Raw genomic sequence first — 192719 nt, forward strand, 5'->3', positions numbered from 1 at the left:
TGTCGGTTTCAACGAAGCGCGCGGCGATCAGATCACCATCAAGTCGCTGGAGTTTGAACCCGCCCTGCCGGTAGGCAGTGCGCCGTCGGGCGGGTTTTTGTCCGGCTTGGCCGTCGATGTGATGTCGCTGGTGAAGATCGCGGTGCTTGCGGTCGTGACACTGGTGCTCGGGCTGTTTGTGCTGCGCCCGATCCTGGCGACCCGCGGCGATGATTCTGCGGCAGAGGCGAGCGAAACATCGGGTGCCACCGCCCTTGTGCCGCCGCAGGCCTCGACACAGGTGGCCGCTGATACGCCCGCCCTGCCTGCGGTGGTCGACACCCCCGCAACGGGCGAGATCATGTTGTCGGACACGCCGGATGGGACAGAGCCTGACCCGGTCCAACGGCTTCGCAATCTGATTGCAGAGCGGCAGTCTGACACTGTCGAAATCCTGCGCGGATGGATGGAAGACGATGAAGAGGTGGTGCGATGAACAAGCCACTTGCCCTTGAGGATTTCACGCAATCCGCCAAGTCCGCCAACCACGCGGGTCCACGCCCCGTTGCCGATGAAGAGTTGGAGCGGATCCGTCTGACCGCCTATGAGGCCGGGTACAGTGCAGGGTGGGACGATGCCGTCAAGGAAGCCGATGGCGACAAGGATCGCATCGAAGCAGAGTTTGCGCGCAATCTGGAAGATCTTGGTTTCACGTTTCACGAGGCGCGCAGCCATGTTCTGGGGTCGCTTGAGCCGCTGCTGCACGCCATGGTCGACACCTTGTTGCCCGAAGTGATGCGGGATGCGTTGGGGCAGGTGATCAACGATGAAATCATGCCGCTGGCCGCGCAGGCCGCGGACACCCCGATCGAACTGCGCGTTTCTTCAGGCAGCCGCAAGGTGCTGAATCAACTGATGGACCGCGTAAACACGACCCCGTTGCAGGTGTTTGAAGACGACACTCTGCCCGAAGGTCAGGTGTTCCTGCGGTCGTCTTCCTCCGAGCGGTGCATTGATCTGACCTCGGCACTGGCACGGATCAAAAATGCGGTGACTGCGCTGTATGACATCAACGAGAAGGCATTTGAACATGGCTGACGCTCCGACCCCGACCGACACTGGCGCCCCTGCCAACCCGTTCGTGCAGGTTCCGATCGAGATCACGATCTCGGTCGGACGCGCACGTCCCACCGTGAAAGAGCTTTTACAACTGACGCAGGACACCGTCTTGCCGCTGGACAAGCGCATCGAGGACCCGGTCGAGCTGTATGTCGGCGACAAGCTGATCGCGCGCGGTGAGCTGGAAGAGATGGAAGGCGACCCGCAAGGGCGTCTGGCCGTCCGCCTGACCGAAGTCGCCGATCTGAAATCCGGCCTGTGACCCCGGAAATGTCACGATCCGGTGTCAACATCCTCAGAGGAGGCCTCGCCATCCTTGTAACGGTCGCGATCTTGTGGATCGGCACGACCGGTGCGGCCATGGCGCAGGACATCACCCTGTCGCTTGGCGAAGACGGCTCGCTGGCGACCCGCACCATTCAGGTGTTCGTGCTTGTCACATTGTTGAGCCTGGTGCCGGGGCTTGCCATCATGGTGACCTGCTTTCCGTTCATCGTGACGGTGCTGTCCATTTTGCGTCAGGCAATCGGCTTGCAGCAATCGCCCCCGAACATGCTGATCGTCAGCCTTGCGCTGTTTCTGACCTATTTCATCATGGAGCCGGTTTTCGTCGAGGCCTGGGCGCAAGGAGGCAAGCCGTTTTCGGACGGCGCGCTGGAGCTTGAGCCGGCCTTTCTGGCCGCGATTGATCCGTTTCGCGTGTTCATGGCGGCCCGGATCGACCCGGAAACCTTCGCGAATCTGGCCGATCTGCGTGCGCAAACGGCGGAGATTGCCATCGGCGGGGATGCCCCGCTGTCCCTTCTGGTGCCGTCATTCCTGCTGTCCGAGATCGAGCGGGCGTTCCAGATCGGGTTCCTTGTGTTTTTGCCGTTTCTGGTGATCGATCTGGTGGTCGCCGCCATCCTGATGTCGATGGGCATGATGATGGTGCCGCCCGCGATCGTATCCCTGCCGTTCAAGCTGGCGTTCTTCGTGGTCGCGGATGGCTGGACACTGGTTTCCGGGGCGTTGGTGCGCAGCTATTTCTGACGCCGACCCTGTCGGTTCAGGTTTCCCAGTCGCCGGAAAACCCTTTCGGGATATGCAAAATCGACCGGTCGACCGTGTTGATATCGGTATGCCCGCAGAACGCCATCGAGATGTCCATTTCCTTGTGGATCACTTCAAGCGCCTTGGTTACGCCCTGTTCGCCCATCGCGCCCAAACCATAGGTGAACGCCCTGCCGATATAGGTGCCTTTCGCCCCCATCGCGATGGCCTTGAGCGCGTCCTGGCCCGAGCGGATGCCGCTGTCCATGTGCACCTCGATCTTGTCCCCAACGGCGTCCAGCACCGCAGGCAGCGCGCGGATCGAGCTCAGGGCCCCATCCAATTGCCGCCCGCCGTGGTTGGACACGATGATCGCATCGGCACCGACATTAAGAGCCTGCAGCGCGTCTTCAGGTTCGATGATGCCCTTGATGATCATTGGGCCGCCCCACATCTTCTTGAACTGTCGGATACGGTCCCAATTCAGCGACGGGTCGAAGGCTTCGGCAGTCCATGTGCTGAGCGAGGACGGATCCGTGACACCCTTGGCATGTCCCACGATGTTGCCGAAGAACCGCCGCTTGGTGCCCAGCATACCCAGCCCCCACTGCACTTTGGTCATCATGTTGGCGATGGATGCGGCGGTCAGTTTGGGCGGGGCCGACAAGCCGTTTTTCAGATCCTTGTGGCGCTGCCCCAGAACCTGCAAATCCACCGTGATGACGATGGCCGGGCAGTTGGCTGCGCGGGCGCGGTCGAACAGGCGCTGCATGTAATCATCATCCTTCAAGGTATAGACCTGAAACCAGAAGGGCGCGCTGGTGTGTTCCGCCACATCCTCGATCGAGCAGATGGACATGGTCGACAGAGTAAACGGCACGCCGAATGCCTCGGCGGCGCGGGCCGCCTTGATTTCGCCGTCGGCACATTGCATCCCGGTCAGCCCGACCGGCGCCAGTGCCACCGGCATCGCCACGTCCTGGCCAATCATCTTGGTGCGGGTGGAGCGGTTGTCCATGTCCACCGCCACACGTTGGCGGAAATAGAGCTTGTCGAAATCCGAGCTGTTTTCGCGAAAGGTCTGTTCTGACCAGCTGCCGCTTTCGGCATAGTCATAGAACATCTTCGGCACCCTTCTGGCATAGATACGGCGAAGGTCTTCGATCTCGGTGATGACTGGCATGGCGCGCTCCGGTAAAATTGGTAAGATTTTATTACCAGTTGTCGTGGATCATTGCAATCGTCCGATTCGGGCGTCATGCACGGCACCGCCCGGCCAGTCCCCAACTGTTGCGATTTCACCGCGCCCCGGACCGTCGCAGAAATGCATGGACAAACTTCTTAACAAAGCGAATCACCCATGCTAGCCTGACGACAATAAAAAATAAGAATGGCAGGTTATCGGGCATGAAAACGGGCTTTAATGGCACGTTTGTCATCTCATGGTCGCAGACGGAAGTGGACGGAATGCCGGGGGCACCGGTGACGTCGCTTGGCGTTGGGTCGAATTGGCGCTGGACGGGAAGCCCGTTGCGCGTCGACGGGCCGCGTGAACTTCGCGATCTTGAGAGCGCAAGCGGAGAGCAGGACCAGCGCCGGCGTGCGGCGCACGGAGTGTACAAACTGGTCGGGGCAGCGATCGACCCTTCACGACCCCTTGGGTCACATTCGGTCGACAGTCATCATCTGAATATGGGTTTCGAGGTCACGGACGGGCATGCCAGCTATGTCGCGACCTTGATCAACGGTGCCGACGACCAGGTGTTGTTGATGTTTGTTGGCGAAACGCCCCCGGCAAACACGGATTTCTGGGTGGTGCGGGCCAGCATGACGCCGACGCGGCAGAACCAGTTGACCCAACAGCCGGCAGGGGTGATCTGTTTCGCCCCCAGCACAAGGCTGCGCACCCATGACGGCGAGATCTGTGTCGAGGATCTGCGCGAGGGCGACGAGCTTCAAACCCGCGACAACGGCACCCAGAAGGTGCTGTGGATCGGCACAAAACGCATCACCGGGGCGCGCATGTTCGCGATGCCTGAACTGCGGCCAATCCGGCTCAGGGCCGGGGCCATCCGGTCGGGACAGCCAGATGCGGACCTGATTGTTTCAGGGCAGCATCAAATCCTGCTGAACGGTAAACGGGCGCAAGAGTTGTTCAACGAAGACGAGGTTCTGATCTCGGCGCGGGATCTGGTGGATGAACGGCGCGTGGTCGTGGATTACACCATTCGCGATATCACCTATTATCACGTGCTTTTGGAACATCACGAGGTCGTCTGGGCCAACGGTGTTCCGGCAGAAAGCTTCCATCCCGCGAATGCCGATCTGGACACGCTGGATTCGATGCAGCGCCGCCGCCTGTTCGATATGTACCCGCAACTGAACTTCGACCCCATGGCCTATGGCGGATTTGCCCGTCGCAGCCTGAACCGGGGTGAGGCGGCGATAATGCGCGGAGAAATCGCCTGACACGGCGTTCGGGGCGTTGACACCACCACTCACGGCGCTATAAGCCCCAAATCCGGTCCCGCAAGGGGCCGGTTTTCATTGGTGTTGGTGGCCCCCGCAAGGGGATGCCTGTCGGGCTTCGGCCAAAGGACAACGCCCTTCGATAGTTTTATGAAGGAGATCAGCCGTGACCAAACGCACCGCTGCCAAGTACAAAATTGATCGCCGCATGGGCGAAAACATCTGGGGTCGCCCGAAATCGCCGGTGAACCGCCGTGAATACGGCCCCGGCCAGCACGGCCAGCGCCGCAAGGGCAAGCTGTCGGATTTCGGTCTGCAACTGCGCGCCAAGCAGAAGCTGAAAGGCTACTATGGCGACCTGACCGAGAAACAATTCCGCCGCATCTATGGTGAAGCCGAGCGTGTCAAAGGCGACACCGGTGAAAACCTGATCGGTCTGCTGGAGCGTCGCCTGGACGCCGTTGTTTACCGCGCCAAGTTCGTGCCCACCGTGTTCGCTGCACGTCAGTTCGTGAACCACGGCCACGTGCGCGTGAACGGCAAGAAAGTGAACATTCCGTCCTATCGCGTGCAAGAAGGCGACGTGATCGAAGTGCGTGACCGTTCGAAGCAAATGGCAGCCGTTCTGGAAGCCATCCAACTGCCCGAGCGTGATGTGCCGGATTACCTGGACGTTGACCATTCTAAACTGACCGCCACCTTCACCCGGACACCCGGCCTGTCGGACGTGCCGTATCCGGTTGTAATGGAACCGAACCTGGTCGTCGAATTCTACGCGAAGAACTAAGCACCGCTTGCAGTCTCGCCAAGTTTTGGAACCCGCCCAGGTCTTTGGGCGGGTTTTGTCGTCTGTGCTGCAGATGCAGCGAAGCCGCAGCCCGCGGCACATTTCCAAACCCGGCGCTTTCGCTCTTTCGTGGATGCGCCGACCCCTGTAAATCACCTCGTAAGGGGGGCGACCATGACCAAGATCGAACCGCAACCGGGGATCATGCAGATCAAGCCCTATGTGGGTGGCGCGTCCAGCGTCGATGGCGTGGCCAATGTGATCAAGCTCAGCTCGAACGAAAACCCGTTCGGCCCAAGCCCGCTTGCCATCGAGGCGTTCCAGAGGGCCGGGCGCGAGCTGCACCGCTATCCCAACACCGATCATGCGTCGCTGCGGGCGGCGATCGGGTCGCTGCACAAACTTGACCCGGACCGGATCATCTGCGGTGTCGGTTCGGACGAGGTGATAACCTTTCTGTGCCAGTGTTACTCTGGACCCGGTACGGAAGTGATTTACACCGAACACGGGTTCTCGATGTACAAGATTTCGGCGCTTGCCGCGGGCGCCGACCCGGTGATGGTGCCCGAACGTGAACGGATGGTCGATGTCGACGAGATTCTGAAGGCGGTCACAGAGCGCACCAGCCTTGTTTTCGTCACCAATCCCGGCAATCCGACGGGCACCATGGTCAGCCAGGCCGAACTGGCGCGGCTGGCACGTGAGTTGCCCGACACGGTCCTGTTGGTACTGGACGGAGCCTATGCCGAATATGTCGACGGGTTCGATGGCGGGGCACGGCTGGTCGACAAGCATGACAATGTCTTCATGACCCGAACGTTTTCGAAGATGTACGGGCTGGGTGGGTTGCGGATCGGCTGGGGTTATGGCGCGGCCGAAGTGATCGACGTCTTGAACCGTGTGCGCGGCCCGTTCAACCTGTCCATGGCGCAGCAAGCCGCCGCCGAGGCCGCCCTTGCGGATCGTGAGCACGTGGCGCGCTGTCTTGCGGAAAACACCCGCCTGCGCGCCTGGCTTGCCGAAGCCCTAGCCGAACTCGGGGTGCCGTCGGATACCTCTTGCACCAATTTCATCCTTGCCCGGCTTGCCAGCGCGGACGAGGCCGCCGACTGCTACGCGTTCCTGCAGGACCAGGGGATCATCGTGCGTATGGTTGCGGGCTATGGGCTGCCGCATTGTCTGCGCATCACCATTGGCGACGAAGCATCCTGCCGCCGGGTGGCGCATATGATCGGGCGGTTCAAAGGTGGCGCGCCGGGATCCAAGCTGATGCTGCTGGACGAGGATCGTTTTGACGGCGGAGGTGCCGCATGACCGTGCTTTACAACCGCGTGGCCCTGATCGGGCTTGGGCTGATCGCATCGTCCATGGCGCATGCGATGCGACGGGCCGGACTGGCAGGCGAAATCGTCGGCACCGCCAGATCCGCCGAGACACGCGAGATTGCCCGCGACCTGGGGTTCTGTGACCGGATCGTCGACACCGCCAGCGAAGCGATCGACGGTGCGGATCTGGTCGTTCTGGCCGTGCCCGTAGGCGCCATGGGCGCGGTCGCGGCCGAGATTGGAGCGCATTTGCAACCCGGCGCGACGGTGACGGATGTGGGGTCAGTGAAGCGCGCGGTGATCGAGGCGGTGGCTCCGCATCTGCCGGACCATGTGCATTTCATTCCGGGCCATCCCTTGGCCGGGACCGAACACAGTGGTCCGCGGTCCGGTTTTGCCGAGCTGTTTGACAACCGGTGGTGCATTCTTGTCCCGAACGGTACCGACACGCCTGCAACCGAACGGCTGATCGCGCTTTGGAAGGGAATGGGATCAAATGTCGAAGTGATGGACGCGGATCACCACGACCTTGTGCTGTCCGTCACCAGCCACACGCCGCACCTGATCGCCTATACGATGGTAGGGGTGGCCGACGATCTGTCCCGCGTCACGGACAGCGAAGTCATCAAGTATTCGGCGGCGGGTTTTCGCGACTTTACGCGGATTGCGGCGTCGGACCCGACGATGTGGCGCGACGTGTTTTTGGCCAATAAAGACGCGACCTTGGAGATCCTTGGCCGGTTCACGGAAGAGCTGTTTGCCTTGCAGCGCGCCATCCGGACCGGGGACGGAGAGGTCTTGTTCGACTATTTCACTCGAACCCGGGCGATCCGTCGTGGTATTATCGAAGCCGGGCAGGACACGGATGCGCCCGATTTCGGCCGGACAGGCAAGCACGATTGAACCCGCGAGCCGTGTGGCGCGGGGCGGGGGAAGGAGCGGGAATGACCAAAGGATGGCCGGGGCAGGGACTGTGGCGCGGATGGCTGATGGGGATGTTGCTGGGATGCAGCTTCGGATTGCCCGCCATCGCGGCTGCGCCAGAGACATCTCAACGACCCGAGCCGCGTCCGGATACCGTGACCGTGGCGATGATCCGCTCCTCGGGTAGCGCAGCGTCAGACAAGATTGAGCGACCACAGGTTCGCCCCCAGGCCCAGACACACGCGTCGGCCACGCGAGCGGCGGTCGCGCCAACCGCTTTCGCCGTGCGTCGCTCGTTGCGCCCCAACCTGCGACCCAAGGGTTTTGCCCGTAAAATCGCGGCCTCGACCCCCAAGCCTGTCAATTCAGGGCGACGCGGGCGGATATGCGGTGTGAACGAGATCAAGGGGCAGGCCATTTCAGCGATCCCCGGCAGGATTCGCGGCTGTGGCGTGTCAGACCCCGTGCGCGTGACCGAGGTGTCGGGCGTGAAGCTGAGCCAGCCGGCGGTGATGGACTGCACCACGGCGAAAGCCCTGAACAAATGGGTGCGGGACGGGGTGTTTCCGTCAGTGGGGCGGCTGGGCGGCGGGCCAGCCACTTTGCGGGTCGCGGCCCATTACGCCTGTCGGACGCGCAACAACCAACCGGGCGCAAAGGTCAGCGAACATGGGCGCGGGCGGGCCATCGACATATCGGGCATCACGCTGAAGAACGGGGCGACGATTACGGTCCTGAAAGGCTGGCGCGATCCGGTGAAAGGCAAGGTGTTGAAGCGCATGCACAAGGCGGCTTGCGGCCCGTTCGGCACAGTGCTTGGCCCCAATTCGGACCGGTTCCACAAGGACCATTTGCATCTGGATACGGCGCGCTATCGCAGCGGGTCATATTGCCGGTGACGGCGGCCTGATCAGGGCGCTCCCGCCTTTGATTTCAGGGGGCGTTGCCCCCCTGCGCAGTCGCGCATTCACCCCAGGATATTTCTTGCCAGAAGAAGCGTGGGGAAGCGACATATGCTCAACGGATGCGGATCACTGGCGTGGTGCCGATCGGGATCGGGCCCAGGAACATCCGTCCATCAGAGAGGCGCAGGGGCACGTCCAGTGTGGTGTCGTCGCCCGACAATCCCGCCACGAATTGCAAGGCGCCGGTCACCGTCGAGGCGAGTTCGGGTGTCAACGCGCCGGAGGTTTGGGCAATCGCGATCATCTGACGCCAGTTGCGCGCCTTGACGGTCACGGTGCCAGTCGGGGTGCCTTCGGTGTCCACCTCGACCTCGCCCGCCAGCCAAAGCTCCAACTCGCCCCATTTCGCTTTCAGCTCGCTCAGGTTGATATGGGTGATTTGCGGACGTTCCTTTTCAATCGCGGTGCGGTCCCACGGGGCAGAGAAATCCAGATTGGCTTTCAGGGTGACGCCCTCAAAGACGGGGGGCAGAAGGTCATCGGCATCCAGCGATTGCACAAAGGACGAGGCCGGGATCAGGTTGACCGCTTCGAAGTGAATTTCGTGCCGATGCGTGCCGCTGTCCAACTGCCGTGTCGCCAGTTGCCCCCGTTCAAGCGCCGAAGTCCAGCCAGCGGTCGAGTTCATCGTGACGTCTGCCAATACGATGGAACTGCGCTCCAGCGTCAGGTCGGGTGTCGGGGCCACCATGATCGACCCTTTCAGATCGCTGCCCGATATTTCGATCCGTTGCTCGGGGGTGGCGATTGTCTGGATGCCGGGCCAGACGGCGATCACGTGATGGGGTTTGTAAGACAGGGCGAGGATCTGAAACTCCGGTGCGACCCAGGACAGGCCCGTATTGGGGTCGGACAGTTCCAGATCCGTGAAGATCGTATCGAACCGGTTGGGAAATCCACGGGTCGAGATGTCGCCTGCCTCGGCGACCCATCCGTCGGTCTGCCGGTCGGCCACCCATGTCGAAAAGGCACGTTCCGTGGCGCGGGCGCCAATATACCAGTATCCCGCCCACAGCCCTGCCAACACCAGGGCAATCACGATCAATTTCCGCATCACTCTTTCCTCTTGCCGCTCTGCGTGCATATTGGCGTATGTAAAGCCATAGGTGGTAAAGAGCGAGTGAAATGAGCACACAGGATCTTTGGGTTTTTGGATATGGCTCGTTGATGTGGAACCCCGGTTTCGACCATACCGAGGCTGTCGTCGCCACGCTTTCGGGATATCACCGCAGTTTTTGCATGCGGTCGATCCATCATCGTGGCACCGAGGAAGCACCGGGGCTTGTTCTGGCTCTGGACGAGATGGACGGGTCGCATTGTCAGGGTTTGGCGTTCCGGGCCTGTCCCAAAAGCCATGACAAAACACTGGCGGAACTGCGCGCGCGCGAGCTTGTCTCGTCCGCTTATCTGGAAAAACGACTAAGGATCCATCTGCAAGACGGGCGTGAGGTCGACGCCGTCACCTATGTGATCGACCCCGACCATGTGCAGTACTGCCAGATCGCGCTTGACGAACAGGCGCAGATCATTGCGCGGGCCGTCGGGGGGCGGGGTCCGAACACGGAATACCTTTATAACACGGCGGCGCATTTGGCCGATCTGGGCATCGAGGATCATGACCTGAGTTGGCTGTCGCGAACCGTGCGCACCCTTGCGGACCCCTAGCGCACAGACAAGGCTTGGCACCTGCAACCGTTGCGCCTATCCTGAGCGCAACAACAATGGCGACAAGGAATATCCCGCATGGATCAGCTGGATCGCGGGACGCTGACTGCGCCCAAAAAACGAGGGGCCGAGCCGTCTTTCACCCAACCAATCCGCCAAATTCTTGTGATGCTGGTGGTGCTTGGGCTGGTTGGATTTGGCGTGTTCATCGCGCTGCCGCGCGTGCTGCCCGTGTTTCAGGCAAACCTGTATCTGAACGGCTTTATCCTGTTCGTGTTCATCATCGGGTTGCTGGCCTGTTTCTGGCAGGTCTGGCAGGTGTTTTCATCGGTCGGGTGGATCGAAAGTTATGTGCGGGAACGTGATGGGCATGACCCGGACCGTGCGCCGCGCCTGTTGGCCTCGCTGGCCGCCCTTTTGCGATCGAACCGCGGATCGCAGTTGCAGATCGGCGCCTCGTCGGCCCGGTCGATCCTTGACAGTATCGCAACGCGGATTGACGAGGCGCGCGATATCACGCGCTATATCGTCAACCTTCTGATTTTCCTTGGCCTTCTGGGCACGTTCTATGGGCTGGCGACGACGGTGCCCGCTGTTGTCGAAACCATCCGTTCGCTCGCGCCCGGTGAAGGGGAAGGTGGGGTCGAGGTGTTCAACCGCCTGATGACCGGGCTGGAAGAGCAGTTGGGCGGGATGGGTACGGCGTTCTCGTCCTCGCTTCTGGGGCTGGCCGGGTCTTTGGTGGTAGGGCTTTTGGAACTGTTTGCAGGTCACGGTCAGAACCGCTTTTACCGTGAGCTTGAGGAATGGCTGTCCACCATCACAAGGATCAGTTTTGCCCCCGGTGAAGGTGAAGCAGGCGACACGGATGCAGGCGCCTATCTGGGTGTTCTGGCCGAACAGATCGAGGCAATGCAATCCCTGTTTACCCATAGCGATGTGCAGCGCACCCTGTTGGACGAGCGGTTGGGACAATTGGCCGAGAAACTGGAGGGCTTGTCGACGCATCTGGGGCAGGACAATGGTCAGGCCGAGGCTCTGACCCGGTTGGCCGAGGGGCAGGAACGGCTGATCGTCACCTTGCAGGCCCAGCACGAGGAAGCCGACGCACGGACAGACGCCGAAAGCCGGATGCGGCTTCGGTCGATCGACGTGCAATTGCTGCGCATTCTGGAAGAAATGCAGGCAGGGCGGCAAGAAAGCCTGTCTGATCTACGCAGTGACATGGCAACGCTGATCCATGCCATCCGCGTCGCTTCGGGCCAGGACGAGGTCTAGCACATGGCTCTGACGCGTCGATCTGTGCAACGGATGAGCGGCTCGATCTGGCCGGGTTTCGTTGACGCGATGACGGCGCTTTTGCTGGTGCTGATGTTTGTTCTGACGATCTTCATGATCGTACAGTTTATTCTTCGTGAAACCATCTCCGGACAGGCGGATGAGCTGGATGAACTGTCCAGTCAGGTGGCCGGGCTGGCAGATGCACTGGGTTTGGAACGGGCACGCACCGCAGAACTGGAAGGCGAACTGGGCAGTCTGAATGCCACCCTGGCCGAAGCCCGGTCTGAATCCGAGGCGCAGGCAGCCCTGATTGCGCGATTGACAGCACAGACCGAGGCGCAGGCTGGTGAGTTGGCAGCACAGGCCGCCAGGATCACCAGTTTTGAAGCCCAGGTCGCGACCTTGCTGGCCGAGCGGGATCAGGCACTGTCCGAAGGCGCGGCGTTGAGCGCGACGGTGGAAGAGCTGGAAGCCGCACAGGCTCGCATCTTGTCCGAGCAGGAGGCGTTGACGCTGGCCTTGGCCAAGGCGCGGGGCGAAGTCGACGCGAGCGCGGAAGCTGCCCGCCTTGCTGCGGCAAAGCGCGAGGCGCTGGAGGCTTTGGTTGCGGATCTGGAAGCCAAAGCTGATGAACAGGCTGCCGCATTGAACGAAGAAGAAGCCAGTCGACTGGCCGAAGCGGCGGCTGCGGCGGCCTTGCGCGAACGGTTGAAAACGGCGGATGAGGAGCTTACCGCCATGACGCTGGCGCTTGAGGCCGAGCGCAAAAGGGCGGAAGAAAGTCTGACCCTTCTGGCGGCGGCCAGGGCGGCGGGCGTTGATCTGGAAACGCGTCTGGCGACGGCTCTGACCGAACTGGACGCGCAAAGCGAGGATCTGGCAGAGCTGCCGGAGCTGCGCGCGCAGTTGCAGGCGGCGTTGGCTGCGCGTCTGGCGGCTGAAAGCCAAGTTGACGAAACTCTGAGTGCCGCCGAAGAACGCGCGCGGCTGCTGGCGGCCGCAAATCTCGAACTGGCAGAAAAAGAGGCTGAAAGCGCCGAGAGCCAACGCAAAATTGCGCTGTTGAACGAACAGGTCGCCGCCCTGCGCACGCAACTGGGCAGCCTTCAGGCCATTCTTGACGAAGGCAACGCGCGGGATGCCGAGGCGCAGGTGCAGATCCAGAAGCTGGGCTCCGAATTGAACGCGGCGCTGGCGCGGGTGGCTGCGGAAGAACGCAAGCGGGCGGCGCTTGAGGAAGCCGAACGTAAGCGGCTGGAAGAAGAAGCCAAGGAGCTTGCCGCCTATCGGTCGGAGTTCTTTGGCAAGTTGAAACAGGTTCTGGCCGATCGTGAAGGGGTTCAGATCGTCGGCGACCGGTTCGTGTTTTCATCCGAAGTGTTGTTCACCAGCGCCGAGGCCACCTTGCAGCCCCAAGGCAAGGCGCAGGTGGCCAATGTGGCCGCGCTTCTGTCCGAAGTCGCGGGCGAGATCCCGGACGAGGTCGACTGGATCATCCGGGTCGACGGCCATACCGACAATGTACCCCTGTCCGGCACCGGGCGTTACCGCAACAACTGGGAACTAAGTCAGGCGCGTGCCTTGTCAGTGGTGGAATACATGATCAACGATCTGGGCTTTCCACCGAACCGGCTGGCCGCCACGGGTTTTGGCGAATATCGCCCCGTGAACACGGCCAACACGCCAGAGGCACGGGCACAAAACCGGCGGATCGAATTGAAACTGACCGAGCGGTAAGCAGGTTTCATACATCCAGAAACGAACAAAGGCCGCAACGATCTGCGGCCTTTGTCAATTTCCCGTGGGTGTGGATCAGTCCGCGGTCAGAAGCGGCGGACGCTTGCGTGACCCAAGCTGCCGGTTCTTCGGCTTCTCGTATCGCAGTTCCAACGCGCCGTTCTTGACGCCGACCTGAACCAGTCCGCCTTTGGCCAGTTTGCCAAACAGAAGCTCTTCGGCCAGGGGTTTCTTGATGTGCTCCTGAATGACACGGCCCAGCGGGCGCGCGCCCATACGGTCGTCATACCCCTTGTCGGCGATCCATTCGGCAGCGGCGCGGGTCAGTTCGATGCTGACACCCCGGTCCAGAAGCTGCGCCTCCAGTTGCAGCACGAATTTCTCGACCACCTGCAGGATGACTTCTTTGCCCAACGGCGCGAAGCTGATCACCGCGTCCAGACGGTTGCGGAACTCCGGCGTAAAGGTGCGTTCAATGGCGGCGGTGTCTTCGCCCTCGCGGCGATCACGCCCGAAGCCAATAGCGGATTTGGCCAGTTCGGCCGCACCCGCGTTCGAGGTCATGATCAAGACCACGTTGCGGAAGCTGACGGTGCGCCCGTTATGGTCGGTCAACTCGCCATTATCCATCACCTGCAGCAGGATGTTATAGACATCCGGGTGCGCCTTCTCGATCTCGTCCAGCAGCAGCACGCAATGCGGGTGCTGATCGACGCCATCGGTCAGCAAACCACCCTGATCGAACCCGACATAGCCCGGCGGCGCGCCGATCAGGCGGCTGACGGCGTGTTTTTCCATGTACTCGGACATGTCAAAGCGCAGAAGCTCGACCCCCAGATTGTCGGCCAGTTGCTTGGCAACTTCGGTCTTGCCGACGCCGGTTGGCCCTGCGAACAGATAGTTGCCGATGGGCTTTTCGGGCTCGCGCAGACCCGCACGCGCCAACTTGATGGCGGAGGCCAGAGATTCGATGGCCTGATCCTGCCCGAACACAACCCGTTTCAAAGCCTTCTCAAGGTCGCGCAGCGTTTCTGCGTCGTCCTTCGAGACACTTTTCGGCGGAATGCGGGCGATCTTGGCCACGACGGCTTCGATTTCCTTCACGCCAATGGTCTTTTTGCGCTTGCTTTGCACCAACAGGTGCTGGGCGGCGCCGGCCTCGTCGATCACGTCGATCGCCTTGTCCGGCAGTTTGCGGTCGTTGACATACCGATCCGACAGCTCGACCGCGGATTTGATGGCATCGGCGGTGTATTTAACGCCGTGATGTTCCTCGAAATAGGGTTTCAGGCCTTTCAGGATCTTCACCGCATCTTCGACAGTCGGTTCGTTCACGTCGATTTTCTGGAACCGGCGTGACAGGGCGCGGTCTTTTTCGAAATGCTGGCGGAACTCTTTATATGTGGTCGAGCCCATGCAGCGCAGCTTGCCACCCTGAAGCGCGGGCTTCAGCAGGTTCGAGGCATCCATCGCCCCGCCAGACGTGGCACCGGCGCCGATCACCGTGTGGATCTCGTCGATGAACAGGACGGCATCCGGGTGATCCTCAAGCTCTTTCATCACCGCTTTCAACCGTTCCTCGAAATCACCGCGATAGCGGGTGCCCGCCAGAAGCGCGCCCATGTCGAGCGAATAGATCGTGGTTTCAGACAGAATCTCGGGCGTGTCGCCGCCGACGATCTTTGCGGCCAGCCCTTCGGCGATGGCCGTCTTGCCCACGCCGGGATCACCGACCAGAAGCGGGTTGTTCTTGCGGCGGCGGCAGAGGACCTGGATGCAGCGTTCAACCTCGTGTTCGCGCCCGATCAGCGGGTCGATGTCACCCTCACGGGCCTTGGCGTTCAGATCGACGCAATACTTGGCCAGCGCGCTGTCGCTTTCTTCGGCAGGTTGGGCGTCTTGCACGTCTTCTTCGAAGTCGGGCGTGCCGGACACGGGCCGCGCTTCACCGAAACTGGCATCCTTAGCCACCCCATGCGCGATATAGTTCACCGCGTCATAGCGGGTCATGTCCTGTTCCTGCAGAAAGAATGCGGCATTCGATTCGCGTTCGGCAAAAATGGCCACCAGCACATTGGCGCCGGTTACTTCGGTGCGGCCCGAACTTTGCACATGGATCGCGGCACGCTGGATCACCCGCTGGAAAGCGGCGGTCGGCACCGCTTCGCTGCCTTCGACATCAGTGATCAGCGTCGTCAGCTCTTCGTCAACAAATTCGATCAGAACCTTGCGCAGAACGTCCAGATCGACCGAACAGGCCTGCATCACGCGGGCGGCATCGGGTTCGTCCAGCAGCGCAAGAAGCAAGTGTTCCAGCGTCGCCAGCTCATGCTTTCGCTCATTCGCCAGCGCCAGCGCGTGGTGAATGGCTTCTTCGAGCGGTTTTGAAAAGGATGGCACGTTGAACACTCCTCGTATCTGGTGCGGCTTCTGCCGCGCGGCGGTTCGTCCGCCTTGACTGTCGCCTCATATGTTTAAGGTTCGGTTTTCCGACCGCCTCTTCAAGCCTTTTCTTGTCAATTTTCGCTCTCGCAGGCGTGATTGGCTGTTTTTTGGGGGTCAGAAACTGTCTTTGCGGCGCCGAATTTCGGCGAAGACCTCGGCGTTGGGGGCGGCATCCATATGTAGGGCGGCTTTGACCTCTGACAAGTGGGCCCGCAAAAACGGGTTGGTTTCCAACTCGTCCGACAGGCGTGAGGGCACTGTGGGCTGGTTCTTCTTTCGCAAGGCGGCGATGGCCTCGGTTCGCTGTTTCAGCGCCTCGTTTTCGGGTTCGATCGTGGCTGCGAATGCGGCATTCGCGGCGGTGTATTCATGACCGGAACATACCAGCGTGTCGGGCGGCAGCGCCGCAAGGCGCGACAGGCTGTCCCACATCTGTTCAGGACTGCCTTCGAAAAGGCGTCCGCATCCAAGGGCCATCAGGCTGTCGCCGGTGAACACGCATCCCGCGTCTGGGACGTAAAAGGCGATGTGCCCCACCGTATGGCCCGAGACATCCATCACATGCACGTCGTGCCCGGCGAACTGAAACTGATCGCCGTCGCCATAACTGCGATCCAGATCTGGCAGGCGGTGCGCGTCGGCCCTGGCCCCGAGCACCTTGGCGCCCGTGGCCTCTACCAATGCGCCGACCCCCTCCACATGGTCCCAGTGGTGGTGGGTCAACCAAATCTCGGACAAGCCCCACCCTCGTGCTGAAAGCTCGGTGCTGACCGGGGCTTCTTCGGGTGCGTCGATCAGCGCTGTCGCCCCGGTTGCGTCGTCATGAAGCAAAAAGGCGTAGTTGTCGGACAGGCAAGGGATCGTGACCAGCGTAAGCATGTGTTTCTCCTGTATGTATCTCTGGACTTGCCGAAAGGCCGGTATGGTTCAATACTACCTCTATACTGGGGGCTGAAATGGCTGGTGAAAAGCCGAATTACATCGCGGATGTGCGCAAGGACGGACGGTTGTCCGCGCCATCTGCCGCGCGCAACATGGACCCGATCCTGTCGGCCATCGCACCATATGTGCCCACCGGCGGCGTGGCGTTAGAGATCGCGTCCGGCACGGGCGAACATGCCGTCGCGTTTGCCGGGGCGTTTCCCGACACGGTTTGGCAACCCACCGACATAGATGCCGCCCGCCTGATCAGCATTGATGCCTGGCGCGCCCGGAAGGGCATGATGAACATGCGGGTGGCGCAGCGCCTGGATGCGACCGCCCCCAGCTGGCGCACCGGCCCGTTCGACCTGGCGGTTACCGTCAACCTGATGCATCTGATTGATCAGACGGCGGCGCAAGCGGTGGTCAAGGGTGTCGCGCGCAACCTTCTGCCCGGAGGTCATTGGTTTCTGTACGGCCCCTTCCGCAGTCAGGGTCTGTTTCGCTCTGACAGCGACCTGTCCTTTCATACCGCCCTGACCGAAGATGACCCGGCCATCGGCTACAAGGATATCGAAGCGGTCGAGGCCTGGGCGCAGGATGCCGGCCTGACCCGCGCGGCGTTGATCGAGATGCCGGCGAACAACTTGGTGCTGGTGATGCGCCAATCGGACCGATAGCCAATCTTTTTCGCGCGCCGAGCCGGTGGTGCATTTCAATTTGTCCATGATCCGTTAATCTTGGCATCGCAGGAACGGGCAGGTGTGAAACAGCGTCATGCATCTTGATGTGCAGGATCTTCGCAATTTCTATTACCGCAGCATGTTGGGGCGCGCGGCGCAGAAGGCCATTCGTGATAAGGTGACCACGATGTGGCCCGCTGCGAAGGCCAAGGGGCAGACCGTGGCCGGATTCGGCTTCGCGGTGCCCTTGATGCGCCCCTATCTGTCCACGGCACGTCGGGTCATGGGGTTGATGCCCGCGCCGCAGGGGGTGATGCCGTGGCCTGCGGGCATGCAGAATGTCTCGGTCCTCGTCGAAGACACGATGTGGCCACTGGACACCGGCGTGGTCGACAGGCTGGTGGTGATGCACGGTCTGGAAACCACGGAAACCCCCAGCAACCTGCTGGACGAAGCCTATCGCGTTCTTGGCCCGGGGGGGCGGGCCTTGTTCATCGCGCCGAACCGCGCGGGGCTTTGGGCAAGATCGGATGCCACGCCGTTCGGCTTTGGCCGCCCCTATTCGCTGAGCCAGCTCGAAGCACAGTTGGAAGAGCACGGGTTTCGCGTCGAACGCCATCTGTCGGCGCTGTATCAGCCGCCGTCATCGAAACGGTTCTGGCTGAAGACCGGAAACTTCTGGGAACGGGCCGGGCTTCAATTGCCACTGGTTGTGGCGGGTGGCGTCCTGATGGTCGAGGTGTCCAAGCAGATACCCGCCCCAAAGCGTCCGGGGCTGGCGCAGGCGGTCAAGCGGCCGTTGAAGGTGCTGGAAGGGTTGGGCGTGCCGGAACCCAGCGCTTCAAGAGCGGCGGGGGGCGATACGCGCTAAACCGTTTCGCACCGGCAGAATCAACTGCCTCAAGGCCTTGAGATAGAGGGCAGGCAGCCCTTTTTCGGTGTCCTGGCACCGGAATCGACTGTTGCGGTATACAAATGTATCCAGAAAATGATCCGCCACGAATGGGGCGGTCATCGCCTTTTTTCCCTTAGGGGAAAGGGTCTGGCCGCAAAACCTCTGCCGGATCGGGCAAAGGGGGCAAATATGTTGGCGATAAACCCCTGCAAGCCTGTTGCGAGGTGCGCATATCCCTGCTACACGCTTCGACGATTTAGATGACACGCTTGAACATGCGGCATCTGTAGGCCGCCCCGATTTGCTGACCGGCAGATCACAATGGGGCTAAAGACATCGGAAGGGTGGACGTGTCCGAACCAGTCGCGATCTCAACCGGCATTGCCCAGCGTTATGCCACTGCCGTCTTTGACCTGGCCAAGGAAGGCAAGAACCTGAAAGCAGTCGAGGCGGATGTTGCCGCCCTTGAAGCTGCTCTCGCCGATAGCGAAGATCTTCGCAACCTGATCAGTTCCCCGATCTACAGCCGGGACGAACAGGGTGCCTCGATCACCGCCATCGCCAAGAAAATGAAACTTTCGTCGACGGTCGCGAACACGCTGGGGCTGATGGCCCAGAAACGGCGCCTGTTCGTGTTGCCTCAGTTTGTTGCCGCCCTGCGCGCGTTGATTGCTGACGACAAGGGCGAAGTGACCGCTCAGGTGACGGCTGCCAAGGCCATGACGAAGGCACAACAAGACAAACTTGCCAAGGCACTGAAAGCCTCTGTCGGCAAGGATGTGAACATCAACCTGGCCGTCGATGAATCCCTCATCGGTGGCCTTGTCGTCCAAGTGGGCTCGCGCATGATCGACACCTCGATCCGTGCGAAGCTCAACGCACTTCAGAATTCCATGAAAGAGGTCGGATAATGGGTATCCAAGCAGCAGAGATTTCTGCGATCCTGAAGGACCAGATCAAGAACTTTGGCCAGGACGCCGAAGTGGCCGAAGTTGGCCGCGTGTTGTCAGTGGGTGATGGTATCGCCCGCGTCTACGGTCTTGATAAAGTCCAGGCTGGTGAAATGGTCGAATTCCCCGGTGGTATCCGAGGGATGGCCCTGAACCTTGAAGCCGACAACGTGGGTGTTGTTATCTTCGGGTCGGACCGCGACATTAAAGAAGGCGATACCGTCAAGCGCACGAACTCGATCGTGGACGTGCCAATCGGTGACGAGCTTCTGGGTCGTGTTGTCGATGGTCTGGGCAACCCGATCGACGGCAAAGGTCCGATCAACGCCAAGAAGCGGGGCGTGGCCGATGTGAAGGCGCCGGGCATCATCCCGCGTAAATCGGTGCACGAACCGATGGCAACCGGCCTGAAGTCGGTTGACGCGATGATCCCGATTGGCCGTGGTCAGCGCGAATTGATCATTGGTGACCGCCAAACCGGTAAAACCGCCGTGGCCCTGGACGCCATGCTGAACCAGAAGTCGTACAACGACGCTGCCGGCGACGACGAAAGCAAGAAGCTCTATTGCGTTTACGTGGCTGTTGGGCAGAAACGGTCCACCGTTGCCCAGCTGGTGAAGAAACTGGAAGAAAGCGGCGCGATCGAGTATTCGATCGTCGTGGCCGCCACCGCATCCGACCCGGCCCCCATGCAGTTCCTGGCCCCCTATGCCGCGACCGCCATGGCCGAGCATTTCCGCGACAATGGCCGCCACGCGCTGATCATTTATGATGATCTGTCGAAACAAGCTGTGTCCTATCGTCAGATGTCGCTGCTGCTGCGTCGTCCGCCGGGCCGCGAAGCCTATCCGGGTGACGTTTTCTATCTTCACTCGCGCCTGCTGGAGCGTTCGGCCAAGCTGAACGAAGACTACGGCGCAGGTTCGCTGACGGCTCTGCCGGTCATCGAAACCCAGGGTGGCGACGTGTCGGCCTTTATTCCGACCAACGTGATCTCGATCACCGACGGTCAGATCTTCCTGGAAACCGAACTGTTCTATCAGGGTATCCGCCCGGCAGTGAACACCGGTCTGTCGGTGTCGCGTGTTGGCTCGTCGGCCCAGACCAAGGCGATGTCCTCGGTCGCCGGTCCGGTGAAACTGTCGCTGGCTCAGTACCGCGAGATGGCCGCGTTCGCGCAGTTCGGGTCCGACCTTGATGCCGCAACCCAGCAGCTTCTGAACCGTGGTGCACGTCTGACCGAGCTGATGAAACAGCCGCAGTATTCGCCGCTGACCAACGCTGAAATCGTGTGCGTGATCTATGCAGGCACCAACGGCTATCTGGACAAGATCGCCGTCAGCGAAGTGGGTCGCTTCGAGGCCGGCCTGCTGAATCACCTGCGTCAGAACCACGCGGACCTTCTGGCTGACATCACCAACAACGACCGCAAGGTCAAAGGTGAGCTTGAGGACAAAGTCAAAGCTGCGCTGGACGCCTTCGCCGCTGACTTCGCTTGAGGGGGGCATTGAACGATGGCCAACCTTAAGGATCTCAGAAACCGGATCGCGAATGTCAAAAACACTCGCAAGATCACGAAGGCCATGCAGATGGTGGCCGCCGCGAAACTGCGGCGGGCACAGGAAGCTGCCGAGGCCGGGCGGCCCTATGCAGAGCGGTTCAATGCCGTTCTGGGTGGGTTGGCTGCTGCGTCGACCGGTGGGGACAGCGCGCCCAAGCTGCTGGCGGGTTCGGGCTCCGATCAGGTCCACCTGCTGGTGGTCATGACCGCGGAACGCGGGCTGTGCGGTGGCTTCAACTCGTCAATCGTGAAACTGGCGCGGGCCAAGGCAGAGGATCTGCTGGCATCCGGCAAGACGGTGAAAATCCTGACTGTCGGCAAGAAGGGCCGTGAACAGTTGAAACGTGAATATGCCGATCACATGATCGGCCACGTCGATCTGTCGGGCGTGCGCAATGTCGCATATGACAACGCGCAGGACATTGCCCACGACCTGATTCACCGCTTCAACGAAGGTGAATATGATGTCGCGACGATCTTCTACAACACGTTCGAAAGCGTGATCACGCAGGTTCCGACCGCGAAACAGGTCATCCCGGCCAGTTTCGACGCGCCGGAAGAGGGGGCGACGACCTCGACGGTTTACGACTATGAGCCGTCGGAAGAAGGCATCCTGAAAACGCTGCTGCCGTCAGGTGTGGCCACTCAGGTCTTCTCGGCCCTTCTGGAAAATGCCGCGTCCGAGCAAGGCGCGCGTATGGCGGCCATGGACAACGCAACCCGCAACGCTGGCGAGATGATCGAGAAACTGACCATTCAGTACAACCGCTCGCGTCAGGCTGTGATCACCAACGAGCTTATCGAAATTATTTCGGGCGCCGAGGCGCTCTAAGAAACCGGAGAAACAACAATGGCTAACGCTAAAGGTAAGATCACGCAGGTGATTGGCGCCGTTGTGGACGTTCAGTTCGAGGATGACCTGCCGGCCATTCTGAACGCCCTGACCACGGACAACAACGGCAACAATCTGGTTCTGGAAGTCGCGCAGCACCTGGGTGAAAACACCGTGCGCTGTATCGCTATGGACGCCACCGAAGGTCTGGTGCGTGGACAGGACGTGACCGATACCGGCGCGCCGATCTCGGTGCCGGTCGGCAACGCGACCCTGGGCCGTATCCTGAACGTCATCGGCGAACCGGTTGACGAAAAAGGCCCCGTAAAGTCGAAAGAAACCCGTGCCATCCACGGTGACGCGCCCGAGTTTGACGAACAGTCGACCGAGACCGAAATCCTGACCACCGGCATCAAGGTTATCGACCTGCTGGCCCCCTATACCAAGGGTGGTAAGATTGGTCTGTTCGGCGGTGCCGGTGTGGGCAAAACCGTTCTGATCATGGAACTGATCAACAACATCGCAAAGGTGCACTCGGGTGTGTCGGTGTTCGCGGGTGTTGGTGAACGGACCCGTGAAGGCAACGACCTGTATCACGAAATGATTGAATCGGGCGTTATCGTTCCCGACGATCTGGAGAAGTCCAAGATTGCACTGGTGTATGGCCAGATGAACGAACCTCCCGGTGCGCGTATGCGTGTGGCCCTGTCGGGTCTGACACTGGCGGAACAGTTCCGCGATGATACCGGTTCGGACGTGCTGTTCTTCGTGGACAACATCTTCCGCTTTACCCAAGCCGGTTCCGAGGTGTCCGCACTTCTGGGTCGTATCCCCTCTGCAGTGGGTTACCAGCCGACGCTGGCCACCGACATGGGTGCCATGCAGGAACGGATTTCGTCGACCAAATCGGGGTCCATTACCTCCGTGCAGGCCGTGTATGTGCCCGCGGATGACTTGACCGACCCTGCACCAGCAACCTCGTTTGCTCACCTTGACGCGACGACCGTTCTGGACCGTGCGATCTCGGAAAAGGGTATCTACCCGGCTGTGGACCCGCTGGGTTCGACCTCGCGCCTGCTTGACCCGCTGATCATCGGGGAAGAGCACTACAAGGTTGCGACCGACGTGCAGCAGGTGCTTCAGCGCTACAAGTCGCTGCAGGACATCATCGCCATTCTGGGCATGGACGAACTGTCGGAAGAAGACAAACTGACCGTTGCCCGTGCGCGTAAGATCGAGCGCTTCCTGTCGCAACCCTTCGACGTGGCAAAAGTGTTCACCGGCTCGGACGGTGTGCAGGTGCCGCTGGAGGAAACGATCGCATCGTTCAAGGCCGTTGTGGCTGGTGAGTACGATCACCTGCCGGAAGGTGCCTTCTATATGGTGGGTGGCATCGACGAAGTGATCGCCAAAGCCGAAAAAATGGCAGCAGACGCTGCCTGATTGGGAACGTGAAGGGGCAGGGCGACCTGCCCCATCTTCCCGAAAGGAGATCCTGAATGGCTGATACGATGCAATTTGACCTGGTGTCGCCCGAGCGCAGCCTGGCCTCGCTTCAGGCAACGGCGGTTCAACTGCCGGGGACGGATGGCGATATGACGGCCATGGCGAACCACGCGCCGACCATCACGACGCTGCGCCCCGGTATCGTTCGCGTCGAAGCGCCGGAAGGTAACGCCGAATTCGCCGTGACCGGGGGCTTTGCAGAAGTGACCGCCACGGGCACGTCGGTTCTGGCTGAACGCGCCGTGCCGGTGTCGGAAATGACGCAAGAGATCCTGGATGCCTTCGTCTCGGACGCCGCTGCAGCGTCAGAAAACGCAACGGCTGAAAACCTGGACGAGTTGGCCAAGCGTACGGTGGATATCGCCGCAATGGCTGATGCATTGGGGCTGACCGTCAAGGCCTGATCGCCCGACCAACCCGTTTCTTGAAAGCCCCGCCTGGACCGGCGGGGCTTTTTGCATTTGCGCCCGACGCAGGAAGTCGTCAGAGATACGCGCATGACCGAAGCCCGCCCGACACCCAACCGCACCGCCATCTGGTTCATCCTGGCGACGATCCTGCTGGACGCTGTGGGGATCGGCATCGTGTTCCCGATCATGCCGGACCTGATGCTGCGGGTTGGCGCCGACAGCACCGCTGACGGTGCGTTCTGGGGCGGGATTCTGATGGCGTCCTACGCGGCGATGCAGTTTCTGTTCGCGCCGATCATCGGCGGCATTTCCGACAGCCTGGGGCGCCGGCCCGTGCTCTTGCTGGCGCTTGTTGCGTTGACGGTCGACTATGTGGTCATGGCGCTGGTGACGACCTTCTGGTGGCTGCTGGCCGGGCGCATTCTGGCGGGGATCGCCGGGGCGACCTATATCACTGCGACAGCCTATCTGGCCGACATCTCGCGGCCAGAGGACCGGGCTGCCAATTTCGGCCTGATCGGGGCGACCTTCGGGATCGGCTTCGTGATGGGACCGGCCATCGGCGGTTTTGTCGCCAGTTTCCACCTTTCGGCCCCGTTCTGGCTGGCGGCGGTGTTTGCCGGGCTGAACGTGGCACTGGGCCTGTTCGTCCTGCCCGAAAGCCTGCCCCCCGAGAAACGGCGCGCGTTTCGGCGGCGCGACCTGAACCCGTTCGGCTCGATCCTAGATGCGTTCAAACTGCCGGGGCTGGGCCTGCCCCTGGCGCTGATCTTCCTGTTCGAGTTTGCCAATTTGGTCTATCCGACGCTTTGGGCTTTCTGGACACGCGAGATGTTCGGATGGAGCACCGCGCTGATCGGCCTGACGCTGGCCGCTTATGGCATCGCGGTGGCGTTTACCCAGGGCGTTGTCATGCGCCTGATCATCCCGCGTTTGGGCGAGTTTCGGACGCTGATCTTCGCCATCATCTGCGCCATCCTTGCCTTCGCAATTTTTGGCATCACGGGCAGCGCCTATGTCATGTTCGCCGCCATCCTGATTGCCGCACTGGCCGATATGGCGCCGCCCACCATGACCGCGATGATGGCCAACATGGTCGATGAGGACCGTCAGGGGCTGCTGCAAGGCGTGATTGCCAGCCTGGGTTCAATCGCGGCTGTGATCGGGCCGATGCTGGTCACATGGATCTTTCAGGTTTTCGCGGCTGCAGAGGGGGCGATCTATCTGCCCGGCGCGCCATTTCTGTTTTCCGGCGCGCTGGTGGTTGTGCTGTTTCCCTTTTTCCTGCGTCTTGGCCGGTAGCCAACGCTTGTCACCCGGCCACGTTTGGGGTCTGCTGTCGAGACGAAGATATGCACGAGGCCGGCAAACATGCGCAGGATCCGAACTCACAAGGTCGGGGTGGACCAAGGCAGCACGATCTTGTTCTCGGATTTTGAACATGATGGGGTCATGTGGACGGGCAGCGGCCCGCGAAAACTGACAACCCGCATCGAGTTTTCAGAAAGCTACCTGACCCCGCCTTCGGTGCATGTCAGCGTGTCGATGTGGGATTTGGACAATCGCACCAATGCGCGGGCCGACATATCGGCCGAGAACGTGACAGAGGACGGGTTTCAAATCGTATTCCGCACCTGGGGCGATACACGCGTCGCACGGCTGCGCGTGGACTGGACGGCGATCGGTGAAGTCAGCAGCGAAGAGGATTGGGACGTCTGACCGACCCTTCGGCCATCAAAAAAAGGCCCCGAAGGGCCTTTGATGTCGTTGAGTGTCGAAGGGGATCAGGAATACATCCCTTCATACAGCGGCTCCAGCGTGTCGTGATCGAACAGCGATGACACCGAGGTGCCGCCCCAGATGTTCAGGATCGCCTGTGCAAACATCGGCGCGGTGGGGACAATGCGGATATTGGGGGCGTTCTTCACGGGATCGGTCGGTTGGATCGAATCCGTGATGACAAGCGATTTCATGACGGATTTTGACACCCGCTCGACCGCCGGGCCGGACATCACGCCGTGGGTGATATAGGAATGCACCTCTTGCGCGCCGTTTTCCATCAGAACCTCTGCGGCCTTGCACAATGTGCCGGCGGTGTCGCAGATGTCGTCGATGATGATGCAGCGTTTGCCCTCGACATTGCCGATCACGGTCATCTCGGCCACTTCGCCTGCTTTCTCGCGGCGCTTGTCGACGATGGCCAGCGGGGCGTTGATGCGTTTGGCCAGTTCGCGCGCGCGGGCCACACCGCCCACGTCAGGCGAAATCACCATCACCTCGTCCAGGCAATCCTTGAAATGATGTTTGACGTCCAGCGCAAAAATCGGGCTGGCATAGAGGTTGTCCACCGGAATGTCGAAAAAGCCCTGAATCTGGGCCGCGTGCAGGTCCATGGTCAGGACCCGTTCAATCCCCGACTGGGCGATCAGGTTGGCCACCAGCTTGGCCGAAATCGGCGTGCGGGCCTTTGTGCGGCGATCCTGCCGTGCGTAACCGAAATAGGGGATCACGGCGGTGACGCGTGACGCAGACGACCGGCGCAGCGTGTCCGAGATGATCAGAAGCTCCATCAGGTTGTCGTTGGCCGGGTTCGAGGTGGGCTGGATGATGAACATATCCTCGCCGCGCACATTCTCGTAAATCTCGACAAAGACTTCCTGATCGTTGAAGCGTTCGACCCGCGCATCGACCAGCCCGACCGAGGATCCGCGGTGCATCGACATGCGCTTGGCAACGGCCTGGGCAAGCGGGCGATTGGCATTGCCCGAGATAAGTTTCGGTTCGGTGGTGGATGGCATGGCAGCAGTTCCCGGCGTGGTCTGTGTGACAGAATCGTGACGTTGACACCCCTTAGCATCGGGATAGATTCCTTGGAACAGCAATGGGGCAACAGGGGCCGGAAAAATGACGCAGATCGACTATTATTTCACGGTATTGTCGCCCTGGGCCTATCTGGCCGGATCGCGGCTTGAGGACATGGCCGCGCGGCATGGCGCAGGAGTCACCTACAAACCGTTGGATATCGGGCAGCTTTTCATGCGCACGGGCGGGACGCTTCCCAAGGACCGTCACCCGTCGCGGATGGACTATCGAATGCAGGAGTTGAAACGGTGGTCCAAGGCGCTGGACTTGCCGATGAACCACACACCCGCCCACTGGCCCACCAACGGTGCCCCCGCGTCCTATGCGATCATCGCGGCGCAGTCTGCGGGCGGCGGGGATCTTGGTGCGCTGGTGCACGGCATCATGCGCGCCTGCTGGGTCGACGAAAAGGACATAGCGCAGGACGAGGTGATCAAGGCCTGCCTGTCGGATGCGGGCTATGATCCCGGCCTTGCCGATCGCGGTCTTCTGGCCGGGGCCGAGGCCTATGGCCGCAATCTGGAAGACGCGGTCAGCGCGGGGGTATTCGGCTCACCCTTTTACGTTTGCGATGATGGCGAGAAGTTCTGGGGACAGGATCGTCTTGATGCATTGGACAGGCATCTGGGTGATAAAAACGGATGACCCTTCAGACGCTTGCCGGGCACCAGACCTATTGGCATCGGTCAGGAAATGGGTCGCGTTCTGCGCTGATGATCCATTGCTCGCTGGCGCATTCCGGCGCCTGGCGGGGTGTTGAACGACAGCTTGCCGATCTGCTGACCATGGTGGCGCTTGATCTGCCCGGCCATGGCCGCAGCGCGGATTGGGACGGTGTCGGGGATTTTCAGGACACGGCAGTAATAATCACCGAAGCCCTGTGGGATCAGGAATGTCCCGGCCCGATTGACCTGATCGGGCACAGTTTCGGGGGCACCATTGCCCTGCGGCTGGCGCAGCGCCGCCCGGATCTGGTGCGCAGTCTGACCTTGTTTGAACCTGTCGTGTTTGCGGCTGCGCGCGGCAGCAAAGCCTTTGCCGACAATCTGGACGTGATGAATGGCCCCTTTGCTGCGGCTCTGGACGCGGGCGACCGGATGAAGGCCGCGCATATTTTCAACACCATGTGGGGGCGTGATTCGGCATGGCAGGCGTTGCCCATTTCTCAGCGCGAGGATATGGCAAAACGCATACATCTGATCCCGGCAGCAAACGCGGTTATTTATGCTGATGTTCATGGCCAAGTCGCGCCGGGCGCGTTGGAGCGGGTGAACATGCCGGTTCTGTTGATGGAGGGCACGCGGTCTCCCGCGTTGGTCGGCGCGGTGCATGATGTGCTGGAGGCCCGTCTGCCGGATGTTCAGCGTCACGTGATTGACGGGGCAGGGCACATGGCCCCGATCACCCATGCGGGCGAAGTTGCGGGCTTGATGTCAGCCTTCTTGCGCGAAACCGAAAGTCTGGTGGGTTAACCCCGGACCAGATCGACAAACCTGTCGATATTCTCTTCGCTCATCGACCAATCCGCCACCATACGTGCGGTCAGCAGCTCGTCCGGATCTGCACCGTCCAGCGTACCCTCCCAGATGTAATAGGCCGCCCCGGCATCATGCAGACGCTGATGTCCCGCACGGGTCCATCCGGCAAAGCTCATGTTGGCCTCCGGCTCATGCAGGAAGGTCACGCCCTCGATCTGTTTCAACCCACGCACCAACCGCGCGTTGGCCGCGTTGGCCCGGCGGGCAAGGTCGAGCCAAAGGTCATCCGTCAGATAGGCCAGCATTTGCGCGGACAGGAAACGATGCTTGGAAAACAGATGCGCCCCGCGTTTGCGCCGAAGCTCGAACTCCCACGCGTGTTTCGGGTCAAAAAAGATTACCGCTTCAACCCCCATGCAACCATTCTTGGTGCCACCGAAACTGACCGCGTCGATCCCGGCTTTCCATGTCATCTCGGCCGGGGAGCAGCCAAGGGCCACCAGCGCATTCGCGAAACGCGCTCCGTCCAGATGGGTGGGCAGGTTGAAAGACTTGGCCAGGTCGCACAGGGCGGTCAGTTCGGCAACGGAATAGACCGTGCCGCGTTCAGTCACATTGGTAATCGACACCGGGCCACGTTGCGGGCCGTGTACCCCCCGGCTTTCCTCGGCCTCGATGGCACGGCGCAGGGCTGCCGGGGTTATCTTGGCGTGATCCGACGGGACAAGCGTCAGCTTGGCGCCGCCTGTATAGAATTCCGGCGCGTTGCACTCATCTTCCTGGATATGCGCCTGAGTCGCGCAAAAAATGGTGTCCCACGGTTGCGACAGGGTGGCCAAGCTGATCGAGTTTGCTGCCGTGCCAGTCGCCACCAGATAAACCGCGGCGTCGGGCGCTTCGAAAGTATCGCGGATGCGGGCGCGAACCTCGTCCATTATGGCGTCGGCCCCATAGGGCATCGCATAGCCGTCATTGGCGCGGGTCAACGCCTCCATCACCTTGGGATGGGCGGGGCCGGTGTTGTCAGAGGCAAAAAACATCAATGCGGCTCCTCGATCAGGTGATCTTCCCATTCCTCTTCGGGCACTTCAAATTCCGGCACCGTCCAGCCCTGCACGCTGCGCCCGGCGGTGTGCACGCTGTCGGGATCACCTGAAATCAGCGGATGCCAGTCATAAAGCGGCTTACCTTCGTGGCGCAATCGATAGGCGCAGGAGGCGGGCATGAAATACGCCGTTTCGGCAATGTTTTCAGGCGTCAGAACGATGCATTCCGGTACGAATTGCAGTCGGATGTCATATTGTGAACAGCGGCAGGTCTCACCGTCCAACAGGCGACAGGCCACGCGGGTGAACACGATCTCGCCCGTATCAGCATCTTCCAGCTTGTTCAGACAGCACTTGCCGCAACCATCGCACAGGGCCTCCCATTCAGAGGGGGTCAGGCGATCAAGCGGCAGTTCCCAAAAGGTCTTGCGCAGGCTCTGGGTCATCCGTCCGCCATGAAATCTGCAGCCACTCGCAACTCGCGCAGGGGGCGCACCCGCGCGATGGATTGCTGATAGAGCGGATGCGCCTTGTAGGCGGCGAGCTGGGCTTCGTCCTTGAATTCTCCGTACACGACCACATCGGGCGAAGGGCCGGGAATAGGGTCGGTCGCGAAGTTCTCGGCCACTTCCAGGCGCAAGCAATGCGGAATGTCCTTCAGCAGCTCAAGCCCTGCGCGAATTGTGTCGCGATCCTCGGCTCGTTTGGCGGTGAAGAATACGATATGGCGGATCATCCTGCGGCCTCCAACCTCGCCAGAATTTCGCGCGCGCGGGTGCAGTCGTCATCCATCTGTGCGATCAGGGCATCAACCCCGTCAAACACTTGTTCCGGTCGCAGATATTCGATCAACGCGACCGAGATCTGCTCGCCATAAATGTCGCCCTTGAAATCGAAGATGAAGCTCTCAAGGTTCGGGCGGTTCTCGCCGAACATGGGTCGCGTGCCCATGGATGCAGCGCCACCGTAGCTGCCCTTGTGCGGCCCGGTCAAAATGTCGACCTCGACGACATAAACGCCGAATTTGGGGGGATGCAGCCCTTCGATGGACATGTTCGCGGTGGGGTAACCCAGATCACGCCCGCGCTGGTCGCCGCGAATAACCTCGCCTTCGATGCGGTGCCAATGGCCCAACATGCGGGCTGCATCACGCGGGCGGCCTTCGCTCAGCGCGTCGCGGATGGCGGTCGAACTCACCTCGCCCACTTCGTCGGACATCAGCGGGGCGATGGTCACGCCGAAACCCATCTGCCGACCCAGTGCGGCCATGTCATCGGCCTTGCCCGCGCGGCCCTTGCCGAAATGGAAATCCGCACCGATGACCACGTGGTTCAGGCCCAAACCGTCGACAATCACGCGCCGGGCGAACGCCTCGGGGGGCAGGGCGGACAGGGTGTCGTTGAAGCTCAGTTCATACAGTCGCTCGACGCCCAGCTTTTCCAGCCTGTGTGCGCGGGCGTCCGCACTCATCAATCGAAAGGGGGGGCTTTTCGGGGCAAAGTACTGGCGGGGATGCGGCTCGAAGGTCATCACGCCCAGCGGGGTCTGGCTGGCCTTGGCCTGCGCACGCGCGATGTCGATCACGTATTGATGGCCAAGGTGGACGCCGTCGAAATTTCCAATCGCGGCCGAGGCGCCGCGATCTGCTTTGTCGACAAACTGATAGTCCCGCACGATCCGCATGTGCTGGCATTATCGCCCCAAGCGATGGGGTGCAAGTCCAGCGGTGCAGGGCCGTGAGATTTTGTGTTCTGGTCGGATCAGTCGAACTTGGCCGACGGGGCCAGAACCTTCGCTTCACCCTTCAAAACCGGCTTTCCATCGACCAGACATTCCGTTTTCAGCGTGACGCGCCGCTTGGCGTGGTCGATGTCCAGAACGGTGACTTCGGCCCGTACGGTATCGCCGGGGCGAACGGGGGCCAGGAAGGTCAGGCTTTGCCCCATATAGATGGTGCCATGGCCCGGAAGCTGCTCGCCAATCACGGCCGAGATCAGACCCGCCGTCAGCATCCCGTGGGCAATCCGTCCTTCGAAGATCGTGTCATTGGCATATTCATCGTCCAGATGCACCGGGTTCCGATCGGTCGAGATTTCGGCGAACATCTCGATATCCCGGTCCGTCACTTCCTTGGTGACATGCCGCGACATGCCGATTTCCAGCTCTTCAATGCAGATCGTGCCGCGCGGGAAATTGTCCAACATCTGGATCCTCCGGTTACAAAAAGACCAATAGCCTTCTGAATTGGCAATAATATTACTTTGCAACTGCAGAAAAGCAAGGGAAAACATCGGTTGGATGGATCAAAGAGCGATGGCTGGACGTATGACGCGCGGCCATCGCGGGGTGGCGACGTCCCCCTGACCTGCCTGTTTTTCAAGGCTGAACGGCTGTGAAGCCTAGCGCAGATAGCCGATCGCGTATGTGGGTGTGATCATCTCGGCCGCGACAAACCGTTCCAACGCTTCTGCATCCGGCTGTTTGCCGGTGCGGGTTTCTTCCCGCGCCAAACCGCCTGTGATGAACAGAGAATCAATATCTTCACCCTGCGCGCCCTTGATGTCGGTGCGGATCCCATCGCCAATCGCCAGGATACGGGCGTTGTCCACCGACCGCCCTTCCGCGATCATGCGACGCCGCGCAAGGTCATAGATCGGGGGGTGGGGCTTGCCGAAATACAGGCTTTCGCCGCCCATTTCGGTGTAGAGCTGGGCCACGGCGCCCGCGCACCATTCCCGCTGTTCGCCGCGATCCACCACAATATCGGGGTTCGCACAAAGCAGTTTCAACCCGTACTGCTTGGCCAGCAGCAACTGGGGGCGCAGCGTGTCGGGGTGAGCGTGCGGGTCGAACGGGCCGCAGCAGACGATGCCCTCGGCATGTTCCAACGCGACTTCTTCGATCTCGACCGGATCATCAATGATCGCCATCGGGTCGAAGAAGGACCGATCATGCGCCTCGCCCATGAACCAGACCTTGTTGCCTACAGCGCCGGTAAACATCGCCGCCCGCGCGCTGTCGCCCGAGGTTGCAATGGTGTCCCAGCAATCGCGCGGCACGCCGATCTGGTCCAACTGGCCTTCGACCGAGGTGCGGTGACGCGGGGCGTTGGTTACAAGGACGACAAATCCACCGTTTGCGCGAACCTTGCGCAATGCCTCGACCGCCTCCGGGTAAGGATGCACCCCGTCATGCACGCAGCCCCAGAGGTCGACGAAATAGGCGTCGTAGGTGCTGGAAATTTCGCTGAGGCTTTCGATGATGCGGGTCATGGCGCGGCTCCTTGGGTCTCAAGGAAGGTATGGCAGAGGGGGACGGAGGTGGCTAGGGGGATATGCCGGGTATGGTCTGCTTCGCGGGACGAACCTGCCATTCAATCCAGATGGATCAATGACTGCTTTGAACCGGTTTGCATGACGGTAGGTCGTGCGAGCCACCGCCAACTTCTTAAACAGCCGATCCCTTGTTTAAGCCCAAGCAAGTTCAATCACCCGCATCTGTCGGAGTGTTCACGCGTCTCTGATGGCAGTCAGAATCATCAACTTGGCCGATGACAGCTTGTAGCAAGTTTCGAAGTCTGGACAGCTTAGGCAATCCTCCCACTCTTAGTCCGATACTTCCACATTCCGCTCTCCGCGCGCCCACCCGATATTACTGATCTCAAACGAGAACACTTTCCCAGAATGAATGCCTGTATCAATCGGTGCGATAACGTTTGGGAACATTGTCCCGTAACATGGTCTGCGTGTTGGCATTTGCTTCGCTCCATCTTTTTCGTCAAAGACTTGACCTACGATAGCAGACTTGCGATCGGCTGATGTTTCTCAAGCGAACTTGGCGCGCGTTCGGTTGGCGAATGCCACAAGGGACAGCATGACCGGCACTTCGACCAGAACGCCAACCACCGTTGCCAAAGCCGCGCCGGAATTCAGCCCGAAGAGACTGATGGCGACGGCCACAGCAAGTTCGAAGAAATTCGATGTTCCGATCAAGGCGCAGGGTGCCGCGATCCGATGCGGAACCCGTAAGGCGTAGGCGGCTGCATATGCCACCGCAAAGATGCCGTAGGATTGGATTAGGATGGGCACGGCAATCAGGGCGATGACCTGTGGGCGATCCAGGATCACCTGGCCCTGAAGACCAAAGAGGATCACTACGGTCGCGATCAAGCCGATCACGGACCAGGGTTTGACTCGGCCTTGGAATGTCTCAATACGATCTGCGCTGCCGAGTTGCCGACGGGTCAGGAAGCCTGCCACAAACGGCAACAGGACAAAGAGCACGACTGAGAGCACCAAGGTCTCCCAAGGGACCGTGATTTCCGTTACGCCCAAAAGGAAAGCGACAATCGGGGCAAAGGCAAACACCATCACCACGTCGTTCACCGAAACCTGCAAAAGCGTGTAGCTTTCGTCGCCGCGTGTGAGCTGAGACCAGACGAAAACCATCGCGGTACATGGCGCGGCCCCGAGCAGTATGAGACCGGCGATGTATTGCTGCGCATCTTCCGGTGCGATCAGATCGGCAAAAACTACCTCAAAGAACAGAACCCCGAGCGCGGCCATGGTGAATGGCTTGATAAGCCAGTTCACGATGAGCGTGATAGCAAGGCCTTTCGGTTGTTTGACGACATCGCGCAGGCTTCCGAGATCAACGCCCACCATCATCGGGTAGACCATTGCCCAGATCAGAACAGCGACGACGAGGTTGACGCTCGCAACTTCAGCGGCAGCGATGGCGTTCACCAATCCCGGCGCGGCGCTTCCGATTGCAATGCCTGCGATGATCGCCAAAGCAATCCAAACGGACAGATATCGTTCAAACAAACTCATACTTTGATCTCTTCAGAAATTTCGGGATTGAGGCGTGCAGCGGCCAATCCGGCAAGCGCGACCATGAGCGTTGCGGTCCCCAGCATCATCGGCAGGCCTCCAAGCTGATAGGTTACCCCAGACAGCACCGTACCTAGGAGCCGCCCCCCCGCGTTCGCCATGTAATAGAACCCGACATCCATGGTGACCCGCTCCGCCTTCGTGAAGGCAAGGATCAGGTAGGAATGGAGGGCAGAGTTAATCGCAAAGATCGCGCCAAAGAGCAGCAGGCCCGCAATCAGTGTGATGGTCAGCCAGGTCTGAGGACCATCAGAGGCCAGGGCCGCAACTGTCAGAGCGGCAGGGATCGCTGTAAGGGTCCATGCCCAACCCTTTGCGGCATACACCAAATCGCTTTCTGACCGTGATGACGCACGCAGAATTCGTGGGGCCGACGCTTGTATGAAGCCGTAGAGGATCACCCAAACCGCCATGAACGTCCCGATCATGAAGAAGGCAGTTCGGTTTCCAGCCACGGTCCCGTCAGACAGCACCGCATAGAAGTAGATGGGGATGCCGACCACGAACCAGACGTCGCGCGCCCCGAACAGAAACACACGAGCCGCCGAGAGCCAGTTCACGTTCGATGACCTGGAAAAGACCTCGGAGAACTTTGCACCTTTCCGACCCTTCGGCAGACCTGGTGGCATCGCGATCAACACGGCGATCAAAATGACAGCGAGGATTGCTGCCATCCCCAGGACAGCCCAGACAAAACCGAGCGTCGCCAGCAGTGCGGCCCCCAACAAGAAGCCAAGGCCCTTCACGGCATTCTTGGAACCCGTCAGCAGCGCCACCCACCGGAACAGCCCGCCATCCTCGGACGGAGCCAAGACCTTCACGGCAGATTTGGACGACATCTTCGCAAGGTCTTTGGCCACCCCGCTCGCGCCCTGGACGACCATCACATAGGCGACTGAGGCGCCAATAGCCCAGGTCGGGTCGAGCTGCGCCAAAGCCAACAAGCCCAAGACCTGAATGCCGAGGCCGGCATAGAGCGTGGAGGTCAACCCGAAGCGGGCCGCGATCCAACCGGCACAGAGATTGGTCACCATACCCGCAATCTCATAGAGCACGAATAGGTAGGCGAGCTGAACGGGGCTGAAACCCAACGTATGGAAGTGCAGTAGCACCAGCATTCTGAGCGCGCCATCGGTGAGCATGAAGGCCCAATAGGCAGCCGTCACGGCGATATAGGCTGACAGCCCCTCTGGCCGCGCGGATGTGTCGGTCACACTGACGCTCCAACCATCAGTGCAACATCGACAAGACGATGAGCATAGCCCATCTCGTTGTCATACCAGGCAAAGACCTTCAGTTGCGTCCCGTTGATGACCATTGTCGACGGCGCATCCACGATGCTGGAGCGTGCGTCATTGGTATAATCGGTTGAGACAAGGGGTCTTTCCTCGTAGCCCAGAATACCTTTCAGCTCATCGTCCGCTGCGGCCTTGAAAAGAGCATTGACCTCTTCAGCCGTGGTTTCACGCTCCACCTCGAACACACAATCGGTCAGTGACGCGTTCAGGAGCGGAACCCTCACTGCGTGCCCGTTCAGACGCCCTGTCAGCTCCGGATAGATGAGCGTGATCGCGGTCGCGCTGCCTGTCGTCGTTGGGATCAGAGAATTCAGCGCCGAGCGCGCGCGACGCAAGTCCTTTGCGGGCCGGTCCACGATGGTTTGGGTGTTCGTCACATCGTGGATCGTGGTGATGGAGCCGTGCTTGATGCCGAGGTTTTCGTGAATGACCTTCACGACCGGCGCGAGGCAGTTTGTCGTGCAGCTCGCCGCCGTGACAATCCGGTGTTTGCCCGCATCATAGATGTCATGGTTCACGCCGTAGACGATATTGGCTGCATCGCCATCCTTCACAGGTGCAGAGACGACAACTTTTTTAAAACCCGCTTCGAAGTAAGGGGCGAGCTTCGCCTCGGACTTGAAGACCCCGGTGCAGTCGATCACAACATCCACGCCTTCCGATGGAAGGTCGTTGATATTTTTGGTTCCAATGAACGGAAGCCGCGTGCCATTGATCGTCACGCTATCCGCATCATGAGAGAAATCGGCTTCCCACCGACCATGCACGGTATCGAACTCCAGAAGATGGGCATGCATCTCAGGATCACCCAAGGCGTCGTTGATCCAGGCAATCTTGGCTCCGCGGTCCAGCAATGGCTTCAGGGCGAGTTTTCCGATCCGGCCAAGGCCGTTGAGGGCGTAGGTAGTCAAGCAGAGGCTCCTTCATTTGTTTGTGCGATGTCGTCCACGGCCTTCTGCAACGCGATCCGGTCAAGAGACGCGATTGGCAAAGCCGTGAAGGCTTTGATCCGGTTCAGCAGCGCAGCATACGACTGATGAAAGGCCAGGCTCTTTTCAGCGTTCGAGCCTTCGACCTTCACCGGGTCCGGCATACCCCAATGGGCGCTCACCGGCTGGCCTGTCCAAGCCGGGCATTCCTCATTGGCCGCCTGATTGCAAACTGTGAAAACAAAATCAAAGTGTGGGGCATCGTTGCCTTGGAAGACCGACACGTTCTTCGACTCCAGGACAGAGATATCATGCCCCTTTTGTTCAAGAACTTCGAGCGCGAACGGGTTCAGCTCTGAGCGTGGCTTTGTCCCCGCCGAGTAAGCAACAAATCTGTCACCCGCCTCCTTGCGTAGTATCGACTCTGCAAAGATCGAGCGTGCGGAATTGCCGGTGCAGATGAAAAGGACTTTGTACTTGCGATCAGTCATGGGACTGTCTCCGTCGAAGCCAACAGACGTAAGGGGTGAACAGATCTCCGGGCGACCGCGGCAGCAGTCGCGCAGCAGATAAACGAACGTCTCGCGAGCCGCATCCATGTCGATCGCGTAGCGCAGGGAGGTTCCAACACGCTCTTGTGTGACCAGCCCCGCCTGCATCAGCGCGTTCACATAGGTCGAGAGTGTATTTGGCTTAAGGTCGAGTGCTTGCGCCAACTCGGTCGCAGGCACGCGGTCCGGATAGCGACGCATGAGTAGCCGAAACACGGCCAGCCGCTGCGGGTGACCAAGCGTCGTGAGGCGATTGGGAATCAATATTTCCATATTCCATGAATTATGGAATTACTTGCGTTTGCGCAATACTTCTTTAGATCGATTAGCGGACATTCGTCGGGCCGCAGGAATCTGGTAGGTATGGGCTCATTCCGGTCGTTAGCTGCATCTTGTGCCAACGGCTGCGTCGCGGGACATTGCGAGCTTTCGCTGCAACTGCGCCAATGACAGCTTTCAGAAGCGAAAATTATTTGTTGATGTAATGCGCGCCGCTTTTCGACACAGCACTAGCGCGTAGCCGCTCCTAGCAGGGCAGGTTTGGAAACGCTCCATACAGCGTCATCGGTCGCCCGTCGCTGCTGTTGAGTTCGTATATATATGTCACCGCGTTTTCCTGAAACGCGAGCAACGCGGCACGCTCATCAGACCCGCACACCAGTCGGCGGATGTGCTGGTAGAGATGACGATCCGCTCCATCGTTCGACCCATCCCGGATGCGGAACATCTCGGCGGTGTCCTTTGCCCTGAAGGTGAAAATAATGACACCGTTCTTCCGCTCAACGCCGTCAAACTGTGACGCGCGCGCCGGGACAACCTGATCGAGATTTGCAGCAACATGTGCATAGGCCCGCTCTACGGCGGCATCATGGATCTGCAGGTCGGCGAGCCATTCTTGCATCAAGCGATACTGCACCAAGCGCGTGGCGGCGCGCGTTTCAACAGCCGCCCGTGACCAGCTTTCGCTTGCGCCACCCACTTCGACAATACTGTCTTCGTTCAGCTCGAAAGCGTAAGTCTCGACCTGGTGTGGCTCTTCGCTGACGACAAAGACGCAGGCCATGAAACGATCACCCGGCTTGGCGATCTCTGTCGACCAAATGCGCACCTCAGCGACACAACGCTCGCGCGGGTAGTCCATCGGTTGATGGTTCCGGTTGGCCCAGATCAAGCCGATGACCGCAGGCTTGGCCTGTGTGATGTCATAAGACCGCGGCGCATCTGGACCTTCCTCGTCCAGCACCCGGCAGACGATGTATTCCTTGTATCCCGTCCGATATCGGAGGCTCGGCGCGAGGTTTTCGCCGTTGATCGTTTGCAGGCAGCTATTGCCGAGGACGGGCGTCACTTGTGGGTTATTCGCGATATCGGGGCGCAAGTTGGCCAGCCAAAGGGGGCCAAATCCGTCGTGGAATAGGTTGTAATCCGTCGGATAATGAAGGTCGAAGACTGTCTCAGTACCACCTGCATCGGTGAAGGTGATCGTCGCATCAAGCTGCCCGGCATAGCTGGACCTATCGAGCGCAGCGATGCTTGCCGTCGCCGTCACGTTGTGGCTGGCCTCAGCCGACCACCCCACGACACCAGACGAAAACCGCTGATAGGCGTCATAAAGACTGTTGGTCGACAGCCCCCCGGTTATCAAAAGGTATCCGACTGCCAGAAGTGCGAACGAGAAAAGGAACTGGAATACGGTCGAAATGCGCATGGAGCCCGCTCTAACTAAATGCATTTTACCCAAGAGACAGTGCAAGCTAGCCAGAATCAAGGCGCATTTCATCGCCATACCCGCTCAGACGCATAGAGCAGACATTCGTGCCCCTTGCAGCATTCGGCAATTTGGGCTCAAAGCAGACCTAACGCCAAAGAAAAGCCCGCGCGATTGCGCGGGCCTTCCCGTTCACAACTTGTATCAGCCTACACAGCCAAATTCGGAATAATCTGCTTCTTCCGGCTCATCACACCTGGCAGGACAACCACGTCACCATCCACCTTCGCGCCGAAGCTCTTTTCGGCCACGGTTTTGACCAGATCATTGGGGACCAGCAGGGTGGCTTCTTCCTTCAGGATGTCCACGACGAACAGCAAAACCTGATCGACGCCGTCCTCGGCCTCGACGGTTTTGAAGGTCTCCATCAGGCTGTCCTTGCGGCCCAGCGGGATCTCGGGCGCGGTGGTTTCCAGGACACTGACGCGGAATTTCTTACCAGCGACTTCGTATTCCTTTGAATCCATGCGGATCAATTCCGCGTCCGAGAAGGCGGATACATCCGACTTGGCAGCGAACATTTCGGCGGCATAGTCGGACACGTTCACGCCCAGATCAGCGGCCAGCGCGGCCACGACGTCGCGGTCGCGATCGGTGGTGGTGGGCGAGCGGAATTCCAGCGTGTCTGACAGGATGCAGGTCAGCGCGGCACCTTTGATGTTCTCGGGCATCTTGGCAGCGTCGTCGCCCATCAGATCGTACATGATGGTCGCGGTGCAGGCCAGCGGACGGATGGTGATGTCGATCGGGCCTTTGGTTTCCAGACCGCCGACCAGCTTGTGGTGGTCGATGATCGCCTGCACGTCTGCGCCGTTGATGTTGGCGGGCAGCTCGGCCGGGTTGTTGGTGTCGACGACGACGCAAGGCTGGTCGTCAGCCACATCCTCGATGATCTCGGGCATATCAAAGCCCCAGCGCTTCAGCATGAAGGCGGCTTCGGTGTTGGGTTGACCCAGCAGCACGGGCTTGGCGTCCACGCCCTGCACTTCGTTCAGATACCACGCCCAGATCAGGGGCGAGCCGGTCGAGTCAGTGTCAGGGGATTTGTGGCCGAAAACGAGGGTTGTCATCTTGGTATGTCCGTCTTGATAGGGTTATGGAATTTGCCAGCCTTATAGGGCGCGCGCCCGCCTTTGTCACGCGCTGCGTTGCAGCATGGGGGCGGGCGCGGCTTTGCCTATCGCGTGAATTCCAGCAAGGTGACGCCGCTGGCGTAGTGGGTCACCGATCTGCGTTGCCATTGGGTCGTCAGTTGCCCGCCTGCAAACAGCGGAACGCCTGCGCCCAATGTCAACGGCGCCAGTTTCAGGATCAGCCGGTCGATCAGCCCTTGCTGCAGAACCCAACCGGCAAACTGACCACCCCCGCACAGATAAACCGGCGCCCCGTCTCCGGCACGCAGTTTGTCCAGATGTGACCGCCAGTCAGACCGCACAATTGTTACGTCAGCTTCGTCGGGCAGGCTGAGGGTGGTCGAGAAGATATGATGATCCATGTGGGGATAGGCACGTGCCCCGGGTTCAAGGCCGAAGCCGTACCCGTATTCGTAGGTGTGTCGCCCCATGATCACGGTGCCATATCCGGCCAACCTGTCAAAATAGGGAGCGATGTGGTCGCCTTCGCCGGGGAAAGCCGAGGCATCTCCGCCGGGGCCAGCAATAAAGCCGTCAAGGCTGACGGCGGCGTCATAAATGATTTCACGCATGGGATATCCTGTCATGTGAATGTAAACCAACCCCGATCGGGGCATCCTTGTCTGAGGCTTACTTGATCACTGGCAGTGCACTCCTTTTGCAGACTGCCAGTGTAGCGGAATACAGGCTTTGCGTAAATGGCTTGGTCCTGCGGCGCCGCCGGCGCTAGAAAGGTCGCATGTCGAAACCGTCCGAAACCGACCTTTATGCCCCCGTAAAATCCTGGCTGGAACAGGCGGGGTATGAAGTGAAATCCGAAGTTGGCCCTGCCGATGTGGTGGCGCTGCGCGCGGGTCAGCCGCCGTTGATCGTGGAGCTGAAGGCGGGGTTTTCCCTGACCTTGTTGCAGCAGGCCGTTGCACGTCAGGCGATCAGCGATCTGGTTTACGTGGCGGTGCCGCGTTGGTCGGGCAAATCGGGGTGGCGGGCGTTCAAGGGCAATGTGGGCCTGTGCAAGCGGCTTGGCGTGGGGGTGCTGTCGGTGCGTCTGAAGGATGGGTTCGTGCAGGTCCACACAGATCCCGGCCCGTTTCAGCCGCGCAAATCCAAGGTGAAATCGGCGCGGCTCTTGTCCGAGTTTACCCGCCGCGATGGCGACCCAAATACCGGTGGCACGAATGGCAAGGTTGTGACGGCCTATCGGCAGGACGCCGAGAGACTTGCGGCCTGTCTGGCGAAAGAAGGGCCGATGAAAGGCGCAGCACTTGCCAAAGCCACGGGCGTTAAGACCGCGACGCGGATGATGGCGATCAATCATTATGGCTGGTTCGAGCGGGTGGAACGCGGCGTCTATGGCCTGACACCCGAGGGACGGTCGGCTTTGAAAGATTAATCCGACCTTTTTGATCGGGATCAATTCCCTTTGTCGCGATTCTCGATTAACAGCGGGTGAGATTGATCAGGAGCTTTCCCATGCGTGTGTGTCTTGCCTCGGTACTGGTGGTTGGTCTGGCCTCTCCTGTTGCTGCGTTCGACAGCCTTGAGGAACTGGGCGAGGCGCTGTTCTTTGACGTAAACCTGTCCAAGAACCGCACACAATCCTGCGCTACCTGTCACGATCCGGAACACGGTTTTGTTGATCCGCGCGAAACAGAAGTCGGGCGCGCGGTGTCGCTGGGCGATGACGGGGTCAGCCTTGGCGACCGCACCGCACCCACGGCGGCTTATGCAAAGTTCACGCCGGATTTCGAACAGTTGGACAAGAAGGCATGGCGCGGAGGGATGTTCTGGGACGGTCGCGCCGCCGGATTGGCGGGGCAGGCGGGCGGGCCGCCCCTGAACCCGATTGAAATGGGAATGCCTGACGAAGCGTCGGTTGTCGCGCGACTGGCGGAAAACAACGACTACGTCGCGGCTTTCAAGGCGCTGTTTGGCGACGCGATCTGGGACGATGACGCTGCCGCCTATGATGCGATGACGGAGGCAATTGCCGCGTTCGAAAGCACCGATCTGTTTTCGCCCTTCGACAGCAAATACGACCGTTTCCTGCGCGGGGAGGTCAAGCTGACGGACGAGGAAGAACTGGGTCGCGTGTTGTTCTTCTCGGAGCAGTTCACCAATTGCAACCTGTGTCACCAACTGCGTCCCTCACCCATCGCTGGGGACGAGACATTCACCAACTACGAATATCACAACATCGGAACGCCGATGAATGAAGCGGTGCGCGCCGCCAATGGGGTGAAGGGTCCGGATCTTGGCCTGCTGGGAAACCCGGAAATTGACACTGCCGATGCGGGCGGACGCTACAAGGTCCCGACTTTGCGAAATGTGGCGGTGACCGGACCTTACATGCATAACGGGGTGTTCAAAGACCTGCGCACCGTCGTGTTGTTTTACAACAAATACAACACTCTGGACAAAGATCGGCAGATCAATCCCGAAACAGGCAAGCCCTGGGCCATGCCGGAAATCCCGCAAAATCTGGCGGTGACGGAGTTGATCCACGGGCCCGCACTGGATGACAAGCGCATCGACGCTCTGGTCGCGTTCATGAAGACGCTGACAGATGCGCGGTATGAGCATTTGCTGGAAGATCAAGCCAATTGAAGCCGGTCAACTGGTTGCCCGGGCTGGCGGGTTGTGCCATGCCGGTCCAGAAATCTTTTTCGATTGCTTGACACCCTTCAAATGACTCCCTAACTCTGCGCCGTTAGCACTCGCACCCGGTGAGTGCTAAGAGAACTGAAACTGAGCTTAGGGAGTCTCAGCAAATGGCATTTACACCACTGCATGACCGTGTGTTGGTCCGCCGCGTCGAAAGCGACGAGAAAACGGCAGGCGGCCTGATCATTCCGGAAAGCGCCAAGGAAAAACCGGCCGAAGGTCTGGTTGTTGCCGTGGGCGCCGGTGCGAAAGACGACGACGGTGATCGTATCGCCATGGACGTCAAAGAAGGCGACAAGATCCTTTTCGGCAAATGGTCCGGCACAGAAGTCACCATCGACGGTGAAGAGCTGCTGATCATGAAAGAATCCGACATCATGGGCATCATTGCCTGATCGTCTGACCGATTTACACGAATTTTCAGGAGTAAGCTAAATGGCTGCTAAGGACGTAAAGTTCGAAACCGAAGCCCGCAATGCAATGCTGCGTGGCGTCAATATCCTTGCCGATGCTGTCAAAGTGACCCTTGGCCCGAAAGGCCGCAACGTGGTTCTGGACAAGTCGTTCGGCGCCCCGCGCATCACCAAAGACGGTGTGACGGTCGCAAAAGAAATCGAACTGGAAGACAAGTTCGAAAACATGGGCGCGCAGATGGTGAAAGAAGTCGCCAGTCGCACCAATGACGAAGCCGGCGACGGCACCACCACGGCCACCGTTCTGACCCAGGCGATTGTGCGCGAAGGTCTGAAACAGGTTGCTGCCGGTCTGAACCCGATGGACCTGAAGCGCGGGATCGACCTGGCTGTGTCCAAGGTTGTCGCTAGCCTGAAAGACATGGCGCGCGAAGTGAAGGACTCGGACGAGGTTGCGCAGGTTGGCACCATCTCGGCCAACGGCGAAGCTGAAATCGGCCGCCAGATCGCAGACGCGATGCAGAAGGTTGGCAACGAAGGCGTGATCACGGTCGAGGAAAACAAAGGCCTTGAGACCGAAACCACCGTTGTTGAAGGTATGCAGTTCGACCGTGGTTATCTGTCGCCCTATTTCGTGACCAACCCCGACAAGATGGTTGCCGAACTGGACGATTGCTTGGTGCTTCTGCACGAAAAGAAACTGTCGTCGCTGCAACCGATGGTTCCGCTTCTGGAATCGGTCATCCAGTCGCAAAAACCGCTGCTGATCATTGCCGAGGACGTTGAAGGCGAAGCTCTGGCAACTCTGGTTGTCAACAAGCTGCGCGGCGGTCTGAAAATCGCTGCCGTCAAGGCGCCGGGCTTCGGTGATCGCCGCAAGGCCATGCTGCAGGACATTGCGATCCTGACCGGTGGTCAGGTGATCTCGGAAGATCTGGGCATGAAGCTGGAAAGCGTGACCATGGACATGCTGGGGTCGGCCAAGAAAATCCAGATCACCAAAGACGAAACCACCATCGTTGACGGTGCTGGCGAAAAAGCCGAGATCGAAGCCCGTGTGGCCCAGATCCGCACGCAAGCCGAGGAAACCACTTCGGACTATGACCGCGAGAAGCTGCAAGAGCGCGTTGCCAAACTGGCAGGTGGTGTTGCCGTGATCCGCGTGGGCGGCATGACCGAGGTTGAAGTGAAAGAGCGCAAAGACCGTGTGGACGATGCCCTGAACGCCACCCGCGCTGCGGTGCAGGAAGGCGTGATCGTTGGCGGTGGTGTTGCACTGGTTCAGGCTGGCAAGGGTCTTGCCGGTCTTGAAGGTGAAAACGCTGACCAGAACGCAGGCATCAACATCGTGCGCAAGGCGCTGGAAGCTCCGCTGCGTCAGATCGCTGAAAACGCGGGTGTCGACGGTGCCGTGGTTGCAGGCAAAGTGCGCGAAAGCGACGATGTGACCTTCGGCTTCAACGCCCAGACCGAAGAATATGGCGACATGTTCAAATTCGGTGTGATCGACCCGGCCAAAGTCACCCGCACCGCGTTGGAAGACGCCGGTTCGGTTGCTGGTCTTCTGATCACCACCGAAGCCATGGTGGCCGACAAGCCGCAGAAAGACGCCCCTGCTGGCGGCGGCATGCCCGACATGGGCGGCATGGGCGGCATGATGTAAATCGAATTCCGTCAGGAATTCGATTGCGACAGGCGATTGGCCGTCAGGCCAATCTGCCGAGAGCTGCCCGGCGACAGGCGATTGGCCGTCAGGCCAATCTGCCAATAGCCAAGACAAAATATCTGAAGGGCGTTCGGTTCGGGCGCCCTTTTACTTTGTGGTGGAAAATTCATCCACCCCCCTTACAAAAAGTTGTGACACCGTTTATGTTAATAAGTGTAACATAACCCTTTGGCGGAGGCTGCCATGCTTCGATCCCTTATTCTGCTTTTCGTCACGCTTCTGGCGGTGCCAGCCACCGCGCAAGAGGTCTATCGTTTCGGAGATGATGCCTATATGGCCGGTGACAACGTGACCCTGACGGGTGAAGCGGTGGATGATGCATTCATTGCGGGCAACACGGTGGTGCTGTCGGCTTCGGTCAATGGCAGCGCCCATGCCGGTGGTCGCTCGGTGTCCATCTCTGGTCCGGTGGGCAAAAGCCTCTATGCGGCCGGACTGAACGTCAATATGTCCGGTGGAGTCGGCGATGATGCGCATCTGATCGGCGATACGGTCCTTGTAAACAACGATGTGGGCGGTGACCTGCGCGCCGCGGCCCAACGGATCGAGATCAACGGCGCCGTTGGTGACAGCGCGCTGGTGGCTGCCGAAAACATCCTGCTGACCGGTGCGATTGCGGGCGATGCCAGCTTCTCGGTGGATAACCTCAGCTTCGGGGATAACGCCCGGATCGAGGGGACGTTGTATCTTTATGCCGAGGATCCAAACGATATCGACATTCCCGACAGCGTTGTGCCGCAGGACCGGATCTCGCGTCATGATATTGACGACTTCGACGCCTCCGCCGATCCCGAGGGGGGCGCGACGCTTGACCGCTCTCGCCCGGGCATTGTCGCCTGGCTGGTCGGGACGATCACGTCGATCCTGATCCTGACCGCGATTGCCACCCTGATTTCAGCACTTGCGCCCTCCTTCCTTCTGGCGCTGCGCCTGCGCACGCTGGAAACCCCGGCGCGCGCCCTTTGGATGGGCTTTCTGACCATCTCGGCACTGGCCGGGTCGCTGTTCCTGTTTGCGCTGACCGGGTTCGGCATTCTGCTGATCCCCGTATCCATCGTGCTGGCCGTGCTTCTGGGCATCGCGGGATATGTTATCGGCACCTATATCCTTGGCGTCGGCTTACTGGGCGCCACCAATCGCCCGCTGCCGGAAACCCTCAGCGAACGCGCGATTGCCGCACTGGTGGGCGCGGTGGCAATCACGGTGTTGGCGATGATCCCGTTCATCGGATGGATCGCCACATTGGCGATTGCACTCGCCGGCGCCGGGGCGCTGGTCATCCGCTGGTTCGCGCCGGGGTTCTATACCGAGGTGCGCTGACAGGCTGCAACTGCAACACGGGCATGCCTGCGGCAGCCGGAAAGCCCTGGATAGGTCCGGGGCTTTCTGACGTTTGGATGAAGCAAAATCTCATTTGTGCTATGAACTCTGGACCAAGCATTTGTTTCGGAGGCATTCATGTTCGATTTTTCAGCACGGTTTGTCATTGCACCCATGTGCGTCTTCTTGATGTTTTCGGGGCAGGTCATGGCGCAACAGGAAAAGAGCCTGGACTTTGTGCAACAGTCGATCGCCGCAACGATGGCGGGTGATCGTGACCGGGCCATTGCGCTGGCCTTGCGCGCGCTTCCCGATGCGCCGACCGAGGCCGATCTGGATAACTATCCCGATGCGTACAGGGCCTTGCTGCGCGCTGCGGCGGCGCGCATCACGCAGGTCGACCGGTCTGGGTTTCAGCACTACGCCGTCAATTGGCGCGGCGACCGTGCCGTTGTGGGGGCTGCCAACGGTCCGCAGGACGGGACACAGGACGCGCCGCCCTATGCGCTTTTCGATCCGCGCAGCAATGAATGGATTTCCGACCTGGTGGCATGGGATGTGCCGATCAGCATGGTATACGGCCCCGGTCTGCCGCCCGCGTTTTCGCCTGACGGCGATCTGGTGGCCATCTGGGCAATGGATGAAGGGCAGGTGCTGCTGTTCGATACGATGGACGGAACGGCTCACGCCCCGCTCGATCTTGGTGGCGCACCGGGGTGGATCGCCGGATTTTCTCCGGATGGCAAGCATTTGGCGGCTGTTGCGGGGGGGCGTGTTGCGGTCTGGGATCTGGAAAGCCGTGCGCGTGTTACCGGGTTCTGGCCCGACCAGATCGAGGCTTTTGACGTGGTTGCCTGGGCGGCAGATAGCAGCTTTATCGTGGCGCAGGGCGAGGTCGCGAATTACGAGATCGCGGCGGTCACCCTTCAACGCCATATGCCAGACGGGCTTTCCGGGTCTGTGCGGATCGACGTGACGGGCCCGTCGATATATCTGACGCAGTCACCGGTTGGCGCCACAATGCTTGTCGCTGTCGGAGATAATCAGTTCATCGCTGACCCTGTCATGGAAACCGTGACCCGATTGGCAGGGACCGGGGATGCAGCCTGGCAGTTGTCCGGGACGGGGCGGCGGTCGCAACGCTTGTAGCGACGGGATTCGACGACAACTACATGCCCACCGGATTCGAATTGTTGGTGACAGACCTCGAGGGCGTCATGCTTGAGGCCAGCCCCCATGACTGGATCACATTTGACCAGTATCCCGTGACCAAAGATGCATCCATTCTCGGCATGGGCAGCACGCGGGCACTCAGCTATGCGGGTCAAGACCTTCCATCAGGCATCGCGCTTTACGAGATGCTGTGGTCGGGGTTGTCAGAGGCTGAACGGCAAGCCATCGCCGCCGAAAGTGCGTCGCGCTGAGCAAGCGGGGGCAGACTATCTCACTATCTCTTCCAGCGCGTCATAGGTCGGGGCGTTTTGGTTATTTCCCCACGCCAGGTCCGGCAATGAGAGAGGGCGAAAGTGCAAGTCTGCGATGTCTTGCTGCCTGACCCAGCGCCGATCGGTCACGATGGTTTCCGGGTCTTGCCATGCCGGATCCAGATGTCCGCCCAGGAAATCGCAGCGAAAGATGATCTCGACCTGATGGAAGCCGGTGTCGGGGTCATGAAATTCGTTCACCAGGGCCGGGGCACCGACTGCGATGGTCAGGCCAGTCTCTTCGTGCACCTCACGGATCAGGTTGTCCGGCAGGCTTGCCCCCGGTTCGACCCCGCCACCGGGCAGGCAAAGCAGATCGGACAGGCCGCCGCCATAGGCATTGACCATCAACAGGCGGTTGTGGTGCAGGATCAGGCCGCGCACCGCCAGCCGGGGTGTTTTGAATCTCATCGACATGCGCCAAGATTTGCTTATCGGCGGATCAGGGGCAAGCTGCCTCTCGCATCTGGTGGGCGGTATGCGTATCTATCCCATATGATCAGAGTGTTGACCCTTGCCCTTGGCGTCCTGACCGCCCTTGGCGCACCCGCGCGCGCGGATTGCGTCATCCTGTTGCACGGGCTTGCCCGTACGCCATCCTCGCTCTGGGTGATGGAGGAAAGCCTGCGCGCCACGGGGTATGACGTGGTGAATATGGGCTATCCGTCGACCAAGGCCCCGATTGGCGTGCTGGTCGAGGCCGCGATCCCGCCTGCCCTGAGCGCCTGCGGCGATCAGAAAGTGCATTTCGTCACCCATTCCATGGGCGGCATTCTGGCGCGGGTCTGGCTTCAGGATCATCAACCGAAGAATATGGGGCGCGTGGTGATGATGGCTCCGCCCAACAAAGGCTCGCAACTGGTGGATGCGTTTGGTGATCTCGAGCCGTTCGAATGGCTGAACGGCCCTGCCGGGCTGCAACTGGGAACGGATGAGGATTCGGTTCCTAACCAGGCGGGGCGCGCCGCGTTTGAACTGGGGGTGATCGCAGGCAACCGCTCGCTCAACCCGATCTATTCAGCCGTGATCGAAGGCGAGGATGATGGCAAGGTCGCGGTGGACAACACCCGCATTGCCGGCATGAACGACCACATCGTTCTGCCCGTGACGCACACATTCATGATGGTGAACCCGCTGGTCATCGCGCAGGTCACGGAATTCTTGCAAAACGGCAAGTTCGATCACGATCTGACATTGGCAAAGGTGCTGGACGACATCGCCACCGAAGCGGGGTATCGCAACCGCTTCCTGCGCCGCGACCGATAGCGCGCAGGCGGGATCACACCGCCTGGCTGTGGCCGCTTTCGTTCATCTCGTAATCATCGAAATGCCGCGCGATCATGCGGGCGACCGGTCGGGCCGAGGGCCGAATGGTCAACACGGTGCCGTCAAGATCGGTGGTATCGGGCATCGCGGCGTCCAGCCCGACCACCATCGCCAGAAAGTCGTCGACCGGGCGCGTGAACTCATCCGCCAGCTTGGCAAAATCAACGCGGAAATAGCACAGAAGCTCTTCGATCACGCGGCCTCGGGCAAGGTCTTCGTCGCTGAAGACATGACCCTTGGCTCCTGCCAGCCGACCATCGCGCACCGCAGCCTGGTATTTCGACGTGGCCGGTTCGTTTTGCGCATAGCCTTGCGGGTAGCGGGCGATCGAACTGGCGCCAACGCCGATCATCACCTTCGAAGCGTCTTCGGTATACCCCTGGAAATTCCGCTTCATCGTGCCGGCCTTGTGGGCTTTGGCCAGACCGTCCGAGGGCAGGGCGAAATGGTCGATGCCGATTTCGTCATAACCTGCGGCGATGAACAGATCACGCGCGGTGTTGTAAAGGTCCAGCCGCTCCTCGGCCGAGGGCAGCGCCTCGGTCGGGATCAGGGTTTGACGACGCGCCACCCATGGCACATGGGCATAGCCAAACAGCGCCACCCGGTCAGGACCAAGGCTGATCAGCTTTTCGACCGAATCGGTGATTCGCGCCGTGTTCTGGTGCGGAAGGCCGTAAAGGATATCCATGTTCAGGCTGTTGATGCCGCGCGCGCGCAGACCGTCCACGGCCTGTTTGGTGATTTCATAGCTTTGCGGGCGGCCGATGACCTCTTGAATCATCGGGTCGAAATCCTGCACCCCGATGGACGCACGGTTCATCCCTGCCGCCGCAAGCGCATCCAGCCTTGCATCGTCAATCTCGGACGGGTCGATCTCGACCGAAAACTGCGCATCGGGCGCCAGTGGCGTGGTGGACAGAATCGCATCGGTCAGATCAGCGATCATCTCGGGCTGCAGCAGGGTCGGTGTCCCGCCACCCCAATGCAGGTGTTCCAGCTTGATCCCGTCGGCCAGCAGGGTTTTGATCGTCGAAAGCTCTTGTTTCAGACTGTTCACATAGGCCACGACGGGTTCTGCGGTGGACGTGCCCTGGGTGCGACACGCGCAGAACCAGCACAACCGGCGACAGAACGGTATATGCACGTATAGCGATACTGCATCATCCGCCGGGATCGCGCTGATCCAGTCGGACAGGTTGGCGGACCCGACGCCCGCCTTGAAATGCGGGGCGGTCGGATAGCTGGTATAGCGGGGCACGCGCGCGTCAAAAAGACCGAGGCGTTTGAGTTGCGAAGTGGTCTGCATTCGCATAGGTTTGGCGAACAAACGCGCGCTCAACTTTGATCAGGATCAAACAAGACACAGCTCTTGTTAAAAAAAACCATGAACGACATCAGCTTCAATACCCGTGATTGTGGCAGCTGCCCAATTCGCCACCGTGCCGTGTGTGCCCGTTGCCAGCCCGACGAGTTGGAGCAACTGGATGCGATCAAGTATTACCGCACCTTTGAAGCAGGGCAGCCGGTGATCTGGTCCGGCGACCCGATGGAGTTTGTCTCGAGTGTCGTCAGCGGCATTGCGACGCTGAGCCAGACCATGGAAGATGGCCGCACCCAGATGGTGGGGCTGTTGTTGCCGTCTGATTTCATTGGGCGCCCCGGGCGCGATGCCGCCCCGTTCGATGTGGTGGCGGTGACGGATTTGACCCTGTGCTGTTTCCGCAAGAAACCGTTTGAAGACATGATGGAAAAGACACCCGCCATCGGCACACGGCTGTTGCAGATGACCTTGGACGAACTGGACAGCGCGCGCGAATGGATGCTGGTTCTGGGCCGCAAGACAGCACGCGAGAAAATTGCCAGTTTGCTGGCCATTCTGGCGCGCCGGGATGCGTCCCTGCATAAAAAACCACCGCGCGACGGGATGAGCTTCGAGCTGCCGCTGACGCGCGAGGCGATGGCCGACTATCTGGGTCTGACGCTGGAAACTGTGAGCCGTCAGGTCTCGGCCTTGAAGAAAACCGGCGTGGTCGAGCTTCAGGGCAAGCGCCGCGTGACCATCCCCGATCTTCAGGCTCTGATCACCGAAACCGGTGACGATGTGGATGGCGCCCCGATTGTCTGAGACAACGGGTTCTGATCCGCGATGATATGGCCAAAAAGATTACGCAAGGGCGCCGATTGCGGCGCCCTTCATGTGTATTCAGCTGTGTCCGGTGATGGTTCCGCGTTCAGTGCGCCAGCACGATGGGCACTTCGGCCACTTCCAGCATATGCCGGGTAGCTCCCCCCAGAATTGATTCGCGGAACCGTGAATGCCCGTAGGCGCCCATCACGATCATATCCGCATCCTTGTCGAGCGCGTGGCGGTTCAAAACGTCCGAGATGCGCGGCATTGTCTTGGCCAGGACGCAAACCTCGGCGCGCACTCCGTGTCGGGCCAGCATCTGGCTGAGCGCCCCGCCGGGGTCGGACCGTTCCGGCCCATGCTGGGGCGGGTCGATGATGGCAATTGACACCGTATCCGCCTGCTTCAGGAATGGCATCGCCTGACGCACGGCCCGCAGCGCCTCGGGGCTTTCGTTCCAGGCGACAACGATATTGCCGACAGATTGCGGAAACGCGGCCCCGTCCGGCATTACAAGGACCGGAACGTTGCCGTCGAACAGGGCGGCTTCGACGATGGCCTCGGCGTCATGCCCGCGCCCTTCACCATAGGGGCGCGGCATCACGACCAGATCGGCAAACCGGGTGCGATGGGCGACAACGCCATTCAGGGCAACCATCTGTGCCGTCAGCGCATCGCTTGACCATGGCAGGGCATGCGCTGTCAGTGCTTTTCGGGCAAAGGCCTCGAGGTCCATCGCGTCTTCACGCGCCTGTGCCAGATTGTCCTGCACCACCATTGCCGACGCCCCTGCGTAATAAAATCCCTGCTGAGACCGGTCGATTCCCAAGCACAGCACCTCAAGATGGGCGTCGTGCTGGTTGGCGACCGCCTTGGCCGCTTCAAGCGCGCCCTTGCAATGCGTGGTGTCGGTGACGATTGTGTTAACGGTGCGGTATGTCATCAGTTTGCCCTCCGATTTGGCCTGATTGACAGCGTGCCCCCGCCGCGCGTGCGACGCTTTGACATGGGTCAATCGGGCTTATTCGGCCACCTGCGACAGTTTTTGATATGGATCAAAGCAGTCTTGAAGGGATAGGTCCAAACCCACACAAGTCGAATAGTGCCCCCTTCCGGTCGTGGGAGGGGGGCGTATGACATAAGACGAAGGGACGCAAAATGTGGGATTACCTCAAATTGGCGATCTACGGCCTCATCGCAGTGCTGGCCGCAATCGCTGCAAGTTATGCCCGCGACATCGCCTATCAGGTTCATGCAATCCTGGTGGTGTTGATCGCGGCAGGCCTGTTTGTCTTTTCACTCCGCACCGTGGGTGAAAAGAAGGCGGTCGCAACCGGCTATATGGATGGCCCCGTGCGCGTAGGGGTCGCCCTGACGGCCTTCTGGGGCGCGGTTGGCTTCCTTGTTGGGACGTTCATCGCGTTTCAGCTGGCCTTTCCAAACCTCAATTTCGCCTGGGCCGACGGGTATCTGAACTTCGGACGCCTGCGTCCGCTGCACACCTCGGCGGTGATCTTCGCATTCGGCGGCACCGCCCTGATCACGTCCTCGTTTTATGTCGTACAACGCACATCCGGCGCGCGCCTTTGGGGCGGTAATCTGGCGTGGTTCGTGTTCTGGGGATACCAGATCGTGATCCTGCTGGCCGCCACCGGCTATCTGCTGGGCGCCACCCAATCGAAAGAATATGCTGAACCCGAATGGTACACCGACCTGTGGCTGACCGTGGTCTGGGTTGCCTATCTTCTGGCGTTCATGGGCACGCTGATGAAGCGGAAAGAGCCGCATATCTATGTGGCCAACTGGTTCTATCTGTCGTTCATCATCACCATTGCCATGCTGCATGTGGTGAACAACCTGGCCATGCCGGTGTCGATCTTCGGATCTAAATCGGTTCAGCTTTTTGCTGGTGTTCAGGATGCGATGACGCAGTGGTGGTACGGTCACAACGCCGTGGGCTTCTTCCTGACCGCAGGCTTCCTTGGCATGATGTACTACTTCGTGCCGAAACAGGCCGAACGCCCCGTCTTCAGCTATAAACTGTCGATCATTCACTTCTGGGCCCTGATCTTCCTGTATATCTGGGCCGGTCCGCACCACCTGCACTATACCGCGCTGCCGGACTGGGCTTCGACCCTTGGCATGGTGTTCTCGGTCATCCTGTGGATGCCGTCGTGGGGTGGCATGATCAACGGCCTGATGACCCTGTCGGGCGCCTGGGACAAGCTGCGCACCGACCCGGTCATCCGGATGATGGTTGTGTCGATCGGTTTCTATGGCATGTCGACCTTTGAAGGTCCGATGATGTCGATCCGCGCCGTGAACTCGCTGTCGCACTATACGGACTGGACGATTGGTCACGTGCACTCGGGTGCGCTGGGCTGGAACGGGATGATCACCTTCGGGATGCTCTATTTCCTTGTCCCCAAACTGTGGAACCGTGCAGGCCTTTACAGCCTGAAACTGGTCAGCTGGCACTTCTGGCTCGCCACCATCGGCATCGTGCTCTACGCCGCGTCGATGTGGGTGACCGGTATCATGGAAGGCCTGATGTGGCGTGAAGTTGACGCGCAAGGCTTCCTGGTGAACTCGTTCGCCGACACCGTGGCCGCCAAGTTCCCGATGTATGTGGTGCGCGGTATGGGTGGGGTTCTGTTCCTCACGGGTGCCCTGATCATGTGCTACAACCTTTGGATGACCGTGACGCGTTCGCCGGTGGCCGAGACCGCCGATGACGCCCAAACGGCTCCGGCAGAATAAGGAGGGAAGGACCAATGGGAATTCTCGACAAACACGTTGTTCTTGAAAAGAACGCAACGCTTCTTCTGGTCGGTAGCCTTCTGGTTGTCACCGTGGGTGGCATCGTGGAGATCGCACCGCTCTTCTACCTCGAAAACACCATCGAGGATGTGGACGGCATGCGCCCCTACTCGCCGCTCGAGCTTGAGGGTCGGAACATCTATGTGCGCGAAGGCTGCTATGTCTGCCACAGCCAGATGATCCGCCCGATGCGCGATGAGGTTGAGCGTTACGGCCACTATTCACTGGCGGCGGAAAGTCAGTATGACCACCCGTTCCAGTGGGGATCGAAGCGGACCGGGCCGGACCTGGCCCGCGTCGGTGGCCGGTATTCTGACGAATGGCATGTGGATCACCTGAAAGATCCGCAATCGGTCGTGCCGGAATCGGTGATGCCGAAATATGCCTTCCTGGCGGATCGCCTGATCGAGCCGACCTATATCCAGGACCTGATGAAGGCCAATCAGATCGTGGGTGTGCCTTACACCGACGAGCAGATGGAAAACGCCGAAGCCGACTGGTTGGCTCAGGCGGATCCTGACAGCGACTATGATGGGCTTCTGGCACGCTATCCGAAGGCGCAGGTGCGCAACTTCGACGGTGCGCCCGGTGTTTCGGAAATGGACGCCTTGATCGCCTATATGCAGATGTTGGGCACGTTGGTCGATTTCTCGACCTTCACACCTGACGCAAGCCGGTAAGGAGCTGGGATGATGGACACCTATTCTCTGCTCCGCGAAATCGCTGACAGTTGGGTGCTTCTGGCGATGTTCGTCTTTTTCCTTGGCGTTGTTGCCTGGGCGTTTCGCCCGGGCAGCCGCAAGGTCCACGACGACACCGCCAACATCCCCTTCCGCCACGAAGACAAACCTGCCGGTGACCGGGACGAACCCGGGCGCTCAGCTCAAAGGGAGTTGCGGCAATGAGTAAAAAACCTGTTGAAAAGAAAGAGCCCGAAACGACCGGCCATGAATGGGACGGTATCAAAGAGTTCAACAACCCGCTGCCACGCTGGTGGGTCTGGGTCTTCTACCTGACCATCATCTGGGGCGTCTGGTACACCATCGCCTATCCGGCCTGGCCGATGATCAAGGGGGCGACCGCTGGTTATCTGGGCTATTCCACCCGTGCCGAAGTGGCCGCCGAAATCGATCGCTTCAGCGCGATGAACAGCGAGCTGGAAGCCCAGCTTGCCTCGGCCGATCTGACGGCTCTGGAACCGGGCAGCGACCTGCACAACTATGCAATCCAGTCGGGCCGCGCGACCTTTGCAACCTTCTGTTCGCAATGTCACGGGTCTGGGGCGGCGGGCAACGTCGGCTATCCCAACCTTCTGGACAATGACTGGCTGTGGGGCGGCACCATCGAGGATATTCAATACACGCTGCGGCACGGCATCCGGTCCGAGGATGACGACGACACCCGGTATTCCGAGATGCCCGCCTTTGGCGACGATTATCTGAGCGACGAAGAGATTGCACAGGTCGTCCATTATGTTATGTCGCTGTCCCCTGTCACCCAGGCGGATGCCGACATGGCGCTGGCGGCTGACGGGGAAACCGTGTTCGCTGACAACTGCACCTCGTGCCATATGGAAGACGGCACCGGTGATCGCAGCCAGGGCGCGCCCAACCTGACCGATGCCATCTGGCTTTACGGCGACAGCGAAGAGGCCATCACCCAAATCGTGGCCACCGGCCCGTTCGGCGTGATGCCGGCCTGGAGCGGCAAACTGACCGACAGCCAGATTAACGCCGTGTCAGCCTATGTTCACCAGTTGGGCGGCGGCGAATAAGCCATCGGCCAACCAACCACGAGTTCCGGGGCCTCACTCCCCGGTCAACGGCACCGACCCCTGATCCTGTTCGCGCGTTTCTCCGGGGTCGGTGCCACCTAACTCAAAAGCCCGGTTGCCAGACAGCGACCGGGCTTTGTCACAGACGCGGTGCTGTTTCCTGTTTCGCGAATGACTTGACAGGTGATCAGGGGTGCGGCCATTTGCCCGACTGCGACGGGATGGCGCTGTGACAATATGGAAACTTGATAATAATCAAGGACTAATCACATATCCCGTGAATGGCGCGGCCAAAATCTTTGATCCACATCAAGGCTGCACTGTAGAATAATTCTTAATTCCCGGTTCAACCGAAAAGCAGGATTGGAATCTGTCCATGTCTGACGCCCCCGAACAGCTGTACGCCCCGCGCGAACCCGTTTTCCCCAAACGGGTGAAAGGCACGTTTCGCAGCCTGAAATGGTGGATCATGGGGATCACGCTGGGCATCTATTATCTTGCCCCGTGGATCCGCTGGGACCGCGGCCCCAACCTGCCCAACCAGGCCATCCTGGTCGACATGGCCAACCGCCGGTTCTACTTCTTCTGGATCGAAATCTGGCCGCATGAATTCTATTTCATTGCGGGGCTTCTGATCATGGCGGGGCTCGGGTTGTTCCTGTTCACTTCGGCGGCGGGACGTGTCTGGTGCGGATATGCCTGTCCGCAGACCGTCTGGACCGACCTGTTCATCCTGGTCGAACGCTGGGTTGAAGGTGACCGGAACGCACGTCTGCGCCTGCACCGTCAAAGCTGGAACGCAGAGAAGATCCGCAAGCGCCTGATCAAGTTTGCGCTCTGGATCATCATCGCGGTCGCCACGGGCGGCGCCTGGGTGTTCTATTTCGCCGATGCGCCGACGCTTCTGGTCGACCTGGTCACGGGGAACGCGCATCCGCTGGCCTATTCGACGGTCCTGGTGCTGACCCTGACAACGTTCATTTTCGGGGGCATCGCACGCGAACAGATCTGTATCTATGCCTGCCCATGGCCGCGCATTCAGGCGGCGATGATGGACGAGGACACGATCACCATCGCCTATCGCGACTGGCGGGGCGAACCGCGTGGCAAGGGCAAGGTGCGGGACGATCTGGGCGACTGTATCGACTGCAACGCCTGCGTGAACGTCTGCCCGATGGGCATCGACATCCGCGACGGGCAACAGATGGAGTGCATCACCTGTGGCCTCTGCATCGACGCCTGCGACGAGATGATGGACAAGGTTGGCAAACCGCGCGGCCTGATCGATTATCTGGCGCTGAAAGACGAGGCCTATGAACGCGCCGGGAACGAGAAAATTCCTGTCATCAAGCACCTTCTGCGCCCGCGTACGATCCTTTACACCACGCTTTGGGCTCTGGTCGGGGTCGCGCTGACCGTCGCCCTGTTCATCCGGCCGGACGTGGATGTGACCGTGCATCCGGTGCGCAACCCGACCTATGTCACACTGTCGGACGGCTCCATCCGCAATACGTATGACGTGGGCGTACGCAACCGGCACGGCGAAGAATGGCCATACTACTTCTCGCTGTCCGAGGGCAGTGATATGGTAATCGAACTGGAAGGCAGCGAGGAACTTGTGCTGGTGGCGCCGCCCGATACGGAAGCCAAGCAGCGGGTCTATGTCATCGCGCCTCCGGGGTCCGAAGCCGCCCGCGACGCGCGGACCGAATTGCGCCTTTGGATCATTGACGGCATCACGGGCGACCGGGTGCATGTGGACACCGTGTTCAACGGCAGGGGGCGCTAGGAATGGCCAATCCGAGTGAGAAAAAAGAGTTCGAGCTGACCGGCAAGCATGTTCTGGCCATCGTCGTGTCGGCCTTCACGGTGATCATCGGCGTGAACATCTTCATGGCTTATTCCGCCATCGGCACGTTTCCGGGGTTGGAAACCAGGAACTCCTATGTCGCCAGCCAGCAATTCGACGCGCAGAAAGCCGCGCAAGAGGCGCTGGGCTGGGACGTCAGAGTCGATGTGGATGGCGAAACGCTGGTGCTTGATATCAGCGACAAGGCTGGTGATCCCGTTACCGTCAAATCCATCTATGGCCTTCTTGGGCGCGCAACCCATGTGAAAGAGGATCAGGAGCCTGCGTTCAGCCAGGGGTCCAACGGTGTCTATCTGGCGCAGGTCGGACCGCTGGGCGAAGGCAACTGGAACCTGCGCCTGAATGTGATTGCCGAAGATGGCACCAGTTTTCAGCGTCGCATTCCCATCTTCATCTCGGGCAAATAGCGCCACATCGAACGCAGACAAGGAACCGCAGTCATGGCCACCCCGATCTCTGCCTGTCCCGCCTGTGACGCGGCCCCGCTTGCCGAAGCGCAAGCCGGCAAGGGCTATCACGGCAACGGGATGGAGGCGCAGCGCATCATGCTGTCCTTGCCTCAGATCTACTGCGCCGCCTGTATCGCCGGGGTCGAGCGCGGTCTTGCCGCGCAGCCCGGTGTGCGGGACGCCCGTGTGAACCTGACGCTGAAACGCGCAACCGTTGATGTCGATCCGGGGGTCGAGGCGCAGTCGCTGGCGGACTACCTGACCGGAATCGGTTTCGAGGCCTATGAGTTGGATCCGGGGCAGCTCACCTCGACCGCGACGGACAAGCAGGGCAAGGACCTGCTGATGCGTCTGGGTGTGGCGGGCTTTGCCATGATGAACGTGATGCTGCTGAGCGTGGCGGTCTGGTCGGGCGCCACCGACGCCACCCGTGACCTGTTCCATTGGATCAGCGCGGCGATTGCCATTCCGACCATCGGGTTTTCCAGTCAGGTGTTCTTCCGCTCGGCCTGGTCGGCACTACGGGTGGGGCGTCTGAACATGGACGTGCCGATCTCGTTGGCGATTATTCTGGCCTTGGGCATGTCGATTTACGAGACGATGCATTCGGGCGAACATGCCTATTTCGATGCGGCCTTGTCGCTGACGTTCTTCCTGCTGGCCGGGCGGTATCTGGATTATCGCACCCGCGCCGTGGCACGTTCAGCGGCCGAGGAACTGGCCGCCCTTGAAGTCCCCCGCGCGGCCCGCGTGGTCGACGGACAAGCGGATGAGCAGGTCGCTGTGTCCGACCTGTCGCCAGGCGATGTCGTGCGCGTTGTGCCGGGGGCTCGTGTGCCTGTGGACGGGATCGTCCTGACCGGCGAAAGCGAATTGGACCGCTCGCTTCTGACCGGGGAAAGCCTTCCGGTCGCCGCCGCGCCTGAAACCATCGTGTCGGCAGGCGAGGTGAACCTGACCGGCCCTCTGACCGTGCGGGTAACGGCGGCGGGTCGTGACAGTTCTCTGCACCGGATGGCGGATCTTGTTGCGATCGCGGAAACCGCGCGCAACCGATATACCTCGCTCGCCGACAAGGCGGCGGCGGTCTATGCGCCGGTGGTGCATCTGCTGGCACTGGCCGCGTTTCTGTTCTGGCTATGGTATTCCGGCGATTGGCGCATGGCGATGAACATCGCGGTCGCGACCCTGATCATCACCTGCCCCTGTGCGCTAGGCTTGGCTGTGCCCGCTGTGACCACGGCGGCGTCAGGGCGGTTGTTCAAGCAAGGCATGTTGTTGAAATCCGCCACCGCGATGGAGCGGCTGGCCGAGGTTGATCACGTCGTGTTCGACAAAACCGGCACGCTGACCGAGGGCAAGCCTGCCCTGGGTGATCTGTCACGCCACAAACCCCGCGATCTGGAAATCGCATTGGCGCTGGCGGAAGGCTCCAGCCACCCGTTGGCCCAATCGCTTGTGCAGGCGGTGCGCGCCGCAGGGGTTCAGCCTGCCGATGTGACACAGGTGCATGAGGTGCCGGGCAAAGGGATCGAGGGCAAATGGCAGGGCAAGATCGTGCGTCTGGGCCGTGCCGAATGGCTGGGCGCCAACGCCGTTGGTCAGACCGCGACCTATCTGGCAGTGTCCGGCGCGAAACCCGTGGCCTTCACCTTTACCGACGCGCTGCGCCCCGGAGTAGAGGCCGCGATCACCGCGTTGAAATCAAAAGGGATGGGCATCACCTTGATTTCGGGCGATGTGCCCGCTGCCGTGGCCGACATCGCCGGACGTGTGGGGATCGAGGATTGGAAAGCCGATACCCTGCCCGAGGACAAGGCCGAGTATGTCGCGCGACTTGGCAAGGCGGGCAAGAAGGTTCTGATGGTCGGCGACGGGTTGAACGACACCGCGGCGCTGGCGGCGGCGCATGTCTCGATCTCGCCTGCATCCGCGCTTGAAGCGGCGCGCGTCGTGTCCGACATCGTGCTTCTGGGCAAGTCGATGGAGCCGTTGGCAGACGCGATTGATCTGTCCAAATCCGCCACCCGAAGGATCAAGGAAAACTTCGCCATCGCAGCGGGTTATAACGCCATTGCCATTCCGATTGCGCTGATCGGGCTGGCGACGCCGCTGGCAGCCGCGCTTGCCATGTCGACCTCGTCCGTGACAGTGTCGCTGAATGCGCTGCGACTGAGAAAGGGCTAATCCATGAACGTGCTGGTCTATCTGATCCCTGTCTCGCTTTTGCTGGGCGGTCTTGGTCTGGCCGCGTTCTTCTGGACCCTGAAAAGCGAGCAATATGAAGACCCGGAAGGCGACAGCCACCGCATTCTCAGCGATCGCTGGGACGACGCCCCGCCCAAGGACTGACCAAGATCAGACCAAACCGCGATTCCGCGCGATCATCGCCGCATGGGTGCGGTTGCGCGCGCCCAGTTTGCGGATCACCGACCGCATATGCATTTTCACAGTCACTTCCTGAATGCCGAAAGTATGGGCAATTTCCTTGTTCTGCTGCCCGTCACACAAAAGCGCCAGGATCTGTGCTTCGCGGCGCGACAACAGGTTTTCCGCGCCAGCAGGGGTCAGGCTGCCGTGAGGCAGCACGATCAGGTCGCTCTGGCCTTTCGCCAGGTGAAGGGCGGCTTTCAGGTCCGCGTTCGTCAGAGCCGCCGGAATGCAGGCCGTCACACCAAGGCGCAGAGCCTGGCGGGCGACGGTCAGCGACGGGGTGTGCATCAACAACACCACCGGCACATCCGAACGGGCTTTTGACAGCCGGGTGATCGCCCGCAGTCCACCCAGCCCCGGTGTGCCGAAATCTATGACCAGCATGTGCAGGCCCGGCTGGCTGCGCAGAAGGGTTTCCGCCTCTTGCACGGTTGCACAGGCGTGCAACCGAACGTCACCGCCCGGCTTCAAAACAGATGTGAACCTGCGCTGGATCGCATGGTCCTCTGTCACCAACAGGATTGTCACAGCGGTGCTCCGCTTCACGATTTGTGGCCGTTTTGGCCAAGGCCGGTTTCAGGCGCGCAACAATCGCACAGCGAGGGAAGGGCGAATAGGTGTCACTAGGGATAGGTTTAAGGCCCGAAACCTGTCTGAAAGTGAGGTCTGGACGCCGAAGGTCCATGATGCGCCGTGTTTCCCGGTGCATCAGTTGACCTTGGCAGTGCGCCCATCGCCTAGGGCAGCACCGTCACCACCGCCGGTCCCAGCGCATCCACGATCAGCGTCACGCCTTCGGCGGTCGGGTGCAGCCCGTCGGACTGCAAATATCGTAACGCATCATTGGCCGATCCCGCGGCATCCGTGAGACCGGCCAGGAAGCTGGGGTATAGCGGCACATCATGCTGCTGCGCCAGTCGCTCGAACACCCCTTCGAACGCGGCCTTGTAATCGGGGCCAAAATTGGCGGGACCGGGCATGCCGATCAGCAAGCCGGGCAGGTCACGCGCTGCCAGTTCGGACAGGATCGTATCAAGATTGGTATATGTCGTTTCCGGGTCGATGCCGCGCAGCATGTCATTGGCGCCAAGGGCAACCAGCACCATGTCGATCTCATCGGTCAGCACCCAGTCCAGCCGCGCGGCCCCACCTGCCGAGGTGTCCCCGGACACGCCCCCGTTGACCACCTTTGCGTCGATGCCATGATCTGTCAGCCAGCTCTCGAGTTGCGGCACGAACCCGTCCTGCTGCGGCAACCCGTATCCGGCGGTCAGACTGTCACCAAGCGCCAGGATGGTGACGGTGTCGGCCCGCGCCGCCCCTGACAGAAACATGATTGCAACCAAGCACTTGAGAAACCCGGCCCAAACCCCATATCCACGTGATATCTTCATGCCTTGCCCCTTACAGGAAATTCCATGTCCAAGCCGATCATCGCCCTGACCGACGCCCGCCTGACGCTTGGACATAATGCCGGACGGACCGAGATCCTCAAGGGGATCGACATGCGTGTGATGGCGGGCGAAACGCTGGGGCTGACAGGGCCGTCGGGGTCGGGCAAATCATCTCTCCTCATGGTGCTGGGCGGGCTTGAGCAAGCCAGCAGTGGCAGCGTGACCGTGTTGGGTCAGAACCTGAGCGCGATGGGCGAAGACGATCTTGCCCGGTTCCGCAGGGATCATATGGGGGTGGTGTTCCAATCTTTCCACCTGATCCCCACCATGACGGCGCTGGAGAATGTGGCAACACCCCTGGAACTGGCCGGTGTGCGGGACGCGTTCGAACGGGCCGAGGAAGAACTGACTGCGGTCGGCCTGTCGCATCGGCTGGATCATTATCCAAGCCAGATGTCGGGCGGGGAACAACAGCGCGTGGCACTGGCGCGAGCCGCCGCACCGCGTCCCGAAATTCTGCTGGCGGATGAGCCAACCGGTAATCTGGACGGCAAGACCGGTGCGGCGATCATGGACCTGCTGTTCGGCCTGCGCGACCGCTATGGTGCCACCCTGGTCCTTGTCACCCATGCGCCGGAACTGGCCGAACGCTGCGACCGGATCCTTCAGATCCAGGACGGGGTGCTGGTATGATGCAGTCGCTGAGCATGGCGCTGCGTCTGGCCCGGCGCGAGATGCGCGGCGGCACGCGCGGGTTTCGCATCTTCCTTGCCTGTCTGGTGCTGGGCGTCGCCGCGATTGCCGGTGTGGGCAGTGTGCGCGAAGGGCTTCGGGCAGGGTTGGCTGCGCAAGGGGCGGTTCTGCTGGGGGGCGATGCGTCTGTGTCGTTCACCTATCGGTTCGCCGACACTGCCGAGCTTGCGGTTCTGACGTCCGAAAGCGCCCAGATGACCGTGATGGCTGATTTTCGATCCATGGCCGTGGTGGGGGATGAGCGTGGGCTGACACAGATCAAGGCCGTCGATGACGCTTATCCGCTGGTCGGGGAGGTGGAACTGGACCCACCGATCAACCTGTCCACGGCGCTGGATGGTCAGAACGGGCAGTCCGGAGCGGTGATGGATGATCTTCTGATCGACCGGCTGGGCCTGTCCTTGGGAGATAGGTTCCAACTGGGCGAGACCGAGTTTGTCCTGATGGCCGAGTTGGTGAAAGAGCCGGACAATGCCAGCGGCGGATTCAGCCTTGGCCCGCGCACCATCGTGCGGCGGTCGGCGTTGGACGGATCGGGTTTGCTGACCGAAGGCACATTGTTCAACAGCCAGTACAAGATGCGACTGGCGTCGGGTCAAAGCCTTGATCAGCTTTATGCCGCAACCATGCCGACGCTCGAACCAAATGGCGCGCGGTGGCAGGATGCCCGCAATGGCGCGCCCGGTATGCGGCGTCTGGTCGACCGGCTGGGCGCGTTTCTTGTGCTGGTCGGATTGGCCGGGCTGACCGTCGGCGGGGTCGGGATTTCGGCCGCTGTGCGTGCCTATCTGGACGGCAAAACCAGCACAATAGCGATCTTACGCGCGCTAGGCGCCGACAAACAGACGATCTTTCTTACATATTTCCTGCAAATCGGCGTTTTGACCCTGATTGGCCTTTCCCTGGGTTTGTTTTTGGGGGCCGTGGTGCCTTTGGCGCTGGCGCCCCTGATCGAAGACGTGTTGCCCATCACGGCCGAGATCAAGATCTATGCCCGCCCTCTGGCCGAGGCGGCGCTTTATGGCGTGCTGGCGGCGCTGCTGTTCACCCTGTGGCCGCTTGCCCGAACCGAGGATGTGAAGGCCGCGGCGCTTTTTCGCGATGCTGCCCTTGGTGGCAATCGCCTGCCACGCCCCTTGTTCATCGGGATCTGCCTGGCCTTGCTGGCGCTGCTGATCTGGTCGGCGGCGACCTTGTCCGGGATGCCACGCCTGGCGATGTGGAGCTTCATCGGTCTGGCCGGTGCTTTCGCTGCGCTGGTGCTGACCGGGCTTGGGGTGCGCTGGGTGTCGCGCTGGGTCGGGCACCGCAAAGCCATGCGCGGGTGGCCCACTCTGCGGATGGCCCTTGGCGCGGTTGGCGGTCCGGGTGGTGAGGCCGGCGCGGTTGTGCTGTCACTGGGGCTTGGCCTGGCGGTGCTGGCCGCGGTGGGGCAGATCGACAACAATCTGCGCGGTGCCATTGCGCGCGACCTGCCAGACGTGGCGCCCAGCTTTTTCGTGGTCGATATCCAACCCGACCAGATTGACGGTGTGACGACCCGGCTTGAAGGCGACCCGTTGGTCAGTCGCATCGACACCGCCCCCATGCTGCGTGGCATGATCACCCGGATCAACGACCGCCCGGCGCGCGAGGTGGCCGGTGGCCATTGGGTGGTGCGCGGGGATCGGGGCCTGACCTATTCCGATACGCCGACCCGCACCAACGTCGTCGAAGGTGAGTGGTGGCCCACAGATTACCAAGGCCCGCCGCAGATCAGCTTTGCCGCGGAAGAGGCCGAAGAGATGGGCATCGGCCTTGGCGACAGCCTGACCGTGAACATTTTGGGGCGCGACATCACCGGCACGATCACCAGCTTGCGTGAGGTTGATTTCAGCCAGGCCGGGATGGGGTTTGTGATGACCATGAACCCTTCGGCGCTGTCGGGCGCCCCGCACAGCTATATTGCGACGATCTATTCCGACGCGGACGGCGAGGCGGCAATCCTCCGCGACTTGGGCCGGACCTATCCGAATATCACGTTGATCTCGGTGCGGGATGCGATCACGCAGGTGACGGGGATCATGGGGCAGGTGGCCGCCGCGATTACCTATGGTGCGCTGGCGACCCTGTTGACCGGTTTTGTCGTCCTGATGGGGGCGGCGGCGGCGGGGGAGCGTGCGCGCACCTATGAAGCGGCGGTGCTGAAAACCCTTGGGGCAACGCGCCCTGCGATCCTGACAAATTTCGCCATCCGCTCGGCGGTGCTGGGGGCGGCTGCGGGGGCTGTGGCGGTGCTGGCGGGTGGGCTGGCCGGATGGGCGGTCACCCATTACATCATGGAAGAACGGTTCGTCTTTGACGCCGCGAATGCCATCGCCATCGTGTCAGGCGGGGTGGTTGCCACCGTACTGGCCGGACTTGTCTATGCCTGGCGTCCGCTGTCTGCGCGACCGGCACGGGTGCTGCGCGCGCCTGAATGACCCCGTCCATGGTTCTGGCCATGTGCGGCGCGATGCACCTTGCGGATGACCAGTTTCAAACCCGACCAGATGTCGTCCACGGCGCAGACCTTTACGTCGACAAGTGTCGTGCACAGCGCGAGATCGCGGATCACATCTTCGGTCATATCCGTCGGCTGTTTTGATGCTTTCTTGGGCCACGAAATCCAGATCATGCCGTCCTTTTGCAACGCTGCGCGCAGGCTTGGCAGCGCCGCCTCGAAAGCGGCTCGACTATCGGTAAACATGTGGATCAGATCATAGGGCCCGCGCAGGGTGCCTGTGGTGCAGTCCTCGACCGTGGCAAAGGCGCGGCTTTTCACGAGGTGGTCCAGCGCCGCAGGGCGGTTCAGCCACGCCACCCGCTGGCCGTCTTTCAAGCCGAGCTTTTTTGCCAAAGATGTGCCGGAATACGCTGTCATAGGGTCAGGATATGCCCACCCAGCCCGAAGGCAAATCCCAGTATCGCCCCAAGTGGCGGGGACCAGTGTCGGTCAACCGGCACTTGCGGCGCGATGTCCTGGAACATCAGATAGAGGATACCGCCTGCCGAAAACAGCATCAGCCCGCCCAATACTGTCGGAAGGCTTGAGAACAGCGTGATGCCCATCACCGCGGCTAACGGTCCCACAGGCACAAGGGCAAGAAACAACAACAGGCGTGTCTTGCGCGAAGTACCTGCGGATGCTGCAAGTTCCCGATCCGCATTGAACCCTTCTGGCATGTTCTGCGCCCCGATCAGGACCGCCAGCAAGACCGCAAGGTTGGGATCGGCGGTCAGGATCGCGCCCATGGCGATGGCTTCAGGGATGAAATCCATCAGCATCGCCATGAATTGCGCCTTGGACCCGCCCCGACGTGACAAGGCAACATCCGCCGCCAGTGCCGCCACGGCCCCAAGGATCAGCGGCAGCAGGGCAACAAGACCCGGCACCCGCTCGATCCCTTCGGGGATCAGCACAAGTGTGACGGCGGACAGAAGCGCGCCCGCACCAAATGCCATGATCCAGTGATTGGCTTCGTTGCGCAACGTGCCGGGCAAAAGGCGGTCGAACCCTGCAAGCCACGCCCCAAATGGAATGGCCGCCCCGGCAAGGGCGGCCAACAGAATTGCATGAAGGATGTCGCCCATCACAGCGTGCGTTCGACCATCATTTTCTTGATCGACGCGATGGCCTTGGCCGGGTTCAATCCCTTCGGGCAAGTCTTGGCGCAGTTCATGATCGTGTGGCAGCGATAGAGCTTGAAGGGGTCTTCAAGCTCGTCCAGCCGTTCGCCGGTCGCCTCGTCGCGGCTGTCGATGATCCAGCGATACGCATGAAGCAGCGCGGCCGGCCCAAGATACCGGTCCCCGTTCCACCAATAGCTGGGGCACGAGGTCGAGCAACTGGCGCACATGACGCATTCATAGAGCCCATCCAGCTTCTTGCGGTCCTCGATGGACTGCTTCCACTCTTTCGCCGGGCGATTGGTCTTGGTTTCCAGCCACGGCATGATCGAAGCGTGCTGCGCATAGAAATGCGTCAGGTCCGGGATCAGGTCGCGCACGACCGGCATGTGGGGCAGAGGATAGATTTTCACATCGCCCTTCACCTCATCCATCCCATAGATACAGGCCAGCGTGTTGATCCCGTCGATGTTCATTGCGCAGGACCCACAGATGCCTTCGCGGCAGGACCGGCGGAAGGTCAGGGTGGGATCAATCTCGTTCTTGATCTTGATCAGCGCGTCCAGAACCATCGGGCCGCATGTGTCCATGTCGACAAAATAGGTGTCGACGCGGGGGTTTTCGCCATCATCCGGGGTCCAGCGGTAAATCTGGAACTTGCGGATATTGGTCGCGCCTGCGGGCTTTGGCCATGTCTTGCCGGTGCGGATGGTCGAGTTCTTTGGAAGTCTGAATTGAACCATGTCGTGTCCTCCTTAGAACGTCCGCGCTTTGGGCGCGATTTTCTTCAAGGCAATGCCACCTTCGTTCTCGGTGGTCAGCGGGTCTGTGATGACGGGGCGATAGCTCAGATCAACCTTGGTGCCGTCGACGCGGCTGACGGTGTGCACGCGCCATTTCTTGTCGTCACGCTCGGGGTAATCCTCGTGCGCGTGGGCGCCACGGCTTTCGTGGCGGGCTTCGGCGCCGTGGATGGTGGCCAGCGCGTTAGGCATCAGGTTGGTCAGTTCCAGCGTCTCCATCAGGTCCGAGTTCCAGACCAGTGACCGGTCGGTGACGGCAAGATCGTCCAACTTGGCAGCCACCTTGGTCATCTTCTCGACGCCTTCCTTGAGGGTCTTGGCAGTGCGGAAAACGGCGGCGTCGGCCTGCATGGTTTTCTGCATCTCAAGACGCAGCTCGGCGGTCGGAACCGCGCCGCTTGCATTGCGCAAACCGTCAAAACGGTCGAAGGCCTTGTCAACGGACGCCTGGTTCAGAACCGGGTTCGACGCTTCTGCATCCACCACCTTGCCTGCGCGGATCGCGGCGGCGCGGCCAAAGACCACGAGGTCAATGAGAGAGTTTGACCCAAGACGGTTGGCCCCATGGACCGAGGCACAGCCCGCTTCACCCACAGCCATCAGGCCGGGCACGACAGCGGTCGGGTCGTCCTTCGTGGGGTTCAACACCTCGCCCCAATAGTTCGTGGGAATGCCGCCCATGTTGTAATGCACGGTCGGCAGAACCGGGATCGGTTCCTTGGTCACGTCGACACCCGCAAAGATCTTCGCACTTTCCGAAATACCGGGCAGGCGTTCAGCCAGCGCCTCGGCGGGCAGGTGATCGAGGTGCAGATAGATGTGATCTTTCTCGGCGCCCACACCACGGCCTTCGCGGATTTCCATGGTCATCGAGCGGGAGACGTAGTCACGCGGGGCAAGGTCTTTATACTGGGGCGCGTACCGCTCCATAAACCGTTCGCCTTCGCTGTTGACCAGATAGCCGCCTTCGCCACGCGCACCTTCGGTGATCAGGCAACCCGAACCATAAATGCCGGTCGGGTGGAACTGCACGAACTCCATATCTTGCAAGGCAAGGCCCGCACGAGCCACCATGCCGCCACCGTCGCCGGTGCAGGTGTGGGCCGAGGTGGCCGAGAAGAAGGCACGCCCATAGCCGCCCGTGGCCAGGACGACCATCTTGGCGTTGAAAACGTGCATCGTGCCATCGTCGAGCTTCCAGCAGACAACGCCCTGACATTGCCCGTCTTCGGACATGATCAGGTCGATGGCGAAGTATTCGACATAGAACTCCGCGTTGTTCTTCAGCGATTGGCCGTAAAGCGTATGCAGGATTGCGTGGCCGGTCCGGTCGGCGGCCGCACAGGTCCGTTGCACGGGTGGGCCGTCGCCAAATTCTGTGGTGTGGCCGCCGAAGGGACGTTGATAGATCTTGCCTTCTTCGGTGCGCGAGAAGGGGACGCCGTAATGCTCAAGCTCGTAAACCGCCTTGGGGGCTTCACGGGCCAGGTATTCCATCGCGTCCGTGTCGCCCAACCAGTCCGAGCCTTTCACCGTGTCGTACATGTGCCACTGCCAGTTGTCCGGGCCCATGTTGGACAGGGACGCGGCGATGCCACCCTGGGCTGCGACAGTGTGTGAGCGGGTCGGGAAGACCTTGGTCACGCAAGCGGTGCGCAGACCCTGTTCGGCCATGCCAAGCGTGGCGCGCAGACCAGCGCCGCCGGCACCGACCACGACCACGTCATATTCGTGCGTTTCGTATTCGTAAGCTGCCATTTGGGGTGCTCTCCGGTCTTAAAAGGCGATGCGGGCCAGGCCGTAAAGGCCAACCGCAAGTGTTGTATAGGCCAGCGCCGTGCTGAGGATCACGAGCGCCTTCTTGGTCACGCCGCGCGAATAATCCTCGATCACGACCTGAATGCCGTGACGGAAGTGCACCATCGCGGTCACAAGCGTCATGGCGGCGATGATGGCGGGGAAGGGGCGGTGGTAATAGGCCACGGCCTCTTCATACGGCAGTCCAAGCGCGCTGCCGAAGGTCAGCGCGAACAGCGGCATCAGGATCAGAAGGCCAACGGCAGAAATGGCCTGGCCCCAGAAATGTTCGGTGCCAGAGCCGGAAGCCCCTTTGCCCTCGGCACGTTTGCGGTCGGTCAGGTAATGCATGTCTGCCCCCTTACACGATGATGGCGACAATGATCGCCAGAATGACGGAGCCGAAGATGACGCCAAGGCCCATCTTCTCGGCGGTGTCGACCTCTAGCCCGATGCCGATGTCCCAGATCAGGTGTCGCAGGCCGGACAGGGCGTGGTAGCACAAGGCCCAGAGCGCCAGGAACATAATCACATCCCCGATGAACGAGGTCATGAGCCCGTTCACAAAGTCATAATATCCGGGGCCCATCGCCGCCGCGAAAAACCACCACACGACCAGGATCGCTGCCCCCAAAAGGGCGACGCCGGTGATCCGGGCGAAGATCGAGGTCATGGAGGTCAGCTGCGGGCGGTAAATCTGCAGATGCGGGGAAAGGGGGCGGTTGCCCCTATTCACGTCGGCCATGGCGGCCTCCTTCTGTCTGTTGCGACTGTTGAGACAGGAATAGCGCCATTTGCGGTGCAGAGTCACGCTTTAAGGATGGCAAAACGCGCCGAATTTGCGCTAACACGCCTGAAATTTGCACCTTGTGATCACAAAAATTAATCTTGTGATCACAACAGGGGTAGCCGTATATCCGACCGAAAATATAGGGCAATCCGGCGACAAATGCTGCAAAGCGGCATACGCGCCGGGCTGGTTTCGCGATGCGTTCCCTATTTCGGCATCAAGGCCCAGTAATCAAGGTCCAGCATGACGTCCGGGTGGTATTTGCCATCCTCGCCCTTCAGCGAGAACGCCGGCGCACCGTGCTTTGCCGCCACCAACCGAAGCCGCACGGCCCCTACGCCCGGCGCGTCGGTGTCGGCCTTGTCCAGAACTTCGGACCAGGCGCGGATCGTGTCGCCCGCGAAGCAGGGGTTCGCGTGTGCCCCGCCATTCAATCCGACGATCATCTGCGCATTCGCCAACCCGTTGAAGGACAAGGCCCGCGCCATCGAGATCACGTGGCCGCCATAGATAAGCCGCTTCCCGTCTGGCCGGAAGGTGGCGTCGAAATGGACCTTGGCCGTGTTCTGCCACAGGCGCGTGGCCAGCATGTGTTCCGCTTCTTCGACGGTCACGCCGTCCACGTGGTCGATCTTTTCGCCAACGTCGTAATCGCCCCAACGATGCGGCTCACCGGCCAGCGTGAAGTCATAATCTTCGAAAGACAGCCCGGCGGGGATCACCAGATCGTCAGCGTCCAGCGAAGGTTTCAGGTCAGGGATCACCGTGTCGGGCGCAGGCGCATCCAGGTCGCCCTTGCGCACCATCACCCAGCGCACATAGTCCAGCACGGGCTCGTCCATCTGGTTCACACCGCGCGTGCGCACCCAGACCACGCCCGATTTACCGTTTGAGTTCTGTTTCAGCCCGATCACCTCGGATGACGACCGCAGCGTGTCACCCGGATAAACCGGCTTCAGCCACCGGCCTTCGGCATAGCCAAGGTTCGCCACGGCGTTCAGAGAAATGTCGGGGACGGTCTTACCGAACACGATGTGAAACGCGATCAGGTCGTCGATGGGCGACCCGTCCAGCCCGCAATTGCCCGCGAACTCGTCCGAGGAATAGAGCGCATGACGGGCCGGATACAGCGCGTGATACAGCGCACGTTCCCCTTCGGCCACGGTGCGCGGCACCGCGTGGTGGATCACGTCGCCCAGCTTGTAATCTTCAAAAAAGCGGCCGGGGTTGGTTTTTGCCATCAGTAATCTCCCAGTTTCGTGTCGGGCGTGTAGTCGCCGGGAACGACCTTCACCACCGCTTGCGCGCAGCGCATCTTGCCGGTCGCGGCATCATGGGCATAGGCGGGGTCGCCATGCAGTTCCCACCCCTTGTTCAGGGCAGCGGTGACTTTGTGACAGAAGGCCGATGTGTCATCTTCGGTCAGCAGGCGATAGAGTTTCATGGCTCACATTCCAAAGGGCGATGGGCCGATCAGCCCGTGGATGAATCCAATAACCAGTGTCAAAACCACGGACGCGCCAAGGAACATTCCATCCTTCGCGATGGTGCCCTTGGTGTTGGGTGTCCATTCCGGCTCGGCCCGGTTGATCACAATGATCTCGGCCACCGCCCAGATCGTCAGCGCGCCGAACAGGATGATCGAGGCCGGGTCCGGGTTCACCACGATATGCGCCACGCTCCAGATGATGAAACCGGTCAGCATCGGGTGGCGCATCCGGTAAAACAGCGCGCCTTTCGACGGGCCGGGGCTCATGAAATAGATCGCGACGAGGATGGCAAGGTTGTTGATATGTTTCAGGAAGGCCGGATAGGCAAACAGGTCATAGCTTTCGATGCTGCGATAGCCGATCACCATCAACACGATTCCAACAACCAGAATCAGGGCCGAGACACCCTTGGCCTTGTCCCCCATCGCGGCGTGGCGGGCGGGCAGGGCGCGTTTCCAGAAATGCCCTGCATACCACAGGGCGATGCCGATGATCATCGTTGCCATGAACAGTCTCCGCGTTAGTCGGCCATTTTGGCGATGGCGTCCGCCTTGGCCAGAAGTCCCTTTGCCGTCACAACATGCAGGTTTTCGACGATTTTACCATCCACAACCGCGACGCCCTGGCCCGAGGCCTCGGCTTCTTCAAACGCAGCGATCTGGCGGCGGGCCAGGTCGATCTCGGCGTCCGAGGGCGCAAAGGCGGTGTTCGCGATCTCAAGTTGCGCAGGGTGGATCAGGGTCTTGCCGTCCATCCCCATGTCGCGCCCCTGATCGCATTCGGCCCGTAGCCCCTCATCGTCTTTGAAGGCGTTATAGACGCCATCCACGATCACCACACCATGCGCCTTGGCTGCCAGCAGACACAGATGCAGCCCGCCCATCATCGGCAGACGGTCGGCGCGGAAGCGGGTGTTGAGTTCCTTGGCAAGGTCGTTCGTGCCCATCACGAACCCCTTCAGGCGCGGGTGGGCGGCGATCTGGGCGGCGTTCAGCATGCCCAGCGGTGTTTCCATCATCGCCCACAGATCGACATCCGGGATCAGGGCCGCCAGTTCGTCAAGTTGCGCCGCTGACCCAACCTTGGGCATCAGGATTGCATCTATGTCGGCGCCGACGAAAGCCGCCACATCATCCTTGCCCCAATTCGTATCAAAGCCGTTGATCCGGACGATCTTCGCCCGATTGCCAAAGCCGCCCTTGTCCAGTTCTGCCTTCAGGATCGCGCGGGCCTCGACCTTGGCATCCGGGGCGACGGCGTCCTCGAGGTCGAAGATGATCGCATCGGTGGGCAGGGTGCGCGCTTTCTCCAGCGCGCGCTCTTTCGAGCCGGGGATATACAGGACGGAACGATAGGGACGAGTGGACATGATTCTGAGCCTCCGCAATATTGTTGCGCAAGGGACCACATCTGCGCACCATTCCGCAAGGGTGGATTTGCCGCATCGCAGAAATTTCTTGGTGCCGCGCACCGCTGAAGGTCATGTCAGACCATCCCAGATCAGCTTCGTGCCGGTGATGATCAGGAACAGATAGGTGAAGGCAAAGAAGCCCCGCTCGGACAGGCGGTGGTGCATGTGAACGCCGATCCAGACACCGAGTATGGCAAAGGGGATCAGGAACAGATTGGCCTTGGCCGTCTGCCAGGTAAATATCCCCAACGCGAAGTAGGGCACGAATTTCATAAGGTTTATCGCCCAGAAACTGATCACGGTCGTCGCCTGAAACGTGGTTTTGTCCAACCGTCGCGACAACAGGAACACCGCCGCAGGGGGGCCGCCCGCATGGCTGATGAAACTGGTAAACCCGGCGATCACCCCCCAGAACCCGCCAAGACCGATCGACATCGGGTGGGATGCGGGCGTGATCAGACCCCGCGCGCGGGCGGCCTGAAACGCGACGAAGCCGACTGCGATCAGGCCAATCAACAGGCGGAACACATCCGGGTCCGCGATGGAATACACGAGCGCGCCGATGGCCACACCCGGCACGGCGCCCAAGACCAACGCCTTGGCCGATGGCATGTCCCACTTGCGCCAATAGGGTTTCAGCGCAGTTACATCCATCAGCATCAACAGCGGCAACATCAGCCCGATCGCCGCACCCGGTTCCAGAATCAGAGCCAGCAACGGCGTCGCCGCGAAGGCCGCGCCAGAACCGAAACCGCCCTTGGAAATCCCCGCAAAGATCACTGCGGGGATCGCAAAGACAAAGAAGGTGAGGTCCAGTACCTCGGGCATGGCGCGTCCCTCAAGCCGCTGGAAAACGAGTGTTTTAGCGCTATCGCGAATGACGCATTGGGGCAAGCGCAGCCTTATGCCGCAACGCGGCACCCTTGCGCGGACGCAGGATAAGGACTACCCATGCGCCCGAAAACAACTGATCGGAGATCAACCTCATGGCCAGACCAAAGATTGCGCTTATCGGCAGCGGCATGATCGGGGGCACCCTTGCCCACCTTGCCGCCCTGAAAGAAATGGGCGACGTCGTTCTTTTCGATATTGCCGACGGCATCCCGCAGGGCAAGGCGCTGGATATTGCCGAAAGCGGCCCCGTCGAAGGGTTCGACGCAGCACTTTCGGGCACCACGTCTTACGAAGATATTGCTGGCGCTGATGTCTGCATCGTCACCGCAGGTGTGCCGCGCAAGCCGGGCATGAGCCGCGATGACCTTCTGGGCATCAACCTCAAGGTCATGAAGTCGGTCGGCGAAGGCATCAAGGAACACGCCCCGAACGCTTTCGTGATCTGCATCACCAACCCGCTGGACGCGATGGTTTGGGCGCTGCGCGAATTCTCGGGTCTGCCGCACAACAAGGTGGTCGGCATGGCCGGCGTGCTGGATTCGGCGCGCTTCCGTCACTTCCTGTCGGTCGAATTCGATGTGTCGATGCGCGACGTCACCGCCTTCGTTCTGGGCGGCCATGGCGACACGATGGTGCCGCTGACCCGTTATTCGACCGTTGGCGGCATCCCGCTGCCGGATCTGGTCGAGATGGGCTGGACCAGCCAGGAAAAACTGGACGCAATCGTTCAGCGCACCCGGGATGGCGGCGCCGAGATCGTGGGCCTTCTGAAAACCGGGTCGGCCTATTATGCGCCTGCCGCTTCGGCAATCGAAATGGCGCAAGCCTATCTGCATGACCAGAAACGCCTGTTGCCCTGCGCGGCCTATGTGGATGGTGCATATGGGCTGGACGGCTTCTATGTGGGCGTGCCGACCATCATCGGCGCCAACGGCATCGAAAAGGTCATCGACATCAAACTGGACAAAGACGAACAAGCCATGTTCGACAAATCCGTTGATGCCGTCAAAGGCCTTGTGGAAGCCTGCAAGGGGATCGACAGCTCGCTGGCCTGATCTGACTTGCGAAACCGTGCCGGGGCGTTCCGTTCAGGGACGCCCTTTTTTTGTTTTCCCGACACGCCTTTAGAATCAGTTGTTTCGGCGGTTGTAAGCAGGTGAAGTGTTTTGTGATCACAGCATTTTAGCGTGTGATCACAAAAAAGCAGGTTTAGCGCAAAAAACCCCTGTTTCCGCAGAAAGTGTTTTTGAACGACCAGTCAGTTGTGCATGGTGTCGGCGACCAAATGGACCAACTGGATAGGATGATTTCATGAACATTCATGAATACCAGGCGAAGGCCCTTCTGAAATCCTATGGTGCTCCCGTCTCTGAGGGGCGCGCCGTATTGAAAGCAGAAGATGCCAAGACCGCCGCAGGTGAACTCGACGGCCCCCTTTGGGTGGTGAAAGCGCAAATCCACGCAGGTGGCCGGGGCAAGGGGTCCTTCAAGGAAGCTGACGCCGGTGAAAAAGGCGGTGTCCGCCTGACCAAGTCGGTGGAAGAAGCCGCCGAAGAAGCCAAGAAGATGCTGGGCCGCACGCTGGTCACGCACCAGACCGGACCGGCAGGCAAGCAAGTCAACCGCATCTATATCGAGGCCGGCTCCGGCATCGAGCGTGAGCTTTACCTCGCTCTGTTGGTTGACCGGCAAACCTCGCGCATTTCGTTCGTCTGCTCGACCGAAGGCGGCATGGACATTGAAGAGGTCGCCGCCGCGACCCCGGAAAAAATCCTGAGCTTCTCGGTCGATCCCGCGACGGGGTATCAAGGCTTCCACGGTCGCCGCATCGCCTTTGCGCTGGGCCTGGAAGGCGCGCAGGTCAAGCAATGCGTCAAACTGATGGGCCAGCTCTACAAAGCCTTCACCGAAAAGGACATGGAGATGCTGGAGATCAACCCGCTGATCGTATCTGACAGTGGTGATCTGAAAGTGCTGGACGCCAAGGTCGGTTTTGACGGCAACGCCGTTTACCGCCACCCGGATATCGCTGAGCTGCGCGACACCACCGAAGAAGACCCGAAAGAGCTGGAAGCGTCTAAATACGACCTGAACTACATCGCTCTGGACGGTGAAATCGGCTGCATGGTGAACGGTGCGGGCCTTGCGATGGCCACGATGGACATCATCAAGCTTTACGGTGCTGAGCCTGCCAACTTCCTTGACGTGGGTGGCGGCGCCACCAAAGAGAAAGTCACTGAGGCCTTCAAGATCATCACCTCGGACCCCAACGTGAAGGGCATCCTTGTGAACATCTTCGGCGGCATCATGCGTTGTGACGTGATCGCCGAGGGCGTGGTTGCAGCCGTGAAAGAAGTGGGCCTGCAGGTTCCGCTGGTCGTGCGTCTGGAAGGCACCAACGTGGAAGCCGGCAAAGACATCATCAACAACTCCGACGTTGATGTGATCGCTGCCGACAACCTGTCGGACGGCGCAGAGAAAATCGTGAAAGCGGTGAAGGGCTGATGGGCGTGGTCTTTCGTCTACCAATGCTATTGCTGGTTTCAACAACTCACGCTGTGTCAGAACCAGCGTCTGTCGGAGAGTCCATGCGCAGTGTTGAGCCGAAAGACTTCATCTCTGCATTTCTCGGGAATTGTGCTCAGAACCCTGGGCGATTGGACAAGGTTGGAGCGATCGCATCTACGCTGGGATACGCTGAACTGCCCAAGGAGTATGAGTTGCTGTTAGCCCCCCAAGATCCCCAAGCTCCTTTCCAAGGTTGGATCGCAACGGACGGACCAGGAGCACCATTTCTCATTGGGATCAGTGAAGGTAAACTTCGAGGTGTCACATATCAATTTTGCGCTGTTTCTAATCCTTTTTTGGATGCAGAGCGCGCGATGGATATCCTTGAGCAGCATATTCAGCTTTCGCAGCCCTACGTAGATGAATCGACTGCTGGGCAACGCTACAGAGCATGGTTGGTAGACGAAGTGCTCAGCGGTGCTTTCTTGTCCACTACAGATATCGGCGGCATGGGATACAGAGGACTCACCCTCTCTATTGCAGCCCCTAAACAGTATTAAAGGAGAACGCCAAATGGCAGTCCTTATCGACGAAAACACCAAGGTGATCTGTCAGGGCTTCACCGGCTCGCAGGGGACCTTTCACTCGGAACAGGCCATTGCGTATGGCACCAAGATGGTCGGCGGTGTGACGCCGGGCAAAGGGGGGCAGACGCATCTGGACCTTCCGGTCTTCAACTCGGTCCACGAGGCGAAAGCCAAGACCGAAGCCAATGCATCGGTGATCTATGTGCCGCCGCCCTTCGCAGCGGACTCGATCCTTGAGGCGATTGATGCCGAGATGGAACTGATCGTCTGCATCACCGAAGGCATTCCGGTGCTGGACATGATGAAGGTGCAGCGCGCGCTGGACGGCTCGAAATCGCGCCTGATTGGCCCGAACTGCCCCGGTGTCATCACGCCCGACGCCTGCAAGATCGGCATCATGCCCGGCCACATCCACAAGCGTGGCTCGGTTGGCGTCGTATCGCGCTCCGGCACGCTGACCTATGAGGCTGTGAAGCAGACCTCGGACATCGGTCTGGGCCAGTCGACCGCGGTCGGCATCGGCGGTGACCCGATCAAGGGCACCGAGCATATCGACGTGCTGGACATGTTCCTGGACGATGACGAGACCCAGTCGATCATCATGATCGGTGAAATCGGTGGCTCGGCAGAAGAAGAAGCCGCTGAATTCCTGGCGGACCAGAAGAAGAAAGGCCGCTGGAAGCCGGTTGCCGGTTTCATCGCTGGCCGTACGGCACCTCCGGGTCGCCGCATGGGCCACGCGGGTGCCATCGTTGCCGGTGGCAAGGGTGGAGCCGAGGACAAGATCGAAGCCATGCGTTCGGCTGGCATCGTCGTTGCCGACAGCCCCGCCACGCTGGGCGAGGCCGTGCTGGAAGCGATCGGCAAGTAAATATCAAGGCGCGCGCCCCTGGACGCAGGGGCGCGTGTTCTCTCATTTTTCAGGTGAACCCATGACGGATCAAAGCCCCAACGACCTTTTCCATGCGTCAAGCTTCATGCAAGGTCACAACGCTGAGTATCTTGAACAGCTCTACGCCCAGTATGCGAAGGACCCGAACGCGGTGGACGCCGCGTGGCAGGCGTTTTTTGCCGAGCTTGGGGATGATGGCGGCGACGTGACCGCCGAGGCGGCCGGGCCGTCCTGGGCGCGCACCGACTGGCCGCCAATGCCAACGGGCGACCGGGTTCACGGGTTGGACGGCCAATGGCCGGAAGAGCCGGTGGCCGAAGCGAAATCGGCAGGCAAGAAGATCGAAGCGAAGGCGGCTGAAAAGGGCGTCCAACTGTCTGACGATCAGGTCAGGCGCGCCGTGCTGGACAGTATCCGCGCCCTGATGATCATCCGCGCCTATCGGATCCGGGGGCATCTGGTGGCGGATCTTGACCCGCTGGGCATGCGCGAGACGACACCGCACCCCGAACTTGATCCCGCGTCCTATGGGTTCACCGAGGCGGATATGGACCGCCCGATTTTCATCGACAACGTGCTGGGGCTGGAAGTCGCCTCGATGCGGCAGATCCTGGCGATTGTGAAAAGCACCTATTGCGGCACATTTGCGCTGCAATACATGCATATTTCCGATCCCGCCCAATCGGCTTGGCTGAAAGAACGGATCGAAGGGTTTGACCGCGAGATCAAGTTCACCCGCGAAGGCCGCCGCGCCATCCTGAACAAGCTGGTCGAGGCCGAAGGGTTCGAGAAATTCCTGCACGTGAAATACATGGGCACCAAGCGGTTCGGTCTGGATGGGGGCGAAGCCCTGATCCCCGCGATGGAACAGATCATCAAACGCGGCGGTGCGCTGGGCCTGAAAGAGATCGTGATCGGCATGCCGCACCGGGGCCGTCTGTCGGTTCTGGCGAATGTGCTGCAAAAACCTTACCGCGCGATTTTCAACGAGTTTCAGGGCGGCAGTTTCAAACCGGAAGAGGTCGATGGCTCTGGCGATGTGAAGTACCATCTTGGCGCCAGCTCGGATCGCGAGTTCGACGGCAACATCGTGCACCTCAGCTTGACCGCGAACCCGTCCCACCTTGAGGCCGTGAACCCGGTCGTGTTGGGTAAGGTGCGCGCCAAGCAAGAACAGATGAACGACAAGGACCGCGATCAGGTGTTGCCGATCCTGCTGCATGGTGATGCGGCGTTTGCCGGTCAGGGTGTCGTGGCCGAGGGGTTTGGCCTGTCTGGTCTGGTCGGTCACAAGACCGGGGGCACAATGCATGTCATTGTGAACAACCAGATCGGGTTTACCACCGCGCCGCATTTCAGCCGCTCGTCGCCCTACCCCACGGATATCGCGCTGATGGTGGAAGCGCCGATTTTCCACGTGAATGGTGACGATCCCGAGGCCGTGGTTCACGCCGCCCGCGTCGCGACCGAGTTCCGCCAGAAGTTCCACAAGGACGTGGTTCTGGACATTTTCTGCTATCGCCGTTTTGGTCACAACGAAGGCGACGAGCCGATGTTCACCAACCCGCTCATGTACAAGCGGATCAAGAAGCACCAGACCACGCTTCAGATCTATACCGATCGGCTGGTCAAGGATGGTTTGATCCCGGCGGGCGAGATCGAGGACATGAAAGCCGCCTTCCAGGCCAAGATGAACGAAGAGTTCGAGGCCGGGAAGGAATACAAGCCCAACAAGGCCGACTGGCTGGATGGGCGCTGGTCGCATCTGGAACGCGAAAGCGATGAATACCAGCGCGGCAAGACCGATATTTCCACGGACACGCTGGCCGAGGTCGGCAAGGCCCTGACAACGGTCCCCGAAGGCTTTCCGCTGCACAAAACCGTGGGCCGGCTGCTGGAAGCCAAGAAAGAGATGTTTGAAACCGGCACCGGCTTTGACTGGGCAACCGGCGAGGCGATTGCCTTCGGATCTCTCTTGACCGAAGGTTTCCCGGTTCGCCTGTCGGGTCAGGATGCCACGCGCGGCACGTTCAGCCAGCGCCATTCCGGCCTGATCAACCAGGACACGGAAGAACGCTATTATCCCCTGAACCACATCCGCGAGGGTCAATCGCGGTATGAGGTGATCGACTCGATGCTGTCGGAATACGCGGTGCTGGGCTTCGAATACGGCTATTCGCTGGCCGAACCCAACGCGTTGGTGATGTGGGAAGCGCAGTTCGGCGATTTTGCCAACGGTGCGCAGATCATGTTCGACCAGTTCATCTCGTCCGGCGAGTCGAAATGGCTGCGCATGTCCGGCCTGACCGTCCTTTTGCCGCATGGCTATGAAGGGCAGGGGCCAGAACACAGTTCGGCCCGTCTGGAACGCTTCCTGCAAATGTGCGGCGGTGACAACTGGATCGTGGCCAACTGCACCACGCCTGCCAACTATTTCCACATTCTGCGCCGCCAGCTTCATCGCGGCTATCGCAAGCCGCTGATCCTGATGACGCCGAAATCGCTTCTGCGTCACAAGTTGGCGGTGTCGGATGCCAAGGACTTCACCGAAGGCTCCAGCTTCCACCGCGTATTGTGGGACGACGGTGATCGTGACAATGGCACCGGCCGGTCCGAGGCCAAGCTGGTCACGGACAAGAAGATCAAGCGCGTCGTGATGTGTTCGGGCAAGGTCTATTACGACCTCTTGGAAGAACGCGACCGCCGCGGCATCACCGACATCTATCTGCTGCGGCTTGAACAGTTCTATCCCTTCCCCGCCATGTCGGTGGTCAAGGAACTGGAACGCTTCAAGCAGGCCGAGATCGTCTGGTGTCAGGAAGAACCCAAGAACCAGGGCGCCTGGTTCTTCGTCGAACCGAATATCGAATGGGTGCTGACCCGGATCGGGGCCAAGCATACGCGGCCCGTCTATGCCGGGCGTCCGGCATCGGCGTCCCCCGCCACCGGTCTGGCATCACAGCACAAAGCACAACAAGAGGCGCTCGTCGACGCGGCGCTGAACATGGAAGGAAATTAAGCCATGAGCATTGAAGTAAGGGTCCCGACACTGGGCGAAAGCGTCACCGAAGCAACCGTCGCAACCTGGTTCAAGAAACCCGGTGATGTGGTGGCCGTGGACGAAATGCTCTGCGAGCTTGAAACCGACAAGGTGACGGTCGAGGTCCCGTCCCCCGCCGCCGGTGTGATGGGCGAAATCGTCGCGGCCGAAGGGGAAACGGTGGGTGTCGACGCGCTTCTGGCCACGATCAGCGAAGGCGAAGGGGCCGCCCCTGCGCCTGCTCAGGACGCCAAAGCCGACAGCAAACCCGCAAGCTCTGACGCGCAGGCCGTCGACGTGATGGTGCCCAGTCTGGGTGAAAGCGTGACCGAAGCGACCGTGTCCAGCTGGTTCAAGCAGGTTGGCGATACCGTCGCGCAGGATGAAATGCTGTGCGAGCTGGAAACCGACAAAGTATCGGTCGAGGTCCCGGCCCCGACAGGAGGTGTTTTGGCCGAGATCCTCGCCCCCGAAGGCACAACCGTCGACGCGTCGGCGAAACTGGCCGTGATCAGCGGCAGCGCGGATGGGGCCGTGGAACCCGCCCCCAAACCCGCATCGGCACAGGCGTCGGCAACGACCGGCAAGGATGTCGAAGACGCCCCCTCCGCCAAGAAAGCCATGGCCGAGGCCGGTCTGAAACCGGGCGATGTGCAGGGTACGGGCCGTGATGGTCGCGTGATGAAACATGATGTGGCCGCTGCTGTTGCCGCACCGAAGGCTGCGCCTGCCCCGGCAGCCGCGCCTGCCGCCCCGCGCCCTGCTGGCGACGCCGCGCGCGAGGAACGCGTGAAGATGACGCGCCTGCGTCAGACCATCGCGCGCCGTCTGAAAGACAGCCAGAACACCGCCGCCATGCTGACCACCTATAACGAGGTGGACATGACCGAGGTGATGGCGCTGCGCAACGAATACAAAGCCGAGTTCGAAAAGAAACACGGCGTGCGTCTGGGCTTCATGTCTTTCTTCACCAAGGCCTGCTGCCACGCGCTGAAGGAAGTGCCGGAAGTGAATGCCGAAATTGACGGCACCGACATTGTTTACAAGAACTACGTGAACATGGGTGTCGCTGCTGGCACGCCCACGGGTCTTGTGGTGCCGGTGATCAATGATGCTGATGCCATGTCCTTTGCCGCGATCGAAAAAGCGATTGCCGAAAAGGGCCGCAAAGCCCGTGATGGCAAGCTGTCGATGGAGGAAATGCAGGGCGGCACCTTCACCATCTCGAACGGTGGCGTCTATGGCTCGCTCATGTCCTCGCCGATCCTGAACCCGCCGCAATCGGGTATCCTTGGCATGCACAAAATCCAGGACCGCCCGATGGCGATCAACGGAGAGGTCGTCATCCGCCCGATGATGTATCTGGCGCTGAGCTATGACCACCGGATCGTGGACGGCAAAGGCGCTGTGACCTTCCTTGTGCGCGTGAAAGAGGCGCTGGAAGATCCACGTCGGTTGTTGATGGATTTGTGAAGGAAGAGAAGTATCTCAGATGGTTCTAATTGTTACGTGTATAGTGATCGCGGTGATAATCAAAACCATTTGGGATCTACTTTTTCGCAAAATCGAGCGAGAGAAGCTGTTAGCGTCATATGCTGAGAGTCCTCTGTCCCATTTGTTTACAATGGTTTGGGCGGTATTCTTTGTGATGTTCTTCGTGGGAATATTCGTTCCTATGTTTGGAAATATCCAAGTGACTGTGTCAGGCTGGAAGGTTTGGCAGATCGGTTTTTTCGGTAACTTTGGTATGTGGCTGATCACCTGGTTCATAGACGTCGATGAATTAGACGAAAGCAGGTAGGGCCAAGGAGAAACATGAAATGATCGAGTGCGAATTAGGCTACAGCAGTTTCACCGACGTTTACGTTGAAAGTTGCGGAAGACATGAGCAAGCTGGGGCTAAGCACACATGACCCCCGAACTCACCATCCTCGCCCTCGCAGGCCTGCTGCAAGTGGTCCAGTTCTGCATCTACTCCGTTCTGGCGCAGATGCAGGTCGGGTCGAAATACGCGGCCTCTCCGCGCGATACGCCGCGCGAGTTGACGGGCAAGGCGGGGCGCGCGCAGCGGGCGTTGAACAACCATTTCGAAGGGCTGATCCTGTTCACCGCCGCCGTGGTGGTGGTCACCGTATCGGGGCAATCCACCGCGACGAGCCAAACATGCGCCTATGTCTATCTGGCCGCGCGGCTTTTGTATCTGCCCGCCTATCTTTTTGGCTGGTCGCCCTGGCGATCGCTGATCTGGGCCGTGGGGCTGATCGCGACGGCGGTGATGTTGATCTCGGCGCTCATATGAATATCACTAGGTAAAAACATGCTCCGGGGCGCGCCGGGCGAGGGCTGACAGAGGCCACGCCCGGACCCCAAACGAAAGGACAAGACACATGGCAGACTATGACGTAATTATCATCGGCGGCGGCCCGGGCGGCTATGTCTGCGCGATCCGTTGTGCCCAGCTGGGTCTGAAAACCGCCTGTGTCGAAGGGCGCGAGACCCTGGGCGGCACCTGCCTGAACGTCGGCTGCATCCCGTCCAAGGCGCTGCTGCACGCGTCCCACAGCCTGCACGAGGCCGAACACAACTTCGCCAAGATGGGCCTGAAGGGCAAAAGCCCCTCGGTCGATTGGAAGCAGATGTTGGCTTACAAGGATGACGTCATTGGCCAGAACACCAAGGGCATCGAGTTCCTGTTCAAGAAGAACAAGGTCGATTGGCTGAAAGGCTGGGGCTCGATCCCCGCCGCCGGTCAGGTGAAGGTTGGTGACGAGGTGCACAAGGCCAAGCATATCGTGATTGCTTCCGGATCCGAGCCGTCCAGCCTGCCTGGGGTCGAGGTGGACGAAAAAGTCGTCGTGACCTCGACCGGGGCGCTCGAGCTGCCGAAGGTTCCCAAGAAGATGGTGGTGATCGGGGCCGGTGTGATCGGGCTGGAAATGGGGTCTGTCTATGCCCGTTTGGGGGCCGAGGTGACGGTGGTCGAATACCTCGACATGATCACGCCGGGGATGGACAAGGATCTGGCCAAAACGTTCCAGCGTGCGCTGAAAAAGCAGGGTCTGAGCTTTGTCATGGGCGCGGCTGTTCAAAGTGTGGACGCCAAGAAAACCAAGGCCACGGTGAACTACAAGCTGCGCAAGGATGACAGCGATCATACGATTGACGCCGATGTGGTGCTGGTCGCCACCGGGCGTCGTCCCTATGTCGACGGTCTGGGGCTGGACGCGCTGGGCGTGAAGATGACCGAGCGCGGGCAGATCGCCACGGATCATTGGAAAACCTCGGTCGATGGGATCTGGGCCATTGGCGATGTCATCGAAGGTCCGATGCTGGCGCACAAGGCCGAGGATGAAGGCATGGCGGTCGCCGAAGCCATCGCCGGTCAGGCGGGCCATGTGAATTACGACGTCATCCCGGGCGTCGTTTATACCGCACCCGAGGTGGCGTCCGTCGGCAAGACCGAAGAGCAGTTGAAGGAAGACGGCCGCGCCTACAAGGTCGGCAAGTTCAGCTTCATGGGCAATGGCCGCGCCAAGGCTGTGTTCCAGGGTGACGGTTTCGTGAAAATTCTGGCCGACAAAGACACCGACCGCGTGTTGGGCGTTCACATCATGGGCCCCGCAGCGGGGGAGTTGATCCACGAAGCGTGCGTGTTGATGGAGTTCGGCGGGTCAGCCGAGGATCTGGCCCGCACCTGCCACGCCCACCCGACTTTCTCGGAAGCGGTGCGCGAGGCGGCGCTGGCCTGTGGGGACGGCGCGATCCACGCCTGAACCCACCCCCACCCCAAAGAGAAAGCCACCGGATCGCTCCGGTGGCTTTCGTGTTTTTGGCTCTTACGAGTGTCAGATCAGTGGAACTTGCGAATTTCCCCTGACTTGAGGCGTGACAGATAGCTGTTCAGCTCGGTCTTCACGATCGGCATCAGGCAATACAGCGCCACGATGTTTACGACCGCCATGGCAAAGATCGCCGCGTCCGAGAAGTCGATCACCGGGCCAAGGTTGGCCGAGGCGCCGATCACCACGAAGATGCAGAAGATCACTTTGAACACGATCTCTTTCGTGTGTCCTTCGCCAAACAGGAAGGTCCAAGCCTTCAGCCCGTAATAGGACCAGCTGATCATGGTCGAGAAGGCGAACAGGATCACCGCGATCGCCAGCACGTATTTGAACCAGCCGAAGGTCGACGAGAAAGCCGCCGAGGTCAGCGCCACGCCCTTGTTGCCGTCGATGGTCTGGATCGTCGATGCGCCTTCGTCCAGCAGGTACATGCCCGTGGCCGGGTCGCTGACCAACTGACCGGTGATGATGATCACAAGCGCAGTCATCGTGCAGATGACGACAGTGTCGATGAACGGCTCCAACAGGGACACGAACCCTTCGGTGATTGGTTCTTTGGTGCGCACGGCCGAGTGGGCAATGGCGGCCGAGCCAACGCCAGCCTCGTTCGAAAACGCGGCCCGCTTGAAGCCCTGGATCAGCGCGCCGACCATACCGCCCGCGACACCAAGACCGGTGAAGGCCCCTGCAAAGATCTGTCCGAAGGCCCAGCCGATCATGTCGGCATTCATCAACAGGATGACCAGCGCGGTCAGAACATACATGACGCCCATGAACGGCACGACTTTCTCGGTCACGCTGGCGATGGATTTCAGGCCGCCGATGATGACCGCGAACACGATTGTGGCAAACACGATGCCGGTAATCCAGCCGGGGAAGTCACCGACCACATTGGCGATCTGCGCGTGGGCCTGGTTGGCCTGGAACATGTTGCCGCCACCCAACGCGCCGAGGATACAGAAGACCGAAAACAGGATCGCCATAAATTTGCCCGCAGGCAACCCACGTTCGGCAAAGCCCTTGGTCATGTAATACATCGGGCCGCCGGACACGGTGCCGTCTTCGTATTCATTGCGATATTTTACACCCAAGGTGCATTCGGTGAATTTTGACGCCATGCCCATCAGACCCGCAAGGATCATCCAGAACGTAGCCCCCGGCCCACCGATGCCCACTGCGACCGCAACGCCCGCGATGTTGCCAAGCCCCACGGTGCCCGACAGGGCAGTGGCGAGCGCCTGGAAGTGGCTGACCTCGCCCGCGTCATCGGGGTCGGAATAGTCCCCTTTCACAAGCGAGATCGAATGCGGAAATGCTCTAAACTGGATCAGGCCGAAGTAGATCGTGAAGATTGTTGCCGCGATCACCAGCCAGGCCACGATCCAAGGAAAGGACGTGCCCGGGAAGGGGCTGAAGATGAAGCTGACAAACCAACCGGTCGAGCTGGCAAACATGTCGTTGATTTTTTGGTCCATGGATTGGGCCATCGCGGGCGCCGTCGCTGCCAGCATGACCGGTGCGGCCCATGCCGCTTTTTTGAAACTGTTTCTCATGACTATCCCTGTTCGCATTGTTATTTAAGGAACGATGGTGACCGGCACCGGCGAGATTTGCGCCAGCGTGCCCGCGACCGAGCCGAAGATGCGCGATGACAGACCTGAATGGCCGGTGCGCCCGACCACCACCTGCGTGGCGCCCTCGGCTTCGACGATGTCACATAGCGTGTCGGCAATGCCGCCATATTTCAGCGCGGTTGTCACCGTGACGCCGCTGTCAGCCAGCCCTTTGACGACCGGGGCCAGCACGGCGGTTTCGGCGCGCTCCAGCTCCTCGGCCCGCCGCTTGTGGCGTTCCTCGAGTTCGTTGGGTGTCAGGAACGAATAGGGCGACCATTCCAGAACATGGGCCACCACGATGGCCGCGCCCTGCGATTTGGCCAGCCCGACGGCGAAATCCAGCGTCGCTTTCGAACTGTCGCTGCCATCGTATCCGACGACGATCTTGTTGGACATTTTCTTCCTCCCTTGTGTGAACGTGTCACGTGTTAAGCAACTTCAGCCTAGCAGTGGTTGGCTTGAAAAGGTTCCTTATTTTCTTGCGTGAAAGGATAATTTACGTAAAAACTACGAACCAGAACAGAATCTTCGGAAAATATACGATGGATAAGCTAGACACTAGAATACTTTCCATCCTGCAAAAGGATGGCGCGATCTCGATGTCGAATCTGTCTGACCAGGTGGGGCTGTCCATTTCCGCCTGTCACCGGCGGGTCAAGATGCTTGAGGCAGACGGGCTGATCACCAACTACGCGGCGCGCCTGAACCGCAAGGCGATCGGCTTCGAAATCCAGGTGTTCATCGAAGCGAAGCTGGTCAGTCAGCGGCGGGAAGATATTCAGGCCTTCGAAGCAGCGATTCTGGACATGCCGGAAGTGCTGGAATGCCACCTGATTTCGGGTGATTTCGATTATCTGCTGCGGGTGGCGGCGCGCAATACTGAGGATTACGAGAAGCTGTATCGCGAACGACTGTCCTCGATCCCATCCTTTGCGCAGATGAAAACGCTGCTCAGCCTGTCAACGGTGAAAGAGTTCCGGGGCTTCCATCTGGGTTAGTCGGGCGTCAGTCTGCCACCAGCATTTTCAGGCCCTGCGTGACGTCCGTGCGCACGGCAAGTCGCAGGGCAGGCTCATCCCCCGCGGCCAGAGCCGACAGGATCATCCGGTGATGTCGTTGCAGATCGGTGCGCTGACGCCGGGCATAAAGGGCGCGCATGGTCGGGCCAAGTTGCAGCCAGACGGTTTCGGCCACCGCAAGGATCGCCGGGGCCTGCGCGCGCAGATAGAGCGTGCGGTGAAACTCCAGATTGGTGCGCAGATACCCGACCGCATCCTGTTTGGTCACGCATTCCGACACCCGCACATTGATCGCCCGCAGCCGGTCGATCAGCGCCATATGGGCGCGGGGCAGGGCGCGCGCAGCCAATTCCGGTTCCAGCAAGGACCGCAACGCGGCCAGTTCCTCGATCCGCTCCGCCGTCAGGTCGGGGGCCGATACGCGGCCCGAACTGGACAGGGTCAGCGCGCCTTCGGCGGCCAATCGGCGCACCGCTTCGCGGGCCGGGGTCATCGAGACCTCGTATTCCGTGCCGATCCCCCGGATGGTCAGGCTTTGCCCCGGATCCAGTTCGCCATGCATGATGCGCGCGCGCAGGCTGCGATACACGCGTTCATGGGCGCTGGAGGTGTCGGATTGTGGACGGGTCTGGGCCTGCATGATGAGACTGTGATCACAAATGCACGCGGCGTCAACTGCCCCAGTGATCAGTCGCGAAAACGATAGCGTTGCAGGTCGCCACCATGCTCGCGCAGCCATTTGCGCGGAGCCTTGTAGTCCGGGCAGATCGCCGCGACTTGCGCCCAGAACGCGGGCGAGTGATCCATATGCACAAGATGTGCGACCTCGTGCGCGGCGACATAGTCCAGCACCGGTTCGGGGGCCATGATCAGGCGCCAGGAATACATCAGGTTGCCTTGTGAACTGCACGACCCCCAACGCGAGCGCGTATCGCGCAAGGTCAGGCGGCCAAAGTCGCGGCCCACCCGCGCGGCATAAAGGTCGCTGGCGCGGGCCAGCCGGTCACGTGCCGCGCGTTTCAAAAGCGCCTCGATCCGGGCAGCGGTCTGGCGGTCGTCACCGGGCGGCACAAGGATCTCGCCGTGACGGATCCGGGCCGCGCGCAGGGGGGCCTCGCAAATCAGGTGGGGCTGGCCAAGATATGGAATGGTGGCACCGATATGCGGGCGTTGCGCGGGCTTGGTGTCGGCCAGGTGCTTGCGAATCCAGTCGGCCCGTTCGTTGACGAAACGCACCGCCTCGTGACGCGAGGCGCCATGCGGAACCGTCAAAGTCACGCGGCCATCCACTTTGGACACCCTGAGCGACAGCCGCCGCGCGCGCGCCGACGGGCGCAACAGGACGGACAAATCAGGATTGCCCCCAAGGTCAATTCGTTCGGCTTCGGTCAGCCGGTCTGCCTGTTTCGACCAGAACATGCGGCCCCTTTTTTCCTTACAAATGCCCGGCGATCCGCCCATAAGGGGAAAAGCCTTTGACACCTCTGCACACATGTGGCAGTTGGCGGCAAATCTCGCACGACTTAGACAGAACGGAAAGGGTTTTAGATGCCCAAGGAAGAATGGGGCGTAAAGCGCGTCTGCCCCACGACTGGTAAACGGTTTTATGACCTGAATGCCGACCCGGTGGTCAGCCCCTATACGGGCGAGGTTGTGAACCTCGAAACTGGCAAGGCGTCGCGCACGATGGTGGCCGACAAGGAAGATAAGGCCGCAATGAAGGACGATCTGGTCGACGACGCAGATGCAGTTCTTGAAGACGATGACGATGTCGATGTCGATCTGGGTGATGATGTTCTGGACGATGACGATGAAGAAGATGTCTCGCTGGACGAGATCGCCGATGTCGCTGCAGATGACGACGACTAAGCGGTACTGAAATTTTGGCAAAGGCGCTTTTTTAGGCTTGAACCCCAAAGCGCCTTTGCATAAATACCGCGCATTGACGGCGGAAACGCCATCGGATGGGGCCTTAGCTCAGTTGGTAGAGCGCTTGCATGGCATGCAAGAGGTCAGCGGTTCGACCCCGCTAGGCTCCACCATTCTTTTTCACATACATTCCCGACGATCCTGTGACTGGGTCGGTCAATCATCACGCGTGCGGCTGGGCGGCAATGCGCCTGACGCCTGTGTCGGTGGGCGGTTTGTCGCCGTATTGTTGTGATCACCCCTTCGTTCATCGTCAGTCCCGATCACCAACTGTCTTGTTACGGAACTCAATGCATTGTGCTGCGTTGAAACAGGAACGATTTATCGAACACGACCAGTTGGAGATCGCAGATGCGTAATACCTGGAAATCGACGACGGCCTTGATTGCCACCTTGTCCCTTGCTTTCCCGACGCCCGGAGTGGCTCAGGCCAAGACCAAGGGCGAGGTTCCGAAGTTCATGTGCATGGATGGGACCGAGACACCTTGTGAAAAGGGTGTGAAGAAAATCAAATCCGACAAGATGATTTGTGAAGACGGCGCACCCTTGCCGTGCGCCGTAGGTGTACACGCCGTCCCGAAAACCGCAATGATTTGCGAGGACGGCACAGATCTTCCTTGTGCTGACGGTGTTGCCGCAAGCCTGCGCCCTGAAATGGCCGAGCAGTTGGAAGCCATGCGCAAAGGTGTCGTGACCGAGGAAGCGGTCGAGGCTGCTCCCGCCCCGACGGAGACGGACGCCCCGGCTGCGGAAGCGGAAGCCGAGGCCACCGTCGAGGCCGACGTCACCCAAGAAGCTGCCCCGGCGGAAGCGACTGCCGAAGCCGATACGACTGCAGAAGCCGACGCGCCTGCAGAGGAAGCGCCGGCAGAGGAAGCGCAGGTAGAAGAAACGCCGGCAGAGGAAGCGCCCGTCGAAAACGCGGAGGCTGCGCCAGCCCCGGAAGCCCCAGCGGAAGAAGCAGCTGTCGCTGAACAAAGCCCGCAAACGGATGAGACCGTTCAAACTGAACAGGCTGCCGAGGCCACTGCCGAGGCCGACCCCGCACCCGGCGACGATGCTGCCGCTGATTCCACGTCTGCACCGGGTGGTGACGCTGTCGCCGTTGAAACGCCCGAGGCTGACGGGCAGGCCGAAAGCGCGACCGAAGCAGATGCCAACGCTGACGCAACCGCACAAGACAGCACCGCGCCGGTTGCCGATGACACGACGGCCCAGGCACCTGAAAGCGATGTGACCTCAGGCGAGGAAGCGGCGTTGGCTGAAGCCCTGGCCGAAACGGACACCGCGGAAGAAATCGCGGTGCAGGCAGAGCCGGTGCCGGACCTTCCCGTCCAGCCCGAAGCTGAAAGCGGCGAAGCCCCGGTGGCCGCCGCCGCTGACGCCTCGGCAGATGCCGAGGCTGACGCCGAGGTGAGCGAAGAAGTCGTGACCGAGGAAACGGCCCGGTCCTCGGACGAAGATTTCGCGACCAAGATCACCGAAGCACCGAAAGACGCGTCCGAGAACAAACCGGATGCCAATATGTCCGATGACAAGGAAGGTGGCCTGACCAAAGGCGAGAAAGCCATACTGCTTGGCCTTGGGGCCGTGGCGGTTGGGGCCATGCTGTCCAACAATCGCGAAGTTGCGCTGAACTCAGGCGATCGGGTTGTGGTCAGTCGTGACGATGGCACCTACGAGGTTATCAAGGATGACAACGCGTTGTTGCGTCAACCCGGCACGAAGATCCGAACCCAGACCTTTGGTGATGGATCGACCCGCACGACCGTGATTCGCCCTGATGACACCGAAATCGTGACCATTCGCGATCCTGAATACCGCGTGCTGCGCCGCGTTTACGTTGCCGCCGATGGCACGGAAACCATTCTGATTGATGATACTGTGGATGTGGAACCGGTCGATGTGGCGTCGCTGCCAGCTCCGGCTCCGCAACCTGAACTGACTGCGGATGCGGACGAAGAGGCTTTGCGCGCCGCCCTGGCACGTGAGGCCGAACTGGACCGACGCTTCAGTCTGGCTCAGGTCCGCCACATTCCACAGGTGCGATACCTGGTGCCGGTGATTGACCTGGATGCGATCACGTTTGAAACCGGCTCGGCCGCGATCCGTCCGGATCAGGCCAAGTCTCTGGCCCGTCTGGGTAAGCTGATCCAGAGCTACGTTGAGCAGGATCGAAACGAGGTGTTCCTGATCGAAGGTCACACCGACGCGGTGGGTGCGGCCGCCTACAACCTGGCCTTGTCAGACCGCCGCGCCGAGTCCGTGGCCCTGGCGCTGACCGAGTATTTCGATGTGCCGCCGGAAAACCTGATCGTTCAGGGGTACGGCGAAGAGTTCCTGAAGATCGAAACCCAGGACGCTGAACGGGCAAACCGCCGCGCCAGTGTGCGCCGGATCACCCAATTGCTGCGCTAGGCGTTGACTGCCTTGCACAAATTTCTCACCCGTCCGCTTCCAGCGGGCGGGTGTGTTTATTGAAACACAGACAGGTCAACGAAGGATCCAATGGCGCTGGCCAGGATCGGCGACGCGATGGCGATCATGGATTTGAACGCGTCCATGCTGGCGATGCGTCTTATGTCGAACCCCTCCAGCTTGCGGCCCAGTGCGGTTTCACCAACCGATGCGCTGGCCTGTTTGAACCGTTCGATCCGCACCTTCAGGATCAGGCTGACCGGCATATAGAACGACAAAATCAGCACCGTATAGGTGACGCCGCGAAACATCGACAGCGAACTGACCACCTGATCATGCGCGTGGCGCAGGTCCGGGTCGGCGATCATCGGACCCGGCCATTTCATCCAGGACAGCATCAGCACCATTCCGATGGTCAGAAGCACACCGGCGCAATACAGGTATCGCTGGGTGCTTTCCTGCGCGTTTTGCAGGGTCATTGCCTCGGAAATCAGTGCGGATTTGCTGCGGCGGTCAAGGCCAACGGGTTGTGCCAGTGACAGGACCATGCCAGCGATGATCGCGGCGGCGGCCAGTGAGGTCAGGATATTGACGTGATCCAACAGGTATTTCATGGCAAAAAACGCGCCCATGCCGTCGCAGGCGGCTTCAAGCGCCCCCCCCGGAAGGCAACCGGGCAGTTTGCCGATGCCAAGCGCGGTGTGAAACAGGTCTTCACCCAGCAGCGACTGGCTTTCGAAACTGGCTGGCATCCAGTCCGGCTCGAACGTCGAAAAGCTGAGCGTGACAAGGATCACCCCGACAATGCCGACCATCGTAAAGCAGATCGATCGCTTCGTGTGGCGCGCATAAAGTTCGAACGAGAACATGGCGATCAGTGTGATCGTCACCGCCACGAACAGAAACAGAGCCGCAAGAAACTTGTAGCGCCCGTTCAGTTCGATCAGCGGGGCCATCGGCGCAAGCTCGACCCCCGCCAGCAACAGGCCTGTGTCGCCGAACGTGCCCAGCAGGTATTCGGACGCGGTCAGCACCGCCACCGGCAAAAGCAGGATCAGCAGATACCGCGGCGCAATCTGCAACTTTGCTGATATCACCGGTTGCGGCAACGGTTCTGCATCGCTCTGGGGCGGCGTTGGAGCGGGCGCGTCCGTCATCCGATGTCGATATCCGCGATCAGGGACTTGCGCGTGTCCGACAGCTTGTCGCGAATAATCTCGCGCACGTCAGCATAGATCGTCGGGCTGAGCGATACCTTTTGCGCGGACAACCAGTATTCAAGTTCGTTCTTGCCCCAGGATACGAACAGGATGTTCTGCTTCTTGTCCTTGAAGGTGAAGTTGAACGCCCCCAGCGCCATCGAAATCACATCGCCCGACGCCTCGGCACTTCCGATCTGGAAGTTGCCGCCGGTGGACGATGAGGTTTCGAAATCGAACAGTTTAATTTTGCCATCATTTGCCGCAAGACCGCGCAGCGCCTCCATCGCGCTTTCAACGATCTTGAACTGGTTGCCGGTCGCCACCTGCGCCAGCGTGGCCAGGATCACCTTGTCGAAACTGCCATTGCCTTTCATCTTCTGGCTGGCCTCGAACGGGGCGGCTTCGCGCGTCCAGCCCATCAGGCTGAGCATGTCCATGTAAGTTGCCTGCCAAGCCTCGCGGTCCTTCACCGGATCCGCCTTTGCGTCCGCTGCGCGCTGGGCAAAGAGGGTCGAGAGAAGCACATCCTCTTTCTGGCTGGGGGTCAGGTTCTCGACGAAGGAAATCACGCTGGAGGCATTGACCGCCGCTTGCAACGATTGCTGGTGTGCGGCGTTTTCCGAGGTCGGATCGAAGTCGTCGCCCGAGCGGCTGACCGGATCGGCAAAGGCCGAACTGCGCGATTTGGCGCCCGGAGCGGAGCGTGGTTTCGCCAGCATGGTTCCGATCAGGATCGCGATACGTTCGGCCAGGTCGCGTGGCTCGCGTTTTTTCAAAGGCGAAGCGCCGGACAGCTTCTTGTCGCGAAACGCGGGCGGCCATGTGGCGTTGACGCCGCGCGTGTCGATATGTGTGAAGCTGTTGTAGCGCCCAATCCCGCCTTTGAAGAACCCTTCCTTGTCGCGCAACCAGCGCAGGGCTTTCGCGGCTTCGGGTGCAGTCATGCCGGACACTTTGAAGTCCAGCGCGCAGAATTTCATGTGCTGGCTTTGTCTGGCGCCACCGATACAGGCATTATAGGCCGGGCCGCGATAGGCGTTGGTGATCGCAATGGGCTTGCCGATCCGATCGCGGAAATGATCCAGAGCCTGCGCGGTCTTGGCGATATTGGTCCACAGACTGCGGGGGGGATAGGTGTTCTTGCCCTGACATTTCCCGCCGGGCGTCGAGTGCCCGCCGCCCAGGATCAGGAATTCATCCGTGCTGAAGTTCTTGAGACGCAGCGACCGGATAAATCCGTCGAAGTCCGCGTAATCAGCCCATTCCAGCGCGGCTGTCGCACTGCGAAACCCAGCGCCTCGGGTTTTGGCCGACAGGATCGCGTCCACCTCGGCATCGGGCAGAAGATCGTTTTCATCGCCTTCATCTGCGTCCTCGGCCACGGTGGCTGGCGGGGCAGAACGAGATTTCGTGGCGCTGCTGCAGGCACTGGCCGCCATGCCTTCGGGCTGCAACGTAAAGGGCCGGTCCAGCACGAAATTCGGGTCGCGTAGCAGCCGCTCAAACAGTTGCGGCGTCTGGCTGTCACTGCCGATCTCGTCGTCAATGGCTGTGCGGAAGGCGCGGTAGTCGCCGCTGAACCGCCCGTTATCCCAGACCTTCAACAGTGCGCCGGTGAAAGCGCCGTTCTCTGGCCCGTCCATCGCATATTGCGTGTCCTTGCAGGCGCCAAGGTTCAGGACGGACGCCTGAATCGGGCTGCTCAGCGGCGCGGTCATCACGCTTTCCTTCATCGCGCTATAAGATTTCGAGGCTTTGCGATACGCCGCTTCATTGGCCCGCCACACCCTGTCCTCGACATAAAGCGGCATGGCGCGGATCCGTGGATCCTGCGGCATGGCCCGGCCAAACAGTTCGGCCGGTGCGGTGGGGCCAAAACGCGCCATCGACCCGGAATGGCAGGTGTCGGGCATGATCAGCACCCGTACACCGTCCTTGAACTTGGTCCACAGCATGTAAAGTTCATCATCGGCAATCTGGAAATCATACAGGCACAGGGTTTCGTCCATCCGCTGGCTGTCGTCGTCGTGGTCCTCGTCCTGATTGAAATCAGGCACCCGCCCGCCATGACCCGATACGGTGAACAGGAACATGTCGCCCGGTGACAGGTCTTTCGCGGCGCGTTCGATCTGGTCGACGACGTTTTGCCGGGTGGCGTCGCGGGTCAGCAGAAGCTGGGGTGTGAAACCCTCGGCCTCGGCGATGGTCCGCATCGCCAGCGCGTCGGCCTCGCAGGCGGTCAGTTGACCGTCCCATCCGTCGTAGTGGCCGGGGTCCACGGTGTTGACACCCACATGCAGGGACATGCCCTTGGCGGGACCACCTGCGATCACGGGCGGGGTTTGAAGGGCGCGGGACAACTCGGCGGCAGACCCGAACGGGCCGCTGATTACCCTGGGCGGGCCGCTGCGGGCATTGGCGATGCGGTTGATCTCGCGCTCGAACTTGCGCGCCACATCGCCATAGCCTTCGCCGGTCGGGTGCAGCCCGTCGAACCAGCGGTGATTGCCCACCACGCCCCGGCAGTCGATATAGGTGACATGCGGCATGGAGCGTGCCAGCCGGCGCAGGCGGCGGTTGAACTGGTCCATCATCTCGGCGGCGATGGCCATTTGCAGGGCGCGGTTGCGGATGCCCCGGCTTTCCATCGGTTTGCCCAGCCACTTGTCCTTGTTGGGCACCGGATAGTCATAGCCGTGGCACAGGATACTGACATAAGGGAACTTCTGATGCACCTGCCGGAACATCCGGCCATAATGGCCAAGTGCGTCATCCAGAAGCGCCTGGAAGGACGGCATCAGATAGTCGGCGGGGGCAAGGTCAGGGTCGAACGCCTCAAGATGGGCAGCCAGCGCGCCACCGGCGACCAGATCGTTGCCACCACCGGACAAAAGCAGAATCTCGGCCCCCGTTTCTTCCAGCGCGCGGATGTATTCCTGCTGGTCCGCCATCCGCTTCAGAAGATCCCCCGCCGCGCCCAGAGAATAGACCGCGTAAGTGTGCATAAGGTGGTCGATCGTGTCCCGCAGGCGGATCGGATACTGGAACCAACTGTCCCCTTCGGAGACGATAATTGGCCCGTCATATCCCCGCGCCAGCTTTTGCTGGAACACATTTCTGCGGCTCATCCGCGCAAACCAATTGGCCGAGTTCATCAGGGCCGCCGTGCGCTGGGCCGCATTCGGCCCTCGTGGGATCTGAACCGTCGCCGGGTTCAGTTTGAATTTCGGAGAAAAAGGACCTGATCGTTCCTCGTCCAGTATGAAATACTCGGCGAAATCGCTTTCATCGGCGTCTATGTCCGCCATTTTCGACATCAGTTCTTCGACGGTGATCTTGGTCACGGTTCTTCTCCTTTTTGCGGCGTTCAGTGTCCCTTTTCCTGAAATCCTCGTATGCACTCGAAAATGCTGTTGGTGATGGTGGGGTCGTCGTTCAGGACCGATTGGGGGATGCGATCCAGATCGTGTTTCTGTGCGGCGATCCGGTTCAACCGGAACACGGCGTTCTGCACCGGAGAGGCAGCGTCGTCCGGTACCCCGGACATGCCCAGGAACGGGCGCGGGCGCAGCAGATAGGGGGCTTGGGTGTCATCGGCATTGCGCGGCAGGGGGTATCGGTCTTCAAAGGCGCGCGACACAAGATGCAGGATGGACTTGCCATAGGCGCCGAAGGTCACCCGCTCCTCCAACTCGGGCGTGGGCACGTAAATGCGGGCGCGAGGCGCGGTTTCGTATTCCAGATATGCCTGCACCACGGGCTTGCGCGACGATGACTTGCGCTTCTTCTTGCCCTTGGTTGCGCCGTTCATCACGTTGATCAGAGGCACCAAACGTTTCTTTGCGCGCGGCATTCCGATGGCCGGATGGATCAGGTGCAATGTGTCGAACCGGTCCATGCCGCCGGGTTTCAGGGATGCGGGGTCAAACCAGTGCGTCTTGTGTGCCAGAAGCGACAGCATTTCGTGCACCACCAGCGCGCCGGCCCCTTCCGCCACGATGTGCAACTCGCACCCGGTGTTCTTCTTCAGGTCAAGCAGGTCGAACAGCAGATCGCCGACAAAGCCGGTCTTGATCTTGTCCAGTTCCTCGTTCTCGAAATCCTCATAAGGCAGTTCTTCCGTACCACGCAGCGCCCGCCGGGCACCCAGTTCGATGTCGCGCCAGAACGCCCGCCCCACACCGCGCACACGGTTTTCGATCAATTCGTCCAGATGGGCTGCGTTTTCGCCAGCCTGTTCTTCGCAACTGTCAAACAGGCTTTGCAGCACCTCAAGCGACTTTTCAACGAAGCTGTTGCACCAGAAAATCGTGTATGGATACAGGCCCAGATCCTTGATCAGGGTCTTACGCCCGACCGCGTCGGCAAAGGCAGGCTTGATCCCTTCCAGACTGCCCGGGATCCAGATCAGGACGCCGCGATACTGATTGTCTTTGTTGGCCGGGTCGGCCTTCGGGTCCAACCGCTCGGACAGGTATTCACGGGTGCGGGTCCAGCCGTTCTTGAAAGACGGATATGATCCGGTCGCCACGTGATAGCCATCATCCAGATGCATGTAGTGACCCACCAGCTCAAAACACGGGGTCGATCCGGACTGGATCGGGCTGCTGTCGCCCTTGGTGCCTTTCTCGCCCACCGATGCACCGAAGGCGGAGGGCGCAAACACGCCCAGCCGCAGCACCCAGCTGTCGACCACATTCTGCGCCCAGTCGGCATAGGACCACAGGGCGATTCCGGCCTGCCCCTGATAGCCACCCCATTTCGGCCCCCAGGAGTTCAGGACATGGAACCCGTTTTCGTCATAACCGGTGATGACGAAGGCATGGGTGCCGGTCTTGCCCAGAGCAGGGGGCCAGATGATCCGCCCACCGTTGTCCGGCGTTGCGCCCAGCCAACCGTCATGCACATTCGCCGTGGTCAGGATCGCTTCGGCATCGTTCAGGGCGGCGTGAAAATGGTTCAGGATTGACGCCAGTCTGAAATACGCGCCCAACCCGATCTCGCGCGCTTTCTTGGCCTGCCCGACGGTGGTGAACCTGCGCCCCTTGTCTGGCCCGTCAGTCAGATAGCAATCGCTTTGCCAGCGCCCTTCTTCGGTGCTCGCTTCCCCAAACGGCCAGTCGCGGCAAACCCCGTGGTGATAAAACCCCTTGATCGCGGATCTGAGCGTCAGGATGCCTTCTTCGGCCGTGACCTCGCCGTTTTCCAATTCGGGATAGCGGTCGTGGAAGGACGCCATGCGATACAGCATATCGGCGCTGACAATGTCTTTCTGCACTTCGGACAGATCTGGTTTGGGCGCGTCGCTGATGCTGGGCGTGCGGCGCAAATGTTGCAGATGGCGTTGAATGTCGATCAGGTTGGCCAGCGCAAACCCCACGCAGCGCCCGCTGTTGCCCTGGTTGCGCGCGCCAAAGATCGGCACCTGCAACCCTGTGTCGGGATCAGCCGTCAGCAGGCGCGGATTCAACGACACCGTGTCGCGCAGCACCGTCAGATTGGGCACATAATCCTGATCACGCAGGTCCACCCAATCGGCGCGCACGCCGGTATCCTTGATCAGGGAACGCGCAAAACTGGTCATCGAAACAACCGTCCCTCACAAACCAAATTGGTATTAAAAATCAACTAAACTAAGAAATAAGAATGCCTTACTCTATCAGATTATTGTGCCGAATACAAAAACACTCTGTTTCTGGGCGCGTGTCGGCCCGACCGACAGGCGGGGTCATCCACTGTGCCTCATGTCAGGTGGTGGCATTTGGGGATGTCATCCGGTCGGGGATGGCGATAGGTTTTCCGTTGATCGATACCATGCGCCGGAGGGGCCTTGACGCAGCCTGTTTCAGACGAACGACAGACGAACACGCCCGTGATCTGCACGGCCGGGGTGGATGGGGTCGTGGTGCGCTTTGCCGATACGCTGAGCGAGGCTGCGAACCGGGCCGCGCTGGCCTTTCGCGCCGCGGTCGAGGCAGCACAGTGGGACGGGGTGCAGGAAACCTCGTCGTCGCTGGTATCAACCTTTCTGCGCGTTGATCCGCTTGTCGTGGACCACGATCTGCTTGTGAATGACCTCCGGACCTTGCTGAACAGCCGTGACTGGTACGCGGCCGGGCTGCCCGAGGGGCGGCGCCTGTGGCGTATCCCTGCCGTGTTCGGCACGGACCTTGCCCCGCAGCTTGCCCAGGCCGCCGCGCAGGCCGGCATGAGCGAGGATGAGGGCGTTGCCTCGCTGACGGCGACACGGTTGCGGGTGCAAACCATCGGCTTCGCGCCGGGTCAGCCCTATCTGGGCACGTTGCCCGACGCCTGGGATATCCCCAGACAAAGCCAGTTGACCGCACGGGTGCCCGAAGGGGCGCTGGCGGTGGCGATCCGACAGCTCGTGCTGTTCTCGGTCCCGACACCGACGGGATGGCAGCATGTGGGGCAGACCGCCATGCGCCTGTTCCAGCCCGAAGCCCCGGACCCGTTCCTGCTGCGCGCGGGTGACGAGGTGCAGTTCACCCCCACCACGCCCGAAAAGTTGCACCGGATGCGCCGGGATCCGAAGGGCGGCGCGACCGTAACGGTGATCGGATGAGCGAGGGCATCAAGGTTCTGTCTGCCGGGCCGGGTGTCACCCTGCAGGACAGGGGGCGCCCCGGCTGGCTGAATGCAGGGCTGTCGCGCGGCGGGGCCGCCGATCCGCAGGCTCTGTCCGAGGGTGCCGCACTTCTGGGACATTCCGACGATCTGCCCGCACTTGAAATGGCCGGGATGGGCGGCGCATTCGTGGCCCAGACCGATCTGCGCCTTGCCCTGACCGGCGCCCCCATGCAGGTGACGTTGGATGGCGAACGGCTCGCCTGGAATGCCAGCCATCACTGGCCCGCTGGCGCGCGTCTGTCGGTTGGCGGCACAGTGTCGGGAGGGTATGGATACCTGCATGTGGGCGGCGGCTTCATGGGCCACGCGCAATTGGGCGCGTGCTCGGCGCATTTGTCCGCGGGAATCGGGCGGGCGGTGCAGGCGGGCGACGTGCTTGCGGTGCGGCGCGATCTGGGCGGGCCGGTTGGCCTGGCGTTGCCCGTCGATGATCGGTTCAATGGCGGCAGCGTGCGGATCGTCGAAAGCCTTCAGACCCACCTGTTTGCACAGAACGAACGCGAAAGGTTCACCACCACTACCTTTCGTCGCGACACACGCGGCAACCGGATGGGTCTGCGACTTGTGCCGCCGGAGGGTGGGTTCCACATCGACAGCGGTCGCACCATCCTGTCCGAGGTGATCGTGCCGGGGGATATTCAGATCACCGGCGACGGCACGCCCTTTGTGTTGCTGTGCGAATGCCAGACCACCGGCGGCTATCCCCGCATCGGCACGGTTTTGCCCTGCGACCTGCCAATCGTCGCCCAGGCCCCGGCAGGGGCGCCGCTGCGGTTCCGGTTCGTCGAGTTGGACGAGGCGACAGCGGCCGAACGCAAGGCCGCGTCGGCGCGCCAGACCCTTGTGAAGAGGCTCAGACCCCTGATCCGCGATCCCCATACGATCCCCGATCTGCTATCTTATCAACTGATCAGCGGCGTCACCGCAGGGGATGACGACACCGGCGAGAAGGAAGACAAAGATGGCACGGTCAATTGATCTGAATGCAGATATGGGCGAAGGGTTCGGCCCCTGGTCGATGGGGGATGACCGGGCACTTTTGGACATCGTGACCTCGGCCAACATCGCCTGCGGCTTACATGCCGGGGATTGGGACGTCATGGCCGCAACGATGAAGAACGCCGTAGCCAAGGGCGTCGGCATCGGCGCACATCCGGGATTTGCGGACCTGCATGGTTTTGGCCGACGTCGGATGGACCTGCCGCGCGAGACATTGCAGAACCTCGTACGCTACCAACTTGGGGCGGCGCAGGCGATGGCGGCGGCGGCAGGCGGGAAAGTGCGCCATCTGAAGCTGCATGGCGCGATGGCAAACATGGCCGCCGAAGATGCAGACATGGCGCGCGCGTGTTACGAGGCCGCGCTGTCCATTGCGCCCGATCTGATCATCATGGTGCTGGCAGGAACTGCACAACAGGGCGCTGCCCATGACCTTGGCTGCGCGACGGCCTGCGAGATATTTGCCGACCGTGCGTACAACGACGATGCAACGCTGGTTGATCGCAGCCTGCCGGGCGCGGTGATCCACGACCCCGATCAGGCGGGTGCGCGGATGGTCGAGATGGTGCGCGACGGCGCGATCATCACCGAAAGCGGCAAGCACATTCCGACCCGGATCGACACGATCTGCCTGCATGGCGATACGCCGTCCGCCGTTGCAATCGCCACTCAGGTGCGGAAGGCCCTTCAGGACAGCGGGATCCGGCTTGCACCTTTCACGGGCGCACCCGTCTAGCGATTGTTCATCACTCGGCGGGTTGCGCAGCCCCTTTGGCGACCGCCCGTGTCGCACGCTTCTCGCCCAGCACCAGCATTGACGGCGTGACGATCAGGGTCAGCACGGTTGCAAAAACCAGCCCGCCCGCGATGGCGCTGGACAGTTCGGTCCACCACTGGGTCGATGGCGCACCATAGACGATCTTGCGCGTGAAGAAGTTGATGTTCAGGCCAATCACCATGGGCATCAGACCCAGTGCCGTCGTGACCGAGGTCAGCACCACCGGGCGCAAACGCTGCGCGCCAGTGCGCAGCGCGGCCTCATAGGGCGACGCGCCCGCAGCTTTCAACTCGTTATAGGTGTCAATCAAAACGATGTTGTTGTTGACCACGATCCCCGCCAAGGCAATGACCCCGATCCCGCCCATGACGACGCCGAAAGGCCGCCCGGTGATCATCAGGCCCAAAAGCACCCCGGCGACCGAAAAGACGATGGCCGACATCACCACGAAGGCCTGCCAGAAGCTGTTGAACTGGGTCAGCAAGATCAAAAACATCAGCCCGATGGCCGACAAGAAGGCTGCGATCAGAAAACTCATCGCTTCGGCCTGTTCTTCCGCCTCGCCGCCGAATTTGACTTCGACGCTGTCGGGCATGTCGATCCTGTCCAACTCTCCCTGCAGGGCCAGGATCTGGTCGTTCACCAGCACACCCGGTTCCACATCTGCCGAGATCGAGATGACGCGTTCCTGATCAATCCGTGTGATGACCCCGCTGCGCGGAGCAGCCTCGAACGATACGAAATTCGAGATTGGCACCAGCCCGGCGCTGGTTGGCACGCGCAGGTTCTGCAATTCGGCAAGGGTGCGGTCGATGGCGGGGAAACGGACCACGATGTCCACCTCGCCATCCGTGTCGGCGGGACGATAGTTGGCGACCGTGATGCCCTGGGTCAGAAGCTGCACGGCCTGACCCAGAATCGCCACATCGGCGCCGGCCCGCGCGGCCTCGGACCGGTCGATGGCGATCTGCCATTCCACACCGGGCGAGGCGCTGGTTTCCACGATATCGGTAAAGCCCCCCAGCCGTTCCATCGCGTCGACCAGCAACGCGACCCCTGCCTTCTGATCCTCCGGCGTGTTGGACGCCACCTCAAGGTTCACGGGCTTGCCGCCGCCGGGACCGGCCATGGCGGTCTGAACCTGAACGTCGATGCCGGGGATGGTGGCGACATCGGCGCGGATGTCTTCGGCGATGGCGGCCACGGGCCTGCGCGTGTCCCACTCGGCCAGTTCCAGTTGCAGAAATCCGATCGCGTCGCTGCCGTCGCGCCCGCCACCCGAACGGGCATAGATGCTGGCGATCTCGTCATAGCCTGACAGTTTGGCCTCGACCTGGCGCACCAATGCGTCCTGTTCATAGACCGAGAAATTGTCTTTCGCGCGCACCTCGACCTGCGCGTAATCCGGTTCGACCTCGGGGAAGAAGGTCAGACCGTTGCCCAACGACCCGTAGGCCGCGAACGAGGCGACCAATGCGATCACCGCAAAGCTCAGCGTGACGCCGGGACGTTTGATCGACCATTTCAGAATGTTGACATAGGCCCCCATGAAACCGGTCATGCTACGCGGATCACCGCGTTCGGCGGCATAATGCTGGGCCTTCGATTTCGCCGTCTGGCGTTGCTGCTTGCCGATCAGACCGCCCACGACGGGGATGAAGATCAGCGCCATGAACAGGGATGCCGCCAGTGTGATGATCACGGTGATCGGCAGGAATTTCATGAACTCGCCCACCGTGCCCGACCAGAACAACAGCGGGAAGAACACGCATAGGGTGGTGGCGGTCGAGGCGATGATCGGCCAGGACATACGCTTGGCGGCTTCGGCATAGGCCTGTTTCGACGACTGTCCTTCGTGCAGGTAGCGATCAGCCAGCTCAACCGTCACAATCGCCCCGTCGACCAGCATCCCGACCACCAGGATCAGCGAGAACAGAACCACGATATTCATCGTGTAGCCCATGAAATACAGCCCCGCGACCCCGGCCAAGAACGCGCCGGGGATCGCCAGCCCCACCAACAGGGACGACCGCAGGCCCAACGCATAGACCACCACGATCATCACAAGGATGATGGCGGCGATCACGTTCGCCTCAAGGTCCGACAGCATGGATTTCACCTGCTCGCTTTCATCGAGCGTATAGCTGATATGAACGCTGTCGGGCCAATCCGCCTGCGCGGTGCCGATCACCTCGCGCACCTCGGCCACGGTTTCGATGATGTTGGCCCCGACACGTTTCTTGATCTCAAGCGCCAAGGCGGGCTGGCCGTCGATCCGGGCAAAGCCGTCGGGGTCCTTGAACGTCCGCCGGATGGTGGCGACATCGGCGAAGGTCACGACCGTCTGGCCGCGCACCAGCACCGGAAGCTCCATCACATCCGCCATATCCTCGATCAGGCCCGGCACTTTCAGCACGAGCCGACCCGCTTCGCTTTCGATCGCACCGGCAGCGATCAGCTGGTTGTTGCGGGTGACCGAGCCGATCAGCTCTTCAAAGGTGATGTTATAAGTCTCGAACACCGTGGGGTCGATCAGCACTTCCAGCAGTTGTTCGCGCTTGCCGCCGATGTCGACCTCAAGCACCCCGGCCAAGGCTTCGATGTCGTCCTTCAGGTCGTCAGCCAGATCATTCAGGGTGCGTTCGGGCACCGGGCCGGACAGGATCACGGTCAGGATCGGAAACAGCGCGGTGTTGATCTCGGTCACGGTCAGGCGCGCGTCCTGCGGCAGATCGTTCTCGGCCTTGTCCGCCGCTTCGCGCACCTTTTGCAGCGCCTCGTCCGCGTCGAAACCCGGCTCGAACTCCAACTGGACACTTGCATGGCCTTCGCTGGCGGTCGCCGTCATGGATTTCAGCCCGGTGAGCGAGGCGAACTCGGTTTCCATCGGGCCGATCAGAACATCCTCGGCATCTTCGGGCGAGATCCCTTCAAGCCCGGTCGAGACATAGACGATCGGGATCGGGATCTCGGGATTGCTTTCCTTGGGAATCGCGTAATAGGCAAAACCGCCGATGGTCAAAAGGAACACCAGCAAAAGCTGCACGACCTTGCTGCGGTTGAACGCGGCTGTGATCAGGGGTTTCACTGCGTGACCTCGGCCGTTTCAGGGGCTGGGGTCGCCGGGCGCGGATCGACCGTGTCGCCTGCGTTGACGAAGCCCTGACCCACCGTGATGATAGCGGCGCGCTCGGGCAGGCCGGTGATCCAGATACCATCGGTCTGGGCGCGCACGATGGACACCGGCACGAATTGCACAATGTTGTCCTTCGACACCGTCTTGACGCCCAATTCGCCGTCCGTGCCCAGCGACAGGATGGCCGGCGAGATGAAATGCCCTCGCGCGCTGCCGGTCGGGATGGCAATGCGGGCGCTCAGCCCGGCGGGCATTTCGCTGTCGGGATTGTCGACGGTGATTTCGACCCGGAAGGTGCGGGTCTGGCTGTCGGCGTTGGCACCGATGAAGGCAACAATGCCGTTGCGCACCTCGCCGGTGATGAATGACACCTGGGCCACCTGGCCCTTCTTCAGGCGTGACAACGCCTGTTGCGGCACCTGCACGACAATCGACAGAGGGTTGTTGTCCAGAACCTCGGCCACCACATCGCCGCTGTTCACGAACTCGCCTTCGTCCAGGGTCAGGTCGTTCAGGCGTCCGGCAAAGGGCGCGCGGATCACGGTGTTTTCCAACTGCTCTTTTGCGGCAGCAACCGCGGCTTCGGCCGAGGCCTTGGCCGCACGGGCCTGAAGCACGCGATCTTCGGTGGTGATGCCGCTGCGCTGCAGGGACGTGGATTTTTCAAGATCACTGGTGGCCTGGTCAAGCTGCGTTTGCGCCTGAACAAGCTGGGCTTCGATGGTGGCGGCATCAAGCCGCCCGATTTCCTGCCCGGCCGACACAAGGTCGCCGCGTTCGGCCGAGACAGACACGACTTCGCCGCTGACCTTGGAGGTGATCATTGTGTCGCGATCCGGGATTGACTGGCCTTCCGAGAACAGCACAAGTTCGACATCTTCCGCTTCGGACGGCATCACCGCCACGGCCACGATGCGGGCGGCGGGTTTCTCTTCGGATTCTGTCGCCTGTTGCGAAGGCAGGATGTAGCCGCTGCCCATCCAGCCCACCAGAACCAGCGCAAACAGCGCCGCCAACCATTTCGACCAGCCAGCGCCCGGATCGTCCTGAAACTTCAGCTGCCCGTTCAGATCAGGCAAGTTGTCCTGCGGCATGTTCCCGTCCTTGTCAGCCCGTGCCTTAGCCCCGTGCCACGGCAAGCACCTGTGGTCGTATGAACATGTTAACTAGGTTCACACTGGCAGGTTTACCAGACTCGTGCGCCGGAAAGTGATCGATCCTGCGCCACTGCGCAAATATTATGTCAGGTTGCCGTTACGGCACTTTGCCGGGCGCGGGACCGGGCGGCCCCTCAGACCCGGGGTGGAAAATGGCGGATGGCGTCGCGCACTGCCCGAACGCGATCCGCATTGTCTTTGGCCAGCCGTCCGTCGGCATGCACCCGCGCGTTTTCAAAGCCGACGCGGCATTTTCCGCCATATCGCGCCGCATAAACCAACGATTCCGTTTCCCCCTGACCGAAGGCGCAGACGGCCCAGTCGGGCGTCAGTTTCTGCGTTTTCATCCAGTCCAGAAACGGGTCCAGATCCTGCGGGTCGGAGTTCTGATCCGCTGCATAGCGCCCCAGCACGAACAAAAGTTGCAAGTCGGGCGCGGTGAGCAGATCTTGGGGCAACGTTCGTGCCAGAAGCTCGGCATCGTCCCGGTCATAAAGGATATGCTGGATCGCAATGCCCTGATCCGCGCAATCCCGATAAAAGGCCTGCGTGACGTCTTTCGGGTCACGACACAGCTCGCGCACCGAGGCCGAGACCATGGACGCCCCCGCGTTCATGGCAACCCGCCGTTGATGGGGTGGGTCGTATTTTCCGACCGCCTCGGTGGTGATCTGAACGGCGATGTCAGGCACCTGAGCGGTCAGTTCCTGCACTGCCTCGCGATAGGCGCCGGCATCCAGCAGATGGCCTCCGTCCGCGTCACGAAGGTGCAGGTGCAAACCGTCCGCGCCCGCTGCGTGGCAATCGCGCGCGGTGGCGATGATCTCGGGCAGCGTGATCGGCAGGGCCGGGTGGTCCGCCTGCGTCAACCGCGCCCCGTTCGGCGCCACCATCAGACGCGGCAGCGCCATCACAAAACCGCGTCAAAGGTTTTGGACAACTTATCGACAAGTTCGCCAATCTGATCGTCGGTGATGATGAACGGGGGCGCCAGCAACACATGGTCACCTTGTTGCCCGTCGATCGTCCCTGCCATCGGATAGCAGATCAGCCCGTTGGCAAAGGCCTGCTTCTTCAGCTTCGCCGCGATGCCTTTTTCGGGTGCAAACGGGGCTTTGGTGTCGCGGTCTGCAACAAGCTCCAGCCCGCGGAACAGGCCGCGCCCGCGCATGTCGCCGATATGGGGATGCTGACCGAAGGCGTCGGTCAGGGCGGCCATCAGTGTCTCGCCCATCTGGGCCGACCGCGCGACCATGCCTCCATCCGTCAGTTTACGTACCACCGCGTCAGCGGCGGCACAGGCCGTCGGGTGGCCGACATAGGTATGGCCGTGCTGAAAAAAGCCGCTGCCGTCTTCGATCGCCGCATAGATCGCGCCCGAACACAGCATCGCGCCGATGGGCTGATACCCGGCGCCCAGCCCCTTGGCGATGGTGATCAGATCCGGCGCAACACCATCCTGCTCGCAGGCGAACAGGGTGCCGGTGCGCCCCATGCCGCACATGACCTCGTCCAGGATCAGCAGAATGCCGTATTGGTCGCAGATCTCGCGGATGCGCTTGAAATATCCCGGCACGGCAGGAACGGCGCCAGCGGTTGCGCCCACCACAGGTTCCGCAATGAAGCCGATGACGTTTTCCGGCCCCTGACGCAGCAGTTCCGCCTCAAGCTCGTTTGCCGCGCGCAGGGCATAGTCTTCCTGCGATTCACCCTCATGGCGCAGCCGGTATTCGTAGCAGGGCGAGATATGAGAGGCTGACACCATCACCGGGTCGAACGGTGCGCGCCGCCAGGCGTTGCCGCCGGTGCCAAGCGCGCCCAGCGTATTGCCGTGATAGCTTTGCCGGCGTGAAATGAATCTGGTGCGCTGCGGCTGACCCGTTTCGATCATGTATTGGCGCGCCAGTTTCAACGCGCTTTCCACCGCTTCCGACCCGCCCGAGACGAAATAGACCCGCTCGATTCCCTCCGGTGCGTTGGCGATCAACCGGTCTGCCAGTGATTCTGCCGGCTGCGACGACAGGAATCCCGTATGCGCAAAGGCAAGTTGATCGACCTGAGTCTTGATCGCCTGGATGACATCCCTGTCCGAATGACCAAGGCAGGACACAGCCGCGCCGCCCGATCCATCCAGGTATTTATTTCCATTAGAATCAATGATATATATGCCATCTCCTTTTACCGCGATGGGCGGGACGGCTTTGGTGTGACGGGGGAAGACGTGTGACATGGTGGCCTCTGAATTTCGATGTTATTGAAACAAATATCCCGACATTTGACAATGCATGAAACAAAGAGAACACTGGAATTGTCCAGTCAGGGGGGCACATTGAACGAACGCTTCGAAAAGAGGCTTGCTTTGGCCTATGCCGATCTCAGCGATGCTTTGCGCAGTGCTGCGGATTTTCTCGTGGCCAATCCCCTGGATGCGGTGACGCGGCCACTGCGCACTGTATCACGTAACAGTGGCGTGTCGCCCGCCGCCTTTTCGCGTCTTGCCAAGGCTCTGGATTACGAAGATTTCGAAGAACTGCGCGAAGAATTGCGCGACCAGATTGACCAGCGGGTGAACAACTTTGCCGCGCGGGCCGAGGCCTTGCAGAAGCAACATGACGACGGGCAACACCGATTCATCGACATGCATTTTGTCGCCTGCCAATCCAATCTGAACCACGCGCTGACCTCGTTGGATCAAAAAGACCTTGAGCATTGCGTCGAGGTGTTGGTCAATGCTCGTAAGGTTTTGTTGCTTGGTGCGTTGGGGTCGACGGGAATCGTGGAATATATGTCCTATATGGCGAATTTCTGCACGGATAACTGGCGCCTTGCGAATCGCATGGGGGCGTCACTGGGCGGTGCCTTGACCGGTCTGGACAGCCGCGACGCCTTGTTGATCGTGACAAAACCGCCTTTTGCGTCCAACGTGATCAAGTCCGCCAAGCTGGCCCATCAACTGGGCGTTTTCGTGATTGTCATCACCGACACCCACGCCTGTCCGGCGCTGGAATATGCCTCGGTCAGTTTTGTCGTGGCGGCGGACAGTGCGAATTTCTATTCATCCTACGTGACAACCTTGTTCCTGATCGAAACGATCGTCGGAATGGTTGTCGGGCGTTCCGGTGCCGCGGCACAGGAACGTATCGCAGAAGTCGAACTGCGCAATCGGCAACTGGCCGAGGTGTGGTCCGAATGACATCAGAACATCAACACAAGGGAGTATAGTGATGTTGAACAGGTTCAAACTTGCATTTGCCGGGGTTGCCGCGACGGCCGTTCTGGCCCCGGCCGCGATGGCCGAGGAGTTTATCACGATCGGCACCGGCGGTGTGACCGGCGTGTATTATCCGACAGGCGGTGCGATTTGCCGTCTGGTGAACAAGGGCCGCAAGGACCACGGCGTGCGCTGCTCGGTCGAATCGACGGGTGGATCGGTTTACAACATCAACACCATTCGCGAAGGCGAGCTGGAATTTGGTGTGGCCCAGTCGGACTGGCAGTACCACGCGTATAACGGCACCTCGAAATTCGAAGAGAACGGGCCGTTCGAAGGGCTGCGTGCCGTGTTCTCGGTTCACCCGGAACCCTTCACCGTCGTGGCGCGCGCCGATGCCGGCATCAAGACCTTCGAGGATCTGAAGGGCAAGCGCGTCAACATCGGCAACCCTGGTTCGGGTCAGCGCGGCACGATGGAAGTGCTGATGGAAGCCATGGGCTGGACCACTGGCGATTTTGCGCTGGCGACCGAGCTGAAGGCGGCCGAGCAATCCGCAGCGCTGTGCGACAACCAGATCGACGCGATGGTCTATACCGTCGGCCACCCCTCCGGGTCGATCCAGGAAGCCACCACCGCCTGTGATTCCGTTCTTGTCGAAGTGGCAGGTGACGTGGTGAACAAGCTGGTTGAAGAAAACTCGTTCTATCGCACCGCCACCATCCCCGGCGGCATGTATCGCGGCAATGACGAAGACACCAAGACCTTCGGTGTCGGTGCCACCTTCGTCAGCTCGGACCAGGTGTCGGAAGACGCGGTCTATGCCGTTGTGTCGTCGGTCTTTGAAAACTTCGAAGACTTCAAGGGGCTGCACCCCGCGTTTGCCAACCTTGACCCGAAAGAAATGGCGTCGGCCGGTCTGTCCGCCCCGCTGCACCCGGGTGCCGAGAAGTATTACAAGGAAAAGGGCCTGATCGAGTAAACTGATCAGGACACGCCTTTGTTGGGGGCGGTGCGCTGCCCCCAACACCCCTGACCCGGCGCAAAGATCGGGCAAGTGACAACGAACAGAACCAGTTTGGGCTGCCGCTAAATAACCCATGCAGCCGAGGGAGGGACAGATGTCCACAAAGGAAGAACGCGCGCTCAGCGAAGAAGAGCTACAGGAACTGGTTGCCGCCAGCGATACCGGCGCCCGCAGCCCGCACGGGCCAGTGGGGTTGATGATCGCCGGGGTGGCCCTGACCTGGTCGATTTTTCAGGTGCTTCTGGCCTCGCCGGTGGCGCCATATATTTTGCCGGGCGATCTGATCAACAACTCGCGCCAGATCCACCTGGCCTTTGCGATCTTCCTGGCCGCGATGGCCTATCCGTTGTTCAAATCCAGTCCGCGCGACCGGATCCCGTGGTATGACTGGATTTTCGGGGTCGGGGGCGCGCTGCTCGCGCTTTACGGCTATTTCTTTTACGAGAAGATCGTCGGAAATGGCGGTCTGGCCGATGACACAGACGCCATCATCTCGCTGGTCGCACTGGGCTTTCTGTTTCTGGCTGCCTATCGCACGCTGGGTCCGGTGATGGTCGCCCTGGCAGTCGTTTTCCTGTTTTACGTCTTTTTCGGCTCGTCCGAGGTCGTGCCCGACCAGATCCGCTGGGCGGGTGCCAGTCTGCGCAAGGCGATGAGCCATATGTGGATCACGTCCGAAGGTGTCTTTGGTATCGCGCTGGGCGTATCCACCAAATTCGTGTTCCTGTTCGTGCTGTTCGGCGCATTGCTCGACCGGGCAGGGGCCGGGAACTATTTCATCAAAATGGCGTTTGGCGCGCTGGGCCACCTGCGCGGCGGACCGGCAAAAGCGGCGGTCGTGGGGTCGGCGGCGACGGGGCTGATCTCCGGGTCGTCCATCGCCAATGTCGTGACCACCGGCACCTTTACAATTCCGCTGATGAAGCGGGTGGGCTTCACCGCCGAAAAGGCCGGCTCGGTCGAGGTCGCGTCCTCGGTCAACGGGCAGATCATGCCACCCGTCATGGGCGCGGCTGCGTTCCTGATGGTGGAATATGTCGGCATTTCCTATGTCGAGGTCATCACCCATGCCTTCCTGCCTGCGATCATCTCGTATATCGCGCTGGTCTATATCGTGCATCTTGAGGCGGTGAAGAACCGTATGCCCACGATCGGCAACAAAGTCGTGTCGATGGGCAAGACCATCGGCGGCATGTTCGCCTTTTTCGCGGGCTTTGCGCTTCTGTGCTATGCCACGCAATATCCAGTGGGGTGGATCGTGTCGCTGTTCCCGTCCGGGTCCGGCTGGATCCTGTCGATCCTGCTGGGGATCATCTATCTTGCCCTCATCTATCTGGCCGCACAGGTGCCGGATCTTGAGCCGGACGACCCCAATGCCGAGGTGGTCGAACTGCCGGATGTGGCCAAGATTTACAAATCCGGGCTGTATTATCTGATGCCGATCATCGTGCTGGTCTATTTCCTGATGATCGAACGCAAGTCCCCCGGCCTGTCGGCCTTCTGGGCGACCTTCCTGCTGTTCGGTATCCTGCTGACGCAGAAACCGCTGAAGGCCATGTTCCGGGGCGAAGGCAATCCTGTGGGTCGGTTGCGCGACGGGGTGATGGACCTGATCGAAGGGATGATCGACGGCGCGCGCAACATGATCGGGATCGGTCTGGCAACTGCTACCGCAGGTATCATCGTGGGCACCGTATCGCTGACCGGGATCGGTCAGGTGATGGCGGACTTCGTCGAGTTTCTGTCCGGCGGCAACCTGATCCTGATGCTGATCTTCGTGGCAATCCTGTCGCTGATCCTTGGGATGGGGCTGCCGACCACGGCGAATTATATCGTCGTCTCCTCACTGATGGTGGGGGTCGTGGTCGAACTGGGTGCGCAATCGGGGCTGGTCGTGCCGTTGATCGCGGTGCACCTTTTCGTGTTCTATTTCGGGATCATGGCGGATGTGACGCCACCCGTGGGGCTGGCAAGTTTTGCCGCCGCCGCCGTCTCGGGGGGCGATGCCATCCGCACCGGTTTCACCGCGTTCTTCTATAGCTTGCGGACCGTGGCGCTGCCGTTTGTGTTCATCTTCAACACCGACCTGCTGCTGATTGACGTGACATGGGTGCAGGGCATTATCGTCTTTGTGGTCGCAACGATCGGGATCCTTGTCTTTACGGCAGGAACCATGGGCTTTTTCCTGACCAAATCGCGGATCTGGGAAACCGTCGCCTTGCTGGTGGTGGCTTTTGCCCTGTTCCGTCCGGGCTTCTTCATGAACCAGATCCAGCCGCCCTTTGCCGAAATCCCGCCTGCGCAGTTTGCAACGGCGCTGGAGCAGGCCGCGCCGGGGGATCAGCTTCGCGCAGTGATCCGTGGCCCGGATTTCGACACACTGGACAGCAAGGATCTGACCGTGGTGTTGGATGTGCCCGAAGGGGATGACCCGCAAGCGCGTCTGGATGCGCTGGGCTTCATGATCCTGCCGGAAGGCGACACGATCCGGTTGGACGAACCGATGTTCGGCACTTTCCTGTCGGACAAACTGGCCTCGTTCGATTTTTATGGTGACGAGCCGGTTCAGATCGCGGCGGTTCAGGCGCCGTCCAATCAACTGCCGAAAGAACTGATCTTCATTCCCGCACTTCTGCTGCTGGCCCTCGTGGCCTTCCTGCAATCGCGTCGGGCGGAAGAGGAAACACCGCAAGGAGAACCGGCATGAGCAAGACAATTCTCTGCGCTGTCGACATCAACCGCCCCGAAGAGGAACGCGAGGTGCTGACCGTTGCGGCCAAGCTGGCCCGTATAGACGGTGCGCAATTGGACGTGATCACCGTCGTGCCGGATTTCGGCATGTCGGTGGTCGGAGCCTATTTTCAGGATCATCAGGTGGAACCGGTCAAGGAGCGCGCCAAAACGCTTCTGAAAGAGATGACAAAGGCCACGCTGGGGGCCGAGCAGGACGCCAAGGTGCGCCACATCGTGGCGGTCGGCACGGTCTATGAAGAGGTGCTGCGCATTTCGAAACTGGACAAGACCGATCTGATCGTGATCGGGGCGCACAGGCCGGACCTGAAGGATTACCTGCTTGGCCCGAATGCCGCCCGCGTGGTGCGCCATTCGGATTGTTCGGTCTACGTGGTGCGCCACTGATCCATGCCTGCCACCCGGCGCCTCTGGGGTCGGGTGGACACAGCGCGCTGCCGATCACCTGCGCTGGATCGACAACAAGGCCCGCAGCCCCCTGGCCCCGGCGTCAAAACGCAAGGTGCCGCCATGCTGTTGGGCCACCGTTGCCACGATGGTCAGACCCAGCCCGAACCCGGCAATGTTCATCGAGTTGTCGCCGCGCTCAAACGGGGCCATCATGTGCTCGATTTCGGCGGCGGAGTAATCCGACCCCTCATCCTCGACAATGATCGTGGCGGTTTCGGCATCGGTGTGCAGCTCGACCATGGCGCGGCGTCCGTATTTCAGCGCGTTGTCGATCAGGTTCGAGATCGCCCGCTGAAGCGAGATGGGGCGCGCGGTGACCAGCACCCGGCGTTCATCCGGCAACTGGCTGTGACCCCTGCGCGACATGAACACGGATGCCCCGCCCTCGATCACCACCGGGTCCTGATGCCGAAGCGATACCGGTCGACCGGTGTCCTGATAATCGGCCACAAGGGCCTCGACCAGCGATGTCAGCGACAACTGGCGCGGTTCTTCGGCGTTGATTTCCGACCGCGTGTAAGTCAGCACGCTTTCAATCATATCGGTCATCTGGTCGATATCCGCTTCCAGCTTGCCGCGCAGGTCGGCGTCGTCGATCAGGGCCGCGCGCAGCCTGAGCCGCGTGGCCGGGGTGCCCAGATCGTGGCTAACCCCGGACAGCACCATGGCCCGCTGGGCCAGTTGCGCGCGCTCGGCCTGAAGGTGGGCGTTCACGGCGGCCACGATGTCGCGCAATTCAGCCGGGCCTTCGATCTCATAGCTTTCAGGACCGCCAAAGCGTCGGCGCACCCGAAGCGCCCGGGCGAACGTCTGGAAACTGGCGGTGGTGTTGGCCACATGGGTCAACAAGGCCGCCAGCGCGATTACCGCGGCCAGGGCGGCCGGCACGCGCAGATCGGGCGGGGCGGCATCGCAGCCCCAGACGGCGGCACCGTCGATGCGTTGCCAGGGTTTGTCGGCATAACGCGCGAAGATGATCGGCGTGCTGCAATAGGAGGCCAGAAGCCGGGTCACCTGGCCCAGACGCCCCGCCGGAATCGGATCGCCGCGCACGACGATATCCGAGATCGGATAGACCAGTTCATTCGACACAATGCCAAGGGTCAGAACCGCGCGATCCGTCGGGGACGCGGGCCGGATCAGGATCGAGATATTGGTGACATAGGCGGGCCTCGGCGTGTCGGGCAGTCGCGCAAATTCGCCCCGCGTGGCCATCGCGGCATCGTCGGGTGTAAGCGGCGCAATCGTCACCCGGTCGCCGGGCGGCACATCCTGCCGCAGGGCTTCATAAATCGTGAACCCCGCCGCATAGGCTTGCGACAGGTGACGGTCCCAGGCGCGCACCGATCCCAGCCACAGCGTGGCCGCGATCATCCCGGCGGCAAAGGACAGCAGCACCCACGCCCCGCCAACCCGGCGCAGGGACAGCCCGCGCGACATCACGCGTCCTCGACCGAGACGTCAATCGCAAAGACGTATCCGGTGCCCCGTTCGGTGCGCAACATCTGCGGGTCTTTGGGGTTCTTTTCGATCTTTGATCGCAGCCGGCCCACCAGAACGTCAATCGCCCGCCCCGAGGCCTCGGGCTGGTCGCCTTCACCGGTCACGTCCAGGGCGGCGGCGATCTCGTCCCGGGTCAGGGGAATGTGGGGGTTGGCCAACATCACCTTCAACAGCGCGGTCTCACGTTGGGACAGGGCGACCTGAAACCCCTCGGGCGACACGATCTCATTGCGCTTTCCATCATAGACCCAACCGCCGAAACGAAATACGGACACCCGTCGACGATAGGCCAGCGACGGGGTGCGTTGGGCCCGCAACAACACGGCCCGCACCCGCGCCAAGAGAAGCTGTGGATTGAACGGCTTGGCGATATAGTCATCCGCCCCGACCTCGTATCCCGCCATGCGCTGATGATCGGCGGACAACGCCGACACCAGGATGATCGGCACGTCCTGTTGGGCGCGCAGGCGGCCGCAGATCTCGACCCCGTTTTCATCCCCCAGCATCACATCCAGCAGGATCAGGTCGATGCGCCCGGCGTCCAGATGGCCCCTGATGTCACGTTCCGAGGCCGCGGGCAGGGCGACAAAGCCATTCTGGTGCAGAAACTGCGTCATCATCGACCGCATGTCGGCATCGTCATCGACAACAAGAAGGCGTGGGATGGTCAATATGCACTCTCTTTTTTCTGGTTCAGGCAGGCGCGGCGGTTGGCTCGCTCTGTGCGCTCCCTGCTCCAGCCAATGTAACAACAGGCAACAGAATCAAGGATTAGGTAACAAGCTGTAACAGATTGGCCGAAAAACTGCATATCGCCGCGCGAGTGGCTGCGGTTGACCGTTGCTGCGACTCGGCGCGCAGGCGCATGCTGACATCATCACCGCCAATGAGCGCGGCAGATTATGGGAGGATTTTTAGATGAAAAGAACCGCTTTCGCGGCCGTGTCCGCGTTTGCCGTCATGGCAAGCAATGTTGCCGTGGCTGAACCGCAAGCCGAAGTGTTGCACTGGTGGACCTCGGGGGGTGAAGCCAAGGCTGTCGCTGTGCTGCAAGAGGAATTTGCCTCAAAGGGTGGCACCTGGACCGACATGCCCGTGGCCGGCGGCGGCGGCGATGCCGCCATGACCGCCCTGCGCGCCCGCGTGCTGGCTGGCAATGCGCCGACCGCCGTTCAACTGAAAGGCCCTGCCATTCAGGAATGGTACGAGGAAGGCGTGCTGGCCGATATCTCGTCCGTGGCGGACGCAAATGGCTGGGCCGAGGTGCTGCCGGAGTCAATTGCAAACCACATGAAGTGCGAAGGCACATGGTGCGCGGCCCCCGTGAACGTCCACCGGATCGACTGGATCTGGGCAAATGCGGAGGTGCTTGAGGCCAACGGCATTACAATGCCGACCACGTGGGAGGAGTTCAATGCGGCAGCCGAGAAATTGCAGGCTGCCGGTGTGATCCCGCTGGCGCATGGCGGGCAGGCCTGGCAGGACGCCACCGTCTTTGAAGCCGTCGCGCTGGGTATACTTGGCCCGGAGGGGTTCAGGAAAGCCTTTGTCGATCTGGACGCCGACACGCTGACTTCGGATGGCATGGTCGCGGTGTTCGATCAGATGCGCAAGATGCGCAGCTATGTGGATGACAACTTCTCGGGCCGCGACTGGAACCTGGCGACGGCCATGGTGATGAATGGCGAAGCCGCCTTCCAGATCATGGGCGACTGGGCCAAGGGCGAGTTTCTTGCCGCTGGCAAAGTGCCGGGCGAAGATTTCCTGTGCCAATCCACGCCGGGTGACGGGTTCCTGTACAACGTGGACAGCTTTGCCATGTTCAACGTGGATGGCGACGACAAGAAAGCCGGGCAAGACCTGCTGGCCGAGCTGATCGTCGGTCAGAACTTCCAGAAGGTGTTCAACCTGAACAAAGGCTCGATCCCGGCCCGTGTCGACGTGGCACTGGATGAGTTTGACAGCTGCGCCCATACCTCGGCCGAGGATATGAACGCCAGCGCGGCCAACGGCTCGCTCCTACCCAGCTATGCCCATGGCATGGCGCTGCGCGGGGCGCAGGCCGGTGCGATCACCGATGTGGTGACGGCACATTTCAACTCGGACATATCGTCGGCTGACGCGGTCCAGATGCTGGCCGAAGCTGTCGCCAACAGCATGTAAACCGACCCTTCGCCCCCGCCCGTTGTCGGGTCGGGGGTGAAACCTTCGGGGGATCAAACAGATGACAAAATGGCTGGAAACGCACCTGCCCAAGATGGTGCTAGCGCCCTCATTCATCGCTGTTTTGGTGTTTGTATACGGGTTCATTGCCTGGACGGCCTGGGTCTCGCTGACCCGCTCGCGCCTGCTGCCCAGATACGAGATCGAGGGCTTCATTCAATACAAGCGCCTGTTTGCCGCGCCGCGCTGGGACACGGCGATGAACAACCTGTTCATCTTCGGCGCGCTGTTCATCATCATCGCGATGGTGCTAGGGCTGCTTCTGGCGATTCTGCTGGATCAGAAAATCCGCACCGAGGGCGTGATCCGCACGATCTATCTTTACCCCATGGCGCTGTCGATGATCGTCACCGGCACCGCGTGGAAATGGATCCTGAACCCAGGGCTGGGGATCGAGGCCACCGTGCAGGGGTGGGGGTTCGAAGGGTTCTCATTCGATTGGCTCGTTGACCCGGACATGGCGATTTATACCATCGTGATCGCGGCGGTATGGCAAAGTTCGGGCTTCGTGATGGCCTTGTTTCTAGCCGGTCTGCGCTCGGTGGACGAGGAGATCATCAAGGCCGCGCAAGTGGACGGCATCCCCACCTGGCGCATCTATTCCGCGATCATCATCCCGTCGATGGGGCCGATCTTCATGTCCGCGTTCATCGTGCTGGCCCACCTTGCGATCAAGAGCTTCGACCTTGTCATTGCCCTGACGGGCGGCGGGCCAGGATATGCGACCGATCTACCCGCAACCTACATGTACGCGATGGCCTTTTCACGCGGTGACATCGGTCAGGCGGCGAGTTCCGCCATGATCATGATGCTGGTCGTGTTCGCGATTGTCGTGCCTTACCTCTATTCGGAACTGCGAGCGAAAAATGACTGATCTTGCACATCCCCCCGCGCGCAAAAGCGGCGCATTCGGCAAGATTGTTCTGCGCTGGGTGCTGTACATCCTGCTGGGCCTCTTTGCGCTTTATTACCTGATGCCACTTTTTGTGATGGTCACGACCTCGCTGAAAAGCCTTGAGGAAATTCGCACCGGAAGCCTTGTGGCCCTGCCGCGCGAGGTCACGTTCGACGCGTGGAAAACCGCATGGTCCGGGGCCTGCACGGGCATCCAGTGCGAAGGGCTGCGGCCTTATTTCTGGAACTCTGTCCTGCTGGCGGTGCCCGCTGTCGCACTCTCGACCTTCATCGGGGCGCTGAACGGATATGTGGTGGCGCAATGGCGATTTCCCGGTGCGAACATCATCTTCTCTCTGATGCTGTTTGGCTGCTTCATCCCCTTTCAGGTGGTGTTGCTTCCCATGGCGCGCCTGTTGGGCCTGATGGGCATCGCGGGCACCATTCCGGGGCTGATCTTCGTCCACGTGATCTATGGCATCGGCTTTACGACACTGTTTTTCCGCAACTACTATGTTTCCATTCCGTCCGAACTGACCAAAGCGGCCAAAGTGGATGGGGCAGGGTTTTTCCGTATCTTCTGGTCGATTTTCCTGCCACTCAGCCTGCCGATCATCGTTGTGACCGTGATTTGGCAGTTCACGCAGATCTGGAACGACTTCCTGTTCGGCGTGTCGTTCAGCCAGGCGGGCACGCAACCCGTGACCGTTGCCCTGAACAACATCGTCAATTCGACCACCGGCGTTAAGGAATACAATGTCGACATGGCCGCAGCGATCATCGCCGCCGCCCCGACACTGCTTGTCTATATCGTCGCTGGCAAATACTTCATCCGCGGACTGACCGCGGGCTCTGTAAAGGGATAAGACCGATGGCCCCAATTCTTGAAATCCAGAACCTCTATAAGAATTATGGTCCGGTCGAGATCCTGAAGGATATCAACATCGCGATCGAGCCCGGCGATTTCCTCGTGCTGGTCGGCCCGTCGGGATGCGGCAAATCCACGCTTTTGAATTGCATTGCGGGGCTTGAGCCGATTTCGGGTGGCAGGCTGATGATTGGTGGTGCTGACATGACCGATGTCAGTCCCAAGGACCGCGACATCGCGATGGTGTTCCAATCCTATGCGCTTTATCCCACGATGAGCGTCGCGAAGAACATCACCTTCGGAATGAAGGTGCGGGGCGTCGATCAGGAAACCCAGACCCGCAAGTTGCAGGAGGTGGCGAGCCAGTTGCAGATTGAACAGCTTCTGAATCGCCGTCCGGGGCAGTTGTCCGGCGGGCAGCGGCAGCGGGTCGCGATGGGGCGTGCTTTGGTGCGTGATCCCAAGCTGTTCCTGTTCGACGAACCCCTGTCGAACCTTGACGCCAAGCTGCGGGTCGAAATGCGGTCCGAGATCAAGAAACTGCACCAGACCCTTGGCGCGACGATGGTTTACGTGACCCATGACCAGATCGAGGCGATGACGCTGGCCACAAAGATCGTGGTCCTGAAAGGCGGGGTAATTCAGCAGATCGGATCGCCGTCCGAGATCTATAACCGGCCTGCCAATCTGTTTGTCGCCGATTTCATGGGGTCGCCTGCGATGAACCTGATCCCGGCCAAGGCGCGGGCCGATGGCGCAGGCGCGCGGATCGAGATTGCCCGCAGCAGCGGCACGCCGCTCGTGCTGATCGACGAACATGCCCCCGCCTTGCCCGAGGATGTGATCCTTGGCCTGCGCCCCGAAGACATCGCCGAGGCTGGATTTCGCGCCGGTGCCGATGTGCAGGATGCCAGCTGCCTGATCGACATGGTCGAACCCGCCGGGGCAGATACTTATGTGGTGTCCGAACTTGGCGGCAAGCCGGTCACGGCGCGGCTGCATTCGGAAACCGTCGCCACACCCGGCGAGATGCTGAACCTGTCGATCGACATGAGCAAAGTGTCCTATTTCGCGCCGGACAGCGGGCAGCGTCTGAACTGAGTGCGCGCTTTATGGGCAAGAAGACGAAGGCCCGCGATACGCGGCGATCAGACCGCTTAGCGCCAGATTGACATGGTTCAGGTGCCGAACGGCGACGCCCTGTGCCTCCAATGCTGTGGCATAGGCTGCGGACATCGGGGCGTCTGCCGGGATCGCGACGTTCTGGCCAAGCCAATAGGGCTTGGCCGCCGCCAGTTCTGCGCCGATCAACACGGCCAGCAAGCGTCCGCGCGCAACGTCTGCGCTGCGCGCGTTCAGTTCGCTGTCGGCATAGACGGAAAAGATTTTCGCGGCCAGATCAGCCGGACGCACCAAGGTTTCGGAAAGCGTCTGCTCAAACACCGCGCGATCCCAGCCTTCAGCATTCACGGCGGATCGCAACATCGTGTCGCGCGACAGAAGGTCGAACAGCTCGCCCGTCATGAAGGTGCGAAAGCTTACAATCTCGCCGGCGCTGATATGCACCCATTTTATTTGTGGGCCGGGCAGGCACAGTATTCCATCAAAATTCGGGTCATAAGTCAGCAGCCCTGCGACCTGCATCTCCTCGCCCCGCATCAGGTCAGGCGGAGCCGCCTGCTTTACCCCCGGCAAGAGAGACAGTTCAAACCTCCTCATCTGATATGGTGTTGCCTGCGCGATTGTCGGCGGCGCGCAGGGGGTTGATAAATACGCATCGGCGGCGGGCGAAACAGCAGGATGCCTCATCCCACATACGACAATCGGGACGCTGCTATCAGGCAAAACATCAGATAGCAGGTCGCGCAGCCTCGTCTCGAACCTGTCCCCGGACATGCTCGTTTCGGATTGTCTGTGCTGCAGCACCCTATCGTCTGCCCCCATCAACCAGACCTGCAGGCCGGATTGACGGGATTCCATGGCAATCCAGTCAGGTTTTTCTGTGGTCATCGGTGCCTCGCGCAGTTTTTTGCTGAGATCGTGATAGCCACCTGATTTGTCCGGGTCCAGTCGGGGGAGTGGCTTTCGCAAAGGGGAAGGGGACTATCGCTGCGCCGCCGGAAGGGCTGGCGCGCCTGCCTGTTCCTGCGCATAGTGTGGGCAATCGAATTGGGAAGGATCGAGATGTGAGCCCTGATCGCTTCAGGCAGGAGGTCCAAACCTCCGTCCGAGTGCCGGGTGACGGAAAATCGGCCTTGGGCTCGGCCACGGCGCGGGCGCTGGAAGCGGTCGTCGACCTGTTGCGCCGGGGCAAAAGCCTGTCGGTGACCCAGGCCGGTGTCGGGGCGGCCGAGCAGACCGGCGCGGGCCAACGGCTGTTGGTGCAAAGCGCAGGGTCGACCGGCGCGCCGAAGATCATTCGCCGCAGTCCGGCCTCGTGGCGGGCCAGTTTCGAAGTGACGCGCGACCGGTTCGGTGTCGGGCCCAAGGCGCCCTATGCCGTTCTGGGGGCGATAACCCATTCCCTGACGCTTTATGCCGTGCTGGAGGCCTTTGATATCGGCTGTGACCTTTCGGTCCTGACCGGATTGTCCCCAAGATCTCAGGCCCGCGCGCTGCGCGAAAACGGTGTGCAGGTGCTCTATGCGACGCCAACCCAGCTTCGCCTGTTGGCTGCGGCGTCCGAAGAACCCATTGAAAGCCTGCGCTGGGTTTTCTGTGGTGGGGGGATGCTGGATGTGTCGACACGCACGCAGATCTGCGAGATGTTTCCCCGGGCGACGGTGCGCGAGTTTTTCGGCGCGTCCGAGACGAGCTTCGTGGCGATCAGCGATGCGCAAACGCCACCTGGAGCGGTCGGGCGTGCCTATCCCGGGGTGGAGCTTTGCATTCGCGATGGGCAGGGGCGGCATACAAGCGGAACCGGTGAAATCTGGGTGAAAAGCCCGTACCTGTTTGACGGGTATGCCATGGGCAACAGTCCCGACACGCGCTGGCAGGGCGATTATCTGAGCATTGGCGAAATGGGGCAGCTGGATCAAGGCGGAAACCTGACCGTGCTGGGGCGCAAGAGCCGGATGGTGACGGTGGCAGATCAGAACGTGTTTCCCGAAGTGGTCGAGGCACAGATGCGCGCAGTGCCGGGTGTCGGGCCATGCGCGGCTATTCCGGTGCCGGATCCAACACGCGGGCAGGTGATTGTCGGGGTCGTGGAAGGGGCGCAAGACGATGCCCTTGCCCGCCGCCTGCAAGCCCACTGCCGCAATGTTCTGGGCGCGCATGCCTGCCCCCGACGCATCGTTTTTGTCGACCGCCTGCCCATGCTCAGTGCCGGGAAGGCCGATCTGGTGGCGCTGGCCCGTGATCTGGGGCAACGCGTATGACCGGTGCCCTGATCATCGCGGCACGGCGCAGCGCGGTTGCCCCGAAGGGGGGCGGTCTGGCCCATTGCGACATCCACGATCTGGCCGCCCCTGTCATTCAGGCGGTGCTGGCGGATGCGGGTCTGGATGATGGGGAGGTGGACGAGGTGATACTGTCCAACGCGCTGGGCGCCGGTGGCAACCCGGCACGTCGCGCGGCGCTGGCAGCTGGCCTGCCGGAGCGTGTCGCTGGTCTGTCCGTGGACCGTCAGTGTTGCGGCGGGCTGGATGCGGTGCTTCTGGCGCGGGCGATGGTGATGTCCGGGCAGCACGACGTCGTGATCGCGGGCGGGGCGGAAAGCTATTCCCGCCGTCCTCTCAGATCACGCACCTTTGCCGATGGACGCCCGGCCGAACCCTATGAGCAGGCCCCTTTCACCCCATGGCCGACCCGCGACCCCGACATGGCCGAGGCGGCGGACGCGCTGGGCCGGCAACTGGGGATTTCGCGGCGCGATCAGGATGACTGGGCCATCTCAAGCCACGCCGGGGCCAGACGTTGGCAAACCCACCCTCAAGACGAGATCGTGGCGCTTCAGGGCCTCACCCGTGATGCGTTCACCCGCGATTTGACCCCGCGCCTGTGCGTACGTGCGCCGGTCGTGACGGGCAGCATCACAGCGGCCAACATGGCGGTGGCGGCGGATGGGGCGGCGTTCTGCCTTGTGGTGTCAGGGCAGGTGGCGCGGCGTCTGGCCCGCCAGTCCACGCGCCCGGCGATCAGGATCGTGTCAGGGGTCACGCTGGGCGGCGATCCGACCTTGCCCGGTCTGGCCCCTGTCACCGCCATCAAAAAATCGCTTCGGGATGCCGCGCTGGCACCGTCCGACCTAACCTGCGCCGAGATCATGGAGGCCTTTGCCGTGCAAGCCATTGCCTGCCAGAAAGGCGCGGGTTTGGCGCGTGACATCGTCAATTCCGATGGCGGCGGGCTGGCGCGCGGTCATCCGGTCGGAGCGTCGGGTGCGATCTTGGCCGTGCGCCTGTATCACCGGCTTGCGAGGCAGGGCGGGGCGGGCGTGGCCGCCATTGCCGCAGCGGGTGGGCTGGGCACGGCCCTTGTGCTGCGGATGGATCAGGCAGGTTCGTCGAACCCACGAAAGCTCGCGTAGTCCTGAAGCTCTGCGCGCGCGGTGCGGAACTGGTTTTCCGGGGCGGATGCGTCGGCCACCCCGACGGCGATCCCGCACACCACCATTTCTTCCTCGGGCAGGTTCAGGTGATCGTGGACACATGGGCCATAATTGGCAAGCGCCCCGATCCCTGTCGCGCCAAAGCCCTGATCTTCGGCGGACAGCAGGAATGCCATCAGCGACATGCCAAGATCCATGAAGCACCCCTTGCCCATGTCGCGCCGGATGGTCACGACGACACCGACCGGCGCCCCGAAAAACGCATAGTTTCGGGCAAACTGGGCGCGCCGCGCATCGATGTCGCGACGCCCGATACCCAGCGCCGTGTAAAGCGCATAGCCCGCCGCCCGCTGCCGGGCCTTCAACATCTCGGGCATGGGGGACGGGAAATAGGAATATTCGGCCGCATGCGGGATCCCGGCCCGAACCGCGTCTTGCAAGGCGTCGATCAAGCCGCGCAGCGCGGATCCGGTCAGCACGTGAAACTGACCCGGTTGCAGGTTGGCCCCGCTGGGCGCACACCGGGCGGCGCGGCACATGCGCTGGACGGCATCCCGCGGCACAGGGGTCTGGTTAAAGGCGCGGACGGACCTGCGCGAGCGCAAAAGATCTTCTAGTGAGCCGGTCATGAACCACCGCAGATTGTTCTTCGTCCTTGGTACGGGATCGCATCTGCCACGTCCACAGTGCGGGGGCTGTCCGGTCCGGACCGTGCGGCGCCTTCACCGACCCATGCGACAGATCCGAAGGAGGAGATTCTCGGTCCTTCGCATCGCCTTCGGCGGGAAAGCTGCCGATACGGCAACCTGCGCAATATTGTTAGCGAAAACTCGGCATGAGCTTTTCAGATCATGCAATGCGGCCTTCACAGGCAACTGTCGGCAGTTCTATGGAAAATTCACCATTTAAGTAAAAAATTTACAGCCATCATGTGGCTCTGTTAAACAAATTTACAAAAAAGTTGTTGTTTGCCGCAGGTTTGTCCCATTATTTTCAACACCAACGGAAATCCGTCTGTTAAGGCGCTGACGTTTCGTGGACCGCGCGATGAGCGCGATCCGGAGGATTAAATGGGAGGACCCTGCATGTCGTCGGAAAACACGGCCGATAAAACTTATGCCCCGTCAGCTGAGTTTGTCGCGAACGCTCATATTGATTCTGCGAAATACAAGGAAATGTATGCCGCTTCGGTGAACGACCCGGAAGCGTTCTGGTCCGAACAGATGACCCGGCTGACGTGGTCCAAGACCCCGACAAAGATCAAGAACACGACGTTCAAACACCCCGACGTGTCGATCAAGTGGTTCGAAGACGGCGAGTTGAACGTGTCCGAGAACTGCATCGACCGTCACCTTGAAACCCGTGGCGATCAGGTGGCGATCATCTGGGAATCCGACGATCCCTCGCTGGACAAGAAGATCACCTATCGTGAGCTGCACGAGAATGTATCGAAGCTGGCGAATGTGATGAAGGGCATGGGCGTGGGGAAAGGCGACCGTGTTGTTCTTTATCTTCCGATGATCCCCGAAGCCGCCTATGCCATGCTGGCCTGTGCGCGGATCGGTGCGATCCATTCGATCGTGTTCGCAGGTTTCTCGCCCGAGGCTCTGGCGGCCCGTGTCGAAGGCTGCGAGGCGTCGCTGGTGATCACGGCGGACGAAGCGCCGCGGGGCGGACGCAACACGCCCCTGAAAACCAACGTGGACGCGGCGCTGGATCATGGCGATCTGGGCAACACGCCGGTTCTGGTGGTCGAACGCACGGGCGGCGATGTGCCGATGAAGGACGGGCGCGATCATTCTTATGCTGCGCTGATGGCCGAGGCATCTGCCGATTGCCCGGCAGAGCAGATGAACGCCGAAGATCCGCTGTTCATCCTCTACACCTCCGGCTCTACCGGTCAGCCCAAAGGCGTGCAGCACTGCACCGGCGGCTATCTGCTGTATGCGGCGATGACCCATGAGCTGGTGTTCGATTATCACGATGGCGACGTGTATTGGTGCACGGCGGATGTGGGTTGGGTCACCGGCCACAGCTATATCGTCTATGGCCCGTTGGCCAATGGCGCGACCACGTTGATGTTCGAAGGGGTGCCGACCTATCCGGATGCGGGCCGTTTCTGGGCCGTGTGTGAAAAGCACAAGGTCAACCAGTTCTACACCGCGCCGACCGCGATCCGCGCCCTGATGGCGCGTGGCGAGGAGTTCGTGACCAAGTACGATCTGAGCGACCTGAAGGTGCTGGGCACCGTGGGCGAGCCGATCAACCCCGAGGCCTGGAACTGGTATAACGACATTGTTGGCAAAGGGCGTTGCCCCATCGTTGACACGTGGTGGCAAACGGAAACCGGTGGTCACCTGCTGACCCCGCTGCCCGGTGCCACGCCGACCAAGCCCGGCTCGGCCACCACGCCATTCTTCGGCGTGCAACCCGTCATTCTGGAACCCACCACGGGCGAGGAAATCACGACGACCGAGGCCGAAGGCGTCTTGTGCATGAAAGACAGCTGGCCCGGCCAGATGCGCACCATTTTCGGCGATCATGACCGCTTCGTGTCGACCTATTTCTCGGATTACAAAGGCTATTATTTCACCGGGGATGGCTGCCGCCGCGATGCGGATGGCTATTACTGGATTACCGGCCGCGTTGATGACGTGATCAATGTCTCGGGTCACCGCATGGGCACCGCCGAGGTCGAAAGCGCCCTTGTCGCCCACGCCAAAGTGTCCGAGGCCGCCGTCGTCGGCTTCCCGCACGACATCAAGGGGCAGGGCATCTATTGCTATGTCACGCTGATGGACGGTGAAGAATATACCGACGACCTGAAAACCGAGCTGCGCAACTGGGTCCGGCAGGAAATCGGTCCCATCGCCAGCCCGGATTACATCCAGTGGGCGCCCGGTCTTCCCAAAACCCGGTCGGGCAAGATCATGCGCCGCATCCTGCGCAAGATCGCCGAAGATGATTTCGGCGCGCTGGGCGATACCTCGACCCTGGCCGATCCGTCCGTGGTGGACGACCTGATCGACAACCGCATGACCAAGGACAAAGCCTGATGGATGCGGCGACGAAAACAGCGGCACCCGTGCTGATCCTTCTTGGCCCACCGGGGGCCGGGAAGGGCACGCAGGCCCGGATGCTGGAGGAAACCTTCGGCCTTGTGCAGCTGTCCACGGGCGATCTTCTGCGCGCTGCCGTGGCGGCGGGCACCGATGCGGGCAAAGCCGCGAAAGCCGTGATGGAGGCAGGCGACCTGGTCTCGGACGAGATCGTGATCGCCATTCTGCGCGACCGTCTGGCGGATGCGGACTGTGCCAAAGGGGTGATCCTTGACGGCTTCCCGCGCACGACCGTGCAGGCGGAGGCGCTGGATGCGCTGCTGGCCGAGAACGGTCAGAAAATCAACGCCGCCATCAGCCTTGAGGTTGACGACGCCGCCATGGTGACCCGGATTTCGGGCCGTTACACCTGTGGCGCTTGTGGCGAAGGGTATCACGACGAATTCAAGCAGCCCGCCAAGGATGGCGTCTGCGACAAATGCGGCGGCACGGAGATGAAACGCCGGGCCGACGACAATGCCGAAACCGTGGGAAGCCGTCTTGTGGCCTATCACGAACAAACGGCACCGCTCATTGCCTATTACAAGGGCAAGGGCAGCCTGAAAACGGTCGACGCGATGCTGGGCATCGACGAGATCGCGGGCAATCTGAATGCGATCGTGAAGGAGGCGATTGCATAAGAAAGGGACAGGCCGGGTCGCACAAGCCCCCGGCCAGTGGAACGTTAGGGAGGTGGCTTCATGGCCGAAAACTCATCCAACTCCGCATATTGGTCCGCCAATGTGCGCATCATCTTGATCAGCCTCGTCATCTGGGCGCTGGTCTCATTCGGGTTCGGCATCCTGCTGCGCCCAATGCTGTCCGGGATCGCCGTTGGCGGGACCGATCTGGGCTTCTGGTTTGCTCAGCAGGGGTCGATCATCGTCTTCCTCATTCTGATCTTCAACTACGCCTGGCGCATGAACAAGCTCGACCGTGAACACGGCGTGGACGAAGAGTAAGGGAGAGACATATGGATCAGTTTACGATCAACCTGCTGTTTGTCGGCGCGAGCTTCGCGCTGTACATCGGCATCGCAATCTGGGCCCGCGCGGGCTCGACATCAGAATTCTACGCCGCCGGGCGTGGCGTTCACCCCGTCACCAACGGGATGGCAACGGCGGCGGACTGGATGTCGGCGGCCTCGTTCATCTCGATGGCGGGTCTGATTGCCTTCACCGGCTATGACAACTCGACCTATCTGATGGGTTGGACCGGCGGCTATGTGCTGCTGGCTCTGCTGCTTGCGCCCTATCTGCGCAAATTTGGCAAATACACTGTGTCCGAGTTCATCGGCGATCGCTTCTACAGCCAGACCGCGCGGATCGTGGCTGTTGTCTGTCTGATCGTGGCCTCGGTCACATACGTGATCGGCCAGATGACCGGCGTGGGCGTGGCTTTCGGCCGCTTCCTTGAAGTGGACAACACCACCGGCCTTCTGATCGGTGCGGCGGTTGTGTTCGCATACGCCGTGTTCGGCGGCATGAAGGGTGTGACCTATACGCAGGTGGCCCAGTATGTCGTGTTGATCATGGCCTATACGATTCCGGCCATCTTCATCTCGCTGCAACTGACCGGCAACCCGATCCCGGCGCTGGGTCTGTTTGGCGATCATGCCGCATCGGGCGAGCCGCTTCTGGCCAAGCTGGATGCCATCGTGAAGGAACTGGGCTTCAACGAGTACACCGCCCATCATGGTGACACGTTCAACATGCTGCTGTTCACTCTGTCGCTGATGATCGGCACCGCCGGTCTGCCGCACGTGATCATGCGCTTCTTCACCGTGCCCAAAGTGTCTGACGCCCGTTGGTCCGCTGGCTGGGCGCTGGTGTTCATTGCCCTTCTGTACCTGACGGCCCCGGCTGTTGGTGCGATGGCGCGCCTGAACATCTCGGAAATGATGTGGCCCAATGGCGGCATCGAAGGTGGTGCCGTGACGCTTGAGCAGATCGAAAATGACGAGCGTTATGACTGGATGGACACGTGGCAGAAGACCGGCCTGCTGGGCTGGGAAGACAAGAACGGCGACGGTGCGATCCAGTACTACAACGACGGCAATGCCGAGCTTCAGGCGATGGCCGCGGAAAAAGGCTGGGCTGGCAATGAGCTGACCAACTTCAACCGCGACATCCTGGTTCTGGCCAACCCCGAGATTGCCAACCTTCCCGGTTGGGTGATCGGTCTGGTCGCAGCCGGTGGTCTTGCCGCCGCTCTGTCGACCGCTGCCGGTCTGCTTCTGGCAATCTCGTCGGCTGTGTCGCATGACCTGATCAAGGGTGCCATCAACCCGCAAATCTCGGAAAAAGGCGAGCTGTTGTCGGCACGTATCGCGATGGCGGTTGCCATTGTGGTTGCCACCTATCTGGGCCTCAATCCTCCGGGCTTTGCGGCGCAAACCGTGGCGCTGGCCTTTGGTCTGGCTGCGGCGTCGATCTTCCCGGCACTGATGATGGGCATCTTCTCGACCAAGGTGAACAACAGCGGTGCGGTTGCAGGTATGCTGGCCGGTCTGGTTGTGACGCTGGTCTATATCTTCCTGCACAAGGGCTGGTTCTTCATCCCGGACACCAACAGCTTCTCGGATGCTGATCCGCTGCTGGGGACGATCAAGTCGACATCGTTCGGTGCGGTCGGTGCGGCGGTTAACTTCGCGGTGGCCTATGTCGTGTCAGGTATGACCAAACCGACGCCGGTCCATATCCAGGAGCTGGTTGAATCGGTTCGCGTTCCGCGCGGCGCCGGTGCGGCTCAGGATCACTAAAAGGCTTGGGCGGGCGTCCCTGCGGCGCCCCGCCCCCTTCCAATCCTGTCCCGTCCGGTGCACACCGGGCGGGATATTTCTTTTCAGCAAAGGCGCAGTTGAATGCCGTTGACCCAGGACCAGATCCTTCGCTTCTTGCAATCCGTGCATCCCTATGACGCATTGCCTCAGGACAGTCTGAGCGACCTTGCCCGGCAGATCGAGGCACGCGCCGTCACTGCGGGTGACATCATTTATGATCTTGGCGACCAATTGCCCGGTATCTTTATCATCCATGCCGGCGAGGTTGAGATCACGGATGAAAACGGTGTGACCGTCAGCCACCTGGGAATGCGCAACTCGTTCGGTGAACGCGGCTTGCTGCGGGATGGACGCGCTGTGACCAAGGCGCAGGCGGTCGCCGATGCAACCCTATTGATCCTGCCATCAAAGACTTTTCATACGCTGGTCCAAGGCCATGACGCCGTTCGGCGCTTCTTTGACCGCACGCGCGCCGACAAGCAAAACAAGCAAACCCAGCAAAGCCTTGCCACCACGCAGGTCGACACATTCATGGCGCGTGACCCGATCACCTGCGCGTCAGACGCCACGGTGCGCGAGGCCGCGATCCTGATGCGGGATCATCGCGTCTCGTCGCTTTGCATGACGGAAGGCGAGAAACTAACCGGCATTCTGACCACGCGCGACATGTCTGGAAAGGTGGTCGCCGCCGCGCTGCCCAGCGACACGCCTGTGTCAGACGTAATGACGCCAAACCCGATCACGCTGGCGCCGTCGGCTATTGGATCCGACGTGCTGCATGTGATGATGGAGAAACGCATCGGCCATCTGCCGATCGTCGAAGGTGACACGCTGGTCGGGATCGTGAGCCAGACGGATCTGACGCGCTTTCAGGCGGTCAGCTCGGCCGAACTGGTGCGCGAACTGGCGCAGGCTGCGGATGCCGAAGAAATGCGAGCCGTCACAAAACGGATCCCGCAACTGCTGCTGCAACTCGTGGCGGGCGGCAGTCCCCATCAGGTTGTCACAAGGCTGATCACCGATATCGCCGACACCGCCACCCGGCGTCTGGTGACGCTGGCCGAAGAGAAACTGGGCCCGGCCCCGGTGCCGTATCTTTGGCTGGCCTGTGGCAGTCAGGGGCGGCAGGAACAGACCGGTGTCTCGGATCAGGACAATTGCCTGATCCTGTCCGACGACGTGACAGACGCCGATCGCGAAGGCTACTTTGCCGATCTTGCCAAATTCGTCTGCGATGGGCTGGACACCTGCGGCTATGTCTATTGCCCCGGCGACATGATGGCGATGAACCCGCGCTGGTGTCAGCCGCTGTCTGTTTGGCGCGGGTATTTCAAAAACTGGATCGCAAAACCGGTGCCCGAGGCGCAGATGCTGGCCTCGGTCATGTTTGACCTGCGTCCGATCGCGGGTGATGCGCGGCTGTTTGGTAACCTGCAAACCGAAACGCTGGCGATGGCGGCCAAGAACTCGATCTTCGTGGCGCATATGGTGTCCAACGGCCTGAAACACACCCCGCCACTGGGCCTGTTGCGGGGCTTTGCCACCATCCGGTCGGGCGAGCACAAGAACCGGCTGGACATGAAGCACAACGGCGTCGTTCCCATCGTTGATCTTGGGCGCGTTTATGCATTGCAAGGCCAGTTGCCCGAGGCGAACACGCGCGCACGCCTGGTCGCTGCGATCCACGCGGGCGTGCTGTCCCAATCGGGCGGGCAGGATCTGCTGGACGCCTATGACCTGATCGCCGAAACCCGGCTGGAACATCAGGCCGAGCAGGTGAAAGCCGGGCAGGCTCCGGACAACTTTCTGGCCCCCGCTGAACTGTCGGAATTTGATCGGAGCCATCTGCGCGATGCCTTCGTCGTCGTGAAATCAATGCAAAGTGCCATCGGGCACGGTCGCGGCATGCTCGGCTGACGGGTGATGTGCGCAAGGGAAGGAAACTGAATGTTCTATGAAATCGTTGCCACGCTCGTGTCAGCCTTTGTCGGCGCCGGTCTTGTCCTGGCCCTGAACAAGCTGACGGGGGGGCGTCTGCCCAAATGGGCGATGCCGGTCGGGGCCGGGCTTGCGATGATCGTGACCACGGTCGCCAATGAATATGCGTGGTACGAGCGCACCCGCGATCTATTGCCCGAAGGCATGACCGTGGTGATGGAGGTCGAGAACAACTCGCTTTATCGTCCCTGGACCTATGTGGTGCCGTTTGTGGAACGCTTTGCCGCGCTGGATGAACAGTCGCTGCGCACCCATCAGGCACAGCCAGCCCTGCGCATGGTGGATCTCGTGTTCATGGGGCGTTGGTCGGCACCGGAAAAAATGGTGGTGCTGGGCAATTGCGACACCCACCAACGGGCGCCCCTGATCGACGCGGTGTCGTTCGATGCCTCTGGCGAGGTGTCGGGCGTCGACTGGGTGTCGGTGCCCACGGATGATCCGATTCTGGCGGCCATATGCAAACTTGAGGTGACATCATGAAAATCCTGACCACCCTGTCCTTGCGCCTGCGAATTTTCCTGTTTTTCGCGCTTCTGGCTGTCTGCGGGGTGGGGGTGGTGCTGGCGGGGCTGGCCATCGGATATATCCGGGCGCAGGCCTCGGGCCCGGCGTCGGGATTTGTCTTTGCAGGCGTCTTGTCCGGGTTTGGCCTGTTGGCGCTGACGGCGGGGATCTGGTTTTTGTTTGACGAAAACGTCGCCCGCCCGATCGAACGACTGGCCACGGGGTTGCGGTCGCGCGCTCATGCCGGGGTGGGCGGGGTCGACAAACATGCGGCGCGCTATCTGGGCGACCTGGCCCCGGCGGCGGAAGCCGTGTCCGAGCAGCTGATGAAAACCACCATGGATCAGGCCAGCATTGTCGCCTCGGAAACCGCGCGGCTGTCTGCGGACAAGGCGCGGCTCACGGCGCTTTTGTCCGAAATTCCGGTGGCGATGATCCTGGTGAACCCGGCGCATCAGATCGTGCTTTATGACAAACAGGCGGCAGGCGTGCTGTCACAGGTCTGCCCGCCCCGGCTGAATGCCTCGATCTTTGATTATTTTCAGAAAGGGCCGTTTCTGGCGGCGCACAAGAAGATGATCTCGACCGGGCTCGAGCAGAGTTTCACCGACCTGGCCGCAGCCAACGGGTTGGAATTTGACGCGCGCCTGAAACCTCTTGGCCCCGGCGAAGGGTATCTGGTCATTATTGATGATGCCCATACCAACATCGCCCCCGATCAAAGCCGCCCGGTGGTGTTCGACTTTGATCTGATGGAGGGTCAGGCCACCGACAACCTGATGGACATGCATCTGAACGATCTGACCTATGTGGTGTTCGATACGGAAACCACAGGGCTTCTGCCGCACAAGGACGAGGTGGTCCAGATCGGTGCCGTGCGGGTGGTCAAGGGCAAGATCGTGCCGGGCGAAACCATCAATCAACTGGTCGATCCGGGGATAAACATCCCGGCGGCGTCGACCAAGGTGCATGGTGTGACAAACGCCATGGTGGCCGGACAACCGGGGATCGCCGTGGCGGGCAAGCACCTGCACGATTTTGCGCGCGGATCGGTTCTGGTCGCGCATAACGCGCCATTCGACATGGCGTTCCTGCGGCGTCACGCAAAGGATTGCGGGGTGGATTGGACCCATCCGATCCTGGACACGGTGCTCTTGTCTGCCGTGTTGTTCGGCACGACCGAGGTGCACACGCTGGATGCGTTGTGCGAGCGTCTGGGCGTGACAATTCCTGACGATCTGCGTCACACCGCACTGGGCGATGCCCATGCCACCGCCGAGGTTCTGTGCAAGATGCTGGCCTTGCTGCATTCGCGCGGGATCGAGACATTGGCAGGCGCGATTGCCGAAGCGAAGAAGCACAAGCGGTTGTTGAATGACCTGAATTAATGCGCCGTTTGGATCAGCGACTTTCGTCCGCATTCATCTTTCGCTCCAACCAACGCACGCCGGCCGAGATGATCAGGACCAGCACCAGATATTCCAGGATCAGAAGCGTATAGATCTCCAGCGGGCGATATTCGGTCACCACCAGCTCGTTCGCGCGACGGGTCAGCTCCGCCATTCCGATCACCGATGCAAAGGCCGACATTTTCACGATATAGATGAACTGGTTGGCCAGCGGCGGCAGTATGCGCCGCACCGCTTGTGGCAAGATCACATAACGCATCGCCTGCGCGCGGGTCAGCCCGATGGTTTGCGCGGCTTCGGCTTGTCCACGCGGAACGGCCTGAATGCCCGACCGGAAGATCTCGGCCGTAAACGCGCTGTCGGAAACGGCCAGCGTGATCACCGCGCCCCAGAACGGGTCAATGTTAACATCAAGCCCGATGGACCGCAGCACAACCGGTAAGCCATAGAACACCCAGAACAGCATCGGCAGCAGGGGGATGGCGCGGATGAACTCGACATAGATGCGGTTGGGCAGGCGCAGCCATCGACTGCGTGCAAAGGCGGGCAGGGCGACCAGCAGGCCGATGATGATCGACGCCACCGCCGCCAGAACCGAGATCTGGATGGTCGCTGAAAACCCGCGCAGCAGGAATGTTATGTTGGTCCAGCCCGCCGGGGTGGACGGGTCGATCACATACCAGCCCCAGGTGCCGGGCGGGGCCGAGCAGGCCGTAAGGGCAAAAAGCGACAGAAGCGCGAGGGGCAGGCGGATTTTGGTCATCGTCACCCCTTAATGCTTCAGGATCTTGTCAAGGAACTGCGCAAACCGCGCCGATTTCGGGGCCGAGAAGGCGATCTCGGGCGGGTCAACCTCGACCATTTCGCCTGCATCCATGAAGGCGATACGGTCGGCCACCCGGCGCGCGAACCCCATTTCGTGGGTCACGCAGATCATCGTCATACCGTCGCGGGCCAGATCTTCCATCACGTCCAGCACCTCGGCGATCATCTCGGGGTCCAGTGCGGATGTCGGCTCGTCGAACAGCATCAGCTTGGGGTCCATGCACAGGGACCGGGCAATCGCCACCCGCTGTTGCTGGCCGCCAGACAGTTGACCGGGCCGTTTGCCCGCCTGTTCGGGGATGCGGACGCGTTCCAGATAGGCCATGGCGCGGTCGCGCGCCTCTTGTCGGGGCATCCCCAGCGCGCGCATCGGCCCAAGGATCAGATTGTCCAGAACGCTCAGATGCGGGAACAGGTTGAACTGTTGAAACACCATGCCCACATCGCCGCGCCCCTGGGCATCCACCGGCTGGCCATAAAGTTTGATGGTGCCCTCCTGATGGGTTTCCAGACCGGCCAGCAGCCGCACGACCGTGGACTTGCCGGATCCTGACGGGCCGCAAATCACCAGCTTTTCGCCATGGTCAACCGTCAGCGTGATGTCGCGCAGCACCTGGAAATCGTCATACCACTTGCTGACTTGCGCCATGGTGACCGCGTGCTTGCCCTGGTTGATGTTCGCCACTTGTTGTTCTGCCCGCGATCTGTTCAACTGATCGTGAGGCACCCATCCATGCGCTGCCTCGATCCGTAATGTGTTTGTTAAGGTATATGAACACGCAACGAATTTGATAACCACCAAAAGGACACCGCGCGATGAACTTTCTGCGAACACTTGGGGCCGGGCTGCTGGCGATGGCGATGCTGACGGGCGGGGCGCAGGCCCAATCCGCCCTGAACGACATTCTTTCCGGCGGCGCCCTGAAGGTGGGCACGACCGGCGACTGGAACCCGATGACGATGAAGGACCCGGCCACGGACAGCTATCGTGGCTATGACATCGACATCATGACCGAGCTGGCCAAGGATCTTGAGGTCGAGCTGGAATTCGTGCCGACCGACTGGAAAACTCTGGTGAACGGGATCGTGGCGGGCAAGTACCACATGACCGGTTCGGCCTCGATCTCGCCGTCGCGAATGAAGGTGGCGGGGTATTCCGAGCCTTACATCTCGGTGCAGATCCTGCCCTTCACCACATCGGACAAGGTGGCGAATTACGACGGGTGGGACGCGATCAACACGCCCGAAGTGAAGGTGGCGACCACGCTTGGCACCTCGTTCGAAGGGATGGTGCGCAGTTGGTTCCCGGATGCCGACATCAAGGTGGTTGAGGCACCTGCGCGTGGCTATCAAGAAGTTCTGGCCGGTCGCGCCGATGTGTTTATCACGTCGAACATCGAAGGGGCGACCCTGACCGAGAAGTTTCCGAATGTGACCGCCGTACCGGTCGAGGCCCCCCGCGCGCCGACCCCGATTGCGATGCTGTTGCCGCAGGGCGATCAGGTCTGGATCAACTATGTGAACAGCTGGGTGAAGCTGAAGAAAGAACAGGGGTTCTTTTCCGAGACAGCCGCGAAATGGGGGCTGTGACCCAAGCCGCATAACGGGACAAGGCCGGGCAAAATGTCCGGCCTTTTTTGTTGTTGTTACGACAGCTTTGCCGTCTGATACAGCTTCACCTTGGTGCCGCCGTGATCGACCGGCGGGCCGGGGCGCAGGAAGGGCAGGCCGGTCGCTTTTGCCAGCCCCCCATCGCTGGTGATGATCGCGACGCGCCATCCTGAGAACCGTTCCAGCAGCACCTTGCCCAAAGTGCCATAAAGCGCAAACAGCAGTTTCTTGTTGCCGATCCGCCCACCATAGGGCGGGTTCACGATGACAAGGCCTGGCGCGGTGTCGGGACGCTGAAGTTCGCTGATCGACCCTTCGGTGAATTGGGTCAGCGGTGTGATCCCGGCGGCGTCGGCATTCTGGCGGCTGTTGGCAATCGCCCCGGCATTGCGATCTGATCCAAAATACTTGGGCGGCCCAGCGGGGGCCGCGACGGCTGACGCTGCTTTCAGTTTCGCAAAGGCATCGGCGTCAAAACTGGCCAGATGCTCGAACGCGAAAGGTCGGGCGCGCCCGGGCAGCAGCCCCACGGACATTTCGGCCGCTTCGATCACGAAGGTGCCCGACCCGCACATCGGATCCAAGACCGGCTCCTGCCCATCGTAACCGGCCGCTTTCAGGAACAACGCCGCCAGGGTTTCGCGCATCGGAGCCTTACCAGTCGCGGTCTTGTACCCGCGCTTGTGCAGGCTCTCGCCGGACGTATCCAGACTGATGGTGACCAGATTGTCATCAATCCGCACCTTCAGAACCAAGGCTGCATCTTTCGAGATCGCCGCCCCCAGTTCTTCGGTAATGGCTTTCTCAACCCGTTGCGCGGCGGCCTTGTGGTGATAGATCTTCGACCGTTTGCACACCGCTTCGACTCGCACAGGCATATCTGCGCGCAGCACATCGCGCCAAGGAAACTTGCGCGCGCGTTTGTCCAGTTGCGCCAGGTGAAACGCCCGGAAACTGCCTAGCCGCACCAGCACCCGCGTGGCGCCGCGCAAGGTCAGGTTGGCGCGCCAGACCTCGGCCCAATCGCCATGGATGGTCACGCCGCCGGGGCTGGCGGTGGGCGTGGCAAAACCTGCGGAGCGCGCCTCGTCCGCCAGCACGGGTTCCAGACCCGGCGGGGCGACAAGAAAGATTTCATATGTATTGGTGTCAGTCATGGTGTCCCATAGCCCAAGGGCGCGGGCAGGGCGAGGGGGATTGTCAGACGTTCAACTCTTTCGACGGGATGATCGGGAAGAACACACCGCTTGACCAAAGCCCGAACCAGCTTTCGCCCTCGTGTTCTTCGTGTGCCCCCAAGTCGACAAGACGATAGTAACTTTTGCGGTCGATCAGCGCCTCAAGATTTCTGCGCACCAGCACATAGGGTGACGGCTCGCCAGTGTCCGGGGCACGTTCGACCCGGATGGGCGCGTCGGGCCCGGCCACGGTTTCATCACCCACATTGGTGGTGAAGGTCAGCACCTGATCGCGGCCCTTGCCGGTGGCCTCGAAGTCGATGGCGACGAACGGGGCATCATCAACCGTGATCCCGACCTTCTCGACGGGCGTGACAAGGAAATAATCGTCGCCATCCTTGCGAATGATCGAGGAAAACAGCTTTACCAATTCATGCCGCCCGATGGGAGTGCCAAGGTAGAACCATGTCCCATCGCGCGCGATCCGCATGTCCAGATCGCCGCAAAATTCAGGGTTCCACAAATGCACCGGAGGCAGGCCCTTCTTGCCCGCTTTCCGGGCGGCGTCGGCCAGCGTCTCGGTCATGTTCTTGCCGGTTGCAGCTTTTTCCGGCGATTTTCCGTCACTTGCCGTTTTTGTCATTTGTTCCCCCGACGTGTTTGGCCTTTAATGAAATGTAATAGCCGAGCGGAGGAATTTCCATGACCAACGATACCATTCTGGACGAGATCGAAGCCCTTGGCGACACGCTGGCGCGCGCAAAGTCAGTGATCGCGCGCCGGATCATTGGTCAGGATCAAGTGGTTGACCTGACCCTGTCGGCGCTGTTGTCGGGGGGGCACGCGCTGCTGATCGGCCTGCCGGGTCTGGGCAAAACGCGGCTGGTGGAAACCCTGTCCACCGTGATGGGCCTGCGCGAGGGGCGCATCCAGTTCACGCCCGACCTGATGCCGTCCGACATCCTTGGGGCCGAGGTTCTGGAAGAAAGCGCCGAGGGCACACGCTCATTCCGGTTCCTGAAAGGGCCGATCTTCTGTCAGCTTCTGTTGGCGGACGAAATCAACCGCGCCAGCCCCCGCACCCAATCGGCGCTGTTGCAGGCGATGCAGGAACATCAGGTATCTGTCGCGGGGCAGACGCATGCGCTGGAAGCCCCGTTTCACGTGCTCGCCACACAGAACCCGCTGGAGCAAGAGGGCACCTATCCCCTGCCCGAGGCGCAGTTGGACCGGTTTTTGTTGCAGGTGGATGTGGACTATCCCGACCGCGATGCCGAACGTGATATCCTGCTGGCCACCACCGGCACCGAGGACGCACAGGCCGAGCCCGTCTTTTCGGCCGCCGATCTGATTGCCGCCCAGAAATTGCTGCGCCGGATGCCGGTCGGCGAAACCGTGGTGGATGCGATCCTTGATCTTGTGCGCGCCTGTCGCCCTGATGACCCCGCCGCGCCTCAGATTGTGCGCGATACTGTCAGCTGGGGGCCGGGGCCGCGCGCGGCGCAGGCTCTGATGCTGCTGACCCGTGCACGGGCGCTGATCGACGGTCGTTTGGCGCCAGGGATCGACGATGTGCAGGCGCTTGCCCGACCAGTGCTGAGCCATCGCATGGCGCTGAGCTATGGCGCGCGGGCGGCGGGTCACGATCTGGCTGGTGTGATTGACACAGTGGTTGACCAGACCACTCGCGCCGTGGCGGCAGCGTGACCCCCAACCCCACATTGCGCAGCCGGGCCGAGGCTCTGGTCGAACGCCTGCCGCCGCTTCTGGCTCAGGCCCGCCATTTGGCGGCCAGTGTCGAGTTGGGCGAACATGGCCGGCGCAAACCGGGGCAGGGCGATGCGTTCTGGCAGTTCCGCCCGGCCCAACCCGGCGACCCGGCGTACCGGATCGACTGGCGCCGGTCGGCCCGATCCGATCATCACTATGTTCAGGAAAAGGAATGGCAGGCGGCACAAAGCGTGTTGTTCTGGGTGGACCCCGCGGCGTCGATGGATTTCGCGTCGTCACCCGACTTGCCGGAAAAAGGCGCGTTGGCACGGTTGATCGCGATGGCGCTGGCGGTGCTATTGGTGCGCGGCGGCGAGCGGGTTGGGCTGGCCACCAGTGCCGCCCCCGCCGGGCGCGGGGAACTGGCCCTGTCCCGCATGGAGGCGGCGCTTGCATCAGGGCAAGATGCTGGGCCATCGGATCTTCCGGCGCGATCGCGCGCTGTGTTCCTGTCCGACTTCCTTGCGGATACAGCTGCGATCACCCGTGCCGTGACCCGCGCGGCTGACCGGGGCGTCACGGGTGTGCTGTTCCAGTTGCTCGACCCGATCGAAGAGGCGTTCCCGTTCCGTGGCCGCATGATCTTCGAGGATATGACCGGTCATCTGGAACATGACACGACCGAAGCGCATGATCTGCGCGACCGGTATCTTGACCGGCTTGCCGCCCGCAAATCCGAACTTGCCGAACTGGCGCGGCACACCGGCTGGCAGTTTCACACCCACCACAGCGGGGACGCCGACAGTGCCGCTCTGCTGTGGCTGTATCACGCGATCGAGGGGCACAGATGATCTTTGGCCTGCCCATCGCCTTCACGACTCCCTGGCTGCTGGCCGGGTTGGTGGCGCTTCCGGTCCTGTGGTGGTTGTTGCGCGCCATCCCCCCCGCGCCCTTGCGCCAGAGATTTCCGGCGGTGGTGCTGCTTTTGGGGTTGGAAGACCGTGATGCGGAAAGCGACCGCACGCCCTGGTGGTTGCTGGTTCTCAGGCTCCTGGCAGTGGCGGCGCTGATCCTTGGCTTTGCGGGGCCGATCCTGAACCCCGAACACCGTCAGGCGGGGCGTGGCCCGCTTCTGATCTTCGTCGATGCCGGGTGGACGGCTGCATCGGACTGGCCGCAGCGCATGGGCGCGATCAAGGATCAGCTGGACGCCGCGGCGCAAGCCGGGCGCCCCGTCGCCATCGCCCTGTCGCATGAGGTGGCCGAAATCGGCGCCGCTGCCCCCCAATGGCAAAGCGCGGGTGATTGGCGGGAACGGCTTCCCGGCCTTGCCCCGGTCGCGTGGGAGGTGCCTTATGGTGCGGCATCTGACTGGGCTGCCGGGCTTCAGGATGCCGACACGATCTGGATCTCGGACGGGTTGGCGCGCGCCGGACGGCTGGACCTGCTGGCCGCGTTCGAGGCGAAAGGCCGCGTCGACGTGTTGCAACCCACATGGCCGCGATATGGCCTGTTGCCCGCGCGCGCCGAAGATGGTGCGCTGGTGCTTGAGGCGCTGCGCAGTGGCGTGACGGCGGGGCCCGAGCTTGTGGTGCAAGGCATCGGCCCTGATCCGTCGGGGGTCGAACGGGTGTTGGCGTCGGCCACGCTCGATTTCTCGGCAGGCGCCCCCCGCGCTCAGGTGCACATGCCGTTGCCACCCGAATTGCGCAACAGGATCACCCGGTTTCAGTTGCAGGACCTGCGTGCCGCCGGGGCGGTGACGCTGGCCGATGACAGCCTGCGCCGCCGCCGCGTGGCGCTTTTGACTGGCACCCAATCGCGCGAAGGGCTGGAGCTGTTGTCGCCCCTGCACTACCTGCGCGAGGCTCTGGTGCCCTCTGCCGAAGTGATCGAGGACGCCGCCATCGACACATTGATCGAAGCCGGGCCTGAGGTGCTGATCCTGCCCGATGTGCCCAGTCTGGCCGAACCGGACCAACGGGCGCTGGCCGAATGGGTGGCGCAGGGCGGGATGCTTCTGCGCTTTGCCGGGCCGCGTTTGGCGGCGGCCGATACCGGGCGCGGCGTGGAAGACATCTTGCTGCCCGTGCGTCTGCGATCCGGCGGGCGTGTGGTGGGTGGCGCGATGAGCTGGGGCGCCCCGCGTGCATTGGCCCCGTTTCCCGAAACCTCGCCATTCTTCGGGCTGCCGGTGCCGGATGACGTGTTGGTGCGGGCGCAAATCCTGGCCGAACCCAGCCCGGACCTGGCCGACCGGACCTTGGCCTCGCTGGCAGATGGCACGCCGCTTGTGACCCGCAAGGCGCTGGGGCAGGGGCAAGTTGTGTTGTTTCACATCTCGGCCAATGCCGAATGGTCGTCGCTGGCGCTGTCCGGGCTGTTTGTGCAGATGCTGGAGCGTCTGGCGGTCTCGACCCGGCCCGGTCAGGTCGAGGCGCAGTCGCTGGATGGGACCCAATGGGTCGCCGAACGTGTGCTGGATGCTTTCGGTCAGCTTGGTCCGGCAGGGGCGCAGGCGGGTGTCGATGGCCCCGACCTTCTGGACGGTGCCCGCGCCGCAGTGCCGCCAGGTCTGTATGCCGATGGTGATCGTCGCCTAGCGGTGAATACGCTGGGGCAGGATGCGCAACTGGCCCCGGCCGCCTGGCCTGTCCGCATCACCCCAAGGTGGCAGGACGAAAGTGCAAGCCGCAGCCTTGCCCCATACCTGTTGGCGGCGGCGCTGATTCTGGGCGTGCTGGACATTGTGGCCAGTCTTTGGATTTCCGGGCGGCTGCGCAAACGGGTGGTTGCTGGTGCCGCGCGGGCGGGGGCAATGGTGCTGCTCGCGCTGATGATCGTGCCGGGCCACGGGCGCGCGCAGGACGCAGACACCCCCGAGGCGGTGATCGCTGCGGCCAGCACGGTGACGCTGGCGCATGTGCTGTCCGGCGATCCCGCCACGGATGATGTTGCCAATGCCGGGCTGATGGGCTTGTCGGACCAGTTGTTTTCCCGCACCTCGGTCGAACCTGCCCCCCCTGTGGGCGTGGATGTCGAACGCGACGAGCTGTCGGTCTATCCGTTCCTGTACTGGCCGATCAGCGACACGACCCCGCAACCCAGCCCCGCCGCCTATGCCCGGCTGAAAACCTATCTGGCGACCGGCGGGTTCATCCTGTTTGATACCCGCGATGCGGGCTTTGGCGGCGAGGGTGCCCCGTCGCGCCGGTTGCGCGCCATTGCCCTGCCGCTGGGCCTGCCGCCGCTTGAGCAGGTGCCGCACGACCACGTTCTGACCCGCGCCTTCTATCTGCTGGAGGAGTTTCCCGGGCGTGCCCGTGGTCCGGCCTGGGTCGAGGCCGCGCCCCCGAATGCCGAACGTGCCGAAGGGATGCCCTTTCGCAACCTGAACGACGGTGTCAGCCCGGTGATCATCGGCGGCAATGACTGGGCCGGGGCCTGGGCAATCCGGTCTGACGGTTCGCCGATGTTTCCGGTGGGGCGCGGTCAGGCGGGCGAGCGGCAACGTGAAATGGCGGTCCGGTTTGGCGTGAACCTGGTGATGCATGTGCTGACGGGCAACTACAAATCCGATCAGGTGCATGTGCCTGCCTTGCTGGAAAGGTTGGGGGAATGAATGCGTCCGACCTGATCTTCTCGCCCGGTCTGCCGTGGCCGGTGATTGCGATCCTGGCCGCGCTCGCGTTGGTGGCGCTTCTGGTGGCGCTGTGGCGCGGCTTGTCGGGCTGGGCGCTCAGGGCGGTGGCGGCGCTGGCGGTATTGGTGGCGCTTGCAGGCCCGTCCTTGCAGCAGGAGGAGCGCGATCCGCTGTCAGATATCCTGCTGGCGATCGTGGATGACAGCGCCTCGCAAACCCTGTCGGACCGCCCGGACCAGAACGCGGCGGCGCTGGCGTCGCTCGAAGCGCAGGTCGCCAGTCGAACAGGGCTGGACCTGACAATCCGCCGCCTGTCCGAATTTGCCGAACCAGCAACGCCAGACGGCACCCACATGATGCGCGCGGTCACGGCGGCGTTGGCCGATCTGCCGCGCGACCGCGTGGCCGGTGTCGTGGCGATCACTGATGGCGTTGTGCACGACACCGAGCTTGCACCAAACCTGCCCGCCCCCTTTCAGGCCCTGCTGACCGGGCGCGCGTCTGACTGGGATCTGCGCCTGTCGGTCATCGACGCCCCCGCCTTTGCCATCCTTGGCGAGCAGACCGAGATTCGTCTGCGGGTCGATGCCTTGGGCGCCCCCCCGGCCGATGGTGACATCATCGAACTGTCCGTGTCCCGCGATGGTGCCACGCCCGAGGTTGCCCTGGCCCGGATCGGGGCGGACATCGTGCTGCCCCTGACCCTGACACACGCAGGTCGCAACCTGATCCATATCACGCTGCCCGCCGCCGAAGGGGAACTGACCGACCGCAACAATGCCGCGGTGATCGAGGTGAATGGCGTGCGCGACCGGCTGCGAGTTCTGCTCGTCTCGGGCACGCCACATCCCGGCACCCGCACCTGGCGCAACCTGTTGAAATCCGATGGCGCGGTGGACCTTGTGCATTTCACCATCCTGCGCCCACCGGAAAAGCAGGACGGTGTGCCGGTCAATGAACTCAGCCTGATCGCCTTTCCGACGCAGGAGCTGTTCGTCGACAAGATCGACGAATTCGACCTGATCATCTTTGACCGCTACCGGCTGCGGGGGATCCTGCCCGGCGGCTATCTGGACAGTGTCCGGGCCTATGTCGAACGGGGCGGGGCGGTGCTGATTGCCGCTGGCCCGGCCCTTGCGGGGGCGGAAAGCATCGCGCGCTCCGGCTTGGCCGCGATGTTGCCGGCCTTCCCGTCCGGTCGGCTGGTCGAAGGTGCCTTTCGCCCCGCCATAAGCGATGCCGGCCGGCGCCATCCCATCTCGCGCGATCTGGAGGATTTCGCGCCCGAAGGCGGCTGGGGCCCGTGGCTGCGAAGGGTCGAGCTTGAGCCGACCAGCGGCCACACCATCCTGAACGGGCCCGATGACGCGGCGCTGCTGACCCTTGATCGTGTCGGTGACGGGCGGGTCGCGCTGCTGGGGTCCGATCATGCCTGGCTCTGGGCGCGAGGCTTTGAAGGGGGCGGACCACAGCTGGAGCTGCTGCGCCGTCTGGCGCACTGGCTGATGCGCGAACCCGAACTTGAGGAAGAAGCTCTGTCTGCCACCGCCACCGAAACAGGGTTGAGGATCGAACGTCGCACGATGGAGGACACGACGCCCGAGGCCACAGTGACATTCCCGGATGGCACCGAAACCGTCCTGGGTCTGTCAAACCGCACGCCGGGCCTGTTTGACGGTGAAATCGCAGCCCCGGAGCAGGGATTGTATCGCGTGACACAGGGTGATCTGGCCACGGTGGTGGTGCGCGGACTTGCGGCCTTGCGCGAGTTCGAACAGCCCGTCGCGGACGCCGCCCCCCTGACCCCCCTTGGCCGTGCCACCAACGGCACGGTGACGCGGATCGAAGACGGACTTCCCGGTTTGCGCCCGGTGCGGATGGGGCAACTGGCCCATGGGCGCGGCTGGATCGGATACACGCCGCGCAATGCCTATGTCACGCAAGCCATCCGGGTCATTCCGCTGGCGCCGGCCTGGCTGATGCTGGCCATCGCCGCGCTGTCCTTGATCGGGGCCTGGCTGATCGAGGGGCGCGGTGGGGCGCGGCGCAAGGAAGATTGATTGCCCGGCGACCGATCAGGCGTCCGGTTTCATCAGCACCGCCCGGGACTGCGACGCAAACTCGCGCCGATACAGGACCAATACCGTCAGAACGGTCGCAACGATCAGGCTGACGGGTCCAAGCAACCATGCCAGCGATCCCATCGCGAAATAGACCGACCGAAGGCCGCGATTGAAGCTGCGCGCCGCCGAGATGTTGAGTTCTCCGGCCTTGCCGGCGCGGGGCAGGGCGGTGGGATCGCTTGGGTCGTTTGGCACCGATGCCATGACCACGGCGCAATAGCCGAACAGGCGATGCGACCAGACAAATTTCAGAAAGGCATTGGCCAGAAACAGCACGACCAGCAGGATCTTGACCTCCCACACCAGTTCGGGGGCGCTGCTTTGGGTCAGGTCTTGTGCCACCCCGCGCAACCGTTCGGTATTGCCCAGAAGCGCCATGCCACCCCCAATCGCGATCATCGAGGCCGAGGCAAAGAAGCTTGCCCCCTGGCGCAGGGTCGACAGGATGGCACTGTCGAAGATACGCGGGTCTCGGGCGACGAACTGCACCATCCAGTCGCGACGGTATTGCGCCACCAGCCCCGATACCGAAGGCTTCGAGCTTGAGGCATATTCGATCCGCCAGCCGATCATGGCCCAGGCCAGAATGATCAGGCACACGGCGATCCCATCCAGGGGTGAAAACAGCGACAGGCGTTCGGTCAGGGTCATGGTCCGCACGCTTAGACGATTCCTTTCGGTTGCCAAATCGAAAAATTGGTAATATCTTTTTACCAATTGCCAAAGCCGGAGGGCCCAAGATGCAGATGCCGACCCCCAACGCCGCCATCCTTGCCCGCAAGGATCAGATCGTGAAACGTCTGCAATCCGTGTTGCCCGAAGGCGCCGTGGTGCATGATCCGTTTGAAACACGCGCCTATGAATGTGATGCGCTGACCGCCTATAAATGCCCGCCGCTCTGCGCGGTGCTGCCCGCCTCGACGGCTGAGGTGTCGGCGGTCATGCGCATCTGCCATGAAGAAGGCGTGCCGGTCGTCCCACGTGGGGCGGGCACCTCGCTTGCGGGTGGGGCGCTGCCCACGGCGGACAGCGTGATCCTGGGGGTGGCCCGGCTGAATGACGTGCTTGAAACCGATTTCGCAAACCGGATCATCCGGGTGCAGTCGGGGCGCACCAACCTGTCCGTCACCGGTGCCGTCGAAGAAGAAGGCTTCTTCTATGCCCCCGATCCGTCAAGCCAACTGGCTTGTGCGATCGCAGGTAATATTGCCATGAACTCCGGCGGGGCGCATTGCCTGAAATACGGCGTGACCACCAACAACCTGATGGGCGTGACCATGGTCATGGCTGATGGCGAGGTGGTCGAGATCGGCGGCGCGCATCTGGATGCGGGCGGGTTGGATCTGCTGGGGCTGATCTGCGGATCGGAAGGCCAGCTTGGCATCGTGACCGAGGCGACCCTGCGCATTCTGGCCAAGCCCGAGGGCGCGCGCCCGGTGCTGGTCGGGTTCGACTCGAACGAAGTCGCGGGTCATTGCGTATCCGACATCATCAAATCTGGCATCCTGCCCGTCGCGATCGAGTTCATGGACCGCCCCTGCATCCGCGCGACCGAAGCATTCGCGGGTGCGGGATACCCGGATTGCGAGGCACTGCTGATCATCGAGGTTGAGGGATCGGAGGCCGAGATCGACGACCAGCTCTCGCGCATTGTCGAGATTGCCAAGCGTCACAATCCGGTGGAGCTTCGCGAAAGCACCTCGGCCGAGGAAAGCGCGAAAATCTGGCTGGGCCGCAAGTCGGCCTTCGGCGCGATGGGGCAGATCAACGACTACATGTGTCTGGACGGCACGATCCCCGTGTCCGAACTTCCCTTGGTGCTACGCCGTATTGGTGAAATGTCGAAAGAGTATGGGCTGGACGTGGGCAACGTGTTCCACGCGGGTGATGGCAATATGCACCCGCTGATCCTGTTTGACGCCAACAAACCCGGCGATCTTGAGAAATGCGAGGCCTTCGGGGCCGACATCCTGAAGCTTTGTGTCGAGGTGGGCGGATGCCTGACCGGTGAACACGGCGTAGGAGTGGAAAAAAGAGACTTAATGGTTTCACAATACAACCAAAGTGATCTTGAGATTCAGTTGGCCGTCAAAGACGTGTTCGATCCCGACTGGCTTATGAACCCCGCCAAGGTGTTCCCTCTCTCCACCACGGAAACAAGGCGCGCGTCATGACCCCGACCACAGAAACAGAGCTGGCCGAAGCGATTGCTGCGGCCAACGGTCCCTTGCGCATTCGGGGCGGTGGCACCCGCGACATCGGCGCGCCGGTGGATGGCGCCCCGCTGACAACCGCAGGGCTGACGGGCGTCACGCTTTACGAACCCGGCGCGCTGACGCTGGTTGTGCAGGCGGGCACTCCGTTGGACGAGGTTGAAGCATTGCTCGCCGCCGAAGGCCAGCGGCTGGCCTTTGAACCCGGTGACATGCGTGCGCTTCTGGGCACCGAAGGCACCCCGACCATCGGCGGGGTGATCGCCACCAATGCCTCTGGCCCGCGCCGGATACAGGCCGGGGCCGCGCGTGATTTCTGCCTTGGGGTTCGCTTCGTGGACGGGCAGGGGCAGGTGTTGAAAAACGGCGGGCGCGTGATGAAGAACGTGACCGGCTATGACCTTGTGAAGCTGATGACCGGAAGCTGGGGCACGCTGGGCGTGATGACCGAGGTCAGCCTGAAGGTGCTGGCCATCCCGGAAACCGAAGCCACGCTGGTCTGCGCCGATGAAAGCGCGGAAACGGCGGTGGCGTCCATGGCCGCCGCCCTTGGGTCGCCCTTCGATGTCACAGGCGCGGCGATGATGAACGGACAAACGATGATCCGGGTCGAAGGACTGGAACAATCCGTCGCCTACCGCGCGAAAGCCTTGCAGGACGGTGTCTTGCAGGGGTTCGACATTGTCGAAGGTGCGGCGTCGGCCAGGATGTGGGCCGACCTGCGCGATCTGACCCCTTTTGCGGGCAAGGAAGGGGCAGTCTGGCGCATCTCGGTCAAGCCGTCTGACGGACCGGCTTTGGTGAGGGAACTGGGCGCGCTGTCGCCCGAGGCGATCTTTGACTGGGGGGGCGGGTTGGTCTGGCTGCGCGTCGCCGATGAAGAGGATGCAGGGGCGCAGATGATCCGCAACGATTTGTCCCATATGGGCGGCCATGCGACCCTTGTGCGGGCCAGCGCCGCGACCCGCGCCGCCGTGCCGGTGTTTCACCCGGAACCCGCGCCGCTTGCGGCGCTTTCCCGCGGGCTGCGTGCGAAGTTCGATCCGCGCGGCATTCTGAACCCCGGCCTGATGGGAGCCTGACATGCAGACGAACTTCACCGACGAGCAGCTGAAGGATCCCGCGATCCAACGTGCCAACGAGATCCTGCGCTCCTGCGTGCATTGCGGGTTCTGCACGGCGACCTGCCCCAGCTATCAGGTGTTGGGCGATGAATTGGACAGCCCGCGCGGGCGCATCTATCTGATCAAGGATATGCTGGAAGCCGGTCGACCTGCCGACAAGAAAACTGTCGAGCATGTGGATAAATGTCTGTCCTGTCTTGCCTGCATGACCACTTGCCCATCCGGCGTGCATTACATGCACTTGATCGACCATGCCCGCGCGCATATCGAAAAGACGTACAAGCGCCCGCTGTTTGACCGGATGCTGCGCTGGACGCTGGCGCGGATCATCCCCTATCCGGGGCGGTTCCGACTGGCCATGCAAGCCGCACGACTGGGGCGGCCGTTGCGCAAGTTCATGCCGGACCCGCGGCTGGAGGCGATGCTGGAAATGGCCCCGCCCAAGCTGCCGCGCCCCAGCGCAAACGACAAGCCGCAGACCTTCCCGGCGAAGGGCGCCCGCAAGATGCGGGTGGCGCTGCTGACGGGCTGCGCGCAAAAGGCGCTGGACACGGACATCAATGATGCGACCATCCGCCTGCTGACCCGGCTGGACTGCGAGGTTGTGGTGGCCAAGGGTATGGGCTGTTGTGGGGCGCTGACCCATCACATGGGCAAGGTTGATGAAAGCCACGTCCAGGCAGCGGCCAATATCAACGCCTGGATGACCGAAAAACGGGTCGACGGGCTGGATGCGATCGTCATCAACACCTCGGGTTGCGGCACGACGGTCAAGGATTACGGCCACATGTTTCGCAATGACGCTTTGGCTGACGACGCTGCCGAGGTGTCGGCGATGGCGATGGATGTCAGCGAAGTTCTGATGAAGCTCGACCTGCCCGAAGGCCGGATGAACAAGCGGGTTGCATATCATTCGGCCTGTAGCCTGCAACATGGCCAGCAGGTCAAGACCCACCCCAAAACCCTGTTGAAAAAGGCGGGGTTCGAGGTGGTCGAACCTGTCGATGCCCATCTGTGCTGCGGGTCGGCGGGAACCTATAACCTGATGCAGCCTGCCATCTCGCAGGAGCTGAAACGCCGCAAGGTCGCCAATCTGGAAGCCAAAACGCCCGAGATCATTGCAGCAGGCAATATAGGCTGCATGATGCAGATCGGGTCCGGCACCGGCATTCCCGTGGTCCATACGGTCGAGCTTCTGGATTGGGCCACCGGCGGGCCACAGCCGCGCAAATTGACCCGTTGATGAGCGTTTTTTCTTTTTTCTGCCCCCATTTTCGCCCTAAACATATGGTCAGAGGGTGGAAGAACCGCCCCACCAGAGGCAGAGATATGAAGAAATTGATTGCAATGATGGCGGTGGGCTTGTGGCTCGCCAGCCCCCTGGTCGCATCCGATCCATCACCGCTGCGCACCCTGATGACGGGGGATGAAAGCCGGGGATGGGAAGGGGTCGGACGCTTGAACATCGGCAGGGGCGGATTGTGCACCGGCGCGATGATCAGCGAAAGCCTGGTGTTGACCGCCGCCCATTGCTTGTTCGAACAATCCACCGGTGCGCGGGTGCCACCGGACGAGATCGAGTTTCTGGCGGGGTGGCGCAACGGACGGGCCTCGGCCTATCGCGGGGTGCGGCGGGCCGTGGTGCATCCCGATTTCTCGTTTGCCGCTGGGGATAAGGCTGCGCGGGTCGTCAATGACCTGGCGCTGCTGGAACTGGATCACCCCATTCGCAAAAGCTCGGTCCAGCCGTTTGCCGTCCATTCCCGCCCACGCAAGGGCGCCGAGATCGGCGTTGTGTCCTATGCCCATAACCGTGCCGACAGCCCGGCGCTTCAGGAAATGTGTCAGGTGCTGGCGCGGCAAAGCGGGGCCTTGGTGATGAGTTGCTCGGTTGATTTCGGATCATCCGGCGCACCGGTGTTCGTGGTGCAGGACGGAAAACCCGCCATCGTTTCGGTGATATCGGCAAAAGCAATGGTGCGGGACATCCCGGTGTCACTGGGCACAAGCCTTGAACAGCCTCTGGCAGAGCTGATGCAGATGTTGACCGATGGCAACGGGGTGTTCACCCGCACCCAACCCGTATCGCGGCCACCGGTCGGCACATTCGGGACAGGGGCTGCCGGGCCGGGCGGTGCGAAATTTCTGCGCCCCTGACCTCTTGAAGGGGCGGGAATCCTCCATAAATCTGTGACACGGGCGCCGAAGGATCGGGCCCGCAAACCTGCCTGTCCCAGTGAAGGGAAGGCCCAAACCTGTCGCTTTTAGGAGGACACAATGCGTAACTTTGACCTTTCGCCGCTGTACCGTGCCACCGTCGGTTTCGACCAGATCGCCGACCTGATGGACCGGGTGCTGACCAATGACGTGAGCCGTGAAAGCTATCCGCCCTACAACATCGAAAAGATCGCTGACGACGGTTGGCGCATTTCGGTGGCCGTGGCGGGCTTTACCGAAGACGAGCTTTCCGTGGAAGTCCGTGAAAACGCACTGGTCATCTCGGCCAAGAAGGCGGACGAAGACGAGCGGACCTATCTGCACCGTGGCATCGCCACTCGTGCATTTGAACGCCGCTTCCACCTGGCCGATCATGTGCGGGTGACCGGGGCTGCCCACGAACACGGCATGTTGCATATCGACCTTGTTCGCGAGGTGCCTGAGGCCCTGAAACCGCGCCGTATCGAGATTGCAAAATCCAAGGACGTGGAACAGAAGGCGATCGAAGCCTGACCACAGGCGTGATCACCCGATAAGATGGGCGCGGAGGGCAACCTCCGCGCTTTTGTTTTACACCGGCTGGCGCCGTTCTTGTTCCAGCAGGTAAAAGCTGGCAGCCAGGATGATCGCCGTGCCCAGCCACATCGACCCGGTGGGCAGAAAGCCGAACACCACAAAGCCCAGCACCACGTTGAACACCAGTTTCAGGTGATCGAACGGTTGCAGAAAGGCCGCATCTGCCAGTGAGTAGGCGCGCACCAGCACATGCTGCGCCAACGCCGTCAGAAGGCCCGCGCCCACGACCAGCCAGATCGCTCCCATGGGCAGGCTGAACCCCGATCCGAGCGCCAGTGCGGCATTGATCGGGCTGAGCAGGACCAGCAGGTAGATCGTTACTGTCTCGGGGCCGTCTGCACGGGTTAGGAACTTCGTGACGACCGAACTAGCTGCCCAAAGGGCGGCAGCGCCAACCGGCAGCAGGGCAACCAGCTCGAACCGGTCCGACCAGGGTTCAAGGATCACCGCCCCTCCGATGATGCCCAGCACGACCGCGCCCCAGCGATGGATCGACACGGTTTCGTGCAGGAAAAGCCCCGCGCCCAACGTCACAAAAAACGGCGACAGCAGGATCAGCGCGATCGCCTGCCAGATCGGCACATACGCCAGCCCCAGCGTCCAAAGTTGCACACCGCCCGCCGCCAAGGCGACGCGCAGCACATGCAGCCAGACCTGCCCGGTTTTCATCACCGCCGCCCGGTGGCGAAACACCCAGGGCAGATAAAACCCCAATGCGATCAGATATTGCCAAAAGGTGACGGACGGCGCGGACGCCCCCAGTTTCATAGTGGCCCCTTGCAGGGCCGTGTTCACGACGGCGAAACTTGCGCCTGCCAGAACCATCAGACCAGCCGCCTTCACAGGCGTGGTCAGTGTCAATTGATGAGCCATTGCGCAATGTCCTTTCTTCCTTACGCGTTGACCCAAGGCAGAAGGACAAGGTGCGCGTCACCCGCGCACCTCAGACCATCCTCTTCCATCCGGACTTTAACCGTCGGCCCCGGAATTTCGCCGGGTCTGCTGACACCCCTTTCGCAAGAAGCCGCTCGTGGGCTGTGACCACCGGTGGGGAATTTCACCCCGCCCTGAGAATGTCGCCACCCCGGCAGGGGCAGCGACAGGGAAGATAGGTTCGGGATGGGGCGCGGTCAAGCGGCCTTAGTGCGACAGGCTTTCGGCCAGACGCATCAGCGTGACCGCCTCGGCGCGATAGCCGTAAGGGTCGGCGCCCTTCGCCCCGTTGGCCAGCGCGATGGCGTCCGAGTAGGTCCAGTCGCCAAGGTATTTATCCTCGCGCAGAAGCTGGCCGAAGCCCGCGATGGCGGCGGCGAATTGCTGCTCGGTTCCGGCTTCATTCGCGGAAGCGATTGGTGTCTCGATCAACGTGCTGTTGTCTTCGCCGGGCCGCTTGTAGCGCAGCTTGAGGTATCCAAGCTCGTCCGATCCCTCCGCATCAGGCGCGGGGGCGTAGCGCAGCGCGTCGGTCAGCACCGCATCCGAGCCAACCGGCGTCACCTCATAGACCGCCGTGACCTGATGGCCCGCACCAATCTCGCCTGCGTCCACCTTGTCGTTGTTGAAGTCCTCGCGCGCCAGGGCGCGGGTTTCATAGCCGATCAGACGGTATTCGGCGACCTGTGTGGGGTTGAACTCCACTTGTATTTTTACGTCATCGGCAAGGGGATATAGCGCACCGGAAAGCTGATCAACCAGCACTTTTCGCGCTTCGCCCAAAGTATCGATGTAAGCGGCTTGTCCGTTGCCGTTCTGCGCCAAGGCCTGCATGGTCGCGTCGTCCAGATTGCCGCGCCCGAAGCCAAGGATTGACAGATAGGTGCCGGTGTCGCGCTTGTCTGCGATGAAATCCTTGAGCTCATCGGGGTCATGAATCCCCACGTTGAAATCGCCATCCGTGGCCAGCAAAACCCGACCCACCTCGCCGTCGTCATGCATCCGCTCGGCCACCTGATAGGCCAGTTCGATCCCCTGCGCCCCGGCGGTCGACCCGCCTGCATCCAGCCGGTCGAGTGCGGACAGAATGGTGGCGCGGTCGGCGGCTTTGGTCGGTTCCAACACCTCGCCCGCGCTGCCAGCATAGGAGACGATGGCAACCTCATCCTCAGGCTTCAATTCGGATAGCATCAGCCGCAGGCTTTGCTTCAACAGCGGCAGCTTGTCGGGGTCCGACATCGACCCGGATGTGTCGATGAGGAACACGAGGTTCAGGGGCGGTCGGTCCGTGATCATCTCGCCCTGAATGCCGATCTGCACCAGTTGCGTGCCCGCGTTCCATGGGGTTTGCATCGTGGTGACAGTGGCGGCAAAGGGGTGCGCGCCAGCTGGGGCGGGATAGGCGTAGGGGAAATAATTCACCATTTCCTCGATCCGCACCGCGTCCGGGTTGGGCAGATAACCAGATTTTAGATCGCGCCGCACCACCGCATAGCTGGCCGTATCCACGTCGATCGAGAAGGTGGAAACCGGATCTTCTGACGTGATTTTCAGGGGCGAGGGCGTGGCGTTGGCGTATTCTTCGCCGCCTGCTTCCGGTGGCATGGGCAGGATGCCGGGCATGTCGTCAACAGCGATGCGGTTCTCGCCGTCCGAGAACGAAGATATATCGGCCTCCATCATCGGGTCCGACGCGACCGAGGGCGCAACCTGACCCGACTGCGCGCGCAAATCGGCTGGTGCTTCGGATCGGGTCCGGGCGGGGGAACGGGCGATCTTGCCCAAGGGCTCAGGGGCGGGTTGTATCACGATTTCTTCTTCGACTGTGTCGTTTACGGGCGGTGGCGCCATGTCTGTCATCCCCGGCACTTCCACCTGATCCACATTCGGCATCACCACCAGTACGGCAAAGCCCACCGCCACCAGCGCGGTCGTCGCAGCCAACCCGCCGCGTGTATTCAAAGCGTTCAACATCTTGATAACTCCTTTTCCAAGCGCCCCAGATTTCGGAGCGTCAGACATAGGACGCGCGTCAGGTCGCGATCCTTGGAGGTCATCGAAACTTTTCATCGCAAGCGCCAGATCGGCATCCTTTTTCGAAGGGTCCGGCGCAGGCGGGGCCGCGCGCAGGGCGGCCTTCAGATCGTCAAGATCGTCGGTCATATCGCGTCCTCCTCTGCCCGCATGGCACGCAGGCGTTTCTTCACTTCGGACATGCGCCAAGCGACGGTGCCTTCGGACAGGCCCAAAACCTCGCCCGCTTGCGCTTGTGTCAGGTCTTCGCCCAAGACCAGCGCCACAGTGTCACGCAACTCGTCGGGCAAGGCGGTCATGGCCTGGGTCAGCCAATCCTGCGCCTCGGTTTCCTCACGGATCGCCTCACGCCGGTTTACTTCCCAGTCACCCCAGCCATCGGCAGCTTTCGCGCGGGTTGCGGCGCGTCGGCGGCGGTCATGCGCGGCGTTCACAGCCACGCGGTAGAGCCACGTTGTGAACCGCGCATCCGCCCGAAACCCCGCCAGTTTCGCGGGCAGGGCGGCGCATATGTCCTGCGTCAAATCCTCGGCGTCGGCCCGGTTCACGGTCAGGCGATAGGTGAACGCAAACAGCCGGTCATAATGACGCGACAGCAAGGCCGCGAAGGCAGCCCTGTCCCCTGTCGCGGCCGCTGCGGCCAGTTCCTCGTCCTGATCGGTCATCATCTTCACATAGAGTAAGACGCGGCCCAGAGGTCAATCCTTGGCAGAAAAACGAAAAAAGGCGGCAGGTTGCCCCACCGCCTTCAATTCATTCGATTTTAACGCGATCAGACAGACATGCAGATGTATTTCATCTCAAGGAAATCCTCGATCCCATGGCGCGATCCTTCGCGGCCAAGGCCCGATTGCTTGACGCCGCCGAACGGGGCGGTCTCGGTCGAGATGATGCCGGTGTTCACGCCGACGATGCCGTATTCCAGCGCCTCGGCCACTTTGTATACGCGGCTCAGGTTGTTGGCATAGAAATAGGACGCCAGACCGAAGATGGTGTCATTGGCTTGTGCGATCACGTCATCTTCGTCCTTGAATTTGAACAAGGGTGCCATCGGGCCGAAGGTTTCGTCCGTGGCGACCTCCATGTCACGGGTGGCGTTCTTGATGATCGTGGGCTCAAAGAACAGTCCGCCTTTTTCGTGTTCCTTGCCGCCCAGAATGATCTCGCCACCCTTGGAGGTCGCGTCAGACACATGCTCGCGCACCTTCTGAACCGCGCCCTCAGAGATCAGCGGGCCAAGCGCGATGCCTTCGTTCAACCCGTCACCGACAGGCAGGTCGGACACGGCTTTGGCGAAGCGTTTGGCAAATTCGTCATAGACGCCTTCCTGCACATAAATCCGGTTGGCACAGACGCAGGTCTGGCCGTTGTTGCGGAATTTGCAGGCGATGGCGCCTTCGACGGCGGCGTCCAGATCGGCGTCGTCAAACACGATGAACGGCGCATTGCCGCCCAGCTCCATCGAGCATTTCAGCACCTGATCGGCGGCCTGACGCAAGAGGATGCGGCCCACATTGGTCGATCCCGTGAAGGTCAGCTTGCGCACCAAGGGATTTTCGCAGAACTCCTTGCCGATATCCGAACTGCGCGAGCTGGGCACGATGTTGAACACACCTGCCGGAATGCCCGCGCGATCTGCCAGAACGGCCAGAGCGGTGGCGGACAGGGGGGTTTCCGCCGCCGGACGACCCACGAAACCACAGCCAGCGGCCACCGCCGGGCCGCATTTGCGGGTGATCATCGCGTTGGGGAAGTTCCACGGCGTGATCGAGGCAACAACCCCGATCGGCTGGCGGATCACCATCAGACGTTTGTCGGGCTGGTGGCCGGGGATGGTTTCGCCATAGATGCGTTTGGCCTCTTCCCCGAACCACTCGATGAAGCTTGCTCCATAAGCGATTTCACCCGTGGCTTCGGCCAGTGGCTTGCCCATCTCGGCGGTCAGGATTGTGGCCAGATCAGCCTGGTTCTCCATCATCAGGTTGAACCATTTGCGCATGATATTCGCACGCTCTTTCGCGGTGCGCTTGGCCCATTCGCGGCCTGCCTTGTCGGCGGCGTCGATGGCGCGGGCGACCTCTTTGCGTGACAGGTCGGCCACCTTGGCGATCACGTCGCCGCGCGCGGGGTTTGTCACATCAAAGGTGGCCCCATCATCGGCGTCGATCCATTCGCCATTCACATAGGCGCGGGTTTCGACCAAAGTCGGGTCTTTCAGAAGGCTTTTCAGCTCGGTTGCATTGGCGGCCATTTTCCTCTCCCATAGCTCTGGTGTCGTTCGGGGCGGGCCCGACGCAATCACAGGATATCTGTCATGGATTTCGACATAGCCTATGCGAATGCGGATTTCATCCCGAATGGAAACGATTTCCCGGCGAAATGGAAGAAATCAGCAAGCGACTTCCGCGCTGCGCACAAGAATCTTCGTCTGGACCTGCCTTACGGCGAAGATGCTTCGAATGCCTTTGATCTGGTGCTGCCCGAGGCGACACCAAACGGCTTGGTGGTGTTCGTGCATGGCGGTTACTGGAAAGTATTCGGACGACGCGACTGGACCCATCTTGCCGCCGGGCCCGTGGCGCATGGCTATGCGGTGGCGCTGCCGTCCTACCCGCTTGCGCCGGACGCCCGCATTGGCCAGATCACCCGCACGATCGCCCGCGCCATCGAGGCGTCGGCCGCACAAGTGGACGGCCCGATCCGGCTGACCGGTCACTCTGCAGGGGGGCATCTGGTGGCGCGGATGAACTGCCTTGATGTCGCTCTGACCTGCCGGGACCGGATCGCCCGGATCCTTCCCATTTCGCCGCTGGGGGATCTTCGACCGCTGATGCAGACCACAATGAACGACACGCTGCGGATTGACGCGGCCGAGGCGCAGGTCGAAAGCCCCGCTCTGAACGACACGCGCGCGGGCATCCCCACGACAGTCTGGGTCGGGGCGGATGAACGCCCCGCCTTTCTGGATCAGGCGCGTGATCTGGCACTGGCCTGGTCCGAGGCCGAACTGGTCATCGCGCCGGGCCGCCACCATTTCGATGTGATCGAACCGCTCAGCGATCCGGACAGCGACATGGTGGCTGATCTGTTGCGTTGACCGTCAGCGTCCGAAATCTTCCAACGCGCGGTGGTCGATGGTTTCCAGAACCGGTATCATCACCGCAACATCCGCGCCTTCAGCCTGTATCAGGATCCGCCCATCCACGATGCCCGACAACTCCCCATCCTGGTTCAGGTATTTCATCCGCCCCACCCGTTCCAGCTTCATCCCCATCAGCGCGGCGTTCGACAGCATACCCGACAACGCCCCGACCATCGGATTGTTCGCCATGATCGTGATCGAAAACGCATCCGGCCCGTTGGAATAGGTGGCCTCGGCCCCCGCGCCGCCACCCAGCATCGCCAGTCCCGCATTCATCTCGGTCGAGACCTCGCGCGTCCAGCCGTCGGGCGCATCGGGCAGGAACTTGGCAAGATCGGCAGTTTTCATCGCCTGTAGCAGCTGCTTGGCATATTCCAGCTCTTCCAGGGTGTATTTGATGTCGCCCTCTTCATAGGCCTCGAGGGCACTGTTCAGCGTGTCCGTCACCTCGTCGGCAAAGACAGGGAGGGGCGCGATCAGGGCCGCCAGAACGGTTGCTTTGACAAAGTGCTTCATGAAATTCTCCTCAGCTAAATTTCTCGGCCCATGTGGGCATTGTGTCTTCTGGCGTGGGTTTTGCCGCATAGACGCCGCGGGCAATGGCGCGTGCCAGACAGGTGGCGGCGGCATGACCCAGGCGCAGCGCGTCAAAACCTGCATCCGGCAGGGCGCGGGCGCCCGTGGCGGCGGCAAAGACCAGATCGCCGTCGAACGGTGTGTGGCTGGGATGGATCGCACGGGCCATCCCGTCATGTGCGGCGGTGGCCAGACGGGTGGCCTGCGCCTGGGTCAACACCGCGTCTGTTGCAACAATGGCAATGGTGGTGTTTTCGCCCAGACGTGCCTCGGGGCGCGGTTCGAAGGTTGGGTCGTGGGTGCCGATGCCGCGCCCGCCGAACTCGTCATTCATCTCCCACGGGGCGGCCCAGAAGGCGGGGCCGTCACCCATCGTCACCGCACCCAAGGCGTTGACGGCCACCAATGCCCCGACCGTGATCCCGCATTCCAACACCAGCGAGGCTGACCCAAGCCCCCCCTTCAACCCGTCGACCGTTGCCCCCACGCCAGCGCCCGCCGTGCCCAGGGCAAACTCAGACCCCGCCGCCTCCAGCGCCGCGCGTCCCAACGCCTTGTAAGGGTTCTCGGCCCACGCCTTGTCACCGCCATTCAGAAGATCAAACAGGATCGCGCCCGGCACGATCGGCACCCGCTGATCGCCCACCAGAAACCCGCGCCCCTGCGCCCGCAACCCATCCGCCACACCGGATGCCGCATCCAACCCGAAGGCCGAGCCGCCGGACAACACCAGCGCATCCACCTCCTGCACCAGCTTGTCAGGGGCCAGCAGGGCGGTTTCGCGTGTGCCCGGCGCGCCACCCATGATGTGAACGCCCGCCGTGAAAGGCGCATCGCCCACCATCACGGTCGCGCCGGTTTTGATCACCTCATCCCCGGCATTGCCAACATAAAGTCCGGCGACATCGGTTATCAGATTTCTGGCTCCGGGTTTCATCGCGCTCTCTTTTTCTTGTCTTAAATATCCCACGGGGGTCCGGGGGTGTGAAACCCCCGGCTCCGACATCCCTCAGATGCACCGCCCGCCATCGACTTCCATCGCCACTCCTGTGACCATCGACGCCTCATCCGAGCACAGAAAACACGCCGCATTGCCCATATCCTCAGGGGTCGAGAACCGGCCCAGCGGGATGGTCGCCAGGAACTTCGCCCGCATCTCGGGCGTGTCTTCGCCCATGAAGCTGGACAGAAGCGGGGTTTCGCCCGCCACCGGGCAGATCGCATTGACCCGCACGCCATGCGGGGCCAGTTCAACCGCCATCGCCTTTGTGGCAGTGATCATCCAGCCCTTTGACGCGTTGTACCAGTTCAGGTTCGGACGCGGGCTGAGGCCAGCGGTCGAGGCCACGTTCAAGATCGCGCCTTTGCCCGCGGCCTTCATCGACGGCACGAAATAGCGCGCCATCAGGTATACCGACTTGGCGTTCACGGCGAAGATGCGATCAAACTCTCCCTCGTCCACCTCTTCCATCGGTTTGGGCAGATGGGTGATCCCTGCATTGTTGACGATGATATCCATCTGCCCCCAAAGCTCATGCACGGCGCGCGCCATCTGGGCCACGCTGTCGCTGCTCGAGACATCGACGTGATGGGCGATGCCGTCCACCTCGGCGGCCATCTCGCGGGCCAGATCGTCATTCACATCGGCGACCATCACACGCGCGCCTTCGGCTGCGAATTTGCGCACGATTCCTGCCCCGAATCCTGACGCCCCGCCGGTCACGATGGCTGTTTTTCCTTGAAGCCGCATCCAGTCCCCCTTGGTTGTTGGGCCGAGCTTGCGCCGATTTGATCGGCGGTGCAAGTCAACCCGGCGTGGTATGCCACACCACCTGCTTCAGTCCTGCAAAGCGTGCAAATCGCTGAAGCTCGGCCCCCAGCTTGGCGTGGCGCGCCGTGGGCCAATGGACCTTTGGCTCGGGCCAGAACCCGACGACGCTCAACACTCCTGCCTTGCGATCTGCCTTCAGTTCGATCCGCCCGACGAAGCGGTCGCCTTCCAGCAGCGGATAGACGTAATACCCCCAGCGTCGCTTGGGTTTTGGCACGAACATCTCGTTGCGGTAATCGAAGCCGAACAGGCGCTCCAACCGGGCGCGGTCGCGGATTGCCGGATCAAAGGGGTTCAGGATACGCAGGCGGCTGGTCGGGGTGGGCAGGGTGGCCAAACGGGTTTCGATATCCGGGTGCGCCAGCGCGGTGAAGCAGCCCTTGTAGGCGGTTTCAACCTCGACCGGCACCAGATCGGCGGTGTCACACCAGTGTTTCGCCTCGCGCGCGCTCATCGCGTCCCAGAAGCGACCGACCTCGCCGGTTGTGCCGATACTCAGCCGGTCGATCGCAGCAGAACACAGCCAGTCAACGGCCTTGGCATCCTCGACCGGGTTATGCGCTGGAAACACCCGTTCTCCAAGATCATAGAACTTTACGAAGTTTTCGCGGTGACAGGTGGCAAGCTCGCCCGCATACCACATCTGGTCCAGAGCTTTCTTGTGGGGTGGCCGCGCCCACATTTCGCGGCTTTCCGCCTTGGTGTCAAAGGCGTGGGTGGACAGGGCACCTTCATCGGTGATGCGCCTGCGGATCTCGGCGATCTGGGCCTGACCCAACCCGGATTGATACCACGCGTGGCGCGAAGACAATGCACCCAGCCGGTCGAATTGCCGCCGCCAGTAGGGCAGAACGCGCCGGTCGATCAGGCTGGCATCATGGGTGAAGTGTTCAAACACATCGCGTTTTGCCAGCCGGTCCCAGATCATCCCTTCGCGGACGTTCTGGTTGCGGCTCCACAGGATATGATTGTGCGCGCGGGTGACGTTACGGATGGTGTCGATCTGCACGAATCCCAGCCGCCAGATGATCGCGTCAAGATCCAGCGGACCGGTGGGCGTGTCCGACAGGGCGTTGGTCCACAGCCATAAACGCCGCGCCTGTCTGTTCGAGAGTTTCAGCCGCGCGCCCATGCCCTAGCCGTGTTTCGCCGCGACGGTTTTCAATTGCGAGAAGCCGTAAAGCGCCTCGAACCCCTTTTCGCGCCCGTGCCCGGATTTGCCGACGCCCCCGAAGGGCAGTTCGACCCCGCCGCCCGCGCCGTAGTTGTTGATGAACACCTGTCCCGCACGCAGCCGTTTGGCCAGTCGCATCTGCCGTGCTCCATCGGCCGTCCAGATGCTGGCCACCAGCCCGTAATCGGTCGCGTTGGCAATCTGCGCGGCTTCCGCCTCAGTATCAAACGGGATGACGACTTGCACCGGGCCGAACACCTCGTAGCATGCCAGCGGGTGATCTGGCGATACATCGGCAAAAAGGGTCGGGGCCACGTAATGCCCGCCTTCGGGTGCGTCCGTGATTTGTCCCCGTCCCGCGATACGCAGATCGCTGCCCTGCGCCAGAAAGGTTTCGACAATCTCTTTCTGACGGGACGAGATCAGGGGACCAACATTCAGATCGGCCCTCGCAGGCCCCACCTGCAAGGCGTCATAGGCCGCACCCATCCGCGCCACCACGTCATCATAGACCCCGCGCTGGACCAGCACCCGCGAACTGGCCGAACAGGTCTGGCCCGCGTTCTGGATACATGCGCTGACAAGGAAGGGCAGGGCGGCATCAATGTCGGCATCGTCGAACACAAGTTGAGGCGACTTGCCGCCAAGCTCCAGCGTTACCGGCACCACGTTTTGCGCGGCAGCGGCCTGCACCAGCCCACCCACCGGCACCGATCCGGTGAAACTGATATGGTTCACGCCGGGATGGGCGGACAAGGCCGCGCCAGCCTCCTCGCCCAGTCCCGTCACGACGTTCAGCGCGCCTTTGGGCAACCCGGCCTCTTCGGCCAGTCGCGCGAAAGCTAGCGCAGTCAGGCAGGCTTCTTCAGCGGGTTTCAGAACGCAGGCATTACCCATTGCCAGCGCCGCCCCGACCGAACGCCCAATGATTTGCATCGGGTAATTCCACGGCACGATATGGCCCGTGACTCCATGCGGTTCACGCAGGGTATAGACGGTATAGCCGTCCAGATAGGGGATCGTTTCGCCCATCACCTTGTCGGCGGCCCCGCCATAAAATTCCATGTATCGCGCCAGCGCCAAGGCGTCATTGCGCGCTTGGGTCAGGGGCTTGCCCACATCGTGCGATTCCAGCGTCGCCAGATCATCCACCCGCGTTTCCACCAACTGCCCGATCCGCGTCAGGATGCGTCCGCGTTCGGTGGCGGTCATGCGGCCCCAATCACCTTCCAGCGCGGCTTTGGCGGCGGACACGGCGGCGTCGATCTCGGGTGCGGCTCCGCGCGCGATCTGCGCGAAGGTCTCGCCCGTTGAGGGGTCTTCGACGGGCAGCGTATGTGCGGTCTTGCGCCAGTCCCCGCCAATCAGGATTTCGGTTGGATCGAACCAAAGCTCTTTCATCTCATGCTTCATTGATTTGGGCCTCCTTCCACGCGGGCGGGATGATTGGTGCCGCGTTGATCAGGGTTTGCGTATAGGCGTGTCGGGGCGCGGCAAAGACCGCGTCCGTGGCGCCGTCCTCGACGATTTGCCCGGCCTTCATCACCAGAACCCGGTCGGTGATCGAGCGCACGACGCCAAGGTCATGGCTGATGAACAGATAGCCCATTCCATGACGCGCCTGAAGGTCTGCCAGCAGGTCGAGGATACCGGCGCGGATGGATACATCCAGCGCCGATACCGCTTCATCAAGGATGATCAGTTCCGGTCGCAGGATCAGGGCACGCGCGATGGCGATGCGCTGGCGCTGACCGCCGGAAAACTCGTGCGGATAGCGCGTCATGGCGGCTGCGTCCAGGCCCACCTCGGCCAGCGCATCGCGCACACGGTCGCGCCAGTCATGGGGGCGGCTGCCCAGCAGGTGAAACGGCTCGGCGACCAATCGTTCCACGGTCCATCGCGGATTGAAGCTGCCGTAAGGGTCTTGAAACACCACTTGCAAGCCAGCGCGTCGGGCGGGCGGCATATCGGGTGCAATGGGTGTCCCGTTCAAAAGGATTTCCCCGCCCTGCAACGGCTCCAATCCCAGAATGGCGCGGCTGAGCGTGGACTTCCCGCAGCCGCTTTCGCCAACCAGTCCAAGGCTTTCACCTTTCATCAGCGTGAAGCTGACGCCATCCACGGCACGAAATTGCGGGGCTGGGCCGAACAGGGACGTGCGCGGCAAGGGGTAGTCTCGCACCGCGCCGCGGACCTCAAGCAGCGGGGCATCTTGGGGAATGGCCTGACCGTCCGGCACATGGCCCGACGCCTCAAGCAACTGGCGCGTATAGGGGTGTGACATGGTGCGAAACAGGGTTTCGGTGTCCCCCTGCTCAACGATCTCGCCCTTGCGCATGACGGCGACGTGATCGGCCATGCCTGCGACCACGGCAAGGTCATGCGTGATCAGCAGAAGCCCCATGCCGTCCTCGGCGACCAGTTCTTTCAGCAGGTCAAGGATTTGCGCCTGTGTGGTGACGTCCAGCGCGGTGGTTGGTTCGTCCGCGATCAAAAGGTCGGGATGCAGGGCGATGGCCATGGCAATGCAGACGCGCTGCCGCTGCCCACCTGACAACTCGTGCGGATAGCGATCCAGCGGGAAGCGGTCTTGCGGAAGGCCCACGCGGGCCAGTTTCTCGGCGGCGATGCGCAGGGCATCGTTGCGATTGGCGCGCCCGTGGATCAACAACGCCTCTGCCACCTGATCGCCGATGGTTTTCACCGGGTTCAGCGCGGTCATCGGTTCCTGAAAGATCATCGAGATGCGACGCCCGCGAATGTTGCACATCGCGGCTTCATCCAGCGCGGCAAGGTCAGTGTCGTCCAGCCATATCTGCCCCGTTCGGGTCATGCCGCGCGGCAAAAGCCCCATGAGGGCCAGCGCCGTCATCGACTTGCCAGACCCGCTTTCGCCGACCAGCCCAACCACCTGCCCAGGCGCGATGGACAGGTCCACGTCGTGCAGGATCGGGGCGCTATGGATGGACAGCGACAGGTCGGCGACACGGATCATATGCGCGCCCTTCTGATCCGGGGGTCCAGCAGATCGCGCAGACCATCGCCCATCAGGTTCAGGCCCAGCACCATCGCGACAATGGCCAGACCCGGCGCGATGGCCAGGCGTGGGTGAGAATAGATCATGGTCTGCGCATCCGCCAGCATCCGCCCCCAGCTGGCGGTCGGGGGTTGTGCGCCAAGCCCTACATAGCTCAGCCCCGCCTCGGCCAGAATGCCAAGCGAGAATTGGATGGTGCCTTGGACGATCAGCAGGTTGGCGATGTTGGGCAAGATGTGTTCAGCGCTGATACGCGCCTTGCCTTTGCCCGCCACCCGTGCGGCCATGATGAATTCCTGCGTCCAGATCGTCAGCGCGCCGCCACGCGCCACGCGGGCGAAAACGGGGATGTTGAATATGCCGATGGCGATGATCGCGTTGGTGGCCGAAGGGCCGAAGGTTGCGGTGATCAGGATGGCGATGACCAGCGAGGGGAAGGCAAAGATCAGATCGTTGCCGCGCATGATCACCTCGTCCAGCCAGCCGCCCCGGTTGGCGGCAGCCATCAGACCAAGCGGCACGCCGATCACCATTCCGATGCCGACGGCCAGAACGGCGACGGCGATGGATATGCGCCCGCCCTCCATCAGCATGGACAGAAGGTCGCGCCCGAAATGGTCGGTGCCCAGCAGATACTCGGTTGAGGGTGCGCGCAGCTTGGCGCTGATCGTCAGTGTGGTCACGTCATGGGGTGTCCAGAGGAAGGACAGAAGCGCGGCGGACAGCAGCACGGTGCTCAGCACCGCGCCGATCCAAAGCTGGGCGGGCAGCCGGGTCATCGGCGCCTCCGCAAACGGGGGTCGACCAGCGCATAGGCCACATCGACCAGAAAGGTCACAAGGATCACCGCAAAGACCAGCAGCATCACCACGCTTTCAACGACCACAAGATCGCGCTGCGTGATCGCCTGAAAGATCAGCCGCCCAAGGCCGGGCAGGAAAAAGACGTTTTCAATGATGATCGCGCCCGCCAGAAGAAAGCTGAATTGCAGCCCGATGATGGTCAGAACCGGGATCAACGCGTTGCGCAGGGCGTGGCGGCGGGTGGCTTGCGCGACACTCAACCCCTTGGCGCGGGCGGTGCGCATATAGTCCTGATGCAGCACGTCCAGCAGCGATGACCGCATGACCCGCGCCAGAATGGACGCCTGCGGCAGGGCCAAGGCCACCGCAGGCAGCGTCAACGCCTTCATCGCGGGCCAGACGCCCGCGTCCCAACCGGGAAAGCCGCCTGCGGAAAACCAGCGAAGCTGCACCGCAAAGACCATCACCAACAACATCGCAAACCAGAAATTCGGCACCGCGATGCCCAGTTGCGTCGCCCCCATGATGGCATAATCGGCGGGATTGCCGCGCCGGGCCGCGGCGACGAGGCCAACCGGGATGGCGATCAGGGTGGACAGACACAGCGCAAAAAGCGCCAGCGGCAACGAGACCTGAAGCCGCTCCATCACCAGTTCGGACACCGGCACACGATAGGTATAGGACAGGCCGAAATCCCCTGTGATCATGCCGCCGACCCAGCCCAGATAGCGGGCGGGCAGTGATCCATCCAATCCAAGTTCCTTGCGCAGTGCCGCCACCGTTTCTGGCTGCGCATTCAGGCCCAGCATGAAAGACGCGGGGTCGCCCGGAATAACCTCGATCATCGCGAAGATCACCAGCGAGGCAACCACAAGGCTCAGGCCAAGCGACAAGGCGCGGGTCAGGACGAAACGCAACATGAGGGCGAGCGTAGTCGGGGCCACGCCCTTCGGAAAGGGGGAAAACGCGGCGGAGGCCGGTTAGATCTTCACCTCGACACCGGGCAGGTTCAACGCCTTCATCAGCTCACGCAATTCCTGACGGGCCGCCACGTTCGAGATGTTCATCTGCCCCACAACACCCACGTCGCGCAGGTCAAGCAAGGTCAGGCCGCGCGGGAACAGTTCGCGGAAGATCACCCGTTCGTTGAAGCCTGGCGCCACGCGAAAGCCAATGCGCTTGGACAGGTCTTCGACCGCGTCCCCCATCTTTTTCTTGTTGTGCATCATTTGCGCGCCCAGACGGTTGCGCACGACAACCCAGTCGATCGGTTTCAGCCCGGCCTTGGCGCGCAACTGCCGCGCGTTCCACACCATCTCGGAATAGACAGACGGGCCTTTGACCTTGTTCGTGTCCGGGTCGATATGTGCCAGCAGGTCGAAATCGACGAAACTGTCATTGAGCGGCGTGATCAGCGTGTCGGCCAGCGAATGGGCCACCTGGCTGAGGCGCGTATGCGATCCGGGGCAGTCAATGATGATGAAATCGCGATCCGCCTCAAGTGCTGCGACGGCCATGGACAGGCGCCGGTCATAGGGGTTTTCGCCGGGTTTCAATGTGGCAGGATCGACCTCGGGCAAGTCATGGTATTCAGGGGTCGCCAGATCGACGCCTTCGCGTGCCATGGTGGCCTTGCGGTTTTCGACAAAGCGGCCAAATGTCTTCTGGCGCAGGTCCAGATCAAGCACCCCGACCTTGTGGCCCAGCCGCGCCAGCGCCGTTGCCACATGCATGGACACGGTGGATTTGCCAGCCCCGCCCTTTTCGTTTCCGACCACAATGATATGCGCCACGCCTGTATCCCCGACTGTTGTGCAGCTTCTTATGTGCGGGGACTATAGATACGAAGCCCAACGGGGGGAAGATGCTGCGCGCATTGAAATCGGGGTTGAGTCTTCAATGCCATAGGTGGGGTGCGGCGGCCCTATTGGGTTGGATGCTAATCGACACCGGGAACCCATGCAAAGGCGCGGTCAAGAAAGGCGCGCGCGTTATCCGTCACGGGTGATCCATGCGCTATGATGACCGCTTGCGATTCCCATGATTTCACCCGGTGCACAGCCTGTTGCAGGGCGGCCTTGTCTCGAAAGGCGATTCGAAATTTCCGGGGCACTGCAGCTTCAGGCTCGGTCATCAGGTCAAGGCGCGCGATGACGGCCCGCCAGCCGGAAAACCAGCCCTTGGGCAGTTGCTGAAGTAGGTCGGTGAACAGGATCGTGCCACTGGGGCGGTGAAAAAACACGATCTCGGTGGTGATGGCGTTTCCGGTAAAGGCGATCTGGTCGATGGCACCGACCCAGACGGTTTCTGGCGTATCGGACAAAGTGCCGGCAAAGGCGATGTCGCTTCTTTTCGCAGGCAGTCCCGGCGCGGCAAAGGGGACCGCGTCTGGAAAAGCCGCGATCCAGTCAGACATGAAAACGTGATGCAGGGTGTTGGGGGCGATCAGGTATGTCACCCGGCCAAGGGCGAACACCTCGTGCCTCAGTGCGTCCGTCAGTGCGATGGGGGACCAGACGAACAGGTCGTTGCCCGGCAACCGGATCACCACCATGCGCGTCGGATAGTGAAAGCCAGCGGCGGCTTTGATCGAGGGGCCGTCAGCCAGCCAGATCTCTGGCCCAAATTGTGAGATCATCCTGCGCCCCCTGCCGATGGTTCGTCGCCAAGGCTAGGGGGGCTTGTCACGACCCGCAACGAAAAACGCCGCCCCGGTTGGGACGGCGTTTCTGTCTTGGAAAAAGGTTGGGCTTAGAAGCCGAACCCTTCGTATTTCGACTTGAATTTCGACACGCGTCCGCCAGTGTCCAGCAGGCGGGTGCCGCCACCGGTCCAGGCGGGGTGCGCCGAGGGGTCGATGTCCAGCGCCAGCGTGTCGCCTTCCTTGCCCCAGGTCGAGCGCATCTGAACGATCGTGCCGTCGGTCATCTTGACGTCGATCATGTGATAGTCGGGATGAATATCCTTTTTCATAACGACGCTCCTTATGCTTTCTTGGCTTTGTAGTTGGCATCTTCTGCGATACGGGCCGATTTACCACGGCGGCTGCGCAGGTAATACATCTTGGCGCGACGCACGCGACCACGACGCACCACGGTGATCGAGTCGATGTTGGTCGAGTGCAGCGGGAACACACGCTCCACGCCTTCGCCGAAGGAAATCTTGCGCACGGTGAACGATCCGGCAATGCCCGACCCGTTTTTGCGGCTGATGCACACGCCTTCATAGTTCTGCACACGGGTGCGCGACCCTTCGGTCACCTTGAAGCCGACGCGAATGGTGTCACCGGCTTTGAAATCGGGAATATCCTTTCCCAGGGCGGCAATCTGTTCCGCCTCAAGCTCTGCGATCAGGTTCATCTGACCATCTCCTATCTGTGCTTGCGGTTGGTCCGCAAAGTTAGCTGCCGTCCAAGAGCTCCTTGTCTTCACCGGGTCCGCCATCGCGCCCGCAGGAGGTCGTCCGTCGTTTCTTGTCTGTTTTTCAGCCGGGTCGTTGGATGCAGAAGAACACACCACCCCAAATGAAAAACGCCCGCGCGACTCGAACGAGTGGCAGACGAGCGGTGTATAGGGGCATTGCCCCCCCGGATCAAGGACAGAATGAAGGTGCGCAGCCCCCCCGAAAAAGCGGAAGCTGCGCCCTGTGCCTGGCGCAGCTTCCCGTGTTTCGGCGTCCGTGAGTGGTGTTCGTCAAGCTAGGACGAGGGGGGCCGAAAACCCGGTGCGCGCCGTGCGAAACATCGGGATGCGACGCTTCAATTCCGCCGATGGGCGCGGGGTGCAGGCTGCACGCTTCTTCTGTGCAAGGGCGTTCAGTGCGTTGATGCGGTTCTGTTTTGCAGTGATCAAGAGTTCCATGTCGTTTACCTTTCCTGCCGTTATCCGGTCGTTCAGAGTTCGAAGTTCACAAACTGTTTTCAATCGAAAAGAGACTAAGAAAGATGGTCGCGTGATGGTCTGCGGTATCTCTTGCAATGGTGGGTCGGTCTATCGTTAATTCAACGTTACACGCCCCGAAAATGACACAAATTCACCTTTCTCGGTTCCCCATAAATGGCGAGTGCAAAAGGATATAACCCGTTTTACTTTAAGGGTTTTCGAAACAGTTTCGGGTGCAGATCGCGGACAGTTGCACTTTTCGAAACAAAGCCACAAAAAAGCCTTGATTGAAATGCGGCGAACCGGGTCAATCCGCCCCGTCCTCGTCGCGGTTTCGCCGCAATGATTCCCACAGATCGGGCCGCCGTTCGCGCGTAAGTTGTTCGCTCTTCTCGCGCCGCCAATCCGCGATCTTGCCGTGATGGCCGGACATCAGAACCTCGGGGATGGGGCGTCCGCGCCACGTTGCGGGGCGGGTGTATTGCGGGTGTTCCAGAAGCCCGGCGGAGAAACTTTCCTCTTCGGTCGAGGCTTCGTTGCCCAGGACGCCGGGCAGAAGCCGCACGGTGGCGTCCAGCAGGGCCTGGGCCGCGATCTCGCCCCCGGTCAGAACGAAATCGCCCAGGCTAACCTCTTCAACCTCGTATTCTTCCAGTACCCGTTCATCGACGCCTTCAAACCGCCCACAAAGTATGGTCATCCCGTCGCAGGCGGCAAACCTGCGGGCCATGGCCTGATCCAGTGGGCGCCCACGCGGCGACATATAGAGGATGGGCCACTTGGCGCGATCCCTGGTCACGCCTGATTGGGCCGTGTCAATGGCCTGGCCCAACACATCCGCACGCAGCACCATGCCCGCACCGCCGCCTGCCGGGGTATCGTCGACGTTGCGATGCCTGCCCTCGCCAAACGGGCGCAGGTCAATGGGCTCCAGCGCCCACAGCCCGTCCTTCAAGGCCCGCCCCGTCAGGCTTTCGCCCAGCACACCGGGGAAGGCCGACGGAAACAGGGTGATCACCTTGGCCGTCCAGACCCCGGCATAGCGCGGCGTGTCGGTCATCAACGCGCGCGGTTTGATCGAGGCTGAAACCGCGATCTTGCCATGCGATTTCATCCCACGGGCCTTGGGGCTTGTGGGTGTGTCCGGTTCAGGGCGCTTTGGTTTGTCCGTCATGGCGTTTCCCATACCGGGTTTCGGTTGGGGGGGGAAGTCAGGGCGTGCGACGATGCGGCGCCAGCAGACGTTCTTTCTGCGCTTTCAGTTCCTGCTTCGAAAGGCGCTGCCGGTTCAAAGCCAGAAATGTCGCGCGCAGATTTTCACCCTGTCCACGGTTCCTGTGCGGGGCAGGGGCGAGGTCAGCACGCACAGCCGCAGGCACATCTGCCAGGTCCAGCAACGCGCTGGCCAGGCCATGCGGGTCGTCGGCATGATCCTCGAGCGCGGCGGTGACGACCGGTATGGGGGACAGCGCGTCTGCCATCTGCCGCGCCTGTTCAATCGGGGCTATGTCCATCGGGAACCGCCCGCGAAAGGTGTCGTAATCATCGGTCAGGCGGATTGAGCGCAACAGATGCCCATGGACGGAGCGCAGCCACGCCTCGCGTTCGCGGGTCGTGTAGAAAAACGTGATCGTCACATCCGGGCCAAAGCGCAGGCGCAGTTCTTTCACGATAGAGCGCGCCAATCTGCGCGCCGCCGGCAGGTAGGACGTGATCATTCGCCCGCCCAACATCCGGTGTCCGGGCATTCCGCCTGAGAAACTTTCGCGCGACAGGATGATCGTGTCGTGATCGGGGATCGCGGCCAGAAACGTGCGAAACGCCCTGCGAAACACATACAGGCGATGCGGAAACGGGCGCTGAGCATAGAGGCGGGCGGCAGCGCCTGCATTCATGAAATCCCGCTGACCGTAGTAATCGAGCCACGGTGCAAGGGCTGTGCGGTTCTGGGCAAGAAAATCCTGAAGGCTTGTCGTGCCGGTTTTGTGAAACCCGGCATGGACGATCACATGCGTCATTCCGGAAAGACGCCTTTTGGCGGGTCGGCGATGATCCGTCCTGCCGCGAGGTCGACGGTCGGCACCGCCTCAAGCGTAAAGGGAAGAAGTGCGCCGGTTTTCAGGCCGGGTCCCTGCACCTCCAGCACGTCACTGGCGCCGTGATTGTGCACCGCAGACACGCGCCCCAATTCACGCCCGCCCGTGTCCAGCACCACCAGACCGATCAGGTCCGCGTGGTAATATTCGTCATCCGGCAGGTTGGGCAATGCGCTTCGGTCGGCAAACAGCCGGGTGCCGCGCAGTGCATCGGCGTCTTCCTTCGTGTGCACACCGTCGATCCGGGCTGCAAATCCATTCTTGATCGGGCGATCCAGCGTCAGGGCAAACTGGCGACTGCCATCCTCGGACCAGAGCGGGCTGTAGTCGCCGATCGCGTCCGGTTCGGCGCAGAAACTTTTCACCCGCACCTCGCCCTTCACGCCATAAGCCCCGGCAATCGCACCCACGCAAATCCGATCTTCGCTCATTCCACACCTACGCAAATGCCCCGATCAACGGCACCACCCCGGTCAAGACAGCGGTCCGTCATCGAATTTCGTTCAAACAGCAACCCGGCCAGAAACCCGGCCCCGACAATCAGGATCAACCGAAAGGGGCGAAATAGCAAACCCATGTCACTGCTCCTGCGTCGGTGTCAGCGGGTTTCGATGGGCAACGACCCGCGCCGCGCCTCCCAGCCCGCATGTTCAAGTTCCGGGCTGTCGTCCACCGTTTCCGGCCATCCCAGACAGAAATAGCCGACCAGTTCCCAGTTGGCCGGAACACCAAGATCACGGCTCAGCCGCGCCGGGTCAAGGATCGACACCCAGCCCAGACCAAGCCCGCGGGCGCGCACCGCCAGCCAGAACAGCATGATCGCCGAGACCACGGAATAGCGGCGCATCTCGGGCATGGTGGCTGCACCAAGGCCGGCGCCTTTCGCCGTTCCCTCGTCGCTGAAAACGGCCAGTTGCACCGGCGCGTCCTGCATCCCGGACAGTTTCAGCCCGGCATACAGTTGAGCCTTGTCGCCAGAATAGCCCTGCAAGGCATCGTCATTTGCTTCTGTGAAGTTGTCCAGCGCCGCGGCACGCGCCGCATCGCTTTCCACGCGGATCACCCGCCAGGGTTCTGACAGCCCCACAGACGGCGCCAGCAGAAACGCGTCGAGGCACTCTTGCAGGAGTGCCTCGTCCACAGGATCGCTGCGAAAGCGGCGCACATCGCGCCGCCAACGCATCAGATCTTCAAGATCCGACTGGAACGCACGTGAAAAGCTGTGCATGTCAGACCTGCTCCGCGCCGGAGTTTATTCTTCCGAAGCGGCTTCTTCGGCAGGCTCTTCGGCCGGGGCGGCAGCAGCCTCGGCAGCAGCGGCGGCCTTGTCGGCTTTTTCCTGCAGACGCTCCTGAGCTTTCTTGCCCGGCTCACCTTTTTTCAGGTTTGCACGCTCTTTCTTTTCCAGAACGCCAGCGGCTTCCAGGAAGCGCGACACGCGGTCGGACGGCTGTGCGCCCTGGTCCAGCCAGTATTGCACGCGTTCCATGTCCAGTTTCACACGCTCTTCCGAGTCTTTCGGCAGAAGCGGGTTGTAGGTGCCCAGCTTTTCGATGAAGCGGCCATCGCGCGGCATGCGCGAGTCGGTGGCAACCACACGATAGAAGGGACGTTTTTTCGAGCCGCCACGGGCGAGACGAATTTTCATAGCCATAAGAGTTTCTCCTGTTTTTCTAGCTATTTGAGCGGGGCATTGCCCCAATCATTCCTGATGTTTCTTGTGATGCCTGATCACCTCATCAATGATGAAGTTCAGGAATTTCTTGGCGAATTCCGGGTCCAGATTGGCGCGGCGCGACAGGTCTTCCAGACGTTCGATCTGCTTGGCTTCGCGGTCGGGGTCCGATGGTGGCAGATCGTGTTCGGCTTTCAGCTTGCCCACCGCCTGCGTGTGTTTGAACCGTTCGCCCAGCGTATAGACCAAGATCGCATCCAGCCGGTCGATAGACTGGCGGTGGTCTTTCAACAGTGCTGCGGCGCGGGTCACGTCATCGGTCATGGCAGGGGACTGGTTTTTGGGTGTGTCGCTCATGAATAAGCCTCTGCTCCGCCGTTCACCAGATCGGAAGGTGCCGGGTGCCGCCAGATATGCACTTCGCCAAATGCGGGATGATCATAGGTGTAATCAAACATCGCGCCCAGACGCTTGGCCACGGCCTTGCTGCCCGTATTGTTCGGGTCGATCAACGAGATTGCCGTATCCCATCCCAGAATGTCATAGGCATAGGTCCGGGCCGCGAGTGCGGCTTCGGTGGCATAGCCTTTTCCGGTGGCGTGGTTCATCAGGGTCCAGCCGATTTCCGGCTCGGGCCAACTGTGCGGGCACCACAGCCCGACATGGCCCACATAGGAGCCGGTTTCTTTTTCTTCGACGCCCCAAAAGCCATAACCGCGCATCGCCCAATGCCCCAGCAGCATGGCGATCATACGCCATGTTTCGTCTGGGCGTATCGGGCCACCCACGAACTTCGAGGCATCCGAGGCGAAGAACGCGGCCTCGGCGTCGAAATCCGCTTCGCACGGCGCCCGCATGATCAGGCGCTCGGTCTCAAGCCGTGGGATATCAAGGGTGGTAAAGGTCACGTCACTTCTTCTTCCCGAAACCAGACAGGCCGGGGGGCAATCCGCCACCGCCCAGACCGGGCAGGCCACCCTTGGCGCCCATCGCTTTCGCCGCGGCTTCCAGCGCCTTGGGGTCCATCGACGACGGGTCCATGCCGCCCATATCCGGCATTCCACCGCCTTTGCCGAACATGCCGGACATGGCCTGTTTCAGCATCTTGCCTTTGCCCATCTTGCCCATCTTCTTCATCATGTCGCCCATCTGGCGCTGCATTTTCAGAAGTTTGTTCAGGTCGGACACTTCCATGCCTGCACCCGCTGCAATGCGCTTCTTGCGGCTGGCTTGCAGGATTTGCGGGTTGGCGCGTTCGCGTTTGGTCATCGACTGGATCAGCGCGATCTGCTGTTTCAGAACCTTGTCGTCCATGCCAGCGGCCTCGGCCTGTTTAGCCATCTTCTTCATGCCCGGCATCATCCCCATGATCCCTTGCATACCGCCCATCTTGATCATTTGCTCAAGCTGCATTTTCAGGTCGTTCATGTTGAACTGACCCTTCTGAAAACGCTTCATCATGCGCTCGGCCTGTTCGGCCTCGATGGTTTCCTGCGCTTTTTCGACCAGCGAAACAATATCGCCCATGCCCAGAATGCGGCCCGCGATTCGCTCAGGCTCGAACGTTTCCAGCGCGTCCATCTTTTCGCCAAGGCCGACATATTTGATCGGCTTGCCGGTCACGGCGCGCATCGACAGGGCCGCACCGCCGCGCCCGTCGCCATCCATCCGGGTCAGAACCACGCCCGAGATGCCGACCTTGTCGTCAAATTCCTGTGCAACCTCGACCGCGACCTGACCGGTCAGACCATCGACCACCAGAAGCGTTTCGCGGGGGTTGACCACGGCCGAGACCTGCTCGACCTCGTCCATCAGGACTTCGTCGATGTGCAACCGGCCTGCGGTGTCCAGCATATAGACGTCATAGCCGCCCATCGTCGCCTGTTGCTTGGCGCGCTTGGCGATGTCGACGGGTTTCTGGCCCGGTACAATGGGCAGCGTGTCAACGCCCACCTGCGTGCCCAGAATGGCCAGCTGGTCCATCGCCGCCGGGCGATACACGTCAAGCGAGGCCATCAGCACACGCTTGCCGTCTTTTTCCTTCAGACGCTTGGCCAGCTTGGCGGTCGTCGTCGTTTTTCCGCCCCCTTGCAGGCCGACCATCAGGATCGGGGCAGGGGGGTTGTCGATCTTCAAGGCACCCGGTTCACCTTCGCCGGTCAACACTTCGACCAACGCATCGTGAACAATCTTTACGACCTGCTGGCCGGGGGTCACGGATTTGGTGACGGCCTGACCTGTGGCTTGTTCCTGCACCTTCTTGATGAAATCACGCGCCACGGGCAGCGAGACGTCGGCCTCAAGCAATGCCACGCGGACTTCGCGCAGGGCCGTTTTCACGTCATCTTCAGAGAGCGCACCCTGTTTCGTCAGGCGGTCAAAGACACCGGACAGGCGGTCTGACAGGCTTTCGAACATATCTCGGCTCCTTTGCCGTTTCGTTAGTCCCCAGATAGGGGCAGGCTGCGCATTTCCCAAGGACCAAGCCAAGCCAACCGACCAAACGATGAACGCCCCTGTGGGCGCAACGCGCTGACAGAGGGCGATCCCGGCAAAAGCCATGGGACCGGAAGCTTAGCGACTCCCGGAGTTGGGGCGGAAATAGCCCGCTTGACCCTTGCTGTCAAGGAATGCCGCACCTCTGTTCGATGCCCGGCGTGAATTGACCTGTATCATGGTTGTGCATAGCGGGTTGGCATATGCAATATGGGAAACGGAACACTCGAAACACAGGAGCGCCGAGATGTACAAGAATGTCCTCGTGCCGATCGCACTGGATCATGAGCGGGATACAAAGGAAGCGTTGAGCATCGCCAAGGCCATCGCCGAAAAAGGGGCCAGCATCACGGCCCTGCATGTGATGGAAGAGGTGCCGGCTTACGTCGCCCAATACCTGCCCGAAGGCCAATTGGAAGACAATGTGCACGAACTGGAACGTCGCATGGCCGAAGAACTGAAGGGCGAGGACAACATCGCCATCAAGGTCGTGTCGGGCCATGCCGGTCACGCCATTGTCGATTATGCAAAGCGTCACGGCGTGGATTGCATCGTCGTTGCCTCGCACCGGCCCGGCCTGACCGATTTCTTTCTGGGATCGACCGCCGCCCGCGTCGTGCGCCATGCGCCTTGCGCGGTGCATGTGTCGCGATAGTCCGCGCATCACGGGATTGTTGGGAAAACGGGCTCTTGCGGCCCGTTTTTTCGTGCCTACATCATTGATCGAAAAGGCAGGAGGAGCCAGCACATGAAATGTCCGATTGATGGAACAGAGCTTTTGATGACGGAACGCCACGGGGTCGAGATCGACTATTGCCCCGACTGCCGCGGGGTCTGGCTGGATCGCGGTGAATTGGACAAGATCATCGAAAAGGCGACCCCCGCCGTGGTGCTGCCGGATCCCGATCCTGCCTCCGCGCCTGCCGATCCGCGCGACCTGCCGGGACCGATCACCGCAGATGCGCCGCGCAGCGCCCGCCGCGATGATCGCGACGATCGCCGGCACCGGAAGCCGTCGCGCAAGGATCGGTATCGCTATGATGATGACGACGACGATTATGACGACGACTACCGCCATGCGAAACGCTATAAGCGCAAGCGCGGCAAGTCGATCCTGTCGGAAATTTTTGACTTCGACTGATCCGCAGTCGGGACCCGAACGGGCTGGCGACAGGTGTTGGGGGTGAGCCATTTCCGCCCACCCTCAAATCTGATGTTCATCTGGCGCGTGAAAGGCATTAGGCTTTCCCCATCAACAGGAGGAAGCCATGCCAAAGATCAGCAAAGCCCCCGATTATCAAACCGTTATCACCACGTTTGAAATGACGCCCGGCACCTGTCAGGATCTGCTGGATGCACTGACGGATGCGTATCAGCAGTTCATCTCGAAGCAGCCGGGTTTCGTCGCCGCCGGTCTGCATGTCAACGACGCGCAGACGCGGATTGCCAACTATTCCCAATGGAAAAGGCGCGAGGATTTTCAGGCCATGCTGCGCACCGACGAGATGCGCGAACGCAACCGGGTCATCGCGACCCTGTGCAAGAGCTTTGAGCCTGTCATGTATGACGTGTTCGAAACCTTTGACTGAGCGATGTGGAAAGGGACGCCCATGAAAACCAAGATTGCTGTTCTGGCCACTGTGTTGCTGGCCACACCCGCGCTGGCCGATGGGGTGAACATCCGCCCGGATGTCGCCTCGGTCACGGTCGAGACATCTTCTGGCCCGGTCGAGATTTCGCGCATTCCCGATCCGGATAACCAGATCACCGGGGAATGGGCGCAGACCTCGCGTCCGTGTCCGAATTTCTGTGTCCAACCCATGGTGCCCGCGCCCGGTGTGACCCCGATTGGCGAGTTGGAGCTTCTGGACATGCTGCAAGATCCCGAGGTGATCGTGGTCGACAGCCGCGTGCCCGCCGATCACGCAGGCGGCACAATTCCCGGTGCCATCTCGATCCCCTATAACGAGGCACCGGATCGTCTGGACGAACTGGGGTGCGAGATTGATTTCGACGGGTTCGATTGCGACGGCGCCAAAACCGTGGCCCTGTTCTGCAACGGCAACTGGTGTGGACAATCTCCGACAGCGGCACGCCGGATGATCGAAGCAGGGTATCCCGCAGACAAGATCCATTACTATCGCGGTGGTATGCAAGCCTGGCGCCTGTTGGGGCTGACCGTGACGGACCCTCAGTGAAGCGGGTGGCGCGGCGCGGGTGGTCTGCTCGTGTCGCGCGGCCACCGTGCGTTGCACAATAGGGGCAGTTCGGCGAAGAAACGCCCCGCCCATTGACCCGACGCCACAAGCCCCCCAAGTTGAACGCATCGAACAGAGGGTGAGACAATGGCGCAAGCAACCCAAAGACGACGGTTTGGCATGGGCTTTGCCGCGATTGCGGCAGGATTGGCCCTGTCGTGCCTGAACAGCGCCCCCGCCCAGGCGCAAGACCTGATCGGATCCTATGTGGCCTATATCGGCCAGCCCGACCTGTTCAACTCCAAAGGCGCGCGGCTAAGCCAACCCTGGCAGATTCTGCGTCAGGATCGGGCCAATTTCCACCGCTATGGCATCAGCCAGCCGGGGGACGAGTTCGATCCGTTTTTCGGGTCGATTGACAATCGCGCGATCATGGAGCGCATGGTGATGAACGGATCCATTGATCCGCAGGCCGCGAAACGTCTGGTACAGGGCGGGGCCACCGTGTTCGTGCGCATCTATGGCAGCGGCAGCACCGGCACATCACTTACCGTGACGGTTGCGAAATGATCCGCCCCACCCGGCGCAGGACGTAAAGCGACAGCGCCGCCGCCTCGCGGCCATATCCCCGGATGATCCGGTGCACCTTGTTGGGCATCAAAGAGGGCGACTCGCTGACCGGCGACAAGCCGAACTCGCGCGCAGTCAGGCGCGCGCGAAACGCGTGATAGCGATCCGTGACCAGCACGACCTGTGCGCTGGGCGGCAGCAGTGTCTTCGAATTTCTGATATTTTCCAACGTGTTGGCGGATTGATCCTCGATCTGGATGGCCGCAGGTGGCACCCCGGCCTGCACGCAGATCTGGGCGATCACGCTGGCTTCGCTGTGGCCCGCGCGGGGCACGCCGCCGGATGCGATGATCTGGTCGACCTGTCCGCGCTGATACAGATCTGCCGCCGCCCGTGCCCGCCGCGCAAGCGCGGGCGAGGCTGATCCGTCCGGCCGCACAGCCGCCCCCAGAACGATGGCGACACGGGTCATTCCGGATAGGTCTGGCGACAGGCCTTGATCCCCGCGGCAGCCTTGCGCTGCGCCTGGCCGAGTTTCGCCTTCAGGCTGGCCAGCTTGGCCTTTTCATTGCCGATGTCGATCGTGACCGGGGTTTCAATCTGGCGATACGCGGTGCGGTGACAGGTATAGGGCCGCTTCTTGGCATCGTAGCACACCCGCGTGTTGGTGATGGGAATCGACTGCCGGTGCAGCGCATAGCCGCGTGCGATGTTGGTCTCGGCAGTTTCGATCTGGGACTGGAGCGTTCTCACGTCAGCACTCGCCCCGGCGATGCAGTGTTGTTGCGGCGTCGCACAGGCAGTCAGACCAAGCACGAGCGCGACGCCGGTCAGCGTGGGGATACGATTGAAAACAAACATGATACGCGGTCCTTCATCGGCCTGCTTCTGCGCCGGATGATAGCATTCGGGGGCGGTTTTATGAAAGACCCGTGACCCGCACATTTCGGTGACGCCAGGTCACCTTGTCCGCTCTGCGACATTCCCGAACCGCAGTTCAGCTTGTGCGTCGCGTCGCGCCCGGCTATCTCTGCCCGAAAGGAGCGGGTCATATGGCAAGACAGGCAGGGGCGTCCAGGGTCGAAATGGACGAACGCGAGAAATCCAAACGCATTGGTGCATTGGCCGGGCTGTGGCCCTTCATGCAGCCCTATCGGTTGTGGATACTGGCGGCGTTCTGTGCGTTGGTGTTCACCGCTGGCATCTCGCTGGTCCTGCCGATTGCGGTGCGTCGGGTTGTCGATGGGTTTGGCGAAGCCACCACGCAACTGCTGGACAAGTATTTCCTGGCGGCGCTGGTGGTGGCCAGCTTGCTCGCCCTTGGCACCGGGCTGCGCTATTACCTAGTGACGCGGCTGGGCGAACGGGTCGTGGCCGACATTCGCAAGGCGGTCTTTGACCGTGTCGTCGGGATGAGCCCTGCTTTCTATGAAAACATCATGACCGGCGAAGTGCTGAGTCGCATCACCACGGATACGACGTTGATCCTGTCGGTGATCGGGTCATCTGTGTCGGTCGCGCTGCGCAATGTGTTCATCTTCCTGGGTGGTCTGGTCCTGATGCTGCTGACATCAGCCAAGCTGACGGGGCTGGTGCTGCTGATCGTGCCGATCGTGATCGTGCCGATCATCGTGCTGGGGCGGCGTTTGCGGGTGCTGGGGCGCGAAAACCAGGAATGGATCGCCAAAAGCTCGGGCAATGCGTCCGAAGCATTACTGTCGGTCCAAACCGTGCAGGCGTTCACCCACGAAGACCTGAGCCGTGGCGAGTTTTCTGGGCTGACCGAGGAAAGCTTCATCTCGGCCAAACGCCGCATCGGCACCCGTGCGGTGATGACGGTGATTGTCATTTCGCTGATCTTTTCGGGCGTCGTGGGGGTCTTGTGGATCGGAATGCGCGATGTGACCGCGGGCAATATCTCGATCGGCGCGCTGGTGCAGTTCGTGATCTATTCTGTGATGGTCGCCGGCGCCGTCGGGGCCCTGTCGGAAATCTGGAGCGAACTGCAACGCGCCGCAGGGGCCACCGAACGACTGGTCGAGCTTTTGAACGCCGAAGACGCGGTCAAGGATCCGGTCAACCCGATTGCCATCACCGAACGGCCGAAAGGCGCGATCGAGTTCGACAATGTGACCTTCCACTATCCCGCGCGCCCCAATCAGGCGGCGCTGGAGGGGGTATCGCTGACCGTATCACCGGGTGAAACCGTGGCGCTGGTCGGACCGTCCGGCGCGGGCAAGTCGACCATCATTCAACTGATCCAGCGTTTCTATGATCCCGAAGACGGGGCGGTGTTGCTGGATGGGGTCGATCTGCGCCAGATGCGTCGGGACGAGTTCCGCAAATACGTGGCGCTGGTGCCGCAGGACGCGGTGATCTTTGCCGCCTCGGCGCGCGAAAACATCCGCTTTGGCCGCCCCGACGCGACGGATGCCGAGGTTGAAGCCGCCGCCCGCGCCGCCGCTGCGCACGAGTTTCTGGAACGTCTGCCCGAAGGCTATGACACCTATGTGGGCGAACGTGGTGTGATGCTGTCGGGGGGGCAGAAACAGCGCATTGCCATCGCCCGCGCGATCCTGCGTGACGCACCCATCCTGCTTCTGGACGAGGCGACATCGGCGCTGGACGCCGAAAGCGAACGTTTGGTGCAGCAAGCCGTTGACGAACTGGCCCAGGGGCGCACCACGCTTATTGTGGCGCACCGTCTGGCCACGGTGAAAAAGGCTGATCGGATCGTCGTTTTTGACGAGGGCCGCATTGTCGCACAGGGCACGCATGACGAACTGGTGGCGCAGGACGGTCTTTACGCCCGTCTGGCTCGCTTGCAGTTTACCGAAGGTATGGCCTGAGGGTCGGCGCCCGCTAACCTCCCCCAGCGTCACCCAAATTCGCCACGTCACGTCACACTTGCGGGGGGCGGGATTTGACCGCATTCTTGTGATCAAATGACCGCCCGTCTGACCGGGCGCAGGGGAGGATGATGAATGTATGATTTTGGCTCGATGAAAGACCGCAATGCGGTCGAGGCCGAGATGGACTGGGACGCCCGAGACAAACCCGTCACGCTGTATCAGATGCTGGAGCGGACGGCGAAGAAGTTTCCGGACCGACCGGCAGCGTCCTATCAGCTGACCTCTGGCCCGACGGATGCCAAGGAAACCGTGACCTGGCGCGAGATGCTGGAACGGACCTGTCAGGCGGCGAACCTGTTTCGGTCGCTGGGCATCGGGGAAAAGGACGTGGTGGCCTTCCTGCTGCCCAATTGCAACGAAACGATCTATACCTTGATGGGCGGGGGGATTGCCGGGATCATCAATCCGATCAACCCGCTGCTGGATGCCGAACAGGTCTCGGGCATCCTGCGTGAAACCGGGGCGAAGGTTCTGGTGACGCTGAAATCCTTCCCGAAATCCGAGGTGGCGCAACTGGCGGCGAAATCCGTCGCGATGGCCCCTGATGTCCATACGGTGCTTGAGATCGACCTGAACCGCTATCTCAGCCCGCCGAAAAGCTGGCTTGTGCCGCTGCTTCGCCCCAAGAACCCGGTGACGCACAAGGCGCGTGTGCTGGATTTCGTGGCCGAGATGTCGCGCCAGAACAAAACGCTCGATTTCACCGACACGCCCGAAGATCGCGTGGCGGCCTATTTCCACACCGGCGGCACAACGGGCACGCCCAAGGTGGCGCAGCACAAATATTCAGGCATGGTTTACAACGGCTGGCTCGGGTCGAGCCTTCTGTTCGACGAAAACGATGTGATCATCTGCCCCCTGCCGCTGTTCCACGTCTTTGCCGTACATGTGATCTGGATGTCGGTTCTGATGGCAGGCAGCCATTTCGTGCATCCAACCCCTGCGGGCTATCGCGGCGACGGGGTGTTTGACAATTTCTGGAAGTTGATCGAGCGCTACAAGGTCAGTTTCATGATCACCGTGCCGACGGCAATCTCGGCCCTGATGCAGCGCCCGGTGGATGCCGATGTCTCGTCATTGAAAACCGCGTTTTCCGGCTCGGCCCCGCTGCCGATCGAGCTTTATAACCGCTTTGTCGCCGCCACCGGGGTGACCATCGTCGAAGGCTACGGGCTGACCGAAGCCACCTGCCTGGTGTCCTGCAACCCGCCGACGGGCGACAAGAAGGTCGGATCTGTGGGTGTGCCGTTCCCTTACACAGACGTGAAGATTCTGACCTGCGACGAAAGCGGCAATGTCCTGAAGGAACATGAGGTCGACGAGGTGGGTGAGATCTGCCTGTCCAATCCTGGCGTATTCGCGGGCAACACCTATACGGAAGAGGCCAAGAACCAGGGGCTGTTCGCCTATGGCAGCTATCTGCGCACGGGCGATCTGGGGCGGCTGGATGAAGACGGGTATCTGTGGATCACGGGGCGCGCGAAGGATCTGATCATCCGGGGCGGGCACAATATTGATCCGGCCGAGATCGAAGAGGTTCTGGCCGGGCACGATGCGGTGGCCATGGTCGGGGCCATCGGGCAACCCGACAGCTATTCCGGGGAACTGCCTTGCGCCTATGTCGAACTCGTGGGCGGTGCGCAGGTCACGGTGGACGAACTGATGGCCTATGCCAAGAAGCACATCCACGAAAAAGCCGCCCTGCCGAAACATATCGAGATCGTGGACGAATTGCCCAAAACCGCTGTCGGCAAGGTGTTCAAGCCAGACCTGCGCAAATCAGCGATCACCCGCGTCTACGACAAGGCGCTGGCCGATGCAGGCCATGCCGCACATGTGGTCGAGGTGATTGACGACAAGAAACGCGGTCTGGTCGCGCGGTTGCGCGCCACGGGCGATGTGGATCACGAAGCCGTGGCACACTGCCTGGGCGAGTTTACCCGCCCGTTCGAGTGGATGGACTGATCATAACAGACCGGCCTTGCGGTTCAGGCAAGGGCACGACCTGAAAAAAGAATGGCGCGCCGAACGGGCGCGCCATTGTTGTTTCGGGGTGCACCAAGGATCAGAAGCGGAACGTGCCGCGCAACTGAACCGTTGTTGCGTCGACGTCGATGCCGCTGCCGTTGAAATCCGAGAACTCGTGATACAGAGCTTCGGCACCGATGTTGAACGAACTGGTCACGCGATGTTCATAGCCCGCACCGACGAAATAGCCGTCGCTGTCACCCAGTGTATCAGTATAGGCATTCGCATAACCGGCGGTCGCGTAAAGCAGACCATCGCCCATCTTGTAGCCGCCGCGCGCCTTCACGCGCAGAACGTTTTCAAGCGTTGCGGCGCCGGCCAGATCGACATCGGCCCAGTCATAGTCGATACCGACACCGGCAACCCAGTTGCCCATATCGAAATCATAACCTGCGGTCAGACCGCCGATCACGCCGTCACCTTCAATGCCTGCGGCAGTGGTGCCAACATCGGCAAACCCGATCTGGCCACCAACATAGGCACCGGTCCAATCCGGTGTGGCGGCGGGGGCAGGGGCATAGGCGATGGTCGGCTCGGGCGTGGGCTCGGACATGCTGCCGGCAAGGGCGGTCGTCGCCGTCATCGCAATGGCTGCTGCAGTGTAGGAAAGGGTCTTCAACATTTGTTCCATCCTCTCGTTTGATATGGCCCCAATACGAGGCTTAGGTCCTTCTGGTTCATATTTAGGTTCAAAAGGTACGGATGGAAGGGGGTGTGGCCGCCTGTCACGGCCTCGTGGCGAGGTTTTGCCCAGCGACCTGAACGGTCGGTCGATCTTTGCCGATATAGCGAAAAGGGCGCGGTTTTCGCGCCCTGATCACAGAAATTTGTAGCAGTGAAACCGGGGTGAATGACCCGATCAATGCAGCTTGCCCGACAGGTCGATCGACACAACCTGATTGTCGATCCCGTCAATCTCCATCACCCGGCCGGCGGCGGTGGTGTCAAGACCGACGCGTTTGGACCAGCGCGGCCAACTGGCCGGGATCAATCCCAGTACCTGCGTTGCGCCCAGATCGCGGGCGGATTTCGTCATTTCCGAGATCAGATGCGCATGCACCAGACGCCGTGCGCGCTGCGGTGTGTCGTGGGCCACAAACACGCGGCTGCTTTCCCAGATGTTTTCCGCCACCGGGGCTTCTTCGTACAAAAGGTCCGAGGGGATCGAATCCAACAAGCCCAACTGCGCATCGCGGATCATATAGGTATAGACCCCGCACCGCGCGGTGGTGGGTGTCAGTCGAATGCCCGCCAGAACTCGGCCAAATTCGTGGACCGCGACCCAACGGCTGGCCGGGGTGTCGTACTGGTCGAATTCCATTCCCAGGGCTTCGGGCAGATCCCAGCGGTTCTGCACGATGAAACTCTGCCGTCTAGCGCGAAGCAAATTCGCAAATAACTCGCCATGGTTGTGTAGATTGGCGAAAGAAAGTGTGGTCGTCTGCATGACATCCTCCAGTTTGGTTAAGAAAACGGGAAGCACGCCCAGGCGACAGCCGGGTCTAGATCAGTCGATAATCCTTGGCTCTCTGAATGGCCTCGGCCGAGGTGCGTGCAAATAACTTCTTGCGGGCAGAGGACAGACGCGCCTTCAGCGCACTTTCCGATATGCCCAGCACAACCGCACCGGCCGCATAGCGTTCGCCGGATGCCAGCACCTGAAGCGCCTCGATCTCGGCTTTGGTCAGGGTGTCGGGGGGTTGTGAAACATGGTGAAGCCGAAGCACGACACCGCTGATGGCGGCGATCTCTTCATCCGTGAACTCCCGGTCTGCCCGGGCCAAACCTGCGACCGTCCGCGACGAAATCTCGCCACAGGATACGCAGACGCCATAGACCAGCCCGTGGCGCGCGGCATCTTTCAGAATGTCGAACGGGTCGGGCAGGTCAATATCGCTCCAGCGGGTGGCACCGGTGCGCGATATGCCCCAGGCGATCATTGGGTCGCGCAACGCAAACGCATTGCGCGTGTAATGATCGGACCAGGATTGCGGGTAGGTCTGGAAGGTCAAGAGAGGTGCGGCAAAACGGATATGCAGCCCGACGAAATATCCCGCCGAGGCCATTGGTCCCAATTCGTTCAACAGCGAGTCGATCGCTTGATTCCGGCTCATGGTTAAATCTTGGTTACACCGATGAGAAAAACAACCCTAAATTGCACAACGAATTGCGAAACAATCTGTGCATGTACCGCAAAACCTTGGCGCACCACGCTCTCACCGATCAAAAGCGGATGCAAGTCTTAACAAAGAACTGGTCAGGATAATCAACCTATGGTTGCTGATCGTCGTTCCTTTGCGAACGATGCCACGACACGGCGCCTATAGCGCAGCATCAGATGCCCTTTGCAGTTCACATGAAAACGGTTGGTCGATCGGGATTGGCAAGCATTGGAAAATCCGTCAGCGACTCATTTATGTGCGAAACACGCCTGTAGTCGGCATTGCTCGCATCGGCGATGGATTGCAGTGATGCTTTAAGTTCTGCATCACTCAGGTTTAGCCAATCGGCCTTACGGCTGATGAAACCACGTGATTTCAGATCTTCACATAATGGCGCCAACTGAACCTCACTGACCATAGCTTGGGCCGCGCGACGATCCCCCGACCGCGCCCAGAGCCGTCCAAGATGCGACACCACCACCGCATTGCTGACCCCGTAAAGTCGCCCCTGCTGCGCCATCTGATTGGCTTCATGCGCCGGACGCCGCTGTATAATGCCGACAGAAAGATCAGACCGCCCTGTGTAGTTGACCAAATGAAATGGGCTTCCATCCGGGCCAAGGATATGTGTCGCCGAAAGGTAATGACGCAACTGATCTTCCCAGGAATGATCCTGAGGATGAAAAATGGTATACCCCTCGTCTCGCAGATGCGTTTCAAGGGTGTGCTCCCCCAAAAAGATGCGGCCCACCTTGTTAAATTGACCGGAGCGGGAGATGTAGAGTTTTTTATGTGGTGTCGGTTCGAAATCGCGTCTGATATGCTTTTTCATGAACGCACGCATCTCGGGGCAAGATAACATAAGCCGCCCCAGCCCGTTTCCCTGCGGCGGGATGACAAGTTTGTCCACGCGATAGAACGCGTCGCAAATCTTGAATTTGATATCGACATCCAACACTTTTGACAGGTTCGAAAACATTTCGGCCGCGTTATTTTCGTGGTCGTTGTAATTCGGCAAGAAAAGCACGCCATCAAGCGGTTGCGAAATGTGATCCAGGGCCCACAGCCGAGCGATGGTTTCCGTCAGAAAGTGCCCGAAAGCCGGGTTGAAGCACCCACCAAACAACCAGGTTCCCTCCAGCGTCCTGATCCTGTTGCGCCGTGGATGTGATCGCAAGGTTGTGGCCGGCTTTTGGTGAGTCAACCAGCAGATCGCCTCAGGCACCTGATTGCGATGTTGATCAAAAACCGACGCGGCAATCTGATGACCCTGGCTTCGGGGCGTTTTGGCCAGTACGGCGTTCTTTTTCGTAATGATACCGTCTGCCAATGCCTTCTGGGGGTCGAGGTCATAGCTTTGCTGCTGAGTTGGACCACTGCTGATCTGTGAATAATCAGGTTTGAGCTTCAACCTTTCGGGCCGCTTGAATGATGCCACTTGCCCTTTGGATGTCGTGCGATCCAGCTCAAATCCCTTGGCTTGCATCAGCGTGAAAATCTGTTCGCGACCTTCCGCGCCATAGACGTTCGGGTGCAGTTCAAGCATGACCAGCTCGACATCAGAAAGGTCGGCTCCAGTCAGGAAATCCAACTCACCTCCTTCGATGTCCATGATCAGGACGTTATGGGGGAAGTCTTGTGTTATGTCGTCATAGTGCGAGGTTGCGACCCTGATCCGACGCGCTTCGGGTTCGTTGTTTTCCCCGGACAAGCGTGATCCCAGGAAATTGGTTCGAACGTGAAAATCCATATGGTCTGGCTGGTCCTGTCCGGTCACCACGATCCTGTTCGTGACCAATGCGACCGCATCCAACTGATTATGCGCATAGATCATGCGAATATGTTCGATCAGGTCCGGATTGGCTTCAAAGGAACGCAGTTCAATGTCCCGGATGTTCTTGGCGAACACGGACCCAACAATGCCCGCGCCTGCACCCATTTCGAGGATTCGATCACCCGGCCTCAGATTGGCAAGCCCGAACTCGACCTCTGGGCGTTCATAATCGCCATTGCGGATCCGACGCAGGATCGCAGGCTTGAGATGAGGTGCCTCAAGGACTTCAACCCCCTTGATGGTCGCGACCACTTTCGGGTGTGGACCATCGGATTTTGTTTGGATCAAGGGGGCATCAACCATGAAAAACTCGCTCAGTATCGTAATGACTTCAGCAGATCGAAGCCGGTGCCGAAAACTAGCGGGTCGTCTAACATGAGTAAACAGAGGTGGTGCGGCACCTTGTCTAAAGCCAGGGCGGAGCCTGGCGCAACAAGCGCAGATGGACGGTGATGATGGGTTTGGGCTGAAAGATGCGAGGATCCGATAGAACATGCAGCGGACGCCGGGAATTGGGCGCATGTATGAACGCAGCATTCACAAGCAGAATTCATACAATATCAGCGGATCGCCCGAGGCCATTCACCCGTGACTGCAGGCTAGATCAATGATTTTCAGATGGAAACATGGTGCTGCTGGAGAGAATTGAACTCTCGACCTCTCCCTTACCAAGGGAGTGCTCTACCTCTGAGCTACAGCAGCGACCTGTCGTGGGCGGCTGATTAGCTCTAATCCGTGCGCGACGCAAGCGCATTCTGGACCCTTTTTTGAACCTGCGTTACAGAAGGGGATATGGAGCGTAAGAAGACACCCCAAAAACCCCAGAAAAAAGGGGCAGATCGTGACGAGCGGCTGAAGGCTGCGCTGAAGGCCAATATGGCGCGGCGCAAATCTCAGGCGCGGGCGCGGGCGGATCATGGGGCCAATCGGTCGCAGACAGAAAAAGACCAATAGCAAAGGCGGGCAGATGGATTCGATAGTTGTGACCGGTGGTGGTGAACTGCACGGCGAAATACCCATTGCGGGGGCGAAGAACGCTTGTCTGACCCTGATGCCGGCGACCCTGTTGTCGGAGGAGCCGCTGACCCTGACCAATGCGCCGCGCCTGTCAGACATCAAGACGATGACCGAATTGCTGGAGTCCCTTGGGGCCGAGGCCACGTCGATGCAGGACGGGCAGGTGCTGGCGATGTCGTCGCACGACATCAACAATCACGTTGCTGATTATGACATCGTGCGCAAGATGCGCGCCTCGAACCTGGTCCTGGGGCCGATGCTGGCGCGTCTGGGCCATGCCGTGGTGTCGCTGCCGGGGGGCTGTGCAATCGGCGCGCGTCCGATGGATTTGCATATTTTCGGGCTAGAAAAGCTGGGTGCCGAGATCGAGCTGAAAGACGGCTATCTGCACGCAAAGGCGCCGCGTGGCCTCAAGGGGGCCGAGATCGAACTGGCCTTTGCCTCGGTCGGGGCCACGGAAAATATCCTGATGGCGGCGACGCTGGCCAAGGGCACCACTGTTATTCGGAATGCGGCGCGCGAGCCCGAGATTGTCGACTTGGCCGACTGCCTGCGCAAGATGGGCGCGCAGATCGAGGGCGACGGCACGTCCGAGATCGTCATTCAGGGCGTTGACCGCCTGCATGGCGCTACGCACCCGGTTGTCACCGACCGGATCGAGCTTGGCACATACATGCTGGCCCCGGCGATTGCGGGCGGTGAGGTCGAGTGTCTGGGCGGGCGCATTGATCTGGTGAAAAGCTTTGTTGAAAAGCTGGACGCGGCGGGCATCCACGTTGAGGAAACCGAGCGCGGACTGAAAGTTGCGCGCAAGAACGGGCGTGTGTCGGCGGTTGATGTGACAACCGAACCGTTCCCCGGTTTCCCGACCGATCTGCAAGCCCAGATGATGGCGATGCTGTGCACGGCGGATGGCACATCTGTTCTGCACGAAACCATCTTTGAAAACCGCTTCATGCACGCCCCTGAACTCACGCGCATGGGGGCGAATATCGAAGTGCATGGTGGCACGGCCACGGTGCATGGGGTCGAGAAGCTGAAAGGTGCGCCGGTCATGGCAACAGATTTGCGGGCCTCGGTGTCGCTGATTCTGGCGGGCATGGCGGCGGAAGGCGAAACCGTTGTCAGCCGCGTCTATCACCTGGACCGCGGGTACGAGAAGGTCGTGCGCAAGCTGTCCTCGATCGGGGCCAAAATTGAACGGATCAAAGAATGAGCAATTCAGACCAAGACGCCCGGTTCGAGGATGGGGCAGAAGCCCCGCTGCGCCTGATGGCGATGGATGACGAGGATCTTCAGGTGATCAGCGCGCTGGTGCAGGACGCGGTGTTCCCGGCGTCCGAAATCGCGTGGGATGCACGCCACCGGCGCTTTGCGCTCCTGCTCAATCGCTTCCGGTGGGAAGATATGCCCGCCGCCCAACGCCGCCAACGGCCGGTTGAGCGGGTGCAGAGTGTCCTGTCTGTTTCGGATGTTCTGAAAGTGCAAAGTCAAGGCTTTGAGCGGGGTGACAAGGATCTGGTTTTGTCGCTTTTGTCCTTGTCTTTTGTTCCCGCAGAAGATGGCATGGGGCGTCTGGAACTGGTGCTTGCAGGCGACGGCGCGATTGCGCTTGAAGTCGAAACACTGGATGTCACCCTGCAAGATGTCACCCGTCCCTATATCGCCCCGTCCCGCCACACGCCTGAACACCCGGAATAGACCATGCCCCAGTTTCTGAACGCGACCGATGCTGATTTCGAAGCGCGGTTTGCGGCCCTTTTGTCCATGAAACGCGAAGACAGCCCCGAGGTCGATGACATTGTCGCCGGGATCATCGCGGATGTGCGCGCCCGTGGCGATGCGGCGGTGATCGAGCTCACATCGAAGTTTGACCGGCTGGACCTGACGCCTGCGACCTTGCGGTTTTCGACGGACGAGATTGATGCGGAATGCGCCAAGGTGTCGGACACGGACCGCGCGGCGCTGGAACTGGCGGCGGATCGCATCCGCGCCTATCACGCGCGGCAAATGCCGCATGATCAACGGTGGACGGACCATGCCGGGGCCGATCTGGGTTGGCGCTGGTCGGCGGTCTCGGCGGCGGGTCTTTACGTGCCGGGGGGGCTGGCTAGCTATCCCTCATCGGTCCTGATGAACGCGATCCCGGCCAAGGTGGCGGGGGTGGAACGGCTTGCCATCACCGTGCCGACGCCGGACGGGGTGGTCAATCCGCTTGTGCTGCTGGCGGCCCGGATTGCCGGCGTGGACGAGGTCTATCGCATCGGCGGCGCGCAGGCGATTGCGGCACTGGCCTACGGCACCGAAACCATTGCGCCTGTCGACAAGATCACCGGGCCGGGCAACGCCTTTGTCGCCGCCGCCAAGCGCCGGGTGTTCGGCAAGGTGGGCATCGACATGATTGCTGGCCCGTCTGAGATTCTGGTGATTGCCGACCCCGACAACGACCCGGATTGGCTGGCGCTGGACCTGCTGAGCCAAGCTGAACATGACGAAAGCGCGCAGTCGATCCTGATCACCACGAACGAGGCGTTCGGGCGCAAAGTTGCGCAGGCCGTTGAAAAGCGACTCGAAACGCTTGAGCGGCGTGAGATTGCGGGCGCAAGCTGGCGCGACTTCGGTGCCGTGATTACGGTGCGCCATCTGGACGAGGCCGCGACCCTGTCCAACCGCATCGCGCCCGAGCATCTGGAGCTTTGCGTGGCCGATCCCGAAGCCCTGTCGGACAAATGCACCCATGCGGGCGCGATCTTCCTCGGCCAGTGGACGCCCGAAGCCATCGGCGATTATGTCGGCGGACCAAACCACGTTTTGCCCACGGCGCGCTCGGCCCGGTTCAGCTCTGGCCTGTCGGTGATGGATTTCCTGAAACGCACCACGCTGGCCCGGATGACCCCTGCGGCGCTGTCCGCGATCGGGCCTGCTGCCGAAACCCTCGCCATTTCCGAAAGCCTGGAAGCGCATGGCCTGTCCGTGCGCGCCCGGCTTGACGCCTTGAACGATTGATCCACAGAGTATCCCGATGACAACCAACCGCATCAACGACATTCAGATTGACGACAGCGGGCTTGCCGCGCCCACGCCCGCGATTGAACAGGAACGCAAGGTCGCCATTTTCGACCTGCTGGAAGACAACAGTTTCGAACTGGTCGGGCGCGACGGGCAGGCTGTGCCGGACGGTCCATATCACCTGGGGCTGTCGATCCGTGAAAAGCGGCTGGTCGTGGATGCAAAGACCGAAGACGGCGCTCAGGCGGCGGAGTTTCATTTGTCTATCGGCCCGTTTCGGCAGGTGGTGAAAGATTACTTTGCCATCTGTGAAAGTTATTTTGACGCCGTGAAGAAACTGCCGCCCAGCCAGATCGAGGCCATCGACATGGCCCGGCGTGGCATTCACAACGAAGGCGCGCGGGTGTTGCAGGAACGGTTGGAAGGCAAGGCCAATGTCGACATTGACACCGCGCGCCGCCTGTTCACCCTGATCTGTGTCCTGCACTGGGGCTGAGCATGTCCGCAGATCGTCCCCAATCGGTGCTGTTCTGCTGCGACCACAATGCCGTGCGATCGCCGATGGCCGAGGGGATGATGAAAGCCTTCTACGGCCATGATATTTATGTGCAATCCGCCGGTGTCCATAGCGATATGGAGGTTGACGGTTTTTCCGTGGCGGTCTGTGACGAGCTTGGCATCACCCTGTCAAATCACCGCGTGCGCAGCTTTGACCAGATGGAAGAATGGGGCGATGACCTGTCCAGCTTCGATCTGGTCGTGGCCCTGTCCCCCGCCAGCCAGCGTCGTGCCCTGGAATTGACCCGACTGTTCCATCTGGATGTGGAATACTGGCCGATCCTCGACCCCACCGGGCTGGGCACACGGCGCGAGGAAAAACTGGCCGCCTATCGCCAGACTCGCGACCAGATTCGCGGCCATATCCTGAAGCGTTTTGGCGAACCGCAGCCGCAAGGCGATGAAACCTCGGTCTAAACGGTCTCCACGCCGGATTTCCCTTGAAAAACTGAAAGTTTGGCCCCATTTAAGGGACGCCTACAGGTGGTGGGCGTAATAACAGGAGTGAACATGGCCAAGGAAGAACTGCTCGAATTCCCCGGTGTCGTGAAGGACCTCCTGCCGAATGCGACATTCCTGGTCGAGCTGGAAAACGGCCATACGATCATCGCGCATACGGCAGGAAAGATGCGGAAAAACCGCATCCGCGTTCTGGCTGGTGACAAGGTACAGGTCGAAATGACCCCCTATGATCTGACCAAGGGTCGGATCAACTACCGCTTCAAATAAGCGGTCCGCCGGGCATGACCCGACCGAAGCTGATTCTGGGCTCTGGCAGCCCAAGACGGGCCGAGTTGCTGGGGCAGCTCGGCCTTGTTGCAGATGACGTGCGCCCGCCTGATGTGGATGAAACGCCCGCAAAGGGTGAATTGCCGCTGACCTATTGTCGCCGGATCGCCGAGGCAAAGGCGGCTGCGATGGATGTGGCTTCGGATGAAATCGTGCTTTGTGCCGATACCACAGTGGCGCTGGGCCGTCGCATTTTGGGCAAGCCCGAGGATGCAGCGCAGGCGGCGGAGTTTCTGCTGGCCCTGTCCGGGCGGCGGCACCGGGTCATCACTTCGGTTGTGGTGCGCAATGCGGGCCGGACCTGGGCGCGTGATGTCGTGACCACCGTGAAATTCAAGCGCCTGTCCGACCCGGAGCTGAACACCTATCTCGTCTCTGACGACTGGCGCGGCAAGGCCGGTGCTTACGCCATCCAGGGTCCGGCCGGGGCCTTCGTGACCTGGCTTCAGGGCAGTTATACCGCCGTTGTCGGCCTGCCGGTGGCCGAAACTGCCAACCTTTTGGTGGCAGCAGGATACCCGATCTATGGAGAACGCACATGAAGGGCAGTGTGATCGCGCTTGACCGCTACAAAGGCCGATTGGCAGCCGCCCATATCGTGGATGGACGGCTGGAAGATCTGCTGATCGAGCCACCCGACGATGTGACACTGCCCGGTGCAATCTTCCGCGCGATTTGCGACCGCCCGCTAAAGGGGCAGGGCGGTATGATGCTGCGCCTGCCCGACGGCGAGACAGCGTTCCTGCGGCAGGGAAAGGGCCTGAAACCCGGCCAGCCCGTTCTGGTGCAAGTCACGGGGTTTGCCGAGGATGGGAAAGCCGTGCCGGTGGCGCAAAAGCTGTTGTTCAAAAGCCGCTTCGCCATCGTGACCCCCGATGCCCCCGGTATCAATGTCAGCCGCGCCATTCGCGACGATGAAGAACGTGTGCGTCTTCTGGAGATCGCGCATGAGGTGATGGAGGGCGCGGAGGAAGGGCTGATTCTGCGGTCCGTGGCAGTCACCGGTACGGATGACGAGATTGCCGACGACATCGCGCAGATGTTGCAGCTCTCGCGCACGGTGCGCGCGGATGGGGATGGGCAGGGGCAGGCGACCGAACTGCTGCTGGATGGCGCCGACCCGCATCATCAGGCCTGGCGCGAATGGCCGACGCCCGATCAGCTGGATCAGGACGCGGGGGCTTTTGATCGCCACGGTGTGACAGACATGATTGCCGATCTGGCCCATGCGCGCGTGCCATTGTCGGGCGCTGCGTTTGCCTTTGTCGAACCGACCCGCGCCTTTGTGGCGGTGGATGTGAACACCGGTGGCGACACCAGCCCTGCAGCCGGGTTGAAAGCCAATATCGCCACCGCGCAAGCCCTGCCGCGCGCCTTGCGGTGCCGCGGTCTGGGCGGCCAGATCGTCGTCGATTTCGCCCCCAGCCCCAAGAAGGACCGCCGCCAGATTGAACAGGCCCTGCGCAAGGCGTTTCGTGCCGACGGGATCGAGACCTCGCTGGTGGGCTGGACCACGCTGGGCAATTTCGAACTCCAGCGCAAACGCGAACGGATGAGCCTGAGCGCCTGCCTGAAGGACCTGACATGAGCTGCCCCATTTGCCAGAAAAAGACCGATCCGACCTATCGTCCTTTCTGTTCGCGCCGCTGCGCAGATGTGGATCTGGGACGCTGGCTGAATGGCTCTTATGCCGTGGCATCAAGCGACCCGGAAGACCTGGAAGATGCGGCCGAGGCACTGGCCCGAACGCCGCCATCGGAAAGTCACGGCCCGCACTGAAAAACCTGCATTTTCCCTCTGGACACCACTATCCCCCCCGTCTACAACCCGCCCACCCGAACGATGAACCGTTCACCCGTGCCCGGGTAGCTCAGGGGTAGAGCAGTGGATTGAAAATCCTCGTGTCGGTGGTTCGATTCCGCCCCCGGGCACCATTTCAAACCTATGAGATATAGTTCGTTGTGAAACGCTGTCTTGAGTGGTCGGCGCTTTTAGGAGCTGTGGGTTTTGTGCTTATGACTTGGGCTTGCGCCGTGTTGATTATGTTAGTCATTAGGTTTGATATATTTGTGTTGTTAAAACGGAAATAAGTTTTTTCAGGTCTGGGTTCACTGAATGAGATGCTTATTGGCTATAGAGTATACCTTCGGTCAAAGACTTGGCATGGATAAGTTATTGATAAAAAGGGAAGTTGCTTTTCGGAACTTGGTCGATGTGCTATAATCCTGAACATGATGAAGACCGACTTTCAACGTAGTAGTCCCCCGAGATCCAGTGAACGCGAAGCTGTTCGCGAATGGTTGAACAGAATGTGGTTCACGCACTTCATCACACTGACGTCCAATAACCAAATGTTCACTCGTCATGATATGGCAGCGCGATTGAGAGCTTGGGATGCCCGGGTGAATCGCAATCTTGTTGGTCCAAAATGGCAAAAGCGAGTCGACGAACGGATTTATTGGATAGCGTTTCCGGAAAAAGCAGATGTAAATCCTCATTGGCATTTGCTTTTGCAGCTGTTGCCAGAACAGATCGAAGAAGATGAAGATCGGCAGGGGGTCTGTGATTGGTCCTTTGAAGATGATGTGAAACACATCTGGACCCGGCTCGTTCCAAGCGGGACCGTTGATGTTCAACGGATCGGGAGTGGTATGTGTCGCAGGGATGGGGCTGCCAGATACGTAACAAAGTCTTTGGGATTTGAACCCAATCTCGAGTCTTTTGTTATGTCGCGGGAGTACTTTAAGCTATAGGTCAAATCACCGGAGCCCTGTGCAACGCTAAGGGTAAACCATGTTTGACTTGTCTGACGTCAGCGCCAATGGGACAGATTAGGCTGAATTGATAAGAGAGGGTTTCTGGCT

At 61.1% G+C, this 192719-nt stretch carries 188 protein-coding genes, 3 tRNA genes and 1 riboswitch (1 of these 192 running past the window's edge); of the genes, 104 read left to right on the plus strand and 87 right to left on the minus strand.

The window, feature by feature from the left end; all coding sequences use genetic code 11:
- The 4 genes in view from fliF to fliP are tightly spaced (at most 8 nt apart) and all read left to right on the plus strand, a layout consistent with a single transcriptional unit that may run on beyond the window.
- Window positions 1-475, plus strand: the final stretch of a protein-coding gene (gene fliF, locus IE188_RS09010) for a flagellar basal-body MS-ring/collar protein FliF (protein WP_191286153.1). Its footprint begins 1136 nt before the window's first position; the window shows 475 of its 1611 coding nt (coding positions 1137-1611); its start codon lies off the left edge, out of view; it ends in the stop codon at window positions 473-475.
- Window positions 472-1077 (plus strand): FliH/SctL family protein, encoded by a 606-nt coding sequence (locus IE188_RS09015; RefSeq protein ID WP_191286154.1) that lies wholly within the window; start codon window positions 472-474, stop codon window positions 1075-1077. The genes fliF and IE188_RS09015 overlap by 4 nt, the downstream gene beginning before the upstream one ends.
- Window positions 1070-1360 carry a FliM/FliN family flagellar motor switch protein gene (locus IE188_RS09020; RefSeq protein ID WP_191286155.1) on the plus strand — a complete coding sequence of 97 codons (291 nt, stop codon included), beginning with the start codon at window positions 1070-1072 and terminating at the stop codon, window positions 1358-1360. Before IE188_RS09015 ends, IE188_RS09020 begins: the two co-directional genes overlap by 8 nt.
- A gap of 8 nt (window positions 1361-1368) precedes the next feature.
- Window positions 1369-2130 carry a flagellar type III secretion system pore protein FliP gene (gene fliP, locus IE188_RS09025; protein WP_191286156.1) on the plus strand — a complete coding sequence of 254 codons (762 nt, stop codon included), beginning with the start codon at window positions 1369-1371 and terminating at the stop codon, window positions 2128-2130.
- Window positions 2131-2146: 16 nt separating this feature from the next.
- Here fliP and IE188_RS09030 read toward each other — a convergent pair whose 3' ends face one another.
- Window positions 2147-3313 carry an alpha-hydroxy acid oxidase gene (locus IE188_RS09030; RefSeq protein WP_191286157.1) on the minus strand — a complete coding sequence of 389 codons (1167 nt, stop codon included), beginning with the start codon at window positions 3311-3313 and terminating at the stop codon, window positions 2147-2149.
- 224 nt (window positions 3314-3537) lie between these two features.
- Between IE188_RS09030 and IE188_RS09035 the strand changes: the two genes are divergently transcribed.
- The 5 genes from IE188_RS09035 (at window position 3538) to IE188_RS09055 (ending at window position 8534) form a co-directional block, all read left to right on the plus strand.
- Complete coding sequence (locus IE188_RS09035) at window positions 3538-4599, plus strand: Hint domain-containing protein (protein ID WP_191286158.1); 1062 nt, start codon at window positions 3538-3540, stop codon at window positions 4597-4599.
- Between the two features lie 166 nt (window positions 4600-4765).
- Window positions 4766-5386, plus strand: a complete 621-nt coding sequence (gene rpsD / locus IE188_RS09040; protein WP_191286159.1) for a 30S ribosomal protein S4 — start codon at window positions 4766-4768, stop codon at window positions 5384-5386.
- A 174-nt stretch (window positions 5387-5560) separates the two neighbouring features.
- Window positions 5561-6700 carry a histidinol-phosphate transaminase gene (gene hisC, locus IE188_RS09045; RefSeq protein WP_191286160.1) on the plus strand — a complete coding sequence of 380 codons (1140 nt, stop codon included), beginning with the start codon at window positions 5561-5563 and terminating at the stop codon, window positions 6698-6700.
- Window positions 6697-7614 (plus strand): prephenate/arogenate dehydrogenase family protein, encoded by a 918-nt coding sequence (locus tag IE188_RS09050; RefSeq protein WP_191286161.1) that lies wholly within the window; start codon window positions 6697-6699, stop codon window positions 7612-7614. Before hisC ends, IE188_RS09050 begins: the two co-directional genes overlap by 4 nt.
- A 41-nt stretch (window positions 7615-7655) precedes the next feature.
- The gene (locus IE188_RS09055) at window positions 7656-8534 is read left to right on the plus strand and encodes an extensin-like domain-containing protein (RefSeq protein WP_229836666.1); all 879 of its coding nucleotides are present in this window, start codon (window positions 7656-7658) and stop codon (window positions 8532-8534) included.
- Between the two features lie 118 nt (window positions 8535-8652).
- Here the strand turns inward: IE188_RS09055 and IE188_RS09060 are convergent, their stop codons facing one another.
- The gene (locus tag IE188_RS09060) at window positions 8653-9654 is read right to left on the minus strand and encodes a DUF2125 domain-containing protein (RefSeq protein WP_191286162.1); all 1002 of its coding nucleotides are present in this window, start codon (window positions 9652-9654) and stop codon (window positions 8653-8655) included.
- A 71-nt stretch (window positions 9655-9725) separates the two neighbouring features.
- Here IE188_RS09060 and IE188_RS09065 point away from each other — a divergent pair, with 71 nt between their 5' ends.
- The 3 genes from IE188_RS09065 (at window position 9726) to IE188_RS09075 (ending at window position 13283) form a co-directional block, all read left to right on the plus strand.
- The gene (locus tag IE188_RS09065; RefSeq protein ID WP_191286163.1) at window positions 9726-10265 is read left to right on the plus strand and encodes a gamma-glutamylcyclotransferase; all 540 of its coding nucleotides are present in this window, start codon (window positions 9726-9728) and stop codon (window positions 10263-10265) included.
- 78 nt (window positions 10266-10343) lie between these two features.
- Entirely contained in the window at window positions 10344-11543 is a 1200-nt protein-coding gene (locus IE188_RS09070; protein WP_191286164.1) for a biopolymer transporter ExbB, read from the plus strand.
- A gap of 3 nt (window positions 11544-11546) precedes the next feature.
- A complete protein-coding gene (locus IE188_RS09075; RefSeq protein ID WP_191286165.1) occupies window positions 11547-13283 on the plus strand; it encodes a peptidoglycan -binding protein in 1737 nt (578 codons plus the stop codon).
- A gap of 75 nt (window positions 13284-13358) precedes the next feature.
- Here IE188_RS09075 and clpA read toward each other — a convergent pair whose 3' ends face one another.
- Together clpA and gloB are read right to left on the minus strand one after the other, a co-directional pair.
- The gene (gene clpA, locus IE188_RS09080; protein ID WP_191286166.1) at window positions 13359-15683 is read right to left on the minus strand and encodes an ATP-dependent Clp protease ATP-binding subunit ClpA; all 2325 of its coding nucleotides are present in this window, start codon (window positions 15681-15683) and stop codon (window positions 13359-13361) included.
- Window positions 15684-15842: 159 nt separating this feature from the next.
- Entirely contained in the window at window positions 15843-16607 is a 765-nt protein-coding gene (gloB, locus tag IE188_RS09085; protein WP_191286167.1) for a hydroxyacylglutathione hydrolase, read from the minus strand.
- A gap of 77 nt (window positions 16608-16684) precedes the next feature.
- Here gloB and IE188_RS09090 point away from each other — a divergent pair, with 77 nt between their 5' ends.
- The 9 genes from IE188_RS09090 to IE188_RS09130 all read left to right on the plus strand — a co-directional run bounded on the left by IE188_RS09090 (window position 16685) and on the right by IE188_RS09130 (window position 25205).
- Window positions 16685-17329: a DUF938 domain-containing protein gene (locus tag IE188_RS09090; RefSeq protein ID WP_191286168.1), complete on the plus strand. Its 645-nt coding sequence runs from the start codon at window positions 16685-16687 to the stop codon at window positions 17327-17329.
- Between the two features lie 97 nt (window positions 17330-17426).
- On the plus strand, window positions 17427-18203 hold the full coding sequence (locus tag IE188_RS09095) for a class I SAM-dependent methyltransferase (protein WP_191286169.1): 777 nt from the start codon (window positions 17427-17429) through the stop codon (window positions 18201-18203).
- 374 nt (window positions 18204-18577) lie between these two features.
- Window positions 18578-19138: a F0F1 ATP synthase subunit delta gene (locus IE188_RS09100; RefSeq protein ID WP_191286170.1), complete on the plus strand. Its 561-nt coding sequence runs from the start codon at window positions 18578-18580 to the stop codon at window positions 19136-19138.
- Window positions 19138-20676, plus strand: coding sequence for a F0F1 ATP synthase subunit alpha (gene atpA, locus IE188_RS09105; RefSeq protein ID WP_191286171.1), 1539 nt, complete (start codon window positions 19138-19140; stop codon window positions 20674-20676). The genes IE188_RS09100 and atpA overlap by 1 nt, the downstream gene beginning before the upstream one ends.
- A gap of 15 nt (window positions 20677-20691) precedes the next feature.
- A complete protein-coding gene (locus IE188_RS09110) occupies window positions 20692-21570 on the plus strand; it encodes a F0F1 ATP synthase subunit gamma (protein WP_191286172.1) in 879 nt (292 codons plus the stop codon).
- An 18-nt stretch (window positions 21571-21588) separates the two neighbouring features.
- Window positions 21589-23013: a F0F1 ATP synthase subunit beta gene (gene atpD / locus IE188_RS09115; protein WP_191286173.1), complete on the plus strand. Its 1425-nt coding sequence runs from the start codon at window positions 21589-21591 to the stop codon at window positions 23011-23013.
- Between the two features lie 56 nt (window positions 23014-23069).
- Window positions 23070-23480, plus strand: a complete 411-nt coding sequence (locus IE188_RS09120) for a F0F1 ATP synthase subunit epsilon (RefSeq protein ID WP_191286174.1) — start codon at window positions 23070-23072, stop codon at window positions 23478-23480.
- Between the two features lie 93 nt (window positions 23481-23573).
- The gene (locus tag IE188_RS09125) at window positions 23574-24788 is read left to right on the plus strand and encodes an MFS transporter (RefSeq protein ID WP_191286175.1); all 1215 of its coding nucleotides are present in this window, start codon (window positions 23574-23576) and stop codon (window positions 24786-24788) included.
- A 69-nt stretch (window positions 24789-24857) separates the two neighbouring features.
- A complete protein-coding gene (locus IE188_RS09130; RefSeq protein ID WP_191286176.1) occupies window positions 24858-25205 on the plus strand; it encodes an H-type lectin domain-containing protein in 348 nt (115 codons plus the stop codon).
- A 65-nt stretch (window positions 25206-25270) separates the two neighbouring features.
- Here the strand turns inward: IE188_RS09130 and IE188_RS09135 are convergent, their stop codons facing one another.
- Window positions 25271-26284: a ribose-phosphate pyrophosphokinase gene (locus tag IE188_RS09135; RefSeq protein WP_191286177.1), complete on the minus strand. Its 1014-nt coding sequence runs from the start codon at window positions 26282-26284 to the stop codon at window positions 25271-25273.
- 106 nt (window positions 26285-26390) lie between these two features.
- Here IE188_RS09135 and IE188_RS09140 point away from each other — a divergent pair, with 106 nt between their 5' ends.
- Together IE188_RS09140 and IE188_RS09145 are read left to right on the plus strand one after the other, a co-directional pair.
- Window positions 26391-26993, plus strand: coding sequence for a 2-hydroxychromene-2-carboxylate isomerase (locus IE188_RS09140; protein ID WP_191286178.1), 603 nt, complete (start codon window positions 26391-26393; stop codon window positions 26991-26993).
- Window positions 26990-27820 (plus strand): alpha/beta fold hydrolase, encoded by an 831-nt coding sequence (locus IE188_RS09145; protein ID WP_191286179.1) that lies wholly within the window; start codon window positions 26990-26992, stop codon window positions 27818-27820. Before IE188_RS09140 ends, IE188_RS09145 begins: the two co-directional genes overlap by 4 nt.
- On the opposite strand, the gene IE188_RS09150 is transcribed toward IE188_RS09145, so the two are convergent.
- The 13 genes from IE188_RS09150 to IE188_RS09210 all read right to left on the minus strand — a co-directional run bounded on the left by IE188_RS09150 (window position 27817) and on the right by IE188_RS09210 (window position 40015).
- Window positions 27817-28866 (minus strand): threonine aldolase family protein, encoded by a 1050-nt coding sequence (locus IE188_RS09150; RefSeq protein WP_191286180.1) that lies wholly within the window; start codon window positions 28864-28866, stop codon window positions 27817-27819. The two genes, IE188_RS09145 and IE188_RS09150, sit on opposite strands and share 4 nt — an antisense overlap.
- Entirely contained in the window at window positions 28866-29318 is a 453-nt protein-coding gene (locus tag IE188_RS09155; RefSeq protein WP_191286181.1) for a YcgN family cysteine cluster protein, read from the minus strand. Before IE188_RS09155 ends, IE188_RS09150 begins: the two co-directional genes overlap by 1 nt.
- Window positions 29315-29608, minus strand: coding sequence for a Dabb family protein (locus IE188_RS09160; protein WP_191286182.1), 294 nt, complete (start codon window positions 29606-29608; stop codon window positions 29315-29317). The genes IE188_RS09155 and IE188_RS09160 overlap by 4 nt, the downstream gene beginning before the upstream one ends.
- Window positions 29605-30555 (minus strand): bifunctional riboflavin kinase/FAD synthetase, encoded by a 951-nt coding sequence (locus IE188_RS09165; RefSeq protein ID WP_191286183.1) that lies wholly within the window; start codon window positions 30553-30555, stop codon window positions 29605-29607. The genes IE188_RS09160 and IE188_RS09165 overlap by 4 nt, the downstream gene beginning before the upstream one ends.
- 77 nt (window positions 30556-30632) lie before the next feature.
- Window positions 30633-31076, minus strand: coding sequence for a MaoC family dehydratase (locus IE188_RS09170; RefSeq protein WP_191286184.1), 444 nt, complete (start codon window positions 31074-31076; stop codon window positions 30633-30635).
- 195 nt (window positions 31077-31271) lie between these two features.
- Entirely contained in the window at window positions 31272-32144 is an 873-nt protein-coding gene (locus IE188_RS09175) for a TIGR01459 family HAD-type hydrolase (protein WP_191286185.1), read from the minus strand.
- 552 nt (window positions 32145-32696) lie between these two features.
- On the minus strand, window positions 32697-33704 hold the full coding sequence (arsB, locus tag IE188_RS09180) for an ACR3 family arsenite efflux transporter (RefSeq protein WP_191286186.1): 1008 nt from the start codon (window positions 33702-33704) through the stop codon (window positions 32697-32699).
- The gene (arsJ, locus tag IE188_RS09185) at window positions 33701-34978 is read right to left on the minus strand and encodes an organoarsenical effux MFS transporter ArsJ (protein ID WP_191286187.1); all 1278 of its coding nucleotides are present in this window, start codon (window positions 34976-34978) and stop codon (window positions 33701-33703) included. Before arsJ ends, arsB begins: the two co-directional genes overlap by 4 nt.
- On the minus strand, window positions 34975-35973 hold the full coding sequence (locus tag IE188_RS09190; protein ID WP_191286188.1) for an ArsJ-associated glyceraldehyde-3-phosphate dehydrogenase: 999 nt from the start codon (window positions 35971-35973) through the stop codon (window positions 34975-34977). The genes arsJ and IE188_RS09190 overlap by 4 nt, the downstream gene beginning before the upstream one ends.
- The gene (locus IE188_RS09195; RefSeq protein ID WP_191286189.1) at window positions 35970-36815 is read right to left on the minus strand and encodes an arsenate reductase/protein-tyrosine-phosphatase family protein; all 846 of its coding nucleotides are present in this window, start codon (window positions 36813-36815) and stop codon (window positions 35970-35972) included. Before IE188_RS09195 ends, IE188_RS09190 begins: the two co-directional genes overlap by 4 nt.
- 253 nt (window positions 36816-37068) lie before the next feature.
- Window positions 37069-38250, minus strand: coding sequence for a hypothetical protein (locus tag IE188_RS09200; RefSeq protein ID WP_191286190.1), 1182 nt, complete (start codon window positions 38248-38250; stop codon window positions 37069-37071).
- Between the two features lie 209 nt (window positions 38251-38459).
- Entirely contained in the window at window positions 38460-39380 is a 921-nt protein-coding gene (locus IE188_RS09205) for a manganese-dependent inorganic pyrophosphatase (RefSeq protein ID WP_191286191.1), read from the minus strand.
- Between the two features lie 107 nt (window positions 39381-39487).
- Window positions 39488-40015: a dihydrofolate reductase family protein gene (locus IE188_RS09210; protein ID WP_191286192.1), complete on the minus strand. Its 528-nt coding sequence runs from the start codon at window positions 40013-40015 to the stop codon at window positions 39488-39490.
- A 167-nt stretch (window positions 40016-40182) separates the two neighbouring features.
- Here IE188_RS09210 and IE188_RS09215 point away from each other — a divergent pair, with 167 nt between their 5' ends.
- From IE188_RS09215 to IE188_RS09245, 7 genes are all read left to right on the plus strand, one after another.
- Window positions 40183-40836: a DUF2161 domain-containing phosphodiesterase gene (locus IE188_RS09215; protein ID WP_191286193.1), complete on the plus strand. Its 654-nt coding sequence runs from the start codon at window positions 40183-40185 to the stop codon at window positions 40834-40836.
- Window positions 40837-40916: 80 nt separating this feature from the next.
- On the plus strand, window positions 40917-42050 hold the full coding sequence (locus IE188_RS09220; RefSeq protein ID WP_191286194.1) for a cytochrome-c peroxidase: 1134 nt from the start codon (window positions 40917-40919) through the stop codon (window positions 42048-42050).
- Window positions 42051-42214: 164 nt separating this feature from the next.
- The gene (locus IE188_RS09225) at window positions 42215-42502 is read left to right on the plus strand and encodes a co-chaperone GroES (protein ID WP_191286195.1); all 288 of its coding nucleotides are present in this window, start codon (window positions 42215-42217) and stop codon (window positions 42500-42502) included.
- Window positions 42503-42542: 40 nt separating this feature from the next.
- The gene (groL, locus tag IE188_RS09230; protein ID WP_191286196.1) at window positions 42543-44183 is read left to right on the plus strand and encodes a chaperonin GroEL; all 1641 of its coding nucleotides are present in this window, start codon (window positions 42543-42545) and stop codon (window positions 44181-44183) included.
- A gap of 246 nt (window positions 44184-44429) precedes the next feature.
- Window positions 44430-45566: a hypothetical protein gene (locus tag IE188_RS09235; RefSeq protein WP_191286197.1), complete on the plus strand. Its 1137-nt coding sequence runs from the start codon at window positions 44430-44432 to the stop codon at window positions 45564-45566.
- Window positions 45567-45704: 138 nt separating this feature from the next.
- Window positions 45705-46715: a WD40 repeat domain-containing protein gene (locus tag IE188_RS09240; protein WP_191286198.1), complete on the plus strand. Its 1011-nt coding sequence runs from the start codon at window positions 45705-45707 to the stop codon at window positions 46713-46715.
- Between the two features lie 23 nt (window positions 46716-46738).
- Window positions 46739-46990: a hypothetical protein gene (locus IE188_RS09245; protein ID WP_191286199.1), complete on the plus strand. Its 252-nt coding sequence runs from the start codon at window positions 46739-46741 to the stop codon at window positions 46988-46990.
- Between the two features lie 15 nt (window positions 46991-47005).
- Here the strand turns inward: IE188_RS09245 and IE188_RS09250 are convergent, their stop codons facing one another.
- A complete protein-coding gene (locus IE188_RS09250) occupies window positions 47006-47461 on the minus strand; it encodes an NUDIX domain-containing protein (protein ID WP_191286200.1) in 456 nt (151 codons plus the stop codon).
- Between the two features lie 87 nt (window positions 47462-47548).
- Between IE188_RS09250 and IE188_RS09255 the strand changes: the two genes are divergently transcribed.
- Window positions 47549-48316 (plus strand): esterase/lipase family protein, encoded by a 768-nt coding sequence (locus tag IE188_RS09255; protein ID WP_407648230.1) that lies wholly within the window; start codon window positions 47549-47551, stop codon window positions 48314-48316.
- Window positions 48317-48329: 13 nt separating this feature from the next.
- On the opposite strand, the gene hemN is transcribed toward IE188_RS09255, so the two are convergent.
- The gene (gene hemN / locus IE188_RS09260; RefSeq protein WP_191286202.1) at window positions 48330-49685 is read right to left on the minus strand and encodes an oxygen-independent coproporphyrinogen III oxidase; all 1356 of its coding nucleotides are present in this window, start codon (window positions 49683-49685) and stop codon (window positions 48330-48332) included.
- A gap of 78 nt (window positions 49686-49763) precedes the next feature.
- Here hemN and fnrL point away from each other — a divergent pair, with 78 nt between their 5' ends.
- Window positions 49764-50504, plus strand: coding sequence for a transcriptional regulator FnrL (fnrL, locus tag IE188_RS09265; RefSeq protein ID WP_191286203.1), 741 nt, complete (start codon window positions 49764-49766; stop codon window positions 50502-50504).
- Between the two features lie 106 nt (window positions 50505-50610).
- Here fnrL and IE188_RS09270 read toward each other — a convergent pair whose 3' ends face one another.
- A complete protein-coding gene (locus IE188_RS09270) occupies window positions 50611-51450 on the minus strand; it encodes a universal stress protein (RefSeq protein ID WP_191286204.1) in 840 nt (279 codons plus the stop codon).
- A gap of 215 nt (window positions 51451-51665) precedes the next feature.
- Here IE188_RS09270 and ccoN point away from each other — a divergent pair, with 215 nt between their 5' ends.
- From ccoN to ccoS, 8 genes are all read left to right on the plus strand, one after another.
- Entirely contained in the window at window positions 51666-53267 is a 1602-nt protein-coding gene (gene ccoN / locus IE188_RS09275; protein ID WP_191286205.1) for a cytochrome-c oxidase, cbb3-type subunit I, read from the plus strand.
- Between the two features lie 14 nt (window positions 53268-53281).
- Window positions 53282-54007 (plus strand): cytochrome-c oxidase, cbb3-type subunit II, encoded by a 726-nt coding sequence (ccoO, locus tag IE188_RS09280; protein WP_191286206.1) that lies wholly within the window; start codon window positions 53282-53284, stop codon window positions 54005-54007.
- A gap of 12 nt (window positions 54008-54019) precedes the next feature.
- A complete protein-coding gene (locus IE188_RS09285) occupies window positions 54020-54232 on the plus strand; it encodes a cbb3-type cytochrome c oxidase subunit 3 (protein WP_191286207.1) in 213 nt (70 codons plus the stop codon).
- On the plus strand, window positions 54229-55101 hold the full coding sequence (gene ccoP, locus IE188_RS09290) for a cytochrome-c oxidase, cbb3-type subunit III (RefSeq protein ID WP_191286208.1): 873 nt from the start codon (window positions 54229-54231) through the stop codon (window positions 55099-55101). Before IE188_RS09285 ends, ccoP begins: the two co-directional genes overlap by 4 nt.
- Before the next feature lie 376 nt (window positions 55102-55477).
- The gene (gene ccoG / locus IE188_RS09295) at window positions 55478-56890 is read left to right on the plus strand and encodes a cytochrome c oxidase accessory protein CcoG (protein ID WP_191286209.1); all 1413 of its coding nucleotides are present in this window, start codon (window positions 55478-55480) and stop codon (window positions 56888-56890) included.
- Window positions 56891-56892: 2 nt separating this feature from the next.
- Window positions 56893-57378, plus strand: a complete 486-nt coding sequence (locus tag IE188_RS09300; RefSeq protein ID WP_191286210.1) for a FixH family protein — start codon at window positions 56893-56895, stop codon at window positions 57376-57378.
- 33 nt (window positions 57379-57411) lie between these two features.
- Window positions 57412-59607, plus strand: a complete 2196-nt coding sequence (locus tag IE188_RS09305) for a heavy metal translocating P-type ATPase (RefSeq protein WP_191286211.1) — start codon at window positions 57412-57414, stop codon at window positions 59605-59607.
- A gap of 3 nt (window positions 59608-59610) precedes the next feature.
- Entirely contained in the window at window positions 59611-59772 is a 162-nt protein-coding gene (gene ccoS, locus IE188_RS09310) for a cbb3-type cytochrome oxidase assembly protein CcoS (protein ID WP_191286212.1), read from the plus strand.
- Between the two features lie 6 nt (window positions 59773-59778).
- On the opposite strand, the gene IE188_RS09315 is transcribed toward ccoS, so the two are convergent.
- Both IE188_RS09315 and IE188_RS09320 read right to left on the minus strand, forming a co-directional pair.
- Window positions 59779-60381, minus strand: coding sequence for a response regulator transcription factor (locus tag IE188_RS09315; protein WP_191286213.1), 603 nt, complete (start codon window positions 60379-60381; stop codon window positions 59779-59781).
- A 209-nt stretch (window positions 60382-60590) separates the two neighbouring features.
- Window positions 60591-61247, minus strand: coding sequence for an arylesterase (locus IE188_RS09320; protein WP_191286214.1), 657 nt, complete (start codon window positions 61245-61247; stop codon window positions 60591-60593).
- Between the two features lie 24 nt (window positions 61248-61271).
- On the opposite strand from IE188_RS09320, the gene IE188_RS09325 reads away from it, so the two are divergent.
- Together IE188_RS09325 and IE188_RS09330 are read left to right on the plus strand one after the other, a co-directional pair.
- Window positions 61272-61940 (plus strand): ABC transporter ATP-binding protein, encoded by a 669-nt coding sequence (locus IE188_RS09325; protein WP_191286215.1) that lies wholly within the window; start codon window positions 61272-61274, stop codon window positions 61938-61940.
- The gene (locus tag IE188_RS09330) at window positions 61937-64462 is read left to right on the plus strand and encodes an ABC transporter permease (RefSeq protein ID WP_229836669.1); all 2526 of its coding nucleotides are present in this window, start codon (window positions 61937-61939) and stop codon (window positions 64460-64462) included. Before IE188_RS09325 ends, IE188_RS09330 begins: the two co-directional genes overlap by 4 nt.
- Here the strand turns inward: IE188_RS09330 and IE188_RS09335 are convergent.
- The 11 genes from IE188_RS09335 to IE188_RS09385 form a co-directional block, all read right to left on the minus strand.
- Entirely contained in the window at window positions 64405-64860 is a 456-nt protein-coding gene (locus tag IE188_RS09335; protein WP_229836672.1) for a hypothetical protein, read from the minus strand. The genes IE188_RS09330 and IE188_RS09335 overlap by 58 nt on opposite strands.
- Before the next feature lie 38 nt (window positions 64861-64898).
- Complete coding sequence (locus tag IE188_RS09340; RefSeq protein ID WP_191286216.1) at window positions 64899-65612, minus strand: ZIP family metal transporter; 714 nt, start codon at window positions 65610-65612, stop codon at window positions 64899-64901.
- A complete protein-coding gene (locus IE188_RS09345; protein WP_191286217.1) occupies window positions 65612-66391 on the minus strand; it encodes a succinate dehydrogenase iron-sulfur subunit in 780 nt (259 codons plus the stop codon). Before IE188_RS09345 ends, IE188_RS09340 begins: the two co-directional genes overlap by 1 nt.
- Window positions 66392-66403: 12 nt before the next feature.
- A complete protein-coding gene (sdhA, locus tag IE188_RS09350; protein ID WP_191286218.1) occupies window positions 66404-68209 on the minus strand; it encodes a succinate dehydrogenase flavoprotein subunit in 1806 nt (601 codons plus the stop codon).
- Between the two features lie 18 nt (window positions 68210-68227).
- Window positions 68228-68599, minus strand: coding sequence for a succinate dehydrogenase, hydrophobic membrane anchor protein (gene sdhD / locus IE188_RS09355; protein WP_191286219.1), 372 nt, complete (start codon window positions 68597-68599; stop codon window positions 68228-68230).
- Between the two features lie 10 nt (window positions 68600-68609).
- Window positions 68610-68993 (minus strand): succinate dehydrogenase, cytochrome b556 subunit, encoded by a 384-nt coding sequence (gene sdhC, locus IE188_RS09360; RefSeq protein ID WP_191286220.1) that lies wholly within the window; start codon window positions 68991-68993, stop codon window positions 68610-68612.
- 251 nt (window positions 68994-69244) lie between these two features.
- Window positions 69245-70279 carry a MaoC family dehydratase gene (locus IE188_RS09365; protein WP_191286221.1) on the minus strand — a complete coding sequence of 345 codons (1035 nt, stop codon included), beginning with the start codon at window positions 70277-70279 and terminating at the stop codon, window positions 69245-69247.
- Window positions 70279-70482 carry a DUF1737 domain-containing protein gene (locus IE188_RS09370; protein ID WP_191286222.1) on the minus strand — a complete coding sequence of 68 codons (204 nt, stop codon included), beginning with the start codon at window positions 70480-70482 and terminating at the stop codon, window positions 70279-70281. Before IE188_RS09370 ends, IE188_RS09365 begins: the two co-directional genes overlap by 1 nt.
- A 3-nt stretch (window positions 70483-70485) precedes the next feature.
- Window positions 70486-71034: an NnrU family protein gene (locus IE188_RS09375; protein WP_191286223.1), complete on the minus strand. Its 549-nt coding sequence runs from the start codon at window positions 71032-71034 to the stop codon at window positions 70486-70488.
- A gap of 14 nt (window positions 71035-71048) precedes the next feature.
- Window positions 71049-71897: an HpcH/HpaI aldolase/citrate lyase family protein gene (locus IE188_RS09380; protein ID WP_191286224.1), complete on the minus strand. Its 849-nt coding sequence runs from the start codon at window positions 71895-71897 to the stop codon at window positions 71049-71051.
- Window positions 71898-72008: 111 nt separating this feature from the next.
- Complete coding sequence (locus tag IE188_RS09385; RefSeq protein ID WP_191286225.1) at window positions 72009-72767, minus strand: sulfite exporter TauE/SafE family protein; 759 nt, start codon at window positions 72765-72767, stop codon at window positions 72009-72011.
- Between the two features lie 158 nt (window positions 72768-72925).
- Here IE188_RS09385 and mdh point away from each other — a divergent pair, with 158 nt between their 5' ends.
- From mdh to lpdA, 8 genes are all read left to right on the plus strand, one after another.
- Window positions 72926-73888 (plus strand): malate dehydrogenase, encoded by a 963-nt coding sequence (mdh, locus tag IE188_RS09390; protein WP_191286226.1) that lies wholly within the window; start codon window positions 72926-72928, stop codon window positions 73886-73888.
- Between the two features lie 256 nt (window positions 73889-74144).
- Window positions 74145-75338 carry an ADP-forming succinate--CoA ligase subunit beta gene (sucC, locus tag IE188_RS09395; RefSeq protein WP_191286227.1) on the plus strand — a complete coding sequence of 398 codons (1194 nt, stop codon included), beginning with the start codon at window positions 74145-74147 and terminating at the stop codon, window positions 75336-75338.
- An 83-nt stretch (window positions 75339-75421) separates the two neighbouring features.
- A complete protein-coding gene (locus tag IE188_RS09400) occupies window positions 75422-75901 on the plus strand; it encodes a hypothetical protein (protein ID WP_191286228.1) in 480 nt (159 codons plus the stop codon).
- Between the two features lie 13 nt (window positions 75902-75914).
- Window positions 75915-76799 (plus strand): succinate--CoA ligase subunit alpha, encoded by an 885-nt coding sequence (gene sucD, locus IE188_RS09405; protein WP_191286229.1) that lies wholly within the window; start codon window positions 75915-75917, stop codon window positions 76797-76799.
- Between the two features lie 61 nt (window positions 76800-76860).
- Complete coding sequence (locus IE188_RS09410; protein WP_191286230.1) at window positions 76861-79839, plus strand: 2-oxoglutarate dehydrogenase E1 component; 2979 nt, start codon at window positions 76861-76863, stop codon at window positions 79837-79839.
- Between the two features lie 3 nt (window positions 79840-79842).
- A complete protein-coding gene (odhB, locus tag IE188_RS09415; protein ID WP_191286231.1) occupies window positions 79843-81333 on the plus strand; it encodes a 2-oxoglutarate dehydrogenase complex dihydrolipoyllysine-residue succinyltransferase in 1491 nt (496 codons plus the stop codon).
- 436 nt (window positions 81334-81769) lie between these two features.
- Entirely contained in the window at window positions 81770-82159 is a 390-nt protein-coding gene (locus tag IE188_RS09420) for an MAPEG family protein (protein ID WP_191286232.1), read from the plus strand.
- Window positions 82160-82247: 88 nt separating this feature from the next.
- On the plus strand, window positions 82248-83633 hold the full coding sequence (gene lpdA, locus IE188_RS09425) for a dihydrolipoyl dehydrogenase (protein WP_191286233.1): 1386 nt from the start codon (window positions 82248-82250) through the stop codon (window positions 83631-83633).
- A 77-nt stretch (window positions 83634-83710) separates the two neighbouring features.
- On the opposite strand, the gene IE188_RS09430 is transcribed toward lpdA, so the two are convergent.
- On the minus strand, window positions 83711-85255 hold the full coding sequence (locus IE188_RS09430; RefSeq protein WP_191286234.1) for an alanine/glycine:cation symporter family protein: 1545 nt from the start codon (window positions 85253-85255) through the stop codon (window positions 83711-83713).
- A gap of 24 nt (window positions 85256-85279) precedes the next feature.
- Window positions 85280-85714 (minus strand): universal stress protein, encoded by a 435-nt coding sequence (locus IE188_RS09435; RefSeq protein WP_191286235.1) that lies wholly within the window; start codon window positions 85712-85714, stop codon window positions 85280-85282.
- Between the two features lie 146 nt (window positions 85715-85860).
- Between IE188_RS09435 and IE188_RS09440 the strand changes: the two genes are divergently transcribed.
- Window positions 85861-86316, plus strand: a complete 456-nt coding sequence (locus IE188_RS09440; RefSeq protein WP_191286236.1) for an Lrp/AsnC family transcriptional regulator — start codon at window positions 85861-85863, stop codon at window positions 86314-86316.
- A 7-nt stretch (window positions 86317-86323) separates the two neighbouring features.
- Here IE188_RS09440 and IE188_RS09445 read toward each other — a convergent pair whose 3' ends face one another.
- Window positions 86324-86977 (minus strand): GntR family transcriptional regulator, encoded by a 654-nt coding sequence (locus tag IE188_RS09445; protein ID WP_191286237.1) that lies wholly within the window; start codon window positions 86975-86977, stop codon window positions 86324-86326.
- A 47-nt stretch (window positions 86978-87024) separates the two neighbouring features.
- Window positions 87025-87756 carry a M48 family metallopeptidase gene (locus IE188_RS09450; RefSeq protein WP_191286238.1) on the minus strand — a complete coding sequence of 244 codons (732 nt, stop codon included), beginning with the start codon at window positions 87754-87756 and terminating at the stop codon, window positions 87025-87027.
- Between the two features lie 129 nt (window positions 87757-87885).
- On the opposite strand from IE188_RS09450, the gene IE188_RS09455 reads away from it, so the two are divergent.
- From IE188_RS09455 to IE188_RS09465, 3 genes are all read left to right on the plus strand, one after another.
- Window positions 87886-88206, plus strand: coding sequence for a TIGR02300 family protein (locus tag IE188_RS09455; RefSeq protein WP_191286239.1), 321 nt, complete (start codon window positions 87886-87888; stop codon window positions 88204-88206).
- Between the two features lie 97 nt (window positions 88207-88303).
- Window positions 88304-88379: transfer RNA gene (locus IE188_RS09460), tRNA-Ala, on the plus strand.
- A 238-nt stretch (window positions 88380-88617) separates the two neighbouring features.
- Window positions 88618-90684, plus strand: coding sequence for an OmpA family protein (locus IE188_RS09465; protein WP_191286240.1), 2067 nt, complete (start codon window positions 88618-88620; stop codon window positions 90682-90684).
- Window positions 90685-90740: 56 nt separating this feature from the next.
- Here IE188_RS09465 and IE188_RS09470 read toward each other — a convergent pair whose 3' ends face one another.
- The 3 genes from IE188_RS09470 to IE188_RS09480 all read right to left on the minus strand — a co-directional run bounded on the left by IE188_RS09470 (window position 90741) and on the right by IE188_RS09480 (window position 97470).
- Window positions 90741-91766 carry a hypothetical protein gene (locus IE188_RS09470; protein WP_191286241.1) on the minus strand — a complete coding sequence of 342 codons (1026 nt, stop codon included), beginning with the start codon at window positions 91764-91766 and terminating at the stop codon, window positions 90741-90743.
- A 71-nt stretch (window positions 91767-91837) separates the two neighbouring features.
- Window positions 91838-95230, minus strand: a complete 3393-nt coding sequence (locus IE188_RS09475; RefSeq protein WP_191286242.1) for a D-Ala-D-Ala carboxypeptidase family metallohydrolase — start codon at window positions 95228-95230, stop codon at window positions 91838-91840.
- A gap of 23 nt (window positions 95231-95253) precedes the next feature.
- Window positions 95254-97470, minus strand: a complete 2217-nt coding sequence (locus tag IE188_RS09480; RefSeq protein ID WP_191286243.1) for a C1 family peptidase — start codon at window positions 97468-97470, stop codon at window positions 95254-95256.
- Between the two features lie 246 nt (window positions 97471-97716).
- Between IE188_RS09480 and IE188_RS09485 the strand changes: the two genes are divergently transcribed.
- Genes IE188_RS09485 through IE188_RS09495 form a run of 3 tightly spaced genes read left to right on the plus strand, consistent with a single transcriptional unit; the run spans window position 97717 to window position 100272 of the window.
- Window positions 97717-98472: a 5-oxoprolinase subunit B family protein gene (locus IE188_RS09485; RefSeq protein WP_191286244.1), complete on the plus strand. Its 756-nt coding sequence runs from the start codon at window positions 97717-97719 to the stop codon at window positions 98470-98472.
- The gene (locus IE188_RS09490; RefSeq protein WP_191286245.1) at window positions 98469-99515 is read left to right on the plus strand and encodes a 5-oxoprolinase subunit C family protein; all 1047 of its coding nucleotides are present in this window, start codon (window positions 98469-98471) and stop codon (window positions 99513-99515) included. Before IE188_RS09485 ends, IE188_RS09490 begins: the two co-directional genes overlap by 4 nt.
- On the plus strand, window positions 99499-100272 hold the full coding sequence (locus tag IE188_RS09495; RefSeq protein ID WP_191286246.1) for a LamB/YcsF family protein: 774 nt from the start codon (window positions 99499-99501) through the stop codon (window positions 100270-100272). The genes IE188_RS09490 and IE188_RS09495 overlap by 17 nt, the downstream gene beginning before the upstream one ends.
- A gap of 10 nt (window positions 100273-100282) precedes the next feature.
- Here IE188_RS09495 and IE188_RS09500 read toward each other — a convergent pair whose 3' ends face one another.
- The 4 genes from IE188_RS09500 to IE188_RS09515 form a co-directional block, all read right to left on the minus strand.
- Window positions 100283-103402: an efflux RND transporter permease subunit gene (locus IE188_RS09500; RefSeq protein ID WP_191286247.1), complete on the minus strand. Its 3120-nt coding sequence runs from the start codon at window positions 103400-103402 to the stop codon at window positions 100283-100285.
- Window positions 103399-104544, minus strand: a complete 1146-nt coding sequence (locus IE188_RS09505; RefSeq protein WP_191286248.1) for an efflux RND transporter periplasmic adaptor subunit — start codon at window positions 104542-104544, stop codon at window positions 103399-103401. Before IE188_RS09505 ends, IE188_RS09500 begins: the two co-directional genes overlap by 4 nt.
- A 197-nt stretch (window positions 104545-104741) precedes the next feature.
- The gene (locus IE188_RS09510) at window positions 104742-105518 is read right to left on the minus strand and encodes a BKACE family enzyme (RefSeq protein ID WP_308442445.1); all 777 of its coding nucleotides are present in this window, start codon (window positions 105516-105518) and stop codon (window positions 104742-104744) included.
- Window positions 105518-106837: an aspartate aminotransferase family protein gene (locus tag IE188_RS09515; RefSeq protein WP_191286250.1), complete on the minus strand. Its 1320-nt coding sequence runs from the start codon at window positions 106835-106837 to the stop codon at window positions 105518-105520. The genes IE188_RS09510 and IE188_RS09515 overlap by 1 nt, the downstream gene beginning before the upstream one ends.
- A 99-nt stretch (window positions 106838-106936) precedes the next feature.
- On the opposite strand from IE188_RS09515, the gene IE188_RS09520 reads away from it, so the two are divergent.
- The 4 genes from IE188_RS09520 to IE188_RS09535 all read left to right on the plus strand — a co-directional run bounded on the left by IE188_RS09520 (window position 106937) and on the right by IE188_RS09535 (window position 111983).
- Window positions 106937-107800, plus strand: a complete 864-nt coding sequence (locus tag IE188_RS09520) for a MurR/RpiR family transcriptional regulator (RefSeq protein ID WP_229836679.1) — start codon at window positions 106937-106939, stop codon at window positions 107798-107800.
- A 31-nt stretch (window positions 107801-107831) separates the two neighbouring features.
- A complete protein-coding gene (locus tag IE188_RS09525) occupies window positions 107832-108800 on the plus strand; it encodes a TAXI family TRAP transporter solute-binding subunit (protein WP_191286252.1) in 969 nt (322 codons plus the stop codon).
- Window positions 108801-108939: 139 nt separating this feature from the next.
- On the plus strand, window positions 108940-111552 hold the full coding sequence (locus IE188_RS09530) for a TRAP transporter permease (RefSeq protein ID WP_191286253.1): 2613 nt from the start codon (window positions 108940-108942) through the stop codon (window positions 111550-111552).
- The gene (locus tag IE188_RS09535; protein ID WP_191286254.1) at window positions 111549-111983 is read left to right on the plus strand and encodes a universal stress protein; all 435 of its coding nucleotides are present in this window, start codon (window positions 111549-111551) and stop codon (window positions 111981-111983) included. The genes IE188_RS09530 and IE188_RS09535 overlap by 4 nt, the downstream gene beginning before the upstream one ends.
- Before the next feature lie 54 nt (window positions 111984-112037).
- Here the strand turns inward: IE188_RS09535 and IE188_RS09540 are convergent, their stop codons facing one another.
- Together IE188_RS09540 and IE188_RS09545 are read right to left on the minus strand one after the other, a co-directional pair.
- Complete coding sequence (locus IE188_RS09540) at window positions 112038-113486, minus strand: sensor histidine kinase (protein WP_191286255.1); 1449 nt, start codon at window positions 113484-113486, stop codon at window positions 112038-112040.
- Window positions 113486-114220: a response regulator transcription factor gene (locus IE188_RS09545; RefSeq protein WP_191286256.1), complete on the minus strand. Its 735-nt coding sequence runs from the start codon at window positions 114218-114220 to the stop codon at window positions 113486-113488. Before IE188_RS09545 ends, IE188_RS09540 begins: the two co-directional genes overlap by 1 nt.
- A gap of 247 nt (window positions 114221-114467) precedes the next feature.
- Here IE188_RS09545 and IE188_RS09550 point away from each other — a divergent pair, with 247 nt between their 5' ends.
- The 4 genes from IE188_RS09550 (at window position 114468) to IE188_RS09565 (ending at window position 118635) form a co-directional block, all read left to right on the plus strand.
- Window positions 114468-115712: an ABC transporter substrate-binding protein gene (locus tag IE188_RS09550; RefSeq protein WP_191286257.1), complete on the plus strand. Its 1245-nt coding sequence runs from the start codon at window positions 114468-114470 to the stop codon at window positions 115710-115712.
- A 61-nt stretch (window positions 115713-115773) separates the two neighbouring features.
- Window positions 115774-116646 carry a carbohydrate ABC transporter permease gene (locus tag IE188_RS09555; RefSeq protein ID WP_191286258.1) on the plus strand — a complete coding sequence of 291 codons (873 nt, stop codon included), beginning with the start codon at window positions 115774-115776 and terminating at the stop codon, window positions 116644-116646.
- Window positions 116639-117532 carry a carbohydrate ABC transporter permease gene (locus IE188_RS09560; protein WP_191286259.1) on the plus strand — a complete coding sequence of 298 codons (894 nt, stop codon included), beginning with the start codon at window positions 116639-116641 and terminating at the stop codon, window positions 117530-117532. Before IE188_RS09555 ends, IE188_RS09560 begins: the two co-directional genes overlap by 8 nt.
- 5 nt (window positions 117533-117537) lie before the next feature.
- A complete protein-coding gene (locus IE188_RS09565; protein WP_191286260.1) occupies window positions 117538-118635 on the plus strand; it encodes an ABC transporter ATP-binding protein in 1098 nt (365 codons plus the stop codon).
- Window positions 118636-118644: 9 nt separating this feature from the next.
- Here the strand turns inward: IE188_RS09565 and IE188_RS09570 are convergent, their stop codons facing one another.
- The gene (locus tag IE188_RS09570; RefSeq protein ID WP_191286261.1) at window positions 118645-119544 is read right to left on the minus strand and encodes a 2-dehydro-3-deoxygalactonokinase; all 900 of its coding nucleotides are present in this window, start codon (window positions 119542-119544) and stop codon (window positions 118645-118647) included.
- Between the two features lie 176 nt (window positions 119545-119720).
- On the opposite strand from IE188_RS09570, the gene IE188_RS09575 reads away from it, so the two are divergent.
- Both IE188_RS09575 and IE188_RS09580 read left to right on the plus strand, forming a co-directional pair.
- Window positions 119721-120917, plus strand: coding sequence for an AMP-binding protein (locus tag IE188_RS09575; protein WP_191286262.1), 1197 nt, complete (start codon window positions 119721-119723; stop codon window positions 120915-120917).
- On the plus strand, window positions 120914-122068 hold the full coding sequence (locus IE188_RS09580) for a thiolase family protein (RefSeq protein WP_191286263.1): 1155 nt from the start codon (window positions 120914-120916) through the stop codon (window positions 122066-122068). Before IE188_RS09575 ends, IE188_RS09580 begins: the two co-directional genes overlap by 4 nt.
- Here IE188_RS09580 and IE188_RS09585 read toward each other — a convergent pair.
- On the minus strand, window positions 122032-122718 hold the full coding sequence (locus IE188_RS09585) for a nitroreductase (RefSeq protein ID WP_191286264.1): 687 nt from the start codon (window positions 122716-122718) through the stop codon (window positions 122032-122034). The genes IE188_RS09580 and IE188_RS09585 overlap by 37 nt on opposite strands.
- Window positions 122719-123174: 456 nt before the next feature.
- Here IE188_RS09585 and acs point away from each other — a divergent pair, with 456 nt between their 5' ends.
- The 7 genes from acs to IE188_RS09620 all read left to right on the plus strand — a co-directional run bounded on the left by acs (window position 123175) and on the right by IE188_RS09620 (window position 131859).
- Window positions 123175-125145, plus strand: coding sequence for an acetate--CoA ligase (acs, locus tag IE188_RS09590; RefSeq protein WP_191286265.1), 1971 nt, complete (start codon window positions 123175-123177; stop codon window positions 125143-125145).
- Window positions 125145-125828: an adenylate kinase gene (locus IE188_RS09595; RefSeq protein WP_191286266.1), complete on the plus strand. Its 684-nt coding sequence runs from the start codon at window positions 125145-125147 to the stop codon at window positions 125826-125828. Before acs ends, IE188_RS09595 begins: the two co-directional genes overlap by 1 nt.
- Window positions 125829-125888: 60 nt before the next feature.
- Entirely contained in the window at window positions 125889-126149 is a 261-nt protein-coding gene (locus IE188_RS09600; protein WP_091428788.1) for a DUF4212 domain-containing protein, read from the plus strand.
- An 11-nt stretch (window positions 126150-126160) separates the two neighbouring features.
- Entirely contained in the window at window positions 126161-127948 is a 1788-nt protein-coding gene (locus tag IE188_RS09605) for a sodium:solute symporter family protein (protein ID WP_191286267.1), read from the plus strand.
- A gap of 102 nt (window positions 127949-128050) precedes the next feature.
- Window positions 128051-129886 carry a DUF294 nucleotidyltransferase-like domain-containing protein gene (locus tag IE188_RS09610; RefSeq protein WP_191286268.1) on the plus strand — a complete coding sequence of 612 codons (1836 nt, stop codon included), beginning with the start codon at window positions 128051-128053 and terminating at the stop codon, window positions 129884-129886.
- 30 nt (window positions 129887-129916) lie between these two features.
- Window positions 129917-130447, plus strand: coding sequence for a hypothetical protein (locus IE188_RS09615; RefSeq protein WP_191286269.1), 531 nt, complete (start codon window positions 129917-129919; stop codon window positions 130445-130447).
- Window positions 130444-131859 (plus strand): 3'-5' exonuclease, encoded by a 1416-nt coding sequence (locus IE188_RS09620; protein WP_308442446.1) that lies wholly within the window; start codon window positions 130444-130446, stop codon window positions 131857-131859. The genes IE188_RS09615 and IE188_RS09620 overlap by 4 nt, the downstream gene beginning before the upstream one ends.
- Before the next feature lie 13 nt (window positions 131860-131872).
- Here the strand turns inward: IE188_RS09620 and IE188_RS09625 are convergent, their stop codons facing one another.
- Together IE188_RS09625 and IE188_RS09630 are read right to left on the minus strand one after the other, a co-directional pair.
- Window positions 131873-132643: an amino acid ABC transporter permease gene (locus IE188_RS09625; protein WP_191286270.1), complete on the minus strand. Its 771-nt coding sequence runs from the start codon at window positions 132641-132643 to the stop codon at window positions 131873-131875.
- Between the two features lie 9 nt (window positions 132644-132652).
- Window positions 132653-133354 (minus strand): amino acid ABC transporter ATP-binding protein, encoded by a 702-nt coding sequence (locus IE188_RS09630; RefSeq protein ID WP_191286345.1) that lies wholly within the window; start codon window positions 133352-133354, stop codon window positions 132653-132655.
- A 167-nt stretch (window positions 133355-133521) separates the two neighbouring features.
- On the opposite strand from IE188_RS09630, the gene IE188_RS09635 reads away from it, so the two are divergent.
- The gene (locus IE188_RS09635; protein WP_191286271.1) at window positions 133522-134295 is read left to right on the plus strand and encodes a transporter substrate-binding domain-containing protein; all 774 of its coding nucleotides are present in this window, start codon (window positions 133522-133524) and stop codon (window positions 134293-134295) included.
- 56 nt (window positions 134296-134351) lie between these two features.
- Here IE188_RS09635 and IE188_RS09640 read toward each other — a convergent pair whose 3' ends face one another.
- Together IE188_RS09640 and IE188_RS09645 are read right to left on the minus strand one after the other, a co-directional pair.
- The gene (locus tag IE188_RS09640) at window positions 134352-135473 is read right to left on the minus strand and encodes a THUMP domain-containing class I SAM-dependent RNA methyltransferase (RefSeq protein WP_191286272.1); all 1122 of its coding nucleotides are present in this window, start codon (window positions 135471-135473) and stop codon (window positions 134352-134354) included.
- Between the two features lie 43 nt (window positions 135474-135516).
- A complete protein-coding gene (locus IE188_RS09645; RefSeq protein WP_191286346.1) occupies window positions 135517-136080 on the minus strand; it encodes a DUF1285 domain-containing protein in 564 nt (187 codons plus the stop codon).
- A 116-nt stretch (window positions 136081-136196) separates the two neighbouring features.
- Between IE188_RS09645 and IE188_RS09650 the strand changes: the two genes are divergently transcribed.
- The 4 genes from IE188_RS09650 to IE188_RS09665 are packed head-to-tail and all read left to right on the plus strand — an operon-like array spanning window position 136197 to window position 142907.
- The gene (locus IE188_RS09650; protein ID WP_191286273.1) at window positions 136197-137201 is read left to right on the plus strand and encodes an AAA family ATPase; all 1005 of its coding nucleotides are present in this window, start codon (window positions 136197-136199) and stop codon (window positions 137199-137201) included.
- Entirely contained in the window at window positions 137198-138055 is an 858-nt protein-coding gene (locus tag IE188_RS09655) for a DUF58 domain-containing protein (RefSeq protein WP_191286274.1), read from the plus strand. The genes IE188_RS09650 and IE188_RS09655 overlap by 4 nt, the downstream gene beginning before the upstream one ends.
- Complete coding sequence (locus tag IE188_RS09660; protein ID WP_191286275.1) at window positions 138052-140826, plus strand: DUF4159 domain-containing protein; 2775 nt, start codon at window positions 138052-138054, stop codon at window positions 140824-140826. Before IE188_RS09655 ends, IE188_RS09660 begins: the two co-directional genes overlap by 4 nt.
- On the plus strand, window positions 140823-142907 hold the full coding sequence (locus IE188_RS09665) for a hypothetical protein (RefSeq protein ID WP_191286276.1): 2085 nt from the start codon (window positions 140823-140825) through the stop codon (window positions 142905-142907). The genes IE188_RS09660 and IE188_RS09665 overlap by 4 nt, the downstream gene beginning before the upstream one ends.
- Before the next feature lie 15 nt (window positions 142908-142922).
- On the opposite strand, the gene IE188_RS09670 is transcribed toward IE188_RS09665, so the two are convergent.
- The gene (locus IE188_RS09670) at window positions 142923-143621 is read right to left on the minus strand and encodes a DUF599 domain-containing protein (protein ID WP_191286277.1); all 699 of its coding nucleotides are present in this window, start codon (window positions 143619-143621) and stop codon (window positions 142923-142925) included.
- Window positions 143622-143710: 89 nt separating this feature from the next.
- On the opposite strand from IE188_RS09670, the gene IE188_RS09675 reads away from it, so the two are divergent.
- The 5 genes from IE188_RS09675 to IE188_RS09695 all read left to right on the plus strand — a co-directional run bounded on the left by IE188_RS09675 (window position 143711) and on the right by IE188_RS09695 (window position 149037).
- On the plus strand, window positions 143711-145144 hold the full coding sequence (locus tag IE188_RS09675) for an FAD-linked oxidase C-terminal domain-containing protein (protein ID WP_191286278.1): 1434 nt from the start codon (window positions 143711-143713) through the stop codon (window positions 145142-145144).
- A complete protein-coding gene (gene glcE / locus IE188_RS09680; RefSeq protein WP_191286279.1) occupies window positions 145141-146265 on the plus strand; it encodes a glycolate oxidase subunit GlcE in 1125 nt (374 codons plus the stop codon). Before IE188_RS09675 ends, glcE begins: the two co-directional genes overlap by 4 nt.
- A 1-nt stretch (window position 146266) precedes the next feature.
- Window positions 146267-147550 carry a glycolate oxidase subunit GlcF gene (gene glcF / locus IE188_RS09685; protein ID WP_191286280.1) on the plus strand — a complete coding sequence of 428 codons (1284 nt, stop codon included), beginning with the start codon at window positions 146267-146269 and terminating at the stop codon, window positions 147548-147550.
- Window positions 147551-147636: 86 nt separating this feature from the next.
- The gene (locus IE188_RS09690) at window positions 147637-148464 is read left to right on the plus strand and encodes a trypsin-like serine peptidase (RefSeq protein ID WP_191286281.1); all 828 of its coding nucleotides are present in this window, start codon (window positions 147637-147639) and stop codon (window positions 148462-148464) included.
- Between the two features lie 120 nt (window positions 148465-148584).
- Entirely contained in the window at window positions 148585-149037 is a 453-nt protein-coding gene (locus IE188_RS09695; protein WP_191286282.1) for an Hsp20 family protein, read from the plus strand.
- 57 nt (window positions 149038-149094) lie between these two features.
- Here IE188_RS09695 and IE188_RS09700 read toward each other — a convergent pair whose 3' ends face one another.
- The 4 genes from IE188_RS09700 to IE188_RS09715 form a co-directional block, all read right to left on the minus strand.
- On the minus strand, window positions 149095-149973 hold the full coding sequence (locus tag IE188_RS09700; RefSeq protein ID WP_191286283.1) for a DMT family transporter: 879 nt from the start codon (window positions 149971-149973) through the stop codon (window positions 149095-149097).
- A gap of 73 nt (window positions 149974-150046) precedes the next feature.
- Window positions 150047-150179: riboswitch (FMN riboswitch) on the minus strand.
- Window positions 150180-150240: 61 nt separating this feature from the next.
- Window positions 150241-152196 carry a vWA domain-containing protein gene (locus IE188_RS09705; protein ID WP_191286284.1) on the minus strand — a complete coding sequence of 652 codons (1956 nt, stop codon included), beginning with the start codon at window positions 152194-152196 and terminating at the stop codon, window positions 150241-150243.
- Complete coding sequence (locus IE188_RS09710) at window positions 152193-152732, minus strand: RNA polymerase sigma factor (protein WP_191286285.1); 540 nt, start codon at window positions 152730-152732, stop codon at window positions 152193-152195. Before IE188_RS09710 ends, IE188_RS09705 begins: the two co-directional genes overlap by 4 nt.
- 107 nt (window positions 152733-152839) lie before the next feature.
- Window positions 152840-154318: an NAD-dependent succinate-semialdehyde dehydrogenase gene (locus tag IE188_RS09715; protein ID WP_191286286.1), complete on the minus strand. Its 1479-nt coding sequence runs from the start codon at window positions 154316-154318 to the stop codon at window positions 152840-152842.
- A 63-nt stretch (window positions 154319-154381) separates the two neighbouring features.
- Here IE188_RS09715 and IE188_RS09720 point away from each other — a divergent pair, with 63 nt between their 5' ends.
- On the plus strand, window positions 154382-155164 hold the full coding sequence (locus IE188_RS09720) for an alpha/beta hydrolase (protein ID WP_191286287.1): 783 nt from the start codon (window positions 154382-154384) through the stop codon (window positions 155162-155164).
- A gap of 3 nt (window positions 155165-155167) precedes the next feature.
- Here the strand turns inward: IE188_RS09720 and IE188_RS09725 are convergent, their stop codons facing one another.
- From IE188_RS09725 to ffh, 22 genes are all read right to left on the minus strand, one after another.
- The gene (locus tag IE188_RS09725; RefSeq protein ID WP_191286288.1) at window positions 155168-155725 is read right to left on the minus strand and encodes a hypothetical protein; all 558 of its coding nucleotides are present in this window, start codon (window positions 155723-155725) and stop codon (window positions 155168-155170) included.
- A 10-nt stretch (window positions 155726-155735) separates the two neighbouring features.
- A complete protein-coding gene (locus IE188_RS09730) occupies window positions 155736-156722 on the minus strand; it encodes a P1 family peptidase (RefSeq protein ID WP_191286289.1) in 987 nt (328 codons plus the stop codon).
- Between the two features lie 72 nt (window positions 156723-156794).
- A complete protein-coding gene (locus tag IE188_RS09735; protein ID WP_191286290.1) occupies window positions 156795-157535 on the minus strand; it encodes an SDR family oxidoreductase in 741 nt (246 codons plus the stop codon).
- 55 nt (window positions 157536-157590) lie between these two features.
- Window positions 157591-158748 carry a winged helix-turn-helix domain-containing protein gene (locus IE188_RS09740; RefSeq protein ID WP_191286291.1) on the minus strand — a complete coding sequence of 386 codons (1158 nt, stop codon included), beginning with the start codon at window positions 158746-158748 and terminating at the stop codon, window positions 157591-157593.
- Window positions 158749-158751: 3 nt separating this feature from the next.
- On the minus strand, window positions 158752-160203 hold the full coding sequence (locus tag IE188_RS09745) for an aldehyde dehydrogenase family protein (protein ID WP_407648228.1): 1452 nt from the start codon (window positions 160201-160203) through the stop codon (window positions 158752-158754).
- Entirely contained in the window at window positions 160193-161785 is a 1593-nt protein-coding gene (locus tag IE188_RS09750; protein ID WP_191286292.1) for an ABC transporter ATP-binding protein, read from the minus strand. The genes IE188_RS09745 and IE188_RS09750 overlap by 11 nt, the downstream gene beginning before the upstream one ends.
- A complete protein-coding gene (locus tag IE188_RS09755; RefSeq protein ID WP_191286293.1) occupies window positions 161782-162606 on the minus strand; it encodes an ABC transporter permease in 825 nt (274 codons plus the stop codon). Before IE188_RS09755 ends, IE188_RS09750 begins: the two co-directional genes overlap by 4 nt.
- Window positions 162603-163550 carry an ABC transporter permease gene (locus tag IE188_RS09760; protein WP_191286294.1) on the minus strand — a complete coding sequence of 316 codons (948 nt, stop codon included), beginning with the start codon at window positions 163548-163550 and terminating at the stop codon, window positions 162603-162605. Before IE188_RS09760 ends, IE188_RS09755 begins: the two co-directional genes overlap by 4 nt.
- 60 nt (window positions 163551-163610) lie before the next feature.
- A complete protein-coding gene (locus IE188_RS09765) occupies window positions 163611-164423 on the minus strand; it encodes a division plane positioning ATPase MipZ (protein ID WP_191286295.1) in 813 nt (270 codons plus the stop codon).
- Window positions 164424-164569: 146 nt separating this feature from the next.
- Entirely contained in the window at window positions 164570-165268 is a 699-nt protein-coding gene (locus IE188_RS09770; RefSeq protein WP_191286296.1) for a DUF4336 domain-containing protein, read from the minus strand.
- A 113-nt stretch (window positions 165269-165381) separates the two neighbouring features.
- Window positions 165382-165603: a 50S ribosomal protein L31 gene (rpmE, locus tag IE188_RS09775; protein ID WP_191286297.1), complete on the minus strand. Its 222-nt coding sequence runs from the start codon at window positions 165601-165603 to the stop codon at window positions 165382-165384.
- Window positions 165604-165614: 11 nt separating this feature from the next.
- Window positions 165615-165989: a 50S ribosomal protein L19 gene (rplS, locus tag IE188_RS09780; protein WP_191286298.1), complete on the minus strand. Its 375-nt coding sequence runs from the start codon at window positions 165987-165989 to the stop codon at window positions 165615-165617.
- 333 nt (window positions 165990-166322) lie between these two features.
- Window positions 166323-166490 (minus strand): hypothetical protein, encoded by a 168-nt coding sequence (locus IE188_RS09785; protein ID WP_191286299.1) that lies wholly within the window; start codon window positions 166488-166490, stop codon window positions 166323-166325.
- Between the two features lie 328 nt (window positions 166491-166818).
- On the minus strand, window positions 166819-167625 hold the full coding sequence (gene trmD / locus IE188_RS09790) for a tRNA (guanosine(37)-N1)-methyltransferase TrmD (RefSeq protein WP_229836703.1): 807 nt from the start codon (window positions 167623-167625) through the stop codon (window positions 166819-166821).
- A 97-nt stretch (window positions 167626-167722) separates the two neighbouring features.
- Window positions 167723-168529: a hypothetical protein gene (locus tag IE188_RS09795; RefSeq protein ID WP_191286301.1), complete on the minus strand. Its 807-nt coding sequence runs from the start codon at window positions 168527-168529 to the stop codon at window positions 167723-167725.
- Window positions 168526-169038, minus strand: a complete 513-nt coding sequence (gene rimM, locus IE188_RS09800) for a ribosome maturation factor RimM (protein ID WP_191286302.1) — start codon at window positions 169036-169038, stop codon at window positions 168526-168528. Before rimM ends, IE188_RS09795 begins: the two co-directional genes overlap by 4 nt.
- Window positions 169035-169184 (minus strand): hypothetical protein, encoded by a 150-nt coding sequence (locus IE188_RS09805; protein WP_177179290.1) that lies wholly within the window; start codon window positions 169182-169184, stop codon window positions 169035-169037. Before IE188_RS09805 ends, rimM begins: the two co-directional genes overlap by 4 nt.
- Before the next feature lie 21 nt (window positions 169185-169205).
- Complete coding sequence (gene bluB / locus IE188_RS09810) at window positions 169206-169835, minus strand: 5,6-dimethylbenzimidazole synthase (protein WP_191286303.1); 630 nt, start codon at window positions 169833-169835, stop codon at window positions 169206-169208.
- Window positions 169836-169859: 24 nt separating this feature from the next.
- Window positions 169860-170261 (minus strand): 30S ribosomal protein S16, encoded by a 402-nt coding sequence (gene rpsP, locus IE188_RS09815; RefSeq protein WP_191286304.1) that lies wholly within the window; start codon window positions 170259-170261, stop codon window positions 169860-169862.
- Window positions 170262-170309: 48 nt separating this feature from the next.
- A complete protein-coding gene (locus IE188_RS09820) occupies window positions 170310-170606 on the minus strand; it encodes a chorismate mutase (protein ID WP_191286348.1) in 297 nt (98 codons plus the stop codon).
- Between the two features lie 29 nt (window positions 170607-170635).
- On the minus strand, window positions 170636-171190 hold the full coding sequence (locus tag IE188_RS09825) for a GNAT family N-acetyltransferase (RefSeq protein ID WP_308442447.1): 555 nt from the start codon (window positions 171188-171190) through the stop codon (window positions 170636-170638).
- Window position 171191: 1 nt separating this feature from the next.
- Window positions 171192-172700, minus strand: a complete 1509-nt coding sequence (ffh, locus tag IE188_RS09830) for a signal recognition particle protein (protein WP_191286305.1) — start codon at window positions 172698-172700, stop codon at window positions 171192-171194.
- Window positions 172701-173025: 325 nt separating this feature from the next.
- On the opposite strand from ffh, the gene IE188_RS09835 reads away from it, so the two are divergent.
- The 5 genes from IE188_RS09835 (at window position 173026) to IE188_RS09855 (ending at window position 175546) form a co-directional block, all read left to right on the plus strand.
- Window positions 173026-173433, plus strand: a complete 408-nt coding sequence (locus tag IE188_RS09835) for a universal stress protein (protein ID WP_191286306.1) — start codon at window positions 173026-173028, stop codon at window positions 173431-173433.
- Window positions 173434-173526: 93 nt separating this feature from the next.
- Window positions 173527-173919, plus strand: a complete 393-nt coding sequence (locus IE188_RS09840; RefSeq protein ID WP_191286307.1) for a TFIIB-type zinc ribbon-containing protein — start codon at window positions 173527-173529, stop codon at window positions 173917-173919.
- Between the two features lie 127 nt (window positions 173920-174046).
- Window positions 174047-174367, plus strand: coding sequence for an antibiotic biosynthesis monooxygenase family protein (locus IE188_RS09845; protein WP_191286308.1), 321 nt, complete (start codon window positions 174047-174049; stop codon window positions 174365-174367).
- A 21-nt stretch (window positions 174368-174388) separates the two neighbouring features.
- A complete protein-coding gene (locus IE188_RS09850) occupies window positions 174389-174976 on the plus strand; it encodes a rhodanese-like domain-containing protein (RefSeq protein WP_191286309.1) in 588 nt (195 codons plus the stop codon).
- A 147-nt stretch (window positions 174977-175123) separates the two neighbouring features.
- A complete protein-coding gene (locus IE188_RS09855; RefSeq protein ID WP_229836680.1) occupies window positions 175124-175546 on the plus strand; it encodes a hypothetical protein in 423 nt (140 codons plus the stop codon).
- Here the strand turns inward: IE188_RS09855 and IE188_RS09860 are convergent.
- Window positions 175524-176018: a YdcF family protein gene (locus IE188_RS09860; protein WP_191286310.1), complete on the minus strand. Its 495-nt coding sequence runs from the start codon at window positions 176016-176018 to the stop codon at window positions 175524-175526. The genes IE188_RS09855 and IE188_RS09860 overlap by 23 nt on opposite strands.
- A complete protein-coding gene (locus IE188_RS09865) occupies window positions 176015-176407 on the minus strand; it encodes a hypothetical protein (RefSeq protein ID WP_191286311.1) in 393 nt (130 codons plus the stop codon). Before IE188_RS09865 ends, IE188_RS09860 begins: the two co-directional genes overlap by 4 nt.
- A 191-nt stretch (window positions 176408-176598) precedes the next feature.
- Between IE188_RS09865 and IE188_RS09870 the strand changes: the two genes are divergently transcribed.
- Together IE188_RS09870 and IE188_RS09875 are read left to right on the plus strand one after the other, a co-directional pair.
- The gene (locus IE188_RS09870; protein WP_191286312.1) at window positions 176599-178395 is read left to right on the plus strand and encodes an ABC transporter transmembrane domain-containing protein; all 1797 of its coding nucleotides are present in this window, start codon (window positions 176599-176601) and stop codon (window positions 178393-178395) included.
- Window positions 178396-178530: 135 nt separating this feature from the next.
- A complete protein-coding gene (locus IE188_RS09875) occupies window positions 178531-180423 on the plus strand; it encodes an acyl-CoA synthetase (protein WP_229836681.1) in 1893 nt (630 codons plus the stop codon).
- 100 nt (window positions 180424-180523) lie between these two features.
- Here IE188_RS09875 and IE188_RS09880 read toward each other — a convergent pair whose 3' ends face one another.
- The 5 genes from IE188_RS09880 to IE188_RS09900 all read right to left on the minus strand — a co-directional run bounded on the left by IE188_RS09880 (window position 180524) and on the right by IE188_RS09900 (window position 185184).
- Window positions 180524-181108 (minus strand): outer membrane protein, encoded by a 585-nt coding sequence (locus tag IE188_RS09880; protein ID WP_191286313.1) that lies wholly within the window; start codon window positions 181106-181108, stop codon window positions 180524-180526.
- Window positions 181109-181345: 237 nt separating this feature from the next.
- Complete coding sequence (locus IE188_RS09885) at window positions 181346-181933, minus strand: acyl-homoserine-lactone synthase (RefSeq protein ID WP_191286314.1); 588 nt, start codon at window positions 181931-181933, stop codon at window positions 181346-181348.
- A gap of 55 nt (window positions 181934-181988) precedes the next feature.
- On the minus strand, window positions 181989-182600 hold the full coding sequence (locus tag IE188_RS09890) for an autoinducer binding domain-containing protein (RefSeq protein ID WP_191286315.1): 612 nt from the start codon (window positions 182598-182600) through the stop codon (window positions 181989-181991).
- Window positions 182601-182838: 238 nt separating this feature from the next.
- On the minus strand, window positions 182839-184785 hold the full coding sequence (locus tag IE188_RS09895; RefSeq protein WP_191286316.1) for an FkbM family methyltransferase: 1947 nt from the start codon (window positions 184783-184785) through the stop codon (window positions 182839-182841).
- Window positions 184786-185109: 324 nt separating this feature from the next.
- A tRNA-Thr gene (locus IE188_RS09900) sits at window positions 185110-185184 on the minus strand.
- Window positions 185185-185274: 90 nt separating this feature from the next.
- On the opposite strand from IE188_RS09900, the gene IE188_RS09905 reads away from it, so the two are divergent.
- The 12 genes from IE188_RS09905 to IE188_RS09960 all read left to right on the plus strand — a co-directional run bounded on the left by IE188_RS09905 (window position 185275) and on the right by IE188_RS09960 (window position 192608).
- On the plus strand, window positions 185275-185436 hold the full coding sequence (locus IE188_RS09905; protein ID WP_191286317.1) for a hypothetical protein: 162 nt from the start codon (window positions 185275-185277) through the stop codon (window positions 185434-185436).
- Between the two features lie 13 nt (window positions 185437-185449).
- Window positions 185450-186715, plus strand: coding sequence for a UDP-N-acetylglucosamine 1-carboxyvinyltransferase (murA, locus tag IE188_RS09910; protein WP_191286318.1), 1266 nt, complete (start codon window positions 185450-185452; stop codon window positions 186713-186715).
- Complete coding sequence (locus IE188_RS09915; protein ID WP_191286319.1) at window positions 186712-187200, plus strand: DUF2948 family protein; 489 nt, start codon at window positions 186712-186714, stop codon at window positions 187198-187200. The genes murA and IE188_RS09915 overlap by 4 nt, the downstream gene beginning before the upstream one ends.
- A 3-nt stretch (window positions 187201-187203) precedes the next feature.
- On the plus strand, window positions 187204-188505 hold the full coding sequence (gene hisD, locus IE188_RS09920) for a histidinol dehydrogenase (RefSeq protein ID WP_191286320.1): 1302 nt from the start codon (window positions 187204-187206) through the stop codon (window positions 188503-188505).
- Between the two features lie 16 nt (window positions 188506-188521).
- Entirely contained in the window at window positions 188522-189004 is a 483-nt protein-coding gene (locus tag IE188_RS09925; RefSeq protein WP_191286321.1) for a UPF0262 family protein, read from the plus strand.
- A gap of 2 nt (window positions 189005-189006) precedes the next feature.
- Window positions 189007-189483 carry an arsenate-mycothiol transferase ArsC gene (locus tag IE188_RS09930; protein WP_191286322.1) on the plus strand — a complete coding sequence of 159 codons (477 nt, stop codon included), beginning with the start codon at window positions 189007-189009 and terminating at the stop codon, window positions 189481-189483.
- Window positions 189484-189576: 93 nt separating this feature from the next.
- Window positions 189577-189795 carry a translation initiation factor IF-1 gene (gene infA / locus IE188_RS09935; protein WP_021101650.1) on the plus strand — a complete coding sequence of 73 codons (219 nt, stop codon included), beginning with the start codon at window positions 189577-189579 and terminating at the stop codon, window positions 189793-189795.
- A gap of 14 nt (window positions 189796-189809) precedes the next feature.
- Complete coding sequence (locus IE188_RS09940) at window positions 189810-190397, plus strand: Maf family protein (protein ID WP_191286323.1); 588 nt, start codon at window positions 189810-189812, stop codon at window positions 190395-190397.
- Window positions 190394-191443, plus strand: coding sequence for a ribonuclease E/G (locus tag IE188_RS09945; protein WP_191286324.1), 1050 nt, complete (start codon window positions 190394-190396; stop codon window positions 191441-191443). Before IE188_RS09940 ends, IE188_RS09945 begins: the two co-directional genes overlap by 4 nt.
- Entirely contained in the window at window positions 191440-191634 is a 195-nt protein-coding gene (locus IE188_RS09950) for a DNA gyrase inhibitor YacG (protein WP_191286325.1), read from the plus strand. Before IE188_RS09945 ends, IE188_RS09950 begins: the two co-directional genes overlap by 4 nt.
- A gap of 80 nt (window positions 191635-191714) precedes the next feature.
- Window positions 191715-191789 (plus strand) — tRNA-Phe (locus IE188_RS09955).
- 297 nt (window positions 191790-192086) lie between these two features.
- Window positions 192087-192608: a hypothetical protein gene (locus IE188_RS09960; RefSeq protein ID WP_191286326.1), complete on the plus strand. Its 522-nt coding sequence runs from the start codon at window positions 192087-192089 to the stop codon at window positions 192606-192608.
- Window positions 192609-192719 lie beyond the last annotated feature (111 nt).

It is taken from the genome of Aliiroseovarius zhejiangensis (assembly GCF_014656375.1).
Taxonomy (GTDB): Bacteria; Pseudomonadota; Alphaproteobacteria; order Rhodobacterales; family Rhodobacteraceae; genus Aliiroseovarius; species Aliiroseovarius zhejiangensis.

Excerpts from the sequence above, each read along its gene's own strand:
- IE188_RS09385 (WP_191286225.1), bottom strand. The coding sequence starts at position 72,767 with ATGCCCGAGGTACTGGACCTCACCTTCTTTGTCTTTGCGATCCCCGCA.
- IE188_RS09625 (WP_191286270.1), bottom strand. The coding sequence starts at position 132,643 with ATGACCAAAATCCGCCTGCCCCTCGCGCTTCTGTCGCTTTTTGCCCTT.
- sdhA (WP_191286218.1), bottom strand. The coding sequence starts at position 68,209 with ATGGCAGCTTACGAATACGAAACGCACGAATATGACGTGGTCGTGGTC.
- IE188_RS09175 (WP_191286185.1), bottom strand. The coding sequence starts at position 32,144 with ATGACCCGCATCATCGAAAGCCTCAGCGAAATTTCCAGCACCTACGAC.
- IE188_RS09055 (WP_229836666.1), top strand. The coding sequence starts at position 7,656 with ATGACCAAAGGATGGCCGGGGCAGGGACTGTGGCGCGGATGGCTGATG.
- atpA (WP_191286171.1), top strand. The coding sequence starts at position 19,138 with ATGGGTATCCAAGCAGCAGAGATTTCTGCGATCCTGAAGGACCAGATC.
- IE188_RS09720 (WP_191286287.1), top strand. The coding sequence starts at position 154,382 with ATGGATTTCGACATAGCCTATGCGAATGCGGATTTCATCCCGAATGGA.
- IE188_RS09300 (WP_191286210.1), top strand. The coding sequence starts at position 56,893 with ATGGCCAATCCGAGTGAGAAAAAAGAGTTCGAGCTGACCGGCAAGCAT.
- sdhD (WP_191286219.1), bottom strand. The coding sequence starts at position 68,599 with ATGCATTACCTGACCGACCGCAAACGTGCCGAGGGCAAAGGGGCTTCC.
- IE188_RS09110 (WP_191286172.1), top strand. The coding sequence starts at position 20,692 with ATGGCCAACCTTAAGGATCTCAGAAACCGGATCGCGAATGTCAAAAAC.
- IE188_RS09070 (WP_191286164.1), top strand. The coding sequence starts at position 10,344 with ATGGATCAGCTGGATCGCGGGACGCTGACTGCGCCCAAAAAACGAGGG.
- IE188_RS09610 (WP_191286268.1), top strand. The coding sequence starts at position 128,051 with ATGCCGTTGACCCAGGACCAGATCCTTCGCTTCTTGCAATCCGTGCAT.
- IE188_RS09365 (WP_191286221.1), bottom strand. The coding sequence starts at position 70,279 with ATGGCAAAAACCAACCCCGGCCGCTTTTTTGAAGATTACAAGCTGGGC.
- IE188_RS09465 (WP_191286240.1), top strand. The coding sequence starts at position 88,618 with ATGCGTAATACCTGGAAATCGACGACGGCCTTGATTGCCACCTTGTCC.
- IE188_RS09640 (WP_191286272.1), bottom strand. The coding sequence starts at position 135,473 with ATGACTGACACCAATACATATGAAATCTTTCTTGTCGCCCCGCCGGGT.
- IE188_RS09730 (WP_191286289.1), bottom strand. The coding sequence starts at position 156,722 with ATGAAACCCGGAGCCAGAAATCTGATAACCGATGTCGCCGGACTTTAT.
- sucD (WP_191286229.1), top strand. The coding sequence starts at position 75,915 with ATGGCAGTCCTTATCGACGAAAACACCAAGGTGATCTGTCAGGGCTTC.
- IE188_RS09435 (WP_191286235.1), bottom strand. The coding sequence starts at position 85,714 with ATGTCCAACAAGATCGTCGTCGGATACGATGGCAGCGACAGTTCGAAA.
- hemN (WP_191286202.1), bottom strand. The coding sequence starts at position 49,685 with ATGCAGACCACTTCGCAACTCAAACGCCTCGGTCTTTTTGACGCGCGC.
- IE188_RS09065 (WP_191286163.1), top strand. The coding sequence starts at position 9,726 with ATGAGCACACAGGATCTTTGGGTTTTTGGATATGGCTCGTTGATGTGG.
- IE188_RS09890 (WP_191286315.1), bottom strand. The coding sequence starts at position 182,600 with ATGAGCCGGAATCAAGCGATCGACTCGCTGTTGAACGAATTGGGACCA.
- bluB (WP_191286303.1), bottom strand. The coding sequence starts at position 169,835 with ATGCACAGCTTTTCACGTGCGTTCCAGTCGGATCTTGAAGATCTGATG.
- IE188_RS09605 (WP_191286267.1), top strand. The coding sequence starts at position 126,161 with ATGGATCAGTTTACGATCAACCTGCTGTTTGTCGGCGCGAGCTTCGCG.
- IE188_RS09375 (WP_191286223.1), bottom strand. The coding sequence starts at position 71,034 with ATGGCAACGATGATCATCGGCATCGCCCTGTGGTATGCAGGGCATTTC.
- IE188_RS09145 (WP_191286179.1), top strand. The coding sequence starts at position 26,990 with ATGACCCTTCAGACGCTTGCCGGGCACCAGACCTATTGGCATCGGTCA.
- IE188_RS09795 (WP_191286301.1), bottom strand. The coding sequence starts at position 168,529 with ATGACGCATGTGATCGTCCATGCCGGGTTTCACAAAACCGGCACGACA.
- acs (WP_191286265.1), top strand. The coding sequence starts at position 123,175 with ATGTCGTCGGAAAACACGGCCGATAAAACTTATGCCCCGTCAGCTGAG.
- IE188_RS09015 (WP_191286154.1), top strand. The coding sequence starts at position 472 with ATGAACAAGCCACTTGCCCTTGAGGATTTCACGCAATCCGCCAAGTCC.
- IE188_RS09840 (WP_191286307.1), top strand. The coding sequence starts at position 173,527 with ATGAAATGTCCGATTGATGGAACAGAGCTTTTGATGACGGAACGCCAC.
- IE188_RS09195 (WP_191286189.1), bottom strand. The coding sequence starts at position 36,815 with ATGGAAATATTGATTCCCAATCGCCTCACGACGCTTGGTCACCCGCAG.
- ccoS (WP_191286212.1), top strand. The coding sequence starts at position 59,611 with ATGAACGTGCTGGTCTATCTGATCCCTGTCTCGCTTTTGCTGGGCGGT.
- ccoP (WP_191286208.1), top strand. The coding sequence starts at position 54,229 with ATGAGTAAAAAACCTGTTGAAAAGAAAGAGCCCGAAACGACCGGCCAT.
- ccoO (WP_191286206.1), top strand. The coding sequence starts at position 53,282 with ATGGGAATTCTCGACAAACACGTTGTTCTTGAAAAGAACGCAACGCTT.
- IE188_RS09450 (WP_191286238.1), bottom strand. The coding sequence starts at position 87,756 with ATGTTCTGGTCGAAACAGGCAGACCGGCTGACCGAAGCCGAACGAATT.
- infA (WP_021101650.1), top strand. The coding sequence starts at position 189,577 with ATGGCCAAGGAAGAACTGCTCGAATTCCCCGGTGTCGTGAAGGACCTC.
- IE188_RS09690 (WP_191286281.1), top strand. The coding sequence starts at position 147,637 with ATGAAGAAATTGATTGCAATGATGGCGGTGGGCTTGTGGCTCGCCAGC.
- IE188_RS09740 (WP_191286291.1), bottom strand. The coding sequence starts at position 158,748 with ATGGGCGCGCGGCTGAAACTCTCGAACAGACAGGCGCGGCGTTTATGG.
- IE188_RS09285 (WP_191286207.1), top strand. The coding sequence starts at position 54,020 with ATGGACACCTATTCTCTGCTCCGCGAAATCGCTGACAGTTGGGTGCTT.
- IE188_RS09155 (WP_191286181.1), bottom strand. The coding sequence starts at position 29,318 with ATGACCCAGAGCCTGCGCAAGACCTTTTGGGAACTGCCGCTTGATCGC.
- IE188_RS09670 (WP_191286277.1), bottom strand. The coding sequence starts at position 143,621 with ATGACCCTGACCGAACGCCTGTCGCTGTTTTCACCCCTGGATGGGATC.
- IE188_RS09745 (WP_407648228.1), bottom strand. The coding sequence starts at position 160,203 with ATGAAGCATGAGATGAAAGAGCTTTGGTTCGATCCAACCGAAATCCTG.
- sucC (WP_191286227.1), top strand. The coding sequence starts at position 74,145 with ATGAACATTCATGAATACCAGGCGAAGGCCCTTCTGAAATCCTATGGT.
- IE188_RS09515 (WP_191286250.1), bottom strand. The coding sequence starts at position 106,837 with ATGTCACACGTCTTCCCCCGTCACACCAAAGCCGTCCCGCCCATCGCG.
- arsB (WP_191286186.1), bottom strand. The coding sequence starts at position 33,704 with ATGAGTTTGTTTGAACGATATCTGTCCGTTTGGATTGCTTTGGCGATC.
- gloB (WP_191286167.1), bottom strand. The coding sequence starts at position 16,607 with ATGCTTACGCTGGTCACGATCCCTTGCCTGTCCGACAACTACGCCTTT.
- IE188_RS09715 (WP_191286286.1), bottom strand. The coding sequence starts at position 154,318 with ATGGCCGCCAATGCAACCGAGCTGAAAAGCCTTCTGAAAGACCCGACT.
- IE188_RS09200 (WP_191286190.1), bottom strand. The coding sequence starts at position 38,250 with ATGCGCATTTCGACCGTATTCCAGTTCCTTTTCTCGTTCGCACTTCTG.
- IE188_RS09125 (WP_191286175.1), top strand. The coding sequence starts at position 23,574 with ATGACCGAAGCCCGCCCGACACCCAACCGCACCGCCATCTGGTTCATC.
- IE188_RS09165 (WP_191286183.1), bottom strand. The coding sequence starts at position 30,555 with ATGCGGATCGTGCGGGACTATCAGTTTGTCGACAAAGCAGATCGCGGC.
- IE188_RS09215 (WP_191286193.1), top strand. The coding sequence starts at position 40,183 with ATGTCGAAACCGTCCGAAACCGACCTTTATGCCCCCGTAAAATCCTGG.
- IE188_RS09430 (WP_191286234.1), bottom strand. The coding sequence starts at position 85,255 with ATGAGAAACAGTTTCAAAAAAGCGGCATGGGCCGCACCGGTCATGCTG.
- IE188_RS09210 (WP_191286192.1), bottom strand. The coding sequence starts at position 40,015 with ATGCGTGAAATCATTTATGACGCCGCCGTCAGCCTTGACGGCTTTATT.
- atpD (WP_191286173.1), top strand. The coding sequence starts at position 21,589 with ATGGCTAACGCTAAAGGTAAGATCACGCAGGTGATTGGCGCCGTTGTG.
- ccoN (WP_191286205.1), top strand. The coding sequence starts at position 51,666 with ATGTGGGATTACCTCAAATTGGCGATCTACGGCCTCATCGCAGTGCTG.
- IE188_RS09650 (WP_191286273.1), top strand. The coding sequence starts at position 136,197 with ATGACCAACGATACCATTCTGGACGAGATCGAAGCCCTTGGCGACACG.
- IE188_RS09370 (WP_191286222.1), bottom strand. The coding sequence starts at position 70,482 with ATGAAACTCTATCGCCTGCTGACCGAAGATGACACATCGGCCTTCTGT.
- IE188_RS09540 (WP_191286255.1), bottom strand. The coding sequence starts at position 113,486 with ATGTCGCGCGGGCTGTCCCTGCGCCGGGTTGGCGGGGCGTGGGTGCTG.
- IE188_RS09095 (WP_191286169.1), top strand. The coding sequence starts at position 17,427 with ATGCATCTTGATGTGCAGGATCTTCGCAATTTCTATTACCGCAGCATG.
- IE188_RS09455 (WP_191286239.1), top strand. The coding sequence starts at position 87,886 with ATGCCCAAGGAAGAATGGGGCGTAAAGCGCGTCTGCCCCACGACTGGT.
- IE188_RS09630 (WP_191286345.1), bottom strand. The coding sequence starts at position 133,354 with ATGGCGCAAGTCAGCAAGTGGTATGACGATTTCCAGGTGCTGCGCGAC.
- IE188_RS09235 (WP_191286197.1), top strand. The coding sequence starts at position 44,430 with ATGCTTCGATCCCTTATTCTGCTTTTCGTCACGCTTCTGGCGGTGCCA.
- IE188_RS09400 (WP_191286228.1), top strand. The coding sequence starts at position 75,422 with ATGCGCAGTGTTGAGCCGAAAGACTTCATCTCTGCATTTCTCGGGAAT.
- IE188_RS09550 (WP_191286257.1), top strand. The coding sequence starts at position 114,468 with ATGAAAAGAACCGCTTTCGCGGCCGTGTCCGCGTTTGCCGTCATGGCA.
- IE188_RS09525 (WP_191286252.1), top strand. The coding sequence starts at position 107,832 with ATGTTGAACAGGTTCAAACTTGCATTTGCCGGGGTTGCCGCGACGGCC.
- IE188_RS09420 (WP_191286232.1), top strand. The coding sequence starts at position 81,770 with ATGACCCCCGAACTCACCATCCTCGCCCTCGCAGGCCTGCTGCAAGTG.
- IE188_RS09770 (WP_191286296.1), bottom strand. The coding sequence starts at position 165,268 with ATGATCTCACAATTTGGGCCAGAGATCTGGCTGGCTGACGGCCCCTCG.
- IE188_RS09530 (WP_191286253.1), top strand. The coding sequence starts at position 108,940 with ATGTCCACAAAGGAAGAACGCGCGCTCAGCGAAGAAGAGCTACAGGAA.
- IE188_RS09675 (WP_191286278.1), top strand. The coding sequence starts at position 143,711 with ATGCAGATGCCGACCCCCAACGCCGCCATCCTTGCCCGCAAGGATCAG.
- IE188_RS09495 (WP_191286246.1), top strand. The coding sequence starts at position 99,499 with ATGGCACGGTCAATTGATCTGAATGCAGATATGGGCGAAGGGTTCGGC.
- IE188_RS09445 (WP_191286237.1), bottom strand. The coding sequence starts at position 86,977 with ATGCAGGCCCAGACCCGTCCACAATCCGACACCTCCAGCGCCCATGAA.
- hisD (WP_191286320.1), top strand. The coding sequence starts at position 187,204 with ATGCCCCAGTTTCTGAACGCGACCGATGCTGATTTCGAAGCGCGGTTT.
- IE188_RS09510 (WP_308442445.1), bottom strand. The coding sequence starts at position 105,518 with ATGGCGCTGCCGCGTCTGATGGTGGCGCCGAACGGGGCGCGGTTGACG.
- IE188_RS09345 (WP_191286217.1), bottom strand. The coding sequence starts at position 66,391 with ATGGTTCAATTCAGACTTCCAAAGAACTCGACCATCCGCACCGGCAAG.
- IE188_RS09170 (WP_191286184.1), bottom strand. The coding sequence starts at position 31,076 with ATGTTGGACAATTTCCCGCGCGGCACGATCTGCATTGAAGAGCTGGAA.
- fnrL (WP_191286203.1), top strand. The coding sequence starts at position 49,764 with ATGAACGACATCAGCTTCAATACCCGTGATTGTGGCAGCTGCCCAATT.
- sdhC (WP_191286220.1), bottom strand. The coding sequence starts at position 68,993 with ATGGCCGACGTGAATAGGGGCAACCGCCCCCTTTCCCCGCATCTGCAG.
- IE188_RS09245 (WP_191286199.1), top strand. The coding sequence starts at position 46,739 with ATGCCCACCGGATTCGAATTGTTGGTGACAGACCTCGAGGGCGTCATG.
- IE188_RS09705 (WP_191286284.1), bottom strand. The coding sequence starts at position 152,196 with ATGACCGACGATCTTGACGATCTGAAGGCCGCCCTGCGCGCGGCCCCG.
- IE188_RS09130 (WP_191286176.1), top strand. The coding sequence starts at position 24,858 with ATGCGCAGGATCCGAACTCACAAGGTCGGGGTGGACCAAGGCAGCACG.
- IE188_RS09535 (WP_191286254.1), top strand. The coding sequence starts at position 111,549 with ATGAGCAAGACAATTCTCTGCGCTGTCGACATCAACCGCCCCGAAGAG.
- IE188_RS09090 (WP_191286168.1), top strand. The coding sequence starts at position 16,685 with ATGGCTGGTGAAAAGCCGAATTACATCGCGGATGTGCGCAAGGACGGA.
- IE188_RS09905 (WP_191286317.1), top strand. The coding sequence starts at position 185,275 with ATGGAGCGTAAGAAGACACCCCAAAAACCCCAGAAAAAAGGGGCAGAT.
- IE188_RS09645 (WP_191286346.1), bottom strand. The coding sequence starts at position 136,080 with ATGACCGAGACGCTGGCCGACGCCGCCCGGAAAGCGGGCAAGAAGGGC.
- IE188_RS09250 (WP_191286200.1), bottom strand. The coding sequence starts at position 47,461 with ATGAGATTCAAAACACCCCGGCTGGCGGTGCGCGGCCTGATCCTGCAC.
- IE188_RS09700 (WP_191286283.1), bottom strand. The coding sequence starts at position 149,973 with ATGGCTCATCAATTGACACTGACCACGCCTGTGAAGGCGGCTGGTCTG.
- rpmE (WP_191286297.1), bottom strand. The coding sequence starts at position 165,603 with ATGAAAAAGGATATTCATCCCGACTATCACATGATCGACGTCAAGATG.
- IE188_RS09410 (WP_191286230.1), top strand. The coding sequence starts at position 76,861 with ATGACGGATCAAAGCCCCAACGACCTTTTCCATGCGTCAAGCTTCATG.
- IE188_RS09480 (WP_191286243.1), bottom strand. The coding sequence starts at position 97,470 with ATGACCAGTTTTGCGCGTTCCCTGATCAAGGATACCGGCGTGCGCGCC.
- IE188_RS09135 (WP_191286177.1), bottom strand. The coding sequence starts at position 26,284 with ATGCCATCCACCACCGAACCGAAACTTATCTCGGGCAATGCCAATCGC.
- IE188_RS09560 (WP_191286259.1), top strand. The coding sequence starts at position 116,639 with ATGACTGATCTTGCACATCCCCCCGCGCGCAAAAGCGGCGCATTCGGC.
- IE188_RS09880 (WP_191286313.1), bottom strand. The coding sequence starts at position 181,108 with ATGTTGAAGACCCTTTCCTACACTGCAGCAGCCATTGCGATGACGGCG.
- hisC (WP_191286160.1), top strand. The coding sequence starts at position 5,561 with ATGACCAAGATCGAACCGCAACCGGGGATCATGCAGATCAAGCCCTAT.
- IE188_RS09865 (WP_191286311.1), bottom strand. The coding sequence starts at position 176,407 with ATGTTTGTTTTCAATCGTATCCCCACGCTGACCGGCGTCGCGCTCGTG.
- IE188_RS09440 (WP_191286236.1), top strand. The coding sequence starts at position 85,861 with ATGGATAAGCTAGACACTAGAATACTTTCCATCCTGCAAAAGGATGGC.
- IE188_RS09060 (WP_191286162.1), bottom strand. The coding sequence starts at position 9,654 with ATGCGGAAATTGATCGTGATTGCCCTGGTGTTGGCAGGGCTGTGGGCG.
- ffh (WP_191286305.1), bottom strand. The coding sequence starts at position 172,700 with ATGTTCGAAAGCCTGTCAGACCGCCTGTCCGGTGTCTTTGACCGCCTG.
- IE188_RS09875 (WP_229836681.1), top strand. The coding sequence starts at position 178,531 with ATGTATGATTTTGGCTCGATGAAAGACCGCAATGCGGTCGAGGCCGAG.
- IE188_RS09585 (WP_191286264.1), bottom strand. The coding sequence starts at position 122,718 with ATGACCGGCTCACTAGAAGATCTTTTGCGCTCGCGCAGGTCCGTCCGC.
- IE188_RS09735 (WP_191286290.1), bottom strand. The coding sequence starts at position 157,535 with ATGCGGCTTCAAGGAAAAACAGCCATCGTGACCGGCGGGGCGTCAGGA.
- IE188_RS09120 (WP_191286174.1), top strand. The coding sequence starts at position 23,070 with ATGGCTGATACGATGCAATTTGACCTGGTGTCGCCCGAGCGCAGCCTG.
- IE188_RS09785 (WP_191286299.1), bottom strand. The coding sequence starts at position 166,490 with ATGGAACTCTTGATCACTGCAAAACAGAACCGCATCAACGCACTGAAC.
- IE188_RS09150 (WP_191286180.1), bottom strand. The coding sequence starts at position 28,866 with ATGTTTTTTGCCTCTGACAACACCGGCCCCGCCCATCCCAAGGTGATG.
- IE188_RS09945 (WP_191286324.1), top strand. The coding sequence starts at position 190,394 with ATGAAGGGCAGTGTGATCGCGCTTGACCGCTACAAAGGCCGATTGGCA.
- IE188_RS09930 (WP_191286322.1), top strand. The coding sequence starts at position 189,007 with ATGTCCGCAGATCGTCCCCAATCGGTGCTGTTCTGCTGCGACCACAAT.
- IE188_RS09240 (WP_191286198.1), top strand. The coding sequence starts at position 45,705 with ATGTTCGATTTTTCAGCACGGTTTGTCATTGCACCCATGTGCGTCTTC.
- IE188_RS09695 (WP_191286282.1), top strand. The coding sequence starts at position 148,585 with ATGCGTAACTTTGACCTTTCGCCGCTGTACCGTGCCACCGTCGGTTTC.
- IE188_RS09220 (WP_191286194.1), top strand. The coding sequence starts at position 40,917 with ATGCGTGTGTGTCTTGCCTCGGTACTGGTGGTTGGTCTGGCCTCTCCT.
- IE188_RS09925 (WP_191286321.1), top strand. The coding sequence starts at position 188,522 with ATGACAACCAACCGCATCAACGACATTCAGATTGACGACAGCGGGCTT.
- mdh (WP_191286226.1), top strand. The coding sequence starts at position 72,926 with ATGGCCAGACCAAAGATTGCGCTTATCGGCAGCGGCATGATCGGGGGC.
- IE188_RS09710 (WP_191286285.1), bottom strand. The coding sequence starts at position 152,732 with ATGACCGATCAGGACGAGGAACTGGCCGCAGCGGCCGCGACAGGGGAC.
- IE188_RS09030 (WP_191286157.1), bottom strand. The coding sequence starts at position 3,313 with ATGCCAGTCATCACCGAGATCGAAGACCTTCGCCGTATCTATGCCAGA.
- IE188_RS09330 (WP_229836669.1), top strand. The coding sequence starts at position 61,937 with ATGATGCAGTCGCTGAGCATGGCGCTGCGTCTGGCCCGGCGCGAGATG.
- IE188_RS09140 (WP_191286178.1), top strand. The coding sequence starts at position 26,391 with ATGACGCAGATCGACTATTATTTCACGGTATTGTCGCCCTGGGCCTAT.
- IE188_RS09760 (WP_191286294.1), bottom strand. The coding sequence starts at position 163,550 with ATGTTGCGTTTCGTCCTGACCCGCGCCTTGTCGCTTGGCCTGAGCCTT.
- IE188_RS09860 (WP_191286310.1), bottom strand. The coding sequence starts at position 176,018 with ATGACCCGTGTCGCCATCGTTCTGGGGGCGGCTGTGCGGCCGGACGGA.
- IE188_RS09635 (WP_191286271.1), top strand. The coding sequence starts at position 133,522 with ATGAACTTTCTGCGAACACTTGGGGCCGGGCTGCTGGCGATGGCGATG.
- IE188_RS09805 (WP_177179290.1), bottom strand. The coding sequence starts at position 169,184 with ATGGGTTTGCTATTTCGCCCCTTTCGGTTGATCCTGATTGTCGGGGCC.
- murA (WP_191286318.1), top strand. The coding sequence starts at position 185,450 with ATGGATTCGATAGTTGTGACCGGTGGTGGTGAACTGCACGGCGAAATA.
- IE188_RS09580 (WP_191286263.1), top strand. The coding sequence starts at position 120,914 with ATGACCGGTGCCCTGATCATCGCGGCACGGCGCAGCGCGGTTGCCCCG.
- fliP (WP_191286156.1), top strand. The coding sequence starts at position 1,369 with ATGTCACGATCCGGTGTCAACATCCTCAGAGGAGGCCTCGCCATCCTT.
- IE188_RS09505 (WP_191286248.1), bottom strand. The coding sequence starts at position 104,544 with ATGCCGCAGGACAACTTGCCTGATCTGAACGGGCAGCTGAAGTTTCAG.
- rimM (WP_191286302.1), bottom strand. The coding sequence starts at position 169,038 with ATGAGCGAAGATCGGATTTGCGTGGGTGCGATTGCCGGGGCTTATGGC.
- IE188_RS09555 (WP_191286258.1), top strand. The coding sequence starts at position 115,774 with ATGACAAAATGGCTGGAAACGCACCTGCCCAAGATGGTGCTAGCGCCC.
- IE188_RS09835 (WP_191286306.1), top strand. The coding sequence starts at position 173,026 with ATGTACAAGAATGTCCTCGTGCCGATCGCACTGGATCATGAGCGGGAT.
- lpdA (WP_191286233.1), top strand. The coding sequence starts at position 82,248 with ATGGCAGACTATGACGTAATTATCATCGGCGGCGGCCCGGGCGGCTAT.
- IE188_RS09565 (WP_191286260.1), top strand. The coding sequence starts at position 117,538 with ATGGCCCCAATTCTTGAAATCCAGAACCTCTATAAGAATTATGGTCCG.
- IE188_RS09600 (WP_091428788.1), top strand. The coding sequence starts at position 125,889 with ATGGCCGAAAACTCATCCAACTCCGCATATTGGTCCGCCAATGTGCGC.
- IE188_RS09660 (WP_191286275.1), top strand. The coding sequence starts at position 138,052 with ATGATCTTTGGCCTGCCCATCGCCTTCACGACTCCCTGGCTGCTGGCC.
- IE188_RS09855 (WP_229836680.1), top strand. The coding sequence starts at position 175,124 with ATGGCGCAAGCAACCCAAAGACGACGGTTTGGCATGGGCTTTGCCGCG.
- IE188_RS09380 (WP_191286224.1), bottom strand. The coding sequence starts at position 71,897 with ATGTCCACTCGTCCCTATCGTTCCGTCCTGTATATCCCCGGCTCGAAA.
- IE188_RS09755 (WP_191286293.1), bottom strand. The coding sequence starts at position 162,606 with ATGACCCGGCTGCCCGCCCAGCTTTGGATCGGCGCGGTGCTGAGCACC.
- IE188_RS09340 (WP_191286216.1), bottom strand. The coding sequence starts at position 65,612 with ATGGGCGACATCCTTCATGCAATTCTGTTGGCCGCCCTTGCCGGGGCG.
- trmD (WP_229836703.1), bottom strand. The coding sequence starts at position 167,625 with ATGAAATCGCATGGCAAGATCGCGGTTTCAGCCTCGATCAAACCGCGC.
- IE188_RS09160 (WP_191286182.1), bottom strand. The coding sequence starts at position 29,608 with ATGATCCGCCATATCGTATTCTTCACCGCCAAACGAGCCGAGGATCGC.
- IE188_RS09940 (WP_191286323.1), top strand. The coding sequence starts at position 189,810 with ATGACCCGACCGAAGCTGATTCTGGGCTCTGGCAGCCCAAGACGGGCC.
- IE188_RS09870 (WP_191286312.1), top strand. The coding sequence starts at position 176,599 with ATGGCAAGACAGGCAGGGGCGTCCAGGGTCGAAATGGACGAACGCGAG.
- IE188_RS09325 (WP_191286215.1), top strand. The coding sequence starts at position 61,272 with ATGTCCAAGCCGATCATCGCCCTGACCGACGCCCGCCTGACGCTTGGA.
- IE188_RS09225 (WP_191286195.1), top strand. The coding sequence starts at position 42,215 with ATGGCATTTACACCACTGCATGACCGTGTGTTGGTCCGCCGCGTCGAA.
- IE188_RS09570 (WP_191286261.1), bottom strand. The coding sequence starts at position 119,544 with ATGACCACAGAAAAACCTGACTGGATTGCCATGGAATCCCGTCAATCC.
- IE188_RS09595 (WP_191286266.1), top strand. The coding sequence starts at position 125,145 with ATGGATGCGGCGACGAAAACAGCGGCACCCGTGCTGATCCTTCTTGGC.
- IE188_RS09020 (WP_191286155.1), top strand. The coding sequence starts at position 1,070 with ATGGCTGACGCTCCGACCCCGACCGACACTGGCGCCCCTGCCAACCCG.
- glcE (WP_191286279.1), top strand. The coding sequence starts at position 145,141 with ATGACCCCGACCACAGAAACAGAGCTGGCCGAAGCGATTGCTGCGGCC.
- IE188_RS09845 (WP_191286308.1), top strand. The coding sequence starts at position 174,047 with ATGCCAAAGATCAGCAAAGCCCCCGATTATCAAACCGTTATCACCACG.
- IE188_RS09820 (WP_191286348.1), bottom strand. The coding sequence starts at position 170,606 with ATGACCGATGACGTGACCCGCGCCGCAGCACTGTTGAAAGACCACCGC.
- IE188_RS09665 (WP_191286276.1), top strand. The coding sequence starts at position 140,823 with ATGAATGCGTCCGACCTGATCTTCTCGCCCGGTCTGCCGTGGCCGGTG.
- ccoG (WP_191286209.1), top strand. The coding sequence starts at position 55,478 with ATGTCTGACGCCCCCGAACAGCTGTACGCCCCGCGCGAACCCGTTTTC.
- IE188_RS09915 (WP_191286319.1), top strand. The coding sequence starts at position 186,712 with ATGAGCAATTCAGACCAAGACGCCCGGTTCGAGGATGGGGCAGAAGCC.
- IE188_RS09950 (WP_191286325.1), top strand. The coding sequence starts at position 191,440 with ATGAGCTGCCCCATTTGCCAGAAAAAGACCGATCCGACCTATCGTCCT.
- IE188_RS09725 (WP_191286288.1), bottom strand. The coding sequence starts at position 155,725 with ATGAAGCACTTTGTCAAAGCAACCGTTCTGGCGGCCCTGATCGCGCCC.
- rpsP (WP_191286304.1), bottom strand. The coding sequence starts at position 170,261 with ATGGCTATGAAAATTCGTCTCGCCCGTGGCGGCTCGAAAAAACGTCCC.
- IE188_RS09615 (WP_191286269.1), top strand. The coding sequence starts at position 129,917 with ATGTTCTATGAAATCGTTGCCACGCTCGTGTCAGCCTTTGTCGGCGCC.
- odhB (WP_191286231.1), top strand. The coding sequence starts at position 79,843 with ATGAGCATTGAAGTAAGGGTCCCGACACTGGGCGAAAGCGTCACCGAA.
- IE188_RS09895 (WP_191286316.1), bottom strand. The coding sequence starts at position 184,785 with ATGGTTGATGCCCCCTTGATCCAAACAAAATCCGATGGTCCACACCCG.
- IE188_RS09960 (WP_191286326.1), top strand. The coding sequence starts at position 192,087 with ATGATGAAGACCGACTTTCAACGTAGTAGTCCCCCGAGATCCAGTGAA.
- IE188_RS09490 (WP_191286245.1), top strand. The coding sequence starts at position 98,469 with ATGAGCGAGGGCATCAAGGTTCTGTCTGCCGGGCCGGGTGTCACCCTG.
- IE188_RS09750 (WP_191286292.1), bottom strand. The coding sequence starts at position 161,785 with ATGATCCGTGTCGCCGACCTGTCGCTGTCCATCCATAGCGCCCCGATC.
- IE188_RS09305 (WP_191286211.1), top strand. The coding sequence starts at position 57,412 with ATGGCCACCCCGATCTCTGCCTGTCCCGCCTGTGACGCGGCCCCGCTT.
- IE188_RS09620 (WP_308442446.1), top strand. The coding sequence starts at position 130,444 with ATGAAAATCCTGACCACCCTGTCCTTGCGCCTGCGAATTTTCCTGTTT.
- IE188_RS09885 (WP_191286314.1), bottom strand. The coding sequence starts at position 181,933 with ATGCAGACGACCACACTTTCTTTCGCCAATCTACACAACCATGGCGAG.
- IE188_RS09050 (WP_191286161.1), top strand. The coding sequence starts at position 6,697 with ATGACCGTGCTTTACAACCGCGTGGCCCTGATCGGGCTTGGGCTGATC.
- IE188_RS09205 (WP_191286191.1), bottom strand. The coding sequence starts at position 39,380 with ATGACAACCCTCGTTTTCGGCCACAAATCCCCTGACACTGACTCGACC.
- IE188_RS09270 (WP_191286204.1), bottom strand. The coding sequence starts at position 51,450 with ATGACATACCGCACCGTTAACACAATCGTCACCGACACCACGCATTGC.
- rplS (WP_191286298.1), bottom strand. The coding sequence starts at position 165,989 with ATGAACCTGATCGCAGAGCTTGAGGCGGAACAGATTGCCGCCCTGGGA.
- IE188_RS09075 (WP_191286165.1), top strand. The coding sequence starts at position 11,547 with ATGGCTCTGACGCGTCGATCTGTGCAACGGATGAGCGGCTCGATCTGG.
- glcF (WP_191286280.1), top strand. The coding sequence starts at position 146,267 with ATGCAGACGAACTTCACCGACGAGCAGCTGAAGGATCCCGCGATCCAA.
- IE188_RS09320 (WP_191286214.1), bottom strand. The coding sequence starts at position 61,247 with ATGAAGATATCACGTGGATATGGGGTTTGGGCCGGGTTTCTCAAGTGC.
- IE188_RS09035 (WP_191286158.1), top strand. The coding sequence starts at position 3,538 with ATGAAAACGGGCTTTAATGGCACGTTTGTCATCTCATGGTCGCAGACG.
- IE188_RS09850 (WP_191286309.1), top strand. The coding sequence starts at position 174,389 with ATGAAAACCAAGATTGCTGTTCTGGCCACTGTGTTGCTGGCCACACCC.
- groL (WP_191286196.1), top strand. The coding sequence starts at position 42,543 with ATGGCTGCTAAGGACGTAAAGTTCGAAACCGAAGCCCGCAATGCAATG.